The sequence below is a fragment of the Acinetobacter sp. WC-323 genome (assembly GCF_000314615.1).
GTDB lineage: Bacteria > Pseudomonadota > Gammaproteobacteria > Pseudomonadales > Moraxellaceae > Acinetobacter > Acinetobacter courvalinii.
The window spans coordinates 1-218,054 of record NZ_AMZS01000068.1; the positions used below are offsets into that span (position 1 = coordinate 1).

Here is a 218,054-nt window from a genome sequence, read left to right on the forward strand (position 1 = left end):
AGAAGCCTACACACAAAATCTACCGCACAACCAATTGGCCCGCATATAACCGAGCACTCATTAATCGCGGAAATATTGCCCTTTGGTTTGATCCTGCTACGCAATGGTATGCTCCATCAAAAGGCAAACAAGGGCGAAATCAAACCTACTCCGACGCAGCCATCCAATGCTGCTTAATGATTAAATCCTTATTCCGTCTATCTTTACGTATGGTCACTGGCTTTGTGCAAAGTCTGATTAAACTTTGCGGATTAAATTGGACCGCACCAGATTACAGTACGCTTTGTAGAAGACAAAAGCATATTGATATTGCAATCAGCTACCAAAAAAGTAGCGATGGGCTGCATCTACTCGTAGACTCTACAGGGATGAAGTTTCTAGGTGAGGGCGAATGGAAACGCAAGAAACATGGAGCTGAATATCGTCGCCAATGGCGTAAACTACATATTGGTATAGATGCCAAAACCCTACAAATACGCGCTATTCAGCTCACAACCAATAATGTCTGTGATTCACAGGTGCTTGGTGATTTACTTAATCAGATTCCACAAGATGAGCAGATTGACTCTGTTTATACCGATGGAGCTTATGACACCAAGCAATGCCGTCAGGTCATTGCAGATCGGCAAGCACATGCGGTGATTCCACCTAGAAAAAATGCGAAACCATGGAAAGATACAAAGAGGAGCTCGCTAGAGCGAAATGAATTACTTCGAACAATTAAACGTTTAGGTAGGACACTATGGAAAAAATGGTCAGGCTATCATCGCCGAAGTTTGGTTGAGACTAAAATGCACTGCATCAAATTATTAAGAGATAAACTCAGTGCAAGGAGCTTTGATAGCCAAGTCAATGAGGTTCATGCACGTGTAGCAGTCCTCAACAGATTTACGGAATTAGGTCGACCACTTACCCAAGTTACGCCTTAAATTTGGCTCAATTAGGGGCGCTTTGCCTTTCAAATCTTTGTGCAACAAAGCCATCGATACTTAAACGTGAACCTTGATTATTTTGATCAGTAATATTCTGATTTGTCATTATCGTTCTCCAGCAAATTTTCCAATGTATATAAAATTTAGGAGAATATTAATTTATTCTCCTAAATATTTACGGATCTCAAAATAATCAACGCTTATTTCTGTTGATTATTTTGGTTTGATCCTTGGTTGTTAGAATCTTTTTGATTAGATCCTTGTTGCTGACGGTTGTCATTTTGCTGCTGTTGCTGCTGACGGTTGTCATTATTTTGGTTTTGCTGATTTTGCTGATTTTGCTGATTTTGTTGCTGCTGCTGTTGGTTATTGCGCTCTTGATTGCTTTGATTATTTGTATTACTCATGATCGTACACCTCATTTGGTTATTGATATTATCTGAGTAAATCAGATGGTTTAATTAAAACATATTTTTATCGGAAGCATAGGGCAAGCCTGTTTCACTTTATTTAAATGTAATATACAAATTTTCATTAAATAATGCTTTTTTAAGAGCTTAATGCTTCTAATCAAGTTTTAATGAAAACAGTATTAATATAAGTTGATATCAAAGTAACATAAAGCAACATAAAATGGGGTTTCTCCTTTTTTATATATCTTTTTTCTTGATAATTTTAACAAGATTCGTGCATATATCTTTGAGTAATCTTTCCAACTTTTTTTCAGGACTGCCTTTATATAGGTTTCTGAAATTATAGTTTTTCTTTTTATAGTTTATGCAGTAAAAGAATGTTCCGACTGGCTTTTGCTTGTTTTCAGATCCTCCTGGCTTAAGCAAGCCGGTACAGGAAATATAAATATCAGATTTAAAGATATGTTTGCCTTTATTAATCATTTCTTCAGTAATTTCACTTGATTCGGCGCTGTATTTTTTAATCATTGCAGGAGAAATTTTAAGTACTTTTTCTTTTACTTTGAGATCATAGCAAACCAGACTGCCGGTCAGAATATCTCCAGAAAATGGACTCAAAGAAAACTGGTAAGATAAATAACCAGCAGAAGCACTTTCCAGAAAGAAGATAGAAAGTTTTTTTTGCGCGAGTAATTCGCAGGATTTCTTAAACATGGCTTTCTCGAATAAAACTCATTCATTAAATTATTAATTATTTTGAAATATATTTTATGGATAAATAATTCAAAATATTAAAATGTAAAAATATACTTTTTCTATATGGTTGATATGAAAGGTTTTTAATTTTTACATGTTTCAATATTAACCTGTTTTAACAAAATGTTGGTAGGAATAAAGGATGAGCAAAGTAAGGTGATTTTATAGTTTCGATTCGGAGAATGGAAATGTCTGTTGTCGTAAAAAAAAGATTACTTGATTTGTTGCAGGACGATCATAAAAATTATTACGAGTTAGTTTCTTTCTTCCTCGATGGGGATATATCTAACTTTGAAAAAGAGAAAAAAGCCGTTAATTTTTTAAAACAAGAATTTGAGATGATGAAACCGAGCAAGATTTCTTTGCCAAATCAAATTGAAGAAATCCGTGCTTGGTATAACAATGAAAATCGAAAAGTATGTCATGACTATCAGGAATATTTGAGCCAGCGTAATGCAGGAGGCGAGCGAGAATATTTTAAAAATATCGGGCAGGCGTTTGAATTTCTACTTAAAGTTGCGCCAGTTAAAAAGGTAGACGGTTCCTGGCTATACAGCATCGTCAATTACTGGAATGATCCGGTTTTTCATGACCTGATCCTGATCTATCTGGAAGAACTTGGCTTGGGGCAGGCAAAATCCAATCATGTCTGCATCTATGATGATTTATTGCGTGTGTTGGGACTGGATGATTTTGAGTTGTTTCTGGATGATGAATATTACCATCAATCTGCAGTTCAACTTGCACTGGGTTATGCTCCGCCAGAGTATATTCCTGAAATCATTGGCTTTAATCTTGGCTATGAGCAGCTGCCTTTGCATCTTCTCATCACCAACTATGAACTTAAAGAGTTGGGAATCGAAGCCAAGTATTTCAATTTACATATTACCATTGATAATCTAGACAATGGTCATGCACATAAATCCCTGAAAGTCTTTGAAAATGTTTATAAAAAATATAAAGTTAAAGATGTTTTCATGCAGAAGGTAAAACGTGGTTATGCACTTAATCAGCAAGGCATATCATCCCGGCAAATTATTAAAAACCTGAATCTAGAAAACTTTGTTTATAAAATCTTGAAACGCAAGGCCTTAATCGGACAACTGGTTCATAACGAAAAACAGTTTGTTGGGTGTAAATCAATTAATCAATGGTTAGCCAATCCTCAAGAAATTGGCAGCTTCATCAATCAACTGGTCGAAAAGCGGTGGATTAAATTTAATTGTGATCCGGAAGAAAGTGTGTTCTGGCGCATGATCAGTCATGAAGACGGAAAAATGTATGGGGTATTTACCCCGGCCGAAAGACAGATTATTCACGACTGGATTGCAGGCGAACAATACTCAACCCATGTATTGCCGTATAAGAATAGCCTAAGCAAAGAACAACCCTTACATGACTATTTATTTAGTTATATCTCGGATGGCGAACTGGAACATTTACAAAACAGAGTCAGCCAGACAGACAATTTTGCACTCAAGCTTTGTAAATTGACGCCTTTTCTCGCCCCCGAATCCCATCACAAAAGCATCGGTTTATGGAGTACGCAGAAATATGCAGAACTTTTATTTCCTTATCTAACCGCTTCGCCGCGTTAAATGAGGAAACATGAGCAAAACATCTCATCATTTTTATATAGCCAACAATAAACAGGGTAGCCCAATGAATGACGATCTTAAAGAGAATAATAGCCAAAGTGCTTTAGCTGGGAATACACCAGACAAAATGAATCAAACTGATAAGACCAGACAGCTTGACCAGGTCAGAAGTGATGCGACCAATGAAGCGCTCACCACCAATCAAGGGGTCAAGATTTCAGATAACCAGAACAGTTTGAAAGCGGGCGTACGCGGTTCGACTTTACTTGAAGACTTTATTTTACGTGAGAAAATTACCCACTTTGACCATGAGCGCATTCCAGAACGGATTGTACATGCACGTGGTGTGGGTGCGCATGGCTATTTTCAGGCCTATGAAGGTAATGAACGTTTTACCAAAGCTGGCTTCTTAACTGATCCAAGTATACAGACGCCTATTTTTGTGCGTTTTTCTACCGTGCAGGGACCTCGTGGTTCAGCTGACACGGTACGTGATATTCGCGGTTTCGCCATCAAGTTCTATACCCAAGAAGGTAACTTTGATCTGGTGGGGAATAATGCCCCGGTATTTTTTGTTCAGGACGGGATTAAATTTCCGGATTTTGTTCATGCGGTTAAACCTGAACCACATAGAGAAATTCCGACTGGCGCCACTGCCCATGATACCTTCTGGGATTTTGTCTCACTGGTGCCTGAATCTGCGCATGCAGTCATGTGGGCCATGTCAGACCGTGCGATTCCACGCAATTTACGCTCGATCCAAGGCTTTGGTGTGCATACCTTCCGTCTGATTGATGCACATGAAAAAGCACGCTTTGTGAAATTTCACTGGACGCCTAAACAAGGTTTAAGCGCGCTGGTCTGGGATGAAGCACAAAAGCTGGCAGGTAAAGATCCGGATTTCCATCGACGGGATCTGTATGAAGCCATTGAGCAGGGCCTGTATCCTGAATGGGAACTAGGAGTGCAGATTGTCGAAGAAGAAGATGAAATGAGCTTCGATTTCGACCTGCTGGACCCGACCAAGATTATTCCAGAAGAGTTGGTCCCGATTACCCCGATTGGAAAGTTCGTATTGAACCGTAATGTCGACAACTTTTTTGCGGAGACCGAGCAGATCGCATTTTGCCCGGGTCATATCGTACCAGGACTTGATTTTACCAATGATCCGTTGTTACAGGCGCGCTTATTCTCTTATACTGATACCCAGTTAAGTCGTTTGGGTGGTCCGAATTTCCATCAGATCCCGATCAATAAGCCAGTCTGCCCATTCCATAATAACCAGCGTGATGGCATACACCAGCATCAAATTCATAAAGGTCAGGCCTCTTATCAACCTAATTCGATTGATAATAACTGGCCAATTGAGATTCCGCCTGCCGCGCAGAATGGAGGATTTGAAAGTTATCAGGAGCGTATTGATGGACATAAAATTCGCCAGCGCAGTGAATCTTTCTCGGATCACTTCTCACAAGCCCGTTTGTACTATCAAAGCCTGGCACCGCATGAGCAAAAACATGTGGTAGATGCCTATACCTTTGAATTGAGCAAGGTACAGCGCCCACACATCCGTGAGCGTGAAGTACAGGAAGTGCTGGCCAATATTGATACTAATCTTGCCAAGCAAGTCGGGCAAAATCTCGGGATTGAAGTGCCAGACTTAAAAGAAAACTTCAAGCATGCCAGCATTGAAAAATCTGAAAAACTGTCTATGCAGGCATTTATTCCAGAGGATATCAAGGGCCGTAAAATAGCGGTACTGATTCATGATAAAGTCCATGCCGAGAGCTTACGGAGCATTATCAACTGGTCGATTCAGGAAAATGCCATTGTGCATTTACTAACCCCAATGATGGCACCTGTAAAAGGCTCACGTGATGAAGTGATTCCTTCAGACGGTATGCAGAAAGCCGAACCCTCGATTATCTATGATGCGGTGGTGATTGCCGATGGTGATAATCTGGATGCCGTTTTAGCCGATGGTGTGAGCAAGCATTACTTGCTGGAAGCCTATAAACATTTAAAACCGATTGTATTGCTGGGTGACAAAGCTGAGTTGCTGGATCAGTTGGGTTTAAAACCAGATGAAGGCACGCTATTACAGGATGATTTCCTGCAGGTGGCCGACACGCTTAAACACTTACTACGCCATCATCGTGTTTGGGACAGGGAAGCCGTGGCCGAAGCCATACCTGCCTAATACTAAAAAAAGCTCCTATATGGAGCTTTTTTTAGATCCATTTAAAATATTGCTCAGGCAGCAGAAAGCTTGACCAAGACTATGGCAATGCGCTCAATATGCTGATAGGCAGGTTGCTCCAGCTCTTCTCCGAATACATCCGGATCAATTTCTTCATAACTGTATTTAAAGTCTGGATAATGTTGCATCCAGTGATCGACGGCTTGTAAAAATTTATTGCCGTCTTGGCTAATTGCAATTCCTGTATACAAAAATAAAGTACCTTGAGGCGTAAGCCTTTTTATGCCTTCTGTGAGAATATTAAAGGATAGGTCCGTGCCATCCAGTGTATTGCCGCCGTGGCGGTATTGACGTTCATGCAGATCCATCAGATAAGGTGGATTGGCAAAAATTAAATCGAAATCACCTTCCAGAGCAGAGAACAAGTTGCTGTGGGTGGGAAAAATATTATCGATACCTAAAAACTTTTTATTTATATGGCTATAAAACAGAGCTTTGGGATTGATGTCGGCCGTGAAAATTTCTGTCGTTTCAGGAAATAAGCGGGCAACCGCAATAGCCACCGGAGAAGCACCACAACACAGTTCTACACTGCGTTTTACAGTCTGGGGCTGAGTGAGCAAATATTGTTTAAGATGATAATAAAAGCGATAGGTGTCGGGACCAAAGAACACGGCATCGGTTTCAACGGTTGGAAAAGCGGAATGAATAAATAACTGATCATCCAGAGAGGCGACCCGAACAAGACTCAACCACTGCTGGTTTTCAATACGGATCAGGTGGGCATTTTTTAATATCAGAAAAAGGTGTTGATCAAGATCTTGTGGATAAAAGGGCAGATTCCAGCCAAAGATATCCTTTAAACTTCGAAGTTCATTGGGTAAATTTTGCTTACGCATAAAAATCCGTTCATGGCTGAGCGGAGTAATCACAGTGAAACGGTAATGTTTTTGCTTTAGAAAATTGAGTAAATACAGTAAAGCCCTCTGCTGTACAAGTTCCATATTCACGTGCTGATCCATGTTTTAGCCTCTTGTTTTTATTAAAAAACCTCCCGAAGGAGGTTTTGTGCTAACTTAGCCATTCACGATTTCACCACCATTGACATGGATGACCTGTCCGGTGATATAACTGGCATCATCAGACGCCAGAAACAAGTAGGCTGGCGCAACTTCACTCGGCTGGCCCATTCGTCCCATTGGCGTGTCCTGACCGAATTTTGCGACAGTTTCTGCATCGAAACTACTTGGAATCAGGGGTGTCCAGATCGGACCAGGGGCAACACCATTGACCCGGATGCCTTTTTTCTGCTTCATCAGATTATTGGATAAACTACGGGTAAACGTGGTAATTGCGCCTTTAGTACTGGCGTAGTCCATTAACTCATCATGTCCATGATAACTGGTAATACTGGTGGTATTAATAATACTGTCTCCTTCTTTTAAATGAGGCAGCACGGCTTTGGTTAAATGAAACATTGAAAATATATTGGTTTTAAATGTTTTTTCCAGCTGTTCGGTACTAATATCGCCAAGATCTTTTTGTTGATACTGTACACCCGCATTATTAATCAGGATATTAATCTTTCCGAACACCTTAAGGGTTTCTGCGACACATTTTTCTGAACTTTTGGGATCGCTAATATCTTCCTTGAGCAGTAAACAATGCTGACCTTCTTGTTCAACCAGTTGTTTGGTTTTTTCAGCATCTTGTTGTTCTTCAAGATAAATAATTGCGACATCTGCACCTTCGCGGGCAAATAACACCGCGACGGAACGGCCTATACCGCTATCGCCACCACTAATCAGCACCACTTTATCTTTAAGTTTATGACTACCCAGATGGGTGGATTTAATGATTTCAGGTTCTGGATGCATGACCTGTTGCTCTCCAGGCTGGTGTTGTTGTTCTTGCGCCGGTGCAGCTGTTGGATATTGATTCGGGTTATTGCTCATCTCTAACGTCCTTTGCTTCGATTATTTTTCATCATCTTGGAAAAAGATGTTATTTTCGGTAAGGACAATGTTTTGATTAGTTGAAATTGTATTTTTTCCGTAGAAGGTGGTAAAAAAACATAAATTCTAACGATTATAAAATGACATTTAGACAATCGCTAAAATCTTAATATGGTTACTGGCAATAATATCTTCAACAAGTGTTCTGTTTTCAGTATCTTGAGTCCAGTTTTCAATGGGCGTGGTATCTGCCAGGTTGAGGATTGCTCGGATTGTTTTTTCGGCTATTGCCAATGTGCTATCACTGGATGTAGCTTGTTGAGCGTCTAACGCCTTGGAATACTCCTGTTCATTACTGCAAATTTCAATATTTTTCATATTGTTGGTCATGTGCAGGATGCGCTGGAACGGCAAGGTAATGTCTTTTTTTTCTACCTTATAAAACCAGTCCGAGTCATAGGCAATCCAGTCATTATGATTAATGTCGAGATGAGCCAGCAAAATTTCAGGACTGAGCAAACGGATAAAGGTCGATTGCAGTTCTATCACTGAATCTGTCTCTTGTTTTTTATTCATTTTAACTCTCCTAAAATTTTTTCTCTGCTCAATTTTTAATGTCTTCAATTCAATTGTTTTTTTAAACATATGCTTTGTATTTTTTTATGTAAACTTTAACTATTTGGATGAGGGTTGTAAATGAATGTTTATTTGTTGACTTTATTAATGCTTTTATCTCTGTGTGATTTAAAGCGTAAAAATCAGCGGGTAATTTAAAAAAATATAATTTAAAAAAATCACAGATAACATAAAGATATGAATTTTAGAAAAAAATAACTGAGAAACATTTAAAAGTATTGAAACATAGCGGGGTTACAGCAAAAGCATTTTATCTCTTATGGTGAATATAGCCGCTATATAACGGCCTATATAATTTTAATAGAGGAAGAGATAATCATGGCTACTCAAGATTCTAGAAACGATGATCAAGATAATAACTCAGGTATCTCAAACCGTGGATTCGCGAGCATGGATCCAGATCGATTACGGGAAATCGCAAGTAAGGGTGGACGTGCAGCCCATGCAAGCGGAAATGCGCATGAATTTACCACAGAGGAAGCCCGGGAGGCAGGGCGTATTGCCCATTCCCGCGGCAATGCGCACGAATTTACCTCTGAAGAAGCACGTGAAGCAGGCTCATTAAGTCACAGAAATGGTCGTCGTTCTAGCAGTCGTGACGATGAGGACGACGATTATGATGATCGTGGTGGTCGCGGCCGGGGTCGCAGCCGCAATGACGATGACGACGATGATTATGATGATCGCGGTGGTCGTGGCCGAGGTCGCAGCCGTCGTGATGATGACGATGAAGATGATCGTGGTGGCAGCCGTTCCGGTGGCCGAGGTCGTAGCCGTCGTGATGACGATGATGAAGATGATCGTGGTGGCAGCCGTTCCGGTGGCCGAGGTCGTAGCCGTCGTGATGACGATGATGAAGATGATCGTCGTGGCGGTAGCCGTTCCGGTGGTCGTGGTCGCAGCCGCCGTGATGATGACGATGAAGATGATCGTGGTGGCAACCGTTCCGGTGGCCGTGGTCGCAGCCGCCGTGATGATGACGATGAAGATGATCGTGGTGGCAACCGTTCCGGTGGTCGAGGCCGCAGCCGCAATGACGATGACGACGATGATTATGATGATCGTCGCGGTAACCGTTCAGGGGGCCGTGGACGCAGTCGTCGTGACGACGATGATGAAGATGATCGTGGTGGCAGCCGTTCCGGTGGTCGTGGCCGTAGCCGTCGTGATGACGATGATGAAGACGATCGTCGCGGTAACCGTTCAGGTGGTCGTGGCCGCAGCCGCAATGACGATGACGACGATGATTATGATGATCGTCGCGGTAACCGCTCTGGTGGCCGAGGCCGTAGCCTTCGTGATGACGACGATGAAGACGATCGTCGTGGTAACCGTTCAGGTGGTCGTGGCCGCAGCCGTCGTGATGACGATGACGAAGATGATCGCGGTGGCAACCGCTCCGGTGGCCGAGGCCGTAGCCGTCGTGATGACGATGATGAAGATGATCGTGGTGGCAACCGTTCCGGTGGTCGTGGTCGCAGCCGTCGTGATGATGATGATGAAGACGATCGTCGAGGTAGCAACCGTTCCGCTGGTCGAGGCCGTAGCCGTTATGACGACGATGAAGATGATGATCGTGGTGGCCGTGGGCGCGGCAATCAAAAACGCGATGAATACGGACGCTTTACCAGCTAAGTCCAGCGGTTTGATTGCATTCAATAATGGCCAGCGCTTTTTTAGCCTAAACCATTATTGAGTCACTCTTAAGGGATATTGAGTAAGTCTTTTACTCAATATCCTTTTTTAATGGATATTTCAATTTTTAGATCGCTCAACAGCTTCTAGCAGCTCTAAAACATTCGATAGACCTCAAGATTCGCAGATCAATGACTGATCGCTTATTGCATAATCGAGTGGCAGTTAAGCGATCATGCTCAGCCTTTTAGATCAGTTCTATGTGTAGCTTTTTTCGGCAAGTTTATTCTCGTAAATCAGTGCCGGTTTTGGCTCTTGCCAAAGTTGTTGGTAAAGCGTGATGATCTGTTCAATTGTGGGTACAACTGGATTATTTAACGGTGAACCTGAAGCCAATGCTTGCTCAGCCATAGTCTGTAACACCTGATCAAAATCACTTTTATTGACGCCAAATTCAGCTAAGCTGGGTACCGCCAAATCTCGATTAATTTCAATAAGCGTAGCAATGAGCTTTTGATTGGCGACCTCATCCGGGTCATCATAATCCGCACAGCCGATCGCTTTGGCACATTCTGCATAGCGCTCAGGTGCGGCTTGAATTGAAAAAGCCGTGACGCTAGGTAATAACATGGCATTCGACAGGCCATGAGGCACATGGAAAAAAGCACCAATCGGGCGGCTCATGCCATGCACTAATGCAACAGAGGCATTAGAAAAGGCAATGCCTGCCAACGTTGAGCCAAGCATCATCTTTTCACGCGCAGATTCATTGTCAGGCTGGTGATACGCTTTTTGCAAATTTGGGCCGATCAGTTTCATTGCAGCGATTGCTTGCGCATCACTATAGAGGCTGGCTTTTTTACTCACATAGGCTTCCATGGCATGGGTCAGTGCATCAATTCCTGTATCTGCCGTGGTTCGGGCAGGCAGTGACATCGTCAGTTCATAATCGATAATCGCTGCAACAGGTAAAAAGCCTAAACCCGCACAAAGCATCTTTTCGCTGGTCAGGTCATTGGTAATGATGGTGAAACGTGTACATTCAGAACCTGTTCCTGCTGTGGTCGGGATGGCAATAATCGGAAGGCCTATTTCATTGACTTGGCGGGGAAATTTATAATCAGCGATGACACCACCGTGTTTGCTTAAAATGCTGATCGCTTTTGCACTGTCTATCGGGCTGCCGCCACCAATCGCGATAATGGCATCATAAGCACGGTTTTTGACATGCTCAACACCTGCTTCAATCGAGCTCGAGGTGGGTTCGGGAATGGTTTCATCAAAGTAATCACTGTCGATCTGTTCGGCCTTTAATATTGCTTGAATCTGTGCGATGTATCCTAGTGAAACCATCATCTTATCGGTAATGATCAGTGGTTTTTTTGCACCTAAACTTTTCAGAATCAGCGGAAGCTTGCTTCGTGCATTTTTGCCAATTTCCATAATCCTTGGCAGATTAATTTGATGAGACATTGTTATAAATCCTATTCTTGATTCTTGTATTTTTATATCGTGATACAACCTGTATCATTATTTATGTATATATTTTACCCGTACGCAAGTCAAACAAAAAAAGGCGTGGACTTTTCCAGAAACCAATCCTATGTACTCACTTCTATTTTTGACTTCATGATTCAATTATTCATTATCTCGATCATTTAAAGCTGGAAAAATTATTCTCTAACTGACTGATAGAAAATTAATTTATCTGGAAAAGAGTCATCAATGACCTCATCGCATACCCTCAAAAATGCTCAACAACATCGTGTAGAAAGCTGAGCTGATGAAAAGGGAATGGAAAGGCATCTGATCCGTCATAGAACTGTCATCACCTCAGACTATACTGGTTCTACAACAACAAGAAATAGTTGGTTAGAGCATAAAAATAATAATTTTGATGTTTTCTAACACAACATTCTGATGGCTTCTGAACCCACTTCGGTGGGTTTTTATTTCCGAAGGAGTAAGGTCTAAAGTATATGTTTGAGCTAGAAAATAAAGTGCGCTTGAGAAGGCAGAAAATGCGTAAAAGTGAGCAACTGTTTATCGCATATAAAAAGTTTCTGCAAGAAAACAAGCGTCAGAATGATGAAAACAGTCGCCTGATTTTTATTGTCAATTATCTGGAAAAAATCAATTTTGCTTTATACGGCATGGATGGCAAAGAACAGTTGATTACTGAACTGGAAAAATATTATAACGAAAATGAAATTCTGATCTAAGTCCATACATTATAGGTAGAAACACCTGCATTTTCAGGCAAGAACATTATTCCAGCTCAAGTTGATAGTCATCTTTGGTGACTTTGATTTTTATCTTTTTATATCTTCTTTTATTTGGATTTAAGGCTGAATCGGTGACTTCTGTAGCAAAGTTTGAATTTCCCATAAGATGATAATAGGCTTTATAGCCAATTAAAATTTTTTGCGGTCGGGCACCATGTTCATGACTATACGCATCCAGCAGTTGGGTCAGTTTTTCGAAGGTTGATATCTCGGTCATGGTTAATGCTCTGTTAAGGCCTCATTCATTATTTATTTAAACTAATCGAACTTTGTTAAGAATTTAAGACAGTCACTCATATTTGAAGCCGCTTGTTTTCTAAAGCATTTAAGAAGGTTGGGTCATAAAATTTTCATATTCCAGCACTATTGTTTTTAGCAAATATTTTGCATAGTGATCGAAGGATGAAAAAGCATTTTTGGGGTGGATTAATTTTAGCGGGCTGTAGCATGCAGACCTTTGCTTTAAATATTTTAATTGTTAACGATGATGGTTTAACCAGTAATGTCAAAGCGCTGTATGACGAGTTAAAGTCCAATGGTCATAGTGTATTGGTCTCTGTGCCATGTTCACCGCAAAGTGGGCGTGGCGGGGCGATCGTGATGTACAGTGCCAGCGTAATTTCAGCAGACAATGATAAGCAGATTGCGGCTGAAAACGGCTGCCATAATGGAGCAGTAGCGATTGGGGCACCAGCCGCAGGCCCATTTAGCAAGGCCGGTTATAACAATGGCGACTGGAACTATGTGCACGGTACACCGGTTATGGCCACTGCGTATGGTCTGGATGTGGTGGCCAATAAGCGCTGGGGCAAAGCCCCTGATCTGGTCCTGTCTGGACCTAATGAAGGGCAGAATGTTGGTCGGGTGGTGGTTCATTCTGGCACGATTGGTAATGTACAATTTTCGGCAGCCCGAGGCATTCCATCGATTGCCTTAAGTGCAGATTCCAATACGGTGGATGACAAGACCTTAAATAATGCCAATTCCGTGATTGTGGCAAAACAGACGGTCATATTATTGAAGGAGCTGCAAAATAAAGCCGGACAGGGTGCTTTGTTACCGAAAGGCATTACATTGAATGTCAACTTTCCAAAGAACTTAAGCAATAGCACGCCGTTCGCGTTTTCGAAAATTGGCAGCTATGACCTGTATAACTTTAATTTTAAAGTCAGCAAAGATGATAAAGGTGCCAGTCAATACGGTTTAGGTTTTGGCATAAATTCCAGTGCCCCGACAGCAGCTCAGGCAACAGATGAAAGTGCAGTGGTGCAAAGCAAGATAGCAGTAACTGCAATGCAAGTGGCCTATGACCATCGTCCTGCAGCGCAACAATGGCTCAAGATCCGTCTTAAAAATCTGTTTAAATAAGGGGGAAGGCCAATGCAACGTTGTTTATGGATATTACTTCTTGGCTTAGCCTTGAGCGCTTGTCATGATGACAACCATGACCGGCAAGAACAGCCCGTCGAGAAGCCCGAGCCAGTGCCTACTTTCGCGGTGGGTACTTATTCGGTCAGTATTGAAACCGATCAGGAATTGCCGACGGTGGGTAAATACTATTCAGGTGCGGATGGCAGCAAGCTGCTGGTTTTGAATGATGAACAGGATCGTGCTCAGATCGTAATGCATTATGATGTAGCAACTAACACATGGCATAGCAATCAAAGCGATGAAAATCTTAAGCTTGAGTTTGCCCACTATGAAAAAATTGCTGATCAAAAGCTAAGTGTGAATGAGCTGGTGGGACGCTATACCTTATCTTTGGCTGACGGTAGTGCGATTCCAGTTGAAGTGAAAGCGCAAGGACAAATGCTTTCGCTCGATCAAAACTGTCGCTTTACAGCAAAAATCAGTGAAAGCGTATTGGCAAATACAACGAGTTATCAATTCACTGAAAATAAATGTTCAGCCTTAAAGAATAATGAAAAAGGCTATATCGTGGTCGATCAGGATCTGGAACCGGCTGCTTTCAGATTGTTATCAGATCGCATCGGTGCTCAGGATCTTTGGGCATTTCCATCCTAAAATGCAGGCATACCGATAAATGTGTGTTATCGGTATGCCTTCATCTTCTATATTCCTTATTTCTAGACCTTCCTGATTTTTATTCAAAATAATATTCTGCTTCTAAAGCGCTGATTTTCTGCTCTTGAGACCAATGTCTGATTTAGTTCATGGTATTTTTCTTTTTAAATTCTGTCTCCTACAAGAATTAGCCCGAATGGAGCTTAAAATAGCTGATGTTGGATAAGAAAAAACCTATAAAATTACACATAACATAATTTAATTATGTATTGCATAAATTTAATCTTTCTTGTAGCATGAATTTATGGTTGAGGGCCTATGCAGAAAAAGTTCATACTTATGATTGCATGGGCTTACTTATGGAAGGAAAGGTTTCAACACGGATGCTTTTGACATACTTATAAAAACACCGGTGACCTTTTCTAAACGTAATGCATCGTAGTACCCGTTTGTTGAGTCAGCTTAGATTAGCCAACACAAAACATGGGAATTTGCATTCACAACGGATGAATTTATCTAAATAAGGGAAACTAGATGGACATTTTAGATAACCCATTAGAACTATGTGGTTTTGCTTTTATTGAATTTGTTTCGACGGAAAATGGATTAGACCAGATCTTTGAAACAATCGGCTTTACCAAGGTGGCGAAGCATAAATCTAAAAAAGTTTATTTATGGCGCCAGGGTAATATCAATATCATTTTGAATTACCAGCCAGAATCCTATGCTTCATTCTTCTTTAAAGAACATGGTCCATCTGCATGTGCAATGGGCTTTAGAACTCGTGATGCAGCCAAGGCATTTAAAAATGCAATTGAACTGGGCGCAGAGCCGATGTACTCACAAGCGGGTCCAATGGAATTGAATATTCCTGCAATCAAGGGTATTGGTGGTATGCCAATCTTCCTGGTAGACCGTGATATTTATGAAAATGACTTTGTTTTCTTTGATGATGTCGAGCGCAATCCAAAAGGTGCAGGCTTAAATGAAATCGACCATTTAACCCATAACGTTTATAAAGGACGTATGGAATACTGGGCGAACTTCTATGAAAAAATCTTTAATTTCCAGGAAATCCGTTACTTCGATATTAAAGGTGAATATACCGGTTTAACTTCGAAAGCTTTAACTGCACCTGATGGCATGATCCGTATTCCATTGAATGAAGATTCAGACAAGGGTAACGGTCAGATTGCCGAGTTCCTTGCGGACTTTAATGGTGAAGGCATCCAGCATATTGCCTTTATTACCGATGACCTGATTTCAACATGGGACAAGTTAAAAGGTTTAGGCATGGAGTTTATGACAGCACCGCCTGAAACCTATTATGAAATGTTGAAAGAGCGTTTACCGGATCATGGCGAGCCAACTGAAGAGCTGCAAAAACGCGGTATCTTGCTGGATGGCAACACCAAAGATGGTCAGAAAAAACTGTTATTACAGATTTTCTCGCAAAACATGCTCGGGCCTGTCTTCTTTGAATTTATTCAACGTAAAGATGATGACGGCTTTGGCGAAGGTAACTTCAAGGCACTGTTTGAATCGATCGAGCGTGACCAGATTCGCCGTGGTGTTTTAGAAGCTAAATAGAACATAACTTTGACTAGCCAAATGTATGTCAATAGAAAAGATCCTTTACCAAGATCTTTTCTTTAAACCAATCGAGTATTAATTTCTTAAATATTTAATAAATTCAGTAGGAGACATCTTGCTGAATTTTTTAAATTCTTTATGAAAATGAGCCTGATCGTTATAACCCAAATCATAAGTCAAGTGAGAAAGTTTTATATCTGTAGAATGATTCATTGCCTGTAGTGCAAATTGAAAACGAATAATGCAGGCAAAGGTTTTAATACTCATTCCAACATCATGTTTAAATATTCTTTGCATATGTCTGCTACAGTAACCTGTTATCCTTTCCAGATCTTTTACTTTGATCTCATGATTTTGATGAATAATAATATGCAGGACTTCTTGGGTTGTTACTGAAAATTTCCTGAGCAATTCACCCGAAAATGCCTTTAAAAATAGATTAACTTGTTGATTGATAGTCTGGCTAGAAGAGATCTTCTCGATTAGCCAGTCTTTATCCGGTACTAGTTCATTAAAGTTAAGGCTTTGATTAAGAATATCTTCTCCTGAAATTTCTAGAAATTTTGGAATAATGCCAGGAGAAAATCTGATACCAAAATAAGGTATATTTTCTTTAAGGGGAATTGCCTGTGAATTTAATGTAGAACCGCAAATACGGGCCTGTGGCTGATGTGGATTACATTCAAATAAAATATCAATACATCCATCGGGGACGGCAAGTACCGGAATTTCGGTATGAGATATATCAAGTCGATAAAATTCTGAAATAATATTTGAAAACGCTTTACAACGTTGATAACTATATATTCCTCGTTTAAAAAATGGTTGTTCACAGTAGAATTGAGATATTTGCTCGTTTCTTCCGGTACAAGTATTCATATCCATTGAAATTACCTCGTAACACTCTATTAGAATTTTTAGCAGAAATTTCTGAACAACATAAAACACAGAAATATAGTTAATATGTTAACTATATTTCTGTGTTTTACAATACCGTTTATCGTTTGCTACGGTGTACTCGTGAAGAAAACTGAAAATCAGTCAAATAAAAAGATGTCGTTTTTTTACAATCCCCTGAAGTGCAATTTATTAATAATGCCAATAAATAGAGAATAGGTGAAAACAACGATGCATGCAGATGAAACAGCAACATATTATACGGCTACAAAAAAATATTCTTTGAATTTTCCACAGCTTGAACAAGATATTGAGGCCGATGTTGTCATCATCGGCGGAGGCTTTTCTGGCATCCATACAGCTCTGGAGCTGGCCGAACAAAATGTAAAAAATATTGTTGTATTAGAAAGCCGTTATTTGGGATTTGGTGGTTCTGGACGCAATGGCGGACAAGTTATGGCTGGAATTGGTCATGATCTGGATAATATCAAGCATGAAGTCGGTGATGATGGACTGAAGACAATTTTTGAACTTAGTGAACTGGGACCGCAGATTATGCGAGAACGTATAGAAAAATATAAGATTGATGCCGATTTCACAAATGGATATACATATTTAGGTTTTAATTCGCGTCAGGCAGAAACGTTAAAGCGTTGGGAAAAACAGTTTAAGTCAATGAATTCTCGTGATGAAATTTACTATCTTGAAGGGCAGGATGTCCGGCAAGTAGTTGGATCCGATGTTTATGGTAGTGCATTAGTACACATGGGAGGCGGCCATGTCCATTCATTAAATTTGCTTTTAGGAGAAGCTAAGGCTTGCCATGAAATATATGGGGTTAAAATTTTTGAATATACTCCCGCTGTTGAGGTGACCTACGGTAAAAAAATTAAGGTCCGCACAGCAAAAGGTTGTATAACTGCCAATAAAATGGTTTGGGCCTGTGACAGTTTCTTAAACAAGTTAGAACCAGAGTTGCACAAGAAAACCATTAACACCTATGCTTTTCAGCTAATGACTGAACCTTTAAGTGATGAACTAATTCATCAAATTAGTCCGATTCGTGGTGCATATAGTGATATCCGGCCTATTATTGATTATTACCGGGTCACCAAAGAAAACCGTTTATTATTTGGGGCTGCGACACCGTTGCTAGATTATATTCCACAAGATTTAAAAACATGGAATCGCCAATTAATGCTGAAAGTATTCCCTTATCTTGAACATGTAAAAATTGATTTGGCCTGGGGCGGTCCAATGGCCTCTACGAAAAATCTGTTTCCACAAATAGGAACATTAACAGCGCATGAGAATGTCTTTTTTGTGCAAGGATATTGTGGTTTTGGTGTGACACCTAGTCAAATCATTTGCAAAATTCTAGCCCAAGGCATACTGGGTGGTAGTGAACATTTTAAATTACTCAGTTCCGTCTCAAAACCTGAAATTCCCTTTAAGGATTCGATGAGGGCAACCATGTGTACGCTAGGTAAGGTTTTACATCAAATTAAAGGTTATGGACAAGGTCGTCGTTAACAAAAATATTAATAGATTTTTAAGACAGAGATGTTCAGCACACTTCTATCTAGTATTTCTCTTCTATGTTGAGCAGCAATAAAAAACTAGGAAATACAAAATCTTAATTTATGTCGTTTTTTTACAAGATCAGCTCATTCTCGTTTGTTATTAATACTCAGTCTGGCAAAAAATCAACGTCATTCAAGTATGTGACATATATGAATTTAAAATAATGGTAGAGGTAAGCAAATGGCTTTAACAAATATTGAAACAATCAATCAACTCGAAAGTCTCGATGCCTGGGGAAATATTACGGATATTGGAGGAAAACTATTAGAAGGTTCGCCCAATGTAAATGCGTTCGGGAAAATGTCTTTAGGCGCTCCTACAGATGCGATCAGTGCAGGTTATTTTGGCACAAATAAAGGTAAATACCGTTTGGTCTATCCATTTAGTGAACAAGCTGTGATCATTTGTGGAGAAATTAACATTACTGATGAATCAACTGGAATAACCACAACGTTTAAAGCTGGAGATTTATGGGTAGTTGAAAAAGGCACATCGACTGTTTGGGATGTGAGGTCAGATTTCTTTATTAAACATTATTTTGCAGTTGTTTAAATGGTTTAAACACTAAAACGATTATTGTGCCAACAGGCGAATTGTTTTGGTTTATAGCTGCATATTTTCTTAAGCTAATGAGTTTCATAATTAAAAAAACTCATCTTTGAACTAGATGATCAAGGGAAGATTGCATGAATACTTCTATGTACATAAATGGTCAAGCAATATTAGGGAATGGAAATGCACTGGATGTTAACAATCCAGCAACGTTAGAGGTGATTACTCAAGTTTATTCGTCAGCATTTGAGCAGTTAGAAGAATGTGTGGCAAAAGCAAAGCAGGCTTTTACGATATGGAAAAATCTCGCTGACCCGAAAATTGTAGAGGCATTTCATGCAATCGCTGAAGATATTTTGTCTCAAAAGGAGGAACTGGCTCGGCTAATTACGTTAGAGCAAGGTAAACCATTATTCTTGGCGCAGGTGGAAGTCGAGCTGACCGTACAGTGGATCAATTACGTGGCAGGATTAAATATTCCAGTAGAACATTATCAGGAAGCGAATGGGAAAAAAATAACGGTTTATAATCGGCCATTGGGTGTGGTTGCTTCTATTACACCATGGAACTGGCCATTTATGATCGCGGCCTGGCATTTATTTCCTGCATTAAAAGCAAAAAATTGTGTTATTAACAAACCCTCTGAATTTACTCCCTTAAGTACAATCAAGCTTATTGAAATTATCAATCAGCATTTACCAGCTGGCGTATGTAGTTTGATACTGGGAGACGGAAAAATCGGTCATGCACTTACACAACATCCAGACATACAAAAGGTAACCTTTACAGGATCTACGGGTACAGGGCAAAAAATTCTGGAAAATTCCGTCAGTACACTGAAAAGTGTAGTACTTGAACTGGGCGGTAATGATATCGGGATTGTGTTGGAAGATGTAGATATAGATCAAGTTTGCCGAAAAGTCTTCATGTCTGCTTTTTTAAATGCAGGCCAGACTTGTGCATGTCTAAAAAGATTATATGTTCATGAAAAAATATATGATCAGGTCATTCGTAAGTTAACAGAAATGATCAACTCTCAGGTATTGGGAAATGGTTTAGAAGAGGGCACTACTTTTGGGCCTGTACAAAACAAGTTGCAATTTGAGAAGGTACAGGCATTTATCACAGATGCTTTAGAACATGGAGCTACCGTGATTCGTTCACATCAGTTATTACCTGAAAAGGGATATTTTATTGCCCCAACGCTTGTTGTAAATGCAAGGGACGAAATGGAGGTTGTACAAAAAGAGCAGTTTGGCCCAGTTCTACCTATTCTGAGTTTTAGTCATGTAGATGAAGTGATCAAGACTACCAATCAAAGTGAGTTTGGTTTGGGAGCTTCTGTTTGGACTAAAAATCTACAAAAAGCAGAAAAAATTGCTGAGCAAATAGAAGCAGGAACGGTCTGGATCAATAGTCATGCTGATCTTTCACCGGAAGCTGCATTTGGAGGGTGGAAACTTTCAGGTCTGGGGTATTCATTTGGTCTAGGAGGATTATTGCAATATACGCATAAACAATCAGTTCATATCACGGCAGCGTGATTTTTTATAAACCGGACCATCCTAAGCCATTTAAATCTTTAAATGGCTTTTTACATGATAAATCCCAATATAAAAATAATAAGAATGTCTTTTTTTTACAATTGATCCTGTTGTTTTTCATTTAAGTTAAAACCCATAAAGCTGTTCTGGATATCTGAATATAGGTTGTTTTTATATTGATATTGAGGATGGGCTGAGCATAAGACACCTTAATTTGAAGGTTATCCTTTTAGAAAATAAAGGGAAAAGAAGTAGAAAAAATAGTTTTCTTATCTGCATGGAGCTTTTATGAATAATGGAAATAATTTAAAAAAGGGCAGTCTGGGCTTATGGACCGTTGTATTTTTTGTAGTTGCAGCGGCTTCTCCATTAACTGGCGTTGTTGGCGCAATGCCCCTGAATTTTATGTTAGGCAACGGAGCAGGTGTACCAGGTTCTTTTATTGTGGCAGCTCTATTACTGATTATTTTCAGTTTTGGTTTTATTGCTATGAGTAAATATGTTGTTAATGCGGGAGCTTTTTATACTTATATTGTGCAAGGTCTGGGAGTAGGGCCAGGTATTTCTGGCTTGAGTATCGCTATTCTGGCTTATACGGCAATACAGTTATCTGTGACGGCAATGTTTGGTTTTTTTGCTCAACATCTGATTTTTTCTCAATTTGGACTAAATATATCTTGGTGGATATATGCCTTGGTCATACAAGTCGCGGTCGTATTACTCGGTATTGCAAAAGTTGAAATTGGCGGAAAGATACTAGGTATTTTGATGATTCTCGAAGTTGGTATTATTTTGCTTGTTGATATTGCTATCTTTCAGAAGCCCATCGCTTTAGAGTTTAATTCATTTCAACCCTATACCATTTTCACTAGCCATTTTGGTATTTCAATGGTTTTTGCCATCTGTTCTTTTATTGGATTTGAGGCGGCCGCAATTTATTCGGAAGAATGCATTAATCCAAAAAAAGTAGTCTCTAAAGCCACTTTTATCGCCGTTTTTTTGATTGCTATATTTTTTGTTTTTACGTCCTGGAGCTTCATTCTTTACAGTTCATCCGCGGCTGTAGTAGAGATAGCAAGTAAAGATCCTGGAATGTATGTCTATAACGTCGCAACAGCAGTTTTAGGTAAATGGTCAGTAGATGTAATGTCTATTTTATTACTCACCAGTTTGTTTGCCGCTACCCAAGCATTCCACAATTCGCTTGCACGTTATATGTATACCATCAGTCGTGATGGTTTGTTTTGGTCGAAACTATCTATAACTCACAACAAGCATCAAACACCTTATGTGGCAAGTATTGTTCAGGGTATTGTCATGATGTGCTGTATTATTATCTTTGCCCTAATGCAATTCGATCCTATGATTGATATCTTTTCCTGGTGCTCAGCACTCGGGAGTATGTCAATTCTCACTTTGCAATTTGGTGTAAGCCTGGCAGTTATTTCATACTTTTTAAAATATAAAGAACTAAAGGTCAGTCTGTGGAGTCGCTTAATCGCTCCAATTATCTCGAGTATAGGAATGCTCTTTGTTTTATATCTGGTCATCAAAAATCTGGATATTATGAGTGGTAGCAATAGTCCTATTATTTATATCATGCCTATTATCTTGTTGCTGAGTATTATATTTGGTTTGGTTGTAGGGAGTGTTTTAAAAAGAAATAATATTTCTTTATATAATAATATTTATACGTTAGTTAAAAAAATATAGTCTGTTAAAAGTGATACATAATTTTGTGTGTCACTTTTTATTTTATTTTTTTAGTGCGTGCTGATGGTGTGAAAAAGTCGTTTTTTTACAATATTTCAATCTGTGGATTCTGCTAAAAATAAAAATGCCCTATAGCTTTTTAAGGGGTTAGAGCATTTTATTTAATACATTTTAGGGAAAGATTAATGAATAAAAAATTATATCATTTTATTATATTGTCAGGGATGGCAGTTATAGCATTCAATACGCAAGCTGATATTGAACTATATAAAACTGATGATACATTAGTCGCAGCAAATATCGCTGCAACTGCAGGTACATTTTATAGTAAGAAAAATTATATACCTGATGCTAAGAATAAAAGCTATAGCTGGCAAGAGGGGTATATTCAATATGGATTAAATGCAGAACATAAAATTGGTGAGTACGGTTTAATTTACGCGAAAACTAATCTGGTTAGTGCAGCAACTTGGGGAGATGGAGATGCTGCGGGCTTTTCTGACGGAAGTGAGCGGGCAACAAAAGTTGAAGATGCATTTATTGGCTGGAAATCTGGAGATTTAATTCCATGGCTAGGAAATAATGGTTTGAATATTTCCTTGGGGCGGCAAAATATTTGTTTTGGTGATGGTTTTCTAATCTGTGCAGATGCACCTAACATTGGTAATTCACCTCTATTAGGAAAAGCTTTCAACGGTAAAGGTGGAGGAACTTATTATCTTGCTGGACATCGAAATTTTAACGATACGGTTATGATCAAACTTGGCAATCCAGAAGGTTTACATGGCAGTCTTTCAACTTTTAAATCTAACAATGCGATACAAGCCTATTCAAAATTTTATGCAGCAACATTAGATTACACGGATCCGAAGATTGGTACACTTGGATTTACCTATTTACATAATGATTCTGTCGATTCGTTTTTTGCTAAACAGGTATCTCCAATATTGACTGATCGGGAAGGTATGGATGTTTATAGCTTGCGTGGTGAGGGTAGCCTAGGGGTTGAAAATATGACTTTAGGCTTTGAATATGCAGTACAGGACAAAGCTAATGCTGAGACTGAAAATGCCTGGTATGTAAAATCAGGTTATTTGTTTGATATCCCTTGGAAACCTTCTTTTACGTTGAGATATAGCCGTTTTTCTGAAAAATGGGATAATTTATTTGTTGGAGCACTCGATTATGGAAAATGGTTTCAAGGAGAAGTTGCGTATAATTATTCGGGACCATTTAATGCAAATACACAGATATCAAATATTGGTTTTAATATTAATCCTCATGAGAAATTAACCTTAGGCTTACAAGCCTATGATTTTGATACGCTTAATAAACATAACAACCCTGATCTATCTGGACAGGAACTCGATCTCTATGCTTTATGGTCGGTGAAACAAAATATTATAGTGTCTCCCTTATTCGGTATTTATAAACCAAAAAGAGATTTGCTGAATAATGGATCACAAAATGGGGATGATAAAGTAAATCTTTATGCTCAAATGGTTCTTAATTTATCCTTTTAAAATCTGGAATTTAGTTTTTATTGTAAGTGAAATGCTGATATATGGCGCATAGGTGTTGAAAATATTAGGTAGTCTTTAATAATAGTTAATATATTAATTTTTGTTAAAAAATGCCTGTGGCTGATTTCAAGTCAGATGATATGGAGGTAGTGTTTAATGTTATACGAAAAACAGATTAAATTAGATGGAAATATATTTGGTATTGCATTGAATTATAAGTGTTTATATCAAAAGTTTAGAGCAGTATTTAATGAAAAACCGTACATAACAGAACCTGTTAAACCTGTACTTTTTATTAAAACCCCGAATACACGAAACCATGATGGAGCAATTGTTTACATACCTCATGGTGAGATTTTACAAGCAGGCCCGACGCTCGGGGTAGTGATTGGGAAAAATACCAGCCGGGTGAGTCTGAAAGAAGCTGCTGAGCATATTGCCGGTTATGTTGTCGTCAATGAATTGAGCCTTCCAGAAGAAAATTATTATCGTCCGGCGATTAAGGCCAAGTGCCGTGATGGGTCTTGCGTTTTAGGTTCAGTTGTTGCCAAAGAGGAGATAAAGAATATTAATGCATTGGCACTACGTGTATATGTGAATAATCAGCTTGTACAACATGGAACAACGGCAAATTGGATTCGTACGCCTGAGCAGCTTATTCAAGAGATTAGCGAATACATGACCCTTAATGAGGGCGATGTCCTTTTAACAGGAACGCCTTTAGGCCGGGCTGATCTTCATGATGGAGATACAGTAACTGTTGAAATTGAAAACATTGGCAAAGTTACAAACATCGTTCTGCAACAGGGAGCAATAACATGAAGACTGCTAAAATTAAGTATAACGGACAATATTTTAATGTTGTGGTCAATGATGACCTCAGTGTGGTACTACCTTCGGGGTGTGTTCTTGAAGAAGATCAAGTTGAATGGTTACCTCCTGCCAGTGGCACTATGTTTGCACTTGGCTTGAACTATGCAGACCACGCTCGTGAACTGGCATTTGAACCACCAAAAGAACCTTTGATTTTTATTAAAGCCAATAATACTTATACAGGGCATAACAAACAAACCTGGCGTCCAGATCATGTTGAATATATGCATTATGAGTGTGAACTTGTGGCTGTTATTGGTAAAACTGCCAGAAATGTAAAACGTGAAAATGCCTTGGAGTATATACAAGGCTATACCTTGTGTAATGATTATGCGATTCGCGATTATTTAGAAAACTATTATCGTCCAAACTTACGTGTTAAGAACCGCCAGGCTACTACACCCGTCGGTCCTTATATTATTGAACGTACCCGAGTCCCTGAACCCAATAATCTTGTCCTGAAGACATGGGTTAATGGAGAGCTTCGCCAAGAAGGTACAACTGCTGACATGATTTTCAATGTGCCTTTCCTGATTGAATACATTTCATCTTTTATGACCCTTCAACCGGGTGACATGATTGCAACTGGAACACCAGAGGGTTTATCTGATGTTGTTCCAGGTGATGAGGTTATCGTCGAAATCGAAGGCATAGGTAAATTGCGGAACTATATCGTTTCTGAAACAGAATTTTTTAATTGATAGATAAAGGAATGTCTAATGATCAAGCACTGGATTAATGGCAAAGAAGTTGTTAGTGATGAGACCTTTACCAACTATAACCCGGCAACAAGTCAAGCTATTGGCGAGGTTGCAAGCGGTGGAAAAAGAGAAGCTGATTTAGCGGTTGCAGCAGCGAAAAGAGCATTTCCAAAGTGGTCAAAAACACCCGCAAAAGAACGCGCACGTTTAATGCGTCGTCTAGGTGAGCTTATTGATCAGAATATTGAAAAAATTGCCGAGTTAGAAACGCTTGATACAGGTTTACCTATCCACCAAACCAAGAATGTTTTGATTCCTCGTGCATCACATAACTTCAATTTCTTTGCAGAAGTATGTACCCGCATGGATGGTCATACTTATCCAGTTGATGACCAAATGTTGAACTATACACTGCATCAACCAGTAGGTGTATGTGCATTAGTTTCGCCTTGGAATGTACCATTTATGACAGCAACATGGAAAACAGCGCCATGTTTGGCATTAGGTAATACTGCGGTACTAAAAATGTCTGAGCTGTCGCCTTTAACTGCAAATGAACTTGGACGTTTAGCGTTAGAAGCTGGTATTCCAGAAGGTGTATTCAACGTCGTTCAGGGCTTTGGGGCAAATGCTGGGGATGCACTGGTGAAACACCCTGATATCCGTGCAATTTCATTTACTGGTGGTACAGCTACTGGTCGTAAAATCATGGCCAATGCGGGTTTGAAAAAATATTCAATGGAGCTGGGAGGAAAATCTCCAGTTGTTATTTTTGCTGATGCTGATTTAGAGCGGGCACTGGATGCAGCCCTATTTACAATCTTCTCGTTAAATGGTGAGCGCTGTACTGCAGGTAGTCGTATTTTTATTCAAGCATCTGTATACGATGAGTTCGTTGCCGAATTTGCGCGCCGTGCAAAAAATATCATTGTTGGCGATCCTCAGAATCCCAATACCCAAGTTGGTTCAATGATTACGCAAGCACATTACAACAAAGTCACAGGCTACATCAAAATCGGGATTGAGGAAGGTGCAAATCTAGTTGCTGGTGGTCTAGAGCGCCCAGCAAACTTACCTGAGCATTTGAAAAATGGACAGTTTATTCAGCCAACAGTATTTGCCGATGTTGATAACCGTATGCGTATTTCTCAAGAAGAAATCTTCGGACCAGTGGTGTGCTTATTAAAATTCAAGGATGAAGCAGAAGCATTACGCCTTGCAAATGATGTTGAATATGGATTGGCGTCATATATCTGGACTCAGGATATTGGTAAAGCACACCGCCTTGCTGCAGGTATTGAATCTGGCATGGTCTTTATTAATAGCCAAAACGTACGTGACTTGCGTCAACCATTTGGTGGTGTGAAAGCATCAGGTACAGGACGTGAAGGTGGTGAATACAGTTTTGAAGTATTTACAGAAGTAAAAAATGTTTGTATTTCAATGGGATCACATCATATTCCACGTTGGGGCATATAGGATTATAAATACAATTTAGGGAAAAAATTATGGGTAGCTTAGTACTTGCAGCAAAAATTACACATGTTCCATCGATGTATTTATCCGAATTACCAGGCCCTCACCAAGGCTGCCGCCAAGCAGCCATTGATGGACATCAAGAAATTGGGCGACGTTGTCGTGATCTGAATGTAGATACCATTGTAGTGTTTGATAGTCACTGGTTAGTCAATAGTGCTTTCCATATTAATTGTGGGGAACATTTCCAGGGAGTTTATACCAGTAACGAACTTCCACATTTTATTAAAGATATGGAATTTGAATATGACGGTAATCCTGTACTTGGTCAGTTGATGCAGGAGGAAATTGAAAAAACAGGTATCCGTGTTCAGGCACATAACATTAAAAGCCTTGAGCTGGAATACGGTACTTTAGTCCCGATGCGTTATATGAATCATGATCGTCGTTTTAAAGTGGTTTCAGTTTCAGCTTTTTGTACCTCTCACTCATTGCAGGATAGTCGTAAATTTGGTCAAGGTTTGATCAATGCAATTGAGCGTTATGAAGGTAATGTCGCAATTTTTGCCAGCGGTTCATTATCACATCGCTTTATATGGGATTGGGAAGTACAACGGGGCATGGATGCTTATACACGTGAATGGGATCGTCAGGTCGACAAGCATGTTGTGAAAATGTGGGAAAATGCCGAATGGGCTGAGTTCTGCGAGATGCTCCCTGAATATGCTGAATATTGTTTTGGCGAGGGTGGAATGCACGATACTGCAATGTTATTAGGTGCCTTAGGTTGGGATAAATATAACCAGCCTGTGGAAATTATTACGCCTGCTTTTCCAAGCTCGGGGACGGGCCAGATTAATGCCGTTTTTCCCTTAATGCCGAAACTTTAAAAACAAGGAGTGAAAGATGCCACATTTTACTGCCGAATATAGTGCCAACCTTGAAGATTCTGTAGATTTTCAGAGTTTGTTCAAAATAGTAAATGAATTTTTAGGAAATACAGGTGTATTTCCTTTAGGTGGAATACGCAGTCGTGCTATCCGTTTAGAGAAATATCGTGTGGCAGATGGTCAACATGACTATGCATTTGTACACATGAGCTTAAAAGTTGGCTCTGGGCGTGATCTTGATACACGCCAAAAAGTTGCCTCAGAACTCTTTGCTTTAATTGAGCAATTTTTTCAACCTTTAAAAATTCAACGGTTATTGGCAATTTCATTTGAAATGACAGAACTTGATCCAGTTCTCAATTTTAAATCAAACAACATCCATAAATTTTTAAGAAATCAGGCTTAAGACAGGGAAGTTATATGTTAGATCAAGCCCAAATTAAAGAGTTGGCACTTCAACTCGATGAAGCTGAAAAAACTGGTCAGCAAATACGCCAATTTTCACTGCAATATCCCGAAATTACAATTGATGATGCATATGCAGTTCAAAAGGCATGGGTAGAGCATAAAATTGCTGAAGGACGAAAATTAGTTGGTCATAAGATTGGTCTAACCTCACGTGCCATGCAGGTTTCTTCAAATATTACTGAACCTGATTATGGTGCATTGCTAGATGACATGGTATTTGAAGAAGGTTCAGATATTCCAATGTCACGTTTTATTGTACCTCGTGTTGAAGTTGAATTAGCCTTTGTTTTAGATAAACCACTGACTGGGCCAAACTGCACTATTTTCGATGTACTGGATGCGACTCGTTACGTGATTCCGACTATTGAAATCATTGATGCACGTTTACACAACATTGATCCGGACACTCAAATAACCCGTAAAGTTTTTGACACTATTTCTGATAATGCTGCCAATGCCGGCATTGTTATGGGTGGCCGTCCAATCAAAACGAATGACCTCGACTTACGCCGCATTTCAGCAGTTTTATACCGTAATGGCGTTATTGAAGAATCTGGTGTTGCCGCTGCTGTACTCAATCACCCAGCAAAAGGTGTTGCTTGGCTTGCCAATAAACTGCATTCACATGGTGTTACGTTGCAACCAGGACAAATTATTTTAGGTGGTTCATTTACCCGTCCTGTAGCAGCTCGTGCAGGTGATACATTCCATATTGATTATGATCAACTTGGTTCAATCGCTTTTCGCTTTGTATAAAGGGATTAAATTATGGTGAATACTGTTAATTACTTTAAGCAAAAGCTTAAAACCGAACAACAGATAGGCATGTGGGTAGGCTTAGCTGATGGTTACTGTGCAGAAATTGCAGCAAATGCTGGCTATGACTGGTTGCTCATTGATGGTGAGCATGCCCCAAATGATGTGCGCAGTATTTTAGCCCAATTGCAAAGTCTCGCAGCTTATTCAAGCCAAGCGGTCGTACGGCCAGTTTCAGGTGACGTAGCGCTTATTAAGCAATTACTGGATATTGGTGCACAAACTCTACTTATTCCAATGGTTGAATCTGCTGAACAGGCTGAATTGATGGTGAAAGCCACCCGTTATCCACCAAAAGGCATTAGGGGAGTTGGTGCTGCGCTTGCTAGAGCCTCACGCTGGAATAATATTCCGGATTATTTATATAAAGCCGATGAGCAAATTTGTGTTTTGGTGCAGATTGAATCTAAAAAAGGTTTAGATAATCTTGACGAAATACTCAGGATTGATGGTATAGATGGGGTTTTTATTGGCCCTGCAGACTTATCCGCAGCACTCGGCTATCTGGGCAATCCTGAACATGAAGAAGTGCAGAACATTATCATGCATACAATTCAGAAAATACGCTCGGCTGGGAAGGCAGCAGGTATTTTATCTGCTGATGAAGCATTGGCAAAACAATATCTTGAAATAGGTACCGAATTCGTTGCTGTAGGTGTCGACACCAGTTTGTTAATGAAGTCGATGAAACAACTACTATCAAGATTCAAAAATATTGAAGAGCAGGTAACGACCTCGTCAAGTGTTTATTAACGAGAGTAAGATTTTAAAAGATTATTGTTTTTCGGTGAGGTATGAAAAAGAGTTACTCTGTTTTTAGACTTTAAAATAGTTATCACTATCCCGCTCAATGACAGATTAGCAACGATCCAATGATCTTTGGTGAGCAGTATCATCGATATAGTTACACGTATTTTAAGTTTCTGGAAAGATCCTGCTCATCATTGAAAGTTTCCAGTACAAAATAAGTGATTATTCTATGTAATTTTCATGATAATTTACCTTGTTAGGCCAGCGAAATCTGATTAGCATTAACTAGTATGGAATTTACCCTTCAAAAATAAGTTAATATAGCCATAATTTTTTGTATAGACAGTAATGAAACCTATCCGTCCGTCTTTAACGTTAGCCTTATTAGAAGCCCGTGAGGCAATCATGTCTCATTTCCGCCCCGCACTGAATGAGATCGGATTAACTGAGCAACAATGGCGTGTAATTCGTATTTTATATCAGTATGAAGAGCTGGAAAGTAATCAGCTGGCTGTTTTGGCCTGTATCCTCAAGCCAAGCTTAACAGGAATTCTAAATCGGATGGTTGAGCAGAACTTGATCCAAAAGCGTAAAGATGAAGCGGATCAACGAATTAGTTTAATCCGTCTTACTGAAAATGGGTATAAATGTTTTGAAGCACAAGCGATAAGAATGGAAAGTTCTTATACCAAAATACAAGAACAATACGGTGAAGAAAAGATGAATGAACTTTTAAAGCTTTTAAAAGATCTTTCAAGGATTAAGCTGGACTAATATATTTTCAGCTTCAAATATTTGTTTTCCGATTTGGTAAAATATGTATTTTTTTATCATAATTCAGAAAAGATAGAGCTTTAATTCTTTGGAAATAAAAAAAGAACCGTACCTACATTAAGTTAACTTAATAGATACGGTTTTATTTTTCTACAATATTATTGTCAGTCAATATATTGATCATTGAAATTAACGGGTTTGAATATATTGATTGATGGCAGCCACTTCGCGTTTAAACAGTTCCAGTTTTTCACTGCCTTCCTGCACCGAGAAGAACATTTCACTGTCCAGCGCCACGATACAGAACTCCATCGAGTGATGGGCATTAAAAATTGGTAAACCGACCGCATTGATCCCGACCAGCAGATCGCCTTGTGCTATGGCCATACCGTGTTGCAGTGTTGTCTGTTTGAGGGCAAGGAACTCATCCCAATTGCCCGGTTTGATCGGGTAATGGTTCTGTGCAGCTTTATCCCATTCAGCCAGCATCAGCGGCTTAATGATTGCCTCTGGCATATAAGACGCAAATACCCGTCCCGCAGCGGAGTTGATCAGAGGCATAACCGAACCCACTTTGGTGACAATTGAAATCGGGTGGTTTGACTCAATGGACTGCACCACGAGCGGGCCTCTAGGCGACCATTTACTGATCTGGATGCCGCAACCAATCTTGTTTTGTAATTCGTAAATCAGATGCTGTACCAGTTGTAATACATCGGTATGTTGAATACAGTTTAGACCCAGACGCCATGCCTGATCACCCAAGGCGTACTGACCATCTTCAAGCTGTTTGGCATAATTCATGCGGATCAGGCTGACCAGATAACGGTGAACCTTGGCAGGGTGCATATCCAGTCGGCTAGACAGTTCTTTTAATATAATCGGTTTGTTATGTTCCAAAAGGGCATTGAGTACGGCTAAACCGACCTCAAGTGATTGAACCCCACCAGATAACTTTTCTTCAATCATTTATTAACCCTTAATCTGCATACGTTCGCGATCCGTATTTCGTTTTACTGCAGTACATAATGCCTGAGCAGAAGCTAAAATAGAAATCACCTTTTTAAATGATTTAAATAGGTGAATTGTATAAGCATACAATTGTTTTTAATCAGCTTACACGATATTTGTATGACAAGCATCGATCGGCCAGGAACAGCCGATACCTAACTTAAATTCAGGCAATAAAAATCGGCATTGAAGCGATAGATCCCCAATGCCGAGCGCTTGAACCTGAATTAGGCGCCTAATTCATCTTCATGCAGAAAGTGCGTATGATGTGGGGCACGTTTGGTTCGGCTCCATTCGTCCAGCATTTCCAGTTTCATTTCTTCCGTGATGCGTGCAATTTTTGCATCAGCATGGACATCATTGTAGGTCAACTCCAGACGGTGACCATTAGGATCAAAGAAATAGATCGAGTGGAAAATACCATGGTTGGTGACACCGAGCACCTTGACCCCGTTTTCTTCCAGATGTGCTTTTGCTGTCATCAAGGCATCTAAGTCTTCAACTTCAAAGGCAATATGTTGCACCCATTGTGGTGTATTTTCATCACGTCCCATTTCAGGCTGGGTCGGAAGTTCAAAAAATGCCAGTACATTGCCTTGTCCGGCATCGAGAAAGAGATGCATATAAGGATCGAAGGCTTTGGTAGACGGCACATGGTCTTCTGCAAAGGCCAGAATGAAATCCATATTGAGCATTTTTTTATACCATTCCACGGTTTCTTTGGCATCTTTACAGCGATAGGCCACATGGTGAATTTTTTTAATTGCAAAGCTCATGATAAAACTCCTTTTATCGCTATTCCCAATCTGGTTGTTGTTCTGGTGCAGCATGTAAAAATGCTGGAAGGGTTAGACAATGTTGATAAATCGATTCAATTTTTGGAAAAGCGCTTAAATCTATTTTGAAGCGCTTGGCGTTATAAACCTGCGGAATCAGGCAACAGTCAGCAAAAGTGGCTTGTGTGCCAAAACAGAATTGCCCATTGGAATGCTGCAACTGTTTTTCCAGACTTTTAAAGCCTTCAATAATCCAGTGCTGATACCATTGATTTTTTTGCTCATCGCTGACCGCAAGATCATTTTTGAGATATTTCAACACTCTCAGATTATCCAGCGGATGAATGTCACAGGCGATGACCTGAGCAAAGGCCCGTACTTGAGCACGTTTAATCACATCTTTAGGCAACAGTGGATTTTCCGGATACTGTTCTTCCAGATATTCCAAAATACTGAGTGACTGTGAAAGCGCCTGATCCTGATCAATCAGCGTAGGAACAAGTTGGCTCGGATTCAGCGCAACATAATTTGCCTGTTGCTGTTCATTTTTGACTAAATGAACAGGCTGAGTTTCATAGGCAATTTGTTTCAGGTTCAGCGCAATACGGACACGGTACGCGGCCGAGCTACGAAAATAGCTATACAGTTTCATAGCGCTCGTCCTTTTGTTTATTAAAGGCAAAGTGACGTGCAGGTAAAATGGTATTGGCAACTTCGCCAAAGCCCACGCGAATGCCATCTTTCTCACAATAACCTTTCACAACCACACGATCACCGTCTTCAAGGAAACCACGTGTTTCACCGTTGGATAGCTGAAGTGGCTTGGTGGTATTCCAGGTCAACTCAAGCAAGCTGCCGTAAGAGTTTTCAGTTGGCCCTGAAATAGTACCAGAGCCCATTAAATCGCCAACCTGAACATTACAGCCTGCAATGGTGTGGTGGGTGAGTTGTTGTGCCATCGACCAGTACATATATTTAAAGTTGGTCTGGCAAATCACTTCTGCTTGTTGTGCTTGAGGGGTTTGCACTTCAACACTCAGATGAATGTCATAGCTGTTGGCAACATTTTCCTGTAAGTAAGCAAGAGGTTGCGGTTGTTGTTCCGGGCCTTGCACTTTAAATGGCGCTAGGGCTTCCATAGTGACGATCCAGGGAGAAATCGCGCTGGCAAAAGTCTTGGCATTGAACGGACCCAGCGGAACATATTCCCATTGCTGGATATCACGTGCTGACCAGTCGTTTAAGAGCACCATTCCAAAGATATGATCCCATGCATTTTCAATCGCAATCGGTTCACCCAGTTCAGTCGCTTTACCCACCACAAACGCCGTTTCCAGCTCAAAGTCGAGCTTGCGTGTTGCTGAAAAAACAGGACGTTCTTCATTCGGTAACTTGATCTGACCAGAAGGGCGGACAATATCTTTACCACTGACGATTACAGAGCTGGCACGACCGTTATAGCCTACTGGCAGTTCACTCCAGTTAGGGAGCAAAGCATTCTTCGGGTCTCTAAACATGGTGCCCACATTGGTGGCATGTTCTTTAGATGAGTAGAAATCGGTGTAACCTGGTACATGCACAGGTAAATGCAGGGTAATGCTGTCTTGTTTGAATAAGGCTTTCTGGCGTAAGTCTGCGTTATCGCGTAATGCCGGATTTTCAGCAGACAGTAAGCTTTGTAAGGTTTTACGAACCGCTTGCCAGTTTTGCTTACCGGTCTCGATAAATTTATTCAGTGTGGTTTGATTAAAACAGTTCGGCATACTGCTGTGAAGTAGGCCATCTGCTTCCAAAGCTGCAAGATCGAGTACCCAGTCACCAATCGCAACACCAACACGCTGATTGCCTTGTGCTGTTTCGCTAAAGATACCGTACGGCAAATTATGAATTGTGAAATCTGATTGCGGTTCAATCTCAAGAAAACAGGTTAATTGTTGTGCCATGCTGTACCTTCCTTGTTTCTCATTCTGTAAAAACGATTAAATTTTTTATCTTGCTTGGTTCAAGCTTTTGAAAAAACGACAGATATTTTTCGTTTTATCCATTCAGCAGCTTGGGCTCAAGCAAGAAATATTGACTTTATGATTTCTATCATACTGAAAATAATTAATTACGCAATACATAATTTAATTACATTATTCATAATATTTGTTATTTATTGAATTTTCTGTTTATATGCGCGGTTATCTGAAAAGTAAATCAATTATTTTTTGATTTGAGGTAGGCATTGGTGATTAATTTATGATATACGTAATTTTAGACAAAAAAATTACGCGACAAGGACGAGAATAATCATATGTCAAATCAGGAGCAAGGAAACCTGAAACATGGTCTGAGCAATCGGCACATCCAGCTTATTGCGCTAGGTGGTGCGATTGGTACAGGTCTGTTTCTTGGAATTTCCCAATCAATCAAGCTGGCGGGTCCCTCAGTCATATTGGGTTATGCGATTGCAGGACTGATTGCATTTCTTATGATGCGTCAGCTAGGTGAAATGGTGGTGCAAGAGCCAGTCAGTGGTTCATTCAGTCATTTTGCCTATAAATACTGGGGCTCATTTGCAGGCTTCATGTCGGGCTGGAACTATTGGGTACTCAATGTTCTGGTGTGTATGGCAGAGTTAAGTGCAATTGGCCTGTATATTCAGTATTGGTGGCCTGAAATCCCGACCTGGGTTTCGGCACTGGCTTTCTTTATTTTAATTAACGGTATCAACCTGTTACACGTCAAATTTTTTGGCGAAATGGAGTTCTGGTTTTCCATTGTCAAGATTCTGGCAATTCTGGCCATGATCGCCTTTGGTTCCTATTTGCTTGCAACCGGCACAGCAGGACCACAGGCCAGCATCAGTAACCTTTGGGCATTGGGTGGATTCTTCCCGTTTGGTGTTGAAGGTTTGGTGATGGCGATGGCAGTCATTATCTTTGCCTTTGGTGGAATCGAGTTGTTTGGGATTACTGCAGCTGAAGCGCGTGAACCGGATAAAACTCTACCCAAAGCCGTCAATCAGATTATTTACCGGATCCTGATTTTCTATATTGCGACACTTTTCATTCTGTTTGCATTATTCCCTTGGAACCAGATGGCACAAGGTGGAAGTCCATTCGTGATGGTGTTTGCCTCACTGGATAGCCAGGGTGTAGCGACTTTACTTAACTTTGTGATTCTGACTGCAGCCGTATCAGTTTATAACGGGACCAGTTATTGCAGTAGCCGTATGCTGTTAGGTCTGGCTCAACAAGGCAATGCACCGAAATTCCTCAAGCATATCAATAAGCGGGGGATTCCAACCAATGCCGTTTATCTTTCAGCTTTCGTGACGGTTTTATGTGTATTGTTGAACTACGCATTCCCTGAAAAAGCATTTGGTCTATTGATGATGCTGGTGGTGGCTGCCATTGTGATTAACTGGGTGGTGATTTCGTGGACACATCTCAAGTTCCGTAAAACCATGCAGGCTCAAGGAGTTACAACCAAATTCCCTAGTATTGCCTACCCATTTAGTAATTATCTTTGCATGATCTTTATGCTAGGAATCTTGGTAGTGATGTCATTAACACCAGATATGCGTATTGCGGTGATGATGATTCCTGGCTGGATTCTGTGTTTAATGCTGGCGTATTATTTGAAGAAACGTAAGTTAAAAAATGCCCAACCGAGTGTTGCCTTGAATACAGATGCATAAATTTTGAAATCATGGTGTACATAAAAGGGCTGAATTTTCAGCCCTTTTTGTTAAGAAAAATAAGATTCAATTTAAATCATTTTTTGAAAATTCTCTTCGCAAATAACGGATCAGATCTTGTCGATGGATAAATGAGTGAGATTCTTTTTTAGAAAGGGCTTTTTTTATCTATGTATATCGTATACGATATTCAAAATGTAGAGTAAGCCAATTTATCTAATATTCGTTTTTTTAAATTGGAAGCACACGAATGCATAACCATGAATGGTTTTAATCTTGATGATAGAGGAATAATTATGAGCAATATTTTTACAGGATGTATCCCGGCGTTGATGACTCCATGTACACCTAACCGTGAGCCTAATTTTGATGCGCTTGTGAAAAAAGGGCACGAACTGATTGAAGCTGGAATGAGTGCGGTTGTATATTGCGGCTCAATGGGGGACTGGCCATTATTGACCGAAGCTCAGCGTCAAGAAGGTGTCGCTCGTCTGGTAGCTGCGGGTATCCCGACAATTGTGGGAACTGGTGCAGTGAATACTAAAGAAGCAGTCTCTCATGCGGCACATGCTGAAAAAGTGGGTGCGCACGGATTGATGGTTATTCCTCGAGTGTTGTCACGTGGTGCTTCTCCAGCAGCACAAAAAGCCCATTTTTCTGCCATATTAAAAGCTGCACCAAACTTGGCTGCGGTCATTTATAACAGCCCATATTATGGCTTTGCTACTCGCGCTGACTTATTTTTTGAGTTACGTCGTGAATTCCCGAATTTAATTGGTTTCAAAGAGTTTGGTGGTGCGGCTGATATGCGCTATGCGGCGGAGTTTATTACTTCGCAAGATGAGTCTGTCACCTTGATGGCGGGTGTGGATACCCAAGTCTTTCATGGTTTTGTGAACTGTAATGCAACAGGGGCAATTACAGGGATTGGCAATGCATTACCGAAAGAAGTTTTACAGCTGGTGGATTTAAGCAAAAAAGCTGCAGCAGGTGATGCGAAAGCACGTCGCTTGGCTCAAGAGCTGTCTGGTGCTTTAGAAGTACTTTCATCATTCGATGAAGGAACAGATCTGGTTCTTTATTATAAGTACTTAATGGTACTGAATGGGGATAAAGAATACAGTTTGCATTTCAACGAGACAGATGCATTAAGTGAATCTCAGCGCAAGTATGTTGAAACGCAATATGCATTGTTCCGTACTTGGTATCGTAATTGGTCTGCTGAGATCTGAGTAAGCTCTGTTAATTTTAAAAAAAGGCTAGGAAATCTAGCCTTTTTTAGTTCTGATAAGCTGGTTTTGATCTCAGTCCTTTTTTTTAGTCAGCATGATCACGCATAGCAAAATCAAGATTAGTCCTAAATAGCTATTAAACGTCAGGCTTTCCCCGACTAAATAGACAGCCAATAAGGTGGCCACCGGAATTTCTACCAAAGCTAAAGTCATGGCTTGGCTGGCAGGAATACGTTTTAGTCCAAAGCTAAAAAATAAATAACCCAGAAACATGGGAACAAGGGGAATATAGAGTGCTACCCAGATATTCGTTGCATAATCGAATAAGTGAGTTGCTGTAATGAATAAGGTTGGAAATAAGAGAACCGCTGAAATACCAAAAATAACGCCCATCGCAGCCCTTGAATCCACCCCTTCATGAATGAGGTTTTTCATGATCCAGGAGTAAGTCGCATAGCTGAGACTGGAAAGCAGCCCAAAAAATATACCTAGGATATGCTCAGAAGAAATAACCTGATCTTGAGGGCGATGTTCACTGGAAAAACAAAGAAAAACAATTCCAGCGAAACCGAGAACAAAGCTGATGAACCATTGCAAAGAGAGCTTACGTTTGTCGAAAAACCATTCCAGCAAAACTGAAAATAAAGGAGCGCAACCAATTGAAATGACAGTTCCGACCGATACGCCCGCCAAAGAGACAGAGGAATAAAAAGCAAAGGGGCAAAGGATTGAAACAATAACGGCGATGCAAATCTTGGTCTTGAAATTAACCAATTTTAGGTAATTTTTTTGAATCGCTTTAAAACTGAGACATGCGTGAATTAAGCCGCCGAAACATACTGAAAGGCTAGCGATGACGATTGGGCTGATCCCCTTAGCAAAAGAAGCTGCCGTGCCTGCGCTTCCCCATAAAAAAGCAGCAAACAATACAGATAGGAAACCAGTGTAATAATTGAGGGAAAAAGCTGGTTTGGTTGGCATATTCATAAAGATTGGCTCAAACGTGAAAGCTTTTACGCAGACATTGTTGTACAGGGTAAAATGGTTTACCGTGCATAATTAAAGACTGAGTTGAGTGCTAAGAGAGAAGTTGACCTTTTCTCGTCATAAGAAATTAGAGTATGCCTGTGTATTACGATTTTAACTTGAATAAAAACTTCATCTTGATGACGATTTCAGCATAGTGAATAGGCATTTTGCCAATAAAATTGTATAAGGTATACTTTAACCAATGGTTCATTTTTTTAAAATATCTGTTCATGTCGCAGGTCAAAATGATTAATAAAATTGATTTGATCAATGCTAAACTAGATTGAATAAATATGTTTATAAATAGCTATGATTTCAATGTATTGGATGAGTTCAAAGCTTTTCTTTTTTGTCATATCTTGAGGTGAAGAGAGTATCCGTGACGCTACCATCTTTTAATGTATCGGATTTAGGTGCACTACCTTCAGTGTCTGAAGTGATTGTGAAATATATTAGAGAGGCAATTATTGCTGGACATATTGCTGAAGGTGAACCAATTCGTCAGGATGAAATTGCCAAGCTTTTTAATGTCAGTAAAATCCCGGTTCGTGAAGCTTTGAAGCAACTTGAGACAGAAGGTCTGGTTGAATTCAAAAAGAATCGTGGAGCCATTGTTACCCGTATTTCTGAGGAAGAGCTGGCACAGATTTTTGAGGTACGGGTGATGCTGGAAACCAAACTGATCCAGTTGGCTGTGCCGAACATGACTGAACAGACATATCAGAAAGCAGAAGAGATCTGTAATGCCTTTATTGACACGATGGATATCGGAAGCTGGACCACACTAAACTGGCAATTGCATGCCTGTCTGTATGAACCGGCACAACGTCCCTATATGCTCAGTTTGATCCGTTCGATTTACGACAAGATTGAGCGTTATCTCAGGCTACAAATGAATGTCTCATCCGGTAAATCCAGAGCCAATGATGAACATAAAGAAATTGTGAAAGCCTGCAAAGCGAAAGATGTTGATTTGGCGGTCAGGTTGATTGAAGAGCATATTAATGGTGTGTGTCAGTCATTATATGAACATCTGCCACATTATAAGACGAACAAAAAATAAGTGTAATTGATGTTTGTCCCTTATTGCTATCAGTTAAATTAGGTCCAATGACCTAATTTTTTTGTCTTTGATTTTTAAAAAAGTTCTCGTCTAAAACTATGCTGATTTCGTCATATTTTAAGTCGAAAATGATCAAGCCTGATATGTTCTGTTGAGTCATCCTAGAAAAAAATGAAAGGATATTCAGATGAAAACAGTAAAGGTTTTGGATTCACATACAGGTGGAGAACCGACCCGATTAGTGCTTGAGGGTTTTCCAGATCTGGGCTCAGGCGATATGGAAAGCCGCCGTAAGATATTGTCAGAACAATATGATCATTTCCGCACAGCGACCATGTTGGAACCACGGGGTAATGATGTTCTGGTTGGTGCTTTATTATGTAAACCTGTTAATCCTAAAGCCAGTGCTGGCGTGATTTTTTTTAATAACACAGGTTACTTGGGCATGTGTGGTCATGGAACCATTGGCTTGGTGGCTTCCTTGGCACACCTGGGACAAATACAAGTAGGCACCCACTTAATCGAAACACCTGTAGGAGATGTTGAAGCGACCCTGCATGAGGATGGTTCAGTCAGTGTCCGCAACGTACCTGCATATCGTTACCAAAAAGCGGTCGAAGTTGAAATAGCACAGTATGGAAAAGTGACTGGCGATATCGCTTGGGGGGGAAATTGGTTCTTCCTGATCAATGATCATGGTCAAAGTGTTACAAGTGATCATCTAGAACAACTGACTGAATACGCATGGACCGTGAGACAAGCACTAAACGCGCAAGGGATCACAGGCAAGGATGGACAGGAAATCGACCATATCGAGTTATTCACAAGTGATACCGAGGCGGACAGTAAAAATTTTGTGTTGTGCCCTGGAAAAGCTTATGACCGTTCACCCTGTGGAACCGGAACCAGTGCAAAAATTGCGTGTTTGGCGGCCGATGGCAAACTCGAGCCAGGAACGTTATGGAAACAGGCCAGCATCATTGGAAGTCAGTTTGTTGCGTCTTATGAACAGGCTGGGGAATATGTGATTCCGACGATTCGGGGTGAAGCTTATATGAGTGCCGAAGCCATTTTGTTTATGGATGAAAAGGATCCATTTGCCTGGGGCATTCAGCTATGAGCACCGATGTAATTGTCATTGGTGCAGGTATTGTCGGAGCGGCCTGTGCTTATGAGTTGGCACGGCAAGGACTAAGTGTCCTTGTTTTAGATGCGCGTATAGGAGGTGCGACAGCCGCAGGCATGGGGCATTTGGTGATTATGGATGATTTGGAAGCCGAACTCCAACTCAGTCATTGGTCGGTTCAGTTGTGGCATGCATTGGGAAAGCAGCTTTCAGAAGAATGTGCCTATCGTCAGATTCCAACCTTGTGGCTTGCGAGCAGCGCTGAAGAAATGCAGGTTGCCGAAGAAAAATACCAACGACTTAGCGCACAAGGCGTCAGGTGCCAGCTCTGGTCTAGCGAAGAAATTCGCCAGCTTGAACCCCATTTAAAACAGGGTGTTTATGGTGGATTAGAAGTGTTGGATGATGGGATTCTATATGCACCCTGTGCTGCCGAATGGTTACTAAAACAATTTCCACAGCAGATTCAGTACCAACAAAGCAAAGTGACTGTCATTGAAGAAAATCGGGTTCAAGTGAGTGATGGAATCTGGTTGGAAGCAGAACATATTATTCTGGCAAATGGCATTCATGTGACAGATTTTTTCCCCGAGTTACCTATTGAGCCTAAAAAGGGGCATTTGGCTATTACCGATCGTTATCCTGAATTAAAGGTACAACATACACTGGTGGCCTTGGCCTATGCTGCCAGTACACAAGCCACCAGTGGTATCTCAGTTGCTTGTAATATCCAGCCTAGGCCGACAGGTCAGCTGTTTATTGGCTCATCGCGCCAGTTTAATACTGTCGATCCGACAGTCGAGCCAGAAGTTTTTACTCGTGTACTTAAAGAAGCGGTGGACTATTTTCCAGCATTGGCCGATCTCAATATTATTCGGGCATGGACGGGTTTTCGTGCAGCAACACCAGATGGCATTCCAGTCATTGGGCGGCATCCGGCTTTTCGGTCCGTTTATTTAGCCGTAGGTCATGAAGGACTCGGAGTGACCACGGCTACAGGTACGGCAAAGCTGATTGCTTCACATATCTGTAGATTACCTTTCGGTATTGATCCTGAACCTTTTTTACCTGATCGTTTTATTGGAGCTGTATAAATGATCCAGCTTTTTATTAACGGCAATTGCTTGACTGTGATGGATGGAATGACCGTTGCTGCTGCTTTGGCTCAGGCAAAATCCTATAGCCGTGTGTCTGTTTGTGGGGAGCAACGTACTCCTTTTTGTGGTATGGGCGTTTGTCAAGAGTGCCGTGTCAAGATTAACGGGTTTAGAGTATTGGCTTGCCAAACATTGTGTCAGCAAGGTATGCAGGTGGAAACGCACTAATGAAAACAGAATATGATATTGTGATTGTCGGTGCCGGTCCCGCAGGCTTATCCGCTGCCATTGCAGCTGCTGAAAGCGGGGAGCGTATATTAATACTGGATAATAATACTCAGGCCGGCGGTCAGATTTGGCGGGCAGGGCCGATTTTTCCAGATCCGGAACTGGCGCAACAAACATATAGGCAGATCCACACCAAACCTAATATTGAGTTTATGTTTGGTGCCAAGATTGTCGCAGCACCTTTTGCTGGCCAATTACTGGTTGAGCGCGCGCATGACAGTCTGAATGTGACTTATCGCCAGTTGATACTATGTACAGGTGCTAGAGAACTCTTCTTACCCTTTCCCGGCTGGACATTGCCGGGCGTAACAGGCGCAGGTGGTTTGCAGGCTTTAGTCAAGGCCGGTACGCCTGTACACGATGAGCGTATTGTTATTGCCGGATCAGGCCCCTTGTTATTGGCTAGCGCAGATACAGCTAAAAAAGCTGGAGCGCAGGTATTATATGTCGCTGAGCAGGCGAATCATTCGACAGTACGAAAGTTTGCTCTACAGCTTTGGCGTTGGCCTGCAAAAATCTTTCAGGCATTGTCATTACCTCATCGCTTATATCAACCTGACAGTTATGTTGTGGAGGCCATTGGACAAGAACGCCTTGAACGCGTACGACTGCAAACTCCAAAAGGCATTATCGAGGTTGAGTGTGATCGTCTGGCTTGTGGTTTTGGCCTGATCCCAAATATCCAACTCGGACAGTTGCTGGGATGTCAGATCAAAGATCAGGCCATCGTTGTCGATGAATATCAGCGTAGTTCACAACCACAGGTTTTTGCGGCAGGTGAGTGTACCGGTTTTGGAGGGAGTGAATTGGCTATAGTTGAAGGGGCTATTGCCGGTTATGCTGCAATTGCTCAATATGAAAAAGCAAGCCAGTTCTTTGCCAAAAAACAGCGTTATCAACGATTTGCCACTTTGCTTCAGAAAAGTTTCAAGTTACGTTCTGAGTTAAAAACATTGGCCCGTCCAGAAACGATTTTTTGCCGCTGTGAAGATGTAAGGTTTGATCAGGTTGCTGAAAGAGCGAACTGGATCGATGCAAAGTTGCATACACGTTGTGGAATGGGTGCTTGTCAGGGAAGTACCTGTGCGACTGCAGCAGCTTGCTTATTTGACTGGCCACTTTCTAGTGCTCGACCACCCTTACTGCCGACACGGGTAAAAAGCTTAATGTCGATGACGACATGTTCTTTAAATCAAAAATAAAATGTTCTAGAGTAGGACAGTGATTATTTCGGTTCTGCTCTAGCTCATGTCCTTGGCTCATATTCCTCAACTCACTTCAACATTAGACGATTTTCTAAAGAATCTGGAAAATATAGAACCTTTATTCGATGCTTTGTCTTCAGTGGTTTTTTTTATTAAAAATACGGAAGCGCGCTATGTGTTTGTCAATCGAACTCTGGTCAATCGGTGTGGGTTAAAAGAGAAAGCAGCCTTGCTGGGGAAAACTTCGGAAGAGGTTTTCCCCCATTCACTCGGTAAAATATATACATCACAAGATCTGCAAGTGATTCGCCGTGGCAAAAAACTTTCTGAGCAGCTAGAACTTCATTTGTATGCGAAAAACCAGTCAGGATGGTGCTTAACCTATAAAGAGCCTTTATTTGATCCTGCTGGCAAGCTGGTGGGGATAGCTGGAATTTCCAATGATTTGAATGTGCCAGAAAATACCCATCCCGCATTTTATAAAATGGTGCAGGTTGAGGAATATATCAAAAAAAATTATGCTGAAACAATTACTTTGGCTCATTTGACTGCAATTGCCGGGGTGTCGGTTGCACAGTTAGAACGGTACTGTAAAAAAATTTACCATTTAACGCCACGGCAAATGATTAGCAAGATTCGTTTGCAAGTCGCAACAGAACTATTGGCAACAGATTTAGCCATTACCGAGATTGGCTTACGCTGTGGTTATACCGACCATAGTGCATTTTGCCGTCAATTCAAACTACATACAGGCATGTCGCCGACTTTATTTAGAACGACATATAGAGCGAATATAATGAAATAACCCTAAACTGGTCAGGATTATTTCATTTAGAGGCTCACGATTTTAAAAATTATAACGCACCATGGCTTCCAGACGGTTGTCTATGCCTTTCTGATCTTTAAAGGTCTTACGTTCACCATAGATATACTCCAGACCGATTGTGATCGGAGTAATAGGGCTATACATCATATACAACCAACCTTGTTGTAAACGCTTGTTCTGATTTTGATCTAAAAGAATATCCTGTTGGGCAAAAGCATTATTGTCTTTTGCAAACATAGCACCGTAGCCTAGGGTTCCCTTGATCTTAGGAGTAAACTGATACGAAACCCCTGTAGTAAAACTGTCAAATTCATTTAAATAAATCTGTGTCTTGTTATCATTCATGAGATAGGCATTATTGGTATAAAGTAAGAAACGATCATCACCTTTTACATGTGAATAATCACCCATCAGTTTTAATTTTGGACTTAATTGATAACTGGCACCAATTGCTGCTCCCCAGCTGAGTTCCTTTTCATTGTTTGCATCAGGTGCACGTAACTCTTGAATCATGGCTCTTGTAGAAATAGACCCATCTTCAAAATCATATTTTAGTTTTCCTGACAGTGTCGGAAGACGGTTTTCATCACGACCTTTTTCTAGACTTATGAAATATTCTGGCCCAGCGCTAAGCTTATTGTTATAGCGAACGAGTGGTGTACGAAAAGTACCGATCCCTAAAGGAGAACCAAAATCCAGCATATCTGGTTGTAAATCAGTTGCCAAGAAACTAGAGGTGGTTTGTCCAAATAACCAATTGTTATAGGTCAGGTAAACATGGCGTAAGCGTAGGGTGTCATTATTGACTCCTCCACGAAAATCTACTTCTAACTTCCCACCAATTTGTTGCCCTTCTATCGGAGTTTTAAAGTCCAGACCAAAACGAGTTGTGGTTACCGTATTATAAAAGCGATCCGTGTTTGTTTCATGACCTTGTAGATCCACTTTGTGAATGCGGTTAAAAATACCATTACCTCCTTTAAACTGATAAGAAGAGTCACCCCGGATAAAGCCGTAAAGCTGGAATTCTGCACCAGCTTTTGTAGTTAATTTGAGTGATTTTGGGGAGGTGTTTTCTGTCGCTCCTGCCTCAGTGGGTGACTGATATTCAGAACGTTTAACAGTTGCTAGATGCTGTTGCTGAATTAAAGCTTTTAATTCATTTACTTCTTTACGGAGTTGTTCAATTTCAAGTGGTTCCTCCTGACTAGCTGCATGTCCACTGAGTGGAAGAGCGGCGCTTAATGCAATAAATATATATCTCGAAACCTTCGTTTTTTTAAATAAAAAAATCATATACCTATCCTGAGTATCTGTATTGCTGATCCCTCACCATGACGAACGCTGGTGTTCAGCTATTTGGAAATAATTATTGGAAAACAAAAGCGATCTAAGCTTAGATTATTTTGCTTGATAAAGAATATCGTATACGATATTCTTTTGTCAAAATGTATTATCATTTTTAGGGTTAGGGGGAAAATGTTCTTGTTTGAATATTTTTTCTATGTAGAACAATAACTAAGATTAAAATTTAATGGAGAAGTTGTTATGGACTACTCAATTTTCTTAGACACGGCGCATATGGCAGCAGACAGAGCGCGTCATATATTAAATGAACATCGTCTGAATTTTCGCTATCAGCATATTCTTTTTGAAACCAAAGACGATGAAAGTCCAGTGACGGAAATTGATCAATATGTTGAGCGGGAAATCCGAAAGATTATTGAAAAATTCCATCCTGATCATGACATTCTGGGGGAAGAGTATGGGGGAGAAAATCATCAGGCTGAATTTGTCTGGGTGATTGATCCGATTGATGGAACAAAACAATTTATTTCAGGCTTTCCAACCTTTGGAACATTAATCGCATTGTGTCATAACGGTGTTCCGGTGCTTGGGATTATTGAACATCCTGCTGTGTCTGAGCGTTGGGTCGGTGTTAAGGGACATAAAAGTACCCTGAATGGTCACGAGATTTCTACCCGTAACTGTACGACACTTGAAGCTGCACTAATGTCCTCAAGTAATACAGAGCCTGTTTTAGCTGAGCATCGCACTGGTTATCAAAATATCATTTCTAAGACCAAGTGGCGTGTCTATGGTGCAGCTTGTTATGCCTATGCGTGTCTGGCGACCGGAAAAATTGATTTAAGTATCGATAGTGGAGGGATGCGAGAAGTAGACTACTGCGCTTTAGTTCCTGTCATAGAGGGTGCGGGTGGGATAATTTCAGATTGGGAAGGGGAGCCATTGACGATTAATTCTGGAAAAACAGTTGTTGCTGCCGCAACCAAAGAATTACACGAGCAAGCGATTCGATTTTTAAAACAGCATAAGGCTGAACAATAACAATAAACGGATTAAATATCCCAGTGTATTGGATATGGAGATTTATATGTTTTCCTGGATGAAAAGTGCCCCACCTCAGCCTGAATTAACCGATCAGAAAGAAATCGATGCGCTTTATAAATATTGGCGTATTCATGTCATGATTGCCTTATATCTGGGATATTCCACGTTTTACCTAACCAGAAAAAGCTTTAATTATGTCATGCCTGAAATGATTAAAGATTTGGGTTTAAGCCTTGCCGATGTCGGAATTTTAAGTACTTCTTTTTATTTGGTTTACGGGATTTCAAGATTTGCATCGGGGGTGATGAGTGACGCGGCTAATCCACGTTATTTTATGGGTCTGGGGCTAATTGTAACGGGAATCCTGAATATTGTATTTGGGATGAGCTCCACTTTATGGATTTTTGCCATTATATGGATTCTTAATGCATTTTTCCAAGGTTGGGGCTGGCCGCCGTGTTCAAAAAGTTTAACGACTTGGTATTCTCGCAACGAACGCGGTTTTTGGTGGGCTTTGTGTAATACCTCTCACAATGTTGGTGGTGCTTTAATTCCTTTACTGGCGGGTGGGCTTGCCGTGAATTACGGTTGGCGTTATGGCATGTATGTTCCGGGTGTCATTGCTATTATTATGGGAGTTATTGTCTGCTTTCGCTTGAGAGATAAGCCGACCAGTTTAGGGCTGCCTTCTGTAGGAGAATGGCGTAATGATGAGTCAGAGTTAGCACAAGAAGCCAGAAGTAAAAAAATGAAGGTATGGGATATTCTCGTCACCTATATTTTTACCAATAAATATATCTGGCTGTTGGCCATGTCATATGTTTTGGTCTATATCGTACGGACGGGTTTAAATGATTGGGCCAATCTATATTTAGTCAAAGAGTATGGCTGGGGATTAGTGAAGGCCAACTCGGCATTAACCTTTCTAGAGATTGGTGGCTTCATCGGTACAATCGTTGCAGGTTGGGGGTCTGATGTTCTATTCAAAGGAAATCGTACCCCAATGAATATTATTTTTATGATCGGGATTGGCGCTGCTGCGGCTATCTTATGGTTTTTTCCCAATATTGGTTATGCGCTCACTGCGGGTTGTTTTTTCTTTCTCGGTTTCTTTATTTTTGGTCCACAAATGTTGATTGGGATGTCTGCTGCCGAAGCTGCCCATAAAGATTCAGCTGGTGCAGCAACAGGTTTTGTCGGTTTATTCGGATATCTGGGTGCTGCTTTATCAGGCTATCCTCTTGCCAAGATTATTGAATGGGTCGGGTGGAATGGTTTCTTTATTACCATGATTGTTGCGACTTTGGCCTCCGCAATTCTACTCTTACCTTTACTTTCATCAAAGAATCCGAGTAGAGCGAAGTAAGCTAGAAAATTAAAAAGATAATTTATAAAAGGAGAGTTTACGATTTAGGTGAACTCTCTTTTTATTGGATCACAAATTAATATCAATCGAACAATTTGGGTTTTATGCCAAAAATTAAATTCTATTAAGCTTGAAGATAGGATGTTGTTTAAATTATTTAATCTCTTTGAGCTTTGACATAGTGAATACTGATATTTCAATCAGGAGCATTGAGATTGGGGAGGAAAATGATGATATTAATACTTAAAAGAATTCAAGTAGGCCAAATTATATTTTGACCTACTGTGTGAGGGAATACAGCTTTTAACGGTGTTACTTGTTATCCTCGAATGCCAAAGAGCGACCTTTTGTTTCTTTGACCAGCAGGATTGAAATAATGGAAATTAGACTTGCTGCAACCAGATAAAGTGAAATAGGAGTCGAGCTATTAAATTCTTTCAATAGGCTAAGGGCAAAAAGTGGGGCGAGGGAACCCGCCATGATTGGTGCAATCTGATAGCAAAGAGACAGAGCGGTATAGCGAATATGTGTTGGGAATAACTCTGTCATGAGTGCGGAGTAAGGAGAGTAGGTCATTGATTCAATAAACAGCCCTAGTACAATCGCCAACATAATGAGCCAGTCATTACCCGTATCCATTAAAGGGAAACCGATAAATCCCCAAAAGGCGGTGAGAACCGCGCCAATCAGATAAATCGGTTTACGCCCGAAAACATCACTTAAATGTCCCATCAGTGGAATAAGGAAGAAATGAATCAGATGTGCTCCAAACATCAAGAGTAAAATCTGGGAAGTATCTTTATGCACCACAAGCTTTAAATAACTGATCGAAAAAGTCACCACCATATAGTACAAGATGTTTTCAGCAAATCTGGCTCCAATCCCCGCAATCACTGATTTCTTATGATATTTTAAGACTTAAATAATCCCCAGTTGCTGATTCTCAATAAGTTGCTGTTTTGCTTGTGCCTGCTTAAATACTTCGGCATCGTCAACATTCTTACGAATCCATAGACCAATCAGTACCACCACGGCCGAGAACCAGAAGGCACAGCGCCATCCCCAATCTAAAAATTGTTCTGGGGACAGGTTTTTAGATAAAAGTAGGAGTACCAGCGTTGCAACCAGATTTCCCAAAGGAACTCCGGTTTGGGGCCAGCTAGCCCAATATCCGCGTCGATCATCAGGACTATGTTCGGAAACCAGAATAACTGCGCCGCCCCATTCACCGCCAAAAGCAAAGCCCTGAATTAAGCGTAGGATCATCAGTAGTGTCGGGGCCCAATAACCAATTTGATGAAAACTTGGAATGCAGCCCATTAAAAAAGTGGTTATGCCCACAATAATCAGGCTGATTTGTAATAATTTTTTTCGGCCAAATTTATCACCATAATGACCGAATACTAAACCACCAATAGGCCTAGCCAGAAAGCCAACAGCGTATAAGGCAAATGCTGCCAAAATACCATCAATAGCGCTGCCTGTTTGCTGAAAGAACAGTTCGCCAAAGACCAGTGCTGAAGCTGTGCCATATAGAAAAAATTCTTACCATTCCGCAACGGAGCCAACCATAGAGGCGGCAACCACCTTTTTTAAAGTTGTCATAGATTGATATCCTTATTCGAACGCTTCTCTACTGATGAGAGCTGTATGGGTTTGAGTCTCTTGTTTTGTATTTTTTATTTTTATTGGTATACAGATGAATCACCTGTAATTCAGATTTTTAGATTGAAATAAAAAGGAGTTCATTGTCGGCAATGAACTCCTGAATCATTTTAAAGTGCAGCTGCGGTCATTGCTCCATTGACTAAACGCAGAATCCCAAGCGGATTGGCATTTTGCAGGGCAGGTGGCAGTAAATGATCAGGGTAGTTTTGATAACACACCGGGCGAAGGTAGCGTTCAATAGCCAGAGTACCGACTGAAGTTCCGCGTGCATCTGAAGTGGCTGGATACGGTCCGCCGTGTACCATGGCATCACAAACTTCAACACCCGTTGGATAACTATTAAGCAGCAGGCGTCCAGCCTTTTCTTCTAACAATGGAATAAGTACGGAGAAGTCATTGAGATCTTGTGCTTCAGCGATTAAAGATGCGGTAAGTTGACCGCGCAAACCAGCCAGAGCAAGGCTCAGTTGTTGGGCAGATTCAACTTCAATTACAATCGTTGTTGGTCCAAAGACCTCTTCCTGCAATAATTCATCCTGTTCAAGTAGCAGGGATACATCTGCTTTAAACAGCTGAGGATAGGCCTGGTTTCCCTGTTGTACCTGTCCCGCTAAATGTTGGATTTTAGCATGGGCAAGTAATGCATCCAGTCCCTGTTGATAGCTCTGTAAGGTACCTTTGTTCAACATGGTTTGTGCCGGCTGCTGTGCCATATGCTGAGTGAACTGGACTAGGAACTGACTAAATTCAGGCGATTTTATACCAAGAATTAAACCCGGATTTGTACAGAATTGACCGCAACCTAAAACAACCGAAGCACTCAGCTCTGCCGCAATTTTATCACCACGGACCTTTAAGGCCTCAGGGAGCAGAATCATTGGATTGATGCTCGACATTTCTGCGAATACTGGAATCGGCTCAGGGCGTGCAGCTGCAAGATCACATAAAGCTTGCCCTCCTTTTAAAGACCCTGTAAAACCCACAGCTTTAATCAGTGGATGTTTAACCAGGGCCTCACCTACACCTTGCCCATAGATCATGCTGAATATCCCGTCTGGTAAGGCACATTTTTTAATTGCAGTACTAATGGCCGTTGCAATATATTCTGCAGTTGCCATATGGCCGCTGTGCGCTTTGACAATAACGGGACAACCCGCGGCAAGCGCCGAGGCAGTATCTCCGCCAGCTGTCGAAAATGCCAGTGGGAAATTACTTGCGCCAAATACTGCAACCGGGCCAATACCCGTTTTGTATTGGCGTAAATCTGGACGGGCTAAGGGTTGGCGTTCTGGCAAAGCCTGATCGATACGTGCTCCTAAATAGTCGCCACGACGTAGCACTTGGGCAAATAAACGTAACTGGCCTGTGGTTCGCCCGCGTTCACCACGGATACGCGCTTCAGGTAGGGCAGTTTCCTGACAGACGATGCTGATGAACTGATCATCTAGTGCATCTATTTCATTGGCAATGCTTTCAAGTAAATGGGCACGTTCAGCGGGAGAGGTTTGTTTAAATACGGCAAATGCGACATATGCGGCTTGAGCTGCTTGATTCACTTCTTCTGCTGTAGCCTGAGCAAACTGATAAGGTAGGCGCTCACCAGTACTTGCATCATAACTGAAAACAGCTTTCTCGCCTGCGCTTGAGCGTTGACCTGCAATAAAGTTCTGACCTGAAAGATTAAACATATTCTTCCTCATGTGATGGAAATGAAAATTAATAAGAGGCCTTCTTTTAAGGTAAATTTGAAAGAAGGCTGTGTTCATGTTGCCGAATCGATTGAAAATTTTTGAGAGGTAGGGTTGCTCGGCGTATTTCATATACATTGCTTGGCGGCTACAACATCTCGACAATTGGCTTTCTCAGTAAGGATCGTTATTAAGCTTCGTTGTCATCTTTAATCATGGCTTTTGGCAAACCTGAATTGATACCCCAGTAGTAACAAGCGATCGCAATCACCATAACCAGTAGGGTATCCATAGGTGCTGCAAGCACATGGGAAGCACCTTCACCAAAACTACCCAAATAGGATGCAACGATCATTAAAATGTAATAGCTAATGAGCCAGGCAGAAGATTTCAATTGTTGAGCCAAACTGACTTCATGTGTTGGTACATAGTGTTTAAAGAGTACATAAAGAATAAACAAGACAATTTGTGAACCAAGTAACCACGAAATCACATTCCAGCCAGACCAATACACAATAAATGAGGCAATGATGAAAGAAACCGGACCAAGAAATGTAAAGCCTTTTACGAAGAATGGGCGTGGTAAATCCGGTGCATTACGGCGTAAAGCACCGACAGTAATTGGGGCAAGCGCATAACTGAGAACCAATGCAGCTGAAACTACAGAGATAAGCTTTTCCCAAGAAGGAAATGGCATGGTCCAAAACAGTGATAATGCAAAAGTCAGCCATAATGCATAACGCGGAATACCTGATTTCGGGTCCACTCGAGTAAATATACGGAAAAATGTATTACTGTTTGACCAGGCATAGATGACCCGTGGCGTGGCTGCCATATAGATATTACCGCAACCGGAAGGTGAGATAATGGCATCGGATACGACCAGCATGGCTAACCATCCTAAACCCAGTAACATGGCAATATCACGATAGGGAAGCGGGAACTGATTGCTTAGGCCTTGCCAACCATGATTTAACATTTCTGTTGGTACTGCCCCTAGAAAAGCAACTTGTAATACCACATAAATTACGGTGGCCAGGACAACAGATAAAATCAAGGCAAATGGAATGGTGAATTGTGGGCGTTTTACTTCACTCGCAACAGAAATAATAGGCGTGAGACCGAGATATGCAAAAATAATCCCACCCGCTGAAACAGCGCCTTGTACACCTTGTGCTCCCATTGGTGCAAATTCAGTCATGCTAAAATTTGCAGGTTTAAAGTGATACAGAAGGGCTACAATGACTAAAACTGGGACTGCAAACTTTAAAATACTAATAATATTATTGGCGACAGCAAAAGTTTTGATACTGAAATAATTGAGCGCAAAAAACAGACATAACAGTGCAAATTGAAATAGCCAGCCGATAACACTCGGCGAGCGGATACCATCATGGATAACTGTCAGTGAGGGAAACCAGGCGGCTGCATATTCGCGGGCTGCAACCACCTCAATGGCGATCAGGCTTGAAAATGCAATGACCGTAATTGAACCAAGCAGGTATCCTTGCAAGGGGCCATGGGAAAATACCGGATAGCGGATAATCCCTCCTGCTCTAGGCAAAGCAGCGCCGAGTTCACAATAAATAATCCCTAAAATGAGAACGGCAAAACCGCCAATCAGCCAGGAAATAATACCTGCGGGACCGGCTTGTGCCGCGACATGGCTGGCAGAAAATAACCATCCTGAACCAAATATGGCACCTAAACCAATGAAGGTGAGATCCATGAGTGAGAGTTGTTTCTTAAATTGACCTGTCATCACGTTTTCCTTAACGGTATTGCTATAGTTATTTTGAATATCGTATACGATATAATTTTAATGGTAAATAGAAATGTATTTTAATTTTGAATTTGATCAATAATAAATAATTAAGTGATTGAAATTTATTATTAAATTTATAGTTGGATCAGAGTGAGGTGAATCGGCTAAGCTGGTGTTTTAGAGCAATGGCAAAAAAGACAAATAAGTTTTGCTGTAGCAAAAGTTTAGAAAGAATCTGAAAGAGATAGGGCTTCTAGCTCATTTCAAGGTATTATGCATTTCCTGAAGCCGATTAAAAATAAAAGCATTTTTATTTCATCGGCTGGAATTTTTAGCTTAGTGTACCTAGTTCAATGCCATCACTTACAATCAATACTCGGCTGTCAGGCTTCTATTTTTTCTACTATGCCATCGTTGGGACTTTCATGCCGTACTGGAACCTGTATCTGCAAGATCAGGGGTTCAACTATCAAGAGATTGGCATTCTTTCTTCCATCGCCATTATTACCCGTTTCTTTGCACCGCTGATCTGGGGCTGGATTGCCGATAAGTCTGGCAAACGCATGCTACTGGTACGTATTGCCACCTGGATGGAAGCCTGTATCTGGTTCGCTATATTTGTGATTCCGAATAGCTTTCAATCGGTTGCCTTATTGATGCTGATTTTTAGTTTCTTTCAAAATGCCATTCTGGCGCAGTTTGAAGGCGTGACCTTATTCTGGCTGGGCGAGAAACGGGCTGAACTGTATGGCAAAGTAAGGAAGTGGGGTTCAGTCGGGTTTATTGTCGGGGTATTTGTGATTGGTGCCTTACTCGAGATTATTCCGATCGCCATGCTGCCAGTTTTACTTTTAGCGATTTCATTTCTGGCCTTTCTTTGGTCATTTAGCATTAAGGAACCAGAGCATGCGCCGAGCTCGCAAAAAAAATTACAGCCATTATGGCCTGTTTTGAAAAAACCAGTTGTAGTGGCATTCTTTAGCATTGAGTTTATTTTATTATTTTCACTGGCACCGTTTTATAGTTTTTATAGCAATTTTCTCAAGGAAATCGGTTTCAGTACCACACAAATCGGTAGTTTGTGGGCGATGGGGGTGATTGCCGAGATTGTCATGTTTGCGGTCGCGCAAAAAGTCTTTTTTACCCGCTTTTCTTGGCGGACACTGGTGGTGATTTGTCTGCTGCTCACCAGTCTGCGCTGGTGGCTGGTGGGGGTATTAGAGAGCAATTATATTGGACAATTACTCACGCAATGCTTACATGCCTTTAGTTTTGGCCTGTTCCATCTGATCGCCATGAAAGTCATTTTCCAGAATTTTTCGGCAGAGCAGCAAGGCCGTGGACAAGCGCTATATAGCACCATGTGGGGCTTAGGTGTCGCGTCTGGCAGTTTACTGGCAGGGCACTACTGGCAGATGCTTTCAGGCATGACCATCTTTTTCTGTGCCAGTGCTGTGGTGTTATTGGGACTATTATTGGTAGTATGGCTACCGAATCAGCTTGAAACAGCAGCCAAAAGCTAGTCTAGAGCTGGATATGCTGATATTGAGGCATCCACGGTTGTGCCTGTTCAAGCTGTGCTGCCAGTTGTAGCAAGCGATCTTCCCGTCCAAACGGCGCGATAAACTGACTACCCAACGGCAAGCCTTGTTTATTCCAGTAGAGGGGAACGGACATGGCAGGTAAGCCAGTGACATTGGCTAACTGGGTAAAAGGGACCCAGCTCAGGTTGTCCTGTACCATCTTTTCGACCAGTTTACCTTGAGCGAGATAATGCGCTTTGCCCAGTTTTAACAAGCCTTTCAAAATAGGTTTCTGCCAGGCTGGGGTCGCAACTTCACCATTCTTTGGCGCCACCGAAGCAGTGCTAGGGGTAAGATACAGGTCATATTGTTCAAAGAAAATATTCATCTGGGTGCTATAGAGGCCCCAATTATCAAGGGTATGAATATATTCTGTTGCCGTAGTTTTGGCTCCAAAAGCTGCCAATGCGATTGAATCCAGTTCAAAGTCCTGATCGGTTGCCCCATATTGCTTTTTGATTTGTGCCTGCATATAAGAAAACTGGCTAAACCATGTGGTCACGAAGTCTTTTGCCAAGGCCAAACCATCAATTTTGGGTTGATCTTCCACCACCATATGTCCCAATGATTCCAGCAGTTTTGCGGTTTTCTGCACTGCTTGAATCGCATCTGGAGACACTTTGGTGCCAATCGGGGATCGGGTATTAAACGCGATTCTGAGCTTTTTAGGTGCTTGTTGAATGATGTCACTGTATTTTTGTGCTGGCGCTTCAATTCTAAAGAGTGAGGTTTGTTCAGGGCCTTGCTCGGCATCAAGCATGGCAGCACTATCACGTACAGTTTTGCTTAGAATATGCTGCATGGCTGCGCCGTGCATGGCCTCACTGAATTGTGGTCCCCACGGCGTACGTCCGCGACTAGGCTTTAAGCCAAATAGACCGCAATAAGAAGCGGGGATACGGATGGAACCACCGCCATCACCTGCACCCGCAATCGGGACAAGACCTGCCGCTACCGCAGAGGCTGAACCGCCTGAAGAACCGCCACTATTATGCTTTAAATTCCACGGGTTATGGCATGCACCCCATGCATCAGGTTCGGTAATGCCTTTAATGCCAAACTCTGGCGTATTGGTCCGGCCAAAAGTGACAATACCGGTATTTTCCCAGCGATTGACAATTTCAGCATTAAAATCAGGGATGTAATTTCGATTTTTAAGGGCATGGCTACCATAGGAGGTCGGAATGCCTTGATATTCCTGAAACAGATCCTTCACCAGAAACGGAACACCTGCAAATGTGCCAGAACGTTGTTGGCTTGCGCGTTGTTTTGCCTGTTCATACATGGTAATAATCACAGCATTGAGCTTGGGATTGACCTGTTGGGTGCGTTGTAAAGCAATATCCAGCAATTCGGAAGCCTGGACTTGTTTTGTTTTGACTAATTGGGCCAGGCCAAGACCATCGTATTGCACATATTCTGAAAACTTCATGGCTTTTATCCCTAAAGCTAAATTGTTATAAAGTAAAAATAAATGTAAGTTGTAAAATAGAATACCTGAAAAAATAACAGAACAATCAATTAAATGACATGCCAAAAATATTGTGTTTATATGGTTATGAATGCGTGTTTTTATCAAAAAATATGCTAATTTAAGCGCATGCACCGTTTTAGATGACGACTTAATTAAATCTATGAAAAATATTTATATTATTGGATTATTATGGGCTTGCTCAACATGGACTATGGCCGAGACGGTCGTAAATTACAAGACAGCACCAACGCCTCAGCAAGTGGCTAAAGCGAATGCGATTCGTGTAACCACGCGCCCTGAAATTATGGGGTTATGGGGAATGGAAATTCCAAATAATAAGAAATGCGTGGAATACTATAATTTTCGTGGTTCCAGCGATGTAGTGATTAAAAGTGGACAGGAATGGTCGTACGGTTTATATGATTATCAGCCTTCTGAAGATCATCAAGAGCGCTTACCCGCACTGATCTTGCAGATCAAGTATGACAATAATGAAAAAGATTGCTCTGGCCAAGCGCAGGATCAAACAGGCGAGGTTTCCCAATATTTCGTGAAATGGTCAAACGATCACACCATTGATTTTTGTGCCAGCGAGAAGGGTGATAAATGCTTTGCAACCTTACGCCGCGTATTGCCTTAATCAATAAACAGATATAAAAAAGCCTCTTAAATAAGAGGCTTTTTTATTTAGGCTTTTTCAGCTTGCGGTTCCAGCTGTTTGAGCAAGTGCTTTTCGAGGTAGTGAATATCCATTGCCTGTTCACAGAAGTTCTTATCTTGCAGGATAAGATCTTTATGCAAAGGAATATTGGTTTTAATTCCTGTCAGAATCATTTCATCTAAGGCTTGGCGCATACGGGCCAGAGAGGTTTCACGATCTTTACCATGTGCAATCAATTTTGCAATCATTGAATCATAGTAAGGCGGAATGCTATAACCTTGATAAATATGTGAATCTAGGCGAATGCCGGCACCACCCGGTGCATAGAAGCTTTCAATCTTGCCTGGTGAAGGCAGGAATGTAGTCGGGTCTTCGGCATTGATACGACATTCAATCGCATGGCCTTTGACTTCGATTTGTTCCTGTTCAAGCGCTAAGCCTAAACCCGCAGCAATACGAAGTTGCTGTTCAATAATGTCGACGCCTGTCACCATTTCGGTCACAGGATGCTCGACCTGAACACGTGTATTCATCTCGATAAAGAAGAATTCACCGTCTTCAAACAAGAACTCGAATGTTCCCGCGCCACGATACTGCATCAATTTACAGGCATTGACACATGCTTCCAGAATATCAGCACGCGCTTGTTCTGGTAAGTTTGGAGCAGGTGCTTCTTCTAGCACTTTTTGATGGCGACGTTGTAACGAGCAGTCACGATCATATAAATGAATCGCATGGCCGTTACCATCACCGAGAACCTGTACTTCAACATGGCGAGGTTTCTGTAAGAAACGCTCCATATACACGGTATCATCACCGAACCACATTTCAGCATCACGCTGTGCCGCCTGAACCGATTCAAGCAGGGTATCGACACGTTCGACAATACGCATACCACGACCACCACCACCAGAAGCGGCTTTTACGATCAATGGAAAGCCAATTTCTTTGGCTTCAGCAAGTGCATTGTGAATGGTAACCGCATGGTCACAACCTGGTACGGTTGGAACACCCGACTTTTTCATGGCAATAATGGCAGAAACCTTATTTCCCATGAGGCGGATATGTTCAGGACGAGGGCCAATGAAAATAAAACCTGAGCTTTCTACAATTTCAGCAAATTCAGCATTTTCAGACAGGAAGCCATAACCAGGATGGATGGCATCTGCACCTGTAATTTCTGCAGCAGTAATAATTGCAGGAATATTTAAATAGCTTTCACTTGTGGTACCTGGCCCAATACATACTGCTTCGTCAACGAAGCGTAAATGCATCAAGTCTTTGTCGGCATCTGAATAGATACCTACTGTTTTAATGCCAAGAGTTTTACAAGCCCGAGTAATTCGTAAAGCGATTTCACCACGGTTTGCAATTAATACTTTTTGCAACATCGGAATCCCCAGACAAATTAAGCACGGTAGCGGAAAAGTGGTTGACCGAATTGGATCACTTCGCCGTTTTTCACTAAAATTTCTTCAATGACACCGCTCTTGGTTGCTTCGATCGGGTTCATGATTTTCATCGCTTCGATGATACCAAGTGTTTCACCCGCAGAAACTGTTTGACCTACATTCACAAATGGTGCTTCACCCGGGCTTTGTGCAGCATAGAACACACCAACCATTGGAGAAGTTTCAACAGCACCACGTGGTGTTTTTGCTGCTGGCGCTGCTGGGGCAGACCCTGCTGGTGCTGCTGCAACCGGTGCTGCCGTATAAACAGGTGTAGGACGAGTTAACGAGATGGACTGGTCACCTTCCTTAACTTCAATCGCCTGTAAGTCAGATTCAATCATCAAGTCGATGAGCTTCTTGATTTTACGGATATCCATGAGTGAGCATTCCTAATGTGTTTAAAATTAGTTAGAAGATTGAATTTTTTCGATAGCGTAATCGAGTGCAAAGGAATAACCCTTCGCACCTAAGCCACAAATCACGCCAATGGCCTTATCTGATAAATATGAGTGATGACGAAATGCTTCACGCGCGTGAACATTTGACAAATGAACCTCAATAAACGGGATTGCAACGCCGAGCAGGGCATCGCGTAAAGCAACCGATGTATGGGTCAGGGCAGCAGGGTTGATAATGATGAATTTCACCCCTTCAGCTTGTGCCTGATGAATGCGATCGACAATCGCACCTTCCCAATTGCTTTGAAAAGAATCTAGTGTGAGTGATGCGTGTTTAGCCTGAGCAGTGAGTTGCTGGTTAATATCCTCTAAAGTGAGATAACCATAAACTTCTGGTTCGCGCTTTCCTAGCAAGTTCAAATTCGGTCCGTGAATCACCAAAATGGTTGAGCTCATTCAGCCTGCTCCAATTCTAAAACTGCAAATGTTTTTTGCAAGATGTCTGCAAAGTTTGCTTATTATGGCATAAAATTCTGCAATTTTTTTATAATTTGTTTTAATCGATGAAGAATATTGCATACCAAGCATGGTGCATATAATGAAAACTTTGCAAGGAATTGGCAATGTTAAAATATGACAAATTTCAGCGTATTTTCGTTTTTTTGTATTTTAAACTGAAATACCCCAATTCGTTCATGGGATTTGTGTAACTCAGCAGTCAATCTGGCGGCTGACTGTTGATTTTTATATCGTATTTTAAGCACTAAGGGGTAGTCGGGTTGCTTTGAAAAGCTGAATACAGCTTTGGCTTTTATTTGTATAAGCTTATGTTTTTAAATAATTTAATCTTAGTGTTTAGTCGTGCATTTTCCTGCTGATGGATCAGATAAAGATTGATTTTTCATATAACCAGCTGTGCCTGATCAAGTTGGAGATAAAGGCTGGATTGTTGGTAGGCATACTGCTTATGGATTGAACATTAGGGTTGTGACGACCATTGGCAAAAATGATGAAAACACGGATTTTAGATGGCAGTTAATGACATAAAAATGTCTGAAAAAGATATGCATGAGTTCCATATCATAACAATTACTTAAGAGCTGACTTTTGATTGGCGTCAGCTCTTATGGGTCTTTCAATGCTGTCTTGGAACTTCAAGACAGCTTTTTTTTGTCCTAGATTTAACTTGCTTGGGCTGCCTGATAAATCGAGCCTAAGATACAGTGCTGTGCCTGCTCAAGATAAGTGCTTGGTTTTGGCTCCAAATCATTCCATTTATGCATTTGCTGAAACAGCCATTCAAAATCTTCTACTTTAGGTTCAGCGCTGTTTTGCACTAAATTCCGGATAATCTTCTGAATGCTGAAATATTTCTCGACATGCATCTCCGCTGAACATGGAAATTGAATCACATCAAACTCCACCAGCATTTGCCATACCTGCGTAAAGTCTTGCAGTTCCCGTAATTCCTGTTGGGCTTTCAGAATGGCACGACTGAGTGCAATTAACGTATTGGGATGCTGTCTAGCCCAGTCCTGTGTTACGGCAAGCACCTTATCTGCAACACTTGGGATGATCTGTTGGCTGGAGCAGACAATATGGCTCAGGCCCTGAATTTCAGCTTGTGTATTCCAGGGTTCACCCACACAAAATCCATCGATCAGATGATTGCTGATGGCTTCTACCATATACGGTGGCGGTAAGATTTTCAGCTGAATGGATTGTGCCAATTCAGGACTGGCCAAGGCCAACCATTCTCTTAAGCAGTAATGATGAATTGAATACTGAAATACATGGGCGAGGGATAAAGGGTGATTATTCTGGATATATTCAACGATTTTTTGCGCAGAGGACTCGGCCGAATCGTGAGAATCAATATTCAGTTGATAGCAGAGTTTCTGGCTGATGCTAATGAAAGCGCGATTTTCACTCAGTATCAAAGGTGTTTGCAGCGGAATGCCAATCTGGTCAGCCCCTATGGCCGCCGCAGGAAGCATTGCCGATAAGCAATGCGCTGCATCGAGCAGGCCAAAGGCCAGTCGATCGCGTAAACTGGCCCAGGACGCTTCTTTTATCAGATTCACCTCTAAGCCGTTTTCAGTAAAAAAACCACGCTGCTTGGCCCACAGCAGGGCAACACAGTCGAGTAAAGGAATATAGCCCAGTTGTAATTCAGTTTTTTCTAATGTGACAGAATGAACCATTTACTCATCCTTTAATTGATTATTTAACAGTTGCTGGGCATCGAGCAGGCGCCGTGCCATTTCTCCGATGGTCATACGATGGCTCATGGCATTTTTTCTGAGCAGTTGAAAGGCGGTATCTTCAGTCAGCCCATGCAATTGCATTAGCAACACTTTGGCTTTTTCAATATCTTTGCGGTCAGCCAGCTTGGTCTTGGCATCTTTGAGGTCACCCTCCAGCTTTTTATATTTCTTATATTGCTTAATTGAAATATCCAGAATGGTATGTAAACGACTGGGGTCAATACCATCAACGATATAAGCAGTAATATCTGCATCAATGGTTTGCTTAATGGTGTCCTTATCTGCATTTTTGGTGAACAAAACAGTCGGAAGGTCAAAGTTGCTGACACAGCTTTCAATCACATCGCGATGAGGATGCTCCATATCCAGCAGAATCACATCTGCTTGCAGGTGTTCCAGTTTAAATAGATTGAAGTGATCCAGCGTAAAACAAGCCACCACATCAAAGTCATGTTCAATCAAGCATGCTTTTAGGTATTCAGCCCGAGCCTGGTCGTCATCAATAAGAGCGATCTTGAGTTTCGGCATAAGTATAAAGGTCAAAGGCTAAGTCAAAGCACATCTAAAGTCATGTGCGGTATAGGGTAGAGACGATTGTTTTGAAGCAAATTTAATGCCAGTCAATAACGGGTTAAATTTGGAGATGTATCAATCGCCAGATGTTGCATAGATAGGAGTCTACTGCAATTAATGAAAAGAAAAATGAAAAAGCATTGACCAGCACATACAAAATAAATTTGCGCATTCTTGGTGCAAAAAAAGAGTTTTTTTGAAGCAATTTCAATGCTGCGTTAAAACAGTTCATTTCTTGTTTTTATAAATGGAGTGACAAAAAAGAATCAATTTTTAGAAGAGTGATTGTATTTTTAATTTATATAAAACAAATATTTATATTATTAATAAAGTTCTATTTTCAAAAGTTGGCATAGCAATTGCTAAATATTCCATGAGTCAAAGATGACTTAGAAATGTTTAAGACGGCCAACGATGTCCGATCTGATCGATTTGTTGACACAACCTGATGTGTCAGCAAAGCAAATTACGTTCAGTATGGGAGATGGCAATGTCTATAGATTTATCTGCTAAAAAAGCAACTTCAATCAAGTTATTTAACTTTTCTGCACCAGCAATGCGGGCATTCCACATGAGCTGGCTGGCTTTCTTTGTTTGCTTCTTTGCCTGGTTTGCCTGCGCGCCGTTAATGCCGGTGATTGCTGGTGAATTTCATTTAAGCAAAGACCAGATTGCGAATATCAATATTGCTGCTGTTGCCATCACCATTGTAGTCCGCCTCATTGTCGGGCCGCTGTGTGATAAATATGGCCCACGTAAAACCTATACTGCTTTATTGCTCATCGGCAGTATTCCGGTATTTGGTGTCGCTGCTGCCAACAGTTACGAATCCTTCCTGTTCTTCCGGCTGCTGATTGGTGCCATCGGTGCCAGCTTTGTGATCACGCAATACCATACCAGCATTATGTTTGCGCCCAATGTGGTGGGAACGGCCAATGCCACTTCAGCGGGTTGGGGCAATGCCGGTGGTGGTGCTACACAAGCTTTGATGCCCTTGCTATTGGCTGCATTGGTGATGTTTGGTGTTGAACAAGCGATGGGTTGGAGAATTGCGCTGATCGTCCCGGGTGTGATGATGGTGATTGTCGGTATCCTTTACTGGAAACTGACCCAAGACAGCCCTCAAGGCGACTTTAAAGCATTGCGTGCACAAGGTGTGGTGGTTGGAAATGATAAAAAAGGCGGTGTTGCGATCTTGATGCATGCTGCACGCAACTATCGTGTCTGGATCCTGTTTGCCTCTTATGCCGCGTGTTTCGGTATCGAAATTTTCATGCACAACATCATCGCAATGTATTACGTCGAGCACTTCAATTTTGGCTTAAAGGAAGCGGGTCTGGCTGCGGGAATCTTTGGTTTATTGGCGCTGTTTGCCCGTGCCTTAGGTGGACTGGTTTCAGATAAGGTTGCTCTGAAAAAAGGACTGGATGGTCGTACCAAAGTGCTGTTTATCCTGATTTTGGGTGAAGGCTTATTCCTGATGCTGTTTTCACAAATGAATAGCGTTGCGCTTGCCATGATCAGTATGACGGTATTTGCACTATTTACCCATATGGCTTGTGGTGCAACTTACGCCTTAGTTCCTTTCATTGATCGTGATGCTTTAGGTGGTGTGGCAGGCATCATTGGAGCAGGCGGCAATGTGGGTGCAGTTGCAGCGGGCTTCTTGTTAAAAGGTATGGTCGATATTCAAACCTGCTTGATGGTGTTAGGTGGCCTAGTCGTCTTTGCCGCAGGTTCAGTCATGCTGATCCGCTTTTCAGTCGAACATAAAGAAAAAGAACAACGCCTGTTTGAACAGGCCGTTTTAGAACGTGGCTCAGAACACAGCAGCATAGCTTAATCATTGGACAGATTTTGGGAGAAACACAATGAAATTAGTGATGATTGGTCACGGTATGGTGGGACATAAATTCATCGAAGCCATCCTGGAGAAAGCGGATGATGAACTGGAAATTACCATTCTTGCTGAAGAACCACGTATTGCCTATGACCGAGTCCATTTGACTGAATACTTCTCTGGTAAGACAGCAAAAGACTTATCGCTGGCGCGTTTTGACTTTGCCGATGCGCATGGGATTGACCTCCGGTTAAATACCAAAGCGGTTGAGATCAATCCTGCCGAGCAAACGGTGACCACCAATTTCGGTGAGGTGATTCATTATGACAAACTGGTCTTGGCGACAGGTTCATATGCCTTTGTTCCACCAATTTCAGGCAATGACCGTGAAAACTGTTTTGTCTATCGTACCATTGAAGACTTGGACGCGATTCGTGCAGCAAGTCTGAATGCGAAGACAGGTGTGGTGATTGGTGGGGGTTTATTAGGTCTGGAAGCAGCTAAAGCGCTACGTGATCTAAATCTGGAAACCCATGTGGTGGAGTTTGCTCCGCGTTTGATGGCAGTACAAATTGATGATCTTGGCGGTAAAGTATTACGCCGTAAAATTGAAAATCTTGGGGTAAAAGTTCATACCCAAAAAGCCACGCAATGTATTGAAGCGGGTGATAGTACAACACACATCATGAAGTTTGCGGATGGCAGTGAGCTGGAAACAGACATCATTTTATTCTCAGCGGGGATTCGCCCACGTGATGAATTAGCGCGTGTCAGTGGTTTAGCGTTAGGTGAACGTGGTGGGATTAAAATCAATGATTATTGCCAAACCTCAGATCAACATATCTATGCGATTGGTGAATGTGCGCTGTGGGATAACAAAATCTATGGCTTAGTTGCACCGGGCTATGACATGGCGCGAATCGCTGCAAAACATATCCTTGCTGAAGATACCCATTGTTTTGCCGGTGCAGATATGAGTACCAAATTGAAATTGATGGGGGTTGATGTGGCATCCGTGGGTGATGCGCATGGCATGACCCCAAACTCACTCAGCTATTTCTATGCTGATGAAGATAGCTTGGTTTATAAAAAGATCGTGGTCGATGCAGATAAAACCAAGTTGCTTGGTGCGGTCTTGGTCGGTGATGCTAAAGAATACAATGACCTGCTACAAATGATGTTGAATGGGCTGGCACTCCCGGAAACGCCTGAAAGCTTGATCATGCCAGGTTTTGCCGATTCAGGTGCCAAAGCAGGCGGTAGTGGTGTCGATTTATTGCCTGATAGTGCCACCATTTGTTCATGTAATAACGTGTCCAAAGCCGATATTTGCCAAGCGATTTGTGACGGCTCAACCTCACTGGGTGCTTTGAAGAAATGTACCAAAGCAGCAACAGCCTGTGGTGGTTGTGCACCTTTAGTCACACAAGTATTGAAGTCTGAACTGCAACGCCAAGGGGTGGCCGTCAATAACCATGTCTGTGAACACTTCCCGTACTCACGCCAAGAAATTTATCACCTGGTTCGTATCAATGAAATCAAGACCTTTGATGATCTCATTCAGCAACATGGTCATGGTCTAGGCTGTGATATTTGTAAACCGATGGCGGCCAATATTCTGGCATCGTGCTGGAATGATTTCGTACTTGAACCAAGTCATGCAGGTCTACAAGACAGTAACGATTACTACTTGGGCAATATTCAAAAAGATGGTTCTTACTCGGTTGTGCCACGTATGGCAGGCGGTGAAGTTACACCAGATGGTTTAATCGCTGTCGGTCAAATTGCCAAGAAATATAAGCTCTATACCAAAATTACCGGTGGACAACGGGTCGACTTATTTGGTGCACAAATCCATCAATTGCCGTTTATTTGGGAAGAACTCAACGCAGCAGGGTTTGAATCAGGTCATGCTTACGGTAAATCCTTACGCACCGTGAAATCATGTGTCGGTAGTACTTGGTGCCGTTATGGGGTGGATGATTCTGTGGGTTTGGCGATCGAACTCGAGAACCGCTATAAAGGCCTACGTTCACCGCATAAACTAAAAATGGCGGTGTCTGGTTGTACCCGTGAATGTGCCGAAGCGCAAGGTAAAGATGTCGGGGTGATTGCCACAGAGAAAGGCTGGAACCTGTATGTTTGCGGCAATGGTGGCATGAAACCACGCCATGCCGAGCTACTGGCATCTGATCTGGATGCCGAAACCTTGATTCGTTATATCGATCGTTTCTTTATGTTCTATATCCAGACTGCCGATCGTTTACAACGTACCAGCGTATGGCGTGACAATATGGAAGGTGGCCTGGATTATCTCAAATCAGTGATTGTGGATGATTCCTTAGGATTGGCCGAAGAACTCGAAAGCCGTATGCGCCACGTGATTGGGACTTACCAAGATGAATGGCGTACTGCGGTTGAAGACCCTGAAATCCGTAAACGTTTCCAAACCTATATCAACGCCAGTGCAGAGGGACAAGCTGATCCACATATTCAATTTACTCAAGTACGTGATCAGATTCGCCCTTTGAATGACGCTGAACGTTCAGTCGATCGTATCCCCATGGTTGAAGCATAAGGAGCACTCAAATGACCAGTTTAAAAAACATCAATATGCTGCCAGAAAATCAATGGGTTGAGGTCTGCGCGCTAGATGACATCACACCAAATACAGGTGTCGGCGCATTGATTGAAGGTCAATCGGTGGCGCTGTTTCGTGTCGGTCACGAAAAGCGCATTTATGCGCTTAGCAATAAAGATCCATTCAGCCAAGCCAATGTAATGTGTCGCGGCATCATTGGCGATTTACAAGGTGAACGCGTGATTGCATCGCCGATTTATAAGCAACATTTCAGTTTAGCGACGGGGCGTTGTCTGGAAGATAAAGATCAAAAGCTGTTGGTTTTCCCAACCAAAATTGAAAATGGTCGGGTGTGGGTCGGGTCTGTTCCGCAAAAAACCTATATTACCAACAATGGTGTTGCTCAAGAAAAGCTGAAACTGGTGTTAATTGGTAATGGTCTGGCGGGGATGCGTTGTCTGGAAGACTTATTAGATATGGCACCAGAGCGTTATGACGTCACGGTGATTGGTGAGGAACCTTGGGGCAATTACAACCGTATTATGTTGTCGCCTGTACTTTCCGGTGAAAAAACTATTGACGACATCATGCTGCATCCACATGCATGGTACAGCGACAAAGGGATTCAATTCATTGCCGATGATCCTGCAATCAAGATTGATCGTACTCGCAAAGTGGTACATACCGAGAAAGGTGAAAGTGTTGATTATGACCGTCTGATCATTGCCACAGGTTCATCGCCGTTTATTCCACCTGTGCAAGGTGTAGATCTAAAAGGTGTGATCAGCTTTCGTGATATTTATGACGTTAATACCATGATCAAATATTGCGAAAGCAAGAAGAATGCCGTGGTGATTGGTGGAGGTTTATTGGGTCTGGAAGCGGCATATGGCTTGAAACAACGTGGCATGAATGTGACCGTTCTGCACCTGATGGATCGCATCATGGAGCGTCAGTTGGATGGACGTGCTAGCCGTATGTTACGTCAGAGTATTGAGCAAAAGGGCATTAATATCATTACTGAGGCCAATACCGAAGCATTGCTTGGTGAAGAGGATCATGTCCGTCAGGTCCGACTTAAAGATGGAACGGTATTGGATGCCGATTTAGTGATTTTTGCGGTGGGGATTCGCCCGAATATTGCATTGGCTCAACGTGCAGGACTGCGTTGTAACCGAGGCATCTTGGTGAATGACACCATGCAAACCTTTGATCCAAGTATTTATGCCGTGGGCGAATGTATCGAGCATCGTAATCAAACCTTTGGTCTAGTTGAACCGCTATGGGGACAAGCCTTTATTTGTGCAACGCATCTGGCTGAACATGGCAGCTTAACCTTTAAATCACCGACTGTACCAACACAGTTAAAAGTCAGCGGTGTCGATGTGTTCTCTGCCGGGAACTTTGAGCCGAAAGAAGATTATGAAGACATCATTCTGAATGACGATAAACGTCAAATTTATAAACGCATCATTATCCAGAAAGACAAAGTGATTGGTGCGGTTCTGTTTGGTGATACAGAAGATGGCATGTGGTATGCCGAGTTGATTGCAGATCAAACACCTGTTTCTACCTTTAGAAATAAGCTGTTATTTGGTAAGGATTTTGCAATGAAAAAGGCAGGGTGAACGCTGATCTTTCGAGATAGATTAAGGATAAATGGCACTGCCGCATCTGTGATGTATAAGCAGATGTTTTCTATAAAGGCATTGCCTTACTTTTCAAGGATGAAAAGTAACAAAAATCCTTTGTTGAGCTGACGGTACATCCTTGTTACCGCAGCTCAACAAGGCGGCATCCATGCCGCCTGTCACGATAGTGTGTGATGAGAAAAATCTAGTTTTAGAAAGTTTATCCCTAAGCTGAAACTGGAGAAGAACTCAGAATGATTTTTTAGTTGAGTGTAAAGTTCAGCGGATTAACTAGGTAAAAGGGGCAGTCATGAACAGTATTCAAAATTTAGAACACAGTCGCTCCGATCAAGCAGAAACAATCATAACAAAAACAACATGTCCCTATTGTGGCGTGGGTTGTGGTGTGGAAGTCAGTGTCCAACATAAAACGCATGGCACAACAGTACAAGTTGCAGGAAGTCTGGATCATCCTTCCAACTTTGGACGGCTCTGCATTAAAGGCAGTAATCTGGCAGATACATTAGGCTTGGAAACCCGTGTCTTGCATCCGATGTTTGGCCGTAAAAACCATCGTCAAGTGACGACATGGGATCAGGCCATCGAGAAAATTGCAGACCAGTTTCAAGCTTGTATTGATCAGTATGGAGTAGACAGCGTTGCATTTTATGTCTCAGGACAGTTGCTGACTGAAGACTATTATGTGGTGAATAAGTTTGTAAAAGGCTATTTGGGCACAGCCAATATTGATACCAATTCACGCCTATGTATGTCGTCTGCAGTTGCAGCGCATAAACGTGCCTTCGGTGAAGATATTGTCCCTGCCAGTTATGAAGATTTTGAACATACCGATATGGTAGTGCTGGTTGGTTCCAATACCGCCTGGTGTCATCCTGTCTTGTATCAACGTATCATGCAAGCCAAGAGCAACAATCCGGATTTATTTGTGGTGGTGGTCGATCCCCGTTTTACCAGCACTTGCGAGCAAGCGGATTTACATTTACCGATATTACCTGGTCAGGATGTGGCCCTATTTAATGGCCTGTTGCAGCATCTTTATCATCATGATTACACCGACTATCATTTTGTAGAGACTTACACTGAGGGGCTAGAGGCTTTATTAGCAGCGAGTGGAAGCGAGCAAGATGTTAATGCTTTGGTGAAACGTACCGGAATTTCTGCAGAAAAATTACAGCTGTTTTTTGATAAGTTTGCGCAAACCGAAAAGGTGATCACCCTGTTTTCGATGGGGGTCAATCAGTCCTCTCAAGGCGTGAATAAAGCCAATAGTATTATCAACTGTCATTTACTCACTGGAAAAATTGGTAAATTAGGTGCAGCGCCATTTTCCATGACCGGTCAACCCAATGCCATGGGCGGTCGTGAGGTGGGGGGATTGGCCAATATGCTGGCAGCACATCTGGATCTGGATAATCCGTCACATCAACATCTGGTGCAAAGCTTCTGGAACAGTCCTGTGATAGCCAAACAAGCGGGCTTAAAAGCAGTGGATCTATTTCAAGCGGTAGAGAGTGGCAAAATCAAAGCCATCTGGATTATGGCGACCAATCCAGTGGTGAGCTTACCCGATGCCGACCAAGTCAAACGTGCATTGGAAAAATGTGAGTTTGTGGTGGTCTCTGATATTTGTGCAGATACCGATACCACAGCCTATGCCGATGTGTTGTTACCTGCGTTGGGTTGGGGGGAGAAAGATGGCACAGTCACCAATTCTGAGCGCCGTATTTCGCGGCAACGTGCCTTTTTAAATCCGCCCAAGCAAGCCAAAGCGGATTGGTGGGCGGTTGCCGAAGTTGCAAAAAAACTCGGTTTTACGGGTTTTGAGTTTAGTAATGCCTGTGACATTTTTAATGAACACGCAGCTTTATCGGCCTATCAAAATGCCAGTGTTGATCAACGTGACCAAGTTGAAAATTTCCGTTATTTCAATTTAAAAGGGTTAATGAATTTAAGTCTGGATGAATATAACCATTTACGTCCAACCCAATGGCCTGTGTGGGAGAAAGGTCAAAGCATCGCGGTGGAGCAGTTATTTGATCGGGGCAGTTTTAGCCATAAAAACCAAAAAGCCAAACTGATTCCAACTGTTGCCATCGATCCAGTGCATGCCATCTCCGAAGATTATCCATTGGTGTTGAACACGGGACGGATTCGTGACCAATGGCATACCATGACCCGTACCGGTTTATCCGCAAACCTTACCACGCATCGTGCTGAACCATTTTGTGAGATTCATCCGAATGATGCATTAAAATTTGGTATCCGTGATAAAGCTTTGGTTGAAGTTCGCTCGCAATGGGGCCGTTGCGTACTGCGGGTGACCTTGGCACAGGGCGTACGCCGTGGTCAAATCTTTGCGCCGATTCACTGGACTGAGCAAGTCGCTTCGGATGCGCGGATTGGTAAAGTGGTCAATCCAGTGGTGGATGCGATTTCAGGTGAGCCAGAGTTTAAACATACGCCTGTGGCGATTCAGCCCTTCCATACCACTTGGCAAGGGGTGCTCTATGTAAGGGAAGGCTTTGAACATCAGATTAAAGCATCTTTACAACGTTGTGCATGGTGGACCAAGATCAAAACGGCAAAAGCAATGCGTTATGAACTTGCCGATCGTCACAGTCTTGATAAGACCCAAAAAAATCTAAAAAGCTTATTGCCTTTTGTCGATGAAAACTATGAATGGTTAAGTCTGGAGGATATTTCATCGCAACTCAGTCATAGTGTGATTTTAAAAGACGGTATCCTGATTGCCAGTTTATATATTGCACCGGCGGAGCTATTGCCAAATCGGGATTGGGTGGCGAGTCTTTTCAAACGTGAACGATTAAGTGCCTTACATCGTAAAGCGTTGCTGGCGGGTATGCCGATGTCTGCTGCAAATAATGATGGACCACTGGTTTGTAGTTGCTTTAAAGTGGGTAAAAATAAGATTATCGAAGCCATTAAAACGCAAAATATCACCCATGAAAAACAAGTCACGGCCTGTTTAAAAGCGGGTGGAAATTGTGGTTCTTGTTTACCTGAGATACGCGGCTTGATTAAAACCTGTCAACTGGAGGCAGAAGCATGAATATCGAATATCCCGCTACAGATCTGGTGATCTTGGCGGGAGGGCAAGCGCGTCGAATGAATGGCGTGAACAAGCTGTTGCAACAGTTTGATGATCAGATTCAACTGTTAAAAATTTCTGAGCACTTTAAGCATCAGGTCCAGCAGGTCTGGGTGAATAGCCATCGTGACCGTTCGATTTACCAGCAAATTGCAGCTGATATTCAATGTTATGCGGATGATCAAGCCGGTTTTTTAGGTCCATTAATGGGCATGAAAAGCGCATGGTCGCATGTTAAAGTTGACCATGTATTATTTATCCCCTGTGATGTGACTTATATTCCCAATCAGGTTTTAGCCAAATTGCATCGAGCTTTGCACAAGACTCCTCAAGCACAGGTGGCCTATGTCACAATCAATGGAGATGGGTTATATCCATTTTGTTTGCTAAAGCGTGACAGTCTACCTGTGCTGGAACAAGCAATCACTGAGAATAAATTGAGCTTGCGACCTTGTTTCCAACAACTGGAGGCGCAGACGGTGGCATTTCAGAAGCAGAGCCTGTTTTGTCATAGCATTAACTCCTTGGATGAGCTACAACAATACAAGCAGATGAAGGTTTTTTAAATCCTCTGTTTTCAGCTTAATGAATCGTCTTAGTTGATTTAAGGCTCATTAGGGTTGCAATCAATAATGCAGTCGCTGCGGTGATGAGTGAACTGTTGAGCGTATGGTAGATGGTGAATAGGGTATTTGCCGTGATTGGCCCAATGATCTGACCGAGGCCATACACCACGGTCATGATGGCAATTAAATTACTTTGGCTTTGACACGTGATTCGCTGTGCCACCGGCATGGCAATGGTCACCGTTCCCATAAAAGTTCCACCTACCAGTAATGCACTTAATAGATAACCCAAAGCAGTGGGGATAATGATGGGTAATACTACACCGATGGCTTGTAATCCCAGATTAGAAGATAAAGCGACTCGTGTCCCCAGTCTGTCATGGAGATAATGCCAGAAAAAACAGGAAGGAATCGCACCCAAGCCGAAGATTGCCCAGATGTGCGCCGCCTCAATATTTGGTAAAGCCTGTCTGACCAGCAAGGGTAAATAGGTCGCCGTGATAATGTAGCCAAAGCCTGCCAAGGCATAGATCATAATCAATGATATAGCTTTGGGTGTTTTAGCATAGCTATGAGATAGACTCGATTCGAAAGCTGATTGGGGCTGAGCTCGGGATAACCCTGCAATAGCAACGAAACCCAGTATCAAACTCGATGCGCCAAGAAATAACCATAAGCTTTTACTCTGCCAACCCAGTTGTGTACCAAAAACCAAAAGTTCAGCGGACAAGGCAATCCCAAGCCCTACACCAGCATATAAAATAGGGGCTTGATGGCTTTGTTTCTGTTGTTCTAACAGCCATAACGAGGCTGAAACCATGGCGAAGGCACTCAATACACCGGCAAGACCACGAATAAAAATAATCACCGAAGCTGAATCCAGATAAGCAAGCAGGATGAGGCAAAGTGTCGTACCTATAGTGGCAAATACTGAGGTGGCATAGCTATGCTGTGACTCAATCTTAATTGCGAATAAAGCCCCGAATAAATAGCCTGCATAATTGGCCGATGCCGCGATACTGGCACTATGTAAACTCAAGATGCCTTCCGTAATCATATATGGATAGACTGCCGTAAATGCAAAGCGGCCAAAACCCATGCCAATCGCCATTACCAGTGCTGCACTGAATGCTGATTTAAGCGGGCCTTGCTTGGAGATTACTGTATTCATCCTGCTCATTTTTTCAATACCACAATTTAATCACGAGAGTTGAGGTGATCTAAGGACCGTGCTTTGCCAAACACTTTGGTGTCCACTAAAAACAGCCCATAGCTCAAACCGCTTAAAATACAGATTAAAAATACAAGTTTAGAAGCGTTCATGCTTTATCTTCTCTAGATCCTGAAAAATTCAATAAGATTTAAACAACAGAAGTTAATCATGTAAAATGATTTGAATTGATACCAACTATCTTTAATAGTGATAGCGATGCAGATTAAGTCTTTAGAAATATTTATGTGGGTGGTAAAGCTAGGTAGCTTTTCTGAAGCGGCGAAGGCCCTGCATACGGTGCAGTCCAACGTCACCAGCCATATCAAAAAACTGGAAACAGAACTGAAGGTTGAGTTGTTACATCGGCAAAATCCGGTGCAGCCCACCCGAGCGGGTATGCAGTTATATGGCTATGCAGAAAAAATACTCCACTTACAAAAAGAGCTGCTGGAGACATTTGCTCATCATCAGCTTGCTGCCAATTTCCCTTTAGAGATTGGCAGTATGGAGACAACGGCGGCGGTCAGGCTTCCAGCCTTATTTCGGGACTTACAAGAATCTACGCCTGATTTCCCTTTTGCCTTATCAACTGCACCCAGCAGGGAACTGATTGATTTGGTGAAAGCTTCAAAACTGGATTGTGCATTTGTTGCCAATCATGCCCCGATTGAAGGCATGTTTAATTTTCATGTCTGGACCGAGAAGCTGGTGTTAATTTCTTCAAAAAAAGCACCCCCACAACTTTCCAAAGAATATCTGCTGCAAAAGAAATTTATTGCCTTTAAGCAAGGTTGCAGCTATCGCAAAGCAATCGATTTATTTCTGTCTTCATACCATCTTCCGGCAGTCAACATCATTGAAATGGGAAGTCTGGATGGCATTGTTAGTTGTGTCAGTCTGGATGTGGGACTTGCGATTCTACCGATCAGTTATGTACAGCAATCGCATTTTGCCCAGCGGGTGCACATTCACGCTATAGATTTGCTTGAAGACATGCACACTTACCTTATTGCCGATCTTGATACAAACAAATGGGCAAGCAATATGCATCAATTTTTTGAGCATTTACAAATGATGTCTTTGCCGGATCAGCAAAGTGAAATAGTTTGCTCTTAGCCTAGCGCTGATATTTTTTTAATCGGGCTTTGAATAAGTTGAGGAATATTCGAGTATAAAATAACGATCATATCGTTTTATACTCGAATCGCTTATTTGAAAGTTAAAGCTATTTTCTTTCCAGATATTTTACCACTTGGTCATAAATAGACTGTAAGTAAGGATTTAATGGAATCAAATCTTGTCCTGATTTACTGCGAACATATTTAAAATAAGGGGTTAAAGGATACTGCGCACTTTCACTAACGATGACTTTAGGGAACCATTCTTTATGAAACTGATCGGCGGTAATATCCAGAATGACCCCATTGACCACCAGATAACAGTGCGCGATTTCTGGTGTGCGTGAAGAAATCTGAACTTTTCCCACCCGATAATCAGACTTGATATAATGTACATTAAGTAAATAATACTGCAACAGCTCACAAGCATCTGAACCACATTCCTTGGGAAATTTACTAAATGCACCAGTAATAAAACCATTGGTTACGTGATCCAACGCTTCGCGAAAGGTGGTAGCAAGATGGGTTAAAGTCTGTATTTCATTTTGATATGTCATTGGAGCTTATTCTTCAAGTCATCAGCATTATCTCTAGTAAACCTGAATAAATGTAAGATTTAACTAAATTTATTTGTTAAATTGTTAACACTATTATCACATGTAACTTCAAAGTTGTTCCGGCAAATTCTTTGTTAGGTGCTACTCAGCATTGAGCGAGAATTAGCTTGGTTGTCTCATCTCTATAAGTATACGCTTCACTAGTTGTTTCACCCTGATAGGAGCGGGATTGCTTTGGCTTATCGTTTGCTAAAATTTTTGCTGATTTTAGAGCAGCTGTTGCATGTACTTCAACAGTAGCAGTAACTGGGTTTTAATAAACGTATTTATTATTAACTTGGCTTTACGAATATAAATTATATTTATAAAAAATTAAAATCATTATTGTAGTTTTGTTGAGGCTTCCCTATAGCCGATTTAAATAAACATAAGAATTATTAGATCGAATTATTTAAAAATGTTTTTTTGTAAAGTTACATGTATTATTAATTATACTTGAATATGAGTTGTTAATAAAATGTATAAGCCATATTTTTAATTGATCTCTTTGTTCTATTATATACACAGCGCTGGTTTATGGGTTGGAGAGGACAATGAATAATATACAAAAGCTTGAACAGAGTATAACCCGACTGGGTATAGGTGAGTTTTTATTCATCGGATACGGCTATGGCATCGATGAGATGCAAAATATTCTTCATTTTCTAAAAAATTTAGAAAGTCAGCAAATATTACAAATTGTTTATCAACATAAAGAACAGGAAAGCGGAAATAACCTAACCGATATCATAAAGATTCAAAAGTGTTAAAAGAGTCACTGTTTAAAGTGCGGTTCTAGCCGAATCCTGAGTCGGCCGCTCAGGATTTTCCTTATACATTACAGTTACATAGTAAAAATAAAACTAAACAATCATTACAAATGATAACTAGGATATCTCCATAATTTACCCTGTGTAGAAAATATGGAGGAGATAACAAATGCCACAATATTTGCGTATAGCGGAAAAAGTGTATAACAAGTTTAAAGATGAAAAAAAATTTACGCAAAAACCTGTTGAGTATTTAAATTTTTTAATTAAAGAAGTGCGCGAGGAAATCAAGGGGACAGAAATGAAATTGCTGTACCAGTATATCGATTTTCAGGAAGGTTTCCAAAAGCCGCTACGTGAAGATGCCCTGAATATTGATGTTAGCCTGGTGCCACATCATCAACATCGGGATGAATTCATTTTATGGTTAGCAGGTTTTATTGAAAGAATCACCATTGGCGGTAAGAAAAAGCTTCCTCCAATTCTGGAAAATATTCCACCTGAATTTACGGTTCATTATGAAATTCAGAAACCGGTTCGTCCGCAGCCAGAGGATTGCTATGACGAATTGGTCTCCTATTTTAAAAGTGAAGAATTCAAACAACATTCAATGAGTTAAACAAGTTGTGCTAAAGAAGTATGAGGCTCCGAACCCCTCATACTTCTGCAATCGCTGGACTGCAGCGTACCGTCTTTATAGGCGGTATTTTTTTGCTTAAATAGACAGGAGGTGGCCATTTAAGGACGTGAAGATACGGTTAGACATCATGTTATCCCTATGTTAGGCTAGCGCCACAATTCATTCTGATCTGTTCATTCATCTTATGCAGCTTACGCCACCCTAGTTGATTTCTCTTGCTTGAAAATTAACTCATCACTTTGACTAGTGATGTGGTGTAGTCGTGTGCATGTATATATCACATCACTGGCCTTTATTTAAAAATATATCAATAGGCTATTTCTATGTTATCCAATGTTCGGGAACAGTGGTTCTCCAATATTCGCGGGGATATTTTGTCCGGGCTTGTGGTCGGTCTGGCACTTATTCCAGAAGCGATTGCATTTTCCATTATTGCGGGTGTCGATCCAAAAATTGGCCTGTATGCTTCTTTCTGTATTGCGGTGGTGATTTCATTTGTCGGCGGTCGTCCAGCCATGATTTCTGCTGCAACAGGTGCCATGGCTTTATTGATGGTCACGTTGGTCAAGGAACACGGACTGCAGTATTTACTGGCAGCCACCATTCTAACAGGTGTATTCCAGATTATTGCCGGATATCTCAAACTGGCCAAGTTGATGCGCTTCGTTTCGAAATCTGTGGTTATCGGTTTCGTCAACGCCTTAGCCATTCTGATTTTTATGGCCCAGTTACCGGAACTGATGCATGTGACATGGCATGTATATGCTTTTGTTGCCCTCGGTTTGGCCATTATCTATTTATTTCCCCTGATTCCGAAGCTCGGAAAGCTGCTGCCATCACCATTGGTGTGCATTATCATCATTACCCTGATAGCAATGTCTACGGGGCTGGATCTCAGAACAGTTGGCGATATGGGCGCATTACCAGATACGCTGCCGGTGTTTTTGTTACCTGATATTCCTTTAAACCTTGAAACATTGTTGATCATCCTGCCTTATTCCATTCCCATGGCGGTAGTCGGCCTGCTGGAATCGATGATGACCGCCACGATTGTCGATGAAATGACCGATACGCCCAGCGACAAGTTTCAAGAGTGTAAAGGGCAGGGTATTGCCAATATCGCCTCGGGCTTCATGGGCGGCATGGCCGGTTGTGCCATGATTGGTCAATCCATGATTAATGTAAAATCAGGTGGACTGACCAGATTATCGACCTTTTGTGCGGGTGTGTTTTTACTCATTCTGGTGGTGTTTCTGAGTGACTGGCTCAAAGTCATTCCTATGGCGGCTTTGGTGGCTGTGATGATCATGGTTTCGATCAGTACCTTTGAATGGAAGTCGATTACCCAGTTCAGTTCCAATCCAAAGAGTAGTAATGTGGTGATGATCGCAACAGTTGCCGTGGTGGTGGCCACACATAATCTGGCTTTAGGGGTATTAACCGGTGTGCTGCTATCGGCATTGTTCTTAGCCAATAAACTGGAAAATGATATTCATGTGAAGACCTCATTTGAAGGTCCGGCACGTTTATATGTACTGCATGGACAAATCTTTTTTAGTTCATCCGAAAAGTTCTTGCAATGTTTTGACTTTAAAGAAGGGGTAAAAGAGGTGGTTATCGATTTAACCCATTCGCATATCTGGGATGTGACTTCAGTGGCAATGCTGGATACTGTAGTGAGTAAATTCCAGAAAAATGGCGTTGATGTCACCGTCCGCGGACTGAATGAAGCCAGTTCAATCATGATTGATAAATATGGCACCCATGCCAAAATCTAAATGGGTGTGGTTAAAATAAACAAATAAAACCTCTGCGCTGGCAGGGGTTTTTGCTTTTCAGCGGCAGCTTTTTATCTTTTAGAAAAATGAAGCTTTGTAAGGTTGATCTGAAACTTTTCTTATACAAACAACATGCTTCGCAATTTTATATACATGCTAATTAAGCCATGAATATGCTTCGATTTATGATTGAATATGTGTAGGAAAATCAAAAAAGCCTTAGAAATAAGCAGCTTAATTTTATTGTAAATGTGAAATTAAGTATTTGAAATTTAATAATTTTATATTTGTAAAAAAAGATGTTTTTCATGTAATTTTGTGTATAATTTCGCCATAAAAGCCTCTGTGAATTTATAGAACTGCTCTATAGATCCACAGGGGTTTTTCTATGGAGATTTATCTGAGATGGAAGATCTGAGTTAATTTGTGTGGATGGTATTAAATGATCCTTTTTTCCAGAGCTGCCCTTGTTGATCCTGAAATTCAATTAAGTGCTCAACGTCTTTCAACTCGCTTCAGCTTTTTCGGCTTGGGTTTTGCTACGGCTGCCTGGGCACCGCTGATCCCTTTTGCGCAACAGCGTCTGCATTTTAATCATGCAGATTTCGGCTTGTTGTTGTTATGCGGTGGCTTAGGTGGCATGCTGGCTATGCCTGCGACGGGCAAAATCGTCCAGCGTATTGGCTGCCGTGTACCGATTGGCTTCGCTTTATTGTTGCTCGCCGTTTTGCTGCCAAGCCTGAGTTTATGCAGTACCCCTTTAATGATGGCCATCTCCTTATTCTTATTTGGCACGGCCTCAGGAAGCTTGGGTGTTGCGCTTAATATCCAGGCTGTGGTGGTCGAGAAGAACAGCCTGAAATCGCTGATGTCCGGCTTTCATGGGATGGCCAGTCTGGGCGGATTGGCTGGCGTACTGACCATTACTGCATTACTGGCCTTGGGTGTTTCACCGCTGGTGAGTGCGCTGGCAGTGAGCTTGCTGTTGGTACTGATCGCCGTTCTTTTAGCGCCACTCAGTATCAAAGCGGTGGAAAATACAGTACCAGAAGCATCCTCGACCGTTAAAAAGTCGCTTCTCCAGCGTTTGCCACAACCTTTGATTGTGCTGATCGGGTTGGCTTGCTTTATCATTTTTATGATGGAAGGCGCAGCAATGGACTGGAGCGGGATTTATTTAACCCATGAATATGGGGTAAATGCTGCCTTTGCAGGATTGGCCTATACCTTTTTTGCGATTGCCATGACCACAGGACGTTTTACCGGACACACTCTGATCCGCTATTTCGGTGAGAAAAAACTGCTCAGCTATAGCGCGATTTGTGCCGCCTTGGGTTTGGCGCTGGTCAGTATTGCACCGCATTGGTGGCTGGTATTACTGGGCTATACTTTAGTTGGTGCAGGATGTTCCAATATCGTACCGATCATGTTTTCACGTGCCGGACGTCAGACAGTCATGACAAGCGCAGTCGCACTGTCTTGTGTGTCAACATTGGCCTATACAGGCATACTGGTCGGGCCTGCTATGATTGGAATGATTGCTGAGCTGTTCGGGTTAAGTACGGTTTTTATGGCTTTATCAGGCGTATTATTGCTGATTGTGGCATTAAATCGTTGGACTTACGTGAAATAAGATACAGATAAAATTGAACTGGCAATATCTGGATATTGCCAGTTGCTTGCTAAATGGCGGTTATAAATTTTGATAAATCGGATTAACGTTACGCATTCCCATAAATCTGAAATCCTGTAAAGCGGTTTTGTACTGTAAGTCACTAAGAAATGCATTGCGCCAGTCATTAATATCAAAATCTTTTAAACCTTTCATCAGTTGTTTGTAGCGTGAAATACGTTCTTGTCGCGGCATTTCCAGCGCTGTTTTTAAGGCAGTGACCATCGCCGTTTTATCGGTCGGGTCTACCAGAATGGCTTCTGACATGTGTTCGGCGGCGCCTGCATATTTAGACAAAATTAACACGCCTGGATTAGACGGATTCTGTGCCGCAATATATTCTTTTGCCACCAGATTCATGCCGTCACGAATTGAACTGATCCAGCACACATCGGCCTGACGATAGATTTGCATCAAGTGATGATGTTTCATTGCATCATAGATACATTCCACCGGTTGCCAGTCTTCTTGGGCAAATTCCTGATTAATCATCTCGATCTTAATTTTAAAACGCTCAAATAAACGTTGATAAGCAGGGACTTCCAGACGACACGGGCAAGCAATCTGCAAATGTTGAATATGTTGATGATATTCAGGATATTGCTCTAAAAATTCTGCATAGGACAGGAAGCGTTCCAGCAAACCTTTTGAGTAATCGATCCGGTCGACGCCAATAATGGTTTTCGCGGCATTCAGTTCCACAGGACGGGTAATGAAATCCTGAACATCGATAAACTGTTGGGCTGCTTTTTGGATGGCTGTTGGATTGACCCCAATCGGATAGCATTTAATCATGGTCAAACGTTGATGATAGCTTAATAAAGTCTGCTGAATTTTTTGTGCTTTCAATAAGGATGTGCAGACTTGCATACATACTTTCTGATCTTTTTCGGTTTGCAGACCCACCACATCGTACTGGCACAAGTCTTCAATTAATGCCTGTGCACACGGAATTTTTTGCCAGATAAATAAAGGAGCAAAAGGGATATGCAGGAAGAATCCAATCTTGTTTTGCATACCCAATTCACGGCAATATTTTGCCACGCTTAAGAAGTGGTAGTCATGCACCCAGATGGTATCGTCGGGTTCTGCAATTTCTGCAAGTTTTTGAGCGAATAAAAAATTAACTTGCTGATAACCTTCATACTCCGATGATTTATATTCAATCAGGTCAGAACGATAATGCATGGCTGGCCAAAGTGTATTATTGGCAAATCCGGCATAATAATCTGAATATTGCGACTCAGTTAAAGGGCAGGTGATATATTCAACGTCATCTTTACGAAGTAAATTAAACTGTACCTCATCTGGTGTATCGACTCTTTCTCCGTTCCATCCAAGCCATACACCGCCAATATCATCTAAAGCATCTTGTATTGCCACAGCAAGTCCACCTGCCGAAGCCTTTTGCCCGTTTGGAATACTGACACGATTGGATAAAATAATTAATTTAGACATATTTTCTCTCCACCTAAGTTGTTGTTGCCCTTAATGTTGTTGATATTGTTGTCATGGTTTTGAACATGCTCTAAAAATAATTCTAAAAAATCATGAACTTGTTTTGTGTCTTCAAGTTGGTATCTGGCATGGGTCAATCCTTGGCCTACTTTGATTGAAATGCCTTGTTCAATCTGATTGACAACATAAAAGCCATCTTCATCCGTAACGTCATCGCCAATAAAAATTGGTGCATAAGCATCTTGTTGCTTGAGGTGCGCTAAAACTTCCTTAATTGCCAGACCTTTATTGGCTTGTGCGGGAATTAACTCATAAACGAATTTGCCTTGAATTAATTTCAGCTGAGGAAATACTTGCTGGGTTTCCAATATTATTTTTTTTGCAATATTTTCCAGTTCAGGCGCTTTTCTATAATGTAAGGCGATTGAAGAGGTCTTATTTTCAATCAGTAAATCAGGATAAGAGCTACATGCTTTAGTTAATATGTTGTAAATATAAGAAATTTCTAAAAAATTCTTCGATGTTTTTAATTGTTTTTCTTTACCTAGATATATTTCTAAGCCATGTAATGCAGCAATCGGAAGATCAATCATTTCAAATAGTTTACGTGCAGATTCAATATCCCGTCCCGTTACTGCGACCACCGGAATTTGTTCTAATATTATTTTTTTTATAATATCTAAAGTACTCGATGGAATATAGCAATCATTAGGATCTAATTGGAAATCCGATAAAGTCCCATCTATATCCAGAAATAGGCATGGCTTATTATTATTCGAGCTAAGCTTATCTCTCAGACAGGTTAAATAATCTGAGGCTGAACTTATTTTATCTGTTCTATTGTTCAATTTTAATATCTCTTATTACCATTTTATTTTATTATAGAACGATAAAAAATTTATAATAGTTGAGTTGTCAATAAGCAAACATAAGCAGAACGTAATTTACATTAGTAATGTTTGTAATACATCGTAAATTTTTCTTACATTTCTCATATAGAATGTTTGGGTATTTAAGATTTATATAGTGCATGGCTCTGTTGTAGTACATACTTCAATATATTAATTTTTAATAAACTGTATTGAGTCTAAGGAGATGAATATGCAAAAAGTATCTGACTATTATGATGATTTTCCTGAATTTAATCCTGCCAATTATGATCAGGAAGGAAATTACAAACCTGAATATATGATTAAAAGAAGCAAAATGTTTCAATCAAAAGATATTAATGAGAAGTTATATAACGAGAAAAAAGACCTGTTGATAAAACATAAGAAGTTAATATATTGATGAGTATTTTGTGATTGAGTAATCATTTTTAGGTCAGTTTGTTATTATATGTCTCATATAAAAGGGCTTTTACATAAACATGAAAAGCCCTTTTTATTTTAGATTAAAATACTTTTGTGAAAGTGTAATTGTATGAATTTTAATAAAATTTTATTCCTATAATGCTAGATTGAGTTTTGGCTTTTTTAAATTTTTATAAAAAATAATAAACCTCAATATATTAATGCGTGGTTTGTTATCATAATTGTAACTTAAATTGTCTTATATTAAGTTGTTATAAGCTTACCATCTCAAAGTCATGCGGCTATCCATAGATTTTTTGAATTCAGATAAAAGGTCTTGACCTTCCGTTATCCAAGACGCCCTACCATAAATATGTACCTGTACGTTTGCAGCCAGTAACGTTTTAGACGATCAGGGTATTGATTTTATTATAATGATGCACCAAATTTAATCACTGTTGAGCAAATTGCTTGAAAATAGTGCATGCAATTTTGAACAAAAATATGCAAGACATCAGATATTTTTATGCGTAAATTGAATGTGTTGCTGCTTTGTATGAATCAGCAGCAGCAAGCTTGAACACAGGATGTGATTGGAATAATTATTGCTGTAATAAAAAATACTTTGATTCAATACATCAACAAGCCTGCACAGAACTTGTGCTGGGCCAGTTAAAAGATCTACAAATGAGTGCGTATGATGAAACATGAAAAACTTGAAACGACTTTACCGGTTCTTCAGGACCAGTATGGTCGTATTAAGCGTAAGTTACGGATTTCCGTGACCGATCGCTGCAATTTCAAGTGCATTTATTGTATGCCTGAGCACCCTGAATGGATGAAAAAACAGGATTTGCTCAGTTTCGAAGCCTTATTCGTCTTTTGCCAATATATGGTCGGGCAAGGCATCGAGAATATTCGTATCACGGGTGGCGAGCCGTTAATGCGTCAGGGCGTGGTGCATTTTATTGCTGATTTACAAAGGCTAAGAGCGTTCGGCTTAAAACGGATTTCAATCACCACCAATGCCCATTATCTGGCGAAGTACGCACAAGCTTTGAAACAGGCGGGTTTAGACGATCTTAATATCAGTCTGGATAGCCTGAATCCGGCCCAGTTCAAGCAACTGACCAAAAAGGAACTTGCACCCGTACTCGATGGTATAGAGGCCGCAAGAAAGGTTCGGCTGCCATTTAAACTCAATTGCGTGTTAATGAAAGGTCAAAATGATGACCAGATTTTGCCGATGGTACAGTGGGCAAAACAACAGAACATTCCATTGCGCTTTATCGAGTTTATGCCACTGGATGGTGATCGGCACTGGACGAATGATACGGTGGTCACTGAAGCGGAAATTTTAGCGCAACTCCAGCCACATTATGAGGTTCAGCTTTTACCACAGCAGCATGAGCCTGCACGGATCTATCAACTCGATGGCGATTATCCACTTGGTATTATTTCGACCATTAGCCATTCATTTTGTGGCGATTGCGATCGAATCCGTTTAACGGCTCAAGGTGAACTGTATAACTGTCTGTTTGCTCAACAGGGCTTAAATATTAAGCCTTATTTACAAGATTTAATTAAGCAGAATAATGAGCCAAAGCAGTCTATATGGCAGCAGCTTGACCAACAGATTAAGCCATATATCTGGCATAAAGCCCAAGGATATCATGCCATACAACAGCAACACACCCGTAAAATCAGTATGCATATGCTGGGCGGTTAAACCCGCATGTGATCTGGAGTAAATATGCAAACCATTGAGATCAAAATTGAAGCTTTTGGCGCAATTGAACGATTGTTGCCCAAGGCGCTAGCATTCGAGTTTGCAGAAAATCAAAGTGTCAAAGATGTATTGACCCGGATAGTAAAGCTCTATCCTGAGGCTGATCAGGCCATGGAAAAATGTGCCTGCGCAATAGGAGAAGATATTGTGACGCGTCAAACCGCATTAGATAGATCTTGTACTTTAGTACTGTTGTCGCCAGTAGCAGGAGGCTAAATATGCGTGAATTTGCCCGAGTACAGGATCAGGCGCTAAGCCTTGACAGCTTTGATCCCATTCATTCCTTTCCTGAATGTGGGGGGATTGATATTTTTATCGGCACAGTGCGTAACCATCATGAAGGTAAAGCAGTCAAGGCCTTGAAATATACCTCATATACGCCCGTTGCTGAAAAGATGATTCGTGAAATCGAACAGCAAGTCAAAGACAAATATCAGGTTTCTTATGTGCGGGTGATGCATCGTATCGGTTATCTAGAGGTCAGCGAAACTGCAATTATTGCCATTGCCTATGCCGCGCATCGCCGTGAAGCTTTTCAGGCCTGTGAAGAAGCTGTAGAACGGGTCAAACATGAGGTTCCGATCTGGAAAGAAGAGTTTTTCATGGATGGCACCAGTCACTATGTGGAAGGCTGTTGTATCCGTAAAGATACAGCTGAATCAACGTCTCAGGCTGAGCGGCATCAACATGTTCATCATTCAGAAAATTGCACACATGCGCATACACACGAATAAAGTCTCAGGAAGTTAAAATGAAAAATGTTGGGATGAAACCCGAAAGTTACCGTGTAGCAGAAGCACAAGCAATTTTACATGCACCCGCCCATTGTATTCAGTTACTGCGTGATGGAAATACCGAAAAAGGCGATGCTTTAAAAACCGCGCGTATTGCGGGCATCTTGGCAGCGAAACGCACAGATGAGCTGATTCCGCTGTGTCATCCCTTACCAATTTATCGTGCTGATGTGGAATATGAGCTGCAGGATGATCATGTAGTGATCTTAACCACAGTTGAAACCATCGGACCGACAGGTGTTGAGATGGAAGCTTTGACGGCTGCCAGTCTGGCCGGATTAACCCTGTATGACATGCTAAAACCGCATTGTGAACCTGAAGAGTTGTGTCTGGATCAATGCAAGTTACTGAAGAAAAAGGGCGGTAAATCTCATTTTAAACGCACCTTGCGTCAGCCTGTTTCTGCGGCTGTGATTGTGCTTTCAGATACCGTGGCTGCGGGACGTAAACCGGATACGGCTGGTAAGTCCGTGGTTGAGACCTTGACCGAAGCGGGCTTTGATCCGATTCATTATCAAATTCTGCCTGATGAATCTGACCAGTTAAAAGATCTGGTTCTAGAACTTACCCAATCCTATGCCTGCATCATGACGGTTGGTGGAACAGGGATTGGCAAGCGTGATATTACGGTGGATACGCTTGAGCCGCTGCTGGAAAGAAAACTGGATGGTCTGATGGAAGCGGCACGTTCATTTGGTCAGAAGCGCACGCCTTATGCGGCGATGTCACGTGGTGTTGCAGGGTTTATTGATCGTTCGTTGGTGGTGACTTTGCCGGGCAGTCGCGGCGGTGCCAGTGAGTCCATGGCAGCGATTTTACCTGCATTGGTACATATTTTTGATGTCTGCCGAGACTTACCACATCCGGGAGGTTATGAATAATGTCTGGATGTGGTGCTGAAAAAGGCTTGATCAGTATTGATGATGCATTCGCATTGATCCAAGCTCAAACCAAAATCTTAGCCACTGAGACCTTGCCTTTGGGCGAGTGTCTCAATCGTTATCTGGCTCAAGCTATTGTTTCTGAGGTGAATTTACCGAGCTTCTCACAAAGTGCAGTAGATGGCTATGCAATCCATAGCGTGAGTGAAAACTTGCAAGACGCGACTTTCTCGGTGATTGGCGAAATTAAAGCGGGTAGTGAGTCTGATGTAGAGCTTAGGGATGGACAAGCCGTTCGTATTTTTACTGGCGGGAAAATCCCTGAAGGAACCACCCATGTCGCTCGGCAAGAAATTGTACATGTTGAAAGCGAGTACCTGATCCGTTTGACTGAGCATATCAAGGCTCAGGCCGATATCCGTTTTATCGGAGAGGAAGTGCAGTGTGGACAACAACTGGCGGAGCCTGGTCAGCGCATTAATATCGGTGCTTTGGCAGCTTTAAGTATGGCAGGCGTGAAAACACTTGAAGTATTTAAACAGCCCAAAGTTGCCGTGGTGATTACTGGTGATGAAGTTGCTGAAACTCCCGATGATCTACAGACTGGCAAAGTGTTTGATGCCAATGGTCCGCTGTTAAAAGCCTGGTTGCAAGACTATGGGCTAGCGGTAGAAATACGTCATATAGCGGATGAAGCAGAACAGGTGACACAATGCTTTGAACAGCTCAAACCGCATTATGATGTGATTATTACCACAGGCGGTGTTTCTGTGGGGGACTATGATTTCGTCCGTCCTTGTGCCTTTGAAGCAGGCTTTGAACAGGTGTTCTGGAAGGTCAAGCAAAAACCAGGCAAGCCTTTATTTTTTGCTGAATATACGGCTCCCAATCATCACTGCTATATACTCGGTTTGCCCGGTAATCCGGCAGCCGTGTATGTGTGTATGCAAATGTATGGCAAGGTTCTATTCGATGCCTTACAAAATCAGACTCAATCTCTGGAATGGTTTAGCGCAATACTGACCCATGATTTGAAGTCGGATGCACGTGAGCGATTCTTACGCATGCATGCCTATTTTGAACAAGGCCAACTCAAACTAAAAAGTCTTGCCAAGCAGCAATCGCATATGCTGAGTAATCTGATGCAGGCCAACTGTCTGGTACGTATTCCTGCGCATATCCAGCCTGAAGCAGGAATGGAAATGAATGGAGTATTCATTCGCAATTAAAGGTTCAGCAGAAATGAGTGAAATTTGTGAATATTGTCACTTTTCGCCAAGTGCCAATATTGCATCTGATGGATAAGGTAGTTTAGTGTATATTTTATATTGTTTAGTTTCTAAACATGACGGTTCAAGACATAGATTCCATGTCTGCAAAAACTTTAAAAAAATGATTAGGTGATAATAATGAAATGGGAAGAAATTGGCGATCAGCCATGTTCAGTAGCTCGGACGCTTTCAGTATTAGGTGATCGTTGGACAATGCTCATCTTACGTAATGCATTTATGGGTGTACGCCGTTTTGATGACTTTCAGCGAAGTCTGGGCTTAACCCGTCACGTTCTTTCAGAACGCTTAAAACGTCTGGTCGAGCATGAGATTTTAATCAAGGTGCCGTATGTCGACCGACAGGAACGCTTTGAATACCAACTGACTGAAAAAGGTTTAGATCTGTATCCGATCCTTCTGGCGATGGTGCAATGGGCAGATAAATGGATGGATATGGGACTGGGCAAGCCGCTTGAATTTACGCATAAAAGCTGTGGCAAGAAAATTAGCCCGAAAGTGATCTGTTCAGAATGCGATGAGCCGATTCATGTCAAAGATGTGCGGGTGGCTGCTGGTCCGGGCTATTTTGCTTTTATCGAACAGAAACAAAAAAGTGCATAATCAACCATGCTGATGTGCTATTTCATGCTGAATTGCATGCGATAGCACCTCGAAAATTTTTGGATCCTGGCATTGCGCCACATTAAAACGAATAAAATTTTTAAAATTCTGGCTTTGGCTAAAAGCATTGCCAGGTGCCAGAATCACACCTTGTTCCAAACAGTGTTGAGCAATTCGTGCCGTATCCAGATGTTCAGCTAATTCACACCATAGAAATAGACCTGCCTGAGGTTTCACCCACGGCTTGATGCCCAGTTTCTCTAACTGTTTGATAGTTGAGTCCATGGCTTTTGCCAGATCTATTTTCAATTCATCCAGATATTTACGATAGCTGCCATCCGTTAAAGCTGAAAATAAAATTTCTGCGCAAAGGTTATTGCCGCCAAAGCTGGTTGCGATCTTGATGTCCGTTAAATCCTCGATCCATTCTGGTTTAGTTGCGATATAACCGGTGCGGACTGCGCCGGATAAAGTTTTAGAAAAACTGCCAATATGAATGACGCGAGACAGGCCATCCAGTGCTGCGAGTCGTGGCGCCGTGTGGAGTTCCAGGTCTGAAAAAATATCATCTTCAATCACAATCAGGTTAGATTGCTCAACCAGTTTCAACACCTGATAGGCTTTGGATGCGGTGAGTACGGCGCCGGTCGGATTATGAATGCCTGAATTGGTAATGTATAAGCGAGGATTATGCTTGTGAATCGCTTCCGAAAATGCCTCAATATCAGGTCCGGTTTGCGTATAAGGCACACCAATGATCTGAATCTGGTGAACTTTGAGTAAGGCGTGAAAATTAAAATAACAAGGATCATCCACCAGTACCACATCATTGGGTTTTAGAAAATAGCGGCAAATTAAATCAATGGCTTGGGTGCCGGAGTCTGTCAATAGAATCTGATTAGGAGTGGTTTCAATCCCTTTGGTCAAAATTTTACGGGAAAGCAATTCACGTAACGGTGCTAAGCCCAGTGGGGTGGAATAATCAGTCAGAATATGTGAATGGGCTCTGGAGACTTTGCGCATTGCTTTGCGTATATTTTCATGCGGCATCCAGTTATCGGGTAACCAGCCACAGCCTGGTTTGAGTACCCCTTGTTTTGCTTCCAGTGCTTGTCTGGAAATCCAGAGCGGGTCAATATTGCGGTCAATTTTAGGATGAATTTCCGAGATTGATAACGGTGCCAGCGGTCCGGCTACAAAGAAGCCTGAACCTGTTTTTGCTTCGATCAGGCCTTGTGCCGCCAGACGTTCGTATGCTTCTACAATGGTCGATACAGACAGGTTTAAAACAGCAGCCAATGCACGTACGGAAGGAAGACGTGAGCCAGGCACCAAAGAGCGATTTTTAATCTGATCATGAATATGTTGTATCACAGAATCAATTTTCGTGCTTTTCATAGGTTTGAGCCTGACTGTGTTGGATTTTATACCAGTACAGTTATTTGAAATTGTACTGTAGTGTGTATGGTGCATTCACCTTAGCACAGTTTAAATTCTGCATATAGATCTGGAGAATTTAAATGAAATCTTTAAGCAGTGGCTGGATCAATGGTTTTATTGGTGTGGTCATATTTGCAGGTTCTTTACCTGCTACCCGTGTGGCAGTCATGGATTTTAGTCCGACCTTTTTAACTGCGGCAAGGGCTGCGATTGCAGGGCTTTTAGGCTTGGCAATGCTTCTATTGTCCCGACAAAAATTACCTGAAAAAAAACACTGGCTGCCCTTATTTTATGTCGCCCTTGGCGTGGTGGTTGGATTTCCATTATTTACTGCGCTAGCTCTTCAATATGTCAGTGCTGCCCATACCATTGTATTTGTGGGGTTATTGCCATTGGCGACTGCGATTTTTGGTGTATTGCGGGGTGGAGAAAGACCCAATCTCGCATTCTGGTTGTTTGCGATATTAGGCGGAGCGCTGGTTTTTGGTTTTATGGTGTTTCAGACCGGTGCCTGGTCATTTGGTTATGGTGATGTTTTCATGCTATGTGCCATATTACTCTGTGGTTTTGGCTATGCAGAAGGTGGGCAGCTATCAAAGTATTTAGGGGGCTGGCAAGTGATTTGCTGGGCACTGATCATAACCTTACCGATCATGTTGTTATTTTCCTATCTCTACTTACCAGTCAACTTTGCACAGGTTTCAGTTTCTGCAAAGCTGGGCTTAGCCTATGTCTCGTTATTCAGTATGCTGATCGGTTTCTTTTTCTGGTACAAAGGTCTGGCGCAAGGCGGGATTGCCACTGTAGGGCAATTACAACTCCTGCAACCGATATTTGGCCTAATCATTGCTGCGGTGCTGCTGCATGAACAGGTCAGCATCGCGATGTTTGCGGTTACGGTTGCTGTAATTATATGTGTAGCCTGTGCCAAGAAATTTGCTTGAAGGTGATTATAAACAGTTTGCAGGTTTGGGTACGCCCGCTAAACGGCTTAAATGGCGGGCAACCAGACCGGTATTAAACCGTTGCTGTAACTCGGCATTATTAATCTCGGGACCGACCGTCTTCATTAAAAACTTAATCAATGGGCGGGTCGCGGGTGAATGCCCGAATTGCTGATAAAACTGACGTACGGCATGGAGGACCTCAAAATGCCAGTCGGTCAGTTCCAAATCCAGTGTTTTCGCCAGTTCCTGAGCCACTTCAGGGTTCCAGATGGTGTAATCGACCAGATGACCGTCTTGATCTAACTCTAATTGCATAAATAGCCTAAGTAAATTTTAAATAAATCCGATTAAAAATTATTTTAAGGTGATACAGCGTTTAAATTGCAAAACTAAATCTGCAAATGCTGCGTAATCAATCACTTTAACATGTTCCTGATTCTCATTACTCAACAGGCTCAGCTCATTTTCCAGACAGTAGAGATGAGCATAGCGGCTAAAAACTGTCGCTGGAATAGCCAAGCTAGCATCACCCATAATCACGATATGGTCATCAGATTGTGCCATTTGTGCTAACTGTTCCCAGATTTTATCGAGATTGTTATAGGACGATTGGATTAAAAATAAAGCACTATTTTCCATAGTAAAAGTCCTTACCAATACAAGACATGATCAAAAGAATGGATGAATTCAGGGCTCATATTAATAAATTCAATTTCCTGATCGGTGTTTTCTATGATGCTAAGTTGTTGATTTTTATATTCAACCAGAATTGGGGTTAAATCATAGAATTCAAAACTGTCGACCATGTTGGCGGCGATTTTAAAGGCGTGTTTGAGCTGGTCAAATTCTAATTTATTATTCAATAAACTCAATCCGGCGTCTCTTAATAATACTTTGACAGAAATACCAAAGGTTGCTAAAACCATAGTTGCAGACAGACTTTCATTGGTCTGCAAATTCGTTAAATTAGGCTGCGTTAGGATGACAAGTACAGATTTCACACAATTTACCTTTTTAAAGCAACACTCTATTAAAGAACTTAAATTAAAATTGAATTAAACGAGAACAGCTTTGCACTGCATCAGCAAGCTCTCCAAGCCCAACCAGCTCAAAACCTTGTGCCAAGTTGTGATGTTGAAGTGAATGACGCTGTGCATTGCCAGCATCAGTGATACCCCGAGCAAGGGCAGCACTGACACAGACAGGGAGTCGAATGCTCAGTTTTTGCCATTCCTGTTTCAGGTTGCGTTGATCATCAGGAAACCACTGTAAATCGTTCGCAACGTGAACACCGTCTTGGTAAAAGAAAACACGAAAATCCTTATGCTTATTTTGTAATGCTTGGGCTAAACCGAATGCATGCCATGCAATCACAGACGTAGGCGGAGAAGTAATTAACAGTAGTGTACTCATTGAACATTCACTATGGTCATAGTAGGCAAAATGATGATGGACAGATTAAAAAGAAGGTAAGTATACAATGATTTTGGTGACAGGTGGTTTAGGCTTTATCGGTTCACATATTGCCTTGAGTTTATTGGCTCATGGGCAAGAGATTGTCATTGTTGATAACCTGGCTAACTCAACTTTACAAACTCTGGAACGTCTGGAGTATATTTCAGGCATGTATATTCCTTTTGCGAAACTGGATGTACGGAATACGCCTGCATTAAATAAAGTATTTGAACAATATTCAATTGATACCGTCATTCATACGGCAAGTTTTAAGTCTTTGGAAGAATCTACTTTAAAACCACTCGAATATTATAATGATAATGTCAGTAGTATCATGAGCTTATTACGTGCGATGCAACGGATGGGGGTGAGACAGTTAGTCAATCTTTCCAGTCTAGCCGTCTATGGTCAGTCTGATCCAGCACTTTCAGAAGAAACAGCATTTAATTATAACTCTGCCAATCCTTATATCCGCTCACAGCAAATGGTCGAAGATATTATTGCGGATACCTATAAGGTCGATCCTGAATGGAAGATCGTCAATCTACGTTTATCTAATATCGTGGGTGCATTCGAGCACGGCGTTCTAGGGGAGTATGTCACCCAGTTACCTAAAAATATTGTACCTTTGGCGCTACAGGTGGCTGCTTTGCAACGTGATTGTATCGAATTGCAAAATCAGGCTCAAACGCAGGATGGCACCGTTGAACGTAGCTTCTTACATGTTCTGGATGCGTGTGATGCGATTTTAATGACCTTGAATTGGCTAAAAGCTCAGTCTGGATGCCTGGAATCATTCAATATTGCGTATACACAACTGACCTCAATTCAACGTTTGCTAGACGAAATTTCCACGGTCACTCAGGCTGAGGTCCGTGTACAGCCTGCAATCTATCAACATGATGAATTAGCTCAGCTGGGTGCCAATATTGAAAAGGCGCAGCGTATTTTAAACTGGACACCGAAACGGTCTTTGGCACAAATGATTGAAGATGAATGGCGTTTTTATCTGAATACTCTGAAAGGTAATTAAGATAATGATTCTTATTTACATATTTGGCTGGTTTGATTAGGATAAGCTGACCAGCCAAAGCATTACTTTGCTTCAGCCCGTGAAAATTTTAACCAGATAGAGCAGAGGTTGTTTATGCAAATGCGAATTGAACACGACACCATGGGTGAAATCGAGGTCCCGAACGAAGCCTTGTGGGGTGCGCAGACGCAAAGAAGTTTACAGAACTTTAAGATTGGTCAGGAGCGTTTGCCACGTCCGATGATTCGTGCGATGGGCTTAGTCAAAAAAGCGGCCGCGATCACCAATGCTGAATTAAAACAACTTCCTGAAGATTTAAGTCAATATATTGTTGGTGCTGCGGAAGAAGTGATTGCTGGGCAGTGGGATTCACAATTTCCACTGGTGGTCTGGCAAACCGGTTCGGGTACGCAAAGCAATATGAACTGCAATGAAGTGATTGCCAATATTGCCAACCAGAAATTAGGACAGGTATTGGGTGCACAAAAACCCGTTCATCCAAATGATCATGTCAATCGTGCGCAATCAACTAATGACTCTTTTCCGACTGCGATTCATGTTGCTGCCAGTCTGCAAATCAATGAACTCCTGATTCCTGCGGTTGAAAAGTTGAAACAGACCTTACAGCGCAAATCAGAAGAATTTGATGACATTGTCAAAATTGGTCGTACGCATTTACAAGATGCAACGCCTTTAACTTTGGGACAAGAGTTTAGCGGCTATGTATCGCAACTGGAACATGGTTTAAAACGCTTGCAACAGGCATTGGCTGGACTATACGAGTTACCTTTAGGTGGTACCGCAGTCGGAACCGGTTTAAATGCTCATCCTGATTATGCGGTGAAAGCGGCTGAGCAATTGGCCATCTTGACGGGTCTGCCGTTTGTGACCGCGCCAAACAAGTTTGAAGCTTTGGCTGGTCGTGATGCAGCGGTATTTGCATCGGGTGCGTTGAAGACATTAGCTGCAAGTTTAAATAAGATTGCCAATGATATTCGCTGGTTAGCGAGTGGGCCACGTTGTGGTTTTGGTGAAATCCGTATACCTGAGAACGAACCGGGCTCGAGTATCATGCCGGGTAAAGTCAATCCCACCCAGAGTGAGGCCATGACCATGGTAGTCGCTCAAGTTCTAGGCAATGATACCACTATTAACGTTGCGGGTGCATCCGGGAACTTTGAGCTGAATGTGTTTATGCCAGTGATTGCTTATAACTTATTGCAATCGATTCAGTTGCTGGGAGATGCATGTAATAGCTTTAATGATCATTGTGCAGTGGGGATTGAACCGAATCGCGACAAGATTGATCACTTCTTACATAACTCTTTGATGCTGGTGACTGCGCTAAATCCTGTGATCGGTTATGAGAACTCTGCCAAAGTGGCGAAAACCGCTTATAAGGAAAATAAAACCTTGAAACAGGTCGCTGTGGAGCTGGGTTTGGTCACTGCAGAACAATTTGATGAAGTGGTGAAGCCTGAAAATATGGTTTCTCCAAATAGTAAATAAAAATCTTTAATCAGTAAGATAAAAAATCCTTCTGCTCGTGGAAGGATTTTTTATGAGTAGTTTTTATAAAGTGAACTGCGTACAATACAGTTTTGATTTATCTGACTGTTGCTTCATTATGCTCAATATTTATTTAACGGATACTAAAACCAACATCCAGTTTTCTGATTTACCCAATGAAAATCCTGTTAAGTTTCTGTTGAATTTAAAGAAAATTTTTCCAAGTACCGCTGATTTACTATTACCGGTATTGCCAGAAGACAATAATCTAGAAAATGTAACCTGGGAAGCAACCTCAAAAGATTTTGAAGTGTTTAAAAAGTTACTGGAAGGTTGGGGTGTGATTGAGCTTCGTCTAAGTGCAATTACCACCTATAAAGATAAGAACTTTGCCAATGAGCTGGTGAAAAAAGCACAAGTTAAGCGGAAGCAGATTGCCCAGACACAACCTCAATTGTCCTTGATTGCAATGGATTATGTGCTAATGCATGAGATTCATGCCTTGATTGATGCTGAACTGGTCATGATTGGTGAAAAATTCTATTTGCCAACATTGCGCGAACTTTGGAAAGGTCAATTCTCCGAGCAAATTTTGCAATGTAAATTCTAAGATTTAAAAGCAGACTTCGGGTCTGCTTTTTTATGCTCGATGAATAAATGCAGACGTATAAATCTTGATCTACAAACATTTACAAGATTTTAGTGTGCGTATTTTGGAGCGGCATATATATTGCTTATAGGAATATAAATATTATTGCGGGAGAGAAGTTCTTCAATGAACTCGCCGAAGGAGCAACGACCCCGGAAACTCTCAGGCAGAAGGACTGTAATAATAGACATAAAATCTGGAGAGCAGTGCTCAATTTGTAGGAACACAGGACTAATTTCTTCTACGATAAACACTCACCGAAGGGGAAGGCTTCATGATTAATTGGTAATCATCTGCCGAAACTCTCAGGTACCATGACAGATGGGGCTAAGCATTATGAAATGTTATGCATTTCAGGGAGTTTGCTATGCCACATGTTGTTGTAATTGGTGCGGGGATTACGGGTGTAACGTCTGCTTATGAATTAATTAAACTGGGTTATGAAGTGACGGTGATCGATCGTCATCTTTTTCCGGCCATGGAAACTTCATTTGCCAATGGTGGACAATTGTCTGCCTGTAATGCAGAAGTCTGGAACCAGAAAGCCACAGTGCTAAAAGGCATTAAATGGATGAGCAAAAAAGATGCACCGTTATTACTCAACCCATCCTTTAGCGCCCATAAATATCGCTGGTTGATTGAGTTTTTAACCCATATCAAAAATTATAAAGCCAATACCATTGAAACCGTGCGTTTGGCATTGTTAGCCCGACAACGATTATTTGAAGTGGCTGAAAAAGAAAGTCTGTCTTTTGATCTGGAAAAACGTGGCATTTTACATATGTATCACACCAGAGAAGACTATGAGATTGCCAAGAAGGTCAATGATGTGCTGGTTGAGGGCAAACTGGAGCGCAATGCGATTACTCCAGAGGAAATGAAGGCGATTGAACCGACTTTAACAGGTGACTATTTCGGTGGTTATTATACCGCGGGGGATGCAACAGGAGATATTCATAAATATTCCGTGGGGCTGGCAGAACGGACGCAACAATATGGGGCAAAGTATTGTTTTGGCCTGGATGTGGTTGATATTCAATTCAATCAAGATAAGGCAATTGTTCACTGCAAGAACAGTTCAGAAAATGTAAATCCAACTGCGGATGGGATTACCGAAATTATTGCAGATGTGGTACTGGTCTGTGGTGGAGTTGGCAGTTATCAATTGGCAGATATGTTAGGCGATAGTGTCAACGTCTATCCGGTAAAGGGTTACTCGATTACAGTGCAGCTTAAAGATGAGCGCAGTGTCAATAATGCACCTTGGGTCAGCTTGCTGGATGAAAGTGCAAAAATTGTCACCTCGCGCTTAGGTGCAGATCGCTTACGGGTTGCCGGAACAGCTGAGTTTAACGGTTATAATCGCGATATTCGGGCGGATCGTATTCAACCGCTGATTAACTGGGTCAACCAGAATTTTGATATTTCGACTGAACATGTGGTGCCATGGGCAGGATTACGTCCAATGATGCCGAATATGTTGCCTGTGGTTAAACAAGGCAAACAACCACGTGTATTTTATAATACCGGACATGGGCATTTAGGCTGGACCTTATCGGCTGCAACGGCAGTGCTGATCAGTCAGGAAATTGCGCAAAAATTTCCAAGCTAAAACTAAAAAAGCCGGTGTGATCACATCGGCTTTTTTCTAAACGGTTGATAGCTTAGTCGTAAGGACGGTAAATCCCGGTAAAACGTTCACAGCCTTTTTGCGCAGATTTGATCACCAGTAATACTTTTTGAAAATCAAACTGATATTGGCACTTTTTTTCATTATCGGTGATCTGGTTGCGTTGTTCTGTTGTGCTATAAGCAAGTAATGATAAGGTTTGAGTTTCTGGTCGGTTATTCGGATTGCGGTAAGCGATCCCTTCAATTTTTAACTTGTCTTTATCCAGTTGATGAATTTGCAGATGAACAGGTTGAGCTGCGATTTTGCCATGTTCATATTTTAAATAATGTTGGGTCAGGGTCTGGTTCATCGAGGTATAAAAATTCAGGTCATCCAGACGCACCTCAAATTGCTGTTCATAGCAGGCTTTGCTTTTGCATTGCTGAATCTGGTTGAGCCACTGGGTCTGTGTATCATGTAACAATTGCAAAGGCGCATCCGTCACCAGATACGCCGTTAAGAATTTGCTATTCAGCTTTTGGCGCTGTTCTTTGTATTGCTTGGTGCATATTTTTTGTGCTTGCAAAGCAGCGCTATTGCAGTCAATAGATTCCGCATAGGCAAATGTTGAGCAAAAACAACTCAATGTGATGATATAACCAGATTTCTTTAATTGATTTCTTACAGTGTTAAACAGCATAATCACTTATACTTTCAGTCTAATTTGCTCAACGTACTATAGCGAAATAGAAAGCCTGAATACAAGATTAGTTCGATATATTGTAAAAGGAAAATCATATGGTTGCTCAAATCCGTATTGGACAAGGGATTGATGTACATGCATTTGAAGACGGTGACTTTGTTACTTTGGCGGGGGTTAAAATTCCGCATACGCATGGTTTAAAAGCGCATTCAGATGGAGATGTGGTATTGCATGCGCTCAGTGATGCCTTACTGGGTGCTTTAGCACTCGGGGATATCGGACAGCATTTTCCAGATACAGATCCAGAATATAAAGGCGCAGACAGTCGTCTGTTGCTGAAACATGTATACCAGCTGATTTTGGATCGTGGTTATCATCTCAATAATGCAGATATTACAGTGGCTTGTGAACGTCCAAAGTTAGCGAAACATAATCTGGAAATGCGTCAAAGTATTGCAGATGTATTAAAAGTGGATGTGACTCAAATCAGTATTAAAGCCACAACCACAGAGAAACTTGGGTTTACCGGCCGTCAGGAAGGCATCCTGGCAACGGCAACCGTATTGGTTTCACATCAGGCAAAATGATTACTATTGATGAGTGACTGTTCTAATTCTTGTGTTGCTTTACGGCCTTGCAGTTGTAAAGTCAGACTATGAATGAGTCCAGTCCAGGTCTCGTTCGGCTCCCAGATCTGGTGAAGTAGTTCTTGCGCGCTAGGCAGATCCACATTCATATAAAACTGGCGATATAAATACATCAAGCTACTGACCCGCTTGTTTTTCGCACAATGTAGCCAGACGATCTCGTTTTGAACTAGATGATCAATCAAGTCCAGAATCAGTAAGCATTGTTCAGAGCAGGGCATATCCCAGTCAATCGGGATGTGAATATAGTTCAGGCCTAAATCCAGACAGATTTGATCTTGTTTGGCCAAGTAATTTTCTGATTTACTGGTTGCAAGGTTAATGACTGTACTGCAACCATATTCCTTGATCTGTTGCAGTTGTTCAGCTGATGGTTGAGCTGAGCTAAACAGATGCTCATGCACCAAAGAGAAACTTGGTATTTGAGATAATGCTTGTTCGAGTGAAGTCATGACGTCCGCTGTGTATTGAGTGAGGTTCTCATATGATGAGAAACTTATTCTAAAAGGCTTAGCCTACTATAATTGTTTTTATTTCACTGTTCAATTTGGAATACATAAATAAAAACAGCATCATTTGATGCTGTTTTTGGATGACTTAATCTTTTTTGAGATTCTCATTGAGTAAGAATTCCATCAATGCTTTTTGTGCATGTAAGCGGTTTTCAGCTTCATCCCAAACCACAGCATTTTTGTGATCCAGCATGTTTTCTGAAATTTCTTCACCACGATGCGCTGGTAAGCAATGCATAAACAGGCAGTCAGGATGTGCCAGGTCCATCAGTTTTTCATTGACCTGAAAATCTGCGAATGCTTTCTCACGCAGCTTTTGTTCTTCTTCCTGTCCCATGCTTGCCCAGACATCAGTCACGATCAGGTCGGCATTGACAGCGGCATCTTCGGCTTTATTGAAGACTTCAACGCAGTCTGCAAATTCAGCTAAAAATTCAGGTTTTGGTTCATAGCCTTCAGGAGAGGCGATTTTCAGCTTAAAGCCCATCATGTGTGCTGCTTCAATATATGAATTACACATATTGTTGCCGTCACCAATCCAGGCAACGGTTTTGCCTTCGATGCGACCACGATGTTCCTGGAAGGTTTGCAAGTCTGCGAGTAACTGGCAAGGATGATGGTCATCAGTCAGGCCATTGATGACAGGAACTTTTGAATATGATGCAAAACGTTCGACGATGTCATGGCCGAAAGTACGGATCATCACAATGTCCAGCATGCTTGAGATGACACGAGCCGAGTCTTCAATTGGCTCACCACGTCCTAATTGTGTATCACGTGGAGAAAGAAAGATCGCACTACCACCAAACTGGCAAATGCCTGCTTCAAAAGAAATACGGGTACGGGTACTCGATTTCTCAAAAATCATTCCTAAAACTTTACCTGCAAACGGCTGATACAGCGTATGACTATGCTGCATGCGTTTCAGTTCTTGAGCACGGTCTAAAATGCGTTGCAGTTCTAGAGTGGATAGGTCACGTAAAGTTAGGAAATGCCGAAGCGCCATAGCTACTCCCACAATAATTATTGAGAGAAATCAATAATTAATTGTTGTTTGACGAGTGGTGGATAAAAAAGAATTGACTACTATACTATAGCTTCAGAAAAATGCAAAAGAATAAAGGGCCTGTAGCCATTTTATCAATGGTTGCGACAGAGGATGTTTTTTAGACGATACAAGACATGTTTTGCGAAATTTAGTGATCTAAATGAGAGAAACATAACGCAGTAGCGGCAAAAAATATCCCTGTCCCAAAGGGTTGTGGCTAAAAACTCCTCATACTTCGTTATGAAACTTGGCAAGGGAATAGCCATTGCCTGCATTTCATGCCTTGTCTGATGAATTTTTAGCCTACAACGCAACTCGTTTATAAAGTGGCAACAGGCCCTAGGTTTTGATGAGCCTTTAAAAACAGGTCTACAGAATAATCAATATAATCAATAATTTCGATATCATCTTCTGGTACATCCAAGCCCATTAAATTGCGCCATTCAACATCTCTGAGCGTGCCAAAATACATCATGGCGGAGAATTTGGGTTGGGCACAGAAAATTTCATTGTTGGCGTGAGCATGCTCTAAGGCATAGGCAATGGTGTTCTGGATATTTAAGGCGCATTGATCATAGAAATAATGAGCAAGCTGGATATCTTTTTGTGTTTGTTCGGTAAACATGCGCATAAAGGCAATGTTTTCAGGCTGAATAATATGTTGATAAAACCGGTATAGGGTCTGGGTCAGATAAGTCCTGAGATCGGTTTTTTCCGGGGTGTAAGGTAAGCACACGCCCTTAAAGAAAACTTCCCGACGATAATCACAAATGGCAGTGAAAAGCCCTTCTTTATTACCAAAATATTTATAAATCGAGGTTTTGGAACCTCCGGCATGATTGACAATATCATCCAGAGACACTGCCTCATAACCTTTCTCAAGAAATAAATCGGTTGCGCACAATAACAGGGCAAGACGACGTTCTTCTCCACGACGAGTTTGAGGTTTGGCACAGCCTGGATAGCAAATATCAGTCATTATCTACTTTGAGGTAATCGGGTTGTGCTTAGTATAACAAAAACCATATCACTTGTATGGCTATGAAATTTCGGAGTGTTTCAAAAGATCTCAAAATGATTAAAAAAGCGAGTCATTTTAGACTCGCTTTTTAGGGGGTTAAGCCGTGCGACTTTCTTCTTCTTCATCGTCATCCGCAGAATCCATACCCAGCTCTTTGAGTTTTCGGGTCAGGGTGTTACGTCCCCAGCCCAATAGCTCTGCTGCATGGCGTTTACGACCGCGGGTCTGCTGGAGTGCTGCATTAATTAGCGTGCGTTCAAACATGGGGGTGGCAATATCAAGAATTTTCATTTCGCCATTTTTAAGTTTCTGGATGGCCCATTGACCTAATAATTCATCCCAATGATGGACTGCAATGCGTTCAACGAGTGCAGGGCTCGAGCTTGGTGCAGCTTGAGCATCACTGGTCTTGTGGACTGAGGCTTGCTTAAGTTCTGCTGGCAGGTCTTCAGGGTAAACTTCACGACCCGTAATCATGACAGTTAACCAGCGACAGGTATTCTCTAGTTGACGCACATTTCCAGGCCAAGGCAGTTGCTGCATATAGTCAGTGGTTTCAGTACGCAAGATTTTTGGACTGACACCAAGCTCTTTGCCTGCGCGTGCCAAGAAATGCTGTGCCAGCATCGGAATGTCTTCGCTACGATGCGACAGTTTTGGAATGTGAATGCGAATCACATTCAGGCGGTGGTAAAGGTCTTCGCGGAAACGGCCTTCATTGACCAGTTTCTCAAGATCTTGATGGGTTGCCGCAACGATACGGACATCTACCTTAACCGGAATATGTCCGCCGACACGATAGAATTCACCATCTGCCAAAACACGAAGTAAACGTGTCTGGGTTTCAAATGGCATATCACCGATTTCGTCCAGAAATAAGGTACCGCCATTGGCTTGTTCAAAACGACCTTGATGTTGGGTGTTAGCACCTGTAAAGGCACCTTTTTCATGGCCAAATAATTCGGTTTCGATCAGGTCTTTGGGGATTGCCGCCATGTTCAGCGCAATAAAGGGTTTGGCCCGTCGCGGTGAATGCTTATGTAAGGCATGCGCCACCAATTCTTTACCAGTACCGGATTCACCATTAATCAGGACAGTAATATGTGATTGCGACAAACGACCGATGGCACGGAACACTTCCTGCATGGCAGGCGATTCACCGATGATTTCGGTCGACTGCAATGGTGAGGCGGCTTTGGTGGCTTCTTGTTGCTGTAATTTATTGATGTGCAAAATGGCACGATTAACCAGCGCTAAGGCTTCATCAATATCAAAAGGCTTAGGTAAGTATTCAAATGCACCAGTTTGGTAACTTGAGACAGCAGACTCTAGATCTGAGTGTGCAGTCATGATAATGACAGGTAAGTCGGGATGGGTATTTTTAACCTTCGATAAGAAGGTTAGACCATCAATCCCTGGCATACGAATGTCGGTCAAAATCACATCCGGTGCATCGTCATGCAAGCGTTCAAGTGCAGTTTGGGCTTCTTCAAAGTTGGTGACATCGAAACCTTCCTCTTTAAAGGTTTTCTCCAGTACCCAACGCATGGCACGATCGTCATCTATTACCCAAATTTTATTTCGTGACATGGTTTAACTCCCAAGGTAGATATAAGCTGAAAAATGTTTTTCCAGGGACTGATTGACATTCAATCATTCCGTTGTGTTGATGCATAATATTTTGAGCAATACTGAGTCCGAGTCCTGTCCCTTTGGCACGTCCTGTGACTAATGGATAGAAAACCGATTCCAGAATACTTTCGGGTACGCCAGGGCCATTGTCTTCAATATCAATACGTACGGTTGAGCGATTAAGAACGCCATTAATGGTCACAAGGCGCTGGATGCGGGTTCTCAGTAGCAGTTCTGGTTCTGAGTCGGTAAAAAAGTCTTTATTTTCGGTCATGGCCTGTACGGCATTGACGCTAATATTCAGCATGACCTGAATCAGCTGATCTCGATCAGCCATCACATCGGGTAAAGACAGATCATAATCACGGGTAATCTTGATTTTCTTTTTGGTCTGGTTGGCAATCAGCGAGCGAACCCGTTCCAGTGGCTCATGTACATTGACATGTTCATAGCTCGGTAATTGACGTGAACCGAGCATGGTATCCGCCAGATTGGTCAAACGATCGACTTCACTAATAATAATGTCAGTAAATTCTCCGTAGCGGTCATCATTTAAGCTGCGTGCCAGTAACTGGGTTGCACCGCGGATGCCCGCTAACGGGTTTTTGATTTCGTGCGCCACGCCACGGACCAGTTGACGTGCTACTTGATGTTGTTGTACCAGATTCTCTTCTTTGGAAATCTTTAACATACGGTCAATCGGATTCAGTTCAATCAATAAAAGCGGGTGATAGCTTTTGCCCGCATTCAGTTGAGAAGCGGTATAATCCACATGAATCGCTTTAAAGTTAACATTGATGACAGCCTCACGTCGGGTGTAGTGTTGGCCGCTTTCTAAAGTGTTTAATAGCGCTTCATGTGTGTTGAAGGTATCGTCGTGTGCATGTAATAAGTTAAGAACAGGCTGGCCTGATGCGCGCAGCAGACTGATATCAAATAATGCTTCACAAGCAGAATTTAAATAAAAAATATTCAGCTGACTATCGACCAGTAAAATGGCAGTGCTCAAATTATCTACTAAGAGCCGATAGTCGATAATGTTCTGTTGATCCATTTGTGAATCATCCTGTTTTAAAATGGCGCAATAAATATAAATTTTAATGAATAGCCATTAACTTCTAAAATGTACTTTATGCAAAATACAAGCCAACTTTGTATTAATGAAATTTCAACAACTTAATTCTTAAAAAAGGGATTTATGCAGTATTTTTCACATACATGCAGGGATTTCAATAAATTATTATGTTCCAAAATAGTGCGCTTGTGGATTTTATTTAAAATTTTGGTCGTATTTTGGTGCATTACACAAAGAGATGGCTTTGCAGCTATGCGTAAGCCAAGAAAAGTCATACAATACGCCGATTCAAGTGGAGCGCAGATTCATGAAGACCCCCAAAGTCGGTTTTGTATCTTTAGGTTGTCCTAAGGCATTGGTAGATTCTGAACGAATTTTAACTCAGTTAAAGACTGAAGGTTATCAAGTTGCATCAGATTATGATGGTGCGGATCTGGTTGTTGTAAATACCTGTGGTTTTATTGAATCTGCAGTACAAGAGTCTTTAGACGCGATTGGTGAAGCCATGAGCGAAAATGGCCGAGTTATCGTTACAGGCTGTTTAGGTAAAGACGAAGACAAAATTCGCCAGATGCACCCAAATGTCCTTAAAGTGACAGGTGCAGCAGCCTATCAAGATGTAATGGAAGCAGTACATGAATATGTACCGGCACCGCCAAAACACAACCCATTTATTGATTTAGTCCCTGAGCAAGGTGTTCGTTTAACACCGAAGCATTATGCTTATTTGAAAATCTCGGAAGGCTGTAATCACCGTTGTACATTCTGCATTATCCCAAGTATGCGTGGCGATCTTGTGTCTCGTCCGGTCGGAAAAGTGCTGGATGAAGCCGCTGCACTGAAGCGTGCAGGTGTAAAAGAAATTCTGGTGATTTCTCAGGATACCTCAGCTTATGGTGTAGACACCAAATATAAGCTGGATTTCTGGAATGGTCAGCCTGTTAAAACCAAATTCTATGACATGTGTGAAGCCCTAGGTCAGTTAGGCATCTGGGTGCGTTTACATTACGTTTATCCATATCCACACGTGGATGCTGCCATTGATTTGATGGCGCAGGGCAAAATCCTGCCATATTTAGATATTCCTTTTCAGCATGCCAGTCCGCGCATCTTAAAATTGATGAAGCGACCAGCTCATAGTGAAAATACCTTGGAGCGCCTTAAATTGTGGCGTGAAAAATGCCCTGAATTGGTGATTCGTTCAACATTCGTGGTGGGTTTCCCTGGTGAAACTGAAGAAGATTTCCAAATTTTGCTGGAATGGTTAAAAGAAGCGCAGTTAGATCGTGTCGGCTGCTTTACCTATTCACCAGTTGAAGGTGCAACTGCGAACGATCTTCCTGATCATGTGCCAGAAGAGATCAAACAAGAGCGTTATGAACGCTTCATGGAAGTGCAGCAAGCCATTTCAGCAGCAAAACTACAAAAGCGTATTGGTCAGAAAATGACTGTGCTGGTTGATAGTCTGGAAGATGAATTCCCAGTTGCTGTTGCACGTTCTTATGCAGATGCACCAGAAATTGATGGCAACGTTTTTGTTGAAGATATCGATAAGAGTGTGATTAAAGCAGGTGATTTGCTGGAAGTCGAAATTACCGATGCAGATGAATACGATTTATTTGCAAAGTTAATCCAGATTAAATCTGCTTGATGTTGAATTAAATTTAAGAAAATTTTGAGATTGGTCGGTTTGGAGTAAAAGTATGTCAGCTTCTAAAAATCCACGTTATGCACGAATCTTGCTCAAGCTTTCTGGTGAAGCTTTAGCAGGTAATAAAGATATGGGTATTGATGCCCAAGTATTAGATCAAATGTCACTTTCAATTGCGCACTTAGTCGGTTTGGGCGTGCAGGTCGGTATCGTTGTCGGCGGTGGTAACTTATACCGTGGTAGTCAGCTTCAAAAAGACGGTCTGGTTGGACGTGTAACTGGTGACCAGATGGGTATGTTGGCGACTGTGATGAACGGTTTGGCAATGCGTGATGCATTGGTACGCCGCAATATCAAAACTCGTTTAATGTCGGCGCTATCAATTGGTACAGTGGTTGAGCCATATTCAAGCCGTGATGCGATCCGTCATTTAAGTCAGGGTGAAGTATGTGTGTTTGTTGCGGGTACAGGCAACCCGTTCTTTACCACAGATACTGCAGCATGTTTACGTGGTATCGAGATTGAAGCGAACCTGATCTTGAAAGCGACTAAAGTTGATGGCGTTTATAACAAAGATCCAAGCAAATACGATGATGCAGTTAAATATGACAATTTAACTTTCGATCAAGTGCTTGATGAAAAACTTGGTGTAATGGATCTTACGGCAATTTGTTTGTGCCGTGACCACAATGTGCCATTACAAGTTTTTGATATGAACAAATCTGGCGCATTACTTTCTGTCGTCATGGGCGAAAAAGAGGGTACTCACGTAACGAATTAATGTACGTGAGCCAGAAAGCTCTTTATACTATTGTTTAAATATTTTGTAATACCTAATGAATAAGTAAGGAAGATCATATGATTAACGATCTCAAACAAGATAGCGAACAGCGCATGCAGAAGTCGCTTGACTCTTTAGAGTTAGGCTTTGCCAAAGTTCGTACAGGTCGTGCGCACCCATCTATTTTAAATGGTGTGATGGTTTCTTACTACGGCTCTGATGTTCCATTGAATCAAGTGGCAAATATCGGACTTGAAGATTCACGTACACTGTTGGTTCAACCATTTGAACGTTCAATGGTTGCTGCGATAGATAAAGCGATTCGTGAAGCAGGTTTGGGCTTGAATCCTATTACTGCTGATGCAATCCGTGTACCAATGGCTGCGTTAACAGAAGAAACTCGCCGTGATATGCAGAAAGTTGCGCGTGCCGAAGCTGAAAATGCCAAAGTTGCGATTCGTAATATTCGTCGCGATGTATTAGGTGATCTCAAGGCATTATTGAAAGAAAAAGAAATTTCTGAAGATGATGATCGCCGTGCATCGGATGATATCCAGAAAATCACTGATAAATATGTTGCAGAGGTTGATAAACGTCTTGCAGCAAAAGAAGCAGAATTGATGAAGGTCTGATTTTATGACCTCGCAAGAAGAACAACTTCTTCCTCAACATGTTGCCATCATCATGGATGGCAACAATCGTTTTGCCAAAAAAAATCAAATGCAAAAAGGCGATGGGCATCGTGAAGGCAAGAATGTCTTGGATCCGATTGTCGAGCATTGCAAGAAAGTTGGCATTCGCGCTTTAACCGTTTTTGCATTTTCAAGTGAAAACTGGAACCGTCCTCAATACGAAGTAGATTTGTTAATGAAATTGTTGGAAGAAACAATTCATGAGCAACTGCCGCGTATGGAAAAGTTCAATATTGCACTGCGCTTTATTGGTGACCGTTCTCGGTTGTCCAGCCAACTACGTGAGCTGATGCAATATGCCGAGCAAAAAACAGCAGCCTATGGTTCCATGACCCTGACCATTGCGATTAGTTATGGTGGAATGTGGGATATGGCGCAAGCTGCGAAAATGATTGCTCAGGATGCGCTTGCAGGAAAGCTTCAAGCAGATCAGATAAATGTTGATTTATTTGATAAATATGTCAGTCTAAATGATCTTCCAGCGGTTGATTTATTGATCCGTACCGGTGGGGATTATCGTTTGTCTAACTTCTTACTCTGGCAAGCTGCCTATGCAGAACTGTATTTTACCGATACTTTATGGCCAGAATTTAGCATAGAAGAGCTAGATCATGCCTTTCGTGTTTTTTCAGGACGTGAACGACGCTTTGGCAAGACATCAGAACAGATTCAACAAGCGAAAATAGAGAATTAATAATGTTAGAGCGGATTATTACCGCATTGGTGTTAGTTGCTGTTGTTTTAAGTTGCATGTTTGCAACGCAATCACATTATCCAATGTTTATGCTTATGATTTTAGCTGCAGGGGTTGCAGGCTACGAATGGTTTAAGCTTATGCCACGTAGTGTAACCGCTGTTTCAAAGCCGAAGGCTTGGGTATATGGGGGCTGTGTTGCAGCAGTATCAACACTGGCATTATTTTTTGATGATGTTGCGCTTTTACTTTGGGCAGCATCGATTCTTACATGGCTGGGAAGCATCTATTGGGTCAAGAACTATCCTGAATCGGATAACTGGTACAACCCGTCTCTACATCTGATCGGATTTATCCTGATTTCTGCTGCCGTCACTTCGCTCTATGCCGTCTGGCATAGTTCGCCTTGGTGGCTCATGTATCTATTCCTGCTGGTGTGGGGCGCGGACAGTGGTGCTTATTTTGTTGGACGTAAGTTTGGCAAGAAAAAACTTGCTCCTTCTGTGAGCCCGAATAAATCGGTTGAAGGCTTTTATGGTGGTGTGGCAACAACCGTGATTATTATGCTGGTTGTGCAATATTTCTATTTAAACTTAACCGCAATACAGCTAATCTTATTCTTAATTCTTTCGATCATTACCGTGTTCGCATCTGTGCTGGGCGATTTGTTTGAGTCCATGATTAAGCGCCGCGCTGGAATTAAAGATTCTGGTCGCGTACTTCCAGGACATGGTGGTGTGCTTGATCGTATTGATTCTTTACTTGCTGCTGCACCGATCTTTGCAACAGGTATGTATATATTAAAACTTATTGGTGTAGATCTTTAAATGACTCAAGCTGTTTGTATATTGGGTGTTACTGGTTCAATTGGTCAAAGTACTTTAAAAGTGTTGGAACAGCACCCAGACCAATACACCGTATTTGCAGTCTCTGCATATAGTCGTTTAGATGAACTTTTAGAAATTTGTAAAAAATATCATCCAAAAATTGTTGTTGTGCCCAATGAAAAAGCACTGGAGTTGCAACAACGTCTCAAGCAAGAAAAAATAAACCATATTGAAATCCTCACAGATGAGGCTGGCCTAATCGCAATTGCCGAGCATGCTGATGTTGATATCGTCATGGCGGCCATTGTCGGTGCGGCCGGTTTGTTACCGACTTTGGCCGCAGTAAAAGCGGGTAAACGTGTCTTATTGGCCAACAAAGAATCATTGGTGATGTCGGGTGATATCATGATGCAGGCAGCACGCGAGCATAATGCGTTATTGTTGCCGGTGGATTCTGAACATAATGCGATTTTCCAGTCTCTACCGCATGACTATCTCAATGCAGAACGGACGGGGCAGCCACAATTAGGCGTGTCCCGTATTTTATTGACGGCATCAGGCGGACCTTTTCTCAATCATTCTTTGGCACAATTGCATGAGGTTACACCACAACAGGCATGCAAGCACCCAAACTGGTCAATGGGACAAAAAATCTCGGTTGATTCGGCGACCTTAATGAATAAAGGTCTGGAATTGATAGAAGCTTGCCATTTGTTTTCAATATCAGAACATTTTGTTACAGTTGTTGTTCACCCACAAAGTATCATTCATTCCATGGTGCAATATGTGGATGGATCAACTTTGGCACAAATGGGTAACCCAGATATGTGTACGCCGATTGCACATGCATTGGCATGGCCAAAACGGTTGGCAACAGATGTGCCTGCACTCGATTTATTTGAGACGGCTCAACTAAATTTTCAGCAACCGGATATTGTCAAGTTTCCGGCATTGGACCTGGCGCGTCAGGCTATGCGGGCCGGTGGTTTGGCACCGACGGTATTAAATGCAGCCAATGAAATTGCAGTTGCTGCATTCTTGCAACAACAGATCCGATTCACCGAGATTCCTCAAGTAGTGGATCATACTTTGCAAGCTGTACAAAATGCTAAAGCAGAAAACATAGACATCATTTTACAGACTGATATGATCGCTAGACAGATTGCAGAAAAGTATATTGTGAGTAAGGGAGGCTAAATCGTATGAATGCACTATTTATGATTGTTGCAGCGATTTTATTGCTTGGTCCTTTAATCGCAATTCACGAATTTGGTCATTATTGGGTGGCACGTAAACTTGGTGTCAAGGTTCTGGTCTATTCAATTGGTTTTGGTCCAACTTTATTAAAATGGCAGTCTAAAAAATCAGGGATTCAATACCAGCTTTCTGCTTTGCCACTGGGTGGCTATGTCAAGATGCTGGATGAGCGTGAAGGTAATGTTGCTGAGCAAGATTTACCTTATGCCTTTAACCGGCAGTCTCCTTGGAAACGCATCGCCATTGTTGCTGCGGGCCCATTGATTAATCTGTTTTTTGCAGTGTTTCTGTTCTGGATTTTGTTTCTGCCGGCTCAAGAGCAGTTGAATACCCGTATTGGTAAAATTATGCCAAATACACCAGCTGCTCAAGTTGATCTGAAGGTGGGTGACAAGATTGTCAATGTTGATGGTCAAACAACACCAACATGGGAAAAACTGAATTATGCGTTGGTGAATCGTGTCGGTGAAACTGGGCGAGTTTCGATCATCGTTGATCGTGCGGGCACTGAAAAGCAGGTGAGTCTACCGATTAAAGATTTCCTGAAAGATCAAAGTCAGTCTCCTTTGGATGTGCTAGGTTTCTTGCCTTACCGTCCGGTTATCCCGGCCAAAGTCAAAGAACTGAGTGCAGATGGTGCAGCAGTACGTCAAGGCATGAAAGTGGGTGATCAGATCGTTGCAATCGATAATGTTGCAATGAAAGACTGGTTTGATGTGGTTGATGTGGTTCAAAGTTCACCTGAAAAATTGCTGAATATTGATGTATTGCGCCAAGGCCAGATTGTGCATTTGCAGGTTATGCCGCAAGGTCAGCGTGACAATATGGGTAATACCACGGGTGTACTGGGTGTGAAGAGTGATGCAGGCAAGATCACGATTCCAGCTGAATATAAACAAACCATTCAATACTCACCGATTGAAGCTTTAGGTGTTGCCGTCGATAAGACCACTCAGCTCTCAGGCATGATTTTTAATTCAATTATCAAGATGGTACGTGGCTTAATTGGTCTGGATAACCTGTCTGGTCCAATCACCATTGCTAAAGTGGCTGGTCAAAGCGCGGAAATGGGATGGCAAACTTTTATTTCCTTTATGGCTTTGATGAGTGTCAGTCTGGGAATCCTGAATTTGTTGCCGATTCCGATGCTGGATGGTGGTCACCTCGTGTATTACTTTATCGAAGCAATTCGTGGTAAACCTGTTTCTGAACAAATACAGATGTTTGGTCTAAAAGTTGGTATGGTACTGCTCGGTAGCATGATGCTTTTGGCTTTATTTAACGACTTCATGCGTTTATAACAACGCAAATGGAATTTAACTTACTGGAAAATATATGGGCATGCGTCACACACATTTATTAATGCCTTTGGCACTGGTTAGTGCGATGGCAGTGGTACAACAAGCATACGCTGCAGATGAGTTTCTTGCGCAAGATATACGAATTGATGGCTTAGTGCGTTTAACACCTGCAAGTATCTATTCTATGTTACCAATAAATAGTGGCGATAGAGTAAGTGATCCGATGATTGCTGAGGCAATTCGCACTTTGTATGCTTCTGGTTTATTTGATGACATTAAAACTTATAAAGAAAATAATGTTTTAGTCTTTAAAGTTGTTGAACGTCCAGTAATTTCAAAGCTGGAGTTCAAAGGCAATAAACTGATTCCTAAAGAAGCCTTGGAACAAGGCTTGAAGAAAATGGGAATCGCGGAAGGTGAAGTCTTCAAAAAATCTGCTTTACAGATTATTGAAACTGAGCTGGAGCAGCAATATACCCAGCAAGGTCGTTATGATGCTGACGTCACTGTTGAAACAGTTGCACGTCCAAATAACCGTGTTGAGTTGAAGTTAAACTTTAACGAAGGTACTGCGGCAAAAGTTTTTGATATTAACATTATTGGCAATACGGTCTTTAGTGATAGCGATATCAAGCAGGCTTTCGCGGTAAAAGAAAGCGGCTGGGCTTCTGTGGTAACCCGTAATGACCGTTATGCACGTGAGAAAATGGCTGCCAGTCTGGAAGCTTTACGTGCTTTATACCTAAACAAAGGTTATATCAATTTTAATATTATTAATTCACAACTGAACATCAGTGAAGATAAAAAGCACATCTTTATCGAAGTTTCAGTAGATGAAGGTAGCCAGTTCAAGTTTGGTGAAACCAAATTCTTGGGTGATGCACTTTATAAACCAGAAGAGCTCACGGCACTTAAACTGTATAAAGATGGCGAAACCTATTCACAAGAAAAAGTTAATGCGGTTAAACAGCTTCTGCTGCGTAAATATGGTAATGCGGGTTATTACTATGCAGAAGTCAATGTTGTACCTGAAATCAATAATGAAACCGGTATTGTGAACCTGAATTATTATATTAACCCAGGTCAGCAAGTGACGGTACGTCGTATCAACTTCACAGGTAACAGTAAAACTGCAGATGAAGTGTTACGTCGTGAAATGCGTCAAATGGAAGGTGCATTGGCGAGCAATGAAAAAATTGATCTTTCCAAGGTCCGTTTAGAACGTACCGGTTTCTTTAAAACAGTTGATGTCAAACCGGTTCGTGTACCAAACTCTCCTGATGAAGTTGACTTAAACGTTAATGTCGAGGAACAGCATTCGGGAACAACTACACTGGCTGTCGGTTACTCACAAAATGGTGGTGTAACCTTCCAGGCGGGCTTGAGCCAAACTAACTTCATGGGTACAGGTAATCGTGTCGCGATTGATTTGTCCCGTTCAGAAACTCAAGATTACTATAACTTAAGTGTGACTGATCCATACTTCACTATTGATGGTGTGAGTCGTGGTTATAACGTTTACTATCGTAAAACCAAGTTAAATAAAGACTATAACGTTAACAACTATGTGACTGACAGTATTGGTGGTAGTCTAAGTTTTGGTTATCCAATTGATGAAAATCAAAGTCTAAGTGCTTCCATTGGTGTTGATCAAACTAAGGTTCGTACAGGTCCAAGCGTTTCAACTTATATTCGTGACTATTTAAAAGCGAATGGTGGTAAAGCGACAAATTCTGCTCAGCGTTGTTTAAGTGATGAGTATGAAAAAAATCAAGAGACTGGTGAGCTAATACTAGATGAAAATGGTTTACCGAAATGTGTAGGTGGTTACGATACTTATGAAAGTGCTTTCGAAGGTACATTCTTAACCTATATGTTAAATCTTGGTTGGTCTTATAACACACTCAATCGACCAATCTTCCCAACCTCGGGTATGTCGCATCGTGTGGGGCTAGAAATTGGTTTACCGGGTAGTGATGTTGACTATCAAAAGATGACTTATGATGCACAAGCCTTTAAATCTTTAGGTGCCGGATTCGTACTTCGTGGTTATGGTAAATTAGGTTATGGTAATGACCTACCATTCTATAAAAACTTCTATGCAGGTGGTTATGGTTCGGTACGTGGTTATGACAACAGTACTTTAGGACCAAAATATCCAAGTGTGATTTTCCAGGAAACCAATAAGAACGATCCAGATCCGGAAGAAGTTGGTGGTAATGCTTTAGTTCAGTTCGGTACAGAACTGGCCTTACCTTTACCATTCAAAGGCGATTGGGCACGTCAGGTTCGTCCAGTATTATTTGCTGAAGGCGCACAGGTATTTGATACCAAATGTGATGTCCCAACTGGAAAAATGCGCATGAATGGTGCGGATATTGATATCAAACAATATTGTAATGACAACTATAAGTTTGACTTTGGCAATATGCGTTATAGCGTCGGTGTCGGTTTTACCTGGATTACCATGATTGGACCATTATCACTTAGCTATGCATATCCGTTAAACGATAAACCTGGCGATGATACTAAATCGATCCAATTCGAAATTGGTCGTACTTTCTAAGTACGGCCTCGCTTAGCGCTGTAAAATATATAAAGGATGCAATAATGAAAACATTAACAAAGCTGATGTTAGGTTTGGGATTAACAGTTTCTGCAACGGTCAATGCTGCAGGACTGGCTGTAGTTGATTTGGCTAAGGTTGTAGAAAGTAGTACTTATCTTAAGCAACAAAATGCAAGTTTGAGCCAGTCGGTAAAACCGACTTCAACCCGTCTTGAGCAATTGGGTAAAGAGCTGGAGTCTTTACAACAAAAAGCACAGACTGAAGGCCAAAAAATGAATCAGGCCGATATTCAGAAGTTAACTGCTCAATATCAGTCAAAATTGAGTGAATTCAATTCAACTCAGCAAGGTTTGCAAACCAAAGTTCAGTCGAGTTTGCAGGCGATGAATACAACTTTTGAAACACGTGTGAAGCAAGCTGCTGAACAATTGCGTAAAGAGAACAACTTAGACTTTATTTTGAATAAAAATTCTACGATTGCCTCTGACGCACAGTATGATTTAACTGATAAAATGATTCAAAAGGTTAATTCAATTAAATAATCAATGAATAGACGTAGTTATCGTTTAGAAGAAATTGCTCACCTTGTCAAAGGTGAGTATTTCGGTGCACAAGATTTTCAGATCTCGGGCTTGGCAAGTTTAGAACATGCGCAAGAAAATCAGATCTGTTTCGTGAATGGCGAAAAATATCTAACTCAGGCTGAAGCCAGTCAGGCGGGCGCCTATATCGTCACAGCTTCGCTTAAATCACAACTGATCGATAAACAAAACTTTATTGTTGTCGATAATCCTTATCTCGCATTTGCTACTTTAACGCATATATTTGAAAAAAAGATTAGCCAACACGGTATTGAAAGTACCGCCAAAATTCATCCCTCTGCAATGATTGCCGATGATGTATATATTGGCCACTATGTTGTAATTGGTGAGAACTGTGTGGTGGGTAATAATACGATTATTCAGGCACATGCTTTTATTGATGATGAAGTCGAGATTGGACAAGACTGTTTTATTGATGCCCATGTCACCATTACCGGTGCTGCAAAACTGAAAGATCGTGTGCGTATCCATGCCAATACGGTTATTGGTACGGAAGGTTTTGGCTTTGCACCCTATCAAGGTAAGTGGCATCGTATTGCACAACTGGGTTCGGTTCGGATCGGAAATGATGTACGAATCGGTTCAAATTGCAGTATTGACCGTGGTGCACTGGACGATACAGTTCTCGAAGATGGTGTCATTATTGATAACCTTGTGCAAGTTGCTCACAATGTGCATATTGGTGAAAATACCGCCATCGCAGCGAACTGTGGAATCGCTGGCAGTGCACGGATTGGCAAAAACTGTATCATGGGCGGTGCCTCAGGGGTGGTTGGACACCTTACAATTGCAGATAATGTGACACTTACTGCAATGTCAATGGTCACAAGAAATATTTCTGAGCCTGGAACGTATTCTTCTGGCATGGGACTTTTTGAAAATAGTCACTGGAAAAAGACGATTGTGCGTCTTAGACAATTAGCAGATGTGCCATTGACCCAAATCACTAAAAGGCTTGATCATATGCAAGCTCAATTAGAGTCCCTTGAATCAACCTTTAAGTTACGTAAATAATTTATTATGACTGAGTCTACATCTCCAGCATTTACGATGCCTGAATTACCCATGGATATTCTTACCATTCGTGAATATTTACCCCATCGTTATCCATTTTTATTAGTTGATCGCGTTACGGAAATAACTGAGAACAGTATTGTCGGTTATAAGAACGTCTCGATTAATGAAGAGTTTTTCCAAGGGCATTTCCCGACTTATCCAATTATGCCTGGTGTTCTAATGATTGAAGCATTAGCACAGGTTTCTGGAATCTTGGGTTTTGTCTTAACTAATCAAAAGCCGAAAGCAGGTTCACTGTTTTTATTCGCAGGTGCAGAAAAAATCAGATTTAAAAAACAGGTTGTTGCAGGTGACCAGCTTGTCTTAAAATCTGAACTTGTGATGCAAAAACGTGGCATTTACAAGTACAATTGTACTGCTAGCGTTGATGGCATTGTTGCTGCAACGGCAGAGATTATTATTTCACACCAGAAAATAGAGCAGACATGAGTAGTCAAAATTTAATACATCCCACAGCAATTATTGACCCGTCTGCAGAAATCGCATCTGATGTACAAATTGGTCCGTATTGCGTTGTGGGTCCAAATGTAAGTATTGACTCTGGTACAAAATTACATTCACACGTTGTTATTGGCGGTTTTACGAGAATTGGTAAAAATAACGATATTTTCCAGTTTTCGAGTATTGGGGAAATTTGTCAGGATTTAAAATATCAGGGCGAAGAAACCTGGTTAGAAATCGGTGACCACAATTCGATTCGCGAACATTGTACCTTGCATCGCGGTACGGCTCAGGATCATGGCCTGACCAAAATTGGTAGCCATAACCTGTTAATGGTAAACACGCATATCGCGCATGACTGTGTGATTGGGAACCATAATATTTTTGCCAATAATGTTGGTGTTGCCGGACATGTCCATGTTGGCGATCATGTGATTGTCGGCGGTAATGCGGGCATTCACCAATTCTGCAAAATCGATTCATATAGCATGATCGGTGGCGCAGCGCTCATTCTTAAAGATGTACCGGCTTATATCATGGCTTCTGGTAATCCAGCGCGTGCTTACGGTATGAATATCGAAGGAATGCGTCGTAAAGGATGGTCTCGTGATACGATTCAGGGTTTACGGGAAGCTTATAAGCTGATTTATAAATCGGGTTTAACTACTGAACAGGCGATTGAACAGATTCGTAATGAAATTCTGCTCAAAACACCTGAAGCCCAGCTGTTCATTGATTCATTGGAACAATCCACACGCGGTATCGTGCGTTAACCAATGACGAGAAGCAAAAAAAGACACATGAGTGTCTTTTTTTATGCCTGATTTTCTTCCTCGACAAATAACTGCCGATATTGTTTGGGCGAATGTTCGAAAGTACGTTTAAAGGCCTGGCTAAAAGCAGTTTCTGAGGAGTAACCGACTTTATTGGCAATCTGCTGAATTGAGTAGTTACTTTTACGTAGGTATTGGCTGGCCAGACGCATACGATGTTGCTGCAAATAGGCCAGAGGTGATTCACCAATTACCTCATGGAATAAGCTGGCAAACTTGGAACGTGACATACAGCATTGTTCTGCCAGTGATTCCACTGTCCAAGCGTCTTCAGGATGATTGTGAATGGCCGCCAGACTATTACTAAGCTCAGGATGATTTAAAGCACTAAGCCAGCCATGTTGACTTGAGATTTGTTGAATATGATCGCGAATACATTTGATTAATAAAATATTGACTAAGTGATCGATGATGATATCGCGACCGGCCTGAATATTCTGTGTTTCTAAAGCCAGGAAATGTAAGCCGATTTGCAACCATTCCGGTGCATTGGTATCGCCATGCTGCAGATGGATCATCGGCGGCAAGGCCTGAATAAAAGGGCGTGCCATGATGGTATCAATTTGGCAACGTATCGTCAAAATCAGATTTTTTTCAGCGGAATCAGTACCAAATTCGATAGCGTCTTCTTGATGTCCATCAAACAGTTTTGATATATCTACGGCATCGACCAGTTTGGTAATGGCATTGTCTGCTCCTGTATGAGCTTTACCTGAAGGAATAACAACAATTTCACCCGCATGGGCAGTTAAACTATTTTGTGCATCAATTTGAATAAAAACAGAACCTACCAGAACAATATGTACAAGCAAAGCCGTTTGATCTTGGCAAATGAAACTCCATTCTCCTTGGGTTTTCAAGTAGATATATTCAGTGTGGTTTAAATGAATATCCGCAAATATTTTACTTAAAGCATCCATATGATTTTTTAACGATGTATTCATTTAAATTATAGAGAGCTGCGCCAATAACTCAATATGTGTTTATAGGACAAAAACAGGGGGGATGATGCCAAAGACTTTGACATAGCTTTTTTGGACGCTTGCAACTGTCATGAATTCCATAATTCATCAAAATATACTTATATATACAAAGACATGGATAAGATGATGAATGCGCCAGTAAATGTTGAGCAAGAACTTACGCCAGTAAGCATTCCAAAGTCAAAAACTCAGTTGGATCGTAAACGTTATTTATGGGCGATTAGCCCAGCTTTACCTGCCATTGGGATTGGTATTTTAGCAGGTTATCAATTTGCACCACGTCCATTGAAAAAAATCTTTGCTTTAGGTGGTCCAATTGTTTTACACATTGTGATTCCAACAATTGATACGATTATTGGGAAAGATGCCAATAATCCGACAGATGAAGATATTAAACTACTGGAAAAAGATCCGTATTATTCTCGTTTGGTGAAAAGCTTTATTCCCTTACAATATGCTGCCAATGTCTATGCCTGTTATTTAACCAGCCGTAAAGAAACTTCCTTCTTAGACAAAATCTTGTTAGGCATCTCAATGGGAGCCGTCAACGGGATTGCAATTAATACCGCACATGAGCTGAGTCATAAACATGATCGTATTGATCATATCTTGTCACATCTTGCATTGGTGCCAACGGGTTATAACCATTTCCGTATTGAACATCCTTATGGTCACCATAAGCGTGCTGCTACGCCTGAGGATCCAGCATCTTCACAAATGGGTGAAACCTTCTATGAGTTTTGGCCACGTACCGTAATCGGATCTTTCAAATCTGCAATCGAGATCGAAACCACCCGTTTAAAACGTAAAGGCAAAGAGTTCTGGTCAACTGAAAATGAATTGCTTCAAGGCTGGGGCATGAGTGCTGCATTTCATGGTTCAATGATTGGCTTGTTTGGTAAGGGGGTAATTCCTTATTTGGCCACTCAAGCGTTCTATGGCATTAGTTTATTTGAAATTATTAACTATATTGAACACTACGGCCTCAAACGTCAAAAGGATAAAAACGGCAAATATGAGCGTACCATGCCGGAGCATAGCTGGAATAACAATAATATTGTGACCAACTTGTTCTTGTATCAGTTGCAGCGCCATTCTGATCATCATGCTTATCCGACCCGACCATTTCAGGCATTGCGTCATTTTGATGAAGCCCCAGAGTTGCCAAGTGGATATGCGAGTATGCTATTGCCTGCCTTGATTCCACCGCTATGGTCAAAAATGATGGATAAGCGCGTATTTGATCATTATAAAGGTGATTTGAATAAAGCGAATATATATCCAAAGCGTCGTGCCAAACTATTTAAAAAATTTGGTGTAGTGGATCAATCTTTACAACAACTTTCGGTAATGACCGAAACGACTGAATAATTCAAAAAAGCATGTTCAAAGCAGGGCACTGATGAGTCATCATTAGTGCCTTTTTATTTTCTTGTATTAAAACTTTAACCAAGTACGGATTTTACATATTCTTGCTGTATATCTATGTATAACTTAAAAATAATCTTATCAGCGATGTATGAGGCAAAGATGACAAAACATTATGATTATATTGCGATTGGTGCTGGAAGTGGCGGAATTGCCTCGGTAAATCGTGCTGCCATGTACGGAAAAAAATGTGCCTTAATTGAAAAAGCCGAGCTTGGGGGAACCTGTGTCAATGTAGGCTGTGTACCTAAAAAAGTGATGTGGTATGCGGCGCATGTAGCTGAGGCCATTCATAAATATGGTCCAGATTACGGTTTTAACAGTAAGGTTGAATCTTTTGATTGGCACACCTTAATTAAAAATAGACAAGCATATATCGATCGGATTCATCAGTCCTATCAAAATAGCCTAAGCAATAATAAGGTTGATCTTATTCAGGGCGCGGCCCAATTTGTTGATAAAAATACCATTGAAGTCAACGGTGAGCGATTTACTGCAGATCATATCCTGATTGCAACAGGGACCCAGCCTTCATTACCAGATATTGAAGGAGTTGAATATGGCATTGATTCAAATGGGTTCTTTGAACTGACCGCTTTACCAAAGACCACTGCAGTGATTGGTTCGGGCTATATTGCGGTTGAGCTGGCGGGTGTACTCAATGCTTTGGGCTCACACGTCGGATTGTTTATCCGTAAGGATTTACCGGTAAGACGCTTCGATGCATTTGTGAGTGAAACCCTGGTCGAAGTTATGCAAACAGATGGCATTGCGGTTCATACCCAAGCTGTGCCAAAGAAAATCACGAAAAATACAGATGATTCCGTGACTTTACATTTAGAAAATGGTAAAAGCCATACGGTGGATTGCTTGATCTGGGCTACCGGACGGGAACCGAATACGACCAGTTTGAATCTGGAGAATGCCAATGTGCTGCTGGATGATCGCGGCTATATTCAAGTCGACAAATATCAGAATACCTCACAGCAAGGAGTTTATGCGGTGGGCGATATTACCGGGAAAATGGAGCTGACTCCGGTTGCTGTAGCTGCGGGGCGTAGACTGTCTGAACGTTTATTTAACCATAAACCGGATGAGCACTTAGACTATGACAATATTCCGACCGTGGTGTTTAGTCATCCTCCCATCGGCACAGTAGGAATGACTGAAAAAGAAGCGATTGAGCAATACGGCCAACAAGCGGTTAAAGTCTATAACTCATCTTTCACGGCGATGTATAGTGCTATTACCCAGCATCGTCAGCCGACCAAAATGAAACTGGTCTGTGTGGGTGACATTGAAAAAATTGTCGGTATTCACGGGATCGGCTTTGGCATGGATGAGATTCTGCAAGGCTTTGCGGTGGCTTTAAAAATGGGCGCTACTAAGCAAGATTTTGATAATACGGTTGCGATTCATCCTACCTCTGCCGAAGAATTTGTGACGATGCGGTAAATGGCTGGAATCCAACATCATGCTTGAGATCGGAATCTGGTTTAGCTCATGCTTAAACTGGATTTCGAATTTAGGATTTATTTGGTTAATGTCATTTCTATAAATAACAGTTTTTCTTGGCTATTAAGTCTGATATCCACCTCATTAAAATGAATATTATGGGGTTGATTAAACGATTCCAGCGTCCTGAGTAATTGTTGCTGATCTTGATAGATATATAAACTTTGGGGCTTTGCACATATTGTTTCTATTTGCCTGATATATTTATTTGTTCCATAGACGATAAAGGAGCCGTGCATTTTGTAATCATGGTGGTGCTTAAACAACTCAGATGGGCGAACATAATGAAAAGTCAGATAAGGAAAACGCCATCTGGTTTTAATCGTCGGGTTTATACAGTTAAACATTTTATTTTCAAAAAATAGGCTGGGTTTTGTTAGAAATTGAGCCTTGATTTGACTAGTTGTCGATGTATCGAGTCGATAGATGGTAATAAATTTTCGAATACTGACATCTTGTTGCGTATATTGGATAACCGGATCATTCAATTTGTTAGGCAGAAAAATATATTGATTGATTGAGGTCATTTGCCTAAATGCTGCCTTAATATAGTCAGCTTGATGGTAGCGATACCGCATATATAGGCTTAAACAGGCAAAAAAAATCAAAGAACAAATAACCAAGATAATAATCAATATATTTTTTATGATTAAAATTAAGGGGTCTTCAAATCTTTGCAGTTTCGGCATAGGAAGATATTTTTATTATAGAAGTTAAAAGCTGGAAAAGACTTTAACGCCTTTTCCGGCTCAAGCAAAGTTATTTCAATTCACTTGATGATTTACCTAATTCACGACGGGCAATAATCAATTGCTGGATCTGTTGTGTACCTTCAAAAATATCCAGAATTTTTGAGTCACGCGCCCATTTTTCCAGTAATTCATCTTCGCCATAACCGACACTGGCAGCCAACTCGACACATTTCAGCGTAATTTCATTGCCTACACGACCTGCTTTGGCTTTGGCAATTGATGCTTCTTTCGAGTTCGGCTTTTTATTGTCAGCCATCCAGGTTGCTTTAATCATCAATAATCGTGCAGCTTCCCACTCAGCTTCCATACGATAGATTTGTGCAGCTAGGTTTGAGGTCTGTAAGTAGGGTGTTGCATAGTCAGGATCAAGCTGATCTTTAAAAATTTCCTTGATACGCTCTAAAGAGGCTTTGGCACACCCAATTGCCATTGCTGCGACCAGTGGACGGGTATTGTCAAAGGTTTCCATGACGCCTGCAAAACCTTTAGCCACGTCAATTTCAGGATTCCCCAATAAATTGGCAGCAGGAACACGGCAGTCAATAAAGCTGATTACCGCAGTATCAGAGGCTTTAATGCCCAGTTTATGTTCCAGACGCTCGACCTTCATGCCTGGTGTGCCTTTAGGAACCACAAAAGACTTGATCGCAGCACGACCTAATTTTTTATCCAGCGTGGCCCAAACTACCACCGAGTCGGCACGTTCACCTGAGGTGACAAAGATTTTTTCACCATTCAGGATATAGTCATCGCCATCTTTGGTCGCCGTGGTACGGATCGCGGCAGAGTCTGAACCACAACCTGGCTCTGTGATCGCCATCGCTGCCCAGGTTCCTTTGAAGCGTTCAAGTTGCTCATCATTGGCGACTGCCGCGATGGCAGAGTTACCCAAGCCTTGACGCGGCATACTCAGTAACAGGCCCGTATCGCCATAGCACATTTCAATAATGCCGAGCGCTGCGGACATATTGCCACCATTCACCACCGTATCCGGGTTAACCGTACCACGTTTGCTGGCATTGGCTGCACCGACACCTTCACCACTTTCATTCATACCATCCAGTAAAGCAGCCAGCATATCCAGCTCTTTGGGATAGGCATGTTCAGCTTTGTCATATTTACGTGAAATAGGGCGTAAAACATTCAGCGCAGTTTCGTGTGCCTGATCCACCAGCATTTTGAATTTTTTCGGATTTTGTAAATTCATTATTGTTCTCCAAAATTAAGCATGTAGGCCAGAATGAAGGATTGCAGTCGCACGCAGATCACGATACCAACGTTCAACAGGATGCTCTTTGGTAAAGCCATGACCACCTAGAATCTGAACGCCATCCGTTCCGATTTTCATTGATTTTTCAGCACAGAGCAGACGTGCCAGATAGGCTTCACGATGGAAAGGTTGACCAGCCTCAGCCAGACTTGCAGCATTGAGCACCAGCATGCGCATGGCATCAATTTCAATCGCCATATCTGCGATCATAAAGGCCACACTTTGACGATGCGAAATAGGTTCACCAAAAGCTGTACGTTCATTGGCATATTGAATACAGTAGGCTTTAATCGCTTCGCATGTGCCAATCGCCATGGCACACCACATCAGGTTGCCCAGATCGACAAAGGCAGTGTAATCAAAATCAGCATCGCCTAAGCGTAAGGCTGGGGTTTGATTGAATAGAAGGGTTGCTGTTTCAGCGGCTTTGAGTCCCATTGCTGGGTTGGCTTTGATTGCGATTGTTTCATTGGATTGCACCACAAAAATGTCAGGTTGACCGTTGAACTCCGCACTGACCAAGAACACATCAGCAATGTCACCTAAAATGACCAGGCTTTTTTCACCAGTGATATAGAACTGCCCATTGGCCTCAGTTGCCGTAGTTTTTAACTGGTATGGGTTAAAAGCAGGTGTTGCCTCCTGAAATGCGAAAGTCGCCGTAACATCAGTATCTTCTGCAAACACAGGTAAATACATCGATTGTACCTGGGTTGAGCCCCAGCGTGTGATTGCATTGATAACACTAAAGGTACTGAGTAAACCTGCGGTTAAACTGAAATCACCTTTAGCCAGATTTTCTGCGATCAGGATATTGCTGACAATATTTTGTTCTGCTGCCACACCGCCCAATGCTTCTGGCAAAGCGTAATAGTTAAGTCCCAAATCAACCAGATGTTGCCACAACTGTTCAGGGAACTGGGCATGATGATCTGCCTCATGCGCCAAACTGTATAGGACTTCTTCAGCAAATTGTGACATCGCGTCAACCGTCATTTGCTGTTCTTCAGTCAGGCTCAGATCAAACAGATTCTTGTTGGTCTGGGTGGGAAGACGCTGTTTGTCGAGTGGTTGCGGCTTAAATGCTTTTTGTGTTTTATTCAGTACCTTAAAGCCTGTTTTTGAACCCTGATATAATGATTTTTCTACAAATTTTCTTAATTTGAGTTGATCAAGCATTTCGCTTCCTGCGAGTTTGGTGATCAAAGATAGCCCAAGCCCTTGAGCCTTATTCATCATGTTTGACATGGTTATATCCTGGAGGATGGTTGTAAATTTATGCTGACATGCCCAAGCTTAAAAGACTATGTCTTGTGTGACGAGGGAAGTGGAGAAAGATAAAGGGTAAAATGAGACTTTAATGTTTTTTATGTAGTTGTTTTTTATTATTTAAAAAAAACAGGAAGAAAATAATTTTTTATAAAATTGACTTAAATGACAGGGGATTGAGTCAGCCTGAATCGCTTTATTGTTCAGTCGATTCAATCCGTTATTGCTTGGTTAGGGTTTAATCCAGACCTTCGGTTAAGATGACGATATATTCACCTGCCAAATCACGATGCTTTTTGGCTTGCTGATAGGCATCGCTGTGATACCAATTCTGTGCTTCCTGCATACTGCTGAATTTAATGATGGCAACGCCATCACTTTCAATATTTTCCAGCGCAATTGATTGTCCATAAAAAACAATCGGTTCAGCTGAAAAACCTTGACTGGCCTGGCGTGCCAAAGTGGTGTAGGTTTTCATTTCATCTTTATTTTTTAATTGTTTGCGAATCAGAATGATATAAGCGCTCATGGATTTTCCTGCATTAAACTGAAGGTGAACATAGCCTATTTTGAATGGGCTTGATGGATCGTTAAGGGTATCCATCAAGCATTAATTTTAAGCTGCGCGGGCAACCAAAGTTAAAATATCATAGGTTGCTACCAATTCATCTCGTTGATTTTTCACCTTGATATCCCAGACCACGACGCCGTGTTCAGGTTGAGATGGATCTTTTTGCGGTTTAGGTGTTTTCTGCTTACAGGTCAGTTCAACACGAATCGAATCACCAATTTTAACCGGCTCAACAAAACGTAAGTTGTCCATACCATAATTGGCAATCACAGGGCCTTGGGCGGCATCGACAAATAATCCCGCTGCTGCTGAGACAATGAAATAACCATGGGCGACACGCTCACCAAAGAACGAATCAGCTGCAGCGATTTTATCGGTATGCGCATAAAAATAGTCACCGCTGAGACAGGCGAAATTGACAATATCTGCTTCGGTCACGGTACGGCGTGCAGTCAGTAAACGCTCGCCAATCACCAGCTCATCAAATGATTTTTTGAATGGATGAACGCGGTCTTCATTAATATTTGCACCTGCAGTCCATGAATGCGTGACCTGAGTCAGGCTATTGGGAGAACCTTGAATTGCGGTACGTTGCATATAGTGTTTAACTGCACGAATGCCGCCAAGTTCTTCACCGCCACCAGCACGACCAGGTCCACCGTGAACGAGGTGAGGTAGTGGAGAACCATGTCCGGTACTTTCTTTGGTAGATTCTTCATCCAGAATATGGATACGCCCGTGCCATGGCGCAATTTTCTGGATGATCTGTTCAATATTTTCATCCGTATTTTTTACTACTGAGGCCACCAGACTGCCTTCACCACGTGCCACCAGATCAGCCAGTTCATCGATGGATTGATAAGGCATCAAGGTACATACCGGGCCGAATGCTTCCGTGGTATGCACTGAGACGGCTTTTAATGGTTTTTCGCATCGTAAAAGTGTTGGTGGAAAGAAGGCACCTTTTTCTGGATGGTCCGCATTAAATTTGAATGCGCTATCTCCACCAAATACAATTTGGGCTTCTTTTGCCAGTTCAGCCACCTTGGCTGCCACATCAAGCTTTTGTTTCGGGCTGGCTAATGCACCCATCGTCGTATCCGGTTTTTGTGGATCACCCACCACGACTTTTGCCAGTTTGGCGCTCAGTTTTTGCTGGACCTGTTCAAGCAACGCTTGAGGTACAAAGGCACGGCGAATGGCGGTACATTTTTGTCCTGCTTTGGTGGTCATTTCACGGAACACTTCGCGTACAAACAGATCCAGCGTCGCTTCATTTGCTTCTGGACTGAGAATCGCGCTATTGACCGAATCAGCTTCCATACTGAATGGAATTGAATATTTGTTTAAATGTGGATGATTACGCAGCTTTTGTCCGGTATAGGCCGAGCCGGTAAAGGTCACACAGTCCTGCGGGCCTAAATAATCAAACAGGTCAGCAATTTGACCACAGATCAGTTGTAGTGAACCTTTTGGTAACAGGCCTGTTGCAACAATCGCCTCAACCACCGCTTGGGTCAGCTGGGCGCCTTCAGTCGCAGGTTTGACGATACAGGGCACGCCAGCCAATAAGGTTGGTGCAATTTTTTCCAGCATGCCCCAGATCGGGAAGTTAAAGGCATTGATGTGCACAGCAACACCGGCTTTAGGGCTTAAAATATGCTTGGCACCAAAAGTGCCGTTTTTAGAGAGCTGAATCCAGCTATCTTCGGTAATCATTTTTTCATCATTGAGTTCGCGGCGCACCAGACTTGAATAGGCGAATAAGGTCTGAATCCCGCCTTCGATATCAATCCAGGCATCTTTACGGGTTGCACCAGTGGCATGCGCCAAGCCATAGAACTGTTCTTTTTGTTCAAGTAAATGCTGGGCAATTTGTTTTAAGGCATGGGCACGTTGATGAAAAGTCCAGTTGGCCAGTTCAGTACCATTTTGCTTGGCATACTTGACCACTTGTTGCATGTCGATGCCATGACTACTGACGGTATAGATCGGCGCACCCGTAATCGCATGGACAACCGTACGCGTATCTTCATGGCTGGAATGCCAGGTTCCATAGACATAAGACGCCAGTCTGGTTAATGGCTGGCTTGAGCTTTGTTCATCAATATCCTTAGCTGTTTCTTCTTGGTGTGCTTGTTCAAGCATGATCAAACTCCATTTTTATGTGATACATCAATTCTAGAAATATTAAAAATATGATTCATAATTTCATATTGAATGCGTTAAAAGTCAACCTTATTTTGTTTTAAAGTCGAAATAAAATTTTTAATAATTTAATTAAAATAAAACAAATCAATATTTTGGATCCTGTTTTGTGGTTAATTTCAATTTGATACAAAAATATTGATTGACTTTGTTTTGTGTGTATCGAAAAATAGATTCATGGATGAAATCCTCAAGGAATTGACACATGGAAAATAACTATCAGAAATTTGAGCACAATATTGCCAATGACATCACCATCGAAGCTAAGGATGCAATGCCTGAGGCCTATCGTAAAACCTTGATTCGCCAGATTGGACAACACGGTCATTCGGAAATTGTCGGCATGCTGCCAGAAGGTAACTGGATTACTCGGGCACCGACCTTAAAACGTAAAGCGGTATTACTGGCGAAGGTGCAGGATGAGGCAGGACATGGTCTCTATCTTTACAGTGCGGCTGAAACCCTGGGTGCAGACCGTGATGAGATGATGGAAAAACTGATTGATGGGAAAATGAAATATTCATCGATCTTTAATTATCCAACGGTGAGCTGGGCTGATGTCGCGGCGATTGGCTGGTTGGTGGATGGCGCTGCAATTGTCAATCAGGTGGCCTTGTGTCGTACTTCTTACGGGCCGTATGCGCGTGCCATGGTGCGGATATGTAAAGAAGAAAGTTTCCATCAACGTCAGGGTTTTGAAGCCATGATGGCATTGGCCGCTGGTTCACTGGAACAAAAACAAATGGCGCAAGATGCGGTGAACCGTTTCTGGTGGCCAGCTTTAATGATGTTTGGTCCAAGTGATGAGCATTCCCCAAACAGTGCGCAAAGCATGGCGTGGGGAATCAAACGTTTTAGTAATGATGAATTGCGCCAGAAGTTTGTCGATAACACCGTGCCACAAGTATTACAGCTTGGCCTAACAGTGCCTGATCCTGACTTGAAATGGAATGAAGCAACGGGTCATTACAGCTATGGCGAAATTGACTGGCAAGAATTTAATGAGGTGATCGCAGGTCGTGGGCCTTGCAATCATGAACGGATCGAAGCACGCCGCAAGGCTTGGGAAAATGGCAAGTGGGTGCGTGATGCAGCCGTGGTCTACGCCAAAAAACAGCAAAACCAAGTCAGTAAAGTCGCTTAAAACAGAATTGATGGAAAAATTTAAGGATATCGTAATGGAAAATAAGAACAATTGGTCGCTTTATGAAGTGTTCGTGCGGAGTAAACAGGGTTTAAGCCATCGTCATGTTGGTAGTTTAAGAGCGCCTGATGATGAGATCGCCCTACAACATGCACGTGACGTGTATACCCGTCGCAATGAAGGTATCAGTATCTGGGTGGTGCGTTCGGAACTGATTAAATCTTCACAGCCAGATGAAAAAGCCGAGTTTTTTGAACCTGCACTGGACAAAGTCTATCGTCATCCGACGTTCTACCATATCCCTGACGGCATTGAGCACATGTAAGGGAGTATGCAAATGAATAACCCGATTTTATCGAAGTTTTTATTACATATCGGCGACAGTCAACTGGTGTTGGCACAACGTCTGGCCGAGTGGTGTGGTCATGCGCCAGAGCTGGAAATTGATATTGCTTTGGCCAATATCGGTCTGGATTTGCTTGGTCAATCCCGAAATTTCCTGACCTTGGCTGGGCAATATGAAGCCGAAAAGCGTGATGAAGACCAGTTGGCCTATTTTCGTAATGAACGTGAGTTTCTGAACTTACTATTATGCGAACAACCGAATGGTGATTTTGCGCAAACCATCGTGCGTCAATGGTTAATGGATCATTACCATGTGCTGTTATTAACCGCTTTAGCTGAATCGGCAACGCCAGAAGTCGCGGCATTGGCGGTGAAATCCTTAAAAGAAGCCAAATATCACATTCGTTTCTCCACCAGCTGGATGGAGCGTTTAAGTCTCAGCACAGCAGAGGCGCATCAACGTGTGCAACAGGCATTAGACAATTTGTGGCGCTTTAGCGCTGAACTGTTTGAACTCACTGCGGAAGAACAGGGACTGGTTGAGCAGGGCATCATTGCTGATTTATCCAGTGAAAAAGCACATTGGGATCAGATTGTAACTGCCGAGCTGAAGCGTTTTGAACTCAGTGTTCCTGCGAATGGTGCCTACCGCCGTGGAGCCAAACAAGGTTTGCATACCGAGCATCTGGGTTATCTATTGGCTGAAATGCAATCCATTCAACGCAGTTATCCTGAAATGACCTGGTAAGGCAAGGAGTGTCGCCATGCATATGATTCGTCATTGTATTGACCAATGTTGGGATGTTTTACACAAGGTCAGCGACCCAGAAATTCCAGTGCTGTCGGTGGTGGATTTGGGCATGATCCGTGGGGTGGAGTTGAATGAACAGCAAGAAATTATTGTTCGATTGACACCAACTTATAGCGGTTGTCCAGCTACTGACCTGTTAAAAGCACAGATTGTCGAAGCACTGACAGCAGAAGATTTGATCCCTGCAAAAGTCATCATTGATTTATCAGAAGCATGGACCACGGACTGGATGTCGGACGCAGGTAAACAGAAACTGCAAGCCTATGGTATCGCCCCACCAGAAGGTACGGCACAACAGTGCGGAACGCATGTGCATCTGAGTGATGGTGTGGTTTGTCCTCATTGCAAGAGTCGAAAAACCCGACTGTTAACCGAGTTCGGCTCCACCGCTTGCAAAGCACTTTACAAATGTCAGGACTGCCTTGAACCCTTTGATTATTTTAAATGTATTTGAAGCCTTGGATAAGGAAATCAACCATGAGCCAATTTATTCCATTAAAAGTAAAAACAATTACACCGCAGACCGATCAGGCAATTTGTATTGCCTTTGATCTGGCTGCAGAACAACAGCAACAGTTTCAGTTTCAGCCAGGACAGCATCTCACCATTCGCCATTTAACCGAAGCAGGGGAAATTCGCCGTTGTTATTCAATCTGTAGCTATGCACCAAAAGAAGACATCAGCATTGCGGTGAAAAAGATTGAGCAGGGCCAATTTTCCAACTGGGCCAATGAACATTTAAAAGTAGGTGATGTGCTGGAAGTCATGCCACCGCAAGGGGTGTTTTTTCAGAAAGCGGCACGTACGGGTGGTCAAGCTTATTTAGGTATTGCTGCGGGCAGTGGCATTACTCCGATCCTGTCAATTATCAAACAGGTACTCTTTGAGCAAGACTCGGCGAATTTCACCTTGTTATATGGCAACCGTTCGTGGAAACAGACCATGTTTGCCGAGCAGATCATGGACCTGAAAGACCAGTTTAAAGAACGTTTTCAGCTCATCAATATTTTCTCTCGGGAATTCAATGACAGCGAGTTGCTGAATGGCCGGATTGATGAGCACAAACTCAAGCAGTTATTTCAACATGACGTGTTAGAACCAGACTTTGATCATGTCTTTGCCTGTGGCCCTGATGAAATGATGGACACGGTTGAACGCCTGTTACCGGATTACGGGGTGGCTAAAGAGCGCATTCATACCGAGCGTTTTAATACCGGGCATGTCCGTAAACGGTCAGCGGAAGCCGATGCCAATCGTAAGGAAGAAAAAGTCAATATCGTACTCGATGGACGAGAGTTGATTGTTGCGGTTGGACAAGAAGACGAAAGTATTCTGGATGCTGCCTTACGTGCAGGTGCAGATTTGCCTTATGCCTGCAAAGGTGGCGTCTGCGCAACCTGTCGCTGCAAGGTACTGTCAGGTGAAGTAGATATGTTCCTGAATTATAGCCTTGAACAGGATGAGGTGGAAAAAGGCTATGTGCTGAGCTGCCAGACCTTACCCAAAGGCGCAAATGTGCGTTTGAGCTTTGATGAGTAGAGTAACAGCGATGCAAACATTGATTCAGGTTGAAACGCCGCTTGAGGGTGTCAGGCTGTTGAGCTTAAACCGTCCAGAAAAACGCAATGCCTTGAATAATGCCACCTTAGAGTATCTATGTGATTTGCTGGAACAGGCTGAACACGATGCTCAAGTGAAAGTTGTTGTGCTAACCGGTAATAGCAATTGCTTTGCTGCGGGTGCAGACCTGAGCGAGTTGGCGGCAATGGATGCGGTGTCCTTACAACTCGATATTCGTCCAAAGCTGTGGCAAAAAATTGACAGTTTTAGCAAACCTATCATTGCAGCAGTGAATGGTTATGCCTTGGGTGCAGGATTTGAACTGGTTCTACATTCGGACATGGTGATTTGTGGAGATAATGCCAAATTTGCCTTGCCGGAAATTGGTTTAGGCATGTTACCCGGTGCGGGTGGAACACAGCGTTTAGGCCGTCTGGTGGGACAGCAACTGACCATGCGCTGGGCCATGACGGGTGAAATGATTTCAGCTCAGCAGGCACAGCAACATGGCATCTGTAGTGAAGTGGTACCGTCTGCGCTCACCGTGGAATATGCCATTCAACTGGCAAACAAGATTGCCAAACAGGCACCTTTGGCGATTCGGGTGATCAAGCAATCGATCAAAAGTATCCATGAAACCACATTAAGTCAGGGACTGAAATCCGAACGGCAAAACTTTGTCTGGTTGGCAGCCACCAAAGATCGAAATGAAGGCATTAATGCATTTTTTGAAAAAAGAAAACCAGTATTTAGAGGTGAGTAAAAATGGACTATAACAATATTATCGTGGAAGAAAAAAATGCGGTGGGCTACTTAACCTTTAACCGTCCACAGGCCTTGAATAGCTTTAATGTCGAGATGCACCGAGAAGTCGCAGAAGTTTTGAATCTCTGGGCTAAAAAACCGGAGGTTCGCTGTATTGTGATCAGCGGTGAAGGCCGTGGTTTCTGCGCAGGACAGGATTTGGGTGATCGCGTCGTTGATCCGAACGCTGCGGCACCCGATCTGGGATATTCGATTGAAACTTACTATAACCCGCTGATTCGAACCCTTGTGAATATGCCGAAGCCTGTGATCTGTGCCGTAAATGGTGTGGCGGCGGGTGCCGGGGCAAATATCGCCTTGGCCTGTGATCTGGTGATTGCCGCAAAATCTGCCAACTTTGTACAAGCCTTTTGCCGTTTAGGTCTGGTACCTGATTCGGGCGGAACCTGGTTCCTGCCACGTGCAGTCGGTCATGCGCGTGCTATGGGGCTCGCGTTGCTGGGTGATAAATTGCCAGCGGAAACCGCCAAAGAATGGGGCATGATTTGGGATGTCGCTGAAGACAGTGAATTAAAAAGCAAAGTCACAGAGCTGGCAGAACGTCTTGCCAAGCAACCGACTTTTGGTCTGTCACTGATCAAAAAAGCGCTGCATCAATCCAGCAACCATAGCTTTGACGAACAGATGCATTTAGAACGCGATTTTCAGCGTATTGCTGGGCGTTCGGAAGATTATCGTGAAGGAGTTCAAGCCTTTATGAATAAGCGCGAGCCAAATTTTCAGGGGCGTTAAGCATGATGAGTTTCGATTTATCCCATGCCAAAATCGCCGTGATTGGCTCGGGAACCATGGGGATTGGTATTGCCCAGTTGGCGATCATTAATGGTCACGCTACGATTCTGTATGATCTCGATCGCGAAAAGGCTCAGCAGGCGGTTGATGGATTACATCAGACTTTTGCCAAACTGGTTGAAAAAGGCAAGATAACGCATGAGCAGGTTCAGCAGGCATGTTCCCGTCTAAGCATTGCCAAGGGTATAGACGATTTAGCAGATGTGGATTTAGTGATTGAGGCGGTGGTTGAAAAACTGGAGGTCAAGCAGGCATTGTTTCAACAGCTTGCAAGTATTTGTGGTGAACAGACTGTTTTTGCAACCAATACTTCTTCAATCTCAGTCACTGCGATTGCAGCAGGGATTCCACAGCCTGAACGTGTGGTGGGTTTACATTTCTTCAATCCTGCACCAGTAATGAAGTTGGTCGAAATTGTCCAAGGTTTAAAAACGCCAGTGGCCTTATGTCAGGCCTTAAAAGCCTTGATGCTGGTTTGGAAAAAAATCCCGGTGCTGACCAAATCGACACCTGGTTTTATTGTGAACCGGATTGCCCGTCCATTTTATGCAGAAGCATTTCGTGCCTTGCAAGAACAGGTCACTAGCTATGATCAGCTGGACTATGCCTTAAAGCAGTGTGGTGGTTTTGCCATGGGGCCATGTGAGTTAACCGATCTGATTGGGCAGGATGTAAATTTTTCTGTGACCCAAAGTGTGTATGAAGCGTTCTTTTATGAGCCACGCTACCGTCCGAGTCTGGTGCAGAAGGAACTGGTCGATGCAGGCGCATGGGGACGCAAGGCCAAACAAGGTTTTTATCATTACGATGCAAGAAACCAGTATTCGACATTTCAACCTCAAGCCCTGAGCACCACACCTTTTCAAGCACAGATACAGGTTAAAGGTGCATGGTCTCAGTTACCTGAGTTGCTCACACGCCTGGCACTCAATAGCGGGACTGAACATGAACAAAATATCATTCAGATAGACGATATTGATCTGCGTTTAAGTCAGGGTGAATCTGCCCACCTGAACTATCTAAGCCGTAAAACGGTATTGATGGACTGGCATCATGATTTTGTGCAGGCGCAAGCGGTGGTCCTGAGTCATAACCCGTTATGCCAAGCCGATGATCTGGCAAAAGTTGAGGCATTTTTTGCCCAATATCAGATTCATGTGATCTGGATTACAGACCATCCTGCATTATTAACTTTACGTACCATTGTCCTGTTGATCAATGAAGCCTGTGAGGCCAGCCTGCACGGGATTGCCACTATGGAAGATATTGATAATGCCATGCGATATGGGGTCAATTATCCTAAGGGGCCGTATCAATGGATGATGCAATTGGGCGCAGCGTATGTGCTACAAACCCTCAATAATTTATATGCCATTTATGGTGAAGAAAAATATCGTGCAAGTCTTTATCTTAAGCAATACGTGGCAAAGCAACAAAGCCTGGCGCTTGATGATTCAAAAGATTTAACCGCATGTGCATAAAAAGGAGTGATCATGGAAGACGTGTTAATTTGTGATTTTATTCGCACCCCGATTGGCCGCTATGCTGGTGCGCTCAGCTCGGTACGTACGGATGATCTTGCGGCATTGCCCATCAAACATTTAAAAGAAAAACATGCGCATCTGCCGTGGCAGGATTTAGATGAAGTCTATTTGGGCTGTGCCAATCAGGCGGGTGAAGATAACCGTAATGTGGCACGCATGGCAACCTTGTTGGCGGGATTACCAGAGGCAGTTCCTGCCATGACCGTGAATCGGCTTTGTGCTTCAGGGCTGGATGCAGTAGGTTTGGCAGCACGTTCGATTAAATCGGGTGAATCACAATTTGTACTGGCGGGCGGGGTCGAGTCGATGAGTCGGGCACCTTTTGTGCAAGCCAAGCCAACCGAGGCTTTTGGACGTAGCCCTGAAATTTTTGATACCACCATTGGCTGGCGTTTCATTAATAAAAAAATGAAAGCTGACTATGGGACGGACAGCATGCCTGAAACCGCTGAGCATGTGGCTGAAAAGTACCAGATCAGTCGTCAGGATCAGGATGCATTTGCGCTACGGAGTCAACAAAAAGTGGCTGCGGCACAACAAGCCGGCTTTTTTGAGGGTGAAATATTGCCAGTAGAACTGGCCGATCGTAAAAAGAATATCACTGTCTTTTTACAGGATGAGCATCCGCGTGCCGATACCAGTCTGGACAGCTTGGCAAAACTGAAAGCTCCATTCCGTAAAGAAGGTGGTTCGGTGACGGCGGGTAATGCATCGGGTGTCAATGATGGCTCGGCGTGTGTGTTGCTGACCAATCGTCAGTTTGCCGATACACATGGCTTAAAGCCGTTGGCACGTGTGGTGGCGATGAGCAGTGCCGGGGTTGAACCAAAATATATGGGTATTGGGCCAGTGCCTGCAGTACAAAAATTGTTGAAACAAACGGGTCTGAGTCTGGATCAAATGGATGTGATTGAGCTGAACGAGGCTTTTGCCGCGCAATCCTTGGCCTGTATACGTGAGTTAGGTCTTCAGGATGATGATACGCGTGTTAATCCGAATGGTGGTGCGATTGCACTCGGCCATCCGCTTGGGATGAGTGGCACGCGTTTGGTGATGACCGCAACCAGAGAACTGAAAAGACGCCAAGGTAAATACGCACTGTGTACCATGTGTGTCGGTGTTGGGCAAGGCGTCGCCCTGATTTTAGAAAATATAGCTTAATTCAATTGAAACGAAACGGTTCGAATAATATAACGAAACAGGAGAGACGGCAGTGGATAGCCTCATCACAGAAGACGTAGAAAAAATGACGCTTGCGGAGTTGCGAGCGCTTCAAACCCAACGGTTAAAACAGACATTGACTTATGTTTATGCCAATAGTCCTGTGTATAAGAAAAAGTTTGATGATGCAGGTGTGCATCCCGATGATTTCGTGACACTGGATGATCTGGCCAAGTTTCCATTTACCACCAAACAGGATTTACGTGACAACTATCCCTTTGGCATGTTTGCAGTTCCGCAAGAGCAGATTGTGCGTTTACACGCATCTTCTGGTACCACAGGAAAGCCAACCGTCGTGGGTTATACCCAAAAGGACATCAATACCTGGTCGGATATTGTGGCGCGTTGCTTGCGTATGGCGGGCTTGAGTGCCAAGGACATGATTCAGGTGGCCTATGGTTATGGCCTGTTTACCGGTGGTTTAGGTGCACATTATGGTGCTGAACGCTTGGGTGCAACCGTGATTCCGATGTCAGGCGGTCAGACCGAGAAGCAGGTGCAACTGATTCAGGACTTTAAACCTACGGCAATCATGGTCACGCCATCGTATTGCGTCAGCATTATTGAAAAACTTGAGCAACAGTTAGGCAGTGCGCGGAATACCTCGTTAAAGGTGGGCATTTTTGGTGCAGAACCCTGGTCGAAAGAGTTACGCCGTGAGATCGAGGAGCGCCTGAATATCAAGGCACTGGATATTTATGGCCTGTCAGAAATTATGGGGCCAGGTGTCGCCATGCAGTGTCTGGATGAAGGTGAAGGGCTGACCATCTGGGAAGATCATTTTTATCCTGAAATCATCAATCCTGAAACCGGTGAAGTGTGTAAGGATGGCGAGCTGGGCGAACTGGTATTTACCACCATTACCAAAGAAGGTTTGCCGATTATCCGTTATCGTACCCGCGATTTAACCCGTTTGCTGGCAGGTCAGAATCTGGCGATGCGCCGTATGGATAAAATTGTAGGGCGCAGCGATGACATGCTGATCATTCGTGGCGTAAATGTATTCCCGACCCAGATTGAAGAACAGATTTTGCAAGTCCCAAGTCTGGTGCCGAACTATGAAATTCTGGTTGCCAAGCAAGGCCATATGGATACCTTGCATATTCGTACCGAGATGTGCCATAACTGCGACTTACAGGCGCAACAACTGGCTCAGCAACTGATGCAGCGGATTAAAACCATGATTGGTATTTCCGTGACAGTCGAAGTGGTGAATGAACTGACTTTGCCGCGCTCGGAAGGGAAGGCAAAACGGGTCATCGATATGCGTCAGATTGCTTAACATTATGAACATTCAGGGTATAGTATCGTCTATATCCTGAATCTAAACGCCAAGATAAACCTATGAGTGTAAAGTTACAGCAAATTATTGATTCGATCATCCAGAATGAAACCTTAAGTGGCACGTCTCTGATTACCACCATTTTTGGAGATTCAATCCTGCATCGTGGCGGTAATATCAGTCTTGCCAGCTTGATCCAGTTAATGGAGCTGTTCAATTTTAATGATCGTGCTGTCAGGACTTCGGTTTTTCGTTTGGTCAAAAATGAATGGTTGGGTTCAGATAAAATTGGTAGAACCAGTTTTTACCGGATTACAGATGCCAGCCGTTTCAAATACTTACAGGCTGAGCAACGGATTTATAATGACCAGATGAAAGAATGGGATCATTGTTGGGATCTGATCCTGATGTCGAGTCTGGATACCGACAATAAGGCTTTTCTCAAGAAAGAACTGGAATGGCTGGGCTTTGCCAATATTTCGACCAACCTGATGGCGTACCCGGGTTCGAATCGACTGCAATTGCAAAAACTGCTGGTTGATCTCAACATGAGCGAGCAGGTGGTGGTGTTTAAGGCTGAGACCTTACAGCTGTTTAATAACTCGACTGACACCATCAGCCGTATGTTAGAGACCAACTGGCCGATTGATGAGCTGCGTCAACGTTATCTGCAATTTCTGGATATGTTTCGGGAGATTGGCGCAATCTTGATGCAAGAGGATGAACGTATTGAACCGATTCAAGCCTTCCAGATCCGGACCTTGCTGATTCATTATTATCGCCGGATTTTACTCAAAGATCCTGCTTTGCCGTTAGAGCTGTTATCGACAGACTGGCCGGCGGTCAAGGCACGAACTTTATCCATGAATATTTATAAAAAAGTCTTCGAAGCCGCAGATGAGTATTTCTTGTCGGTTGCGGCAACCTCGGAAGGGCCTATGCCCAATGCGACTGCACATTTTTGGCGGCGTTTTGGTGGCTTGAGCCAAAATAATGAGAGAGTGGCTGATGCCTTGTTACAGTATTGATGGAGTGATTCCTGTCGTTCATCCTGATGCATTTGTACATCCAACCGCTGTTTTAATTGGTGATGTCATCATTGAATCCGGTGTCTATATTGGTCCATTTGCTTCATTACGCGCTGATTTTGGCCGGATCCATATCAAGCAGAATGCCAATGTCCAGGACAATTGTATCATTCATGGTTTTCCGCAAAGCGTCACCCTGATTGAAGAAATGGGACATATTGGACATGCTACGACCTTGCATGGCTGCCGTATCGGCAAGAATGCCTTGATTGGCATGAACAGTGTGATACTGGACTATGCCGAGATTGGGGAAAACAGCATTATCGGTGCAAACAGTTTGGTCAAAACCAAGGATCATATTCCAGCCAATGTACTGGCCATGGGCAGTCCTGCCAAGGTTGTGCGTGATTTATCAGCACAGGAACGTGCATGGAAAATCAAAGGTACGCAAGAATATATCCAGCTGACACAGCGCTGTTTAGATAGCATGGCCGAGGTTATGCCCTTAACAGCCGATTCATCTGAACGTAAAACCTATCAGGATTTTCAGTCGGAGCATCAGATTAAACCCGGTACCTAATTAGCCTGAGGTGAAGATATTCAGACATGGTTATTATTGGTGTCAGGAGATGGGCTATGGGTTCACATTTTAATTCAAATTATCTAAGCATCTAGATTGAAATAGCCAGCCGAACATTTCTTTTAAATCACATTGCGCAGCTCATTGGCGGTATTACGTAACAAAGGCAGAATTTGCTGAACCAGATAATCCTCTTGCACCCGATTGGTTTGCGACATACAGTTAAGCGCCGCAATGGCTTGACCTTGGGCATTCAGTATCGGTACTGCAATTGCAATCACACCCAGCTCATGCTCTTCTTTCGATAAACAATAGTCTGACAATGAAATACTTTTCAGCACCTCTATAAACGTAGTTCCATCAATAATGGTGAAAGGGGTTAAACGCTTTAAGCCATAGTTTTTGACCCAATCGCGCTGAGCCTGCTCAGACAATGCTGCCAATAACACCTTTCCTGTAGAGGTGGCATGTGCGGGTAGGCGGTTGCCTAGATGCATGCCATAAGGACTGACCCGCAGGTTGTCATGTTGGGGAAGATAGCTACGGGCAATCGGAACTACTTCATTGTCATCTAAAACGACCAAAGAAAAAGTCAAAGAGGTCTGGGCACATAAAAGGTTGAGAAAAGACTGGGCAATTTTGGGTAGATGCGCAGAACTCAGATAAGAGCTGGAAAAACGTAATACCCGATGGGTCAACCAGAAATAATGCTCATCGGTATCTAAATAGCCTAAGTATTTTAAGGTTTTTAAATGTCTACGTGCGGCTGTGCGGCTAATACCTGTCCGCTCTGCGACCTGTGTGACATTCAAACGTTGGCGATCAATGCCAAAGGCTTCAAGTAAAGCCAGACCTTTGGCCAAACCCGCAATGTAGTCTTCCTGACGAATACGTTCATGAGAACTCGGGTGCTCTAAAAAAGCATCGGTAGAGGACATCCTTTCTTCCTAGTTATTTTGTATGTTTTGTCCGCTAATCGGACAAGTTGAATGATAAACGGTTCTTTTCGATTTGCATACATCGTATCCCTCATTGAAAAGCAGTAGTTTAAAAGTCAGGAGATAACAAGGAAGATGTAATGGATATTTTAAAGACGCAAGTTGCAATTATCGGTTCTGGCCCAGCAGGTTTGTTACTGGGGCAACTGTTATATAAGGCTGGCATTGAACATATCATTATTGAGCAACGTAGTGCTGAGTATGTGGCTTCACGTATACGTGCAGGCATTTTAGAGCAGGTATCAGTTGACTTACTCAAACAGGCAGGCGTCGATCAACATTTAAAAGAGAAAGGATTACCGCATTCAGGTATTGAGATCCTCACCAATGGGCAGAAACATCGTGTTGATTTGTCTGCACTGACAGGCGGTAAACAAGTCACGGTTTATGGACAGACCGAAGTCACCAAAGACCTGATGGCTGCGCGTGAAGCTGCACAGCTGACCTCATTTTATGAAGCGCAAAATGTGCAGGTGCACGGTTTTTATGATGCGCCAGAAGTTCATTTTGACTATCAGGGCAAAACCTTTCAAATCCAATGTGATTTTATAGCCGGTTGCGATGGCTATCACGGTATTTGTCGAGCCAGTGTGCCTGAGGACAAGATCAAAACTTTTGAAAAAGTTTACCCATTTGGCTGGTTAGGTGTATTGGCCGATGTACCGCCAGTGGCAGATGAACTGATCTATGTACAGTCTGAACGTGGTTTCGCGTTATGTAGTATGCGTTCAGAAACCCGTAGTCGTTATTATTTACAGGTACCATTGACGGATCATGTCGAAGACTGGTCAGATGAGCGATTCTGGGAAGAATTGAAATGTCGTCTAGATCCCGAAAGCTGTGAACATTTGGTCACTGGCGCATCTATCGAAAAAAGTATTGCGCCGTTACGTAGTTTTGTGACTGAGCCAATGCGTTTTGGTAAAATGTTCTTAGCAGGAGATGCGGCGCATATTGTTCCGCCAACCGGGGCCAAGGGTCTTAATCTGGCGGCTTCGGATATTGCTTATCTATCGAATGCATTGATTGAGTATTACACCGAGGGTTCAAGTCAGGGCATTGATGAATATTCGGAAAAATGTCTACAACGGGTCTGGAAGGCCGAGCGTTTTTCCTGGTGGATGACGCATTTGCTGCATCGTTTTGAAACCGAAAGCGAGTTTGACCATAAAATCAAGCAGGCTGAACTCAGTTATATTCTAGGCTCGACAGCGGGCAGAACCACTTTGGCAGAGAACTATGTGGGACTGCCATATGAAATTAAAAAAGTAGCAGAAACCTGTGCTTAACAGTATAACTTTTAATAAGTAGCAATAAAAAAGCCTGTGCATATGAATGGACAGGCTTTTTCTCATTTCACAGGAAATGATTGATTAAGCAAATTGGCGAATCATTTTGCGGACATTGGTTTTTGCATCGATTACGGTCATAAAGGTGTAGGCACCAATGAATTTACGGCTAATAAACATAAACTCTTTCGGCGGAACCGAGAAATAACGGGATGCCATCGATTGCCCAGCCTGTTGCATCACTCGACTATGCAACTGACTTTTTTTCCAGTCATAACGGTCTTGATCATCCATAATCCCCGCAGGCATATCAGGATTATTTTCTGGACAGCTAAAGGCTTCCGTCGCAATCAGGAATACATCCGCCATACCCGGTTTAACACTTTCTGGCATACCATCAAAGAATTCATAACCCTTCATGGCTTTGACCATCGCGGTCTTGTCGTGATCATAACCCGCCTGAATCAGGTTGCGCGCCACAGTCAATAAATTATTGTCAAACTGACGAATTGCACCGAAGTCGAGTAAAACGATTTTATCGTTAACCTCATTGCCATCACCCAAACGAACCAGATAATTACCAAAGTTCGGGTCGGTCTGCATTTCACCCCATTCAAACAATTCACGCACTGCAATTTCTAGAGAAGCTTCACCCAACTGGTTACGGCGTTCTTGTGGAAGAGAAAGCATCACAGGACTGTTCACCGGAACACCACGTTCAAAGGTCATGCAAAGTACTTTTTCAGCGCAGAATTCATCCACAATTTGTGGAACGATATAACGCGGATCATCTTTCAAACGTTCAGCGAAACGACGTGTGGTTGCAGCTTCAATCGCATAATCCACTTCACGATGCATCATGTCACGGACTTCATCAAACCATTGATCAAACTCACGGGTTTGCGGCACCATTCGTGTCAGTTTCAGCATATTCTTAAACAGATTCATATCAGAGTCGATTGCTTCAGCCACACCCGGATACTGGATTTTAAGCACCAGTTCCTGCCCATCTGACTTTCGGGTCGCGCGATGAACCTGAGCCAGTGAAGCGGTGCCAATCGGTTCATGATCGATAGTTAAATCGTCAAGTTTTGAACCTAACTGATCTTGCAAATGTGCCTTGATTGCAGGCCAGGCGAGGGCTACGGTCTGATTATTCAGGGTATTTAATGCCTGGGTAATTTCTTCAGGCAAGAAATGCTCGCCATATAAGGCCATCATCTGGCCAATCTTGACGATTGACCCTTTAAGTTTGCCGATTTCAGAAACCAAATAATGCGCCTGTTCAGCCATGGCTTTTTTACGTTTCTTCTCTTTTTCTTCTTCACTGGAGAAAAGAGAAGTTGCACTTGCAGTTGCCCAACGTGTTCCAGCAAGTAAAGATGCTTTTGCGATAGATAAGCGACGATCCACCGAGGAGGTTTTTAGATTCTTAAGCTTATCGTTCTGATCTGACATGAAAGAAAAATCCTATGCTGAAATCGGAGGGTTGAAAGCCGAGATATGAATTGTAGCGGATATTACCGCTTTTGAACGTATTAAAACAGTTCAATCTCTTGAATTATCAGTCTAAATTTGTGAAATAGGGTAATTGTATACAAATAGCCTAAGCATATATCTTATTCCTATTTGGTATTCATATACATATGTCCTAAATTTTAAACTGAATTTTTAATGTTGCCCGTTTCATCAGTGTGGCTCGATGGGTATGAATATGTTTAACCAACATTCGTTTAACCTGACTGTTATGAAAACCGAGTGCATACGCCTTCACAATAATAATACTGGGCAGGGTAAAGAAAAAATACTTGGTGTCATCTGGCGTTGCTTCTTTAAACACACCTTCTTCTATCAGTAAATCCTGCAAAAACTGTTTTTCAGCTTGCACAGTAGAAGAAGATTCGTCATCCCAATAATTCTGGCGCATCGCCATCAGATTGTTATGTTTATAACTCATGAATTATTTGAGCCTGTTCATTTCATCTTTAGCCAATATATGAGGTTGTCTCAGTATTTATCAAGAAGATATTTATATCCAAAATAGCCTAAGCAAATTTAAACTTTTATTTTTAAAGTGCTACACTTATCCTACTTTTATTCCTAAAGCAAAAATACTGAATAGATATGACACCCGCTTGTAAATTACTGGAAAAAAATAAAATACCATTCTCAATTCATGAATATGAACATGATGTCAATGCAAAAAGTTTTGGACTAGAAGCCGCAGAGAAGTTAAATCTCAAAGTTGAAGAAGTATTCAAAACCTTAATGGTGACAGATGAAAAAAATTATTTCATCGCCATTTTACCGGTCCATCATCAACTTAATCTGAAAAAAGTAGCAGCAGCAGTCGGTTGTAAGAAACTGCAAATGGCAAATCCAAAAGATGCTGAACGTTTAACTGGCTATCTGGTCGGCGGAATTAGTCCTCTCGGACAAAAGAAACGTCTTAAAACCGTGATCGATGCCACGGCGCAAAGTTTGGCAAAAATTTATGTCAGTGGGGGCAAAAGGGGATTGGATATTGGATTAAATCCTCAGGATCTGGCTAAGTTACTGGGCGCTGAATTTGCTGATATACTGGATGTTTAAAGATAAGGCTATTCAGAATTTAATCCTTAAACGGATTAATGCTTGAAACAACGATAGATATCATCAGATATCTATCGTATTTGATGTTGGAAGTTACCATTTATGCGTATAAGAGACTTTCGCGGTTACGCCATTCGCTAATAGATGACTGGTGTTGTTGCTATTGCGCATGAGCTGGCTATAAAGCGGATAGTATTCACGATTGAACATATTCTCGATACCAATCGTCATCGTATCCTGTTTATTGATAGCAAAACTGCTGATTAAATCCGCTGTGGTGTAGGATTTGACATCATAGCGTCCAAAACCATTGTTACCATTGAGACGGTAGTCTTCTGCACCGAAATATGTCGCCTGTATACGGTTGGTCCAGGTATCGGTCGGGCTATAGGAAATATAGGCGGTCACTTTTAACGGCGGAATACGGAAACCTGTCATATCCTGTTCAGTATGACTATTTTGCGGTATCTCACGTCCTTTCATCCAGGTTACACTCCCGCCAGCACCCCAGACTTTTGCATCTTCAAGATAATCTAGTGTCGCTTCAACACCTGTCACTTTTTCCTTGGTTCGGATAATTTCCAGACCGTTATTAAGGGATTGCACACCGCCAAGATCGGAAGTTGAGTGGAATACGGCCAGACTGGAACTGAAATTGTTGAAATGGCCATTCCAGCCGAGTTCATAATTGTCCACTTTGACGGGTTCTAAGTAAGAAGAGCGCAAGTCGAAATTTTTTTTGGCATTTCGGATGACAATTCCCACATCAGGCAGCTGGAAGCCTTGATTAAATGAGGCATAAATCGAATGTTCATCATTTGCTGCAAAGGTAAGATTGGCATTGTAGAGCCATGCATCCGCCTTTACTTTTCCACCCTGAACGGTATAAGGAACAGATTCTTTTAACTGGGACAAGGGTACAAAGCTGTTAATTTTGGCAAAACTGTCTTCATAGCGTGTGCCAACTTCAGCCGACCATTGATCGTTAAAACGATGCTTCAATTGCACAAATCCGCCCATGCTCTGGGTGGTGAGTTCAGGTAAATAAATCAGCTTTCCATTTTTGACGAATTCCAGCCCGCCGGATTGGACATAAATGTCACGATCGAAAGTATCTAATGGCATTTCACTCTTTTCACGGCTAAAATCACCGCCCCAGACCAGTGAACTGTCACCCAGAAACTCAAGCGGTGTCGTGACGGTTAAGCGGCTACCCAGCACTTTATTGTTTTGGTAGACCTGATCGACCTGTCCTCCGCGGGTCGGTACTTCACGCGCATCAAAAGGTGCAAAGCGGGTAAAAAAGTCGCGGTAATAAATCTGGGCATCGAGTTTATTGCCAAATAAATCTTTATGGCTATAAGTCAGATTATAAATCTGGTTTTCATTTTTATTTTGTTGCTTTAATTTCAATCCCTTAATGGCTTTTGCCGGGACACTACCAGGCGGTAATTGGGCTACACTCGGATCGGAAGCATAGTCGGAATCCTGTTCGGCATTATAATAGTTTGCAGCCAGTTGTAGATACTGATTATCGTCTAGGTGATAGCCAAGTTTAGTGCCGATACTATAGGCATCCGCATCAAACAGATCGCCCTGACTGGGTTCGGGTGCAACCCGTTTTCCTCTTGCATCATAGGGGCTACCAATTCTTTGATAGCCAAAATCCAGTGCATAATCGAAGTCATTCAGACTGCCTGAAAAATATTGATGAATATCGCCACTGAAGGCATCGGAACGGATATTGGTGAGCGGACTCTGTAAGCCGATCACGGTTTTAGCAGCAGGTTCACCGCCAGCCGCTTTCGTGGTAATTGAAATGGTTCCACCCGCTGCGCCGCTGCCATAAATTGCATTACTGCCGCGTATGACTTCAATACTACTAATACTTTGCGGATCAATCGCAGAAAGTCCTCTGGATGTGTCTCGCGTTAAATTCATCGGCACGCCATCGACCAGAATCAGTGCATTACGTCCACGCAGGGTTTGCCCGAAATCGGTAATGGTACGGCTTGAATCGGATAAACCAGGTACGGCCTTGGCCAGCATAGTTGCAAGATTGCCCGATGAGGCATTTTTTAAAAGTTCAATTTGCTGTTCATCCAGTCGCGTGACTTGTTTGGCAGAAGAGGAGAGCTCATCGGAACGTGATGCTTGTACGGTAATAGTGGGTAGTAATTCTGACTTGTTGTCCGTACGGGTTGCTTCAGCGGAAGATGCTGCAAAAGATGCATTGGAAAATAAAATGAATCCCCCGATCGACAAAAAGGGAATAATACGTTTCACGTCTGCGTTTTTATCTAAACTTTTATAGCACTTCATCATCGTTCCTGTGATCTCAGCCTGAGATTGTTTTTAAATTTTCGGCATTATAGTGGAGAGAATAGTGACCAGCGCAATAGGCGAAATCATCATTTTATTCTTTAAAGTTGTCAGGGGGAGCTGTTGGGTCTGCGGAACACAGTTTTTGATAATACAGGCACATAAATGCATCATTTGGGATATCTTTAACTAATCTACTGTAAATTATGGAATTTTAAAATCATAAAAAGCTATCAATATTGAGTGATTCATCATTATATTAAATAAAAACGATTATTATCTTTTTGTATCTGATTTCGCGTAAAGCTAATAAAAAGCAAATCATTTCAATGCATTGAATTGTTTTATTGTAGGAAATCATGGAATTGAAAATATAAATGATAATAATTATCATTAGCTCATCTTAAACGGACCTAAGTTCCGTTCAGGATATGTTTATGGCCTAAAACATTTCGAAAAATAAATCAGATCTCTGGATAGAGGATACAATCGGATGCAATCACTTGCCAATCGGTTGGCGATACAACATTTCGTCAACGCCTACACGCAAGAAACAGGCAAAGGTCACTTGCTTAATAAAAATCAGCAGAGTCCACAACAGCAAGCGTTTAGCCAAGGTTTGACGCTGTTAACCATTCCGATCCACTCCATTCAAGCACAATGCTATTTCCCGTTGGCCTATGTCAGTCGAGTCGGGCGACATCGCTTAGCTGATTTTCCGCAAATTATTGTTCATGGACAAAGTAGAAGCTTTAGTCCCGTTGCCATTGTCGGCCTGTTACTGGAAGAACTGGTTTTTGAGTCCGAGCTTGCATTAGATGCCGCTTCTCTAGTGGAAAAATGGATTCAGAGCCGCGATGCTTTACAGCAGTTTTTAGTCCAGCGTGAACATGACTTCGATGATCTGGTCAAGGCAGGTCAGAATTTCATTGAATCTGAACAGGCTTTAGTCCTTGGGCATAGCATGCATCCTGCACCAAAGAGCCGGACGGGTTTCGTACATGAGGACTGGTACAAGTTTTCTCCGGAAAATAAGGGACAAACTCAACTGCATTACTGGTTTGTGCATCAGGATTATATTGCTGAAGGTAGCGCGACTGATGAGGCTATTTCAGCCCAGCTTAAAAGTGCGTTGCAATGGTATTTGTCTGAACAGGATCTTAAGCTGCTCAACACTCATACCGAGTATAAGTTACTGCCTTTACATCCTTGGCAGGCACGTTATCTGCAAAGCAAGCCGTGGTTTGAGCGTTTGAAACAAACTGGACAACTGATTGATCTGGGTTTACGCGGCTGGCAATTTGCACCGACCACTTCAATTCGAACGCTGGCAAGTTTTAATGCGCCGTGGATGGTGAAACCGTCACTGTCGGTGATGATTACTAATTCAATCCGTGTCAATCTGGCAAAAGAATGTCACCGTGGTGAACTGACCCATCGTTTATGGCATAGTGAGTTTGGGCAGAATATCTTAAAAAACTGCCCAAGTTTAAAAGCCGTTAATGATCCTGCATGGATGGCTTTGCAAATTGATGGTGACGTGGTCAATGAAAGTATCTGTATTTTCCGTGATCAGCCTTTTGGTCCGCAACAGCAAGTGACCTGTATTGCTTCATTGTGTCAGGACCATCCGGGCAAGGCTTTAAATCGTTTTAATGCGCTTTTCGCAAACATTGCCAAAGCACATCCTGAAATGGATCTTTCCGAGATTGCACTGGACTGGTTTGACCGTTTCCTTAAGGTGAGTTTGCAGCCGTTGATGTATCTCTATCACCGTTATGGCATGGCATTCGAATCGCATCAGCAAAATGTGCTGCTGGAAATGGAGAATCATTTTCCTAAGACCTTGTGGTTACGTGACAATCAGGGCTTTTACTATATTGAAGAATTTGCCACTGAAATTTTAAAGGCTTTACCTGAGCTAAAAGAAAAAGCATTTGCAGTGGGGCCGAAAGATTTTGTTGATGAGCGTTTCAGCTATTATTTCTTTGGCAATACCTTATTCGGCATTATTAATGCGATTGGTGCAACGGGTCATATGAGCGAAGATGTGCTGCTTGAGCATTTGAAAGCGTTCTTGCAGGAATTATTACAGCAATATCCTGACAGTACCTTGTTACAGGGTTTATTGTTTAATGAAACCTTGCCATATAAAGGTAATTTGCTGACACGCTTGCATGAGCTGGATGAATTGATTGCGCCTGTTGAGCATCAATCTGTGTATGTACAATTGCAAAATCCGCTGTTTATTGAGCAGAAGGATGTGAGCTATGCTTGATTTTATCGGCATTGGCTTGGGGCCTTTTAATTTAAGTCTGGCCAGTTTGCTGCAAAACAAAAGTGACCTTCAATATCGTTTTTTTGAGCAGAAAGATGGTTTTGACTGGCACGCGGGCATGCAACTTCCTAATGCTTTACTGCAAGTGCCGTTTATGGCAGATCTGGTCAGTCTGGTTGAACCGACCAGCCCTTATAGTTTTCTCAATTATTTAAAGCATCAGCAGCGTTTATATAAGTTTTACTTCCGTGAAAATTTATATATTCCACGTCAGGAATATAACCACTATTGTCAGTGGGTGGTGCAGCAGCTCGAGCATATCCGCTTCAACAGCCGTGTTCTGGATGTGCAACCGATCAAGGGCGGTTTTGAGGTCGAAGTTCTGGCGAATGGTGAACAGCAGCGCTACCAGACACGTCAATTGGTACTGGGAATCGGCACAGTGCCACATTTACCTGAAAGTTTGCAGCAGGCCTATCCAAAAACAAAGCAGTGCTTACATTCGGCTGAGTATTTAAAGCACTGCCCAGCACAGTTAAAAGGCAATGTGGTCTTGATTGGTTCAGGCCAGTCCGCGGCAGAAATTTTTATTGACCTGTTTGATCGTCAATATGCGCAAGGCAAAGCCACGCCTGATTTCCATTTGCATTGGCTGACACGCTCTGCAGGTTTTTTCCCGATGGAGAATACGCCATTAGGACTTGAGCATTTTAGTCCTGACTATATGCAGTATTTCTATCATTTACCTGCAGGATTAAAGGCTACATTACCTGCGCAACAAGCCAATCTGTATAAAGGCATCAGCAGTAAAACCATACGTGATATTTACGAACGGCTGTATCACCGGAGTATCGGTGGTCAGCAGACTGATGTGACCTTGGCTGGACATCACCAGTTACAACATGCGGAAGTGTTGGAAAACCAGAAAATCCGTTTGCATTTCGAGCACCAGCAGCAGGGTGAGCATTATGTACTGGATGCAGATAGTGTCATCGCGGCCACAGGTTATCGTTATCCTAAACCCGCTTTCCTGAACAACCTGCAAAACTTGATTCGCCTGGAGCAAACCGGGCGTTGGCAAGTTAGTGCCGATTTTGAGGTGAACTATCTGGGCGATGGACGGATTTTCCTGCAAAATATGGAAGTTTTCCATCATGGTGTCGGGACGCCAGATCTGGGTTTGGGGGCGCATCGGGCCGCTACCATTGCCAATCAGTTATTAGGTGAAGAGCTGTTTAAGCTGGATCAGACCCAGTCTTATCAGCAATTTGGTGTGGCACCTGCTGCACAGTCAGATCAATCTGTGCGAAATCCTGTGCAACTGGCCGATTCAGGCTTAACCCGTGTTATGCATAAATCTGGTCAGCTTCGGCATACTTCTCCCGCTTTTTATGCACAAGTAAAGTTGTCAGAGCACATTGACTAAGGTCAACAGAGGAATCGCGCATATGGAACGGTCTTCTGTACCCATCAATCAGGCGGCACACGCGGGCTTGCAGCGTTATGTTTTACTCACGGTCATGTTAGGTACCGGTACCGTCAGTTTAAACAACAGTAGTTTTAATCCTGCCATACCTCAACTGATGCAGTATTTCCAGATTGGTGAAGTCTGGGCAAGTTGGGTGGTGGTCGCGTTTTTACTGGCGATGAGTATCAGCTTGCCACTGGCGGGGTATTTCAGTCAGCGTTTTGGCAAAAGAAAAACTTATCTAACGGCGTTGTTATGTTTTGCCTTGGCATCAACAATCGGTGGCTTATTCAACCAGTTTGAGTCGGTCCTGATTGCAAGAGCGCTGCAAGGTTTTTGTAGTGGCCTGATGATCCCATTGTCACTTGGGCTGATTTTTTCAGTCACGCCAAGTGAACAACGGGGTAGTACCACAGGTTTGTGGGGCGCCATGATCATGTTGACTTTGGCGATTGGGCCGATGTTAGGCGCACTGGTTCTGGTCTGGCTCGACTGGCAGGCTTTATTCTTTATTAATCTGCCTGTTGCCTGTATCGCATTATGGTTGGGATATCTGTACCTGCCTAAAGAACAAAGCGATAACAACCAGTCTTTTGACTGGATCGGTTTTGGTTGCCTCAGTCTGAGCATTATTTTGTTATTAGGTACTTTGAGTCAGATTCATCGACTTGAAGATGTCACACAGCCAGTCTATTGGTTATTACTTGCATTGAGCATCTTAACATTCTGGTTATTTGCCAGCAGGCAGAAAAATCAGACCAGTCCATTGATTGAGCCGGCATTGTTTGCGGCAAAAGGTTTTCGATTCAGTTTGATGATCTGTGTGGCGCAAACGGTGGGCCTGTTTATTGGCATGTTGCTGGTGCCGTTGTGGATTCAGCAGAGCTTGCAACTTAGCCCACTCTGGACAGGATTTGCCTTGATGAGTAGTGCCTTGGTGACCGGTTTATGCAGCCAGCCTGCAGGTAAATATCTCGATCGTTACGGCGCTGCAAAAATTATGAGCCTGGGCTTGCTCATTACCGCATTGGCTTTTGCCTTGCTGGCATGGGCACCGGTCAAAAATGTCTGGTTCATTATCTTCTGCATGATGTTGCATGGTCTGGGGATGGGACTGTCCTATATGCCATCGACCACGGCAGGGCTTAACAGCTTACGTCAGCAACAACAGCATCTGGTTACTCAGGCGGCGGCCTTAAACAATCTGTTCCGTCGCATATTTGCCGCAGTTGCCGTGGTACTGGCTGCCTTGTATCTGCAATTACATCAGGATCTTTTGCACACCAGTCCTCATACCGCACTGGATTCATTTAAGGGCATTCAGGACATCTTTATTTTTTGTACGGTCCTGATCCTGTGCGCTTTGCCGTATGCATGGCGCTTTCCAGATCAACACAAAATCAATGAATTCAATAATTAGGAAGACAAATATGGGACAATTACATCCAGTTTTATCCAATACACATATGCTTCAAAATACTTTTCAAGCCTGGCAACAGCCACAACCGGAGCAGGCGAAAGAGGTTGAACAACGTGTGATCAAGCAACTGTTACAAGCTTTGATTTTTGAAGAAATTATTAGCGCTGAGCATGATGGTGAAAATTTTGTGATTCAGGTACAGGATCGCCAACAGCAAGCGGTTCAGTATATTGCCAAAGGGCAACGCCAATACAGCTATAAGTTGGTGCGACTGGCACGTGATCAGGAGGTACTTCGTCAGGATGCTCAGGGCAATACACAACCAGCACGTCTAAATCAGGTCATTGATGAGATTCTGCGCTCGATTGCCGATGCTGCCAAAGTGGAAGATTTTATTTTTGAATTAAAGCGTACCTATATTCATGACCTGCAATCACAAGTCTGTTTTGAAAACTACAGCTTGCCTGCAATTCAGTATCCATACGATATTCTAGAATCCTATTTGATGGATGGGCATCCTTATCATCCATGTTACAAATCACGTGTCGGTTTTAGTCTGCAAGACAATGTCCGTTATGGGGTGGAGTTTGCCCAGCCGATGGCTTTGGTCTGGTTAGCCGTACACCAGAAGTTAGTTGCACAAAACCATTCCAGTCACCTTGAAACAGACGCATTTTTTAAAGAACAATTGAATGAAGCTGACTTTATCCAGTTTCAGCAACAGCTGAATGAGCAAACTCAAAATGCCGCTGAATATGTCTGGATTCCAGTCCATCCTTGGCAATGGGAAAATCACCTGATCTCGATTTTTGTACAAGAAATTGCCGATCAGGACATCATTTATTTAGGGCATAGTCATGACCGCTATCTGGCACAGCAGTCTTTGCGAACCGTCACCAATTTACAGCATCCGGAAAAACCGTACATCAAGCTTTCCATGAGCTTGACCAATACCTCGAGTTCACGGGTATTGGCAAAACATACCGTGATGAACGGGCCGATTATTACCGACTGGCTGCAACGCCTGATTGATCAAAGTGAAACGGCGCAGCAACTGGATTTTGCGGTATTGCGTGAGGTTTATGGTCTGAGTGTAGATTTTACCCGTTTACCGGCTTCGCATGCCCAACAGGCCTATGGCACCATTGGTTGTTTATGGCGTGAAAGCGTGCATCAATATTTACGTGAAGGCGAAGAGGCGATTCAACTGAATGGGGTGAGCCATATTCAAAAAGATGGACAGGCCCTGATTGCACCGTGGTTACAGCACTACGGGGTTGAGCAATGGACTCGTCAATTGTTGAAAGTGGTCATTACCCCATTGATCCATTTGTTATTTGCCGAAGGAATTGCGACGGAGTCGCATGGGCAAAATATTATTCTGGTGCATCAACAAGGTTGGCCAACCCGTGTATTGCTCAAGGATTTCCATGATGGCGTACGTTATAGTCCGTCACATCTGGCTCATCCGGAACTGGCACCTGAACTGGACCAGTTACCGCCTGAACATGCCAAAACCAATAGCATGTCCTTTATCTTGACGGATGATTTGGATGGGATTCGAGACTTTAGCTGTGCCTGCCTGTTCTTTGTGGCCTTGACTGATATTGCGATTTTCCTTAATCAGACTTATTCAGTTACAGAACAGGATTTCTGGCAATGGGCTGCCGAAGTCATTCTGGACTATCAACAACAACATCCTGAACATAATGCGCGTTACCAGATTTTTGATGTCTTTGCCGAAAAGTTACGGATTGAATCATTAACCAAACGCCGTTTGTTTGGTGATGGTCGTATGCAGATCAAGTTTGTGGATAACCCGCTGGCGCCGTTTAAAGCGCAGGGCAAGTGAGGTTATTGATGAATGCACTTCAACCTGCCTATCAATTGACTGACAGAACCATTTTACAAGACTTTGTAAATGCCTTACTGGTGGAAGCCCTGATTCCTGAGCAGTATATTGTGGATGATTCAACCGCACAGGCCAAGCTGGATGTATTCGGTTTTGACTTAAAACAGCAGTTTAATCATAGGTCTGAGCAGCAGTACGTGGTACTGTTGCCTGAGCAAACATCACCCAATTGTGTTGTTTTTGCTGTACAGTCAGGCATTACCCAAGCGTGGTCTTTTGCGGCCGAGTCGGAAATTTTACGAATTACAGCAGGCAATCAGCACACGCAAGTTCACCCGATTGAATTATTTGAGCTATTTGAATGTCTGCAACAGATCGGACTGTTTCAACATTGTCAGGCCGACAAGCTGCAGGTCTTTTCTGAGCAAATCCAGAAATGTTTAACGCAATATCGTTTGCTGCAACAGCATCAAGTCGATGCCCATGATCTGATTCATCAAAGCTCAGCACAGGTGTTCCGCATTTTAGAGCAATATGCGGGTTATCGGGATCGTCCTTATCATCCGTTATCCAAGTTAAAGGAAGGGCTGAGTCAGCAAGAGTATCTGCAATATTGTCCTGAATTTGCACAGGAACTAAGTATTCACTGGGTAGCGGTGCATAAAGACAAAATGATGTTTGGTGCGGGTGTCGAAGATATTTTTACCCAGCAGCCGAGCCAGATTTTTATTAACCGTGCCGAACGCTATCAATTGAAACAGGAAATGTTCCAGCGCGGATTGAGTGAAACGCATATCGCCATGCCTGTACATCCGTGGCAGTTCCAGCATTTATTTCAGCAATTCTTTGCTGAGGATATTGCGTCAGGTATCTGTCAGCCATTGAACTTTGTTTCAAAAGGCATGTATGCCAGCGCTTCGATGCGTAGTCTTTTGTCTGAGGATATTCCACAGCAAAGCCTGAAACTGCCAATTGGCATTAAGGCATTGGGATCTCTGCGTTTTCTGCCGATTGTAAAAATGATTAATGGCGAAAAAAACCAGAAATTATTGCAGCAGGCACGGCAAAAAGATCCCGTTTTGCAGCAAAAATTATGGCTGTGTGAGGAGACACAATGGTGGTCTTATTTGCCGGAAAAACAAGATGATCGAAGTGCGGACAATGAATGGCTGTTTGTAGAGAAGCCGACTCATCTGGCCGCTCAACGCCGTCATATTCCAGCTGAACTGTTGCAACAGCCTTATCAACTGATTCCGATGGCCAGTCTAGGACACAGCATTTTAGGGCAACCTGCCGTGTTTGATTATATTTTGCAGCTGCAGCAGCTGGAAAATCATCAGGAACATGTGCTTGAGCAATTTGCCCAATTATGTGCCTGCTTCTTTGAGGTGAATTTACGTCTGTTCCGTCTCGGCTTGATGGGTGAAATTCATGGTCAGAACCTGTGTCTGGTGCTTAAACATGGTCAATTTGATGGCCTGATGTTCAGAGATCACGATTCATTGCGTATTTACCTGCCGTGGCTACTGCAAAATGGTCTGGATGATCCGGACTATTTAAGCCCGCATGATTTCAGGAATACGCTTTATCACGACTCGGTTGAAGCCTTGCTGTTTTATATCCAGACGCTGGGGATTCAAATCAACTTAGGCTGCATAGTCGAGGCGTTGGCAAAATATTATCAGATTGCAGCAGATCAACTCTGGCATGTCTTGGCTGAACAGTTACAGCAGGTGCTAAACAGTCTGGATATTGAACCTGAAATTCTAAGTCAGTTACAGGCCTTACTGTTTGAGTCACCAAACTGGCCTTATAAACAGCTGATCCGGCCTTTGCTTGAGCAGGAGACTCGCATTGGTAGTATGCCGTCAGGAATTGGGGAGACCCGAAACCCGCTTTGGCATGTTTTAGCTCGATCTGCATAAACTGTAATGAATACGTGTCAGTATTTTCAAGCAGAGTTGGAAACTTCTTTTTCAGTGCTGCAACAGCATCTGAAACTGGAAATACATTGTTCCAGCCAGCAGGCAATCACACTTGCTGACCTGTTCGACGACTCGATCTGTCGGCAGGTGCTGCAGGATTTTGCGACACGTATTCATGCCAAAAACCAGAGATGTGCCACCTCACTATTTATCAAATACTGGGCCACGCTCTGGGTGTTACCTTTTTTATACTGTCAGGCGGCATCGTTTCCTTTTGTGAAATGGCAACCTTCGATCTTTATCGTAGAGCTACCAGAAACATGGAGCTGGGAGCGACGAATCCAACTGGCTGATTCGGCGGGTTACGCCTGTCACAGCATGTCTCTGCCGGAGCTTGATGCCATGTTGCTACAGTTCAATGGCCTGTTACAGCAGATTGCCCGCGTGGGGCGTGTATCGTATGCCTTGCTCTGGGAAAATATTGCTGTGCGCATGCTGCAGTTTTATCGTTCTTTAGCGCAGCAAGATTTAGACAATGACATGCGTATCCGGTTGCAACAGCAACAACAGCGGTTAAAAGCAAAATCGGCACAAAGTTTTAACCTGCCGGAAAATCCCTTTCTCAAGTTATGCAATAACTGGCATCCCGAATACAACACCTATATGCGACAAAAGTGCTGCTTCTATTTTCAACTGGAGGAAGCAGGTGGGGAGCTATGCCGAAATTGTCCCTTGCAGCTGAAAAAACAACAGAGATGAAATCATGAATCAAGTTATCCAGCCCGAATGGCTGGTTCAAGCCTATAAAAACATTGCCACCTCGACCATCGGGCATGTACTGGATCTGGGACATGTCCCGCATATTTTTCCGATGTCTCCACAACAGCATCTGGTGGGTCTGGTGAGAACCGTGCGCTTGCAATCCAAGAATGCCAGTCAGTTGCGACAGGTATTGCTGAGCTGCCAGCCCAATGAAGTCCTGCTCATCGACGCCAGATATGACTTGCAACGGGCCTGCTGGGGAGAGCAGAGAAGTGTCGCCGCGATTCATTGCGGTTTGGCTGGTATCGTGGTGTTGGGCGCGGTCACGGATCGTCAGGCATTACTGCAGCTCAAATTGCCGGTTTTCGCTCAATCCGTGAGTTGTCTCACCACACGAAATGAAGGAGAAAGTCTGGTCGAAATGGATATCGGCATCGAGCTCAATCAGTTTACGGTGCAATCCGGTGACTTGCTGATTGGTGATGCAGATGGAGTTTTTATCTTAAAACCAGACATGGCGGCAGCCTATCTGGAACAGTTCCAGCAGCTGGAGCAGGCAGAAAAAGACCGGAAAAACAATTTTTTTAAACAAGAGAGGAAAGAAGATTATTATTTTTAATAAAAATCATTCTCATTAAAAATTAAATTTAGTATGATGGCGTGCCTTTTGGATATTTTTTGAGTGATAGAAGGGCTCTGGAGAAAAGAGAAAATGAAAGTCAATAATGAGTTTAGGGCAAAACAAGTACTGTTTAAAATGACACCATGTTGCCTTGCTGTTCTGGCCATGTTTGCACAGCATGCCCATGCTGAAACTGCTGTATCGGGGGATATTGCAGTAAGCGCAGCGCCCACACAGAAGCCTGTTGCACAATTAGAAAAGATTGTCGTCACAGCAACGCGTACACCAAAAAATATTGCAGAAATTGCCGGTACGGTTCAGACCATTGACCGTCAGCAGATTACGCAACAGGCAACCGCAGGGCGTAAGGTTGCCGATGTTTTGGCACAACTGGTACCTGCATTGGGCGTAAGTAGTGGTACATCGACGAACTATGGTCAAACCATGCGTGGTCGTGATGTCATGATTTTGATTGATGGGGTATCGCAAACCGGTTCACGTGATGTGGCTCGTCAATTGAACAGCATTAGTCCAAGCATGATTGAACGTATTGAAGTACTTTCAGGTGCAACCAGCATTTATGGTTCCGGGGCAACAGGCGGTATTATTAATATTGTGACTAAACGCGCTGATCCTTCTAAACCATTAAGTTTTGAAACAAAACTTGGTATTACATCATCAAACAAATTCCGGGGTGATGGTTTGGCTTATGAAGTAGGTCAAACGGTTTCATTTGCCCAAGATAATCTTAACGGGATGTTGGGAGCTAATTTTACCAGCCGTGGTTCCCAATTCGATGCACATGGTGACCGTATCGCTCCAGAACCGTACCAGACGAGTCGTCAAGATACAGATACCATAGATGTAAATGGCCGCTTAAATATCGACTTAACCGATATGCAATCACTCAGTTTTGGTGCGCAATACTATAAAGATAAGCAAGATACGGATTATGGTCCTGATTATGGTGCGAACTACGGTGTAACCACAAATAAGCCTCATTCATATATTGCTAAAAAAGGCTTACAACTACCGGATCAGCCTTTTACAGAACGCTATGCTTTCAATACACAATATCAAAATAAAGATGTATTGGGACAAGTGGTTAATTTAGAAGCGTATTATCGTAAGGAAAATGGTCGTTTCTTTCCGATTTATGTAGGTAAGCCAGCCGTGAAACAATCTCAATCAGAGATTGAAGTAGCAGGACTTCGTTCTACCGTGCAAAGTGATTTACAAGTCGCTCAACGCGATTTAAAACTGACCTATGGTTTGGATTATGACCATGAAAAAGATCATCAATATTATGATGGACTTATTGCTTCAAATAATGGATTAAGCTATGTGCCAACAGGTATTAGAACAGATGCCGGGCCTGACACAACAATTCAAAGTGCAGGGGCTTTTTTACAAGCGGATTATGCATTAACAGATCGTTTAAATGTACAGGCTGGTACGCGTTACCAATATATTAAGGCTGAAACAGATGCTTATAGTACTGCTAAAGGTCAGCAACCGAAAGGTTCGGTCAGCGATAATGATGTGCTCTTTAATCTGGGTACAGTCTATAAACTGACCGATGATCAACAAGTCTTTGCAAACTTCTCACAAGGTTTTAGTTTTCCAGATGTACAGCGTATGATGCGGGATGCATTTAACTTGACCACCGCTGATATTCAACCCATTCGTGTCAACAGCTATGAACTTGGATGGCGTTTGAATAATGATGAAGGACTAAATCTTGGCGTGACCGGTTTCTATAATACATCTGACAAAGTTCTTCGCTTCGTGGATAAAGTCGCAAGTATTGTAGATACTGACCAGCGTATTTACGGTGCTGAATTAACAGCAACTTATCCTTTTATGCAAGATTTTAAAGTGGGTGGTACATTGGGTTATACCCGCGGTCAGTATCAAGAAACTGATGGTAAATGGAAAGAGTTGAATGCACAGCAAGTTTCACCAGTCAAGGGTACTGTGTTTGGTGAGTGGAACAATGATGAAGGCTATGGTGCGCGAGTACAGATGCTTGCAATCAAAGGGACTGATAAAGCGGTCAAAGATGATTCCGCAGGTGCTGTAGACATCAAAGGTTATACGACAATGGATGTGTTAGCACATTTTCCAGCATGGAAAGGTCGTGTAGATTTTGGGGTTTATAATGTCTGGGATAAAGATTATCGTTCGGTTTATGCTCAGCAAGCAGTCGTGACCTATCAACCTGTAGCAAGTATTCCTGCTGAAGGTCGTACCTATGGCTTAAGCTATACATTTGATTACTAACTTTGACTGAAGAAATATCTGTAAAGATGCAGATATTTCTTCATTTTTATGCTGGATTTTACAGGCTAAGGCAATACGGATGAGCCCCTCAGAAAAACAAGAAACCTTTCAGTTAAGCTATCGCAGAGTATTTTTTATCTGTTTGGCGGCTTATTGTTATAGTTCCTGGCTCAGTCTGGTTTTAGCGGATTGGCTTCCTTTTGCCAAAGCTGAAAATGTCTATTTTGCAGTTTTTATCAGTTTCATCTTTTTTATCTTTTACGTGATATTGACCAGTGCAATTGTATCTAGACGCTGGTTCTGGATCATCAATAGCTCAGGCATCTTATTACTGGCAAGCTACTGGCTCATGCGCAAGTGGGGAGTCGGTTAAGATGAATTTTCGTCAAATACAGGCCATTCTGCATCGCTGGTTTGGCATTATGGTGTTATGGGTCATCTTTTTTATTTTCTTAACCGGGTCGATTGCCTATTTTCGTACAGAAATTAATGTCTGGGCACAACCTGAGGCGCTCAGCCAGATTCAGAGCCTACCCACTCCCCAGACTTCGGCACAAACGGCATTTAACTATCTTAACCAGCACGCCGCTGATGCAAAAAGATGGCGTGTGACCGTTGCCAGTGAGCGTATGCCAGTCAATCTGCTCCAATGGCAGGACCAGACAGGCAAACACCAACAGCTACAAAATCCCGTGACAGGAAAGTTACTCCATCCCGTACGCCAGACCTTGGCGGGCGATTTCTTTTTTAAATTGCATTACACCTTATATCCTCTGCCGAGCAAGATCGGTAGTTTCATCGTGGCCATTGTCGCCCTGATCTTATTAATCAGTTTGATTACGGGGGTGATCACACATAAAAAGATCGTTAAAGAGTTTTTTGTGTTTCGTGCCTTTAAAAGCCAGCGTTCCTTGCTTGATCTGCATCATATAACGGGAGTGATTACATTTCCTTTTTATCTGGTGATGGCATTTACCGGGCTACTGATTTTATTTTATCTGGTCTTGCCGTGGGGGCTATCCAAACACTATGCGCAAGACGGTATACCCCAGTTCTATAATGAGATGCAGTTTGTAAAGATGGCAAAACCGCAACCATCCTCGTCTCAACACAACATGCAGCCATTTGAACGCTTTATTCAACAATTACCCGCGCAGGCACAAACAGGCGCAATACTCGATAAATTTGAAGTACAGAAACCGAATACACCAGAGGCGATGATTACCTTTGATTATAATTATAAAAATATTATTACCTTAAATACGCCACAATATATTTTTGCAGCCCATACTGCCGAACCACTGGCTCAACCCCGAAACTTATCTGCCATTGCTCAACTGGCTTCATCTTCTTACGGAATTCATCTGGGGTATTTCGCCTCTTACTGGATGCGTTTGATCCTGTCGGTGATGGGGATTATGGGATGTGTAATGTTGGCCGCAGGTGCCTTGCTGTGGCAGAAAAAACGCATGAAAGAAGCGCATGCTTTTAGCTATAAGCTGGTCCAGCATCTCAACTTTTTTACTTTCCTCGGGCTGCCGCTGGCCTGTGCCAGTTATCTTTTGGCAGGACGATTGTTATCTGCCGCATTTGAACCGAGGGGGAGTTATGAAGTCTCTGCCTTTTATCTCACCTGGCTGTTGAGCTTGCTTATCAGTCTGCTGCTGCGTACCCGAAAGGCTATGCTACTGGTATTGGCAATGACAGCAGCGGTTCTGTTCTTGATCCCTCTCAGTAGTTTTGTGATGGTACCAGAGGCTGCTTTATGGCAGAGTCTCAGCCATTCGCGTTGGTCGCTGGCTGGGGTAGATTTGGTGTTGCTCGTGATAGGTGGACTTTATCTCGGCGCAATTCATTTTTATCTGTCCAGATTTAAACCTGCAGGAGCCTCAACATGAGTTTTGCAGCACTTTGCTGGGCCTTGGTTGCTTTTATACAAGGCTGCATGCTGAGTCAGTATGGACAGAAGCAACTGCAATATGTCTGGTTAAATGCAACCAGGAGAAAGTTGTTAGGTTTCTCGGCCATTATTTTTCTAGCATGCTCTTTGGGACTGAACTGTTGGTCTGAAGGCAGCTCGGTTGGGCCACTCAGCTGGGTATTTGTGATCTTACCTGCAGCCTTCTTTTTACAGGTGCTGGGTTTTTATCTGTTTAGAAAATACTTTGTACAGATCTGGTGCTGTGCAATGCTGGCTGCGCTTGTTTTTAGCTTAACTGGCAATTAAATATGTAGCGTATTCAATGGCTAAGGGTTGTTTTAACGATTTTTTACCAGATTCCTTTCATTAACAAAAAACAAGAAAAATAACAGTTGTTGTCTTAATAAAATTGATTATCATTATCATCTAATATTAAAGGCAAGGAATATCTGCATGCTTACATTGTCACAAAAACTTCCTGATTATTTTGAATATTACGAAGACGGGACACAATATTACCTACGTCAGATTCAATATCCGCAGGATATTCCTTTATTGCATCAATGGATGCATGAACCACATGTGATTCCACAGTGGCAACTGAACAAGACTGAACTTGAGCTGCAGGTCTACTTTGACAAAATGCTGGCCGATGACCATCAACGCTTACTGATTGTCGGTGTCGATGGGAAGGATGTGGGTTATACCGAAATTTATGAAGGAAAGCGTGATCGTTTAGGTCGTTACTATGAAGGTGATGATACTGATCTGGGCTGGCATTTACTGTTCGGCGATAAGTCGGTTTTTGGTAAAGGCTTTTTAAGACCAACCATCCGTTTATTAAGTTTCTATATTTTTGAAAATTCGCCTGCACGCAAAATTGTAGGGGAGCCAGACCACACGGTAAAACCTTATGCAGCGGTTGTTGCTGATCTTTGTTATGAAAGTCAGCGTCTCATCCCGATGCCTGAAAAAACAGCCATGCTCTATTACTGTTTTAGAGAAACGTTTTACGACAAGTTTGGCGAGTATTATACCGCATCACAACAACAGCATAGCCAGCAGCAGTCTCAAGATTTAAGCCTGACTTAAACTGAATTTAAGCGTTAAATTGAAAATAAGCCTCAACGGATGTTGAGGTTTTTTTATGTGGAAAACATCATTTTAAAAATAAACAATATATTGATATATAAAATTAAAAAGTATTTTTGATGAATAAAACAACATATTGTTATTTGCTGAATTTACGAATATCATAACTAAATTACGAATAAAGTAATAATAGATTGAAAAATTATAGTTAAAGCAACATGGAGAAGGAATCACCATGAAAGAAGTTGCATTAAATGATTTGATTGACCAGCAAGGTGTCGGACCTTATCAAAAATTTATTCTATTTACCTGCTTATTGCTGATGATCATGGATGGCTATGACATTCAGGCCATGGCCTATGCCGCGCCGATGATTATCGAGGCGTGGGGTGTCGAAAAAACCATGTTGGGTGTGGTGTTTAGTGCCAGTTTGTTTGGATTGTTTGTAGGTTCATTTGTTTTAAGTTCACTGTCAGACCGTTATGGTCGCCGTCCGATCTTGTTGATCTCAACGTTAGTATTCTCTGTACTGATGTTATGGACACCCCATGTTGCCAATATTGAACAGCTTGCGGTCATACGTTTTATTACGGGCATTTTCTTGGGCGGCATCATGCCGAATGCCATGACCTATAGCTCTGAAATTGTGCCCAATAAATATCGTATTTTGACCATGATGGTGATTTCCTGTGGTTATACAGTCGGTGCCATGCTGGGAGGAGGGATTTCTGCTTTACTTACGCCCATAGGCGGATGGCAGGCCATTTTTTATTTTGGCGGTATTATTCCGCTGGTCATTTTCTTTATCATGCTGTTTAAGTTACCAGAATCACTGTATTTCTTAGGCGAAAATAAAAAGAATGAGCAAACGATTCTATTCTGGCTGAAGAAGTTTTATCCGGCATTGGAACTCAATACAGCAACTCAAATAATTGGCAATAGCGGCCCTAAAATCAAAAAATCACCATTAGAGTTATTTAAAAATAAGCGTGCTTTTTTTACCTACTCGATCTGGGTGATCAGTATCTTGAATATGATCAGTCTGTATTTCCTTGCCAACTGGTTACCGACCTTATCCAAAGAGTCAGGACTCTCCTTGAACCATGCCCTGATGATTGGTTCAACCTTGCAACTGGGCGGGACCATTGGCAGTATTGTGATGGGCTTAAAAATTGACAAGATCGGTTTTTATAAGGTTTTAGTTGCAGCCTTTCTGGTCGCCGCTGTCAGTGTGGCCTTGATTGGTTATTCGGTTACTCATATTGCCTTGCTCTATGTGGTTATTTTCATTGCTGGTTTTGCCATTGTCGGCGGACAACCTGCCATTAATGCCTTGTCTGCCAGCTATTATCCAGTTTCATTGCGCACTACAGGTGTGGGCTGGAGTATTGGCATTGCCCGTTTAGGTTCAGTGATCGGGCCTTTATTCGGTGGATATCTGGCTAAATCACTGATCATCACTCATTTATTTGTGATTGCAGCCGTTCCATCTGTCTGTGTGATTGTGATGTTACTGGTTCAAGCCAAATATCGGGTAGAGGTCTGAATTTTGAGGCCGCCTTGTGCGGCTTTTTATTTCCCAAATGAATCCGGTTGTTTGGAGCAGGATTAAATCTTCATCACTCATAAGCAATATTCAATTTTCTGTAGCTCATGGTTGAGTGGTGATTGTTTTGGTGGGAGTCATCTTATAAAACAAGGTGAATAAAAAACGATCACTATTTTGTAGTAGATGCAAGTAATCTTTACAAATTTAGTCAACAATACGCCGAAAAAAATAACTTCAGATTAATTTTTGATCAAATTTATTTCATTTGTTTACCATCGCTAATTTGTCATGTTTTTTTGGTTAACCTAAGGAACGCAAGAACAAAACAAAGGAGTAAAGATGCTGATTTTTCACGATTATCCTGTTCAGGGAGCACTTTTTGATATGGATGGCACAATGTTTGATACTGAGCGATTACGCTTTCAGACATTGAAACAGGCCTCTCAAGAGCTCATTGGACAGGAATTTTCCGATGAATATTTAATGCAGTGTCTTGGACTCAGTGCACAAACAGCCGAACAGCTTGCCCAGCGCTTTTATGGTGAAGATGTTCCGTATAAAGCCATCCGAAAACGAGCAGATGAACTTGAACTGGAATCGGTTCGTCATAATGGTGTACCCATTAAGAAAGGTCTGATTCAGGTACTGGAACGACTACGCAAATCTGGCCTGCGTATGGCTGTAGCGACATCCAGTCGCCGGGCAATTGCCGAAGAATACCTGATCAATGCCAATGTCTATAAATTTTTTGATCTGCTGGTCTGTGGTGATGAAGTCGAAAAAGGCAAACCGCATCCTGAAATTTTTATCAAAGCCGCGCAAAAATTAAATTTGCAGCCGCAACAATGTCTGATGTTTGAGGATTCGGAAAACGGGATCTGTTCAGCCTGTGACGCGGGCGGCATCACGATTTTATTTAAAGACATCAAAGAACCGAATGACAGCATGTTGGCCAAGGCAAATTTCTATTATCAGGATATGTACGAATGTCTGAATGCGCTGGACCAGTATATTCCTGAAATGGGCATGCCGCAGTTGCAAGAACCATTTCCACAAAGTATCAATCAACTTACTGTCGGGATTCATGGCTTTGGCGCCATTGGTGGCGGATATATCGCACAGGTATTGTCACATTGGGATGGGTTTACCCGACCCCAGCGTATTCTCGCTTCGACCAGAAACCGCCTATATCTGGAATCGGTCAACAGCTTTGGCAGTTACAGTATTCGTTATGGACAGTCCTCTTATGATGAACGGATCGAAAACCTGACGGTGATTGATGCAGATAATGAACAGCACATGCTGGAGATGTATATGCATTCCAGCCTGATCGCGCTGTGTTTGCCTGAACAGGCCATTGCATCCGAAGCCAGAACAATTGCGAGGGGGTTATTGGCACGTTTCATGTCACAGGATACGCAGCAGCATGAGCCGATTACCTTTTTGATTATTTTGAATAAAGTCTGTGCAAAATATCTGGTCCTGAAAAATATCCGTGAAGCTTTGCTTGAAATTACCGATGAGGATATCGCAGAGCACATCCTCAGTGAGCATTACTTTTGCGATACCGTGGTCAACCGAATGGTTGCCAAGCTTTCCGATCAAGCCCTGTATCGTCAGCTGAATATCAAGCATCGTTTATTCAAACAATACCAATCTGACCTGAATGAAGAGGCCATCGAGCTGTCAGATGAAACCGCACTGACCGAGAAACAGGAACAGCAAATGACTGACTGTTTATCGGATATGCGTGGACAGTTTCAGGCGGGCCAGTTCTTGCAGAATATGGATCTGATCCTGTTCCATAGCGAAACCGATATGCCGATTTATGTGGAAAACCGTAGTCCGATCTTGAGTAAAATGCGGCAAATGATTCTGGTGGAGCAAATTTCTGATATCCAGATCATTAAAAACCGCTTATGGAACGGCTGTCATGCCATGACCGCCTGGTATGCCAGCATGCATGGCCATGACATGATCGGGATTGCACTGGCCGATGCCAAAATCAAGAAATATGTAGAACAGCTGGTTGAGGAAGTCAAACTCGGTTTAGCCAATATTGTGCCCAATCAGGCCAAAGAGCTGGACCGGATGGCGGAAAGCTTTCTGCATTCTTGTCGCTCCGCCTATAAAGATACCTGTGAACGGGTGGCACGCGATCCGCTGAGAAAACTAAGCTTTAATGAGCGCGTATTCGGTAGTCTGGAAAATCATATTCAGCAGCAATTGCCTTATCAAAAGATTGTCCAAGGTGCAATCTATGGATATGTCTATGCCTTAAAACAGCTAGAAATTGAGGAGCTGGAGATTGTGCAGCATATTGGTAAAAATATTGAAATGATGGATATCAATACCAGTCAAAAGAAAGCAGTATTAGATATGCTGTATCAAGGTATTCAGGCAGAATTGCATGACGAAACCTTTCGCTATGATCTGAATGAAAACCAAGCCAAGTCTGCGCTGGTTTAGCATTGCAATCCATAGACAAGCCAAGATCGTGAGCCCTAACACAGCTTTAAATCTATAAAGTTGTGTTAGCTTTACGGCACTAGCTTTGTCAAGTTCAACATGAGGCCAGATCATTCAACTGACCGCGTATGCAGATATGCTTGATTGACATTATTTCTAATAAAAAACTGAGACAATATTGAAGAGATGCACAAATATTCCATTTTTTCCTAAGCTTATGTTTTAATCCTAAGCTCTATATTCTTGGCTGCATATTGTTGTGTTATTGCAATCCGCTACCCAAATGTGTCCGACCATAGTTCGGGATTATCCGGAATGGCATCTGGGGCGTTCAGACTATGCAATTTGGTATATTGAAGTTGATCAGCCTGAGCTGATTCAATATTTAGATGAAATTCAAACCCGGTTTTCAGACCTGCTTCTGCCGAAACAACAACGCCAATATCATATTACCTCATTCGTCTGCGGTTTCTTGCAGCCTGCTGTTAAACAATACGATGACGATTTTCAGATACAACAATTACAACAGCAGATTAAACTGCTTGAAGCATTACAGCTCACAGCTTTTGAGCTGGAAATTACACAGATCGATAGCTTTAGCAGTGCTTTGTTCTTACAGATCCAAGATCAGCAGGGCGTACTGGGCCAAATTCGCCAACAATTTGCTCAAGTCTCCGCAGAGATCGCAGCACCTGAATATTGTCCGCATATTACTTTAGGTTTGTATCGTGAAGCGTGGCCGAGTGATAGGGTATTGCAGCGGATACAACAACTTGCTCTCAAAAGCATCAAGATTCAGGTCAAAAAATTGACTTTCGGCTATTATAAGGCACAGATTTTACAAGGATTACTGTATCCTTATCAGCAAATTGAACTAGGTTAAATATGTTGCAACTGATTTTAGGTGGGGCGCGCTCAGGTAAAAGCCGTTTGGCAGAACAAATCGCCAAGGATTCGGGGTTATCCGTCATTTATATGGCGACGGCGCAAGCCTTAGACGAAGAAATGCAGCAGCGGATTGCCCATCATCAACAACATCGTCCAGCTCATTGGCAAGTGCTTGAAGAACCGTTTTATCTTGCCGACCGGCTTTTGCAATTGGACCAGCCTGATCAGCTGATTTTGGTGGATTGTCTGACTTTATGGTTAAGCAATCTGTTGTTGGCGGAAGATCAAGCCTTACAGCAACAACAGGTGCAAAAATTGTTTGCAGTCTTACCGCAACTCCACTCGCAAATTGTTCTGGTCAGTAATGAAATCGGGCTTGGCGTTGTACCAATGGGGGAAATCAGCCGCCGTTTTGTCGATGAAGCAGGACGTCTGCATCAGACCTTGGGGCAACTTGCCAATAAAGTCATGTTTTGTGTGGCAGGCTTTCCAATGATTTTAAAAGATGAGAAATAACATGACTGAACAAGCACAATGGTTTTTAGCTGCCGTACAACAACCTAATTTAGATGCCAAACAACAAGCTGAACAACGTCAACTGCAATTGACCAAACCTACAGGGGCGCTAGGGCGACTTGAGCAGCTCGCCATTCAACTGGCAGGCTTACAGGGCACAGTACATCCACAGATTCAACAGCCTTGGATTACGATTTTTGCAGGCGATCATGGGGTGGTTGCAGAAAATATTTCGGCTTATCCGCAAGCGGTAACCCGTCAGATGCTGCAAAATTTTGCCTCAGGTGGTGCAGCCATCAGTGTTATTGCCAAACATCATCATGCACATTTACAAGTGGTGGATTGTGGTACGGTGGGTGAAGCCTATGAATATGTTGGTGTTGAACGGCATTGTATTCGTGCAGGCACAGCCAATTTTGCCCAACAAGCTGCAATGACGGAACAGGAATGCTTAGCAGCCTTGCAACTGGGTAAAGACAGTGTAGATCGTGCCAAAGCACAAGCTGCCGATATTTTTATTGCAGGTGAGATGGGGATTGGTAATACCTGTTCAGCTTCAGCACTGGCGTGTTTATTGTTGAATGAAGATGCTGCCCAACTCACGGGTGTGGGTACAGGCATTACGAATCAACAATTGCAACATAAAATCTCGGTCATTGACCAGGCGGTGAAGTGGCATCAAGCAGATGTTGCCGATGATGCTTTAAAAATCTTGGCTGCAGTGGGTGGTCTGGAAATTGCTGCAATGTCGGGGGCTTATATCCGTTGTGCACAACTTGGTTTGCCAATCGTGGTGGATGGTTTTATCAGCTCTGTTGCCGCTTTATGCGCGGTACGCATCCAACCGCAAAGTCGTGCATGGATGTTGTTTGGACATCAATCGGCTGAATATGGTCATCAGCGTGTGCTAAAAGCCTTAGAAGCTCAGGCTATTTTAAATATGAATTTGCGTCTTGGCGAGGGCAGTGGTGCAGGAGCCGCACTGTCGATGCTGCAGCTGGCTTGTGTACTGCATAATCAAATGGCGACCTTTGCTGAAGCTGCTGTAACCGGTGATAAAGTTGCACCTTGATTTACTGCGGCATGGTGAAACCACACTGAGCCATACCTTGCGTGGGCATCTTGATGATGCCTTGACTGAGCAAGGTTGGTTGCAAATGCAATCCACCATTCAGCAGCAGCTTGATGCTCAGGTACACTGGGATGTAATTATCAGCTCGCCCTTGCAACGCTGCCAAAACTTTGCGGTAGCATTAGCCAAACAACTCGAATTGCCCTTATTACTCAATGCTGAAATCAAGGAAATGTATTTTGGTGATTGGGAAGGCGTTTCTACCCAAACTATTTATGAAAATGAGCCTGAGTTATTGGCAAATTTCTGGCAATTTCCAACGCAATATCATGCGCCGAATGGGGAGTCGTTGCATCAATTCCAGCAACGTGTCCTGCATGGTTTTAATGAAATTTATGTTCAAATGCAGCAATACAACTGGAACAAGGCATTGATTGTGACACATGGCGGGGTGATTAAGTTGCTGACTTGTTTGGCCCGTCAGCAAAAGCTGGATGACCTATTAACCATGCCCGCAGAGTTAGGCAAACTGTATACTTTAAATCTAACTCAGGTTGACGCTCAACTTCATTTTTCTGAACGGACAGCAACTTAGCAGCGATTCGTATTTATTGCATTTCCAATATCTGCCTGGATGATGTAATCGAACTGTCATTGCCACTGCCTATGATACAGGACAATTTCTTGAGCAATAAATCGATCATCTATGAAGATATTATTAAAAAGCAGTATGTTATGCGCGAGCATTTTATTGGCAGCCTGCAATAACGATGACCAGCAACACAATCCGACATCCCCTGAAACCAGTATCCCATCAAAATATTATCAAACTAAAACTCCTTATCAGCCTCAGCAAGACCTAAACAAATACGAAGCGACTCCACCAGGCTTTCAGCCGGTATTTACAGAACTGGTGGCTCGTCATGGCTCACGCGGTTTATCCAGCATGAAATATGATTTAGCGCTCTATAACCTGTGGAAACAGGCTAAAGCTGAACAGGCACTCACACCTTTGGGCGAAAAGCTGGGCGCAGATTTAGAAAGCATGATGAAAGCCAATATTCTGCTGGGTTATGGGGTAGAGGGCATTCGTCAGTTTGGCTATGGTAACGAATCCATGACCGGTATTCAGGAGCATCGCGGAATTGCAGATCGCTTATTAAAACGCTTACCCGATCTATTTAAAGCCGCCTCGACCCAACCAGCTTCAATTTTAGTGCAAAGTTCAGGCGTAGACCGTGCGGTAGATAGTGCCAAATTTTTCACTGCTGAATTGATTCAACAGCAACCGCAATTAAAGACCCACATCACCCCAATTTCATACACCAGTTTAGCCAGTAACAGTGTGCCATCGATTGAAGATGGTGGGGTGGATCGTTTTAAACTTTATTTTCATAGTTTGAACAAAGATCAAGATTTAGCACAGCCTTTATCAGCACAACAACAGGCCATTTACGATGCCAGTCAGGCGTATCAGCATTTTGAAGAAGATGATACAGATCTGGCCAATAAGCTGGATGAACTTGCGAAAAATAGTCGTGCTGAACAAGTGGCAAAGAGCGTATTGAATCCACTGTTCAAAGCAGAATTTATTAAAAAACTGGGAAGCACAGGCTATGTATTTAGCAATACCGGTTCATATAGCGTCACTTCACCTAAAGGTGAAATCATCACTGAAAAAGGTAAGGGCAAAAACAGCATTGCCAGTGCGGTGGATGCTGCAGCCTATGTCTATGAGTTATATTCAATATCAGGTGGCATGAAAACCGAACTGAAAGGTGTAGATTTTGATCGGTATATGCCTGTAGATGCAGCAAAATTTTATGCTGAATATAACGATGCCAATGATTTTTATAGCAAAGGGCCAAGTTTTACCGAATCGAAAAACGTCACCAGTGCAATTGCGCAAGGTCTAAAGCAGGACCTATTTAAACAGGTTGATGCGATTGTGGATCAGCAGCAAGCACATCGTGCGGTATTACGTTTTGCGCATGCCGAAATCATTATTCCATTGGCGACCAGTTTAGAGTTGTTCGATATGATGCAGCCTTTACCTTTACGTCAAACTTATAATTACAACAGCAGCGTTTGGCGAGGTGAGGTGGTGTCACCTATGGCAGCGAATTTACAGTGGGATATTTATCAAGACAAGCAAGGTACAACCTTGGTAAAAATGTTCTATAACGAGAAAGAAACCTTGTTTAAGCCAAGTTGTAACTACGCACGTTATAGCACTAACAGTTTATATTATGACTATTTGAAGCTTAAACAATGTTATCAAATTCAATAATCTAAGATATTCAACCTTTTCATTTGGGAATCGCTTGCTATTCCCAATTTTATTTCTTCATAATTCAGGCATGAAAACCCGTTGTCATTGAGAGGTTGCATGACGCCTTTTTGGATTGCCTTGCAGTTTTTGACTGTTTTACCCATTGAAATCAAAACGATGCCAAGCGCAAAGCAGAATGGTCAGGCCATGCTGTTTTATCCTTTAGTGGGTTTATTGCTTGGTCTCATTTTGTTTACATCTGCCATGTTATTGGCAAAGCTTCCGATCATCTTGAGTGCAGCACTGATTCTCGTACTCTGGATTTGGCTGACTGGTGGATTACATCTGGATGGTTTGGCGGATACGGCAGATGCATGGGTCGGTGGATTTGGTAATTCTGAACGAACCTTGAGCATCATGAAAGACCCTGCATGTGGCCCAATCGGGGTGCTGAGTTTAGTTGTAGTCTGCTTGCTGAAATTTGTGGCTTTATATGTTTTGCTTGAACAACACATGGCTGCCTTTTTAATTGTCTTGCCCATGCTTGGGCGTAGTGTGTCACTGTTTTTATTCCTTACTACGCCTTATGTACGTGCTCAAGGCTTAGGGCGTTCGATGACAGATTTCATGCCAAAAAAGCGACTTTGGATGGTTTTCGTCATTACAATTGCATTGCTTTGTGTGTTTAAATGGCTTGGCTTAATTGCCTTGCTGGTTTTTTTAGTGATGCTCTTTTATATGCGATCATTATTTATTAAACGAATCGGCGGGATTACTGGGGATACTGTAGGCGCTGCAATTGAGCTGGCTGAAACAGGTGTGCTCCTCAGTACTGTGATAGCCTCGTTCTATATCATTTAAAAAATTACTTGCCTGAGATGGCGTGATCCTCCCTAAAAAAGAAGGATCACTTGAGTAATATTAGCTTTTACGCAATTGAACTCGGAAACCAAGTACAGCGAGTAAGGCAACTAGTGCCGCGATCGTAGCCAGAATGATATCTCGAAGCGTTTTATCTATTGGCAACCATGTCCATTTATGCAAATAAGCAAAACTAAAGCCTTCCAAAGCATCCTGTTGCGTGACCTGAGCTGCAATCACACCGCTGCTCGGTTCAATATACAGTCTGAGTTGATTCTCTAAACGAGTTTCAACCTTGATCACGGGTAAGCGTTTGTTGATAAACCCATATTCTCCTCCAAAACTTGTCACCCAAGAGGCCTGTTGAACCTGTTCTGGTTGTAAAGCTAAATAGCTTGCGGCTAATTGTCTGCTTTGTTCAAGGATATCAAGCCTTTTTCCATGAGCAGCATCGACAAACTGAATCGCGGGAGCTGCTGTATGGGATGCGTGATGATCATGTACTTTGCTTGCCGCCGTCATGCTGCCTTGTAAAGGGTTTTGTCCAATGGCTTGAATCATCCATGCAGCATGAATATGTGTCTGGTTAAAGGTGGTTGGAACCAGATCCAGACGCTGAATGGGCTGCTGAGTGACCTGCTGCCAAACCTCAGTACTTAAATCGGCAGTATGGAACACCGGTTGAATGTTTTTAATATCGGGCTTTTTTTGCCAGATATGATAGAAACCACTGAGCACCCAAAGCAGAATAAAGACACTTAAACTGATGCCTAAATAACGATGTAGAAAGCGGATCGGTTTTTGCCCTAGACGGTGATTGCGCCGATTATGAATCTTAAAGAATAGGCCAATGCCCATAACAATCATGCACAGTATGCCAATCAAGGCGATCTGCATGAGAATAGTTTGGCCGGTCCAGGCCTGATCACCCCAGGTCCAGGTATGACCTAAGCGGAAGATTTTTGCCATCCACATCTTTTGATCATTAGACAGCGTGGCCAGTCGTGCTTGTGCAGGATCGACATAGGCACGTAAACCGTTATGAAAATCAACACGCCAAACAGGCAGTAAACGATTCACGCTCGGATAATCATCACTGAATGCGGTGATGATTTGGCTGGATACAATTTCCTGTTGAGAGAGTCCCGTGTACCAGCGTGCCAAACGCTCGGCATCTTGTTGTTCCGCATCACTCAGGAATTGGCCGGTCTGACTATCATAGTATTCCGCCATCTTTTGATTGGGCTGTAATATGCGATAGGCAATCTGCTGAGCTTCTAATTCAATCACCTGTAAGGCCGAAAATTGCGATATGTGATGTTGCTTCAGAACATCAGTTGCTGCTAGGGCGTGTGTTAAATCCAGTTGTTGAGGTGGCGGCATTCGTTTTACAGGCTGGGGTTGTGTTGCACTCATGATTGGATGCAACACACCTGTTAAAGACCAGAGTAAAACGAGAACGCCCAACACCATCCCAAAACTACGGTGTAAGGAAAGTAGCTTTTTCAGTTGCTTGGCATTCATTGCTTATTTCCCAAAATGGTAACTTAAACCTAATAAGTAGGTTCGTGGTGCAGCTGGGGTATAACTGACTTGGTTATTACTAAACGATGTACTTTCCGCATAATGCTGATCTGTGGCATTCAGGATTTGCCCATAGATCTCATAAGCATTTTTACGGTAATTGGCACGTAGATTCAGCAAAGTATGCCCATCATACTTTTCCGTATTGGTATCATTGATCCAGTAAGCGCCGACATAAACCGCTTCTGCAGAAAGTAATAGCTCAGGTATTGGCTTGATCTGGTATTCAAGCGTACCAAATGTTTTCGGCGCACTCGGCATGGTGTTGCCGCTATAATCTAAAACGCTCGACGGTTGAAACTGCTGATACTCATGTTTGGCCACACTGCCTGAGAGCTTTAAGCGCTGATCATATAAATCACTGAGCTTCCAGGTTCCTCCAATTTCAATTCCCTGATGTAAGGTTTTACCTGTGTTGCGTGGTTCGCGTGTGTTATCTGGCTTGGTATAGCTCATCACTTCATCTTCGCCTTCTAAGCGATATAAGGTGATTTCACCATCTAGGCGATCATTCAGTAATTTAAAGCGCAAACCTGCATCGATATTATTAAATGTGGCTTCTTTCAGGTCCGGTGTGACCAGATTCGCCCCGTATAAACTGCTGACTTCGGGCGGTACAAAACCTTGTGACCAATTGCTATAAAGGTCAATCGCAGGCGTCAGGTTCCAGACAAAACCGAGTTGAGGACTGGCTTTATGAAAATCGCGTTTCTCATTCGGTGCGCCTGTGGTTTTTGACGGAGTTAATTTGTTTTCATAGTCATAACTGATCCAGTCATAGCGTGCACCACCGACGAGATTTAAAGTCGGTAACACTTGCCAATTGGCTTGTGCATAAACCGCCTGATTATTGACGTCTACATTAAAGTCACGTAAGCGCTGTCGTTGTTGATATCCGGTATAGACCAAGCTGTTCGGATCACGAAATACTTGGATATCATTGGTTCTGGCTTGGTTGGGAGAATGGTCAGCCATCGCGCCAACAATCAGTTTGACCTGATCCAATGTTGCTGAATGCTGCGCATTTAAACCATAGGACTGAAAGGCGTTATAGGTGGTTTGTCCGCTATAAGTACCCGTCGGTTTGCCATTTTTAACATCGGTACGGATGTTATAACTTGGATTCTGTTCGGTAGTATTGTCTCGATAATACAAGGTGACTTGGCTTTGTTGCTGATCATTCCATTGATGGTTAATTTGAGAAGAAAGCCGCGTAGCATCCACTTCACGATAGGTAAAGGTTTGGTAGCTGTATCCTGGGCGTTTGCGATAATCATCCAGATTTAAGCTACCAGTCATATCCGCTTTTAAATGATTATAGCTGAAGATATTTTTGATTTGGGTGGCATCAGAGATGCGCCAGTCGTGTCTGAGCGTCACACTCTGTTTATTGCTTTCAGCATGGTCTTGCCAGCTATCACCACGATCACTGGCATAGGCTGAAACTCTTAAACCATGCTCGCCCCAGTCGCTATCAAAGCTATTGGATGCACCGATATCGACACGGCGATATCCTTCAGAACTGGCGCTGATACCAAGATCGGCCGTGGGCGTAGCACTTGGAGCTTTGGTCAGAAAATTAAGGGTTCCGCCAATCGCATTGCTGCCATATAAGCTACTGGCAGGGCCGCGTAAAATTTCGATGCTATCAATGCCCGCCAGATTCACTTCATATAAGGCATTGTGGTTAAACACACCCACAGGGCGAATCGAGACACCATCTTCTAGATATTGATAAACGGCTGCTGTGGTCATCGGTTGGCGAATGGACATCATATGCTGTTCATTGCCCAAGTCGTTCATTAACACACCTGGAGTTTGATTCAGCACCTGTCCAATAAAGGTTGCATGTTTATCTTCGATGTCCTTGCTGTTAATTTTACTAATCGCAGCAGGGGTATTATTAATCGATTCACCTTCACGACTTGCGGTGACCACAATGGTGGCTAAGGTTTTGGTGGTCTCAGAAGGCGAAGTTTCAGCAAAAGCAGCGGAACTATAGCCAACTGACAGGCACGCAGCCGTTAATACAGACAAACGGAATTGAGTATTCATGTTGAACTCTATAAAAAGCAAGAACTAAGGACGTACCAACGTTATTTACGGGGCACGAAGTAAAATTTGCGATTTATAAAGCGAGTGGCGGGGCTTGTTTGATTGGAAAAATATAGAAGATGCGGGTGATGTGTAGATCTTCTGTCCACGAATGGCACAGGCAGCGAACGCGACTGAACCAAGCCAGTAGAAATATAATAATGAATGCAATCAGTGGGACGATCACAGCAGCATCGAGGCCATGGGAACATAAAGGACAATGCTTCATGATCTGGCTTGCAAGCGCAAAAACTTGCTGTGCGTATTCACTCAGTTGGGCATGTTTGGCATGCTGTAGCTGCGGTCCGTGATGCATGTCGTACATGCTGTGTTGATGATGACCGGAATGGGTTTGAGACATCAACGAGACATGTTGTATTTCTGTGACCTGGCAATGGCTTGGCATTGCATAAAGTGCAGGTACGACGCCTGTATGGACCATCGTTGGTAAGAAGATATGCCAGAGTAAACATAGCAAAGTCACCGCGCCAAGATAGGCACGCCACTTAAGCAAATGTTGACGAAAACTGGACTTCATATCAGCGATACGTCGTAGGAGAAATGTGGCTGCAGTATAATGAAAATAAGAGCTTAGTTCAAAACATATCAGTGTAGTTCAAAACAAAAAACAGGCTCATAAGAGCCTGTTTTACATCTATTTAAAGATTAACGATTAGGTAAAACATCTTTTAATGCTTCATGCATTTCGAGTAGGGCTTTTTCTGTAGTTTCCCAGTCAATACAGCCATCAGTCACTGATTTACCGTATTCAAGATCACACAGATTTTCAGGAATATCCTGACGACCACCTTTTAAGTGACTTTCAACCATAATGCCAACAATGGATTTGTTACCATCCAGAATTTGCTCTGTAATGTTTTTCAACACCAACGGCTGTAAGTACGGGTCTTTATTTGAATTGGCATGACTGGTATCAATCATGATCTTGTTGCTGACTTTGGCTTTTGCCAACGCTGCTTCAGCTTCTGCAACTGAAGTGGCATCATAGTTCGGCTTACCGTTACCACCACGTAATACCACGTGTGCATACGGGTTACCTTTGGTATTGATAATCGCAACCTGACCATTTTCATTCAGGCCCAAGAAGCTGTGACCATGTTTAACTGACTGCATCGCATTGGTTGCAACGGTTAAGCCGCCATCAGTACCATTTTTGAAGCCGACAGGAGATGAAAGGCCAGAAGACATTTCACGGTGAGTCTGGCTTTCAGTGGTACGTGCACCAATCGCAGACCATGAAATCAAGTCTTGATAATATTGCGGTGAGTTCGGATCAAGTGCTTCAGTGGCACATGGCAGACCTTTTTCATTCAAATCAATCAATAATCCACGACCAATATGCAAGCCTTTTTCAATATTGAAAGAGTCATTCATGTCAGGGTCATTGATTAAACCTTTCCAACCTACTGTGGTACGTGGTTTTTCAAAATAAACACGCATCACCAGATATAAAGTGTCTTTTACTTTTTCGCTCAAAACTTTCAGGCGATCAGCATATTCATGTGCAGCTTTAGGATCGTGGATTGAGCATGGGCCAATCACGACAAACAAACGTTTGTCATTGCCATCTAAAATGTTGCGTACAGTTGCACGTCCTTGTAACACAGTTTGAGACGCAGCCTCAGATAATGGAAGATCAGCTTTCAATTCTGCGGGTGTAATCAGCGTTTGAATGCTTTTAATGTTTACATCATCGATATCGGGCTGAGAAACTGGATTTGACTGTAGAGTATTCATTGCTGTCACAAATTCAATCGAAAAAAGAGGTTATTTTGTCTGCGAATATAGCATGAAATGCCGACCGGTTAACTAGCAATAACGATAATTTATGCAGAAAGCAGCGGCATTTGTTCGCTTAAACAATTGTTGTTGAATGACTTGTCTGCTGTACAACGACAGCCTGATGCGTCTCAACTGGTTTCGGTTTGGCTTTTACCGGGTTCACAATAAAGTTCACACCCAAAGCAAATAAGGTAATGCCTAAAATTTTACGAATCAGTCTTTCTGGCATACGTGAGCTGATTAAAGTCCCGACAATAATGGCCGGGATAGAACCGACCAGTAACCACATCAACAGGCTAAAGTCGACATTACCTGAAGACATGTGGCTAAGGCCTGCAACTGCTGTTAGTAATACCGCATGAACCACGTCTGAACCAATGATACGGATCATGGGTAAATTCGGGAACATCAGGACCAATGCCATGATACCAAAGGCACCGGCACCCACAGATGACAGGGTAACAAAGATACCTAATACGATTCCCATAATGACAATGTAATGACGTTTGTGTTGCAAAGCATGTTGCTCGCTTTCCATATTCGCTTGCTCACGGTTACGGAAACGGTCAAACAGCTTTTCAATTTTTGCCCGGAAAACAATTGAAATACCCGTCAGGGTCAACATAAAGCCCAAGACCATGGTCAGCACAGCTTTATAATGCGTTGATTGACTTAAGTAATGTTCAAGTACCCAAGACGTCGCAAATGATGCAGGAATACTACCTAAGGCAAGCCAGAGGACAATAGGCCAGACAATATTCAGTTTTTTGGCATGAACGACTGAACCGCAGAATTTAGAGATTGAGGCATAAAGTAGATCGGTACCAATGGCAATATGAGGTTCGATCTTAAACAGACTGATCAGGATAGGGGTCATGAGTGAACCACCGCCGACACCTGTGATACCGACACAGAAGCCAACCAATACCCCAGCCATAATAAATTCTATAGGACCAAACATCGACAATATGCCTAAATATGCAAAAATCAGCATATCTTATGCTTTTTTGAGATAACTCGTTGTGATGAATAATGATTTGCTTATGCAAAAAAAAGCTAAAGAAACCTAATTTTCTCGTTTTTAGATCATCTTTATGCTGATCAGCTTGCGTTCTGAACTGCGAGTGGTTTATTTTGAGAGTTATACACGGATTGTATGTTTGATCATTTCGCTTATGTCTATTTTCCTTCGAAGTCTCATTTCATTGCTGATTGCTATGGGGTTGATCACCAATAGCTATGCAATGGCTGTGTCTATGAATGAAGTAAATCAACCTGTCGTAGAGCACGTCATTTCAAATCACGATGCAATGTCAGATTGTGGAATGTCTAGGATGACGGAGCATGACCGTATGGACAGTGGCAAAATGGATACATCACACTGTCAAAAGAGTCTGTGCTGTGTTGCTGCAACATTTGAATACAGCCATCATTCCATTGAACGAAGCATACAATCCATTCAAACAGCAAATTCAGCCTATGTAGATCAATTGACTTTAGGCATTTATCAGTTACCTTATCGCCCTCCAAATCATGTCCTGTTCTTATAAATTCAAATTTCTTATTTTTATTTCAAGGACATGACCATGTTTAATATTAAAACCGTATTGCTTTCAACACTATTATTGGCCACGACTGTACCTGCTTTTGCTGCAAGTGATTGCTGTAAAGAAAAACAGGCCACCACAAAAAAAGATTGCTGTGAAAAAAAGATGAAATGTTGTGATGACAAAGACAAAACGGCTGCTCAGGAAGACCATAGCCATCACGGGCATTAATTTTTAGCCATAACGCTATCCTTGGCAAAAGTTAAGGATAGCTGTTGTATCAAGATTATTTGAATTTTTTAGCCGGTTTAAGCTCATTAACCCACAATACCAGTAAAAAAGTGACGGGGGTTGCGAAGATCCACCAACTGATAAAGCCAATTGAACTGCCATAGACAAAGCAGAGCAAACTACCTGCCGTCAAGAAGCAGACATAAGCTAAAGTTTTCAACTGTGTTTTAAAGCGTATGAAAACCTGTTGTTTGGCTTTAGTGATTTGCTTGGCGCTACATTTATACAGCAACAACATCCCGATCAGGGTCAATACAAGGCTCAACAGAATCATGCGTTGACCTCTTGTTGTTTCGCTAACTTAGTTTTGATTTTCTGGGCAGATTTGGCTTGAATCGGCTGAATATTTCTAAAAATAAACATGGCAAATAGGGCACAGACCAGTAGGAATAAATCAATCCGTAGAAATAGCCAGTAACTTGGCCAATCCGTAATGAGCTGGTGATTGATTAGATAAATCAGGTTATAGATCGGTAGAAGCAAGGCCACTAATCCAAACATGAAAATCTGTGATTTCCATAAATATTGCTTTTGGGTGAATAAGGCGATGATAAAGCTTAATCCCCACACGCTAAAAAACGTATAAATTTCATAATTGGGCGTAGTGTCGCTCACCTGTACAAAGCGATTGGCAAATAGATAGCCCAGCATTGCGGTCGGAAGGCCGACAAAAGCTGCAATATTTAAGCGGTCCACCAGATAGTAGCCAAAATGGAATTGATCCGATTTATTTTGAATCTGACGTTTTAAGCTCCAGAGCAAGAGGCCAGACGCAATCATCAAACAGCCCAAAATGCCTGAACAGAAGAAAGCAAAACGTAATAATGGTTGTGCAAACGTCGCCATATGCAGGCCATAAACACCTGCATTTAAGGTCGCAACTGCACTTTCATTTCGGGTATTGGCCAATATCTTACCCTGTCCATCAAAGGTAATTTGTGCCTGATTCAAGGTAATCGAACGATCTTCCAATTGTTTAAAGGTAATGATGGCCTGGTCTGTATTTGGATTTTTGACCTCGATAGATGCTAAGGCTTGATCTTCCCATTGTTGTTTGACTTGTTCTAATAAAGTGCCGATGGGTAACATCTCCGCTTTTTGCGGTTCAGCTTGATGAGGCGTACTTTTTTCCGTGGTTCGAATCTCGGTAAAGTATTGAAAAGGATTGTCTGGATAAAGTTTCTGCATGCCCCACGGCAGATACAGATAAAAGAAAATCGCCAATCCTGTAAAGGTAATGGTCAGGAAAAAGGGCAGTGCCAGTACCGAACACACATTGTGAAAGTCTAGCCAGGAACGCTGCGATTTAAAGGTTCTGAGGGTAAAGAAATCGGTAAAGATCTTTTTATGGGTAATAATGCCAGAGACCAAAGCGATCAGCATAATAAAGGCAGCAAGACAGGCAATCAGCCGTCCAGCCATGATAGGAACGCCATACAGTTGAAAATGGAAGTTATAAAAGAAATCGCCACCTTGGGTAGCCGACAATTTTAACTCTTGCCCTGTATTGGCATCCAGACTACGGCTTTCATAAGCCCCACTGGCTTGTTGCCAGTACATTTTATTGACCGGTTCTTCGTGATTGGCCACCTTGAGATACCATGATTTGGCATCTCCCGCATGCGTTTGCAGATAATTGGCCGCTGTAGTGATGGCAGTATCCTGATTGACTTGAACCTGCGCCAGTTGCGGTTGCATCCACAAATTAATCTGGTGACGATAGTACGAACTTGTTCCCATTAAAAAAATAGCAAACAAAAGCCAGCCAAAAATCAGACCCGTCCACGCATGTAACCATGCCATTGATTGGCGAACACCTTTATTTTGCATTTTTAATTTAAACCCACAGATAAGCCAAACATGGCGCCGGTCAACACCAGACTGGTCAAGCTGAGTTTCCACAGCGAATGTGCGCAAAAACTCAGAATGATAAAAGCCAGATAAAACAGAATCGAAATAAATGCGGCAAGGTAGATTGCTTCTGCCTTGTCTAATATGTGGCTAAATAATGCGCCGAGTCCGAGGCTTAAATACATCATGCACAGATAACCCCCTACAAAGCTCAGTACAAAGCGATAAAAAATGCTCAGTCGGTAGACAAGCGAAACAGATGCAGATTTAGCCATAATGGGTCTTGAAGCAAAAGGAGAGAGAAATAAATCACATATGGAAATGATTCTTGTTTATATTAAGTCTTCGTTCCATCTCAATCAATTCTTCATTCATCGTAAATCTAGATTGTGTTTTTAATAATAAATGCCATCTTAGATCAGAATTGTTTTTCACCAATCATGAACAATTTGCATGGTTTGGGGTGATTCGATGTAAAATCATTCTGTTAGAATCTTTTAAACATTTCTGTGGGGCGTGGGTCTTGTTAAAGCAAAAACTAAAAATTGGTATCGTGGTGGGGGAAGTTTCTGGAGATACTCTAGGCGTGAAACTCATGCGCAGTTTTCGCGAACAAGGCATTGATGTCGAATTTGAAGGGATTGGCGGCCCACAAATGATTGCGGAAGGTTTCCATAGTTATTATCCCATGGAAATCCTGTCAGTCATGGGAATTGTGGAAGTTCTCAAAGACCTGAAAAAATTATTTGCTGTGCGTGACGGTCTGGTCGAACGCTGGAGCGAGCATCCGGTTGATATATTTATTGGTATTGATGCGCCAGATTTTAATTTACGTTTGTCCAAAACCATTAAAGAAAAGAATTTACCGATAAAAACCGTGCAATATGTCAGTCCATCGGTATGGGCCTGGCGTCAAGGCCGTGTACATGGCATTAAACGCAGTATTGATCTGGTCCTTTGTTTATTTCCATTTGAGAAAACCTTTTATGAAAATTATGAGGTTGCCGCTGCATTCGTCGGGCATCCTTTGGCGAAACAATTACCGTTAAAAAATCCAATTGCAGAAGCCAAACATCAACTGGGATTATCGGCACATAGCACCCACATTGCATTATTACCGGGTAGCCGCCGTGGTGAGATTGAACGATTACTGCCGCTATTGACGGGTGCTGCAGAAATCCTGCATCGCAAGCATCCTGAGCTCGAGTTTTTAATTCCTGCAATTAATGATGCGCGCAAGCATCAGATTGAACAGGGCATTCAAAATCTGGATGCGAGCCTGAAAGCTAAAATTCATGTGCTGGAAAATAGCGATGCAGAATCCAAGATTGGCCGTATGGTCATGAATGCCAGTGATATCGTGGCTTTGGCTTCTGGTACGGCTACACTTGAAGCAATGCTATTGCATCGTCCAATGGTGACTTTTTATAAGTTGAACTGGTTGACCTATATCATTGCCAAATTGCTGGTCAAAATTCCCTATTATTCTTTGCCCAACATTATTGCCGGCAAAAAAGTGATTGAGGAGCTGATTCAGGCCGACGCAACACCTCAGCATTTAGCCACTGAAATTGAACGTCTCATGGATCATGAAACGGCGCATATTCAGATGATGCAACATTTAAGCATGCATAAGCAGTTGATCTCTGGGAATACCGAGGATCCGGTACAGGCGATTTTGAACTGTTTAAAAACTGGATAAACAAAAAAGGTGGCAATTAAGCCACCTTTTTTATGGTGCGGATTATGCGCGAAGAATCAGCTCATAGCCTGTGTACTTACGGATATTGATCACCCCAATATCCATTAATAAATACTGGCCTTTAATGCCTTGCAACACACCACGAATTTTAGGCGTTTTATCCAGATTCAGCGATTTAATCTTTTCAGGATAAGCTTCGACTGGATAAATGAATTCCTGCTGTTTTTCGTTCTCCAAAAACTCCAGATTTTCATTAAATTCAAGATTCTGGTTAAACTCCTCACGAATACTTTGAATCTTTGGTGCAAACTCTTCCAGAATCTGATCACGTTTTTCAATCAGGTTTAAGGGTTCAGCTTCACCTTTAAGGAGTTTACGCCAGTCGGTTTTATCTGCAATCTGGGTACCAAACAAGGTTTCCAGATGCCCTGACAGACGGCGCGACCCGACTTTTAAAATCGGTAGCGCCTGAGTTGCACCTTGATCCAGCCAGCGGGTCGGCATGTTGACGATACGGGTGATGCCGATTTTCAAGGCACTGGAGTTGGCTAAATACACGATATGCGGCTGAAAACACACATCATGTGCGAACTGGTCTTCACGGCAGGTGCCTAAATGATAATGGCAGGTTTCTGGCTTCATAATGCACAGGTCGCATTCGGCCTTGGTTTTAAAACATTTAAAACAATGCCCTTGTGAATAAGACTTCGGTGTTTTTGAGCCGCACGAGGTACAAAAGATATTCCCGGTCCATTCGATCTCGATTTCCTGTCCTAACACAAATGGCAGGTCAGTTTCTGTACGATCTAATATAAATTTATATTCAACATTTGCCTTGCTTGTTGATTGATCAGTTACACTATGCGTTTTGAGCGCTGCATGCATTTTATGACAAATGCCTTGTAGTTCCATGAATAAACTCTCATCTTTCTCAATCAAGGGTTGCAGTTATGGCTGAACAAAATGTCATCACTTCTATGCTAGACGATTTATCTCAAGAACAGCCCATTCATACTGCACTTTGTATCGGTCAGCAGATTGACCAAAATGCTTCAATTCAATGGCATTATTTTAACGTAACTGACTTTTTAAGTCTGCCATTTACGCAACGTTATGATTTAGGTTTTGTATTATTTGATACAGAAGAAATGCAAAACCTGACTGAAACGCAAAAAGCACAGCTGTTGGTGAAGTTACGTGACCTGATGGCAAAGCGAATCGTGGTGGTGAGCAAGCGTGAAGATGAAAAGCTGTTACGGTCGCTCGGGTTTACCCAGCTGATTGATAAGACGACGCATGACAGTGACTTTGCACTGTGGCAGTTTAATATCCTGACTTATAAGCATGTGCCGGACTGGTTCAATTCCAAATTCTGGGCCAATCCGGAAAACTGGGATAAATTCCGCTGGTAAATGACCAAAGCCGAACTTTCAATCCGATTGATATTTCAGGGCAAAGATCAGCGGCAAAGCCTTGCAAAATTTAACAATTTATCTTTGTGCTGTATTTTCAAAGCAGCGTATGCTTTTGGGATAAATAATTCCAAAAGGAACGTTTAGGTTATGACAGATTTAACCAATATTGTTGAAATTTTAGCGAAGCAAGCTTTAGGCGGTGGTCAGCAACAGTCAGGTCAGGCTGGTGGTTTAGGTGGGATTTTAGGTTCGGTACTGGGTCAACTGGGTGGACAACAGCAGAATACGCAAAATCAGCAAGGTGGCTTAGGCGGTATTTTAGGTTCGGTGCTGGGTCAATTGGGCGGTGCGTCAGGTTCAACCCAAAGCAATGCAACCGGTGGCGGTAGTACAGCGCAAACTTTATTGATTGCCGTGTTACCTCTGGTTTTAGCCTGGATTCAAAAACAAGGTGGCTTACAAGGTGCCTTGGATAAGCTGAAAAATGCCGGTCTAAGTAATCAGGTACAAAGCTGGGTCGATCCACAACAGCAAAATGCAGAAGATGTTCCTGCGCAAAATATTCAAAGCTTATTTGATGATCAGGATGTCGAGCAGGTTGCTCAGCAAACCCAAGCGCCTAAACAGGCGATTTACGGTGCGATCGCTTCGGTTCTACCACAAGTGATTGATTCATTGACGCCTCAGGGCAGCAATACCAACCCTCAAGAAGCCAATCAGGATATTCAGCAAGTGCTGAATCTGGTGAGTGGTTTTTTAAAGAAATAATTTTTTCTTCAAAAAGGCCTGCTTGATCTAAGCAGGCTTTTTTGTGGCGCAATGTTGATGAATTCAGCTTCTATATCCAGTCAAAATGGCCTAGTTTGAAATAAATGATGAATGACATTGCTGCTTTGAACTTTCAATCGCGAATGTGGGGCCATACACCGAGCTTGGTTCCGGGAACAGTTTAAGCAGTAAAATATACAGGAGTGCTGCGAGTACAATACTAATGGGTAGACTGAGATCCAGACCGTTAAATAAATGCCCCCAGATCCCAATAAACTGATCCGGTAAATGCACAAAGCATAAGCCAATCAGGGCACTTGGAATCCATGCAATGATGCCACGCCAGTTCCAGCCATGATGAAACCAATAGGCACCGCCTTTTATACCAGTCGCAAATACATGTAAATCATCATTTTTATAATATCCTCGACGCGATATAAATCCGATAATCATAATGATGATCCATGGACTGGTACACACCACAATCAGCGTGGCAAAAGTCATGACGCTTTGAGTCAGATTCGCTGCAAAACGGCCTATAAAAATAAACAGGATCGAGAGCAAGCCAACACAAATGGTCGCTTTAACACGGCTCAGTGTTTTTGGAAAAATACTCGACATATCCAAACCTGTACCATAGAGCGCTGTGGTGCCTGTAGATAAGCCGCCAATCAGTGCAATCAGACATAAGGGGATAAAATACCAGGCCGGTGCAATCTGAATCAGCCCGCCAATATAATTATTCTGCTGCATAAACATCGGTGCATCAGTTGCGACAATGGTGGCTGTCATAAGACCAAATAAAAAGGGAATAAGGGTTGCAAGCTGAGAAGCAAAAACTGCGACCATGATTTTGTGTGACGGAGTCTCTTGAGGGATATAACGGGACCAGCCACCTAAAAAAGTTCCAAAGGAAATGGGATTGCTAAATGCAATCAATGACGCACCAATAAAGGCAGCCCAAAATCCAGCTTGTCCCAATTGGATTTTTCCTGCATAGGCTGAATCGAATTGTTGAGAAAAAGCAAAAATACCTAAAAAGAACAGTAGGCTTGAGGCAATCACCGCAATTCGGTTTACCAGTAGCATGAAACGGAAACCATAGATACAGATCACCAGTACCAGTAAGGCAAAGCCGCTATAGACCAGCGCGTAAAGCCAGTTGCTTTGAGAACAACGCTCCAATAAGCGTTGGGTCGCTCCAATCAATGCGTCACCGGAGCTCCAGACCGATAGTGAAAAAAATGCAATCGCGGTAAGTAAGGACAGGAACGAACCGACAATTCTGCCGTGAACACCAAAATGGGCAGCGGAAGCTACGGCATTATTGGTTCCGGTACGCGCACCAAAAATTCCCATGGGTGCTAAGATACATGCGCCAAATACAACGCCACATAAAATTGCCAATAAACCGGCCTGAAATGAAAGACCCAGCATAATCGGAAAACTTCCTAATACACAGGTCGAGAAGGTATTGGCACCGCCAAAACTCAGGCGGAACAGATCGAATGGTGTCGCCGTACGGGCATATGCGGGTATTTCTTCGATACCAAAACTTTCAATGTGTGTAACTGATTTAGAATTCTGTTTATTCATATTGTTTTTCCTCTTTATCCAAGGAACTTCCCTGTTCCTAAAATTTATAATTTAGGCGGCATCTCTTGAAACCTGCTGTTCCTGAGTCGACAAAGAGCTACGCAATTGCTTCTTCCTGAGATGTGTAATGCCACAAATACCAATCAGGGAAAGCAAGGATAAAAAACTAAATAAAAGCGCCAAGGGTAACCATTCACCTGCATAGCGTTGTGCAAGCAAAGTCCCAATTAAGGGCGTAGTGCCACTTGTGATGGCTGCAATCATTTGATAAGAAATGGAAATACCGGAATAGCGTACTTGTGCAGGAAAAGCTTCAGCCATAAAACCAGCCACAACGGAATAGAGGGAAGACAGCGCAATCACGGCCAAGGTAATGCCTAAAACGATCAAATAAATATTTTTAGTGCTGACCAGCATGAACATGGGATAAGGAACGGCGATACATAAAATAGCCGCCCAGAATAAAAAACGATGCGAACCAATTTTGCTGGCATACCATGCAGCCACTGGCATCGCAATAAATTCAAATACAGTTACCCAAAATAAGGCATCCAGAATGGTTGGGCGACTGATCCCTACATATTGGGTGACATAGGTCATCATAAAGGTATTGGTAAAAAAGAAACCCGCGGTGCCGATCGTGATCGAGAGCCCTGCAAAAAGTACTTGTGGCCAGTAATGTTTGAGTAATTCTTTAATCGGGAATTTTACAATTTCCTGTTTTTCCTGCATTTGTTTAAATTCTGGTGACTCTTCAACACCTAAACGTATTGCAAGGCCGATCAACATAAAAACAAAACTGAGCAGGAAGGGAATACGCCAGCCCCAAGTGAATAAGTCCTGTTCATCTAATGAAGTAATGGCCCGAAAAACTAGCAGACAAAGGATCAGGCCCGCTGGACTACCCATTTGAGCAAAAGAAGCAAAAAAGGTTTTCTTGTGTGCAGGTGCATGCTCACTGGCCATTAACACTGCGCCGCCCCATTCACCACCTACGGAAAGTCCTTGTAAAAAGCGCAGTACAATTAACAGTACCGGTGCCCATATTCCAATATGGTGATAACTCGGAATCAAGCCGATGCCTGTAGTGGCCAAACCCATTAACAGCATGGTAAATAGCAGCATCTTTTTACGGCCCACCTTATCGCCCAAATGTCCGAAAATGACCGCGGCCACAGGTCGGGCAATAAACCCAACCGCAAAAGTGGCAAATGCAGCCAGCGTACCGGTTACCGGGTCGGTTTCAGGAAAAAACACCAGACCCAGAACCAGCGCGGCGGCAGTGGCATAAACATAAAAGTCATAAAATTCGATGGTTGTACCCACGAAAGCTGCAGCAGCAGCCCGTTTTGATTGATCTACTTTCATCCTCTAAAATCCTTGAGTCTGTCTTTATTTGATTCCTATCTTTTGCGAATACAATTACTTATGTGTAGTAACTCCGGGTAGGACACATAGCATTTCATACAGGAGATTGGCACCTAATAGAGAGGTATTGCCCGTCGTGTCATAAGGTGGAGAGACTTCAACCAGGTCACATCCCACTAGATTTAAACCTTGGCAACCGCGTACAATTTCCATGGCCTGGATGGTGGTCAAGCCGCCAATTTCTGGTGTGCCTGTACCAGGTGCCCATGCAGGATCAATCCCGTCAATGTCAAAGGAGAGATAGACCGGCCCGCCATCGACTTGCTGTCTGACTTCTTCCATCAACGGTGCAAGTGATTTGTGCCAGCATTCTTCGGCCTGTACCACGCGAAAACCTTGACGTCGGCTCCAGTTAAAATCATCTGCACTATAGCCTTGAGCCCGTAAGCCAATCTGGACAACGCGCTGGCAATCGAGTAAGCCTTCTTCGGCTGCACGGCGGAAGGTAGTGCCATGCGCAATTTTTTCGCCAAACATTTCATCATTGACATCGGCATGCGCATCAATATGAACGAGGCCAACAGGGCCATGCTTTTTATAGATAGATCTGAGAATCGGTAAGGTCAGGGTATGATCGCCGCCAAGTGTCAGGGGAATAATCGGATGTGCCAGAATACGATCATAATGTGCTTCAATAATGCGTACGGCTTCAGCCAGATTAAAGGTGTTAATCGGAACATCCCCCAGATCGGCGACATTCAAAGACTCGAAAGGCGCAGCGCCGGTTGCCATGTTATAAGGTCGAATCATCACGGATTCAGCACGGATTTGACGTGGGCCAAAACGGGTACCGGACCGTAATGAGGTACCAATATCTAAAGGGATTCCGATAAAAGCTGCATCAAGGTCTGCAAGTCCTGCTTCATTGTCTACCACGGGCAGACGGAGCATGGAGGCAATCCCCCCGAAACGAGGCATTTCATTTCCACCGAGCGGTTGATTTAACGTCTTGTTCATGTATTTCTCCTTTTTCTTATTTATTCACCACCCGTGAACCGGGTTAAATCGTATTTTTAAAAAACTTAGTTCAGATTTTTCTAAACTAATCTGATCATGGATGTTTTAAAATAAGGCGAGGAAATAAGGAAAAATATGATGGAAGACGTGGCCTATTCTGATATTAAATTAATTCGGATTTTTGTCAGTGTGGTAAGGAATAAAGGCTTTGCCAATGCCCAGCAGGAGTTAAACCTTTCCACCTCTGCGATTAGTACCTATATGACCCAGCTCGAACAAGTCGTGGGTTTTAAGTTATGTGAACGGGGACGAGGCGGTTTTTCATTAACAGAAAAAGGAGAGATGTTTTTACAGGAGGCTAAGCGTATCCTGCATGAACTGGAGAACTTTTCCCGACACACGGCCCAGATTAAAGGAGAGTTAACCGGGACGCTGCGAATCGGTATGTTGGATTGTATGGTAACCGATCAGAATATTCCTCTGGATCAGATGATTAGCCAGTTTTCAAAGCAATATCCGCAGATCTATATCAAAATCCAGGTGCAGTCGCCGTATGAATTGCAAATGGGGATTCTGGAAAACCGTTTTGATGTTGCGATTGGTTCATTCTTTATGAAAATGAATGGGGTCATGTACCAGCCTCTGCATCAAGAGCAACAATGGTTATTTTGCAGTGATCAACATCCCATGTTCACACAACAGAACCTGACTGCGGACGTTATCCGGCAGGGCAAAATGGTCAGTCGGGGATACTGGAGTCATAGCGAATTGGCAAAACAGGGATTTAAGCATTCATTTGCGACAGTTGACTCCATGGAGGCTCAACTTATTTTAATTTTATCTGGACAATATATTGGTTATTTACCGGAACATTTTGCCCAGCACTGGGTGGAACAAAAACGTTTAAAAGTTTTACTGCCTGCAACGTTTGGTTATAACGCGCCATTCTCGCTGATTTTTAGACGCGGCAGAACACAGGAGCAAGTGATTCAGAATTTTCGTAAAGTGGTAAAAAACTTTTTTAATGATCAGCCGGTCCGGCCCAAAAAATAAAAGGGCAGATCCATTGATTGCCCTTTTACTTTTATTGAAGAACTAACTTCAGATTAGAAGTTATATTCCATACCTAAACCGATGGTTGTTTTCTTATCATCTTTTACTAACCAATCACGTTTTTGTTGACCTACCACACCATAGAAACGTGTTTGTTTGTTGATTTGATAATCAGCACCTACACCATAAAGATCTTGTTTACGATCATCACGGCCATTAACTTCAGTTGTAGAAGAAATATATTCTGCTTTTAACTTCACTGGTGTTGAAGGGATGGTATAGGCTGCTGTTACACCATACGCATCTTCTTGTAAGCCCTTGTATGAAACAGCTGGTGAGCCTACCATCACTGTATCATCTGTTGGTTGAGCTGTTTGCCATAATGCACCAAACACAAGACCGTCAACGCCAGCTGGTGTCAGGTCGACAGAACCTGTAACACGGATTGCATCAGAATAAACACTGTTGTCGCCGCTTAAGTCACTATAAGCATTGTATTTAGAAGCAACACCAAAGTTACCTGCAACTGCTGCAGCTAGACCCCAGTCTTTATTTTCATAAGTTAAAGAGGTTGACACGCCATCGCCAAATCCATCACGGCTGCCTTTTTGGCCCTTAACATCGTTCTTAACAGCTGATGATTCTTCACCTTGCTGGAACATGATGTTAAATCCTAAACCACCCAGCAGTTTTTTATCTGTTTCAAAACCAATCACGTTCTTTAAACGATCTTCACCCACAAGAACTTTGGTCATATCCAATTCATTGTGATCGTTAAAAATATCCTGATTATTGCCGGCAGCAGTTTTGAAGTATGAGTCAAACTGACCTACTTTTAAGGTACCGATCCCATCAGATTTAAGACCTACAAAACGGTTACGGTTGCTGAACACATCACCATCACCATCTGCACTTACTTGCCATTCAATCAAATAAACTGCAGAAAGTTTATCAGTCAGTTTTTCTTCACCTTTTACACCAATACGAGAAGCGTTTGAGTTTACTTTAGTTACGCTTTCGTCTTTAAAGCCATTTTTATCAATTTGATCCAAAGTCACATTGAGCTTACCATACAATGTTGGTGCTGCTTGCGCTGCGTTCATGGCTAAAGTTGCTACAGTAGCAGCAAGAAGCAATTTTTTCATTGATATTTCTCCAAAACACTTTTTTGTAAATGGCCGATGCCTTAGTTACTGTTATAAGCTTGCTTGTGTACATAAAGTTACACAGCTCACTGACTTGTATGCAGTATCGGTAAACTTTGTGACAGAGAAGTGAAAGAAAAATGACAGTTTGATGACGATTCATATTTGGTAATAATTATATTTCTTATTTATTTTTAACGAGTTAGAAAATAAAAAAACGGAGTAATAACTCCGCTTTTGACTAAACTGACATTTAAAGCTCAGCTTTGATCTTTTCAGCAAATGCTTTGATTTTTTCCTGATCACCCATTTGTGCCGCATGGCGACCCAACTCATGCACAGAACTTGGAATCAGATGAAAGTGGACATGGGGCACGGTTTGACCTGCTGCAGCGCCAGACAGTTGCATCAGTACAATACCTTCAACATCCAGAGCTTTTTCAATCGCTCGTGCAACTTTTTGTACAACTTGAATGGTATAAGCCGCTGCTTCTGCAGGCAAGTCGAGTAGGGTAACTGCAGGAGTTTTTGGAATAACTAAAGCATGACCATCAGCTTGAGGCATAATATCCATGAATGCGAGTACCTGATCATCTTCATAGATTTTGATTGCAGGTAATTCACCACGCAAGATACGTGCGAAAATATTTTGGTCATCGTATGCCATGATTCATCCTTAAATAGGGTGTAGGTGCTTTAATATTGGAAATGCAGACTCTTGTTTAGAGTAAAGCGGAGTGCTTACACTCCGCGCAAACGTGCTTATTTACAGTTCAGTTCTTTTTGACGCGCCTTGATGTCATCTAGACGTTGCTGCTCTTTATCAGAAAACTTTGGCTTAGTGGTATGGCAGTTCTCGTTACCATATTTTGCCTTTGCATCAGCATCTTTAAAACAGAATCCTTTAGATGCATAGATGAGGTTATAGTCATCTTGTAACTTTTTACATTCTTGTTCTGGGGTTGCAGCGTGTACACTAACACCAGTAAGGGTAATTAGGCCTGCAAAAACTGCAACTGTTAACTTATTCATGAGGTGTTCCTCTAATCAAAAAGGTATAAACCAACGCTGTATGAGAATAGATTCATATGGCTCTTGGTCGCTACGTATATACCAATATAAGGTTTCTTAATAAAATTTCAATAAAACTCTATTATTTGAGTGTAATTTTACTCCACAATTTATCCTTATATTGATAAAAACCCTTTAATATCAATGGTTTTTATAAATTGCCATATAAAATAAACAATTATGAGGACATTAATCGAACGTTATTACACTTAACAGAGTGCTATATAGCTATTTTTATTGAACTATTTGGATATTTACCCAGACGTCGATGTATTAACAAATCTAATCCTAAATATTGAATGAATTATTTATTCAGATCACGATGAAAGGCTATAAAATCATTCAATCTCTAGTCTCCAATTATCTGAAAAAATGATCTATCGGTGGATAAACTGTTTGGGTGACTTTCTAGGTATAGTTTTAAAATATAAATCACCAAAAGAAAATTAATCTTAAAAAAATGGCCTGAACGATCAATAAAATTGAATTACCCAACACATTAATATCGAAATGAGAAGGTGCTGAATATTCAATCAAGAGATTATATTCGTTGTTATTTTGAACAGTGCTCATCTGACATGATGATGATACTCCCAAAGGCTGCGAGTACAGCCTTTGAAAGGAAAATAGTTAGGCAAGGACGAGATGCACTACTGCCTTGATCGGGCTTAAGTCGCATTATATTGCGCATTACGAAAGTCGATACGCTGTTCTTTGCTGTAGCGCATTGTTTGGCTGTCAGCATTGCGTTTGATGGCACGATGGTAGTTGATAATCCTTTTCAGATTACTCTTGAGCCATTTCATGGCCAGTTCATTTGAGTGAATCGGGCGGGGCTGACTGTCTATAGTGTCTTTGACCAGCACCGTATTCCAATCAAAAGGCGCAGCCTGAATACCTCCAAAAAACTCGGTATCAAATTCAGGGGTGTAGTTCAAAGAAACTTTGAGCAGATAAATTTTGGGTCCTAATCGGACATTGTAAAACCCATTTACATCTTTGCCCGTATATTGGGCGAAAGGGGTTGTATAGCGTTGCTTTTGCATCACATGCTCCACAAAAATAAATTTTGAGCGGTGTGAGTTCGAAAAATGATGTCTTAAAGAAAAATAAAGTAGGGAGAGAGGAATATATTTCAGAACTCACCTTATTGATATGGTGATGGACTGGTCATATTTACAGCACTTTGAAGTGATAGTGCGTCATAACTTGTCGGTTAGATTTTATCCGGTTGATAGTAAAATTGTCGGGCTAAAACATTGAATTTGAAGTTTCATATGGTCTAGGTCAATAGAAAGAAATTAAATTTTATCTAATTGAAATAAAAACAAAAAAAATTCATATTTTGGGGTTAAACAAATCTTATAAGTCTATTTTTAGGCTATAATGATGCTATGCTCATTAAAATTAGTACACTACCAAACACTCAATTTCATCAAGAAATTAAAAATGCTGACATATATTAAAAATAACTTTCCTGTTTTTATACTGCTGGTCATTGTTGTTGCAGGGTTGGGTTCTCCTTTTTTTACCGGACGATGGATTCTGGCTCCCAGATTAGCGGAAGTGGATAGTGAGTGCTACGGTGTAGATGTTCCGCAAACGATTGAGTATTCTAAAGTACTGCATTTTTGTTCATGTATTCATACCATTGCCATTGAAGATAAAGCAGAAAAGTATCGATACTGCACTCATTCCATAGAAAAATAATACAATAGCGCTTAGGCAATGAAATGATTGGCTTGATGGTTTATCATAAGCTAAGTATTTATTTAAATTAGAGTTTATCTATGTATATTGTATTTATTATTTTAACGATATTTCTGGTCCTAGGCTGGATAGCGAAGATGACTAGAAAAAAATAAGCTTTGCTAGGAATCGACTAGGCAGTCAAAGTTTATATTGTGTAGCTGAGCTTTAAAGTTGCAGGCTTATTTGCATATTTTTGTTGATATGCGTCACACTTTGCTCTATATTCGCTTTGTTGTTTCATTATAACTAAACAACAATAACCCTCATTCAGCGCAAAAGAATAAAGGGCAAGCCTACTCCTCTGGAGTGGGCTTTTTTATTGATCAAAATAGATTAGAATACGGGGATGAAAAGATCCCGCCTTAAACCGACATCCGTCACCTCAAACTGGACCATCGAACAGGACTGTTTTCTGATTGAAAATAGTGGCTTGCCTATGGAGAAATTAATTTTAGATTTACCTTTTTCAGAGGAAGAAATTTGGGCACGTAAAGCAGTACTGGGATTGGTCCGTAGACAGAGACAAATGCAAAGAATCTAAAATAAATATTTAATTTATCAGTATTTTTTTATTGTATATGCTATAACAGCTCTTTATCAGGGGATGGATATGGCAATTATCACATTAAGAGATATCGAGACGAATAATAACCTCCGGGTCAAGTCAGTGATTGATCCAGGCATCAAGTTTGACGCCAGTGGAAAATTTGAAATTATTAAGAATATCAAATGGATGTTTGAAGATACGGAACTTGAAGTACCCACGGAATTTCATGATAGCTTGAATCACGCCAAACTCGACCAATATGTAGGTTTGCAATATGTGATAATCAAGATTGAAACAAACTGATAACAGTGTTTTTCATCTTCTGCAAGCCGTATTTTTAGCTCGGATAGCCAAAAAGTCAGCTTGTTTATCAAATTAAGTATTCGCTAAATGAGCCGCAAGCTTAGAACCAGCTAAGTATTTTTATAAATTAGCAAGGTGAATGGTCGATATATAAAATTTTCTATTCACCTGTGAATGTAACAAACTTATAGCAAATACAGTAGATCAGGCGCGCAGGCGCCTTTTTTATCACTTAAACATACATTCTGAAGCATTGGTTACACAAATGATGTGTGTTCACTGTTGAATCTCCTGATCAATTATTCAAGCATGATAGGGTGAGTATTAATAAAGGATAGAGGTCATGATTGATGAAAATAAGCCTTTGAATTTTGATGACGATAATGAAGCGCTGGATTTTGAAGATGAAGAATTCATTGATGATAAAAAAGAGGATGAATTATACAACAGCATTACCAAAGATGGTTCGAGTGTAGATCCGGCAGATGACGGTGAAAAACATATTCGTCCTGAAGATGGTGATCCAATTGAAATTGAGGAATAAACGGGCCCGCTTCGGCGGGTTTTTATTGGGTTATTTACTTCGCTAAGCTGTTGTTCATGTTGGGCGTGAACGGTAATGATAAAATTTTAGTATTGAGCTGAAGCAAAAGATGGCGTCAAAGCGTGGAAAATGCAGCATGAAAACAATTTTTGATTATTTAAAAAAGATTTTTGATTACAGGTCAGTCCAACATCGTCATCACAATCCAAGTCAGGGTTCCAATATTGCTACAGCAGTGGATGTTGATGCATCAATTGGTGTGGCGGTCGATCTGGATTATTCGGAAAGATCTGTAAGTCAGGTCGGAATTGATTTAATTACCGGTTTTGAAGACTTGAAATTAGCAGCCTATGATGATGGAACAGGGACATGGACCATTGGTTTTGGTACGACAGTTTATCCTGACGGCATTCGGGTCAAACCCGGTGATCATTGCAACAGAGAACAGGCAAAGCTGTTTTTCCAGCATGATTTAAAACGTTTTCAGACTAGTGTAAATAATGCGGTGTTGGTCCCTTTATCTCAAAATCAATTTGATGCATTGGTTTCCCTCAGTTATAACATTGGCCAAAATGCGTTTAAGAACTCTACACTGCTCAAGTGTTTAAATACTGGAGATTATAAAGCCGCAGCAGAGCAGTTTCTCGTCTGGAATAAAGGCGGAGGACAAATTCTTAAGGGACTGGTACGCCGCCGTGAGGTGGAAAGGGCGCTTTTCCTAAAAGGATAAAATCAATTTTAGATCAGCGATGCCAAACGTTCATATGGATTCTATGACTTCTCCCACACCATGACATATTCCTTTGAACCTGTGGCTGTATCTAAGCTTTCATTTAAAATCCTGAACCCATGGGCTTGATAGAATTTCACACTATTTTTATTGTCTTGATATACATTTAATTGCAGACGGTTTCTTATTTGTTGGGCGTATTGAATCAGTTCTCTGCCTATACCTTTGGCCTGATATTCAGGGGAGACAAAAATTGCGGCGACGGTATGGTCTAGCAATGCAATAAAACCATAAATATTGTGAATATCTTCAGCTAGATAAACTTCGGACATGGGCAGATAGGTGCCTTGCATTCTGGAACTATTACTTTGCCAATAATCTGCAGGAATAAAATGATGCGCCTTGATGGAAGCGGCTAGCCATATTTCTGTTAATACGCCGAAATCATGCGCGCTTGCTTTGCGAATCTTATACAACGTATTGCCTCTGCTAAAAGATATAAAAGACTTTTTAGCATAACATAGCTTGAAAAATGCAATTTAATGTCGTTAAAAAAGCCCTAAAAAAAAGGGCTTTATCAAATAAGCATTAATTGGTGGTGATTTTCATCAATACCACACCAAATACGATTGAAGCTGCTGCCAAAAGACGTAACAAGCCCATCGGTTCATTTAAAAAGAATATTCCAATCAGGAATGCACCAACTGCACCAATTCCGACCCAAACGGTATAGGCTGTACCCAAAGGCAAGGTTTTCATTGCCACGGCGAGCAGGCCAAAACTCAGGATCATAAAAACAATGGTAACGATGCTTGGCGTGAGTTTGGTAAATCCTTCGGACATTTTCATGGAATATGCCCAGATGATTTCAAAGATACCCGCCAAAATAAGATAAGCCCAAGCCATTACAGACACCTCTTTAATAATATTTTTAGGTCGTCCTAAAGCTTGAAAAATGAAAAAAGAGGTCGTCCTCTTTGTTTTATATATAAGCACTTCTCAGAAAATGCTACAAGTAATTTTGAATTAAAAGTGTTTCGATCCGTTAAATGGCATTCCTGATCAAGAATGCCATCTTGCTAAAAAAAGTAGATTTATTTAAGACACATAGGCTTGTACATCGTACTCGGGTTCGCCGGCCAGAACCGCCACAAATTTCTCGACAGTTTCAGCCGTTAACAGGTAAGGATTAAACTCTTCTAAATGATATTTCATGAAAAAATCAGTAATATTTTGATTAATCGGTGAAAATTTCATAGACCATTGGGAGAAAAATTTATCTTCACATTCAACGTAGTAGAGAATTTCACAATTGACATGACGTTCATCTTTGACAATGCTGTTGTAAAACAGGTCATCAATAGCTGTTTTTGTACCTTCCAGACATTGTACGAAATAACCATGACCATAATATAAAACGCCCGTAATATTATGGCGGTAATTAAAGTCTACAGCCTCATCAAGGATTTCAATCAAAGTTGTTTTTAAGTTTGAGTCAATATTCTTAATTTTACTCACGTATAAAAGTCTGACAGACTCCATGACTGATATGCTCGTTTGTTAAGGATGAATACCTCTTATATAGAAAAAACAATGATTTGTATATTCTGTTGTGTAATGAACCGCAGTCTTTTGTAAGGGTAAATTGACAAGCAAACACAGGTCTGAGCCGTTTTAAATTTCTAATGGGTTTTAAAGTTTCAGTGTCTTAAATGAAGCATTTTATAAAGAGTGGTTATAAGTTGTGCTTGAAATGAGGTGCTAGAAATTGTGATTTTTATAATAGTTAATGAATTGCATCGAAATGTATTGCTTGCAGTCATATCTGGAAGAAGCCTGGCAGGCTATTTTTCAATGAATGATGACTCATAGCACACGAAGCAATAACTTGGGTCTAAGTATTTAAGGAAAGGCGATAATTGAGCGTTGGACCAACGGATGATGAGTCCGCTGCTCTAAATAACCTTTTCATACTTTTGTAATGACTTTATTTTAACCATTTGGTAAATTATAACCATGAATAATAAAGGTTTATAAAATGAAATACATCATAATTGGCATGCTCTTAATATTAGCATCAACAACAATCTTTGCCAGAGAAACCAACTCAATGCGTTCCTCTGGTGAGCTGGTTAATGTAGGGGATAGTGAAGGTGATTTGCTCAGGAAAATGGGAAAATCCTACCCGAGATATTTTATTCATAGAGAAGGGCGTCGCTCATGTGAAGCAACAGAATATGTCTATGAAATTGATTTGCAAATTTACACGGTGCTCGTCTGTAACGGAAAGATTTTTAGAATTGATGTGAATAATAAATAAGAGAAACTCAAATAATGAACTCTGTTCAAGGCTCAGGAGGCTACTATCTCAACTCAACAAAATAATGCAGACGCTTTGATTGTGATCGATGTACAACGGGCATTTGTCACAGGTACAGAAGCTGTTCCTGCATCTGAGTCATTGATTGCTGCCCTGGATCTTTTAATCGCTAAAGCGAGAGCTGCAAATGCCCCCGTGATCTTCCTGCAAAATGATGGGGAGGTTGGATCGGTAGATGAGCCCTATCAAGCGCGTTGGGAATTATTTTTTGCGCCTCAGCCTAATGAATATGTGGTTCGAAAAAGTGAGGACAATGGTTTTGATGGAACATCACTCCAGCATATTCTGGATGAGTTGAAAATTCAGTCATTAGCCATGTGTGGTGTTTTATCAGAAATGTGTGTGGCTGCAACAGCCCGTGCTGCTTTAGCCCGAGGTTATGCGGTGTTGTTACCACATGATGCCCATGCCACCTATGATGTGCCGGCTGGGCCCGGATCAGAAGCTGTTCCTGCTGCTATGGCGGCCAGAGCAGCGGAGTGGTCGCTGGGTGATGAAATCAGGATTTGTGCCACAGTGGATGAGGTTGGTTTTATTAAAGGATGACTGAAACTAACTTTCTGTTTCACATAATACTTCTTGATGAATATCTATACTTTGAGCTGCAACCCAAGATGTTTTTTCACCTTTGTAGGGCTCAAGCTTATATAAAAATTTATCTCTATCCAATAATTCAATTTTATATATTTCTAATGACCATTTATCAATTGGATATTTATTAATACTATAAGGTTGGCATTTCGGTATATTGTCAAGATTTTGAAATGAACAAATAATCGAATTTTCTGAAAAATCATGACAATAGTTCCAAAAGCCAGATTTCCCAGCCGGATAAATATGATGCGTATTTATCCATTGGTTCTTTTGTTCGGGAGCTAAGTTTTTATTATTTAAATATAGGCTTCTTTCTACGGAATTGGAGTACTTAAATTCTGCAATACAAATTGCATCATCCAAGAAGCATGGTGTGGAAAATGAGGGAAATTTATATATCAAAAATCCTAAAGCTAATCCAAACAAAGACAGTATTATTTTTTTCATATTTTACCGTTTACCGATTCGGTTATTAGATTCAAATTCATTTTTAAAAACCGCTCAAAAGAGCGGTTTTAACATTACTTTTTACTCTGAATTTTTCTCTTATTTCAGCGTAATTTTACTCCATGATTCATACAGTTTGGCTGCTGCGGAAAAGTCACTATTGGGTTCCGCAGTTAAATTTGCAGTTTGAATCAGGCTCTGCGTTAAAGCGAGCAGAGGTGCCGGTAATTTGGCATCCTTGACCAGATCCAGTGCAATACCAGTATCCTTTGCCAGTAGTGGCAGACCAAAGGTCACTGGAAATTCACGGCTCAGGACACGTTGCGGGAAAATATTTTCGGTCACAAAACTTTTGCCGCTAGAAGCATTCACGCAGTTCAGTGCTGCATCCAGGTTCACGCCATGTGCTTTTAAGGTACTGAAACCTTCGGTCACTGACCATAAATTTACGGCAAGCAGCATATTATTAATGGCTTTTACCGCAAACCCAGCGCCAGGTTCACCGACGTGCTGAATCAATTTACCTAATGCTGCCATTGCAGGATAAGCACGTTCAAATGCATCCACATCGCCACCGACCATAAAGGTCAAAGTTGCATTTTCAGCACCGACTGTTTGACCACTGACAGGTGCATCCAGAAAATCAACATTTTGTGCTTGTAACTTTTCAACCAGACGGCGGGCTGAATCTGGTACGCCACTGGTGCAATCAATCCAGATTGAACCTGATTTAATCGCAACACTTTCAATCAATTGCTCAACATCATCGCTGGTGGGTAAACAGGAAAAGATAATGTCGGCTTGTACTGCCTGAGCAAGTTCTACTGCGGTGGTGCCATATTCTGCTGCATGTTGTTCTGCCTTGCTAAAATTTCGGTTCCAGACCAGAACTTTCTCAAAATATTTAGGAAGATGCGCTGCCATGCGATAGCCCATAGCGCCTAAACCGATGAATGCAACAGATTGAGTCATACTTTACCTTTTTATTTGCGTCGATCGTTCGGCTAACCATGTGGTTAAAGTTGGCCAGAACTCAATTGAACTGTTTTGACTGGACATTAAACCTAAGTGTCCACCCGGGATAAGAGTAAACGTGACATCCTGACTGCTTGTCAACTGGGTCAGCGGAAAGGCAGACTCGGAAGTTACCAATTGATCACCTTTGCCAGCACCGACAAGAAGTGAACAATCAATGTTTTTAAGTTCAATGGTTTTGTTCTTGAGACGAATCGCGCCATGTTTTAAAGGATTTTGCAGCCAGACATTAAATAACATGTCTTGATTTACGCCGCCCGGGTAATCAATCATATTATTCAAGAAGTGACTGAGTGTGGCATCTTCCTGTACCAGCTTCAAATTATCCAGATTTTTCAACAATTGAATATTGCCATCAATCCAGCCTTTGGGGTCTAACAGCTTGAATCCCAAAGAATTAAGGAAGCCCGGTGAATGGATCATCAGCTTTGGCAAACGGTTATAGATATAGTCTTTAATGGTTGGGTTACGGTTGGTGAGATAAGCCAAGGTTTTATACAGCTTGCCGATATAACCTGAAGCGTAACTGTCGATTGGACTACCCAAAACCACCAGATTTTTCACGACACTTGGTTGATGGCGTGCGGTATAAAGCGTGACAAAGATGCCTGCCATACTCCAGCCATGTAGTGAAATTTTTTCCGATTGGGCATGCTGTTGAATGGCTTCAATACATTTTGGAATAAACTTATCAATAAAAGATAGAAAGTTAATCTGATAATTTTTATAAGTAAGCTTGCCCCAATCAATCAGATAGACATCAAAACCGCTGTCCTGAAAATGTTTGACCAATGAACGGTAAGGATACAGGTCATAGATATCCATATTAATCGCTAAGGGGGCAACAAAAACCAGTGGTTCCTTATAACGCTTATTCTCGGAAGCGTAGAAACGGACACGGGTTTGTTTAAATTGCGCAATCACTTGATAGGGCGTTGATTGAGACAAAACCAGTTTGTCGGCATCGAATACACGCATAGCCAGATGTTTAAAATTTGTTTTTTGCTGTTCCACAAGCGATTTCATCTTATAAAGTCTCGTCATGAGTCAAGATTGCACGAAGTCTAAGCGATAATTTCATCTTACGCCTTGACCTTAAATACCTTAGGCGATCAAAATATTGGCATATTTCCTCATTATGATCATAAGGCATACAAAACGATGAATCCAAGCGATGATTTAGAATACCAATTAGAAACACTGGCAATTCGCACAGGGCATGATCGTACCTCGGAAGGTGAACATAGTGAGCCGATCTTTTTAACCTCATCATTTGTGTGTGACAGTGCAGCGGATGCTGCTGCAAAATTCTCTGGACAAATTGCAGGCAATACCTATTCACGTTATACCAATCCCACCGTTCAGGCTTTTGAAAAGCGTTTAGCTGTTTTGGATGGTGCAGAACGTGCCGTCGCGACCAGCTCAGGCATGGCAGCAGTTCATGCCATGTGTATGGCTTACTTAAAAGCAGGCGACCATGTGATTTGTTCTCGCGCAGTATTTGGTTCAATCATTGCCTTATTTGAAAAATATGTGGCGAAATTTGCGGTTGAAGTGACCTTTGTTGATCTGGGTGATCTTGAAGGCTGGAAACAGGCGATTCGTCCAAATACCCGTATCTTATTCATCGAAACGCCGTCGAATCCTTTGGCACAAGTCGGTGATATGCAAGCCATTGCCGATATTGCCCATGCCAATGGTGCTTTATTTGCCGTTGATAACTGTTTCTGTACCCCTGTATTACAACAACCGATTAAGTTTGGTGCGGATTTAGTGCTTTATTCAGCAACCAAATATATTGATGGTCAGGGCCGTGCGCTTGGTGGTGCAGTAGTCGGTAAGCATGACTTGCTTGAAGAAGTAAACGGCGTGATTCGTACTTTAGGTAATTCCATGAGTCCATTTAATGCATGGATTTTCTTGAAAGGCCTTGAAACGCTTAGCATTCGTATGAAAGCCCATTGTGAGAGTGCACAGAAACTGGCTGAATGGTTACATCAGCACGAAAAAGTGGAAAAAGTCTATTACGCAGGCTTACCAGATCATCCGGGACATGAACTCGCGAAAAAACAACAAAAAGGTTTTGGCGGTGTCGTATCCTTTGTGGTCAAAGGCGAACGTGAAGGCGCATGGACAGTGATCGATAATACGCGCTTCTTGTCGATTACCAGTAATCTGGGTGACGTTAAGTCAACAATTACACATCCAGCAACCACCTCGCATGGTAGAATGTCGGCAGAAGCTAAACAAGCTGCAGGAATTGAAGAAGGTTTAATTCGTGTGTCTGTTGGTTTAGAAGACATTGATGATATTATTCGCGACTTATCACGCGGTTTAGATTTAATTTAACGAGAGAAACTTATGAACATTAATATGCTCATGCAGCAAGCTCAGCGCATGCAAAAAGATATGGAAACTAATCTTAAAAAAGCCAAAGAAGAGCTTGCAAATACTGAAGTTCATGCGGAAGCAGGCGGTGGTTTAGTTAAAGTGACCATGACGTGCCGTAATGTCGTTAAGCGTATCGAAATTAGTCCTGACCTGTTACAAGACGAAGCAGACATGATTGAAGATTTGATTGCTGCGGCAATGAATGATGCTGCACGTCAGGCAGAAGCAATTTCAGAAGAAAAACTTCAAGGTGCAAACTCAGGTATGGGCTTACCACCAGGTTTATCTGGTTTATTTTAAATCCCTCCCAGCCTCCCTTTTTTAAAGGGAGGAGTACCCCTCTTTTTTAAAGAGGGGTTAGGGGAGATTATGAGAGTTAATTAGTGTTTAGTGAACGATTTGAACAACTGGTTCAAGCATTACGTATTCTGCCGAGTGTTGGTCCAAAATCAGCACAGCGTATGGCATTGCATTTATTAATGAAAAATCGCGAAGGTGCCTTTGCACTGTCTTATGCTTTACATGAAGCTTCCAGCCATATTCATGAATGTCGTATTTGTCACTCTTTAACAGAACATGATGTCTGTGATATTTGTGCCTCGGTAGAACGTGATGAGCAATTGCTGTGTGTGGTTGAATCACCAGCAGATGTTATGGCAATTGAGCAAAGTGGCAGTTTTCGTGGTAAATATCATGTTCTGGGCGGGCATTTGTCACCTTTAGATGGCATTGGTCCGGAAGAAATCGGGATTCCTTACCTGATTCAGCGTTTAAGCGAAGGACAGATCCAGGAAGTGATTCTGGCGACCAATGCGACAGTAGAAGGCCAGGCAACCGCACATTATCTGGTTGAAGCGACCAAACATTTACCGATTCAGATGACCCGAATTGCACAAGGCGTACCGCAAGGCGGTGAGCTGGAGTATGTCGATAGTCATACCTTAAGTCAGGCTGTACACAACCGAATGCGCATGAAATAACAGCTTTCTTGGCATTTTCTTATATTTATTTTAAATTCATGCTGTTAATTTAAACAAATAATTAAATTTTACATTTTGTCTAACATTATCGTAGATCTATTTACGATGATTTGTGGCACTATGAGCTGGCGAAAAGGATTTTCGTTTTTTGATGAAAGGGAGAGAGGAGTAATTTCATGTTTTATATGTGGAATACCAATTAAATTTTTTTGTATTTTGTTTTTAGTTAAGCAATGCCTGATCTCGGTTAGATCACTCTATTGCGTATGGTTCTATATTATTTTACTTGAGCACACATGTTTCAGTTTATCCAGCAGCAACAAGATTTAGCTGTTCTCCTTAGCCAGATGGAACAGTGTTCTGTCTATGCACTTGATACCGAATTTATCAAGGTCGATACCTTATATCCCAAACTTGGTGTTTGCCAAATCAATTTAAATGGCCAGATTCTGTTACTGGATGGTGCAGCATTGGATCTGACCCATTTCTGGCCGAAGATTTTTGCTGCTCAACAGAACATTTTCCATGCCTGTAGTGAAGACATTGACTTGATCTATCATTATGCAGATCAGAAACCCTTGAATAATGTGTTTGATACCCAGGTCGCAATGGCATTTCTGGGGCATGGTTTACAGGTCAGTTATCAGAATGCATTAAAGACCTGTCTTAATATCGATATTGAAAAAGACCAGACCCGTTCAGACTGGCTGGCAAGACCACTTTCGCAAGAGCAAATGAGCTATGCGGCAAATGATGTCATCTATTTAAGTAAGTTAGCAGATACCCTTAAAACTGACCTGAAAGCGAAAGGGCTGTATCAATACGTACTGGAAGACTGTCAGAATCTCACCAAAGAGATTGCAACGGAAACACCACTGCCAGAACTTTATACCGACATTGGTAACTACCGCCATTCGCGCCGTGAGTTGATGCAACTGCAGCAGTTGAGTATCTGGCGAGAGCAGATTACCAAGGCCTTAAATCAGCCACGCAGCTTTATTCTTCGCAATGGCACCATGATTGATCTGGTTGAAAAAAATCCGCGGAATACCTTTCAGCTTGCCCAGATCAAGGATATCCGGCCGAATGTGATCCGTGAGCATGGTAAAACCATTCTGGATTTATTGAAATTCTTACCGCCTGAGAATGAATGGCCTTTACGCATGGCACGGCCGGTCAAGAGTAATTCAAAAGAAGTGGCACCTAAAATCGATGCCTTAATTGCTGATGTCGTACTTCAGACCGGAATCCCGAAAGAAGTATTGCTGCGTAAGAAATGGATGAACGCCATTTATGAACATGTGGTCTTTCATCGGGATGAGCAGAGCTTGCCGAATTATCTGATAGGCTGGCGTTATGATTTGCTGACTCAACCCTTGATTGCCTTATTGCGGGAAGATATTGAGTATCTGGCTACTCAGATGAAAATTGCCCGTTAGCGTTTTGAAAAAAGAGCTAAGTGATTAGCTCTTTTTTTTGCCTTGATGATCAGCATCATGGGCCGTCTTCGTTCATCCTGCCAGCCCATCTTTTCAATCATTTCATCGCTAGGCAGTGGTTCAATCAGGGCGGTGATTTCAAAACCTGCTTTGAGTAAAGCCATGACATGGGTTTCGATGGTGCGGTGATATTTCATCACATGGGTACCCAGGAATCGTGTTTCTCTTTGGCCTTCTGCAAAATAATGGTCCACCGGCCAATACAGTGGCTGTTTCTCATGACTATAAATCCAGTCTTGCTGCGCACGTGCGGTAAAAATCGGGTGCTCGACAGAATAATAGATTTCTCCCTGTGGCACGAGCAGTTGAGCAGCTTTTTCGAATACAGCATCCAGATCTTGCACGTAATGCAAGGCCAGTGAACTGATGATCAGGTCAAATGACGCTGCTTCAGCGATAAAATTTTCAATCGAACTATGTTGGTAAACCACATTTTTTGCTGTATTTAACTGACGTGCTTTTTCTAGCATTTTAGTGGATAAATCAATTCCGATCACAGAACTCGCACCTTGTTCAGCAGCATGTTGACAATGCCAGCCATAGCCACAGCCCAAGTCCAAAACCGTTTTATTGTTTAACTCTGGTAGGTGTGCTTTAAATGCCGACCATTCACCAGCAGCGTGCAAGCCATATACCGAACGCGGCATTTTTGAATATTCAGTAAAAAATACAGGATCATCATATTTGTTTTGTTGCATGGCTGTTCCACCGGAAAATCAGTGTTTGATTATGGCATTCTAAGACACGGCATGGAAATAAGGGCTAAGGTGGCGAAAGAAAAAAGTCGACTCTGGCGTTAACAATCCTTAATGTATCCATTTTTATTTTCATGTATGCTGTCTTTGATTGTTAATAGATGTGAGTAAACATGCACTGCGATATTTATAGATCGAGCAAAAAAGATGAAATGTATATGTACATTGCTCGTCCAAATTATCCTGATGACAAGGAACAAGAGAACCCGTTTGAAGGTGTTCCAGAAAGCGTTTTACAGGCCTTCGGCAAAGCCACCTTTGTGATGCATTTAGAACTTCATAATGAGCGAAAACTTGCACGTGCCAACGTTTTACATGTTTTAGATTCATTGAATACCAAAGGCTTTTTTATTCAAATGCCGCCTGAAGGACTAATCAATCCGAATGCGGTAGAACCAGAGGGCTTACGCGGTGCTTGAAACTTTAACAGCAATCTGGTCGAACATTCTCTCGGTACTGGATCAGTTTCCTGAAGAAAATGTCGCGATCATTGTTTATGTTACGGGGACGCTCATCGCATTGTGGTGCTGGTATCGTTTGATGTCACGTCTGCCCAATCCGATTGGTGGCATCCTGTGGATCGTGGCTTTTGCAGTTCTTGCAACGCCAACGATTTCAGAAGGTCCGAATTCAGCCCTTGCCCCTGCAATTTTTGGTCTGATCTTTGGTGTGCTGACCAAAGAGCATGTCTTGATCTGGTCAAATCTATCATTGATTTTATTCGTCATTGGTACAGGGCTACTGATTGGCTTCTGCTGGTCAAAATATACTGCAAATAAAACTGCACGTTCAGTTTAGATACTAAGTTAAATATAGAAAAATAAGGTTTTTAAATGTCTGCTGATACACAACACTTCACCGGTACAGATCAATATATCGCGACCGATAGCTTAAAACTTGCAGTGAAAGCTGCACGTGCCCTACAAAAACCATTGCTGGTCAAAGGGGAGCCGGGTACAGGGAAAACCTTGCTTGCAGAACAAGTAGCTGCCAGTCTGGGTTTGAAGCTGATTACCTGGCATATCAAATCGACCACCAAAGCCCAGCAAGGTTTGTACGAGTATGATGCGGTGTCGCGATTACGTGATAGCCAGTTAGGTGATGATCGTGTCTATGACATTAAAAACTATATCAAGCCCGGTAAATTGTGGGAAGCATTTACCAGCGAAGAGCGTTGTGTCTTGTTAATTGATGAAATTGACAAGGCAGATATTGAATTCCCGAATGATTTGTTGCATGAACTCGACAAAATGTCGTTTTATGTCTATGAGACAGGCGAGACCATTACTGCCACACAACGCCCGATCGTGATTATTACCTCGAATAATGAGAAGGAATTGCCAGATGCTTTCTTGCGTCGTTGTTTCTTCCATTATATCGAATTCCCTGATGAAGCGACCATGCGCGACATCATTGCAGTCCATTTTCCGAATATCTCCAATACACTGGTCAGTGAAGCATTGCAGGTGTTCTTTAAATTACGTGAAATCCCGAATTTGAAGAAGCCACCATCAACTTCAGAGCTGATTGACTGGTTAAGCTTGTTGATGGCGGATGATATGCCGGAAGATGTATTGCGTAATCATGACAAATCGAAAGCGATTCCACCATTATATGGTGCCTTGATCAAGAATGAACAAGATGTGCAATTACTTGAACGTTTAGCCTTTATGTCACGTCGTTAAGAGTACTGAGCAATGTTTGTGCGACTGTTTTACACCTTACGCAAATATGGCGTACCGGTCACGACACGTGAGCTCATTGATCTCAATCAGGCAGTAGCTTCAGGTCTTGTGTTCGCAGATCAGGACGAGTTCTATCAGTTGGCGAAAACGGTTTTAGTCAAAGATGAACGCTTCTTTGACAAGTTCGATCGTGCCATGAAAGATTACTTTGATGGCATCGAAACCTTTGATCTGGATGAATTGCTGAAACAGGTTCACAAGTTACCCAAAGACTGGTTTGATCTTGAACTGCTGGAAAAGCATCTGACACCTGAACAACGTGCGGAATTACAAAAAGCCGGTTCTCTGGAAGAGCTGATGAAAATGCTGGAAGAGCGTTTGCGTGAACAGCATAAGAAACATCAGGGCGGCAACCGTATGGTTGGCACAGGTGGTACTTCACCTTTTGGCGCCTTTGGTGATCATCCTGAAGGTGTTCGCATCGGTGGGCCTGGGCGTAAACGTTCGGCGGTAAAAGTGTGGGAACAGCGTAAATACCAGAATCTGGATGATGATCAGGTACTGGGGACCCGCCAGATGCAAATCGCCTTGCGTCGCTTACGTAAGTTTGCCCGTCAAGGGGCTGCTGAAGAACTCGATGTGGATGGCACCATCCGTGAAACCGCCAAACAGGGCATTCTGGATGTACAACTGGTGCCTGAGCGTCGTAACCGCATTAAGGTATTGATGCTGTTTGATGTAGGCGGTTCGATGGATGCCTATATTGCTGAATGCGAGAAGCTGTTTAGTGCAGCCAAATCCGAGTTTAAAACGCTGGAATATTTCTATTTCCATAACTGCCTGTATGACTATGTCTGGAAAGACAATCATCGCCGTAGTGCAACCCGCATGAATACCTGGGATCTGTTCCATACTTATGGACGTGATTATCGCGTCATTGTGGTGGGTGATGCCAGTATGGCGCCGTATGAGTTAAAGTCGGTTGGTGGTTCGGTTGAGTATATGAATGATGAAGCGGGTGAAGTATGGCTAAGACGTTTACGCCAGCATTTCGATAAAACCGCTTGGCTGAATCCTGAAATAGAAGGCTATTGGCATTACACCCAAACCATTCACTGGATTAAAGACATTTTTGAAAATCATATGTTTCCGATGACGCTGAAAGGTATCGAAGACATGACGCGCTACTTATCGCGTTAATATTTATATTAAGACGACAACTTTATAAAAACAGGAATAATCATGGAACATCAAATCAATGGAGTAGCTTTGTTGAGGGCGGTTATCGATTCTAGAAATTAAAATACTCAGGTCAAAAGATATAAAAGCCCTCGACAGAGGGCTTTTTGTTTAATATTGATTAAAGATATAAAAATGATAGATTTTTAACTTTGAAATATTAACGAATGTATCCATTTTTTAATAATTTTGAGAAAGCTAAATTGTATAAATGTATGAGCGGATTAACGATGTATTGTCCATACGATTTCCACAATGGCATGCCTAAGAGATTAAGTAAAAATGCGATGGTAAATGCGCCAAGCATATCCAGAGGAAAATGTACGCCTAAGTAAATTCTAGACCATGCAACCAACCAGGCCAGGCCTAAAAATATTAGACCGATAGCTCTTTTTGAAAATAACAGTGAAAAAGCAATCGTACTAAAAAAGAGCATATGACTACTCGGAAATGATCCACTTGGTGCATGGTCAATCAGTGTTCTTCCCACTTCCATGACAAAAGGGCGTGGAGAGTAGAAATAGCCAGAAATTATTTTGCCAATAACAAAGGCCAATAGGGTAAAAAAAGTTGCTTTTATAATTTGTTTTTTTACGTTGAGACCGCCTTTAAACCAGCAGATAAGAAAAAATAGAACCACGATATAAAACAAGTCATTTGCTATGAATATAGCCGTTTTAATCGTCCAGTCAGAAGCCACATCCGGGGCATTTATTGAATGAAATAAACTTAAATTTAAACGCTCTAAGGACATACAATTCACCTAAACAAAACTGGAAAAGTATATCAATTCCGGGGGCTCACTTCAGAAGAGGATTGCTGTGTCTTTGTTAAAAAACCGAAATTAGCATGAACGGTCATAGCACTATTTTGATCAGTGTAGCTTCGCCCTGACTCGAGCTATCAATGAAGCTTGAAGAAGCTCATCAGAAAAATGAGCGTGCGTTATCAATGGCACAGCAAACCAAAGCTGGGCATGTTTATATTATTTCTAACATTGGTTCATTTGGTGAAGATGTTTATAAGATTGGTATGACGCGACGTTTGGAACCAATGGATCGCGTAAATGAACTAGGTGATGCGAGTGTGCCATTTTATTTTGATGTGCATGCAATGATTTACAGTGATAATGCCCCAGCTATGGAAAATGCACTTCATAAAGTATTTGCTGAGCGACGTTTAAATCTAGTCAATCTACGTAAAGAATTTTTCCATGTAACTTTAGATGAAATCCAAAGCGAAGTTCATAAAATTTCAAGTGATGCTGAATTTACTATCACTGCTGAAGCTGAACAATATAGACAGAGCCAAACAATTAGACATGAAAAAACTCAAGCAGAGAAAAAGCTTGAGGAAGAAATACCAGCATTGATATAAGAGATTAGTCATGGGTTTTAATTTTAGAAAAAGTCTAAAGATTGCGCCGGGTATACGTTTAAATATTACGAAAAAGGGTATTTCTAGTGTTTCATTAGGTGGAAAGGGCGCACGAGTTAACCTTGGTAAAAAAGGGACGAGAACAACTGTAGGATTACCAGGAACAGGACTTTCGTACAGCAGTTACAGTCCTAAGCAAGTGAAGAAAGAATCAGTAAGAAATGCGCCTACAAAATCAAGTATGCTTATGAATATGTCTCCAGTCGGTACGCAAGTTCCTCCACCATTGCCTTTTATGCCAAAGATTGAGCGAAAGGTTTCAATTCTTTTAGGCATCGGAATATTTGTCTTACCGTATATTTTTGCTTGGTTCACTCTACGTGAAGGATATTCAAAGCTAGCGAGGTTTATAAGTTTTGGATGGTTTTTATTTTTAGTGTTTGTGAGTATGCAGAAATAATTCATTGGTGTTAGCGACTACAGAAGATAAGGTACGTTGGTATAAATACAACTTTGATCAAAACCTTAAAGTAGGTGACTTTGAGTTATTAGAAATTTTAGATCTGAGACAAGCGCCTTTGCTTGGAGATAAGGCTATTGCAAAAGATGCAGCAAAAGCACTTGGTTTGAAGACGTGGCGTTTCGTGAAAATTTAATATGTTTTGATATTTTTAATAAAACAAAAAATTTTCAATTTAGTCGAATTAATTGGATGAGGGTGGTATGTTGAGAGCGACTATTATTATATTGGCAGGTTTATGTTCTATTGTTACGTTACTATGGGCAATATTAAAGCCTGATTTTGATTCATGGGGTGCATTTTTAGCTTCGTTTATAGTATTTTTATCAAGTTTTAAGATTCCTAAAAAATTAGATATTACACCATCACCTATGTCTGTAATAAAAGAGCAGAGAGTTTCTGATGACTCAATAGGGTTACAAGCTGATGTCATTCAGGATGTAGTGATTAATAAGGGGAATGGAAATGTGGAAAAAGAAAATGCCAAATAATCAAGAACAAGCTGTAGTTGGTGGTTCTGTTGCTTTACAGGCAGATCAAATACAGGATGTAATAATTAATAATGGAGTTCAAATAACTGAAATTATACCGATCTGTAATCAATTGTTTGAAATGAACTTTCCTCGTTTAAGAGAGGAGGCAGCTAAAATTGCCCTTGAGAATGTTCAGAAATTTTCATTGGCTTTACAAACAAGCATCAATGAAAACGTTGAAACTATCGTATTAGAAAAACTAGCTGATCCAGATATACAGTTTTGCCTAAATCAGTCATTGCAGCTAGTTGCTAGGCATGGAGAAAAAATTAAACCTGAATTATTAATCAATTTGATCCAAAAAAAATTGTCTGAAGATACCAATGATTTTGAAAATTTAATTTGTAATCAAGCTATAAATATGTTGGATAAAATCACTATCAGACACTTGCATTTGATCCTTTTTGTTGGTGTTGTGGACAATATCTTACCTCGTATATCTTTAGGACATAGTGCTTTAAATGTTGATGATTCTTTTTTAATAGATATTATTAAAAAGATAGATAGAGTTTTTTGTGATCTTTATTTTAAGTTTGATAAGTCTTTAGAACTTGAATATTCTGATTCAAAATATTTGGAGTCATTAGGTATTCTTAATTTTGATAATATGCCTTTTTCTTACTCAAGCTTTGATATCTTACATAGTAAATTAGGTAATGAAATTTTAATAAATGGGCAAAAAATTAAAGAAGCGTACTTAAAAAAAATTGTTGAGGAAAATTCAGAAAAATATTTTGAATGCCTAAACCTATATAATAAAATATTTAAACATAATCATGTTTCTTTATCATTTATTGGTGATGCAATTATGAAGAGTTATCTAAATGGACAGTCACTATCTATTTAAAAATTATGAATAAAATTTTACTATTTTGAATAGAGAGCATCACTAGCGGATTTTCTTTTGACCAAGTAAAGTTAGCTTCGCTTTACCTCAAAAACTAACTAAACTTAGTTTTCTTCACTTTTTTTTAAAAGTTCAGTAATTATTCTGAAGTATTCCGTATTATTCTCAATACTTTGCTTCAAAAGTTCTCGAAGATCATTAATCTCCTGTTCACTACTAATAGGTTTTTCAAAACTTTGCTCCAATCGAGCAACAATATCCGCATTCATAGAGCGATTCAGTTCTTTGGCTGATTCTGCAATTTTATCTTTTAATTCTTGCGGTAAGCGCAAATTGTAAGCAACACCTAAATGTTTACCCATGATTGTAATCCTTGTAAATCTGTTGACATGGTATCAAGTGGACATATATATTTGCAATATGTCCAGTGGACATTGTTTTTTAAAATTAAAACGCCCCGAATAATCTTGGCGGATCACGGGGCGAGTTATCAACAATCTTCAAGGAATATTGATATGAATAGTTTAACATTTAATGCCATACAATTTCACCCAATACAACAGAATGACGACCAAATTTGGATCACTTCATCCGAATTAGCTCATGCTTTAGGTTATGCACGTGAAGATTCCGTGTCTCGTATATATGATCGTAAGTCAGATGAATTTACTTCCGATATGACAACGACCGTCAAATTGACGGTCGTTAGAGCCACGGGTTCAGTTGAAATGGAAAATCGTATTTTTTCCTTACGTGGTTGTCACCTCATCACATTCTTTGCTCGTACACCTGTCGCAAAAGAATTCCGAAAATGGGTGTTAGATATATTGGATAGGGAAGTACAACCTAAGACAAAGAATTATAAAACAGAACGTGTAGTTTTAAACGATGCTGTAAATATGCTTGTAGCAAAGACCAAGCATCTTAACTTTTCAGATGCCTACAAGCTCATTCACCAACGCTTCAATGTGAACGGTATAGATGAGATCTCATTTGATCAGATTCCCGTAGCTGTTGAATATGTCCATCACTTGATTGCACTGTTCAGTGTAGATAACGAACCAAATATGATGAACGTCAGAGCAATGGCAATGCATCTAGTATGGTTAAGCGGGTGGTGGAGACAGTTTGGTGCTGCTGTAAGGGGAATTAATCCACATATGGGCTCTGCTATCCATGATCATTTCAATGATGGTGGATTTGTTGCTTGGATGTTCATCGACAAAGAAAAACATGCAGAACTAAGAAATAGGATTGATACACATCCTTGGCACTTAGCACCGATGGATCGTTATCATTTATTAAATAATCATTCTTAGTCTTTGGTGAAGATGATGGGAGTCGAACCCGTGTCCGCAAAAGCCGCTTGTTTAAGCGGTTTTTTTATATCTTTAGCAGAGGCTTTTCACCCATTCTTTTACTGTCAGATCGGCAAACCCAAATCTTAACCGAATAAAAGATATTGTTAAAATTTTGCTAAAATTTTGTTAAGGCGAAATTTTCACCAACAAAAGATCCAAGCAAAAAACTGAAAAATTCTATAAAATAAACAAAATGATTTACTCAATTTAAAATTTGGCTATTGATATAAATGACTGATATAGAAATAGAAACACATCCGTTACAACCTTTTTTACCTTCAAATGCAAAGCTATTGATGCTCGGTAGTTTTCCGCCGCCGCAAAGCCGCTGGAAGATGAATTTTTACTATCCTAACTATCAGAACGTTATGCCTTAAAATATAAATATGTAACTGATATATAATAAATTAACCATTAAAATTGATCATTTTTTAACGCAAAAATGGGACTTATAGAAACTATAGAAAACAATAACTTATAAATCCCATTTGTTAAAAGATTTTATGTCAATTCGGCAAATGGCAGAGTAATACCAACATCCACATCATTCCACACAATCTCATGACCAGATTCATAATGATGAGTCATTTTCTCATTGCTATGTCCAGCTAAAGCTTGAGCGCTATGACCCGCTTTTTTATGCAGAAAATAGCCAGTGCACGTATTTCATGGAAGGTGGGTATCTGTCTTCCTTTAAGTTTTGGATATGCCCTGGATAACTTCACTATTCGTAAAAACTCTTCAGATAAATACTGTGGCAGTATCTGGGTCCAGTGTTCTTTATTCTCGTTCTTGGTTTTACGCCGCGGAATCTGAGAAATAACAAATGGACTTTGAACTTTGCCAGACTTGCATCGCTCCAGAACTTTCTGCAGTTCACTATCTATCTTGATCCGGACGTAACCGGCACCTTCCATCACCTCAAAATCGTCAATTGGATCGTCCGTGGTTTTCTGCTGGGCGATATGAATATATCCATCATAAATATCCGTCCAGCGAAGGTTGACGATATCGCTTCGTCTTTGGGTGGTTAATAGTGACAAATCAATGGCATTCTGGAGCCATAGAGGAGAGTGCTCCCGGATCTGTTGAAGGCCGGTTACAGTATGTCGTTTACGTTGTTTCTGGACATGCTTGGTTAACGTGACACGTGCAGGATTATCCGGGCAGAGACCTTTACTCATGGCCACATCAAAGATATTGCTCAATAAGCTACGTACAGCCTTTCTATTAGACGGTGTTAATTCATCTAACTGATCATTGACCATTTTCAAAGTAATGGATTCCAAAGTCTGATTTCCCCAGATTTTGTATAACCTGTTCAACTGGAGCTGATATGACTTTTTACTGTTATCTGCCAGTGGCCGACCGTCTTTACGTCTTTTCTCATCAAGATACTGCTGGCAAAACGCTTTGAAGGAAATAGTTTTACCGGTGACGTTAGATACCAGATCCTGTTCCTGGATAAGCAGTGAGTTGAGTTTGCGTGCGGCCTGAATTGCTGCAGCCTTATCACGTCCGATTGAATGAAATTTGCCTGTTACAGGGTGCCGGTACCTCCATGAATTACCATTACCTCTGTAAAGATTGGCAGGTAAATCTTTATTACCCGAGTTGCGTGACCGTGACATGTTTAACCTTGCAGAACCTTATTGACCAGATCATCGCCAGTCTTTTTCTTGTAAATATCCCAATTGATATACCAGTTTTTACGTTTTCCCGAACCGAGTTGTTCGGCGGGCAGCTCACCTAAACGGCACTGACGTGTAATGGTCTGAGGTGTAGGAGGTGTCGCACCGCCGTCAGCGTCACCATACACGCGCTTAATAAATTCAGATACTCGAATCAAGCAAGACATAAATTTACCTCCTATACTGTCTTACAGCCCTGAATGAAGGGCTGTATATGCAATCTGCACAATTTTAAATTTTGATTTTTTAAGGTTTAAAGTTTTAAGAAGGTAATGTGCTGTTTAACTTTTCAAAAGACTGCGTGCGGGCAGCCTTCTGATTGGTTAACAAGGAGACCGAAACATCCTTGATCATTTCATTACCTTGCAGGACCTGTTGTTTTGCCTGGAGAGCTGTCGTAGCCTCTACACGTCCTCGTAAGCTGCCTTTGCCGTGAAGCTTGGCCACATACTTAAAGATGTAGGTTTTTACGCACTCCAACCCTCCATGTCCTTTTTTGCCTTACAGGCCTGCACGATCTGGGCTTCGTAGCGGGTGCCCTTAAACTGTTTATAGATCGGTCCCAGATCTGCTTCTTTATCCGCATGATGGATCGCGTTTAAGGCCTGCTGAAAGTCCTGAGTCAATTGCTGTGCAGCATTGGCAGGAGCCATCTGGTTTTGCTGTTGTGGCTGTCGTTGTTGCTGAACCGGTGGCTGGTTTTGAGCAGGAGCATTCTGCTGGTTGTTCTGGGCAGGTGCATTGGTCTGTTGATGGAAAGCATCCGTATCAGCATCTTGAGTATCATCAATCAGGAACAGGCCATTCAATGCGTATTTACGCGCATAAGAACTGGATGAGCCAAAAGTCTGGGCCACATCCATTCCTTTTTTATTGATCTCCACGCCGGCATGAGCCGTAGTCATGGTTTGTTTGCCTTGAGCATCGGTAAAGACGGCTTTGGCCGTGATCACCACAACAGGACCGATCTCTTGTACTTCATCAGTCACCACAAGAGTAGCGCCGTATTTCTGCAATAACGGCTTTACACCTTCGAGGATATCTTCAAGGCTACGGTAATGGAATTTACCGAAACTGTTGTATTTGCTCTTTGGTGCTTTTAACTCAAGCTGGATCAGTTGTAGGGCATCGAGTGTGGTTGCTGATGCCATTTGTTGATTCACTGCTGCATTCATCTTAAATCTCCTTAGGCACCGTTGTACTGCGCGTTACGGTATTCAATACGTTGTTCTTTGCTATAGCGTGGGGTTTGGCTTTTGGCACTACGTTGAATGGCGCGTTGGTAATTTACGAGTTTCTTGATATTACCTTTTAGCCAATACACAGATAATTCTTCTTCATTGATCGGGCGAAGCTCGCTATCTGGCGTTTCCTTGACGAGGATAGAGTGCCAGTCAAAAGCAGCAGCCTGAATGCCACCGAAGAATTCTGTATCAAAATCAGGGGTGTAATTTAACGATACGTTGACCAGATAAATTTTGGGGCCAAGGCGTACGTTGTAGTAGCCATTCACGTCTTTACAGATAAATTCTGCGAATGGTGTGGTATAGCGTTTCTTTTGCATGACAGGCTCCATATTACTGGTCTTACCCTGTGTATATGATGCTGAATGCCCAGTATTTACAGAGCTTGCAAGTCGCTGTGCGTCATAGCTTGACGGTTTTATTTTGTACAATAAAGAGCCGCTAAATGTATTGGTCTTTTGGATAAATGCTGAATGTAAATGTGCCATGTCTTATCCTCCAAAAGTGCCATAAACAACAGCAGTAAGGACCAGCCCGAGCAGGAAAACGACCAAAATAATAGGAAAGAGCTTAAGCCCATCTTTTAGATTGGCTTTGATGATTTCAAGCGTACTGATCTGATAATCAGTAGCAGTAGGGTGCTGGTGTAAACGTTCGGACGTTTGACTATGTATAGGCTTTTGTTTCATAATCTATCTCATGTAAGTGAAGAGAGCCCCGTCCATCCGCCAAGATTTCGGGGCTTTTTGCTGTCCATGAGGTAAATATACCCACAAGGTAAAATATTGTAAATACCTTGTAGGTAAAATAATAGGAAGAATATTTATACTTGTTGGGTAATTTTTTGTTTTAACTAAAAGAAAACCCACCGCTGGGGTGGGTTATAGAATCATAATAAATATGTTAATTAGCTATAAATCTTGATGATTTAAGTTTATTCCAAGCTGTTTTAATATGCATAGGTTGCATGGTTTGCTTTCGATTATTCCATTTATGGACATGCGTTACAGCATCTTCCCAAGATAAAATATTTTCATGTTTTGTTACCCAGTGTACAGTAGAAAGCAATTCTAGCCCATATAAGGATTCATAGCCATCTATCAAGTCTTTTACTTGCTCAATGTGACTTAGTAAATTGGGAGAGTAATTTTCAACAAAGCTTCTTGCTTCATCTAAAGCTTCAGGTATGGGTTTAATTTCCGATGCAACAACACCATCCCCAACTCCTTTAATGAAATGCCCATCAATACGATCAAGGACATGTCTTAATTTATCAGCATAGGGACCATATTCGTATTTAACGAATTCTAAATTAAGGTTAAATCCCGTTTCTTGTAAGAAATAAACTAATTTTTGGGTTTCTATTCGAGACAATCCATAACCAACCTCACGATAACCGTCCAAAAGTAATAATAGGGCAGCTCTACCCTCTGTCATCTTGGGGCGGGTGGTGTTTGTATTGGCTGAAATAGTATCTGCATTTGGTTGGTTGGTTGGTGGATAAATGCGTACATCCAAATGAGGATGATTTTCAAATGTCTTGATAATAAGAGGAAGCACCTCATCCCAGTCTAAACCACCATTACCACACCCCAAAGGAGGAATAGCAATCGATTGGATATCGTACTTTTCTACGGTTATCAGAAGATCTATCAGTCCAACTTGAATATCTTTAATTTTTGATGGAGAACGCCAATGTTGCTTTGTTGGAAAGTTAATAATGTATTTAGGTGTTGCTAGGCTACCAAGATCGTAGGTTAGCATTTTGCCGATTACAACTTCCTTATTCTTACATGCTTCTGAGTAGGCTTTGAAATTGCCTGGCCATTTCTTTTTAAATTGCAGGGCTATCCCTTTACCCATAACACCTACACAATTTACTGTATTTACAATGGCATCAACATCAGATGCAGATAATAAATCTCCCTCATGAAGTGAAATAGTCATAAGCTGTCTCCTAGAAATACCAATCAGGTTTTATGCTTACTGGTATATTCAAATGATACTTTCTTAGTGAATCCTTGACAAACATTAATGCATCATTATTGTGAACACCAATTGCAGAGATAAGATCAATGGGGAAGGTATTGTAAACTAGAAACTCAGCTTGGCGCATTTCTCTGCGTTGAGGGTAATCGACTGTATCATGAAAAAATTTACAGTAACCATCAATAGCTGGAGGTGATGTGAGGTATGTCCAATTTACAGTTTGCGGTAACTTGGTGTGATCATTTTCAAATGTTGCATAATCCAAAGAAGCATTTCGATCAGTAAAAACATAGAGGTTGTTAGTTTCTAAAATTTTTTCTACTGTTGTTTGTAAATAAATAATACTATCTTGTCTATAATCACATCCGTCTACATTACCTTGATTGATAACGTATAACATTGGTGATCTAGGGGCAAAATAAAAGGGGACATAATCATGTAGAGATCCATGAGGAGGAACAGGAACATTCTTAGAATTTCTTTTATTCTGGACAGAAGAATGTGCAATATTCCCATAACGAATTTGATCTTTAGTGCAGGAATTTTTACAAATTAACGAGCCTTTATTGAGAATCGAATCCAAGTTATCAATTGCTGTCATATGGAATAAGCGTGTAGGCATTGGCATATTTTATATCTCATTTTTTAGGGCTTCATTAAGGTTTAACCAGAGCCGACTCCAATCGACCAACAAAACTTAACTCGTTAAGCTGTTCTTTTGTGATGATTTCATCTGGATATTTGTTTTTATCAGGGTTATCACTTTGTAAACGAACAGTTTTTTCATTACCATAGCTGATAAAGACTCGTTTCATTCGTAAGTATCCGTTATGGAGGAATACATACACATCTCCATTAATAATCGCAGCTGTATCAATAGGTGATATATCTACAAACAACGGGCTATCAGGAGTAACCGTGGGCCACATACTATATTCCGCAGAGTAAATTACTCTTAAATTTTCAGGTTTTGATTTAATGCCTAATAACATAAGAATGTTTGGATCTATTTCTAAATAGTCAGAAATGTCTTCTAAAAAATTGGTCACGCCATTACCACACGCAGCTTTGACATCCTTATGAACAGGGATTCTTACAGTATTTTTATTTTCATAGGATGATTGAAATTTCAAAGAGCTTATATACGCCTCATCTTTCGATGAAGTCATTGGTGATAAACCATTAGCTTGATCTAAAAATCCTTTTGGCTTATTGCAAGCCTGTTCAATTTTTTCTGCAGTTTCATCACCAATATTTTTTGTTGGATTTTTCCCAATATATTGGCTGAGCAGATTGTAAGACATATCAATTTTATCAGCGAATTCTGTGCGACTAAGCCCTAAATCTTTCATTAATTTTTTGGTGTTACTAAGTCTTATTTCATGAATTGTCTTTAATTCACTCATGATGCAATCTACCTGCTTGATTCTAGTTAAATAATTTACCTGTAAGGTAGAAAAAATAAATACCCTGACAGGTTGTATTTTATTTACCTGTTGGGTATATTTATATTTAATTTACCTATTAGGTGTATGTATGGTTACCCTTTATGAATATTGGCGCGGATTAGAAAAGAGCGAACGTATCCGCTTTTGTGAAACAACCTGTATTTCATATGGATATATGGAATCTCATTTAATTCATGGCCGAAAAAAACCAAGCATGGATACGATCCAAAAAATGGTTGATGCCAGCAATAAAAAATTAACCCATGAAGGCCTATTTATTTTTTTCTTAGGAAAAGAGTTAGGGCAACAGGCGACATCGTGAAAAGAAGATATTTGCAAAACAGGAAAAGATATGCAAAACGCAACAGCACAACTTAAATCGAGTGAAAAGCTATTAGAACCAATGACCACCCGAGTCCCTATTGATGTAAAGCTGATAGTTGATGATTTGGCTGATGGTAATCGAGCGAAATGGATTAGAGAGGCCATTGAGTTAAAGATCGAAGTTGATTTGGGCCAATCTTTAAGCGAAGCCAAGAAAAAATCAAAGAATACAATGAATTCAAGTGAATACCTGAATGTATTCAAAACTCTTTTTTCGGTATTCCAAATAAGCAAAAAGCCCGATGTGCGAGATCGGGCTTTGAGCAGTGTTCATTAATCGAAGGAATCAAGAACATGACAAATATATCAAACGAAGTATCAACCCACAACAGTGATTTCATTGTGGGGGATACGGTTGTAATTAAAATACCACTTGAGTTCATCAATAGAACTTTTGACTCAGATGAGCTTTTCACAGTGCAGGATATTTGTGGGCTGCAGAGTAGTGGAATCACCATCTTGGTGAATGGCCATCGTGTTACAGCAGCAGAATCTGAACTGCGCCATGCCTCAATTGCTGAGTTGAATGCCAAACGCCGTCTGACAGATATTGAGCAAGTACTAGCGGAGGTTTCATGAATACAAAGCTTCCAGACTACAAACAACTTCAGGCGATCCAATCCTGGTATGAGCCAGCATTAAAACTTTTGAACGATCTGCTTGAGCGTAACAAAGCCAATCTCCGTAAGCGGGGCTATAACGAAGAGAATGCAGCAGTAACACGCGAAGAGTTTAGACAGCAACTTGCACATCGTGGATGCATTACCTTGCATTTGGCTGGCGAAATTGAAACGAGTTTGTATAAAGCCCAAAAGATTGAATACATGGGCGGATATTTAAGACCTAAGGTTGGTGATGTATGAGTTTAGATGCATCAATGTGGGCGTGGAAAACACGCCAGAAGCAGAAAAAGGGTGGAGCACTAAAACCACTCAAGAAACTGGTTTTACTCTCACTGGCAGATCGAGCTGGTGAAGATCATGTTTGCTACCCAAGTATTGCCCGTCTTGTTGAAGATACAGAGATGGATCGTAAAACTGTGCTTAAAATTATAGATGAGTTAATTGAGG

At 41.9% G+C, this 218,054-nt stretch carries 216 protein-coding genes, 2 pseudogenes and 2 riboswitches; of the genes and pseudogenes, 137 read left to right on the plus strand and 81 right to left on the minus strand.

All coding sequences use genetic code 11. The features are described 5' to 3' along the window. Positions 1-929: IS5 family transposase (locus ACINWC323_RS02230; protein WP_009515643.1), on the plus strand; the 929-nt coding region annotated here is incomplete at its 5' end. Between the two features lie 203 nt (positions 930-1,132). On the opposite strand, the gene ACINWC323_RS02225 is transcribed toward ACINWC323_RS02230, so the two are convergent. Both ACINWC323_RS02225 and ACINWC323_RS02220 read right to left on the minus strand, forming a co-directional pair. Next, positions 1,133-1,339, minus strand: a complete 207-nt coding sequence (locus ACINWC323_RS02225; protein ID WP_005230085.1) for a hypothetical protein — start codon at positions 1,337-1,339, stop codon at positions 1,133-1,135. Positions 1,340-1,582: 243 nt separating this feature from the next. Next, positions 1,583-2,059 carry a CinA family protein gene (locus tag ACINWC323_RS02220; protein WP_009515555.1) on the minus strand — a complete coding sequence of 159 codons (477 nt, stop codon included), beginning with the start codon at positions 2,057-2,059 and terminating at the stop codon, positions 1,583-1,585. Positions 2,060-2,289: 230 nt separating this feature from the next. On the opposite strand from ACINWC323_RS02220, the gene ACINWC323_RS02215 reads away from it, so the two are divergent. After that, positions 2,290-3,699 (plus strand): iron-containing redox enzyme family protein, encoded by a 1,410-nt coding sequence (locus ACINWC323_RS02215; protein WP_009515386.1) that lies wholly within the window; start codon positions 2,290-2,292, stop codon positions 3,697-3,699. Between the two features lie 10 nt (positions 3,700-3,709). Next, positions 3,710-5,899, plus strand: coding sequence for a catalase HPII (katE, locus tag ACINWC323_RS02210; protein ID WP_009515551.1), 2,190 nt, complete (start codon positions 3,710-3,712; stop codon positions 5,897-5,899). Between the two features lie 53 nt (positions 5,900-5,952). On the opposite strand, the gene ACINWC323_RS02205 is transcribed toward katE, so the two are convergent. The 3 genes from ACINWC323_RS02205 to ACINWC323_RS02195 form a co-directional block, all read right to left on the minus strand. Continuing rightward, entirely contained in the window at positions 5,953-6,921 is a 969-nt protein-coding gene (locus ACINWC323_RS02205) for a methyltransferase (RefSeq protein WP_009515618.1), read from the minus strand. Positions 6,922-6,975: 54 nt separating this feature from the next. Next, positions 6,976-7,854 carry an SDR family oxidoreductase gene (locus ACINWC323_RS02200; protein ID WP_009515456.1) on the minus strand — a complete coding sequence of 293 codons (879 nt, stop codon included), beginning with the start codon at positions 7,852-7,854 and terminating at the stop codon, positions 6,976-6,978. A 147-nt stretch (positions 7,855-8,001) separates the two neighbouring features. Next, entirely contained in the window at positions 8,002-8,430 is a 429-nt protein-coding gene (locus ACINWC323_RS02195) for a hypothetical protein (RefSeq protein ID WP_009515653.1), read from the minus strand. A gap of 378 nt (positions 8,431-8,808) precedes the next feature. Here ACINWC323_RS02195 and ACINWC323_RS02190 point away from each other — a divergent pair, with 378 nt between their 5' ends. Continuing rightward, positions 8,809-10,125, plus strand: a complete 1,317-nt coding sequence (locus ACINWC323_RS02190) for a KGG domain-containing protein (RefSeq protein WP_032881731.1) — start codon at positions 8,809-8,811, stop codon at positions 10,123-10,125. Positions 10,126-10,383: 258 nt separating this feature from the next. Here ACINWC323_RS02190 and ACINWC323_RS02185 read toward each other — a convergent pair whose 3' ends face one another. Then, positions 10,384-11,598, minus strand: coding sequence for an iron-containing alcohol dehydrogenase (locus ACINWC323_RS02185; protein WP_009515504.1), 1,215 nt, complete (start codon positions 11,596-11,598; stop codon positions 10,384-10,386). 506 nt (positions 11,599-12,104) lie between these two features. On the opposite strand from ACINWC323_RS02185, the gene ACINWC323_RS02180 reads away from it, so the two are divergent. Continuing rightward, a complete protein-coding gene (locus ACINWC323_RS02180) occupies positions 12,105-12,347 on the plus strand; it encodes a hypothetical protein (RefSeq protein ID WP_032881732.1) in 243 nt (80 codons plus the stop codon). A gap of 46 nt (positions 12,348-12,393) precedes the next feature. Here ACINWC323_RS02180 and ACINWC323_RS20315 read toward each other — a convergent pair whose 3' ends face one another. Beyond that, the gene (locus ACINWC323_RS20315) at positions 12,394-12,627 is read right to left on the minus strand and encodes a hypothetical protein (protein ID WP_005285444.1); all 234 of its coding nucleotides are present in this window, start codon (positions 12,625-12,627) and stop codon (positions 12,394-12,396) included. A 185-nt stretch (positions 12,628-12,812) separates the two neighbouring features. On the opposite strand from ACINWC323_RS20315, the gene ACINWC323_RS02170 reads away from it, so the two are divergent. The 3 genes from ACINWC323_RS02170 to hppD all read left to right on the plus strand — a co-directional run bounded on the left by ACINWC323_RS02170 (position 12,813) and on the right by hppD (position 16,025). Then, positions 12,813-13,778, plus strand: a complete 966-nt coding sequence (locus ACINWC323_RS02170; protein WP_009515632.1) for a 5'/3'-nucleotidase SurE — start codon at positions 12,813-12,815, stop codon at positions 13,776-13,778. 12 nt (positions 13,779-13,790) lie between these two features. Further along, entirely contained in the window at positions 13,791-14,435 is a 645-nt protein-coding gene (locus ACINWC323_RS02165; protein ID WP_009515423.1) for a hypothetical protein, read from the plus strand. Between the two features lie 534 nt (positions 14,436-14,969). After that, the gene (gene hppD / locus ACINWC323_RS02160) at positions 14,970-16,025 is read left to right on the plus strand and encodes a 4-hydroxyphenylpyruvate dioxygenase (protein WP_005230119.1); all 1,056 of its coding nucleotides are present in this window, start codon (positions 14,970-14,972) and stop codon (positions 16,023-16,025) included. 78 nt (positions 16,026-16,103) lie between these two features. Here the strand turns inward: hppD and ACINWC323_RS02155 are convergent, their stop codons facing one another. Then, complete coding sequence (locus ACINWC323_RS02155) at positions 16,104-16,913, minus strand: helix-turn-helix domain-containing protein (protein WP_009515647.1); 810 nt, start codon at positions 16,911-16,913, stop codon at positions 16,104-16,106. A gap of 243 nt (positions 16,914-17,156) precedes the next feature. Here ACINWC323_RS02155 and ACINWC323_RS02150 point away from each other — a divergent pair, with 243 nt between their 5' ends. The 13 genes from ACINWC323_RS02150 to hpaR all read left to right on the plus strand — a co-directional run bounded on the left by ACINWC323_RS02150 (position 17,157) and on the right by hpaR (position 30,589). Then, positions 17,157-18,458, plus strand: coding sequence for an NAD(P)/FAD-dependent oxidoreductase (locus ACINWC323_RS02150; protein ID WP_009515599.1), 1,302 nt, complete (start codon positions 17,157-17,159; stop codon positions 18,456-18,458). A gap of 231 nt (positions 18,459-18,689) precedes the next feature. After that, complete coding sequence (locus ACINWC323_RS02145) at positions 18,690-19,061, plus strand: cupin domain-containing protein (RefSeq protein ID WP_009515438.1); 372 nt, start codon at positions 18,690-18,692, stop codon at positions 19,059-19,061. A 134-nt stretch (positions 19,062-19,195) separates the two neighbouring features. Further along, positions 19,196-20,605: an aldehyde dehydrogenase family protein gene (locus tag ACINWC323_RS02140; RefSeq protein ID WP_032881734.1), complete on the plus strand. Its 1,410-nt coding sequence runs from the start codon at positions 19,196-19,198 to the stop codon at positions 20,603-20,605. A gap of 288 nt (positions 20,606-20,893) precedes the next feature. Continuing rightward, positions 20,894-22,318, plus strand: coding sequence for an APC family permease (locus ACINWC323_RS02135; RefSeq protein WP_009515440.1), 1,425 nt, complete (start codon positions 20,894-20,896; stop codon positions 22,316-22,318). A gap of 185 nt (positions 22,319-22,503) precedes the next feature. Then, complete coding sequence (locus ACINWC323_RS02130; protein ID WP_009515533.1) at positions 22,504-23,841, plus strand: hypothetical protein; 1,338 nt, start codon at positions 22,504-22,506, stop codon at positions 23,839-23,841. Positions 23,842-23,997: 156 nt separating this feature from the next. After that, positions 23,998-24,663, plus strand: a complete 666-nt coding sequence (locus ACINWC323_RS02125; protein WP_009515496.1) for a fumarylacetoacetate hydrolase family protein — start codon at positions 23,998-24,000, stop codon at positions 24,661-24,663. Beyond that, positions 24,660-25,415 (plus strand): fumarylacetoacetate hydrolase family protein, encoded by a 756-nt coding sequence (locus ACINWC323_RS02120; RefSeq protein ID WP_009515657.1) that lies wholly within the window; start codon positions 24,660-24,662, stop codon positions 25,413-25,415. The genes ACINWC323_RS02125 and ACINWC323_RS02120 overlap by 4 nt, the downstream gene beginning before the upstream one ends. An 18-nt stretch (positions 25,416-25,433) precedes the next feature. Next, positions 25,434-26,894: a 5-carboxymethyl-2-hydroxymuconate semialdehyde dehydrogenase gene (hpaE, locus tag ACINWC323_RS02115; protein WP_009515529.1), complete on the plus strand. Its 1,461-nt coding sequence runs from the start codon at positions 25,434-25,436 to the stop codon at positions 26,892-26,894. A gap of 29 nt (positions 26,895-26,923) precedes the next feature. Beyond that, positions 26,924-27,781, plus strand: a complete 858-nt coding sequence (hpaD, locus tag ACINWC323_RS02110; RefSeq protein WP_009515390.1) for a 3,4-dihydroxyphenylacetate 2,3-dioxygenase — start codon at positions 26,924-26,926, stop codon at positions 27,779-27,781. Positions 27,782-27,797: 16 nt separating this feature from the next. Continuing rightward, positions 27,798-28,187, plus strand: a complete 390-nt coding sequence (locus tag ACINWC323_RS02105) for a 5-carboxymethyl-2-hydroxymuconate Delta-isomerase (protein ID WP_009515590.1) — start codon at positions 27,798-27,800, stop codon at positions 28,185-28,187. A 14-nt stretch (positions 28,188-28,201) separates the two neighbouring features. Then, positions 28,202-29,005 (plus strand): 2-oxo-hept-4-ene-1,7-dioate hydratase, encoded by an 804-nt coding sequence (gene hpaH / locus ACINWC323_RS02100; protein ID WP_009515616.1) that lies wholly within the window; start codon positions 28,202-28,204, stop codon positions 29,003-29,005. Between the two features lie 12 nt (positions 29,006-29,017). Then, the gene (gene hpaI / locus ACINWC323_RS02095; RefSeq protein ID WP_009515564.1) at positions 29,018-29,818 is read left to right on the plus strand and encodes a 4-hydroxy-2-oxoheptanedioate aldolase; all 801 of its coding nucleotides are present in this window, start codon (positions 29,018-29,020) and stop codon (positions 29,816-29,818) included. Between the two features lie 345 nt (positions 29,819-30,163). Continuing rightward, positions 30,164-30,589 carry a homoprotocatechuate degradation operon regulator HpaR gene (hpaR, locus tag ACINWC323_RS02090; protein ID WP_009515380.1) on the plus strand — a complete coding sequence of 142 codons (426 nt, stop codon included), beginning with the start codon at positions 30,164-30,166 and terminating at the stop codon, positions 30,587-30,589. Between the two features lie 189 nt (positions 30,590-30,778). Here hpaR and ACINWC323_RS02085 read toward each other — a convergent pair whose 3' ends face one another. The 4 genes from ACINWC323_RS02085 to fahA all read right to left on the minus strand — a co-directional run bounded on the left by ACINWC323_RS02085 (position 30,779) and on the right by fahA (position 34,319). Then, on the minus strand, positions 30,779-31,558 hold the full coding sequence (locus ACINWC323_RS02085; RefSeq protein WP_009515502.1) for an IclR family transcriptional regulator: 780 nt from the start codon (positions 31,556-31,558) through the stop codon (positions 30,779-30,781). A gap of 269 nt (positions 31,559-31,827) precedes the next feature. Then, on the minus strand, positions 31,828-32,376 hold the full coding sequence (locus ACINWC323_RS02080) for a VOC family protein (protein ID WP_005230124.1): 549 nt from the start codon (positions 32,374-32,376) through the stop codon (positions 31,828-31,830). Positions 32,377-32,395: 19 nt separating this feature from the next. Then, complete coding sequence (gene maiA / locus ACINWC323_RS02075) at positions 32,396-33,028, minus strand: maleylacetoacetate isomerase (protein WP_009515601.1); 633 nt, start codon at positions 33,026-33,028, stop codon at positions 32,396-32,398. After that, entirely contained in the window at positions 33,015-34,319 is a 1,305-nt protein-coding gene (gene fahA / locus ACINWC323_RS02070; RefSeq protein ID WP_009515691.1) for a fumarylacetoacetase, read from the minus strand. The genes maiA and fahA overlap by 14 nt, the downstream gene beginning before the upstream one ends. 353 nt (positions 34,320-34,672) lie before the next feature. Between fahA and ACINWC323_RS02065 the strand changes: the two genes are divergently transcribed. After that, the gene (locus tag ACINWC323_RS02065) at positions 34,673-36,061 is read left to right on the plus strand and encodes an amino acid permease (RefSeq protein ID WP_009515455.1); all 1,389 of its coding nucleotides are present in this window, start codon (positions 34,673-34,675) and stop codon (positions 36,059-36,061) included. Between the two features lie 296 nt (positions 36,062-36,357). After that, complete coding sequence (locus tag ACINWC323_RS02060) at positions 36,358-37,293, plus strand: dihydrodipicolinate synthase family protein (RefSeq protein WP_009515617.1); 936 nt, start codon at positions 36,358-36,360, stop codon at positions 37,291-37,293. A gap of 72 nt (positions 37,294-37,365) precedes the next feature. Here ACINWC323_RS02060 and ACINWC323_RS02055 read toward each other — a convergent pair whose 3' ends face one another. Next, positions 37,366-38,280 carry a DMT family transporter gene (locus tag ACINWC323_RS02055; protein WP_009515489.1) on the minus strand — a complete coding sequence of 305 codons (915 nt, stop codon included), beginning with the start codon at positions 38,278-38,280 and terminating at the stop codon, positions 37,366-37,368. A gap of 421 nt (positions 38,281-38,701) precedes the next feature. On the opposite strand from ACINWC323_RS02055, the gene ACINWC323_RS02050 reads away from it, so the two are divergent. The 6 genes from ACINWC323_RS02050 to ACINWC323_RS02025 all read left to right on the plus strand — a co-directional run bounded on the left by ACINWC323_RS02050 (position 38,702) and on the right by ACINWC323_RS02025 (position 43,906). Next, positions 38,702-39,385: a GntR family transcriptional regulator gene (locus tag ACINWC323_RS02050; protein ID WP_032872291.1), complete on the plus strand. Its 684-nt coding sequence runs from the start codon at positions 38,702-38,704 to the stop codon at positions 39,383-39,385. Between the two features lie 187 nt (positions 39,386-39,572). Further along, the gene (locus ACINWC323_RS02045) at positions 39,573-40,505 is read left to right on the plus strand and encodes a 4-hydroxyproline epimerase (protein ID WP_009515430.1); all 933 of its coding nucleotides are present in this window, start codon (positions 39,573-39,575) and stop codon (positions 40,503-40,505) included. Next, positions 40,502-41,605: an NAD(P)/FAD-dependent oxidoreductase gene (locus ACINWC323_RS02040; RefSeq protein WP_009515448.1), complete on the plus strand. Its 1,104-nt coding sequence runs from the start codon at positions 40,502-40,504 to the stop codon at positions 41,603-41,605. Before ACINWC323_RS02045 ends, ACINWC323_RS02040 begins: the two co-directional genes overlap by 4 nt. Further along, positions 41,606-41,836, plus strand: coding sequence for a 2Fe-2S iron-sulfur cluster-binding protein (locus ACINWC323_RS02035; RefSeq protein WP_009515608.1), 231 nt, complete (start codon positions 41,606-41,608; stop codon positions 41,834-41,836). Continuing rightward, entirely contained in the window at positions 41,836-43,098 is a 1,263-nt protein-coding gene (locus ACINWC323_RS02030) for an FAD-dependent oxidoreductase (protein ID WP_009515442.1), read from the plus strand. Before ACINWC323_RS02035 ends, ACINWC323_RS02030 begins: the two co-directional genes overlap by 1 nt. A gap of 46 nt (positions 43,099-43,144) precedes the next feature. Then, positions 43,145-43,906: an AraC family transcriptional regulator gene (locus ACINWC323_RS02025; RefSeq protein ID WP_009515404.1), complete on the plus strand. Its 762-nt coding sequence runs from the start codon at positions 43,145-43,147 to the stop codon at positions 43,904-43,906. A 42-nt stretch (positions 43,907-43,948) separates the two neighbouring features. Here the strand turns inward: ACINWC323_RS02025 and ACINWC323_RS02020 are convergent, their stop codons facing one another. Beyond that, positions 43,949-45,223 (minus strand): DcaP family trimeric outer membrane transporter, encoded by a 1,275-nt coding sequence (locus ACINWC323_RS02020; RefSeq protein ID WP_009515511.1) that lies wholly within the window; start codon positions 45,221-45,223, stop codon positions 43,949-43,951. A 252-nt stretch (positions 45,224-45,475) separates the two neighbouring features. On the opposite strand from ACINWC323_RS02020, the gene ACINWC323_RS02015 reads away from it, so the two are divergent. Both ACINWC323_RS02015 and uhpC read left to right on the plus strand, forming a co-directional pair. Next, a complete protein-coding gene (locus ACINWC323_RS02015) occupies positions 45,476-46,276 on the plus strand; it encodes an inositol monophosphatase family protein (RefSeq protein WP_009515666.1) in 801 nt (266 codons plus the stop codon). A 46-nt stretch (positions 46,277-46,322) separates the two neighbouring features. Continuing rightward, positions 46,323-47,645: an MFS transporter family glucose-6-phosphate receptor UhpC gene (gene uhpC / locus ACINWC323_RS02010; protein WP_009515492.1), complete on the plus strand. Its 1,323-nt coding sequence runs from the start codon at positions 46,323-46,325 to the stop codon at positions 47,643-47,645. 312 nt (positions 47,646-47,957) lie between these two features. On the opposite strand, the pseudogene abaF reads toward uhpC, so the two are convergent. The 3 genes and pseudogenes from abaF to ACINWC323_RS02000 form a co-directional block, all read right to left on the minus strand. Further along, a pseudogene (gene abaF / locus ACINWC323_RS0119365) lies at positions 47,958-49,250 on the minus strand (fosfomycin efflux MFS transporter AbaF). A gap of 170 nt (positions 49,251-49,420) precedes the next feature. Next, entirely contained in the window at positions 49,421-51,001 is a 1,581-nt protein-coding gene (locus ACINWC323_RS02005; RefSeq protein WP_009515574.1) for an aldehyde dehydrogenase (NADP(+)), read from the minus strand. Positions 51,002-51,191: 190 nt separating this feature from the next. Continuing rightward, entirely contained in the window at positions 51,192-52,763 is a 1,572-nt protein-coding gene (locus ACINWC323_RS02000) for an APC family permease (RefSeq protein ID WP_009515422.1), read from the minus strand. A gap of 356 nt (positions 52,764-53,119) precedes the next feature. On the opposite strand from ACINWC323_RS02000, the gene ACINWC323_RS01995 reads away from it, so the two are divergent. Continuing rightward, complete coding sequence (locus tag ACINWC323_RS01995; RefSeq protein WP_162137927.1) at positions 53,120-54,289, plus strand: MFS transporter; 1,170 nt, start codon at positions 53,120-53,122, stop codon at positions 54,287-54,289. 1 nt (position 54,290) lies between these two features. Here ACINWC323_RS01995 and ACINWC323_RS01990 read toward each other — a convergent pair whose 3' ends face one another. Further along, complete coding sequence (locus ACINWC323_RS01990; RefSeq protein WP_009515640.1) at positions 54,291-55,781, minus strand: amidase; 1,491 nt, start codon at positions 55,779-55,781, stop codon at positions 54,291-54,293. Positions 55,782-55,983: 202 nt separating this feature from the next. Here ACINWC323_RS01990 and ACINWC323_RS01985 point away from each other — a divergent pair, with 202 nt between their 5' ends. Beyond that, on the plus strand, positions 55,984-56,463 hold the full coding sequence (locus tag ACINWC323_RS01985; RefSeq protein ID WP_009515614.1) for a hypothetical protein: 480 nt from the start codon (positions 55,984-55,986) through the stop codon (positions 56,461-56,463). Positions 56,464-56,510: 47 nt separating this feature from the next. On the opposite strand, the gene accC is transcribed toward ACINWC323_RS01985, so the two are convergent. The 5 genes from accC to ACINWC323_RS01960 all read right to left on the minus strand — a co-directional run bounded on the left by accC (position 56,511) and on the right by ACINWC323_RS01960 (position 61,131). After that, entirely contained in the window at positions 56,511-57,875 is a 1,365-nt protein-coding gene (gene accC / locus ACINWC323_RS01980) for an acetyl-CoA carboxylase biotin carboxylase subunit (RefSeq protein WP_005285498.1), read from the minus strand. Between the two features lie 17 nt (positions 57,876-57,892). Next, positions 57,893-58,315: an acetyl-CoA carboxylase biotin carboxyl carrier protein gene (gene accB, locus ACINWC323_RS01975; RefSeq protein WP_009515461.1), complete on the minus strand. Its 423-nt coding sequence runs from the start codon at positions 58,313-58,315 to the stop codon at positions 57,893-57,895. 27 nt (positions 58,316-58,342) lie between these two features. Continuing rightward, complete coding sequence (gene aroQ / locus ACINWC323_RS01970) at positions 58,343-58,792, minus strand: type II 3-dehydroquinate dehydratase (RefSeq protein WP_009515629.1); 450 nt, start codon at positions 58,790-58,792, stop codon at positions 58,343-58,345. Between the two features lie 725 nt (positions 58,793-59,517). Continuing rightward, positions 59,518-60,540: an ABC transporter substrate-binding protein gene (locus ACINWC323_RS01965; protein ID WP_009515625.1), complete on the minus strand. Its 1,023-nt coding sequence runs from the start codon at positions 60,538-60,540 to the stop codon at positions 59,518-59,520. Further along, positions 60,541-61,131: an ANTAR domain-containing response regulator gene (locus ACINWC323_RS01960; protein WP_009515469.1), complete on the minus strand. Its 591-nt coding sequence runs from the start codon at positions 61,129-61,131 to the stop codon at positions 60,541-60,543. A gap of 535 nt (positions 61,132-61,666) precedes the next feature. Here ACINWC323_RS01960 and ACINWC323_RS01955 point away from each other — a divergent pair. The 5 genes from ACINWC323_RS01955 to ACINWC323_RS01935 all read left to right on the plus strand — a co-directional run bounded on the left by ACINWC323_RS01955 (position 61,667) and on the right by ACINWC323_RS01935 (position 70,924). After that, complete coding sequence (locus ACINWC323_RS01955) at positions 61,667-63,019, plus strand: MFS transporter (RefSeq protein WP_005230145.1); 1,353 nt, start codon at positions 61,667-61,669, stop codon at positions 63,017-63,019. A gap of 28 nt (positions 63,020-63,047) precedes the next feature. Continuing rightward, complete coding sequence (gene nirB, locus ACINWC323_RS01950) at positions 63,048-65,594, plus strand: nitrite reductase large subunit NirB (protein WP_009515498.1); 2,547 nt, start codon at positions 63,048-63,050, stop codon at positions 65,592-65,594. Between the two features lie 11 nt (positions 65,595-65,605). Next, entirely contained in the window at positions 65,606-67,225 is a 1,620-nt protein-coding gene (nirD, locus tag ACINWC323_RS01945) for a nitrite reductase small subunit NirD (protein WP_009515436.1), read from the plus strand. Between the two features lie 313 nt (positions 67,226-67,538). After that, positions 67,539-70,319, plus strand: a complete 2,781-nt coding sequence (locus ACINWC323_RS01940) for a nitrate reductase (RefSeq protein ID WP_009515457.1) — start codon at positions 67,539-67,541, stop codon at positions 70,317-70,319. Beyond that, positions 70,316-70,924, plus strand: a complete 609-nt coding sequence (locus ACINWC323_RS01935; protein ID WP_009515433.1) for an NTP transferase domain-containing protein — start codon at positions 70,316-70,318, stop codon at positions 70,922-70,924. Before ACINWC323_RS01940 ends, ACINWC323_RS01935 begins: the two co-directional genes overlap by 4 nt. 16 nt (positions 70,925-70,940) lie before the next feature. Here ACINWC323_RS01935 and ACINWC323_RS01930 read toward each other — a convergent pair whose 3' ends face one another. Next, the gene (locus ACINWC323_RS01930) at positions 70,941-72,095 is read right to left on the minus strand and encodes a YbfB/YjiJ family MFS transporter (RefSeq protein WP_009515612.1); all 1,155 of its coding nucleotides are present in this window, start codon (positions 72,093-72,095) and stop codon (positions 70,941-70,943) included. A 258-nt stretch (positions 72,096-72,353) separates the two neighbouring features. On the opposite strand from ACINWC323_RS01930, the gene ACINWC323_RS01925 reads away from it, so the two are divergent. Beyond that, positions 72,354-73,253, plus strand: coding sequence for a LysR family transcriptional regulator (locus ACINWC323_RS01925; RefSeq protein ID WP_009515463.1), 900 nt, complete (start codon positions 72,354-72,356; stop codon positions 73,251-73,253). A gap of 109 nt (positions 73,254-73,362) precedes the next feature. Here ACINWC323_RS01925 and ACINWC323_RS01920 read toward each other — a convergent pair whose 3' ends face one another. After that, positions 73,363-73,812: a hypothetical protein gene (locus ACINWC323_RS01920; protein WP_009515567.1), complete on the minus strand. Its 450-nt coding sequence runs from the start codon at positions 73,810-73,812 to the stop codon at positions 73,363-73,365. A 593-nt stretch (positions 73,813-74,405) separates the two neighbouring features. On the opposite strand from ACINWC323_RS01920, the gene ACINWC323_RS01915 reads away from it, so the two are divergent. The 4 genes from ACINWC323_RS01915 (at position 74,406) to ACINWC323_RS01900 (ending at position 78,672) form a co-directional block, all read left to right on the plus strand. Continuing rightward, a complete protein-coding gene (locus ACINWC323_RS01915; protein ID WP_005285532.1) occupies positions 74,406-74,621 on the plus strand; it encodes a hypothetical protein in 216 nt (71 codons plus the stop codon). 169 nt (positions 74,622-74,790) lie between these two features. Continuing rightward, positions 74,791-75,240 (plus strand): hypothetical protein, encoded by a 450-nt coding sequence (locus ACINWC323_RS01910; RefSeq protein ID WP_005230167.1) that lies wholly within the window; start codon positions 74,791-74,793, stop codon positions 75,238-75,240. A gap of 344 nt (positions 75,241-75,584) precedes the next feature. Further along, positions 75,585-77,039 carry a SulP family inorganic anion transporter gene (locus tag ACINWC323_RS01905; RefSeq protein ID WP_009515523.1) on the plus strand — a complete coding sequence of 485 codons (1,455 nt, stop codon included), beginning with the start codon at positions 75,585-75,587 and terminating at the stop codon, positions 77,037-77,039. A 442-nt stretch (positions 77,040-77,481) separates the two neighbouring features. After that, positions 77,482-78,672, plus strand: coding sequence for an MFS transporter (locus ACINWC323_RS01900; protein WP_009515630.1), 1,191 nt, complete (start codon positions 77,482-77,484; stop codon positions 78,670-78,672). A gap of 60 nt (positions 78,673-78,732) precedes the next feature. Here the strand turns inward: ACINWC323_RS01900 and ACINWC323_RS01895 are convergent, their stop codons facing one another. After that, the gene (locus ACINWC323_RS01895; protein ID WP_009515493.1) at positions 78,733-80,169 is read right to left on the minus strand and encodes a trehalose-6-phosphate synthase; all 1,437 of its coding nucleotides are present in this window, start codon (positions 80,167-80,169) and stop codon (positions 78,733-78,735) included. Next, entirely contained in the window at positions 80,157-81,017 is an 861-nt protein-coding gene (otsB, locus tag ACINWC323_RS01890) for a trehalose-phosphatase (protein WP_009515659.1), read from the minus strand. The genes ACINWC323_RS01895 and otsB overlap by 13 nt, the downstream gene beginning before the upstream one ends. A gap of 253 nt (positions 81,018-81,270) precedes the next feature. Between otsB and ACINWC323_RS01885 the strand changes: the two genes are divergently transcribed. From ACINWC323_RS01885 to ACINWC323_RS01855, 7 genes are all read left to right on the plus strand, one after another. Next, entirely contained in the window at positions 81,271-81,459 is a 189-nt protein-coding gene (locus ACINWC323_RS01885; protein WP_009515485.1) for a hypothetical protein, read from the plus strand. 702 nt (positions 81,460-82,161) lie between these two features. Next, positions 82,162-83,190 carry a GTP 3',8-cyclase MoaA gene (gene moaA, locus ACINWC323_RS01880; RefSeq protein WP_032881735.1) on the plus strand — a complete coding sequence of 343 codons (1,029 nt, stop codon included), beginning with the start codon at positions 82,162-82,164 and terminating at the stop codon, positions 83,188-83,190. Between the two features lie 24 nt (positions 83,191-83,214). Continuing rightward, positions 83,215-83,466: a MoaD/ThiS family protein gene (locus ACINWC323_RS01875; protein WP_009515545.1), complete on the plus strand. Its 252-nt coding sequence runs from the start codon at positions 83,215-83,217 to the stop codon at positions 83,464-83,466. Between the two features lie 2 nt (positions 83,467-83,468). Further along, positions 83,469-83,984: a molybdenum cofactor biosynthesis protein MoaE gene (locus ACINWC323_RS01870; RefSeq protein WP_009515425.1), complete on the plus strand. Its 516-nt coding sequence runs from the start codon at positions 83,469-83,471 to the stop codon at positions 83,982-83,984. Positions 83,985-84,001: 17 nt separating this feature from the next. Continuing rightward, a complete protein-coding gene (moaCB, locus tag ACINWC323_RS01865) occupies positions 84,002-84,925 on the plus strand; it encodes a bifunctional molybdenum cofactor biosynthesis protein MoaC/MoaB (protein ID WP_009515572.1) in 924 nt (307 codons plus the stop codon). Then, on the plus strand, positions 84,925-86,154 hold the full coding sequence (locus ACINWC323_RS01860) for a molybdopterin molybdotransferase MoeA (protein ID WP_009515429.1): 1,230 nt from the start codon (positions 84,925-84,927) through the stop codon (positions 86,152-86,154). The genes moaCB and ACINWC323_RS01860 overlap by 1 nt, the downstream gene beginning before the upstream one ends. A 180-nt stretch (positions 86,155-86,334) precedes the next feature. Next, positions 86,335-86,817, plus strand: coding sequence for a winged helix-turn-helix transcriptional regulator (locus ACINWC323_RS01855; protein ID WP_009515465.1), 483 nt, complete (start codon positions 86,335-86,337; stop codon positions 86,815-86,817). Here ACINWC323_RS01855 and ACINWC323_RS01850 read toward each other — a convergent pair whose 3' ends face one another. Then, positions 86,818-88,215, minus strand: a complete 1,398-nt coding sequence (locus ACINWC323_RS01850) for an aminotransferase-like domain-containing protein (RefSeq protein ID WP_009515513.1) — start codon at positions 88,213-88,215, stop codon at positions 86,818-86,820. A 122-nt stretch (positions 88,216-88,337) separates the two neighbouring features. Here ACINWC323_RS01850 and ACINWC323_RS01845 point away from each other — a divergent pair, with 122 nt between their 5' ends. Then, complete coding sequence (locus ACINWC323_RS01845; protein WP_009515547.1) at positions 88,338-89,201, plus strand: DMT family transporter; 864 nt, start codon at positions 88,338-88,340, stop codon at positions 89,199-89,201. Positions 89,202-89,207: 6 nt separating this feature from the next. On the opposite strand, the gene ACINWC323_RS01840 is transcribed toward ACINWC323_RS01845, so the two are convergent. From ACINWC323_RS01840 to tusD, 4 genes are read right to left on the minus strand one after another with little or no spacing between them, the layout of a single operon-like run. Further along, positions 89,208-89,519: a TusE/DsrC/DsvC family sulfur relay protein gene (locus tag ACINWC323_RS01840; protein WP_005230193.1), complete on the minus strand. Its 312-nt coding sequence runs from the start codon at positions 89,517-89,519 to the stop codon at positions 89,208-89,210. A gap of 39 nt (positions 89,520-89,558) precedes the next feature. Next, positions 89,559-89,843, minus strand: a complete 285-nt coding sequence (locus ACINWC323_RS01835; RefSeq protein ID WP_005230194.1) for a hypothetical protein — start codon at positions 89,841-89,843, stop codon at positions 89,559-89,561. An 11-nt stretch (positions 89,844-89,854) separates the two neighbouring features. Beyond that, complete coding sequence (locus ACINWC323_RS0119370) at positions 89,855-90,205, minus strand: hypothetical protein (protein ID WP_005230195.1); 351 nt, start codon at positions 90,203-90,205, stop codon at positions 89,855-89,857. Between the two features lie 43 nt (positions 90,206-90,248). Beyond that, positions 90,249-90,617, minus strand: coding sequence for a sulfurtransferase complex subunit TusD (gene tusD / locus ACINWC323_RS01830; RefSeq protein ID WP_032881736.1), 369 nt, complete (start codon positions 90,615-90,617; stop codon positions 90,249-90,251). A gap of 67 nt (positions 90,618-90,684) precedes the next feature. On the opposite strand from tusD, the gene ACINWC323_RS01825 reads away from it, so the two are divergent. The 4 genes from ACINWC323_RS01825 to ACINWC323_RS01810 all read left to right on the plus strand — a co-directional run bounded on the left by ACINWC323_RS01825 (position 90,685) and on the right by ACINWC323_RS01810 (position 95,462). Beyond that, positions 90,685-91,692: an SDR family NAD(P)-dependent oxidoreductase gene (locus ACINWC323_RS01825; RefSeq protein WP_009515416.1), complete on the plus strand. Its 1,008-nt coding sequence runs from the start codon at positions 90,685-90,687 to the stop codon at positions 91,690-91,692. A gap of 114 nt (positions 91,693-91,806) precedes the next feature. Further along, positions 91,807-93,201 (plus strand): class II fumarate hydratase, encoded by a 1,395-nt coding sequence (gene fumC / locus ACINWC323_RS01820; RefSeq protein WP_005230200.1) that lies wholly within the window; start codon positions 91,807-91,809, stop codon positions 93,199-93,201. A 118-nt stretch (positions 93,202-93,319) separates the two neighbouring features. Next, a complete protein-coding gene (locus tag ACINWC323_RS01815) occupies positions 93,320-93,811 on the plus strand; it encodes a hypothetical protein (protein WP_162137930.1) in 492 nt (163 codons plus the stop codon). A gap of 137 nt (positions 93,812-93,948) precedes the next feature. Beyond that, positions 93,949-94,038: riboswitch (glycine riboswitch) on the plus strand. Position 94,039: 1 nt separating this feature from the next. After that, positions 94,040-94,181, plus strand: a riboswitch (glycine riboswitch). 36 nt (positions 94,182-94,217) lie between these two features. Beyond that, the gene (locus ACINWC323_RS01810) at positions 94,218-95,462 is read left to right on the plus strand and encodes a D-amino acid dehydrogenase (RefSeq protein WP_009515563.1); all 1,245 of its coding nucleotides are present in this window, start codon (positions 94,218-94,220) and stop codon (positions 95,460-95,462) included. 52 nt (positions 95,463-95,514) lie between these two features. On the opposite strand, the gene ACINWC323_RS01805 is transcribed toward ACINWC323_RS01810, so the two are convergent. Continuing rightward, the gene (locus ACINWC323_RS01805) at positions 95,515-96,162 is read right to left on the minus strand and encodes an A1S_1983 family putative colistin resistance protein (protein WP_009515521.1); all 648 of its coding nucleotides are present in this window, start codon (positions 96,160-96,162) and stop codon (positions 95,515-95,517) included. Between the two features lie 98 nt (positions 96,163-96,260). On the opposite strand from ACINWC323_RS01805, the gene ispF reads away from it, so the two are divergent. Beyond that, positions 96,261-96,752, plus strand: a complete 492-nt coding sequence (gene ispF / locus ACINWC323_RS01800) for a 2-C-methyl-D-erythritol 2,4-cyclodiphosphate synthase (RefSeq protein ID WP_005230208.1) — start codon at positions 96,261-96,263, stop codon at positions 96,750-96,752. On the opposite strand, the gene ACINWC323_RS01795 is transcribed toward ispF, so the two are convergent. The 5 genes from ACINWC323_RS01795 to glnL form a co-directional block, all read right to left on the minus strand. Beyond that, a complete protein-coding gene (locus ACINWC323_RS01795) occupies positions 96,740-97,264 on the minus strand; it encodes a protein tyrosine phosphatase family protein (protein ID WP_005230209.1) in 525 nt (174 codons plus the stop codon). The two genes, ispF and ACINWC323_RS01795, sit on opposite strands and share 13 nt — an antisense overlap. Before the next feature lie 145 nt (positions 97,265-97,409). After that, complete coding sequence (gene argF, locus ACINWC323_RS01790) at positions 97,410-98,330, minus strand: ornithine carbamoyltransferase (protein ID WP_009515392.1); 921 nt, start codon at positions 98,328-98,330, stop codon at positions 97,410-97,412. Between the two features lie 361 nt (positions 98,331-98,691). Beyond that, positions 98,692-99,351: a TetR/AcrR family transcriptional regulator gene (locus tag ACINWC323_RS01785; RefSeq protein ID WP_009515584.1), complete on the minus strand. Its 660-nt coding sequence runs from the start codon at positions 99,349-99,351 to the stop codon at positions 98,692-98,694. Positions 99,352-99,489: 138 nt separating this feature from the next. After that, on the minus strand, positions 99,490-100,983 hold the full coding sequence (gene glnG / locus ACINWC323_RS01780; RefSeq protein WP_005230213.1) for a nitrogen regulation protein NR(I): 1,494 nt from the start codon (positions 100,981-100,983) through the stop codon (positions 99,490-99,492). Next, on the minus strand, positions 100,970-102,079 hold the full coding sequence (gene glnL, locus ACINWC323_RS01775; RefSeq protein ID WP_009515571.1) for a nitrogen regulation protein NR(II): 1,110 nt from the start codon (positions 102,077-102,079) through the stop codon (positions 100,970-100,972). The genes glnG and glnL overlap by 14 nt, the downstream gene beginning before the upstream one ends. Before the next feature lie 328 nt (positions 102,080-102,407). On the opposite strand from glnL, the gene rimO reads away from it, so the two are divergent. The 12 genes from rimO (at position 102,408) to lpxA (ending at position 114,765) form a co-directional block, all read left to right on the plus strand. Further along, complete coding sequence (rimO, locus tag ACINWC323_RS01770; protein WP_005230215.1) at positions 102,408-103,751, plus strand: 30S ribosomal protein S12 methylthiotransferase RimO; 1,344 nt, start codon at positions 102,408-102,410, stop codon at positions 103,749-103,751. A gap of 52 nt (positions 103,752-103,803) precedes the next feature. Next, positions 103,804-104,532: a UMP kinase gene (gene pyrH, locus ACINWC323_RS01765; RefSeq protein WP_004772000.1), complete on the plus strand. Its 729-nt coding sequence runs from the start codon at positions 103,804-103,806 to the stop codon at positions 104,530-104,532. 77 nt (positions 104,533-104,609) lie between these two features. Continuing rightward, positions 104,610-105,164, plus strand: a complete 555-nt coding sequence (gene frr / locus ACINWC323_RS01760; protein ID WP_004653307.1) for a ribosome recycling factor — start codon at positions 104,610-104,612, stop codon at positions 105,162-105,164. Positions 105,165-105,168: 4 nt separating this feature from the next. Then, positions 105,169-105,918, plus strand: a complete 750-nt coding sequence (gene uppS, locus ACINWC323_RS01755) for a polyprenyl diphosphate synthase (RefSeq protein WP_009515450.1) — start codon at positions 105,169-105,171, stop codon at positions 105,916-105,918. A 2-nt stretch (positions 105,919-105,920) separates the two neighbouring features. Further along, entirely contained in the window at positions 105,921-106,745 is an 825-nt protein-coding gene (locus ACINWC323_RS01750; protein ID WP_005230217.1) for a phosphatidate cytidylyltransferase, read from the plus strand. Further along, positions 106,746-107,942, plus strand: coding sequence for a 1-deoxy-D-xylulose-5-phosphate reductoisomerase (ispC, locus tag ACINWC323_RS01745; RefSeq protein WP_009515613.1), 1,197 nt, complete (start codon positions 106,746-106,748; stop codon positions 107,940-107,942). 5 nt (positions 107,943-107,947) lie between these two features. After that, positions 107,948-109,303, plus strand: a complete 1,356-nt coding sequence (gene rseP / locus ACINWC323_RS01740; RefSeq protein WP_009515636.1) for an RIP metalloprotease RseP — start codon at positions 107,948-107,950, stop codon at positions 109,301-109,303. A gap of 34 nt (positions 109,304-109,337) precedes the next feature. Next, the gene (gene bamA / locus ACINWC323_RS01735; protein WP_009515615.1) at positions 109,338-111,869 is read left to right on the plus strand and encodes an outer membrane protein assembly factor BamA; all 2,532 of its coding nucleotides are present in this window, start codon (positions 109,338-109,340) and stop codon (positions 111,867-111,869) included. A gap of 44 nt (positions 111,870-111,913) precedes the next feature. Then, entirely contained in the window at positions 111,914-112,414 is a 501-nt protein-coding gene (locus ACINWC323_RS01730) for an OmpH/Skp family outer membrane protein (protein ID WP_004772009.1), read from the plus strand. A 3-nt stretch (positions 112,415-112,417) separates the two neighbouring features. Continuing rightward, positions 112,418-113,488 (plus strand): UDP-3-O-(3-hydroxymyristoyl)glucosamine N-acyltransferase, encoded by a 1,071-nt coding sequence (lpxD, locus tag ACINWC323_RS01725; RefSeq protein WP_009515403.1) that lies wholly within the window; start codon positions 112,418-112,420, stop codon positions 113,486-113,488. Positions 113,489-113,494: 6 nt separating this feature from the next. Then, positions 113,495-113,980, plus strand: coding sequence for a 3-hydroxyacyl-ACP dehydratase FabZ (gene fabZ, locus ACINWC323_RS01720; RefSeq protein ID WP_004772011.1), 486 nt, complete (start codon positions 113,495-113,497; stop codon positions 113,978-113,980). Then, positions 113,977-114,765, plus strand: a complete 789-nt coding sequence (lpxA, locus tag ACINWC323_RS01715; protein WP_009515668.1) for an acyl-ACP--UDP-N-acetylglucosamine O-acyltransferase — start codon at positions 113,977-113,979, stop codon at positions 114,763-114,765. The genes fabZ and lpxA overlap by 4 nt, the downstream gene beginning before the upstream one ends. Before the next feature lie 41 nt (positions 114,766-114,806). Here lpxA and ACINWC323_RS01710 read toward each other — a convergent pair whose 3' ends face one another. Then, positions 114,807-115,745 (minus strand): AraC family transcriptional regulator, encoded by a 939-nt coding sequence (locus ACINWC323_RS01710; RefSeq protein ID WP_032881757.1) that lies wholly within the window; start codon positions 115,743-115,745, stop codon positions 114,807-114,809. A gap of 189 nt (positions 115,746-115,934) precedes the next feature. On the opposite strand from ACINWC323_RS01710, the gene ACINWC323_RS01705 reads away from it, so the two are divergent. Beyond that, the gene (locus tag ACINWC323_RS01705) at positions 115,935-117,179 is read left to right on the plus strand and encodes an alkane 1-monooxygenase (protein ID WP_009515689.1); all 1,245 of its coding nucleotides are present in this window, start codon (positions 115,935-115,937) and stop codon (positions 117,177-117,179) included. Positions 117,180-117,338: 159 nt separating this feature from the next. Then, positions 117,339-118,691, plus strand: a complete 1,353-nt coding sequence (gene gorA / locus ACINWC323_RS01700) for a glutathione-disulfide reductase (RefSeq protein ID WP_009515597.1) — start codon at positions 117,339-117,341, stop codon at positions 118,689-118,691. Positions 118,692-118,768: 77 nt separating this feature from the next. On the opposite strand, the gene ACINWC323_RS19510 is transcribed toward gorA, so the two are convergent. From ACINWC323_RS19510 to paaZ, 5 genes are all read right to left on the minus strand, one after another. Continuing rightward, the gene (locus tag ACINWC323_RS19510; RefSeq protein WP_009515399.1) at positions 118,769-119,440 is read right to left on the minus strand and encodes a hypothetical protein; all 672 of its coding nucleotides are present in this window, start codon (positions 119,438-119,440) and stop codon (positions 118,769-118,771) included. A gap of 70 nt (positions 119,441-119,510) precedes the next feature. Further along, entirely contained in the window at positions 119,511-120,710 is a 1,200-nt protein-coding gene (locus ACINWC323_RS01695) for an acyl-CoA dehydrogenase family protein (RefSeq protein ID WP_005285609.1), read from the minus strand. Positions 120,711-120,725: 15 nt separating this feature from the next. Then, positions 120,726-122,012 carry an acyl-CoA dehydrogenase family protein gene (locus ACINWC323_RS01690; RefSeq protein ID WP_171062230.1) on the minus strand — a complete coding sequence of 429 codons (1,287 nt, stop codon included), beginning with the start codon at positions 122,010-122,012 and terminating at the stop codon, positions 120,726-120,728. 268 nt (positions 122,013-122,280) lie between these two features. Next, positions 122,281-122,571, minus strand: coding sequence for a DUF1330 domain-containing protein (locus tag ACINWC323_RS01685; RefSeq protein WP_009515432.1), 291 nt, complete (start codon positions 122,569-122,571; stop codon positions 122,281-122,283). A gap of 87 nt (positions 122,572-122,658) precedes the next feature. Next, positions 122,659-124,761 (minus strand): phenylacetic acid degradation bifunctional protein PaaZ, encoded by a 2,103-nt coding sequence (paaZ, locus tag ACINWC323_RS01680; RefSeq protein WP_009515578.1) that lies wholly within the window; start codon positions 124,759-124,761, stop codon positions 122,659-122,661. A gap of 265 nt (positions 124,762-125,026) precedes the next feature. On the opposite strand from paaZ, the gene paaA reads away from it, so the two are divergent. The 12 genes from paaA (at position 125,027) to ACINWC323_RS01620 (ending at position 135,953) form a co-directional block, all read left to right on the plus strand. Further along, positions 125,027-125,965: a 1,2-phenylacetyl-CoA epoxidase subunit PaaA gene (gene paaA / locus ACINWC323_RS01675; protein WP_009515396.1), complete on the plus strand. Its 939-nt coding sequence runs from the start codon at positions 125,027-125,029 to the stop codon at positions 125,963-125,965. Positions 125,966-125,999: 34 nt separating this feature from the next. Then, a complete protein-coding gene (paaB, locus tag ACINWC323_RS01670; protein ID WP_005230234.1) occupies positions 126,000-126,290 on the plus strand; it encodes a 1,2-phenylacetyl-CoA epoxidase subunit PaaB in 291 nt (96 codons plus the stop codon). Between the two features lie 12 nt (positions 126,291-126,302). Further along, entirely contained in the window at positions 126,303-127,058 is a 756-nt protein-coding gene (gene paaC / locus ACINWC323_RS01665; protein WP_009515642.1) for a 1,2-phenylacetyl-CoA epoxidase subunit PaaC, read from the plus strand. A gap of 16 nt (positions 127,059-127,074) precedes the next feature. Further along, entirely contained in the window at positions 127,075-127,575 is a 501-nt protein-coding gene (gene paaD / locus ACINWC323_RS01660; protein ID WP_009515472.1) for a 1,2-phenylacetyl-CoA epoxidase subunit PaaD, read from the plus strand. A gap of 23 nt (positions 127,576-127,598) precedes the next feature. After that, positions 127,599-128,660, plus strand: coding sequence for a 1,2-phenylacetyl-CoA epoxidase subunit PaaE (paaE, locus tag ACINWC323_RS01655; protein WP_009515405.1), 1,062 nt, complete (start codon positions 127,599-127,601; stop codon positions 128,658-128,660). A gap of 10 nt (positions 128,661-128,670) precedes the next feature. After that, positions 128,671-129,444 (plus strand): enoyl-CoA hydratase-related protein, encoded by a 774-nt coding sequence (locus ACINWC323_RS01650; protein WP_009515565.1) that lies wholly within the window; start codon positions 128,671-128,673, stop codon positions 129,442-129,444. Between the two features lie 2 nt (positions 129,445-129,446). Further along, positions 129,447-130,238 carry a 2-(1,2-epoxy-1,2-dihydrophenyl)acetyl-CoA isomerase PaaG gene (gene paaG, locus ACINWC323_RS01645; protein WP_009515549.1) on the plus strand — a complete coding sequence of 264 codons (792 nt, stop codon included), beginning with the start codon at positions 129,447-129,449 and terminating at the stop codon, positions 130,236-130,238. A 2-nt stretch (positions 130,239-130,240) separates the two neighbouring features. Then, complete coding sequence (locus ACINWC323_RS01640) at positions 130,241-131,779, plus strand: 3-hydroxyacyl-CoA dehydrogenase (RefSeq protein ID WP_009515395.1); 1,539 nt, start codon at positions 130,241-130,243, stop codon at positions 131,777-131,779. Between the two features lie 12 nt (positions 131,780-131,791). Further along, positions 131,792-133,003, plus strand: a complete 1,212-nt coding sequence (gene pcaF, locus ACINWC323_RS01635; RefSeq protein WP_009515494.1) for a 3-oxoadipyl-CoA thiolase — start codon at positions 131,792-131,794, stop codon at positions 133,001-133,003. Between the two features lie 52 nt (positions 133,004-133,055). Next, complete coding sequence (paaK, locus tag ACINWC323_RS01630) at positions 133,056-134,345, plus strand: phenylacetate--CoA ligase PaaK (RefSeq protein WP_005230251.1); 1,290 nt, start codon at positions 133,056-133,058, stop codon at positions 134,343-134,345. A gap of 62 nt (positions 134,346-134,407) precedes the next feature. Continuing rightward, positions 134,408-135,373 (plus strand): PaaX family transcriptional regulator, encoded by a 966-nt coding sequence (locus tag ACINWC323_RS01625; RefSeq protein WP_005285641.1) that lies wholly within the window; start codon positions 134,408-134,410, stop codon positions 135,371-135,373. After that, positions 135,354-135,953 carry a transferase hexapeptide repeat protein gene (locus tag ACINWC323_RS01620; protein ID WP_009515670.1) on the plus strand — a complete coding sequence of 200 codons (600 nt, stop codon included), beginning with the start codon at positions 135,354-135,356 and terminating at the stop codon, positions 135,951-135,953. Before ACINWC323_RS01625 ends, ACINWC323_RS01620 begins: the two co-directional genes overlap by 20 nt. Before the next feature lie 122 nt (positions 135,954-136,075). Here the strand turns inward: ACINWC323_RS01620 and pobR are convergent, their stop codons facing one another. Continuing rightward, complete coding sequence (pobR, locus tag ACINWC323_RS01615) at positions 136,076-136,891, minus strand: IclR family transcriptional regulator PobR (protein WP_009515518.1); 816 nt, start codon at positions 136,889-136,891, stop codon at positions 136,076-136,078. Positions 136,892-137,031: 140 nt separating this feature from the next. On the opposite strand from pobR, the gene pobA reads away from it, so the two are divergent. Next, positions 137,032-138,240, plus strand: coding sequence for a 4-hydroxybenzoate 3-monooxygenase (pobA, locus tag ACINWC323_RS01610; protein ID WP_009515678.1), 1,209 nt, complete (start codon positions 137,032-137,034; stop codon positions 138,238-138,240). 84 nt (positions 138,241-138,324) lie between these two features. Here pobA and ACINWC323_RS01605 read toward each other — a convergent pair whose 3' ends face one another. Both ACINWC323_RS01605 and ACINWC323_RS01600 read right to left on the minus strand, forming a co-directional pair. Beyond that, the gene (locus ACINWC323_RS01605) at positions 138,325-139,698 is read right to left on the minus strand and encodes an ABC1 kinase family protein (RefSeq protein ID WP_009515676.1); all 1,374 of its coding nucleotides are present in this window, start codon (positions 139,696-139,698) and stop codon (positions 138,325-138,327) included. Between the two features lie 193 nt (positions 139,699-139,891). Further along, positions 139,892-140,197: a hypothetical protein gene (locus ACINWC323_RS01600; protein WP_005285659.1), complete on the minus strand. Its 306-nt coding sequence runs from the start codon at positions 140,195-140,197 to the stop codon at positions 139,892-139,894. A gap of 167 nt (positions 140,198-140,364) precedes the next feature. On the opposite strand from ACINWC323_RS01600, the gene ybaK reads away from it, so the two are divergent. Further along, on the plus strand, positions 140,365-140,832 hold the full coding sequence (gene ybaK / locus ACINWC323_RS01595) for a Cys-tRNA(Pro) deacylase (protein WP_009515382.1): 468 nt from the start codon (positions 140,365-140,367) through the stop codon (positions 140,830-140,832). Positions 140,833-140,925: 93 nt separating this feature from the next. On the opposite strand, the gene ACINWC323_RS01590 is transcribed toward ybaK, so the two are convergent. After that, the gene (locus tag ACINWC323_RS01590; protein ID WP_009515588.1) at positions 140,926-143,154 is read right to left on the minus strand and encodes a TonB-dependent receptor; all 2,229 of its coding nucleotides are present in this window, start codon (positions 143,152-143,154) and stop codon (positions 140,926-140,928) included. Positions 143,155-143,647: 493 nt separating this feature from the next. On the opposite strand from ACINWC323_RS01590, the gene ACINWC323_RS01585 reads away from it, so the two are divergent. The 20 genes from ACINWC323_RS01585 to ACINWC323_RS01490 all read left to right on the plus strand — a co-directional run bounded on the left by ACINWC323_RS01585 (position 143,648) and on the right by ACINWC323_RS01490 (position 168,404). Further along, positions 143,648-145,432 (plus strand): IucA/IucC family protein, encoded by a 1,785-nt coding sequence (locus ACINWC323_RS01585; protein WP_009515406.1) that lies wholly within the window; start codon positions 143,648-143,650, stop codon positions 145,430-145,432. Beyond that, positions 145,425-146,858, plus strand: coding sequence for a lysine N(6)-hydroxylase/L-ornithine N(5)-oxygenase family protein (locus ACINWC323_RS01580; protein ID WP_009515553.1), 1,434 nt, complete (start codon positions 145,425-145,427; stop codon positions 146,856-146,858). The genes ACINWC323_RS01585 and ACINWC323_RS01580 overlap by 8 nt, the downstream gene beginning before the upstream one ends. A gap of 22 nt (positions 146,859-146,880) precedes the next feature. Then, on the plus strand, positions 146,881-148,320 hold the full coding sequence (locus ACINWC323_RS01575) for a DHA2 family efflux MFS transporter permease subunit (protein WP_009515415.1): 1,440 nt from the start codon (positions 146,881-146,883) through the stop codon (positions 148,318-148,320). A gap of 10 nt (positions 148,321-148,330) precedes the next feature. Continuing rightward, on the plus strand, positions 148,331-150,172 hold the full coding sequence (locus ACINWC323_RS01570) for an IucA/IucC family protein (protein WP_009515620.1): 1,842 nt from the start codon (positions 148,331-148,333) through the stop codon (positions 150,170-150,172). An 8-nt stretch (positions 150,173-150,180) separates the two neighbouring features. Beyond that, positions 150,181-152,097 carry an IucA/IucC family protein gene (locus ACINWC323_RS01565; RefSeq protein WP_009515586.1) on the plus strand — a complete coding sequence of 639 codons (1,917 nt, stop codon included), beginning with the start codon at positions 150,181-150,183 and terminating at the stop codon, positions 152,095-152,097. Positions 152,098-152,103: 6 nt separating this feature from the next. Beyond that, complete coding sequence (locus tag ACINWC323_RS01560) at positions 152,104-152,856, plus strand: (2Fe-2S)-binding protein (protein ID WP_009515452.1); 753 nt, start codon at positions 152,104-152,106, stop codon at positions 152,854-152,856. Between the two features lie 4 nt (positions 152,857-152,860). Next, a complete protein-coding gene (locus ACINWC323_RS01555) occupies positions 152,861-153,478 on the plus strand; it encodes an RraA family protein (protein ID WP_009515651.1) in 618 nt (205 codons plus the stop codon). A gap of 93 nt (positions 153,479-153,571) precedes the next feature. Then, positions 153,572-155,764, plus strand: coding sequence for a TonB-dependent receptor (locus ACINWC323_RS01550; protein ID WP_009515543.1), 2,193 nt, complete (start codon positions 153,572-153,574; stop codon positions 155,762-155,764). A gap of 79 nt (positions 155,765-155,843) precedes the next feature. After that, the gene (locus ACINWC323_RS01545) at positions 155,844-156,137 is read left to right on the plus strand and encodes a hypothetical protein (RefSeq protein WP_009515685.1); all 294 of its coding nucleotides are present in this window, start codon (positions 155,844-155,846) and stop codon (positions 156,135-156,137) included. A 1-nt stretch (position 156,138) separates the two neighbouring features. Further along, positions 156,139-157,662, plus strand: coding sequence for a PepSY-associated TM helix domain-containing protein (locus ACINWC323_RS01540; protein WP_009515476.1), 1,524 nt, complete (start codon positions 156,139-156,141; stop codon positions 157,660-157,662). Further along, positions 157,659-157,991, plus strand: a complete 333-nt coding sequence (locus tag ACINWC323_RS01535) for a hypothetical protein (RefSeq protein ID WP_009515644.1) — start codon at positions 157,659-157,661, stop codon at positions 157,989-157,991. The genes ACINWC323_RS01540 and ACINWC323_RS01535 overlap by 4 nt, the downstream gene beginning before the upstream one ends. A gap of 147 nt (positions 157,992-158,138) precedes the next feature. Next, complete coding sequence (locus tag ACINWC323_RS01530) at positions 158,139-158,777, plus strand: GNAT family N-acetyltransferase (RefSeq protein WP_009515525.1); 639 nt, start codon at positions 158,139-158,141, stop codon at positions 158,775-158,777. Between the two features lie 235 nt (positions 158,778-159,012). Next, positions 159,013-160,323: an MFS transporter gene (locus ACINWC323_RS01525; RefSeq protein ID WP_009515427.1), complete on the plus strand. Its 1,311-nt coding sequence runs from the start codon at positions 159,013-159,015 to the stop codon at positions 160,321-160,323. Positions 160,324-160,665: 342 nt separating this feature from the next. Beyond that, positions 160,666-162,795 carry a bifunctional mannitol-1-phosphate dehydrogenase/phosphatase gene (gene mtlD, locus ACINWC323_RS01520; protein WP_009515538.1) on the plus strand — a complete coding sequence of 710 codons (2,130 nt, stop codon included), beginning with the start codon at positions 160,666-160,668 and terminating at the stop codon, positions 162,793-162,795. 259 nt (positions 162,796-163,054) lie between these two features. Beyond that, entirely contained in the window at positions 163,055-163,678 is a 624-nt protein-coding gene (locus ACINWC323_RS01515) for a 2'-5' RNA ligase family protein (protein ID WP_032881739.1), read from the plus strand. 2 nt (positions 163,679-163,680) lie between these two features. Then, a complete protein-coding gene (gene cobU / locus ACINWC323_RS01510) occupies positions 163,681-164,199 on the plus strand; it encodes a bifunctional adenosylcobinamide kinase/adenosylcobinamide-phosphate guanylyltransferase (RefSeq protein ID WP_009515490.1) in 519 nt (172 codons plus the stop codon). Position 164,200: 1 nt separating this feature from the next. After that, positions 164,201-165,271: a nicotinate-nucleotide--dimethylbenzimidazole phosphoribosyltransferase gene (cobT, locus tag ACINWC323_RS01505; RefSeq protein ID WP_009515696.1), complete on the plus strand. Its 1,071-nt coding sequence runs from the start codon at positions 164,201-164,203 to the stop codon at positions 165,269-165,271. Continuing rightward, on the plus strand, positions 165,261-165,866 hold the full coding sequence (locus tag ACINWC323_RS01500; RefSeq protein ID WP_009515531.1) for a histidine phosphatase family protein: 606 nt from the start codon (positions 165,261-165,263) through the stop codon (positions 165,864-165,866). The genes cobT and ACINWC323_RS01500 overlap by 11 nt, the downstream gene beginning before the upstream one ends. A 111-nt stretch (positions 165,867-165,977) precedes the next feature. Further along, positions 165,978-167,561: a histidine phosphatase family protein gene (locus ACINWC323_RS01495; protein WP_009515434.1), complete on the plus strand. Its 1,584-nt coding sequence runs from the start codon at positions 165,978-165,980 to the stop codon at positions 167,559-167,561. A 99-nt stretch (positions 167,562-167,660) separates the two neighbouring features. Then, positions 167,661-168,404: an adenosylcobinamide-GDP ribazoletransferase gene (locus ACINWC323_RS01490; protein WP_009515515.1), complete on the plus strand. Its 744-nt coding sequence runs from the start codon at positions 167,661-167,663 to the stop codon at positions 168,402-168,404. 60 nt (positions 168,405-168,464) lie between these two features. On the opposite strand, the gene ACINWC323_RS01485 is transcribed toward ACINWC323_RS01490, so the two are convergent. From ACINWC323_RS01485 to ACINWC323_RS01470, 5 genes are all read right to left on the minus strand, one after another. Beyond that, positions 168,465-169,928 (minus strand): PepSY domain-containing protein, encoded by a 1,464-nt coding sequence (locus ACINWC323_RS01485; RefSeq protein ID WP_009515388.1) that lies wholly within the window; start codon positions 169,926-169,928, stop codon positions 168,465-168,467. Positions 169,929-169,931: 3 nt separating this feature from the next. Then, positions 169,932-172,043, minus strand: a complete 2,112-nt coding sequence (locus tag ACINWC323_RS01480) for a TonB-dependent receptor (RefSeq protein ID WP_009515568.1) — start codon at positions 172,041-172,043, stop codon at positions 169,932-169,934. Between the two features lie 73 nt (positions 172,044-172,116). Next, entirely contained in the window at positions 172,117-172,620 is a 504-nt protein-coding gene (locus tag ACINWC323_RS0119380) for a hypothetical protein (RefSeq protein WP_032881741.1), read from the minus strand. 128 nt (positions 172,621-172,748) lie between these two features. Continuing rightward, positions 172,749-173,840 (minus strand): 3-deoxy-7-phosphoheptulonate synthase, encoded by a 1,092-nt coding sequence (locus tag ACINWC323_RS01475; protein ID WP_004772077.1) that lies wholly within the window; start codon positions 173,838-173,840, stop codon positions 172,749-172,751. A 118-nt stretch (positions 173,841-173,958) separates the two neighbouring features. Next, positions 173,959-174,846 (minus strand): sulfite exporter TauE/SafE family protein, encoded by an 888-nt coding sequence (locus ACINWC323_RS01470; protein ID WP_032869237.1) that lies wholly within the window; start codon positions 174,844-174,846, stop codon positions 173,959-173,961. A 214-nt stretch (positions 174,847-175,060) separates the two neighbouring features. Between ACINWC323_RS01470 and ACINWC323_RS01465 the strand changes: the two genes are divergently transcribed. Together ACINWC323_RS01465 and ACINWC323_RS01460 are read left to right on the plus strand one after the other, a co-directional pair. Beyond that, a complete protein-coding gene (locus ACINWC323_RS01465; protein WP_032881760.1) occupies positions 175,061-175,435 on the plus strand; it encodes a hypothetical protein in 375 nt (124 codons plus the stop codon). 36 nt (positions 175,436-175,471) lie between these two features. Continuing rightward, positions 175,472-175,663 (plus strand): hypothetical protein, encoded by a 192-nt coding sequence (locus tag ACINWC323_RS01460; RefSeq protein WP_009515536.1) that lies wholly within the window; start codon positions 175,472-175,474, stop codon positions 175,661-175,663. A 55-nt stretch (positions 175,664-175,718) separates the two neighbouring features. On the opposite strand, the gene ACINWC323_RS01455 is transcribed toward ACINWC323_RS01460, so the two are convergent. Genes ACINWC323_RS01455 through ACINWC323_RS0119385 form a run of 3 tightly spaced genes read right to left on the minus strand, consistent with a single transcriptional unit; the run spans position 175,719 to position 177,849 of the window. Then, positions 175,719-175,997, minus strand: a complete 279-nt coding sequence (locus ACINWC323_RS01455; RefSeq protein WP_009515420.1) for a hypothetical protein — start codon at positions 175,995-175,997, stop codon at positions 175,719-175,721. After that, positions 175,994-177,553 (minus strand): PepSY-associated TM helix domain-containing protein, encoded by a 1,560-nt coding sequence (locus tag ACINWC323_RS01450; RefSeq protein ID WP_009515460.1) that lies wholly within the window; start codon positions 177,551-177,553, stop codon positions 175,994-175,996. The genes ACINWC323_RS01455 and ACINWC323_RS01450 overlap by 4 nt, the downstream gene beginning before the upstream one ends. Positions 177,554-177,555: 2 nt before the next feature. Then, a complete protein-coding gene (locus ACINWC323_RS0119385) occupies positions 177,556-177,849 on the minus strand; it encodes a hypothetical protein (protein ID WP_032881742.1) in 294 nt (97 codons plus the stop codon). Between the two features lie 248 nt (positions 177,850-178,097). Here ACINWC323_RS0119385 and lpxB point away from each other — a divergent pair, with 248 nt between their 5' ends. Continuing rightward, positions 178,098-179,276 carry a lipid-A-disaccharide synthase gene (gene lpxB / locus ACINWC323_RS01445; RefSeq protein WP_009515397.1) on the plus strand — a complete coding sequence of 393 codons (1,179 nt, stop codon included), beginning with the start codon at positions 178,098-178,100 and terminating at the stop codon, positions 179,274-179,276. 42 nt (positions 179,277-179,318) lie between these two features. Here lpxB and ACINWC323_RS01440 read toward each other — a convergent pair whose 3' ends face one another. Continuing rightward, positions 179,319-180,188 carry a DUF2797 domain-containing protein gene (locus ACINWC323_RS01440; protein WP_009515500.1) on the minus strand — a complete coding sequence of 290 codons (870 nt, stop codon included), beginning with the start codon at positions 180,186-180,188 and terminating at the stop codon, positions 179,319-179,321. A gap of 38 nt (positions 180,189-180,226) precedes the next feature. Here ACINWC323_RS01440 and ACINWC323_RS01435 point away from each other — a divergent pair, with 38 nt between their 5' ends. Further along, complete coding sequence (locus tag ACINWC323_RS01435) at positions 180,227-180,688, plus strand: DUF6231 family protein (protein ID WP_005230344.1); 462 nt, start codon at positions 180,227-180,229, stop codon at positions 180,686-180,688. A gap of 150 nt (positions 180,689-180,838) precedes the next feature. Then, on the plus strand, positions 180,839-181,459 hold the full coding sequence (locus tag ACINWC323_RS01430; protein ID WP_005285721.1) for a YidB family protein: 621 nt from the start codon (positions 180,839-180,841) through the stop codon (positions 181,457-181,459). 90 nt (positions 181,460-181,549) lie between these two features. Here the strand turns inward: ACINWC323_RS01430 and ACINWC323_RS01425 are convergent, their stop codons facing one another. The 3 genes from ACINWC323_RS01425 to speB are packed head-to-tail and all read right to left on the minus strand — an operon-like array spanning position 181,550 to position 185,440. Continuing rightward, entirely contained in the window at positions 181,550-183,055 is a 1,506-nt protein-coding gene (locus ACINWC323_RS01425) for a purine-cytosine permease family protein (protein WP_009515694.1), read from the minus strand. Positions 183,056-183,106: 51 nt separating this feature from the next. Then, a complete protein-coding gene (locus ACINWC323_RS01420; RefSeq protein WP_009515482.1) occupies positions 183,107-184,423 on the minus strand; it encodes an MFS transporter in 1,317 nt (438 codons plus the stop codon). 54 nt (positions 184,424-184,477) lie between these two features. Further along, entirely contained in the window at positions 184,478-185,440 is a 963-nt protein-coding gene (gene speB / locus ACINWC323_RS01415; protein ID WP_009515393.1) for an agmatinase, read from the minus strand. Between the two features lie 135 nt (positions 185,441-185,575). On the opposite strand from speB, the gene ACINWC323_RS01410 reads away from it, so the two are divergent. Continuing rightward, complete coding sequence (locus tag ACINWC323_RS01410) at positions 185,576-186,493, plus strand: LysR family transcriptional regulator (protein ID WP_502322131.1); 918 nt, start codon at positions 185,576-185,578, stop codon at positions 186,491-186,493. A gap of 53 nt (positions 186,494-186,546) precedes the next feature. Here ACINWC323_RS01410 and ACINWC323_RS01405 read toward each other — a convergent pair whose 3' ends face one another. The 4 genes from ACINWC323_RS01405 to ACINWC323_RS01390 form a co-directional block, all read right to left on the minus strand. Next, complete coding sequence (locus ACINWC323_RS01405; RefSeq protein WP_009515398.1) at positions 186,547-187,638, minus strand: porin; 1,092 nt, start codon at positions 187,636-187,638, stop codon at positions 186,547-186,549. A 253-nt stretch (positions 187,639-187,891) separates the two neighbouring features. Continuing rightward, positions 187,892-188,305 (minus strand): HIT family protein, encoded by a 414-nt coding sequence (locus ACINWC323_RS01400; RefSeq protein ID WP_009515446.1) that lies wholly within the window; start codon positions 188,303-188,305, stop codon positions 187,892-187,894. A gap of 95 nt (positions 188,306-188,400) precedes the next feature. After that, positions 188,401-188,670 (minus strand): YARHG domain-containing protein, encoded by a 270-nt coding sequence (locus ACINWC323_RS01395; protein WP_005230352.1) that lies wholly within the window; start codon positions 188,668-188,670, stop codon positions 188,401-188,403. Between the two features lie 707 nt (positions 188,671-189,377). Continuing rightward, positions 189,378-189,755 carry a hypothetical protein gene (locus tag ACINWC323_RS01390; protein ID WP_009515559.1) on the minus strand — a complete coding sequence of 126 codons (378 nt, stop codon included), beginning with the start codon at positions 189,753-189,755 and terminating at the stop codon, positions 189,378-189,380. A gap of 403 nt (positions 189,756-190,158) precedes the next feature. On the opposite strand from ACINWC323_RS01390, the gene ACINWC323_RS0119390 reads away from it, so the two are divergent. The 5 genes from ACINWC323_RS0119390 (at position 190,159) to ACINWC323_RS01370 (ending at position 192,585) form a co-directional block, all read left to right on the plus strand. Next, positions 190,159-190,419: a hypothetical protein gene (locus ACINWC323_RS0119390; RefSeq protein ID WP_032881761.1), complete on the plus strand. Its 261-nt coding sequence runs from the start codon at positions 190,159-190,161 to the stop codon at positions 190,417-190,419. A 388-nt stretch (positions 190,420-190,807) separates the two neighbouring features. Beyond that, positions 190,808-191,002, plus strand: a complete 195-nt coding sequence (locus ACINWC323_RS01385; protein WP_009515508.1) for a hypothetical protein — start codon at positions 190,808-190,810, stop codon at positions 191,000-191,002. 69 nt (positions 191,003-191,071) lie between these two features. Next, positions 191,072-191,311: a hypothetical protein gene (locus tag ACINWC323_RS01380; protein WP_009515576.1), complete on the plus strand. Its 240-nt coding sequence runs from the start codon at positions 191,072-191,074 to the stop codon at positions 191,309-191,311. A 343-nt stretch (positions 191,312-191,654) separates the two neighbouring features. After that, positions 191,655-191,855, plus strand: coding sequence for a hypothetical protein (locus ACINWC323_RS01375; RefSeq protein ID WP_005230359.1), 201 nt, complete (start codon positions 191,655-191,657; stop codon positions 191,853-191,855). Positions 191,856-191,991: 136 nt separating this feature from the next. Next, positions 191,992-192,585 (plus strand): lysozyme, encoded by a 594-nt coding sequence (locus ACINWC323_RS01370; protein WP_009515534.1) that lies wholly within the window; start codon positions 191,992-191,994, stop codon positions 192,583-192,585. A 41-nt stretch (positions 192,586-192,626) separates the two neighbouring features. On the opposite strand, the gene ACINWC323_RS01365 is transcribed toward ACINWC323_RS01370, so the two are convergent. From ACINWC323_RS01365 to ACINWC323_RS01355, 3 genes are all read right to left on the minus strand, one after another. Beyond that, positions 192,627-193,061, minus strand: a complete 435-nt coding sequence (locus ACINWC323_RS01365; RefSeq protein WP_009515649.1) for a GNAT family N-acetyltransferase — start codon at positions 193,059-193,061, stop codon at positions 192,627-192,629. 112 nt (positions 193,062-193,173) lie between these two features. Further along, positions 193,174-193,491: a DMT family transporter gene (locus ACINWC323_RS01360; protein ID WP_005285740.1), complete on the minus strand. Its 318-nt coding sequence runs from the start codon at positions 193,489-193,491 to the stop codon at positions 193,174-193,176. Between the two features lie 192 nt (positions 193,492-193,683). Next, positions 193,684-194,127: a BLUF domain-containing protein gene (locus ACINWC323_RS01355; RefSeq protein WP_009515481.1), complete on the minus strand. Its 444-nt coding sequence runs from the start codon at positions 194,125-194,127 to the stop codon at positions 193,684-193,686. Between the two features lie 496 nt (positions 194,128-194,623). Between ACINWC323_RS01355 and ACINWC323_RS0119395 the strand changes: the two genes are divergently transcribed. Next, the gene (locus ACINWC323_RS0119395; RefSeq protein ID WP_032881744.1) at positions 194,624-194,905 is read left to right on the plus strand and encodes a hypothetical protein; all 282 of its coding nucleotides are present in this window, start codon (positions 194,624-194,626) and stop codon (positions 194,903-194,905) included. A 75-nt stretch (positions 194,906-194,980) separates the two neighbouring features. Continuing rightward, complete coding sequence (locus tag ACINWC323_RS01350; protein ID WP_009515487.1) at positions 194,981-195,511, plus strand: isochorismatase family protein; 531 nt, start codon at positions 194,981-194,983, stop codon at positions 195,509-195,511. A gap of 6 nt (positions 195,512-195,517) precedes the next feature. On the opposite strand, the gene ACINWC323_RS01345 is transcribed toward ACINWC323_RS01350, so the two are convergent. The 3 genes from ACINWC323_RS01345 to ACINWC323_RS01335 form a co-directional block, all read right to left on the minus strand. Next, complete coding sequence (locus ACINWC323_RS01345) at positions 195,518-196,006, minus strand: hypothetical protein (RefSeq protein ID WP_032881746.1); 489 nt, start codon at positions 196,004-196,006, stop codon at positions 195,518-195,520. Positions 196,007-196,105: 99 nt separating this feature from the next. Continuing rightward, on the minus strand, positions 196,106-196,978 hold the full coding sequence (locus ACINWC323_RS01340; RefSeq protein WP_009515394.1) for an NAD(P)-dependent oxidoreductase: 873 nt from the start codon (positions 196,976-196,978) through the stop codon (positions 196,106-196,108). Positions 196,979-196,981: 3 nt separating this feature from the next. Further along, positions 196,982-198,067, minus strand: coding sequence for an alpha/beta fold hydrolase (locus ACINWC323_RS01335; protein WP_032881747.1), 1,086 nt, complete (start codon positions 198,065-198,067; stop codon positions 196,982-196,984). A gap of 135 nt (positions 198,068-198,202) precedes the next feature. On the opposite strand from ACINWC323_RS01335, the gene ACINWC323_RS01330 reads away from it, so the two are divergent. From ACINWC323_RS01330 to ACINWC323_RS01315, 4 genes are all read left to right on the plus strand, one after another. Beyond that, positions 198,203-199,390: an O-succinylhomoserine sulfhydrylase gene (locus ACINWC323_RS01330; protein WP_005230372.1), complete on the plus strand. Its 1,188-nt coding sequence runs from the start codon at positions 198,203-198,205 to the stop codon at positions 199,388-199,390. A gap of 12 nt (positions 199,391-199,402) precedes the next feature. Continuing rightward, positions 199,403-199,732: a YbaB/EbfC family nucleoid-associated protein gene (locus tag ACINWC323_RS01325; protein WP_004772118.1), complete on the plus strand. Its 330-nt coding sequence runs from the start codon at positions 199,403-199,405 to the stop codon at positions 199,730-199,732. A gap of 83 nt (positions 199,733-199,815) precedes the next feature. Continuing rightward, a complete protein-coding gene (recR, locus tag ACINWC323_RS01320) occupies positions 199,816-200,412 on the plus strand; it encodes a recombination mediator RecR (RefSeq protein WP_005230374.1) in 597 nt (198 codons plus the stop codon). 296 nt (positions 200,413-200,708) lie between these two features. Beyond that, positions 200,709-201,851 carry a ribonuclease D gene (locus ACINWC323_RS01315; RefSeq protein WP_009515672.1) on the plus strand — a complete coding sequence of 381 codons (1,143 nt, stop codon included), beginning with the start codon at positions 200,709-200,711 and terminating at the stop codon, positions 201,849-201,851. Here ACINWC323_RS01315 and ACINWC323_RS01310 read toward each other — a convergent pair. After that, positions 201,848-202,609 carry a class I SAM-dependent methyltransferase gene (locus ACINWC323_RS01310; RefSeq protein ID WP_009515400.1) on the minus strand — a complete coding sequence of 254 codons (762 nt, stop codon included), beginning with the start codon at positions 202,607-202,609 and terminating at the stop codon, positions 201,848-201,850. The two genes, ACINWC323_RS01315 and ACINWC323_RS01310, sit on opposite strands and share 4 nt — an antisense overlap. Before the next feature lie 170 nt (positions 202,610-202,779). On the opposite strand from ACINWC323_RS01310, the gene ACINWC323_RS01305 reads away from it, so the two are divergent. Genes ACINWC323_RS01305 through ACINWC323_RS01290 form a run of 4 tightly spaced genes read left to right on the plus strand, consistent with a single transcriptional unit; the run spans position 202,780 to position 205,551 of the window. Then, positions 202,780-203,085, plus strand: coding sequence for a YcgL domain-containing protein (locus ACINWC323_RS01305; RefSeq protein ID WP_005230383.1), 306 nt, complete (start codon positions 202,780-202,782; stop codon positions 203,083-203,085). Next, entirely contained in the window at positions 203,078-203,464 is a 387-nt protein-coding gene (locus tag ACINWC323_RS01300; RefSeq protein ID WP_005230385.1) for a hypothetical protein, read from the plus strand. The genes ACINWC323_RS01305 and ACINWC323_RS01300 overlap by 8 nt, the downstream gene beginning before the upstream one ends. A 35-nt stretch (positions 203,465-203,499) precedes the next feature. Next, the gene (locus ACINWC323_RS01295) at positions 203,500-204,351 is read left to right on the plus strand and encodes an AAA family ATPase (protein WP_009515407.1); all 852 of its coding nucleotides are present in this window, start codon (positions 203,500-203,502) and stop codon (positions 204,349-204,351) included. A gap of 12 nt (positions 204,352-204,363) precedes the next feature. Then, on the plus strand, positions 204,364-205,551 hold the full coding sequence (locus ACINWC323_RS01290; RefSeq protein ID WP_009515557.1) for a vWA domain-containing protein: 1,188 nt from the start codon (positions 204,364-204,366) through the stop codon (positions 205,549-205,551). 199 nt (positions 205,552-205,750) lie between these two features. On the opposite strand, the gene ACINWC323_RS01285 is transcribed toward ACINWC323_RS01290, so the two are convergent. Beyond that, positions 205,751-206,344 (minus strand): phosphatase PAP2 family protein, encoded by a 594-nt coding sequence (locus ACINWC323_RS01285; RefSeq protein ID WP_009515509.1) that lies wholly within the window; start codon positions 206,342-206,344, stop codon positions 205,751-205,753. 152 nt (positions 206,345-206,496) lie between these two features. Between ACINWC323_RS01285 and ACINWC323_RS01280 the strand changes: the two genes are divergently transcribed. The 5 genes from ACINWC323_RS01280 to ACINWC323_RS01270 all read left to right on the plus strand — a co-directional run bounded on the left by ACINWC323_RS01280 (position 206,497) and on the right by ACINWC323_RS01270 (position 208,867). Beyond that, positions 206,497-206,967: a GIY-YIG nuclease family protein gene (locus ACINWC323_RS01280; RefSeq protein WP_009515573.1), complete on the plus strand. Its 471-nt coding sequence runs from the start codon at positions 206,497-206,499 to the stop codon at positions 206,965-206,967. A 10-nt stretch (positions 206,968-206,977) separates the two neighbouring features. Beyond that, positions 206,978-207,427, plus strand: a complete 450-nt coding sequence (locus tag ACINWC323_RS20575; protein ID WP_032881749.1) for a DUF4236 domain-containing protein — start codon at positions 206,978-206,980, stop codon at positions 207,425-207,427. 7 nt (positions 207,428-207,434) lie between these two features. Further along, the gene (locus ACINWC323_RS01275; protein WP_009515384.1) at positions 207,435-207,623 is read left to right on the plus strand and encodes a hypothetical protein; all 189 of its coding nucleotides are present in this window, start codon (positions 207,435-207,437) and stop codon (positions 207,621-207,623) included. Positions 207,624-207,690: 67 nt separating this feature from the next. Next, positions 207,691-207,978, plus strand: a complete 288-nt coding sequence (locus tag ACINWC323_RS0119405) for a hypothetical protein (protein ID WP_032881750.1) — start codon at positions 207,691-207,693, stop codon at positions 207,976-207,978. After that, complete coding sequence (locus ACINWC323_RS01270; RefSeq protein ID WP_009515698.1) at positions 207,968-208,867, plus strand: LPO_1073/Vpar_1526 family protein; 900 nt, start codon at positions 207,968-207,970, stop codon at positions 208,865-208,867. Before ACINWC323_RS0119405 ends, ACINWC323_RS01270 begins: the two co-directional genes overlap by 11 nt. A gap of 104 nt (positions 208,868-208,971) precedes the next feature. Here the strand turns inward: ACINWC323_RS01270 and ACINWC323_RS01265 are convergent, their stop codons facing one another. Further along, positions 208,972-209,229: an Arc family DNA-binding protein gene (locus tag ACINWC323_RS01265; RefSeq protein WP_009515454.1), complete on the minus strand. Its 258-nt coding sequence runs from the start codon at positions 209,227-209,229 to the stop codon at positions 208,972-208,974. Between the two features lie 153 nt (positions 209,230-209,382). On the opposite strand from ACINWC323_RS01265, the gene ACINWC323_RS01260 reads away from it, so the two are divergent. After that, positions 209,383-210,186 (plus strand): BRO-N domain-containing protein, encoded by an 804-nt coding sequence (locus tag ACINWC323_RS01260; RefSeq protein WP_032881762.1) that lies wholly within the window; start codon positions 209,383-209,385, stop codon positions 210,184-210,186. Between the two features lie 272 nt (positions 210,187-210,458). Next, positions 210,459-210,599, plus strand: a pseudogene (locus ACINWC323_RS19935) (G:T/U mismatch-specific uracil/thymine DNA-glycosylase); the annotation flags it as partial. A 237-nt stretch (positions 210,600-210,836) separates the two neighbouring features. Here the strand turns inward: ACINWC323_RS19935 and ACINWC323_RS01255 are convergent. The 8 genes from ACINWC323_RS01255 to ACINWC323_RS01215 form a co-directional block, all read right to left on the minus strand. After that, positions 210,837-211,859 (minus strand): phage integrase Arm DNA-binding domain-containing protein, encoded by a 1,023-nt coding sequence (locus tag ACINWC323_RS01255; protein WP_009515453.1) that lies wholly within the window; start codon positions 211,857-211,859, stop codon positions 210,837-210,839. Positions 211,860-211,861: 2 nt separating this feature from the next. Then, positions 211,862-212,086 (minus strand): hypothetical protein, encoded by a 225-nt coding sequence (locus ACINWC323_RS01250; protein ID WP_009515444.1) that lies wholly within the window; start codon positions 212,084-212,086, stop codon positions 211,862-211,864. Positions 212,087-212,386: 300 nt separating this feature from the next. Continuing rightward, complete coding sequence (locus ACINWC323_RS01240; RefSeq protein WP_009515421.1) at positions 212,387-213,094, minus strand: ERF family protein; 708 nt, start codon at positions 213,092-213,094, stop codon at positions 212,387-212,389. A gap of 11 nt (positions 213,095-213,105) precedes the next feature. Continuing rightward, positions 213,106-213,483: a hypothetical protein gene (locus ACINWC323_RS01235; RefSeq protein WP_249364871.1), complete on the minus strand. Its 378-nt coding sequence runs from the start codon at positions 213,481-213,483 to the stop codon at positions 213,106-213,108. 171 nt (positions 213,484-213,654) lie between these two features. Then, complete coding sequence (locus ACINWC323_RS01230; RefSeq protein ID WP_009515458.1) at positions 213,655-213,852, minus strand: hypothetical protein; 198 nt, start codon at positions 213,850-213,852, stop codon at positions 213,655-213,657. Between the two features lie 214 nt (positions 213,853-214,066). Continuing rightward, positions 214,067-215,110 (minus strand): type II toxin-antitoxin system antitoxin DNA ADP-ribosyl glycohydrolase DarG, encoded by a 1,044-nt coding sequence (gene darG, locus ACINWC323_RS01225; protein WP_009515491.1) that lies wholly within the window; start codon positions 215,108-215,110, stop codon positions 214,067-214,069. A 10-nt stretch (positions 215,111-215,120) separates the two neighbouring features. After that, positions 215,121-215,780, minus strand: a complete 660-nt coding sequence (gene darT / locus ACINWC323_RS01220) for a type II toxin-antitoxin system toxin DNA ADP-ribosyl transferase DarT (protein WP_009515645.1) — start codon at positions 215,778-215,780, stop codon at positions 215,121-215,123. 28 nt (positions 215,781-215,808) lie between these two features. Beyond that, on the minus strand, positions 215,809-216,558 hold the full coding sequence (locus tag ACINWC323_RS01215) for a LexA family transcriptional regulator (protein ID WP_009515411.1): 750 nt from the start codon (positions 216,556-216,558) through the stop codon (positions 215,809-215,811). Between the two features lie 130 nt (positions 216,559-216,688). On the opposite strand from ACINWC323_RS01215, the gene ACINWC323_RS01210 reads away from it, so the two are divergent. From ACINWC323_RS01210 to ACINWC323_RS01195, 5 genes are all read left to right on the plus strand, one after another. Further along, positions 216,689-216,922, plus strand: a complete 234-nt coding sequence (locus ACINWC323_RS01210; protein WP_009515655.1) for a hypothetical protein — start codon at positions 216,689-216,691, stop codon at positions 216,920-216,922. Positions 216,923-216,952: 30 nt separating this feature from the next. Then, positions 216,953-217,261 carry a hypothetical protein gene (locus ACINWC323_RS01205; RefSeq protein ID WP_009515418.1) on the plus strand — a complete coding sequence of 103 codons (309 nt, stop codon included), beginning with the start codon at positions 216,953-216,955 and terminating at the stop codon, positions 217,259-217,261. 17 nt (positions 217,262-217,278) lie between these two features. Beyond that, positions 217,279-217,563: a hypothetical protein gene (locus ACINWC323_RS0119410; protein ID WP_032881752.1), complete on the plus strand. Its 285-nt coding sequence runs from the start codon at positions 217,279-217,281 to the stop codon at positions 217,561-217,563. After that, positions 217,560-217,847, plus strand: a complete 288-nt coding sequence (locus ACINWC323_RS01200) for a hypothetical protein (protein WP_009515474.1) — start codon at positions 217,560-217,562, stop codon at positions 217,845-217,847. The genes ACINWC323_RS0119410 and ACINWC323_RS01200 overlap by 4 nt, the downstream gene beginning before the upstream one ends. Further along, positions 217,844-218,054 (plus strand): helix-turn-helix domain-containing protein (locus tag ACINWC323_RS01195; protein WP_009515664.1); only part of this gene is annotated, 211 nt, incomplete at its 3' end. The genes ACINWC323_RS01200 and ACINWC323_RS01195, both read left to right, overlap by 4 nt.

Coding starts and splice junctions, on each gene's coding strand:
- tusD (WP_032881736.1), bottom strand. CDS start 90,617: ATGAGTACACTACTGTTAATTACTTCTCCGCCTACGTCTGTGATTGCA.
- ACINWC323_RS01935 (WP_009515433.1), top strand. CDS start 70,316: ATGAATATCGAATATCCCGCTACAGATCTGGTGATCTTGGCGGGAGGG.
- ACINWC323_RS02140 (WP_032881734.1), top strand. CDS start 19,196: ATGAATACTTCTATGTACATAAATGGTCAAGCAATATTAGGGAATGGA.
- ACINWC323_RS01480 (WP_009515568.1), bottom strand. CDS start 172,043: ATGAATACTCAATTCCGTTTGTCTGTATTAACGGCTGCGTGCCTGTCA.
- ACINWC323_RS01530 (WP_009515525.1), top strand. CDS start 158,139: ATGCTTACATTGTCACAAAAACTTCCTGATTATTTTGAATATTACGAA.
- ACINWC323_RS01380 (WP_009515576.1), top strand. CDS start 191,072: ATGGCAATTATCACATTAAGAGATATCGAGACGAATAATAACCTCCGG.
- mtlD (WP_009515538.1), top strand. CDS start 160,666: ATGCTGATTTTTCACGATTATCCTGTTCAGGGAGCACTTTTTGATATG.
- ACINWC323_RS01580 (WP_009515553.1), top strand. CDS start 145,425: ATGCTTGATTTTATCGGCATTGGCTTGGGGCCTTTTAATTTAAGTCTG.
- ACINWC323_RS01540 (WP_009515476.1), top strand. CDS start 156,139: ATGAATTTTCGTCAAATACAGGCCATTCTGCATCGCTGGTTTGGCATT.
- ispF (WP_005230208.1), top strand. CDS start 96,261: ATGGTTGCTCAAATCCGTATTGGACAAGGGATTGATGTACATGCATTT.
- ACINWC323_RS02135 (WP_009515440.1), top strand. CDS start 20,894: ATGAATAATGGAAATAATTTAAAAAAGGGCAGTCTGGGCTTATGGACC.
- ACINWC323_RS02185 (WP_009515504.1), bottom strand. CDS start 11,598: ATGTCTCATCAAATTAATCTGCCAAGGATTATGGAAATTGGCAAAAAT.
- ACINWC323_RS01555 (WP_009515651.1), top strand. CDS start 152,861: ATGAATCAAGTTATCCAGCCCGAATGGCTGGTTCAAGCCTATAAAAAC.
- ACINWC323_RS02145 (WP_009515438.1), top strand. CDS start 18,690: ATGGCTTTAACAAATATTGAAACAATCAATCAACTCGAAAGTCTCGAT.
- ACINWC323_RS02220 (WP_009515555.1), bottom strand. CDS start 2,059: ATGTTTAAGAAATCCTGCGAATTACTCGCGCAAAAAAAACTTTCTATC.
- cobT (WP_009515696.1), top strand. CDS start 164,201: ATGACTGAACAAGCACAATGGTTTTTAGCTGCCGTACAACAACCTAAT.
- ACINWC323_RS02020 (WP_009515511.1), bottom strand. CDS start 45,223: ATGATTTTTTTATTTAAAAAAACGAAGGTTTCGAGATATATATTTATT.
- ACINWC323_RS02170 (WP_009515632.1), top strand. CDS start 12,813: ATGAAAAAGCATTTTTGGGGTGGATTAATTTTAGCGGGCTGTAGCATG.
- ACINWC323_RS01860 (WP_009515429.1), top strand. CDS start 84,925: ATGTCTGGATGTGGTGCTGAAAAAGGCTTGATCAGTATTGATGATGCA.
- ACINWC323_RS01465 (WP_032881760.1), top strand. CDS start 175,061: ATGTCTATTTTCCTTCGAAGTCTCATTTCATTGCTGATTGCTATGGGG.
- ACINWC323_RS01475 (WP_004772077.1), bottom strand. CDS start 173,840: ATGAATACTCTACAGTCAAATCCAGTTTCTCAGCCCGATATCGATGAT.
- argF (WP_009515392.1), bottom strand. CDS start 98,330: ATGGCGCTTCGGCATTTCCTAACTTTACGTGACCTATCCACTCTAGAA.
- ACINWC323_RS01305 (WP_005230383.1), top strand. CDS start 202,780: ATGCACTGCGATATTTATAGATCGAGCAAAAAAGATGAAATGTATATG.
- ACINWC323_RS0119395 (WP_032881744.1), top strand. CDS start 194,624: ATGAAATACATCATAATTGGCATGCTCTTAATATTAGCATCAACAACA.
- ACINWC323_RS01710 (WP_032881757.1), bottom strand. CDS start 115,745: ATGGATGCTTTAAGTAAAATATTTGCGGATATTCATTTAAACCACACT.
- hpaH (WP_009515616.1), top strand. CDS start 28,202: ATGTTAGATCAAGCCCAAATTAAAGAGTTGGCACTTCAACTCGATGAA.
- ACINWC323_RS01395 (WP_005230352.1), bottom strand. CDS start 188,670: ATGAATAAGTTAACAGTTGCAGTTTTTGCAGGCCTAATTACCCTTACT.
- ACINWC323_RS02200 (WP_009515456.1), bottom strand. CDS start 7,854: ATGAGCAATAACCCGAATCAATATCCAACAGCTGCACCGGCGCAAGAA.
- fumC (WP_005230200.1), top strand. CDS start 91,807: ATGCAAATGCGAATTGAACACGACACCATGGGTGAAATCGAGGTCCCG.
- ACINWC323_RS01385 (WP_009515508.1), top strand. CDS start 190,808: ATGAAAAGATCCCGCCTTAAACCGACATCCGTCACCTCAAACTGGACC.
- ACINWC323_RS19510 (WP_009515399.1), bottom strand. CDS start 119,440: ATGCCGAAACTGCAAAGATTTGAAGACCCCTTAATTTTAATCATAAAA.
- ACINWC323_RS01640 (WP_009515395.1), top strand. CDS start 130,241: ATGATGAGTTTCGATTTATCCCATGCCAAAATCGCCGTGATTGGCTCG.
- ACINWC323_RS02025 (WP_009515404.1), top strand. CDS start 43,145: ATGTCCTTGGCTCATATTCCTCAACTCACTTCAACATTAGACGATTTT.
- ACINWC323_RS01885 (WP_009515485.1), top strand. CDS start 81,271: ATGCAAAAAGTATCTGACTATTATGATGATTTTCCTGAATTTAATCCT.
- ACINWC323_RS01470 (WP_032869237.1), bottom strand. CDS start 174,846: ATGTTTGGTCCTATAGAATTTATTATGGCTGGGGTATTGGTTGGCTTC.
- ACINWC323_RS02085 (WP_009515502.1), bottom strand. CDS start 31,558: ATGATTGAAGAAAAGTTATCTGGTGGGGTTCAATCACTTGAGGTCGGT.
- ACINWC323_RS02040 (WP_009515448.1), top strand. CDS start 40,502: ATGAGCACCGATGTAATTGTCATTGGTGCAGGTATTGTCGGAGCGGCC.
- ispC (WP_009515613.1), top strand. CDS start 106,746: ATGACTCAAGCTGTTTGTATATTGGGTGTTACTGGTTCAATTGGTCAA.
- maiA (WP_009515601.1), bottom strand. CDS start 33,028: ATGAAACTGTATAGCTATTTTCGTAGCTCGGCCGCGTACCGTGTCCGT.
- ACINWC323_RS02150 (WP_009515599.1), top strand. CDS start 17,157: ATGCATGCAGATGAAACAGCAACATATTATACGGCTACAAAAAAATAT.
- ACINWC323_RS01855 (WP_009515465.1), top strand. CDS start 86,335: ATGAAATGGGAAGAAATTGGCGATCAGCCATGTTCAGTAGCTCGGACG.
- darT (WP_009515645.1), bottom strand. CDS start 215,780: ATGCCAATGCCTACACGCTTATTCCATATGACAGCAATTGATAACTTG.
- ACINWC323_RS01850 (WP_009515513.1), bottom strand. CDS start 88,215: ATGAAAAGCACGAAAATTGATTCTGTGATACAACATATTCATGATCAG.
- ACINWC323_RS01525 (WP_009515427.1), top strand. CDS start 159,013: ATGAAAGAAGTTGCATTAAATGATTTGATTGACCAGCAAGGTGTCGGA.
- ACINWC323_RS01250 (WP_009515444.1), bottom strand. CDS start 212,086: ATGTCTTGCTTGATTCGAGTATCTGAATTTATTAAGCGCGTGTATGGT.
- ACINWC323_RS01210 (WP_009515655.1), top strand. CDS start 216,689: ATGGTTACCCTTTATGAATATTGGCGCGGATTAGAAAAGAGCGAACGT.
- ACINWC323_RS01795 (WP_005230209.1), bottom strand. CDS start 97,264: ATGACTTCACTCGAACAAGCATTATCTCAAATACCAAGTTTCTCTTTG.
- nirD (WP_009515436.1), top strand. CDS start 65,606: ATGACCAGTTTAAAAAACATCAATATGCTGCCAGAAAATCAATGGGTT.
- ACINWC323_RS01545 (WP_009515685.1), top strand. CDS start 155,844: ATGAGCCCCTCAGAAAAACAAGAAACCTTTCAGTTAAGCTATCGCAGA.
- ACINWC323_RS01215 (WP_009515411.1), bottom strand. CDS start 216,558: ATGAGTGAATTAAAGACAATTCATGAAATAAGACTTAGTAACACCAAA.
- ACINWC323_RS01895 (WP_009515493.1), bottom strand. CDS start 80,169: ATGTCTAAATTAATTATTTTATCCAATCGTGTCAGTATTCCAAACGGG.
- ACINWC323_RS01695 (WP_005285609.1), bottom strand. CDS start 120,710: ATGAATTTACAAAATCCGAAAAAATTCAAAATGCTGGTGGATCAGGCA.
- paaG (WP_009515549.1), top strand. CDS start 129,447: ATGGACTATAACAATATTATCGTGGAAGAAAAAAATGCGGTGGGCTAC.
- ACINWC323_RS02215 (WP_009515386.1), top strand. CDS start 2,290: ATGTCTGTTGTCGTAAAAAAAAGATTACTTGATTTGTTGCAGGACGAT.
- paaE (WP_009515405.1), top strand. CDS start 127,599: ATGAGCCAATTTATTCCATTAAAAGTAAAAACAATTACACCGCAGACC.
- ACINWC323_RS02080 (WP_005230124.1), bottom strand. CDS start 32,376: ATGAGCTTTGCAATTAAAAAAATTCACCATGTGGCCTATCGCTGTAAA.
- ACINWC323_RS01550 (WP_009515543.1), top strand. CDS start 153,572: ATGAAAGTCAATAATGAGTTTAGGGCAAAACAAGTACTGTTTAAAATG.
- uhpC (WP_009515492.1), top strand. CDS start 46,323: ATGTTTTCCTGGATGAAAAGTGCCCCACCTCAGCCTGAATTAACCGAT.
- ACINWC323_RS01485 (WP_009515388.1), bottom strand. CDS start 169,928: ATGAATGCCAAGCAACTGAAAAAGCTACTTTCCTTACACCGTAGTTTT.
- ACINWC323_RS01620 (WP_009515670.1), top strand. CDS start 135,354: ATGCCTTGTTACAGTATTGATGGAGTGATTCCTGTCGTTCATCCTGAT.
- ACINWC323_RS01960 (WP_009515469.1), bottom strand. CDS start 61,131: ATGCCGAAACTCAAGATCGCTCTTATTGATGACGACCAGGCTCGGGCT.
- ACINWC323_RS01685 (WP_009515432.1), bottom strand. CDS start 122,571: ATGAGCGCTTATATCATTCTGATTCGCAAACAATTAAAAAATAAAGAT.
- ACINWC323_RS01805 (WP_009515521.1), bottom strand. CDS start 96,162: ATGCTGTTTAACACTGTAAGAAATCAATTAAAGAAATCTGGTTATATC.
- ACINWC323_RS02190 (WP_032881731.1), top strand. CDS start 8,809: ATGGCTACTCAAGATTCTAGAAACGATGATCAAGATAATAACTCAGGT.
- speB (WP_009515393.1), bottom strand. CDS start 185,440: ATGAACAAGACGTTAAATCAACCGCTCGGTGGAAATGAAATGCCTCGT.
- ACINWC323_RS01785 (WP_009515584.1), bottom strand. CDS start 99,351: ATGACTGATATTTGCTATCCAGGCTGTGCCAAACCTCAAACTCGTCGT.
- aroQ (WP_009515629.1), bottom strand. CDS start 58,792: ATGAGCTCAACCATTTTGGTGATTCACGGACCGAATTTGAACTTGCTA.
- lpxA (WP_009515668.1), top strand. CDS start 113,977: ATGAGTAGTCAAAATTTAATACATCCCACAGCAATTATTGACCCGTCT.
- moaCB (WP_009515572.1), top strand. CDS start 84,002: ATGAAAAATGTTGGGATGAAACCCGAAAGTTACCGTGTAGCAGAAGCA.
- ACINWC323_RS01815 (WP_162137930.1), top strand. CDS start 93,320: ATGCTCAATATTTATTTAACGGATACTAAAACCAACATCCAGTTTTCT.
- ACINWC323_RS01420 (WP_009515482.1), bottom strand. CDS start 184,423: ATGAAAGTAGATCAATCAAAACGGGCTGCTGCTGCAGCTTTCGTGGGT.
- ACINWC323_RS20575 (WP_032881749.1), top strand. CDS start 206,978: ATGGGTTTTAATTTTAGAAAAAGTCTAAAGATTGCGCCGGGTATACGT.
- ACINWC323_RS01995 (WP_162137927.1), top strand. CDS start 53,120: ATGCCATCACTTACAATCAATACTCGGCTGTCAGGCTTCTATTTTTTC.
- ACINWC323_RS01460 (WP_009515536.1), top strand. CDS start 175,472: ATGTTTAATATTAAAACCGTATTGCTTTCAACACTATTATTGGCCACG.
- ACINWC323_RS01750 (WP_005230217.1), top strand. CDS start 105,921: ATGTTAGAGCGGATTATTACCGCATTGGTGTTAGTTGCTGTTGTTTTA.
- moaA (WP_032881735.1), top strand. CDS start 82,162: ATGAAACATGAAAAACTTGAAACGACTTTACCGGTTCTTCAGGACCAG.
- lpxD (WP_009515403.1), top strand. CDS start 112,418: ATGAATAGACGTAGTTATCGTTTAGAAGAAATTGCTCACCTTGTCAAA.
- ACINWC323_RS02045 (WP_009515430.1), top strand. CDS start 39,573: ATGAAAACAGTAAAGGTTTTGGATTCACATACAGGTGGAGAACCGACC.
- ACINWC323_RS01440 (WP_009515500.1), bottom strand. CDS start 180,188: ATGGAACTACAAGGCATTTGTCATAAAATGCATGCAGCGCTCAAAACG.
- ACINWC323_RS02205 (WP_009515618.1), bottom strand. CDS start 6,921: ATGGATCAGCACGTGAATATGGAACTTGTACAGCAGAGGGCTTTACTG.
- gorA (WP_009515597.1), top strand. CDS start 117,339: ATGACAAAACATTATGATTATATTGCGATTGGTGCTGGAAGTGGCGGA.
- ACINWC323_RS01900 (WP_009515630.1), top strand. CDS start 77,482: ATGATCCTTTTTTCCAGAGCTGCCCTTGTTGATCCTGAAATTCAATTA.
- ACINWC323_RS01345 (WP_032881746.1), bottom strand. CDS start 196,006: ATGAAAAAAATAATACTGTCTTTGTTTGGATTAGCTTTAGGATTTTTG.
- ACINWC323_RS02225 (WP_005230085.1), bottom strand. CDS start 1,339: ATGAGTAATACAAATAATCAAAGCAATCAAGAGCGCAATAACCAACAG.
- ACINWC323_RS02035 (WP_009515608.1), top strand. CDS start 41,606: ATGATCCAGCTTTTTATTAACGGCAATTGCTTGACTGTGATGGATGGA.
- ACINWC323_RS0119410 (WP_032881752.1), top strand. CDS start 217,279: ATGACAAATATATCAAACGAAGTATCAACCCACAACAGTGATTTCATT.
- ACINWC323_RS01915 (WP_005285532.1), top strand. CDS start 74,406: ATGAATAATATACAAAAGCTTGAACAGAGTATAACCCGACTGGGTATA.
- ACINWC323_RS02015 (WP_009515666.1), top strand. CDS start 45,476: ATGGACTACTCAATTTTCTTAGACACGGCGCATATGGCAGCAGACAGA.
- ACINWC323_RS01240 (WP_009515421.1), bottom strand. CDS start 213,094: ATGAATGCAGCAGTGAATCAACAAATGGCATCAGCAACCACACTCGAT.
- ACINWC323_RS02155 (WP_009515647.1), bottom strand. CDS start 16,913: ATGGATATGAATACTTGTACCGGAAGAAACGAGCAAATATCTCAATTC.
- uppS (WP_009515450.1), top strand. CDS start 105,169: ATGACCTCGCAAGAAGAACAACTTCTTCCTCAACATGTTGCCATCATC.
- ACINWC323_RS01355 (WP_009515481.1), bottom strand. CDS start 194,127: ATGGAGTCTGTCAGACTTTTATACGTGAGTAAAATTAAGAATATTGAC.
- ACINWC323_RS02120 (WP_009515657.1), top strand. CDS start 24,660: ATGAAGACTGCTAAAATTAAGTATAACGGACAATATTTTAATGTTGTG.
- ACINWC323_RS01315 (WP_009515672.1), top strand. CDS start 200,709: ATGTTTCAGTTTATCCAGCAGCAACAAGATTTAGCTGTTCTCCTTAGC.
- ACINWC323_RS01920 (WP_009515567.1), bottom strand. CDS start 73,812: ATGACATATCAAAATGAAATACAGACTTTAACCCATCTTGCTACCACC.
- ACINWC323_RS01625 (WP_005285641.1), top strand. CDS start 134,408: ATGAGTGTAAAGTTACAGCAAATTATTGATTCGATCATCCAGAATGAA.
- ACINWC323_RS02000 (WP_009515422.1), bottom strand. CDS start 52,763: ATGACAGGTCAATTTAAGAAACAACTCTCACTCATGGATCTCACCTTC.
- ACINWC323_RS01925 (WP_009515463.1), top strand. CDS start 72,354: ATGCAGATTAAGTCTTTAGAAATATTTATGTGGGTGGTAAAGCTAGGT.
- ACINWC323_RS01425 (WP_009515694.1), bottom strand. CDS start 183,055: ATGAATAAACAGAATTCTAAATCAGTTACACACATTGAAAGTTTTGGT.
- ACINWC323_RS0119385 (WP_032881742.1), bottom strand. CDS start 177,849: ATGGCTAAATCTGCATCTGTTTCGCTTGTCTACCGACTGAGCATTTTT.
- hppD (WP_005230119.1), top strand. CDS start 14,970: ATGGACATTTTAGATAACCCATTAGAACTATGTGGTTTTGCTTTTATT.
- cobU (WP_009515490.1), top strand. CDS start 163,681: ATGTTGCAACTGATTTTAGGTGGGGCGCGCTCAGGTAAAAGCCGTTTG.
- ACINWC323_RS01905 (WP_009515523.1), top strand. CDS start 75,585: ATGTTATCCAATGTTCGGGAACAGTGGTTCTCCAATATTCGCGGGGAT.
- ACINWC323_RS01205 (WP_009515418.1), top strand. CDS start 216,953: ATGCAAAACGCAACAGCACAACTTAAATCGAGTGAAAAGCTATTAGAA.
- ACINWC323_RS01430 (WP_005285721.1), top strand. CDS start 180,839: ATGACAGATTTAACCAATATTGTTGAAATTTTAGCGAAGCAAGCTTTA.
- ACINWC323_RS01370 (WP_009515534.1), top strand. CDS start 191,992: ATGAAAACAATTTTTGATTATTTAAAAAAGATTTTTGATTACAGGTCA.
- ACINWC323_RS01835 (WP_005230194.1), bottom strand. CDS start 89,843: ATGGAAAATAGTGCTTTATTTTTAATCCAATCGTCCTATAACAATCTC.
- ACINWC323_RS20315 (WP_005285444.1), bottom strand. CDS start 12,627: ATGACCGAGATATCAACCTTCGAAAAACTGACCCAACTGCTGGATGCG.
- ACINWC323_RS01285 (WP_009515509.1), bottom strand. CDS start 206,344: ATGTCCTTAGAGCGTTTAAATTTAAGTTTATTTCATTCAATAAATGCC.
- ACINWC323_RS01375 (WP_005230359.1), top strand. CDS start 191,655: ATGATTGATGAAAATAAGCCTTTGAATTTTGATGACGATAATGAAGCG.
- nirB (WP_009515498.1), top strand. CDS start 63,048: ATGAAATTAGTGATGATTGGTCACGGTATGGTGGGACATAAATTCATC.
- ACINWC323_RS01825 (WP_009515416.1), top strand. CDS start 90,685: ATGATTTTGGTGACAGGTGGTTTAGGCTTTATCGGTTCACATATTGCC.
- ACINWC323_RS02065 (WP_009515455.1), top strand. CDS start 34,673: ATGTCAAATCAGGAGCAAGGAAACCTGAAACATGGTCTGAGCAATCGG.
- frr (WP_004653307.1), top strand. CDS start 104,610: ATGATTAACGATCTCAAACAAGATAGCGAACAGCGCATGCAGAAGTCG.
- ACINWC323_RS01705 (WP_009515689.1), top strand. CDS start 115,935: ATGAATGCGCCAGTAAATGTTGAGCAAGAACTTACGCCAGTAAGCATT.
- ACINWC323_RS01295 (WP_009515407.1), top strand. CDS start 203,500: ATGTCTGCTGATACACAACACTTCACCGGTACAGATCAATATATCGCG.
- ACINWC323_RS01390 (WP_009515559.1), bottom strand. CDS start 189,755: ATGCAAAAGCAACGCTATACAACCCCTTTCGCCCAATATACGGGCAAA.
- hpaE (WP_009515529.1), top strand. CDS start 25,434: ATGATCAAGCACTGGATTAATGGCAAAGAAGTTGTTAGTGATGAGACC.
- rseP (WP_009515636.1), top strand. CDS start 107,948: ATGAATGCACTATTTATGATTGTTGCAGCGATTTTATTGCTTGGTCCT.
- ACINWC323_RS02055 (WP_009515489.1), bottom strand. CDS start 38,280: ATGAATATGCCAACCAAACCAGCTTTTTCCCTCAATTATTACACTGGT.
- ACINWC323_RS01290 (WP_009515557.1), top strand. CDS start 204,364: ATGTTTGTGCGACTGTTTTACACCTTACGCAAATATGGCGTACCGGTC.
- ACINWC323_RS01845 (WP_009515547.1), top strand. CDS start 88,338: ATGAAATCTTTAAGCAGTGGCTGGATCAATGGTTTTATTGGTGTGGTC.
- ACINWC323_RS02125 (WP_009515496.1), top strand. CDS start 23,998: ATGTTATACGAAAAACAGATTAAATTAGATGGAAATATATTTGGTATT.
- ACINWC323_RS01265 (WP_009515454.1), bottom strand. CDS start 209,229: ATGGGTAAACATTTAGGTGTTGCTTACAATTTGCGCTTACCGCAAGAA.
- ACINWC323_RS02060 (WP_009515617.1), top strand. CDS start 36,358: ATGAGCAATATTTTTACAGGATGTATCCCGGCGTTGATGACTCCATGT.
- fabZ (WP_004772011.1), top strand. CDS start 113,495: ATGACTGAGTCTACATCTCCAGCATTTACGATGCCTGAATTACCCATG.
- ACINWC323_RS0119405 (WP_032881750.1), top strand. CDS start 207,691: ATGTTGAGAGCGACTATTATTATATTGGCAGGTTTATGTTCTATTGTT.
- ACINWC323_RS01535 (WP_009515644.1), top strand. CDS start 157,659: ATGAGTTTTGCAGCACTTTGCTGGGCCTTGGTTGCTTTTATACAAGGC.
- ACINWC323_RS01450 (WP_009515460.1), bottom strand. CDS start 177,553: ATGCAAAATAAAGGTGTTCGCCAATCAATGGCATGGTTACATGCGTGG.
- bamA (WP_009515615.1), top strand. CDS start 109,338: ATGGGCATGCGTCACACACATTTATTAATGCCTTTGGCACTGGTTAGT.
- ACINWC323_RS01600 (WP_005285659.1), bottom strand. CDS start 140,197: ATGAGTTATAAACATAACAATCTGATGGCGATGCGCCAGAATTATTGG.
- ACINWC323_RS01270 (WP_009515698.1), top strand. CDS start 207,968: ATGCCAAATAATCAAGAACAAGCTGTAGTTGGTGGTTCTGTTGCTTTA.
- hpaR (WP_009515380.1), top strand. CDS start 30,164: ATGAAACCTATCCGTCCGTCTTTAACGTTAGCCTTATTAGAAGCCCGT.
- ACINWC323_RS01875 (WP_009515545.1), top strand. CDS start 83,215: ATGCAAACCATTGAGATCAAAATTGAAGCTTTTGGCGCAATTGAACGA.
- glnL (WP_009515571.1), bottom strand. CDS start 102,079: ATGGATCAACAGAACATTATCGACTATCGGCTCTTAGTAGATAATTTG.
- ACINWC323_RS01255 (WP_009515453.1), bottom strand. CDS start 211,859: ATGTCACGGTCACGCAACTCGGGTAATAAAGATTTACCTGCCAATCTT.
- accB (WP_009515461.1), bottom strand. CDS start 58,315: ATGGATATCCGTAAAATCAAGAAGCTCATCGACTTGATGATTGAATCT.
- ACINWC323_RS01910 (WP_005230167.1), top strand. CDS start 74,791: ATGCCACAATATTTGCGTATAGCGGAAAAAGTGTATAACAAGTTTAAA.
- pobA (WP_009515678.1), top strand. CDS start 137,032: ATGGATATTTTAAAGACGCAAGTTGCAATTATCGGTTCTGGCCCAGCA.
- ACINWC323_RS01455 (WP_009515420.1), bottom strand. CDS start 175,997: ATGATTCTGTTGAGCCTTGTATTGACCCTGATCGGGATGTTGTTGCTG.
- hpaI (WP_009515564.1), top strand. CDS start 29,018: ATGGTGAATACTGTTAATTACTTTAAGCAAAAGCTTAAAACCGAACAA.
- ACINWC323_RS01570 (WP_009515620.1), top strand. CDS start 148,331: ATGGGACAATTACATCCAGTTTTATCCAATACACATATGCTTCAAAAT.
- pobR (WP_009515518.1), bottom strand. CDS start 136,891: ATGTCCTCTACCGATGCTTTTTTAGAGCACCCGAGTTCTCATGAACGT.
- ACINWC323_RS01985 (WP_009515614.1), top strand. CDS start 55,984: ATGAAAAATATTTATATTATTGGATTATTATGGGCTTGCTCAACATGG.
- ACINWC323_RS01930 (WP_009515612.1), bottom strand. CDS start 72,095: ATGAATACAGTAATCTCCAAGCAAGGCCCGCTTAAATCAGCATTCAGT.
- paaC (WP_009515642.1), top strand. CDS start 126,303: ATGAATAACCCGATTTTATCGAAGTTTTTATTACATATCGGCGACAGT.
- ACINWC323_RS01340 (WP_009515394.1), bottom strand. CDS start 196,978: ATGACTCAATCTGTTGCATTCATCGGTTTAGGCGCTATGGGCTATCGC.
- ACINWC323_RS01605 (WP_009515676.1), bottom strand. CDS start 139,698: ATGTCAGATCAGAACGATAAGCTTAAGAATCTAAAAACCTCCTCGGTG.
- ACINWC323_RS02105 (WP_009515590.1), top strand. CDS start 27,798: ATGCCACATTTTACTGCCGAATATAGTGCCAACCTTGAAGATTCTGTA.
- darG (WP_009515491.1), bottom strand. CDS start 215,110: ATGACTATTTCACTTCATGAGGGAGATTTATTATCTGCATCTGATGTT.
- ACINWC323_RS01330 (WP_005230372.1), top strand. CDS start 198,203: ATGAATCCAAGCGATGATTTAGAATACCAATTAGAAACACTGGCAATT.
- paaZ (WP_009515578.1), bottom strand. CDS start 124,761: ATGCTTGAACAAGCACACCAAGAAGAAACAGCTAAGGATATTGATGAA.
- fahA (WP_009515691.1), bottom strand. CDS start 34,319: ATGGCACAACAATTAACCTGTTTTCTTGAGATTGAACCGCAATCAGAT.
- pyrH (WP_004772000.1), top strand. CDS start 103,804: ATGTCAGCTTCTAAAAATCCACGTTATGCACGAATCTTGCTCAAGCTT.
- ACINWC323_RS01730 (WP_004772009.1), top strand. CDS start 111,914: ATGAAAACATTAACAAAGCTGATGTTAGGTTTGGGATTAACAGTTTCT.
- ACINWC323_RS0119380 (WP_032881741.1), bottom strand. CDS start 172,620: ATGAAGTCCAGTTTTCGTCAACATTTGCTTAAGTGGCGTGCCTATCTT.
- ACINWC323_RS01840 (WP_005230193.1), bottom strand. CDS start 89,519: ATGCAATTAGAGTTAGATCAAGACGGTCATCTGGTCGATTACACCATC.
- ACINWC323_RS01410 (WP_502322131.1), top strand. CDS start 185,576: ATGATGGAAGACGTGGCCTATTCTGATATTAAATTAATTCGGATTTTT.
- ACINWC323_RS01230 (WP_009515458.1), bottom strand. CDS start 213,852: ATGAAACAAAAGCCTATACATAGTCAAACGTCCGAACGTTTACACCAG.
- paaA (WP_009515396.1), top strand. CDS start 125,027: ATGGAAAATAACTATCAGAAATTTGAGCACAATATTGCCAATGACATC.
- rimO (WP_005230215.1), top strand. CDS start 102,408: ATGAAGACCCCCAAAGTCGGTTTTGTATCTTTAGGTTGTCCTAAGGCA.
- ACINWC323_RS02030 (WP_009515442.1), top strand. CDS start 41,836: ATGAAAACAGAATATGATATTGTGATTGTCGGTGCCGGTCCCGCAGGC.
- ACINWC323_RS01495 (WP_009515434.1), top strand. CDS start 165,978: ATGAAGATATTATTAAAAAGCAGTATGTTATGCGCGAGCATTTTATTG.
- ACINWC323_RS01405 (WP_009515398.1), bottom strand. CDS start 187,638: ATGAAAAAATTGCTTCTTGCTGCTACTGTAGCAACTTTAGCCATGAAC.
- ACINWC323_RS02130 (WP_009515533.1), top strand. CDS start 22,504: ATGAATAAAAAATTATATCATTTTATTATATTGTCAGGGATGGCAGTT.
- ACINWC323_RS01990 (WP_009515640.1), bottom strand. CDS start 55,781: ATGAAGTTTTCAGAATATGTGCAATACGATGGTCTTGGCCTGGCCCAA.
- hpaD (WP_009515390.1), top strand. CDS start 26,924: ATGGGTAGCTTAGTACTTGCAGCAAAAATTACACATGTTCCATCGATG.
- ACINWC323_RS01810 (WP_009515563.1), top strand. CDS start 94,218: ATGCCACATGTTGTTGTAATTGGTGCGGGGATTACGGGTGTAACGTCT.
- ACINWC323_RS01280 (WP_009515573.1), top strand. CDS start 206,497: ATGAAGCTTGAAGAAGCTCATCAGAAAAATGAGCGTGCGTTATCAATG.
- ACINWC323_RS01490 (WP_009515515.1), top strand. CDS start 167,661: ATGACGCCTTTTTGGATTGCCTTGCAGTTTTTGACTGTTTTACCCATT.
- ACINWC323_RS01575 (WP_009515415.1), top strand. CDS start 146,881: ATGGAACGGTCTTCTGTACCCATCAATCAGGCGGCACACGCGGGCTTG.
- ACINWC323_RS01435 (WP_005230344.1), top strand. CDS start 180,227: ATGGCTGAACAAAATGTCATCACTTCTATGCTAGACGATTTATCTCAA.
- ACINWC323_RS01260 (WP_032881762.1), top strand. CDS start 209,383: ATGAATAGTTTAACATTTAATGCCATACAATTTCACCCAATACAACAG.
- ybaK (WP_009515382.1), top strand. CDS start 140,365: ATGACACCCGCTTGTAAATTACTGGAAAAAAATAAAATACCATTCTCA.
- ACINWC323_RS01560 (WP_009515452.1), top strand. CDS start 152,104: ATGAATACGTGTCAGTATTTTCAAGCAGAGTTGGAAACTTCTTTTTCA.
- paaB (WP_005230234.1), top strand. CDS start 126,000: ATGGAAAATAAGAACAATTGGTCGCTTTATGAAGTGTTCGTGCGGAGT.
- ACINWC323_RS01965 (WP_009515625.1), bottom strand. CDS start 60,540: ATGGTTCATTCTGTCACATTAGAAAAAACTGAATTACAACTGGGCTAT.
- ACINWC323_RS01335 (WP_032881747.1), bottom strand. CDS start 198,067: ATGAAATCGCTTGTGGAACAGCAAAAAACAAATTTTAAACATCTGGCT.
- ACINWC323_RS01650 (WP_009515565.1), top strand. CDS start 128,671: ATGCAAACATTGATTCAGGTTGAAACGCCGCTTGAGGGTGTCAGGCTG.
- ACINWC323_RS02165 (WP_009515423.1), top strand. CDS start 13,791: ATGCAACGTTGTTTATGGATATTACTTCTTGGCTTAGCCTTGAGCGCT.
- ACINWC323_RS01590 (WP_009515588.1), bottom strand. CDS start 143,154: ATGAAGTGCTATAAAAGTTTAGATAAAAACGCAGACGTGAAACGTATT.
- ACINWC323_RS01585 (WP_009515406.1), top strand. CDS start 143,648: ATGCAATCACTTGCCAATCGGTTGGCGATACAACATTTCGTCAACGCC.
- paaD (WP_009515472.1), top strand. CDS start 127,075: ATGCATATGATTCGTCATTGTATTGACCAATGTTGGGATGTTTTACAC.
- accC (WP_005285498.1), bottom strand. CDS start 57,875: ATGTTGCAAAAAGTATTAATTGCAAACCGTGGTGAAATCGCTTTACGA.
- ACINWC323_RS01310 (WP_009515400.1), bottom strand. CDS start 202,609: ATGCAACAAAACAAATATGATGATCCTGTATTTTTTACTGAATATTCA.
- ACINWC323_RS02005 (WP_009515574.1), bottom strand. CDS start 51,001: ATGTTTAATCTTTCAGGTCAGAACTTTATTGCAGGTCAACGCTCAAGC.
- ACINWC323_RS01400 (WP_009515446.1), bottom strand. CDS start 188,305: ATGGCATACGATGACCAAAATATTTTCGCACGTATCTTGCGTGGTGAA.
- ACINWC323_RS02195 (WP_009515653.1), bottom strand. CDS start 8,430: ATGAATAAAAAACAAGAGACAGATTCAGTGATAGAACTGCAATCGACC.
- ACINWC323_RS01940 (WP_009515457.1), top strand. CDS start 67,539: ATGAACAGTATTCAAAATTTAGAACACAGTCGCTCCGATCAAGCAGAA.
- ACINWC323_RS01565 (WP_009515586.1), top strand. CDS start 150,181: ATGAATGCACTTCAACCTGCCTATCAATTGACTGACAGAACCATTTTA.
- ACINWC323_RS01325 (WP_004772118.1), top strand. CDS start 199,403: ATGAACATTAATATGCTCATGCAGCAAGCTCAGCGCATGCAAAAAGAT.
- ACINWC323_RS01360 (WP_005285740.1), bottom strand. CDS start 193,491: ATGGCTTGGGCTTATCTTATTTTGGCGGGTATCTTTGAAATCATCTGG.
- ACINWC323_RS01235 (WP_249364871.1), bottom strand. CDS start 213,483: ATGCAAAAGAAACGCTATACCACACCATTCGCAGAATTTATCTGTAAA.
- ACINWC323_RS01690 (WP_171062230.1), bottom strand. CDS start 122,012: ATGATGAATAAGGCTCAAGGGCTTGGGCTATCTTTGATCACCAAACTC.
- ACINWC323_RS01200 (WP_009515474.1), top strand. CDS start 217,560: ATGAATACAAAGCTTCCAGACTACAAACAACTTCAGGCGATCCAATCC.
- glnG (WP_005230213.1), bottom strand. CDS start 100,983: ATGTCACGAAATAAAATTTGGGTAATAGATGACGATCGTGCCATGCGT.
- ACINWC323_RS0119390 (WP_032881761.1), top strand. CDS start 190,159: ATGCTGACATATATTAAAAATAACTTTCCTGTTTTTATACTGCTGGTC.
- katE (WP_009515551.1), top strand. CDS start 3,710: ATGAGCAAAACATCTCATCATTTTTATATAGCCAACAATAAACAGGGT.
- ACINWC323_RS01955 (WP_005230145.1), top strand. CDS start 61,667: ATGTCTATAGATTTATCTGCTAAAAAAGCAACTTCAATCAAGTTATTT.
- ACINWC323_RS01870 (WP_009515425.1), top strand. CDS start 83,469: ATGCGTGAATTTGCCCGAGTACAGGATCAGGCGCTAAGCCTTGACAGC.
- pcaF (WP_009515494.1), top strand. CDS start 131,792: ATGGAAGACGTGTTAATTTGTGATTTTATTCGCACCCCGATTGGCCGC.
- ACINWC323_RS02180 (WP_032881732.1), top strand. CDS start 12,105: ATGTTTGAGCTAGAAAATAAAGTGCGCTTGAGAAGGCAGAAAATGCGT.